The sequence below is a fragment of the Agrobacterium tumefaciens genome (genome assembly GCA_025560025.1).
Taxonomy (GTDB): Bacteria; Pseudomonadota; Alphaproteobacteria; order Rhizobiales; family Rhizobiaceae; genus Agrobacterium.
Map to the genome: position 1 here is coordinate 230687 of CP048486.1, position 230686 is coordinate 461372.

The window sequence follows — 230686 nt, forward strand, 5'->3', positions numbered from 1 at the left end:
CGCTGATCTGGAAATGTCCGATCGTCAAAACCATACCGGATGAGGATGCGATCAGAAGATTGATCGCGCCGCTGGACATGAATGCGACGCTGCCCATGGACATGCTGGCCTATAAGTTCGATATCGTTCTGCGTGGCCGCCGCTCGACCCTGTTCGAAAACCGCATGGAGGGCAACTGATCATGGTTCAGCCGCTCAACTACTTCAAAGAAACCGCCTCGCAGACGGCAGGCCCCTATGTCCATATCGGCTGCACGCCCAATTTCGTCGGCATCGAGGGCGTATTCGAAAAGGATCTCGGATCCGGCGCGCTCTATAACGACAAGGCCCGCGGTGAGCGTATCAGCGTGCGCGGCACGGTGTACGACGGCGCAGGCATGCCGCTGAAGGACGCCCTGATCGAAATCTGGCAGGCGGATACGGACGGTTATTACAACAGCCCGAGCGAGACCCGCGGCAAGGCCGATCCGAATTTCATCGGCTGGGGCCGTTCGCCGGGTGACATGGATACCGGTGAATTCATCTTCGAAACCATCAAGCCCGGCACCGTGCCGTTCCGGGATGGCCGACCGATGGCGCCGCACATCACCTTCTGGATCGTGGCGCGCGGCATCAATATCGGCCTGCAAACCCGCATGTATTTCCCCGAGGAAGAGGCCGCCAATGCGGCCGATCCGGTTCTTGCCCGCGTGGAACAGAAAAGCCGCATCGCCACGCTTGTTGCCAGGAAGGAAGAGGGAAACATCTATCGTTTCGATATCCGCCTCCAGGGCGAAGGCGAAACGGTGTTTTTCGATATCTGAGCGAAAGCGAAACCTGAAATGAGCCTTTCCCCCTTCGAACATCCGTTTCTGTCCGGCCTTTTCGGCGACAGCGAGATCGTCGAACTGTTTTCGGCGAAAGCGGATATCGACGCCATGGTCCGTTTCGAGACGGCACTGGCGCAGGCGGAAGCCGAGGCCGGTATCTTTGCGGATGATGTGGCGGAAGCCATCGTTTCGGGGCTTTCAGAATTTGCCGCCGATATGACCGCGCTTCGCCATGGCGTCGCAAAGGATGGCGTCGTGGTTCCGGAACTCATCCGGCAGATGCGGGCGGCGGTCGCCGGTCAGGCAGCGGACAAGGTGCATTTCGGCGCGACCAGCCAGGACGTCATCGACACCAGCCTGATGCTGCGGCTGAAGATGGCGGCGGAAATCATCGCCACCCGCCTCGGTCATCTCATCGATACGCTGGGTGACCTCGCTTCGCGCGACGGCCACAAGCCGCTGACAGGTTACACACGCATGCAGGCCGCCATCGGTATCACCGTTGCCGACCGGGCGGCGGGCTGGATCGCACCGCTGGAACGTCATCTGCTGCGGCTAGAGACCTTCGCCCAGAATGGCTTTGCCCTGCAATTTGGCGGCGCGGCCGGCACGCTGGAAAAGCTCGGCGACAATGCGGGCGCGGTCCGCGCCGATCTCGCAAAACGGCTCGGCCTTGCCGACAGGCCGCAATGGCACAATCAGAGAGACGGTATCGCCGAATTTGGCAATCTGCTGTCGCTCGTCACCGGAACGCTCGGCAAGTTCGGTCAGGATATTGCGCTGATGGCCGAACTCGGCAGCGAAATCCGCCTCTCCGGCGGCGGCGGTTCATCGGCCATGCCGCACAAGCAGAACCCGGTCAATGCGGAAACGCTGGTAACGCTTGCCCGCTTCAACGCCGTGCAGATTTCAGCACTTCACCAGTCCCTCGTCCACGAACAGGAACGATCCGGCGCGGGCTGGATGCTGGAATGGCTGACGCTGCCGCAAATGGTGACCGCAACCGGAACTTCACTGCTGGTCGCCGAAAGGCTCGCAGCGCAGATAGACAGGCTGGGGGCTGACGAAAGCTAGCCGAAGGGCCGGACGGTTTTCAAAAAAGAACAGCCCCCTGGCATGCTCATGGTGGAGCCGAGGCAACGCTTCCGCGCGTCGAAACCGCTTGCGATTTTTCGCATTAGCCATTGATATAAAACAACTTTCTTAAAAGAAGAAAATACAGAAAAAACCGCTTTGAGGCTGTTTTTAACCGAGTGAAGCGCTTGACACAAAAATGAACTAACTGGTACAAACATTCACGTTAAGACCTGCAGCGCGAAGAGGAAAAAGAGCTTCCGAAGCGGGACAAAACAAATGGAGGGCTTTGGGGCCACAAGGTTTCCAGAGCGATGCGAGCAAGGCGAAACGCCTGTTCGGACCCGAAGGGGTTGGGAGGAAGAATGTCTTACAGTCTCGATTTTTCGGCGGTCATAGACCGCCTGCCCGAGCTGCTTTTGGCCTGTCTGGCAACGATCGGCCTTGCTATAGCAGGCATGTCGCTCGCCACCGTCATCGGGGTTCTCGGCGTCGTCGCCCGCCGTTCGCGGTTCAAGCTGCTGCGCGGCCTGGTCATCGGCTTTGTCGAGACGATCCGCAACACGCCGTTTCTGGTGCAGATATTCTTCATCTTCTTCGCCCTGCCGCAGATCGGCATCAAGCTTAACCCCACCGTCACCGCCATCATTGCGCTCGCCCTGAACGGCGGCGCCTATGCTATTGAAATCATTCGCGGCGGTGTGGATTCCATTCCCAAGGGCCAGGTGGAAGCGGGCCTCGCGCTCGGCCTGCACCGGTCACAGATATTCCGCCATATCATTCTGAAGCCGGCGCTGCGCGCGGTCTATCCGTCGCTCACCAGCCAGTTCATCATGCTGACGCTGACCACCTCGGTCTGTACCTCGATCGCCGCTTACGAACTGACGTCAGTGGCCCAGAAGATCGAGGCGGACACCTTCCGGTCCTTCGAGGTCTATTTCTCGATCACGCTGCTTTATCTGGTCATTTCCTCGCTGATGATGGGCATTTTCTCGCTCATCTCCCGCGCGTCGTTCAGCTATCCGGTCAAGTGAGGAAAAGACAATGGAATCCATCGGTCCCAACGAATTCTTCTTCCTGCTGCAAGGCCTGAAATGGACGCTTGCGCTGACCGTGATCGGCTTCATCGGCGGCGGCGTCTTCGGGCTTTGCGTGGCGCTTGCCCGCGTTGCCGATAATGCCACGATCCAGCGCGCCAGCACCGGCTATATCGCCGTCTTCCAGGGCACGCCGCTCCTGATGCAGCTTTTCGTGGTTTATTACGGCGTGGCGCTGGCTGGCCTCAATGTCGACGCCTGGATTGCCGTCGCCATCGCCTTCACGCTGCATGCCAGCGCCTTTCTCGGTGAAATCTGGCGGGGCGGCATTCAGGCCGTACCGAAGGGCCAGACGGAAGCCGCCAATGCGCTCGGCCTGCATTATGTCTCCCGCATGAAGGATGTGATCCTGCCGCAGGCCCTCAAGATCTCGCTGCCCGCCACCATCGGCTTCCTGGTGCAGCTCATCAAGGGCACCTCGCTTGCGGCCATTGTCGGCTTTGTCGAACTGTCCCGCGCCGGCCAGATCGTCTCCAACCAGACGTTCCGCCCGCTCACCGTCTTCGCCATCGTCGGCATCATCTATTTCCTGATCTGCTGGCCGCTTTCCCTGTGGGGCGCCGGCGTCGAAAAGCGGCTGCAGGCCGCATCCCGCTAAATGTCACGATCATCTCATCAGCTTTGTAAGGAGGAGCAAAAGATGAAAACCAGAACTATGAAATTCTCACGTCGCACCCTGCTCGCGCTTGCCGCAGCAACCGTCGCCCTGCCCTTTGTCGCACCGGTCGATGCTTTCGCCGGCACGGTGGAAGAGGCCAAGGCCAAGGGCAAGGTCGTCATCGGCATTCAGGGTGACAATTCGCCATGGGGCTTCGTCAATTCCAGCGGCGTGCAGGATGGTCTCGATGCCGATATCGGCAAGGCCTTTGCCGACTATCTCGGCGTCAAGGTCGAATTCGTGCCGCTTGCCGTGGCAAACCGTATTCCCGCCCTTCTGACCGGCAAGGTCGATCTGCTGTTCGCAACCATGGGCATGACCGCCGAGCGCGCCAAGACCATTCAATATTCCAAGCCCTATGCCGGCAACGTGCTGTCCGTTTACGGTCCGAAAGACAAGAAGATCGCCGGTTATGACGATCTGACCGGCGTTGCCGTTGGCGTGCCGAAGTCGAGCGCGATGGACACCTCTATCACGGCAGGCGCTGGCTCGAAGGCCAATATCCTGCGCTTTGATGATGACGCCGCCAATATTCAGGCGCTCATCTCCGGCCAGGTCGAGGTTGTCGGCGGCAACCAGTTTTATGGCGATCGCCTGAACAAGGCCGCCGAAGGCAAATACGAACCGAAATTCGATCTGACGACGCTTTATAACGGCGCCGGCACCCGTCCGGGTGAAAAGGACTGGAACGAGACCGTCAACGCCTTCCTCGACAAGATCAAGTCAGACGGCCAGCTGGCCAAGATCTACGACAAGTGGATGAAGCGCGACGTTCCGGCCTTCCCGGACAGCCTGCCCGACATCCCTTTCACCGTGAAGTAAGCAGGAGGTTTCCATGCCGCAATCCGCCACTGCCGAGGTTCCGCTTATCGCCCTTCAAGGGGTTGGAAAGTGGTATGGAGCCTTCCACGCGCTAAAGAATATCGACATGACGGTTCGCAAGGGTGAAAAAATCGTCCTTTGCGGCCCGTCCGGTTCGGGAAAATCCACCCTGATCCGCTGCATCAACCATCTGGAGGAAATCCAGGAGGGCAAGATCACGGTCGAAGGGACCACGCTTTCGGATTCGAGCCGCGCCATCGATGCGGTTCGCCGCGAGGTGGGCATGGTGTTCCAGAGCTTTAATCTCTTCCCGCACAAGACCATCATGGAAAACTGCACGCTGGCGCCCATGCGGGTGAAGGGGCTTTCGAAAGCCGATGCGGAGGCGACGGCGCGCAAATATCTCGAGCGCGTGCGCATTCTTAATCAGGCCGACAAATATCCGGCCCAGCTTTCCGGCGGACAGCAGCAGCGCGCGGCGATTGCCCGGGCGCTCTGCATGGAGCCAAAAGCCATGCTGTTCGATGAACCGACTTCGGCGCTCGATCCGGAAATGGTGAAGGAAGTGCTCGACACCATGATCGGGCTTGCCCGTGACGGCATGACGATGATCTGCGTGACCCATGAAATGGGTTTTGCCCGGCAGGTGGCCGACCGCGTGGTCTTCATGTCGGAAGGCGAGATCATCGAGGAAGGCCCGCCGGAAGAATTCTTCAGCGATCCCAAGCACCAGCGCACCCGTACCTTCCTCGGCGAAATTCTCGCCCACCATTGAGGCTCGCCTGTCTGCCCTCGGACATGTGGCGACCTCTCGACATACACGACGTCATCCTCGGGCTCGACCCCGAGGATCCATGAGTTTCAGCGGATGATCAATCCTCGGGTTTAACCCGAGGACGAGGATGACGAAGGAGGGGTTTCAATACCCCGCCAGCAACCCGAAGGCAGGCGGAGCCCGCCCCGAACCGACGAACGACACCGGATCATGACAGAGAAAACCGCCTTCAAGGTCGGCCTCATTGGCGCCGATATCCAGCTTTCGAAATCGCCCGCGCTGCATATGCGCGAAGGGGCTGCCCATGGCCTCGATTATTCCTATGAGCTGGTGGATGTCACTGCCCGCAAGCTCCCGGCCAGCGCCCTTCCCGTCCTGCTCGACGAGCTGGAAGCGCGCGGTTTTGCCGGCACCAATATCACCCACCCATTCAAGCAGGCGGTCATTCCGCACCTGCATGAATTGTCGGAAGATGCCCGTATGCTGGGCGCGGTCAACACCGTCGTCTTCAAGGACGGTCGCCGCATCGGCCACAATACCGACTGGTACGGTTTTTACGAAAGCTTCGTGCGTGGCTTGCCGGATGCGAAGCGGGATCGCGCGCTGCTCGTCGGCGCGGGTGGGGCGGGTGTCGCGGTGGCGCATGCCGCGCTGAAGCTCGATATCGCTCGGCTAGACATTTTCGACCGCGAGTTCGAAAGGGCGGAGCGACTGGCTCTCGAGCTCAATGCCCGCTTTGGCGCAGGCCGCGCCTTTGCCGTTGAGGACCCGTCCGCCTCCCTGCCCTTCGCCAACGGTCTCATCCACGCCACCCCGATGGGCATGCCCGCCCATCCCGGCATGCCGGTTTCAGCCGATCTCATCGAACAGCGGCACTGGGTGGCCGATATCGTCTATATGCCGCTCGTCACCGAACTTCTGGCGACGGCGGCGAAAAAAGGCTGTCGCACCCTGCCCGGCGGCGGCATGACCGTTTTTCAGGCCGTCGGCGCATTCCGCCTCTTCTGCGGTCGCGAGCCGGATGCGCAGCGCATGACGGCGCATTTCACCGAACTTTGCATGGCGGAGGGTGTGGCATGAGCCTTTTCACCATCCTCAATGGCCCGAACCTCAACCTGCTCGGCCAGCGCCAGCCGGAAATCTATGGCTATGAGACCCTGGCCGATATCGAAGCCATTTGCCGTGGGATAACCGAAGCCGCCGGCCACGAACTGTTCTTTGCCCAGAGCAACCGCGAATATGAGTTGATCGACTGGATTCACGAAGCGCGGGGCAAATCATCAGGCATAGCCATCAATCCCGGCGCCTTTACCCACACATCAGTGGCCATCCTCGATGCGCTGAACGCCTTCGAAGCGCCCGTCATCGAGGTTCACATTTCCAACATCCACAAACGCGAGGTTTTCCGCCACCATTCCTATGTCTCGACCCGCGCCGAAGGCGTAATCGCCGGCCTCGGCATCGAAGGTTATGAGGTGGCTTTACGCCACCTGATCAACCGTCTTTCCCGATCGTCGTGATATGGCCGGGCGTCAGCACATAACGCAGCACCATGTCGCTGACATGCCGCGACAGTGTGTCCTGCCCCTCATCGGTGAACAGATTATCACCGAAGATGAACGAGAAGGTCGCGACATTCGAGACGTTGAAAAAAGACAGCGCGCTGATCTGCCAGTGCAGTTCCAGCGCATCGATGCCGTTACGGAAGATGCCACGCTTCTGCCCGCGCAGCAGCACGCTTTCCAGCGCGTCGATGGCCGGCCTGTTGAGCTGGCGGATCGTCTCCGACGATTGCATATGCCGGCCGTGATGGATGTTTTCGATCATCACCATGCGAATGAAGGCCGGGTTGCGACGGTGGTGGTCAAAGGTGAACCGACAGAGCTTGTCGAGCGCCGCAGCCGGCTCAAGGTCGTCGAGCTCCAGATTGCTCTCGCCGCCGCGCACCTTGGCATAGGCTTCCTCAAGCACGCGCTGGTAAAGGCTCTCCTTATCGCTGAAATAATAATAGATCATGCGCTTGGACGTGCGCGTGCGGGCGGCGATTTCATCGATGCGGGCGCCGGAAAGGCCGTTCTGCGAAAACTCTTCCATGGCCACCGAAAGAATGTCGCGGCGAACCCCCTCCGGATCGCGCTTCGCCTGCCGGCTGTCTCGGGTTCCGTTCGAAGTCGCGCTTTTGGTCATGATCCATTCCATCGGTGGGGCGGCTGGCCTGTCGCCACGCCCTGATTATTAACCAATCAGTACATAAGGCTGAAAAGGAAGGCAATATGGCGAGCTATGACACAGGCAGACACAGCATGCCAATGCGCACATCCATTGCAACCGTATCGATCAGCGGCGAATTTCCCGAAAAACTGGCCGCCATCGCCAAGGCCGGTTTTACCGGCGTGGAAATTTTCGAAAACGATTTCCTGACCTATGACGCCTCCCCGCGCGAGGTAAAGGCTTTGGTGGCCGATCACGGGCTGGACATTACCCTGTTCCAGCCATTCCGCGATTTTGAAGGCATGCCGGAACCGCACCGGGCCCGCACCTTCGAGAGAGCACAGCGCAAGTTCGATATCATGGGCGAACTCGGCACCGATCTGATGCTGATCTGCTCCAATGTCTCGCCGGTCTCGCTCGGCGGCATCGACCGCGCCGCCGCCGATTTCCATCAGCTCGGTGAACTGGCCGCAAAACATGGTGTGCGCGTCGGTTACGAGGCGCTGGCCTGGGGCCGCCATATCAGCGATCACCGCGATGCCTGGGAGGTGGTGCGCCGCGCCGACCACGCCAATGTCGGCATCATTCTCGACAGTTTCCACACGCTGTCTCGCAAGATCGACCCCAATTCGATCCGCTCCATTCCCGGCGACAAGATCTTCATCGTGCAGCTGGCCGATGCGCCGCTGATCGACATGGACCTGCTTTACTGGAGCCGCCATTTCCGCAACATGCCGGGCGAAGGCGATCTGCCTGTCGTGGATTTCATGCGCGCCGTGGCTGCAACCGGTTATAACGGCCCGCTGTCGCTCGAAATCTTCAACGACCAGTTCCGCGGCGGCTCGGCCCGCCTGCTTGCCGAAGATGGCCACCGTTCGCTGGTCAACCTCATGGATCAGGTACGCCGCCTCGAGCCGGATATCCGCATCGATGTGCCCGCCATGCCCGAACGGGTCGAGACGCAAGGCGTGGAATTCGTCGAATTCACCACTGCACCCGAAGAAAAGGCAAATCTGGAAGCGCTGCTCGCCACGCTCGGCTTTGAAAAAACCGCAAGGCATCGCAACCGTGACGTTGATCTCCATACGCAGGGCGATATCCGTATCGTCATCAATACCGGTGGCACCGGCGACAGTTTCGCCGGCGCGTCCTATTCCATCCACGGCACCAATGCCTATGCTTTCGGACTCAAGGTCGCGGACGCGCAGGCTGCCCTTGCCCGTGCGGAAGCGCTCGGTGCACCAACCTTTGCCGAGCCGCGCCGATCGGGCGAGGTCGCCGTCCCCGCCATTCAGGGTGTGGGCAATGGCGTTATCTATTTCCTCGACGGCTCCCCGGCACTCGCTTCCATCTGGGACAATGAATTTGTGCCGGCAGAAGGTCAGACCGGGAAAGGCGACGCTCATCTCACCCGTATCGATCATCTTGCGCAAACAACGCATTACGATGAAATGCTGACCTGGCTTCTGTTTTACACGTCGCTGTTTTCCTCCCGCCGCACGCCGATGGTCGATGTGGTCGATCCCGGCGGGCTGGTGCGCAGCCAGGCGATTGAAAGCGTGCCTTCACCGCATTTTCGCCTGACCATGAACGGCGCGGACAATCGCAAGACTTTCGCCGGCAAATTTTTGGCCGAAGGTTTTGGCACCAGCATCCAGCATATCGCCTTTGCTACAAGCGATATCTTCGCCACCGCAGGAGCGTTGCGGGCCCGGGGGTTTCAGGCACTGCCCATCTCACGCAATTATTACGACGACCTCGAGGCGCGCTTCGGGCTGGAGCCGGAATTTTCCGATGCGCTGCGGGCGGCAAGCATTCTCTACGACCGCGACGACAACGGCGAATATTTCCAGATATACAGCCGCACCTTTGGCGAAGGTTTCTTCTTCGAAATCATCGAGAGACGTGGGGCCTATGGCGGTTATGGCGCCATGAATGCGCCCTTCCGCATCGCCGCGCAAAGGCGCCTTGCGCCTCCGGTCGGCATGCCGCGGGAATAGGCATGGACGCCTGCCCACCGGCATCGCCGATATTCAATCGAGCCGCAGCCGCAGGCATGCCTCCTCGGCCGGCCCTCATTCACGCCAGTGTCGTTATCTCATAGTCCCGTGGAATGGCGGAGGTCGCAACGAACCACTGAGACGCGCGTGTCCGCTGCTGGTGAAAATCAAAGGCGTCCCGATCGATAAAAAGCTCTTCCACCCGCCAGATCAGCGGATCGTCGGTCTGAGATACCTCGAAGGAAAGACAGCCCGGCTCCGCTCTCGTCAGGCGGATATGCTCAGGCAGATGACGCACGACCAGTTCGACATCCTCCATTGATGCACAACGCAGGAAGCCGGATAGCCTGACCGCACCTGTCCTATTCGTCATATTCGGTATCCTTTTTGGGTATTCTTTATTCACCCTGTAACACGGGGAGCGATACAATCGCCTCCCATTTCGACATCGCGGCAAAATTTGCCCGCTTATCCTTCCTCCGCCATCCTCGGGTCAAGCCCGAGGATGGCGTCGAATATATCGGAGCCGTTATCGATCTCCGGCACCCACGCCCAAAATAAATGCAGCTGCGTATTTGTAGAGCATTACACAAAAATTGTTCAACACTATGGACATGATTGTCCGGTTTTGTTAGCTTTTTTGTAAAACAAGGGTGGGGAATACAGTTTCATGCGCATCATCGATTCCGAAACCGATGCCAGGCATTTTGCCGGCACCGACGGGGTTGTTTTAAAGGCCTGCAGAGGATCGCGATATCTGCATCTGCCGGCAGCAACCGATGCGCATTGCGCGCTCAAGGCGGCGTAAGACGTCATGCGCCTCTCTGCGACATTCCCGTTCTCTGGCGCAACGCCGCAGACCGCCCCCTTATCCCCCGCACTTCGCACTTCCCAATTTCAGATGGCAGCGCCGGAAATTCCGCGCATGCCAAGCCGGAGACGCTGATATGACTGCCGCAAACCGCAACGCCCTCCTCTCGGTTGAAAACCTGAGCGTTGAGTTCGGCGACAGCCGCGTCGTGGATGATATTTCCTTTGCCGTGGAGGCAGGCAGGACGGTGGCGATCGTCGGTGAATCCGGGTCGGGAAAATCCGTCACCTCGCTTTCCACGATGCGTCTTGCTGACATGATGGGCGCCAAGTACCCCGCCGGCCGCATCCTGTTCGAAGGCAGGGACCTGCTGAAAGCCTCGCAGAAGGAGATGCGCTCAATCCGCGGCAAGGAGATCGCCATGATCTTCCAGGAGCCGATGACGTCGCTCAACCCCGTCTTCACCATCGGCGACCAGATCTGCGAAGTGCTGATGCTGCACGAGAAGACAGGCAAGCAGGCGGCGATTGCGGAAGCGCAGAAACTCCTCGAAATGGTACGGCTGCCCGACGCGGCCGAGCTTCTGAAACGGTATCCGCACCAGCTTTCCGGCGGCATGCGCCAGCGCGTGATGATCGCCATGGCGCTCGCCTGTCGGCCAAAGCTTTTGATCGCCGACGAACCGACGACGGCGCTGGATGTGACCATTCAGGCGCAGATCCTCAACATCATGCGCGACCTGCAGAAGAAACTCGGCATGGGCATGGTCTTCATCACCCATGATATGGGCGTGGTGGCGGAAATGGCCGATGACGTGGTCGTCATGTGGAAGGGCAAGAAGGTCGAAGAAGGCCCGGTCAAGGATATCTTCGCCAATCCGCAGCACCCCTATACGCGCGCCCTGCTTTCGGCCGTTCCGCGCCTCGGCAGCATGGAAGGCGAAGAGTTTCCCAAGCGCCTGCCGCTCACCGTGCTGCAGGGTGGCCAGCCGGTTGTGGTTGGCGAAGAGCGCGTGCAGAACACAGCAAAATACGATCAGAAGCCGCTGCTGTCGGTCAAGGACCTGTTCGTCCGTTTCGATATCCGCAAGAACCTGTTCGGCAAGGCGACGCACCGTTGCAACGCCGTGCAGAAGGTGAGCTTCGATATTCACGCGGGCGAAACGCTGGCGCTGGTGGGCGAATCCGGGTCCGGCAAATCCACCATCGGCCGTACCATACAGCAGCTGCAAACCGCCGTATCAGGCGAAATCGCCTTCAACGGACGCAGCTATTCGCAGATGTCGGCGGCAGAGCGCTTCCGCATGCGCCAGGAAGTGCAATATATCTTCCAGGACCCCTTCGCCTCGCTCGATCCGCGCAAGACGGTCGGTTTTTCGATTGCCGAGCCGATCAACACCCACGATTTGATCAACGATCAGAAGGCGGTACGCCGGCGTGTGGATGAATTGCTGGAGCGTGTGGGCCTCAGCTCCGAACATGCCGCGCGGTATCCGCACGAGTTTTCGGGGGGCCAGCGCCAGCGCGTCTGCATTGCCCGTGCGCTGGCTTCCGATCCGAAGCTCATCATCGCGGACGAGGCGCTGTCGGCGCTCGACGTCTCCATTCAGGCGCAGATCATCAATCTGTTCATGGATTTGCAGGCCGAGCGCGGTCTCGCTTATCTCTTCATCAGCCATGACATGGCGGTGGTGGAAAAGATGAGCCACCGCGTCGCCGTGCTTTATCTCGGCCAGATCATGGAAATGGGCAGCCGCCGGCAGGTCTTCGAAACGCCGACGCATGATTATACCCGCCGCCTGCTTTCGGCCGTGCCGGTCGCCGATCCGACCATTGAGCGCCACACCGCCATGATCGAAGGCGAAATTCCCAATCCCGTGCGCCGTGTCGGCGACGAGCCGGCGATTCTCGCTCATGAGGAAATCAATCCGGGCCACTTCATCGCGAAGAGCGCCTGAATAACAACCAGACCCACAACCATCTGAAGAGGAACAGGTAGATGACAATGATCAAGAAGGGGATGACGACAACGTTCGTCGCACTTGCCATGGCCGCCACGGCCTTTACCGCCGCACCGGCTCTCGCCGCCGGCAAGATGACCATTTCCAGCCCGCAGGATCCGGGCAGCTGGGATCCGATCGACACCTTCCTCGTGCAATGGGCTGCCGTCGCCACCAACATCTTCGATGGCCTGACCTATCGCGGCCCGGACCTGAAGGTTGTGCCCGGCCTTGCCGAATCCTGGGAAGAGCTGGATGAGGGCAAGCGTATCCGCTTCAAGCTGCGCCAGAACGTCAAGTTCCACAATGGCGAGCCCTTCAACGCCGCCGCCGTCAAGTTCACCTTCGAGCGCCTTCTCGGCGAACAGGGTGCCAAGGGCCCGCAGCGCTCCAACTATGTCGCCATCGAAAGCGTCGATGTCATCGACGATTACACGGTCGACATGAAGCTGAAGGCGCCGGATCCCGTGCTGCTGACCAAGCTTGCCGGTTATGGCGGCATGATCGTTCCGCCTGCCTACATCAAGGAAAAGGGCGAGGACAATTTCAACCTCAACCCCGTCGGCACCGGCGCGTTCAAATTCGTTTCCTACGCACCAAAGACCAACATCAAGCTGGAAGCCAACCCCGATTACTGGGGCGGTGCGCCAAAGCTTTCCGAGCTTGAATATCGCTTCATCGCCGAGCCCGCGACCGCCGTTGCCGAATTGCAGGCCGGCCGCGTCGATCTCGTCATTCCGCCCACCATCCCGATCGGCATGATCCCGGTCATCGAAGGCGATTCCAAGCTTGAGATCGTCAGCGTGCCCGGCCCGACGGTCGATGCGCTGCGTTTCAACACCCGTGACGGCATCACCGCCGATCCGAAGGTGCGCAAGGCGATCATCATGGCCGTCGACCGCGGCACCATCGTCAAGTCGATCCTTGCCGGTCAGGCATCCGAAATCGCGAGCTTCCAGAGCGCGCTGTCCTTCGGTTACGATCCGGAACTGAAGCCCCTGCCTTACGATCCGGAAGGTGCGAAAAAGCTGCTCGCGGAAGCCGGCGTCAAGCCGGGTGCGACGCTGCAGATCGATATCCGCGGCAATGATGCGACGATGAACGAGGTGGCGCAGGTTATTTCCAGCTACCTCTCCATGGTCGGCATCACCGCCACTATCAAGCCTTACGAAACCAACGTTCTGCTGAACGATATCATCCCGCAGGGCAAGACCGGCGCGATGTTCCAGCAGAAATGGGGCGGCTGGACCTTCGATTACGACAATACGGCCTATTCCATGTATCACTCGGGTGAAAAGTGGAACCCTTACGACAAGGACGAAAAGCTGGACAAGCTGCTTGAATCCCAGCGTCCGCTGACCGACCGTGCCGAGCGCGAAAAGATCCTCAAGGAAATCGGCAGCTATACCGCCGAACGCGCGCTGGAAATTCCGCTTTACAACAGCAATGCCATTTACGGCATCAACAAGCGGGTCAAGGGTTTCGTCGCACCGCCGGATAACCGCCTGAAGCTGACCGACGTGACCGTCGAATAAGCGGGTTAATCCTGTGAACACGCCGCCTTGTCCGCCTCTCGCGGGCAAGGCGGGATTTCTCTTCCCAGTTTTTTCTTCAAGGTAAAAAACGTGGCCGGTTTCCTCATCAAGCGATTGTTGCAGGCGATTTTTGTCGTCATCGCCATCACTCTTCTCGTTTCCTTCGCCATTCGCCTCACCGGCGATCCGGCTGTCACCATGTTCCAGGGCGGCGGCAGCATGACGGAAGACGATCTGGCGCGCATCCGCGCGGCGCTGGGCACTGACCGGCCGTTCTTCGTGCAATATTTCAGCTTCCTGAAGGGCCTCGTGACGCTCGATTTCGGCCGCAGCTTCACCGGTAGCACGCCGGTCTCGCGCCTCATCGCCGATGCCCTGCCCGCCACGCTGCTGCTCGCCTTCATCTCCATGGCGGTGTCGATTGCGCTCTCCATCCCGCTCGGCATCAAGGCGGCGACCTCGCGCGGCAAGACGGCCGATCAGGTGATCCGCATCTTTTCGCTCGTCGGCCTATCCTTCCCGAATTTCTGGCTGGCCACGATGCTGGTGCTCTTATTCTCCATCACGCTCGGCTGGCTGCCGCCAAGCGGCATGGGTGGTTTCGCCAGCTACATCATGCCCGCTGTCACCATGGGCGTCATCCTCACCGCCACCAATGTCCGCCTCGTGCGCACCGCCATGCTCGATACGCTGCGCTCGCAATACATCATGGTGGCGCGCGCCAAGGGCCTCAGCGAAAACAAGGTTCTCTACAAACACGCGCTGCGCAACTGCGCCATTCCGCTCATCACCTATTTCGGCCTGCAATTCGGCGGGCTGCTCGGCGGCATCGTCGTCATCGAACGTGTCTTCAACTGGCCGGGCCTCGGCACGCTGGCTTTCGATGCGGTCGGCGCGCGCGATTATCCCGTGCTTCAGGCCGTCATCACCGTGCTGTCGCTGATGATCGTCGGCATCAACCTTCTGGTCGATATCGCCTATGGGCTTGTCGATCCGCGCATTCGCACGGAGTAAGTGACGATGGCTGCAAAAACCTCGCGTCTCGCGCGCTTCACCAATCTCGAATTCATCCTCGGCGCGTTCCTCACCACGGTCATCTGCCTCGCCGTCGTCTTTTCCGACGTGCTGTTTCCGGGCGGAGCGGACAAGATCGACCTGATGGCGCGCCTTGCCAAGCCCTTTGCCAATGCCGCCCATCCGCTCGGCACCGATCCGCTGGGGCGTGACGTGCTCGCCCGCGTCGTCGCCGGCGGCAAGATTTCGCTGCTGGTCGGTTTCACCTCGGTCATCGGCGCGGTCATCTTCGGCGTCGCGGTTGGTCTGGTGGCCGGTTATTATCGCGGCTTCTGGGATATGCTGGTCATGCGCTTTGCGGATATCCAGCTCGCCATGCCCTTCATTCTGCTCGCCATCACCTTCATCGCCATTGTCGGCGGCAGCCTCACCAACACCATCATCCTCCTGATCGTCTCGCAATGGGTGCAATATGCCCGTCTCGTGCGCGGCTCGGTGCTGACGCTGCGAGAGCGGGAGTTCATCCTTTCCGCCCGCGCCATCGGCGTGAAGGACTGGCGCATCATTCTCCAGCACCTGCTGCCGAACCTCATCGGCCCGGTCATCGTGCTGATGACGCTCAATGTCGCCAACAACATCCTCTTGGAAAGCAGCCTCACCTTCCTCGGCCTCGGCGTCGATCCGACCATTCCGAGCTGGGGCGGCATGCTGGCGGATGGACGGACCTATTTGCAGACGGCATGGTGGGTCAGCGTCTTCCCGGGCCTTGCCATCCTTCTGACGGTGCTTGGCCTCAACCTTCTCGGCGACTGGCTGCGTGACAGCCTCGACCCCACCGGCAGAACTTCGAGGTAAATGCGATGAGCCAGATTTTCGACCAGACTTTCGAACGCACGCTGGATGCGCTTCTCGCCAATGCCGAGCCCGGCCAATCTTTCGAGGCATGGAGCTTCGATGATGCCAAAAGCCGCCGCGAAGCCGAAAACCGGCTGAAGAAAAAAGGCGTCAGCGCCCGCATCCGCAGCGCCTACAAGCCGCTTCTCTTCACCTTTCTGGAAGAGATCAATCTGGATGGCGTCGACACCATCGAGGTGCGTTACCCGGTGCATGCCAACGCACCCGCCAATCGTTTCCGGCTGGAGGCCTATCCGCTGGCCGCGCTGGTGGGCGATGCGAAGATCGACTTCGTCGCCCGAAAAGACGACGCCTTCCATTATGATGTTACCCTGAGTCGCAACGGCAAGAAGGAAACCCTGAAGATTCTGGCGCCAAACCGGGTGCACACCGATATCGTCGGCGAAACCAATGTTTCACCCACGGGCTGGTTCCGGTTTGCCGGCGACGCTTTAGGCGAGCGGCTGGAGACGGACTACGAACGGCTTTTCGAAGCGGCGATTCATGCCTTCGCTAACCACGGCTGGGGCGATGAAGAGCCCTATTTCGAGGAACTGAACATCCGCGTCGCGCATCCGGCCGAAGATCTGCCGCTCTCCCTTGGCGATGAGGTCGTCAGCCTGCGCGAAGCCCTGCATGAGGATTTCTATTTCTCGCTGCTGGAGTTCTTCCAGAAAAAGTCGGGCCGGCCGCTGGGCGACCGGGGCCTGAAGCCCGGCCAGATCGTGCCGGAAATCGTGAAAAGCGAAGGTGAAGTCTCCGTGCGCATCGAGGCCCGCACGCTCACCACCGCCTTTCTCGATGGCCGTGAACAGCAGATCGATACGGCCAGCGAACCGGTTGCGGCAGGCCAGCTCGCGAAACTGCTTGAAGAAATCGGCGGCGAGGCCTTCGAGGCCCGCTCCCGTTCCGGCCGTATTCTTGCCGCCCGTTATGTCGCCGGCAGCGATGCCGCAGTGATGATCAGCGGCGGCCAGCACCCCAACGAGACCACAGGCATCGTCGGCGCCATCCGTGCCGCCCGTAAACTTGCCGAGCGCAGGGGCGCACATTTCACCATTTCGCCGCTGGAAAATCCTGACGGTTACGCCCTTCATCAACGGCTGAGAGCCGACAATCCGCGCCACATGCATCACGCGGCGCGTTACACGGCGCTCGGCGACGATCTCGAATATCGCACGCGGGAAAATTCGGGTGTCCATCTCAACGAGAAGGCAATCCGTTTCAGGGCGCAGGAGATGAGCGGCGCGAGCCTGCATGTGAACCTGCACGGTTATCCATCCCATGAATGGACCCGGCCGCTTTCCGGCTATGTACCGCGCAATTTTGCCATGTGGACGCTGCCGAAGGGTTTCTTCCTCATCATCCGCCACCATGCGGACTGGGAAAGGCAGGCCGAAGCCCTGCTCGACCGGGTGACCCGCCATCTCGGCGCGATTCCCGGCCTGCTCGATTACAACAACCGACAGATCGCTCTTTATGAAATCCACGCCGGCGAAACCGGTTTCCGCATCATCAACGGTTTCCCGTGCCTGTCCTCCGTCGACGACCGCCACACCGTGCCGATGACGCTGATCACCGAATATCCTGATGAGACGATCTACGGCAACGACTTCATCACCGGTCACACCGCGCAGATGGAAACGGTTCTCTCCGCCTATGATGCCTGGCAGAAGATTCTCGTCGGGGAAGTCGCCTGATATTGCAGGCCGCCCTCGATGGGCGGCCTATTTTCCCGCCGTGCCGGCGAGTTTTTGGTCCCGCTGCTTCTGCAAAAGCCTCTTGCCCTTGCTCAGAATATGCATATTTGCGGCATCAAGCTTGTTGTACCCGGCCTGAATAATATCGAGATCGGCAACGTGACCGATTGCTGCCAGCTCATGCATCACGTCGCCAATAGCGACATCGACACTCTGCTTTTGCAGGTTGACCACGTCCTCCACCGCAGCGTGCATGCCTTGCGCGTCTCCGCCCATGACATGATACAGCGCCAGCGTCTTGCGAAGAAATGCTTCGCGGCGCTCGATCTTGTTGTTGAGTATACTTTCGCCAACGCGATCTCGCATCAACTCAACAACTCTATTTTGATATTCGCCCATCAGACACCAAATAAAGTTCACAATATGCTTCGCGAGGCTACAAACAATCCCCTTAGAACTGGTTAAGGCACGAGGCTTGCGCGGGTATGACCGTCATTTTCGAAACATGCACAAAAGCTGGTTTTCATGACGAAGCATTTCGATACCATGTGCCGCGAAAACACCGGTCGTGATGGCTGCGGCGGCGCTATATAGTGAGAATCACGGGATGATCACTATTGTGCGATCTCGCATGAGACAAACCCTGTAAGACGGGTATTGATAACCGTCAGGTTATTTATCATCCCCCTTATTTCATTTTACTTTGGCCACCGCACTCATCAATCTGGCAGCCTGGATCGGTGGATGGGAGCCACGGATCAATTGGGAGGAATTCATGAAATTACGGATCACCGCCGCCATCGCGGCCATCTGCTTCAGTACTGCCGCTTATGCCGAGACCATCAAGGTCGGCGTGGTCGGTCCGTTCTCCGGCCCCTTCGCGCTGCAGGGCAAGAACTTCAAGGCCGGCATCGATGCCTGGTTCGCCCTGCATGGAAACAAGGTCGGCGATGACACGGTCGAAGTCGTCTATCGCGATGTGCCGCAGGCCGATCCGGCGCAGTCCAAGGCGCTGGCGCAGGAGCTGGTGGTGAAGGAAGGCGTGCAATATCTCGCCGGCTTCTATTTCACCCCGGATGCGATGGCCGTCACGCCTTTGCTGAAGCAGGGCAACGTGCCGATGGTCATCATGAATGCCGCCACTTCGGCCATCGTGACCAAGAGCCCGTATGTGGTGCGCACCTCGTTCACCACCTGGCAGACCTCCACCCCCATCGCCAAGGTGGCCTTTGATGGCGGCGTGAAGAAGGTCATCTCGCTGGTCAGCGATTATGGCCCGGGCGTCGATGCCGAGAACGCCTTTAAGGCGGCCTTTACCGCCGCCGGCGGCGAGGTTGTCGAAAGCATCCGCATGCCGCTTTCCACCAATGATTTCAGCCCGATCATGCAGCGCGTGAAGGATTCCGGCGCGCAAGGCGTCTTCGCCTTCCTGCCGTCGGGCCCGACCACGCTCGGTTTCGTCAAGGCCTTCAACGATAACGGCCTGAAATCCGCAGGCGTCAAGCTCTTCGCGCCGGGCGATCTGACGCAGGAATCCGACCTGCCGGCGCTTGGCGAAGCCGCGCTCGGCATGCAGACGACCTTCCACTACGCCGTCTCGCATGATTCCCCCGAGAACAAGACCTTCGTGGAAGCCGCCGCCAAGGCCATCGGCAATCCGAAGGAGCTCTCCTTCCCTTCCGTCGGCGCCTTTGACGGCATGTATGTCATCAGCAAGATGATCGAAGCCACCGGCGGCAAACAGGATGCGGAAAAGGCGGTGGACGCGGTGAAGGGTCTTTCCTGGACAAGCCCGCGCGGCCCTGTCAGCATCGATCCGGAAAGCCGCCACATCACGCAGAACATCTATCTGCGCGAAGTGGCCAAGGGCGATGACGGCAATTATTACAACAAGGAAGTCCAGACCTTTGAAAAACAGGGCGATCCGGGCCTCGCTGCCGCGAAATAACAGCGGCTCGTAAAGACGTTCCGGGCCGCCCGTGGCGGCTCGGTTCCGGCCCGGATGGGTATTGCAGCACCGGGAGGAGCTTTTCAGCATGCAGACGGTCTTCAGCATCCTTGTCGATGCGCTTGCCTATGGCATGGTCCTGTTCATCATCTCCATCGGCCTTTCGGTGACGATGGGGCTGATGCGGGTGGTCAATCTGGCGCATGGCGCCTTCGCCATGATCGGCGGTTACCTCGCCTCCTATGCCGCCCACGGCCTCGGTCTCGGTTATGCCGTGGCGATCCTCGTCGCCATCGTCGGCACCATCGTCATCGCCATTCCGCTTGAGCGTTTTCTCTATCGCCGCATCTATGGCGCGCCGGAACTGACGCAGGTGCTGATGACCATCGGCATCACATTCTGCATCATCGGCATCGCCAATTTCGTTTTCGGCCCGACGCTGAAGACCATACCGCTGCCGCAGCAACTGGCCGGCCCCACCGATCTCGGCTTCCGCACCATCGCCACGCATCGAATCTTCGCCATTGCCTGCGGTCTTGCCGTGGCCGGCGCGCTGTGGTTCACCTTCGAAAAGACCGCCTTCGGCATCAAGCTGCGCGCTGCTGTCGATAATGCCGCCATGGCGGCCGCACTCGGCGTTCGCACTGAGGTTATCTATGCCGTCAGCTTCGCCATCGCCGTCGGCCTTGCCGCCATGGGCGGCGTCATCGGCGCGGAATTGCTGCCGGTCGAACCCTATTATGCGCTGCGCTATATGGTTACCTTCCTCGTGGTGGTCTCGGTCGGCGGCGCTGGCTCCATTCCGGGCGCGCTGATCGCCTGTCTGCTGCTCGGTGCAATTGATACGACCGGGCGGTATCTTGCCCCCGAATATGGCGAATTCTTCTTTTACCTGGCGGTCATCGTGATCATCACGCTGTTCCCGCGCGGCCTTCTCGGAAGGGCGAAATGAGATGGCGGTGCTCATGAACGACGTGACTGAAACGGCAGAAATCCCGAAGGCGCGCTCACCGCTGCGCACGCTTGCGGGACCGCTCCTCATCATTATCGCCGCGATTGCCGGTTATTACCTGTTCCCGGATAATCTGGCGCTTCTGACCCGCATCATCGCCATTGCGCTGCTGGTGCTGTCGATCGATCTCGTTACCGGCTATTGCGGCGTCGCCACGCTTGGCCATGCCGCGCTCTTCGGTGCCGGCGCCTATGCCGCCGGCATCGCCGCTGCCCATTTCGAGATAACCGATCCGCTGCTGATGACCGTGATCGGCGCGGCTGCGGGCGGCGTTGCCGGGCTGGTCTCCGGCACGGTTCTCTTGCGCGCCCACGGCCTGCCGCAACTCGTTCTTTCCATCGCCGTCATCCACCTGTTCCACGAGGCGGCCAACAAGGCATCGGGCTGGACCGGCGGCAGCGACGGACTTGCCGGCGTTTCCCCGGACGCCCTGTTCGGCACCTTCGAATTCGATCTTTTCGGCCGCACCGCCTATATTTACGGCGTCTGTCTGCTGCTCGTCGTCTTCCTCGCCCTCAGGGTCGTGGTCAATTCGCCCTTCGGCATGTTGTGCCGCGGCGTCAAGCAGGACAGCATCCGCATTCAGGCCATGGGCGGCGCCGTCAACGGCACGATTTTGAAGATGTTCGTCATATCGGGCATCGTCGCCGGCATTGGCGGTGCGCTGAATGCCATTTCCACCCAGGTCGTCGGCCTCGACAGCCTCAGCTTCACGCTTTCGGCCGAAGCGCTGGTCATGCTGGTGCTCGGCGGCGCGGGTTCGCTTTACGGCGCGCTGATCGGCACCGTCACTTTCATGTGGTTCGAAGATGTCGTTTCCGCCGCCAATCCGTTCCACTGGCTCACTATTGTCGGCCTGCTGCTGATTGCCGTCGTGCTGTTTGCGCCGCGCGGGCTTTATGGCGCGGGTGAGCAGATCATTGCGCGCATCCGTGGAGGTCGCAAATGAGCGCCATTTTCGAAGTCTCCGGCCTCAAGAAGAATTTCGGCGGCCTCGTCGTCACCAACAATGTCTCGCTGTCGCTTTCGCCGGGAGACCGCACGGTGCTGATCGGCCCCAATGGCGCCGGCAAGACCACCTTCGTCAATCTCGTCACCGGCAATATCAAGCCCTCGGCCGGCACGGTGCGCATCGCCGGCGAAGACGTGACCGGCCTCAGCGCCAGCCAGCGGGTGAAGCGCGGCCTCGTCCGCTCCTTCCAGGTCACAAGGCTGTTTCAGGACATGACGCCGGAAGAACACGTGGCGCTCGCCATTCTCCAGCGCGAAGGCAAGACGGGCCGGATTTTCGGCCGTTACCGCGCCATGCCTGCGGTGATGAGCGAAGCCCGCGACATTCTCGGCACGCTCGGTCTTCTGGCCCTTGCGGAAACCCGCGTGCGCGAAATCGCCTATGGCCAGCAACGGCTGATCGAGATCGCGCTTGCCATGGCGCTTCGCCCGAAAATCCTGCTACTGGACGAACCGGCCGCCGGCGTGCCTTCCACGGAAACCGCGCGCATCGAACAGGCGCTCGACCGGCTACCGGCCGATCTCGCCATATTGATGATCGAGCACGACATGGATCTGGTCTTCCGTTTTGCCAAACGTGTGGTGGTACTCGCCGCAGGCGCCGTCATCTTCGACGGTTCGCCTGATGACGTCACCAGCAATGCGGAAGTCCGCCAAGCCTATCTGGGAAGTTACGCCGATGCCCGCAGCGCCGCTTGAAATCGTCAACCTCACCGCCGGTTATGGCCCCACCCGCGTCATTGAGGGCCTGTCGCTTTCCGTGCCGTCGGGCTCGCGTTTTGCCGTGCTCGGCCGCAACGGCGTCGGCAAAACCAGCCTCTTCGCCACACTGGCCGGCCAGACGAAACGCTTTGCCGGCGATATCCGCATCGGCGGGCAGGACATCGCCGCTTTGCCGAGCGCTGCCCGCGCCAAAGCCGGCCTCGGCTACGTGCCGCAGACGCGTGACGTTTTCCCGACGCTCACCGTCGAGGAGAACCTGTTCGTCGGCCTCAAGACCCGGCCGAAATCGGCCATCGAGGAAGCCTACACGCTGTTTCCGCGCCTAAAGGAGCGCCGCCGTAATCTCGGCTCGCAACTTTCCGGCGGCGAACAACAGATGCTCTCCACCGCCCGCACGATTCTCGGCCAGCCGCGCGTGCTGCTTCTCGACGAACCGCTCGAAGGCCTCGCCCCTGTCATCTGCGAAGAGCTGATGGCGGCCTTCTCCAAACTGGCGCAATCGGGTGAAATGACCATTCTCCTCGTCGAACAGCGCATCCAGATGGCCATCGACTTCGCTGACCACGCCATCATCATGGAACGCGGCCGCATCGTCTGGGAAGGGCCATCCAGCGATCTTGCGGAAAACCCGGATATTATCGATACGCATCTTGGGGTTGGCGGGCTGCACTGAGCCAACGCATCGCCGTTGCGCGATCATATATATAATCTCTGTCATACCGGCCTTGAGCCGGTATCCAGCCACCCCAAGTCCTTGGGGTGAAAAGCCTCTTCGCGCCGCGCAGACGCGCGCCGGCTGGTTTCCGGCTCAAGGCCGGAATGACGGAGGGTGACTGATCAAACAAAGCCCCCGTCGTCTCATTTACCGTCTCTAAAAAACCCAATGGAATAAAAATTCCACTGCAGTTAAAGTGCACACGATTTCAGTCTGCACAAAGGAACGACAATGACGGCAATCGAGGTGCCAGAATCCGTAAAGGCTTTTGAGGAGCGGCTGCTCCAGGTCGCGGAGGGTTTGCCGAAACGATTGCGGCAATGCGCCGATTATGTCGCTTCCAATCAGGATCGCATCGCCGTTTCCACTGTCGCTGAAATGGCGGAAGGGGCTGGCGTACAGCCCTCGGCCTTCATGCGTTTTTGCCAGATCATGGGCTTTTCCGGCTTTTCGGAAATGCAGCGGCTGTTCCGTGATTCCTATGTCGGCGGCTGGCCGGATTATGCGACGCGACTCGACCATTTGCGGGAGAAGGGCGATGAAAGCGCATCCGGCCTGCTTGCCGAATTCGTGGAGGCCGGTCGTTCCTCACTCGAAATGCTGCTGAAATCGGTCGATACCCGCCAGCTTGACGAGGCGGTTTCGGCGCTGGCGAAGGCGCGCACCGTGCATATCATCGGTCTGCGGCGCTCGTTTCCCATTGCCAGCTATCTCGCTTACGCCTTCGAGAAGATGAAGGTGCCGGCGGTTCTGCACAGTGCGGTCGGCGGGCTCGGCAATATCAGCGCCATTTCCCGTGACGACGCGCTGATCGCGATCACCTTTTCCCCCTATTCCGCCGAAACGCTGGAGCTGGCGGAAAACGCCCGCGCCAACGGTATTCCGGTCGTGGCCCTTTCCGATTCCGCCGTCAATCCGCTGCGCAAATCCGGTGCGACGCTGCTGACCGTCACCGAGATCGATTTCGGCGCGTTCCGCTCGCTTTCCGCCACGCTCTGTCTGGCCATTACGCTGGCCGTGGCTGTGGGAACTCGCAAAACAGCCTGAATATTTTTATTGAAAACGGAAAAAATAGAATTTATGATCCAAATCCATGAAACGGGCATTCCATAATCGTCCGTCTCGTGACGAACGAAAATGAGCGGAGGAGGCTCATTGGAGCGGGACGGCGAAAGATGCTGGCGATCGTCGCCTGAATGCCGCTCCAGACATGTGAGACCGTACCGAGGTGCGGTGCTAAGGAGGAACCTTTTGAAAAAACTTGATCTCATCACGATCGGGCGCTCGTCTGTCGATCTGTACGGTTCGCAGGTCGGCGGCCGTCTGGAGGACATGGCCTCCTTTGCCAAATATATCGGCGGCTCTCCCACCAACATCGCAGCCGGTGCCGCACGCCTCGGCCTCGCCAGCGCCGTCATCACCCGCGTCGGCGATGAGCATATGGGCCGCTTCATCCGCGAACAGCTGGTGCGCGAAGGCGTCGATGTGCGCGGTGTGAAGACAGACCCGGAGCGGCTGACCGCGCTGGTGCTGCTCGGCATTCGCGACCAGAACCAGTTCCCGCTGATCTTCTATCGCGAAAACTGCGCCGACATGGCGCTCAGCGAAGACGACATCGATCCCGCCTTCATTGCCGAGGCAGGCTGCGTCTGCGCCACCGGCACGCATCTGTCGCATCCGAAGACGGAGGCGGCGGTGCTGAAGGCGCTGAAACTCGCACGCGGAAATGGCGCGAAGACCGCACTCGATATCGATTACCGGCCCAACCTCTGGGGTGTGGCTGGCCATGGCGACGGCGAGAGCCGTTTCGTCGAATCGCAGAAGGTCACCGCCAAGCTGCAATCCACCCTGCATCTGTTCGACCTGATCGTCGGCACCGAGGAAGAATTCCACATTGCCGGCGGCTCCACCGATACCCTGACCGCGTTGAACGCCGTGCGCAAGGTCTCGAATGCGACGCTGGTGTGCAAGCGCGGGCCGATGGGTGCTTCGGTTTTCGCCGGTGAAATTCCTTCCAGCCTCGACGATGGCGAGACGGGCGAAGGTTTCCCGATCGAGGTCTTCAACGTTCTGGGTGCCGGCGATGGCTTCATGGCCGGGTTGTTTCGCGGCTGGCTGCGCGGCGAAGACTGGCCGACAACGCTGAAATACGCCAATGCCTGCGGCGCTTTCGCCGTCTCCCGCCATGGCTGCACGCCGGCCTATCCAAGCTGGGAAGAGCTGCAATACTTCTTCAAGGCCGGCATTCGCAACAAGGCGCTGCGCAAGGACGAGGCACTGGAGCAGGTGCACTGGTCGACCAACCGCAAGGGCGACTGGGACACGATGCGCGTCTTCGCCTTCGACCACCGCATGCAGCTGGAAGCCATCGCCGACGAGCTTGGCGTCAAGCACGAGCAGATCGGCGCTTTCAAGAAACTCTGCCTTCAGGCCGCACAGCATGTTGCCGGCGACAGGCCGGGTTACGGCATTCTCTGCGACGGTCGTCTCGGCCGTGACGCCCTGTTTGCCGCCAGCGGCTCGGGCCTGTGGATCGGCCGTCCCGTGGAATGGCCGGGTTCGCGCCCGCTGACGCTGGAACCCGATCTCGGCAAGGATTTCGGCGGTCTTTCCGAATGGCCGCTTGAAAATGTCGTCAAGGTTCTGTGTTTCTATCATCCCGACGATACGGATGAGATGCGCGCCACGCAGGAAGAGACGGTCATGCGTCTGTTCCAGGCGACACGCCGCAACCGGCTGGAAATGCTGCTGGAGGTCATTCCCTCCAAGGTCGGCCCGACCGACGATCTCACCGCCGCCCGCATCATCGAGCGGTTCTACGAGATCGGGGTCTATCCCGACTGGTGGAAGCTGGAGCCGATGAAGACCCGTGCTGCATGGAAAAACGCCTGCGACGCGGTGCATCGCAACGATCCTTATGTGCGGGGCATCGTCGTTCTCGGTCTCGACGCGCCGCAAAGCGAACTGGAGGAGAGCTTCCGCCTTGCCGCCGGTTTCGATCTGGTCAAAGGTTTCGCCGTTGGCCGCACGATTTTCGCGGATGCCGCCCGCAGCTGGCTCGGTGGCAAGATGACTGATGAGGAAGCGGTCAGGGATATGGCGCAGCGCTATACCAGCCTGTGCCGCATTTGGGATGAGGCGCGCGCCAAAAAGGGAGAGGCAGCGTGAAGACAATCAGAATGACGGCTGCGCAGGCCATGGTTCGTTACCTGGCAGCGCAGATGAATGAACACGGCGAAACCTATATCGCCGGCATGTGGGCCATTTTCGGCCATGGCAATGTCGCCGGCATCGGCGAAGCGCTTTATGGCATCCGCGACGAACTGCCGACCTATCGTGGCCAGAACGAGCAGTCCATGGCCCATGCGGCCATTGCCTATTCGAAGCAGCTGCGCCGCAGACGCGCGATGGCGGTCACCTCCTCCATCGGCCCCGGTGCGGCCAATATGGTGACGGCGGCGGCGCTGGCGCATGTCAACCGCCTGCCGGTTCTGTTGATCCCCGGCGACGTCTTCGCCAATCGTGGCCCCGATCCCGTCCTCCAGCAGCTCGAAGATTTCGGCGATGGCACGATGACGGTGAATGACTGCTTCCGCCCTGTCAGCCGTTATTTCGACCGCATCATGCGGCCGGAACAGTTGCTCACCGCGCTTCCCCGCGCCATGCGCACCATGACGGACCCGGCCGATTGCGGCCCAGTCACGCTCGCCTTCTGCCAGGACGTGCAGGCGGAAGCCTATGATTACCCCGAGAGTTTCTTCGAAAAGCGTGTCTGGCGTCAGCGCCGTCCCGAGCCCGACGTGGTGGAATTCGATGAAGCCGTCACTGCGCTCAAGGCGGCGAAGAACCCGATCATCGTTGCCGGTGGCGGCGTGCATTTTGCCGGCGCAACCGAAACCCTGAAGCGCTTTGCCGAAACCCACTCCATTCCGGTCGTCGAAACGCAGGCCGGCAAATCGGCATTGGCGTGGGATCACGATCTCAATTTCGGTCCCGTCGGCGTTACCGGTGCGGAAAGCGCCAATATCATCAGCGAAAAGGCCGACCTGGTCTTCGGTGTCGGCACCCGTTTTCAGGATTTCACCACTGGCTCCTGGGCGCTGTTCAAGAACCCGAACCGCAAAATCCTGGCGCTTAACGTTCAGCCCTATGACAGCGCCAAGCACGATGCCATCAGCCTGACGGCGGATGCGAAGATCGGGCTTGAGAAATTGTCGGCCGCCCTCGGCAGCCACCGTTTCGCGGCGCCGGATGCCGGTCTCAAGGCTGCATGGTTTAGAAAGGCCGATGCCGATACGGCAGCGCCGGGCGAAGACAATGCCAACAGCCTGCCCACCGACATGCAGGTCATCGGCGCGGTGCAGCGCCAGTCGCGTGACAATACCGTCGTCATGTGCGCCGCAGGCACCATGCCGGGCGAGCTTCACCAGCTGTGGAAATCCAAGCTGCCGCTCTCCTATCACATGGAATACGGCTTCTCCTGCATGGGTTATGAAGTGGCCGGCGGCCTCGGCATCAAGATGGCGGAACCGGACCGCGACGTGATCGTCATGGTCGGCGACGGCTCCTACATGATGATGAATTCCGAGCTCGCGACATCGGTTGCCATGGGCGTGAAGATCACGCTCGTCATCACTGACAACAGGGGTTACGGCTGCATCAACCGGCTGCAGATGGAAACCGGCGGCGCGGAGTTCAACAATCTCTACGCCCACACCAACGTCAACCCGATCGCCATCGATTTCGTGGCCCATGCGGGCTCAATGGGGGCGGATGCGCGCAAGGTTTCCACCATAAGCGAGCTGGAAGAGGCGCTTGCCGCGGCCCGTGCCTCCAGCCGCACCACCGTCATCGTCATCGATACCGACCCTTACCCGACCCCGCAGGCCGGCGGTCACTGGTGGGATGTCGCGGTGCCTGAAACCTCTGATCGCGCTGAAGTCGCCGATGCGCGCGCCCGTTATGAAAACCATCTCAAGGAAAGACAGTAAGATGATCCGTTACGGAACCAACCCGATTGCCTGGTCCAACGACGACGACCGCACGCTGGGCGCGCATATCAGCCTCGAACAATGCCTCGATGAAACCGCCAAGATCGGTTTCGACGGCATCGAGAAGGGCCACAAGTTCCCGACCGAGCCGGAAGGCCTGAAGGGCGTGCTTTCGCCGCGCGGTCTCTCTTTCGTCTCCGGCTGGCATTCGCTGAACCTTCTGACCGACGACATCGAATCCGAAAAGAAGGCGATGCAGCCGGCGCTCGATCTCCTGAAGGCCATGGGCTCGAAGGTCATCATCGTCTGCGAGACCTCCAATGCCATCCACGGCGATGACAACAAGGCGCTGGTCGACCGTCCGCGCCTTGCGGCCGGGGATTGGGCGAAATTCGGCACGGGCATCGAGGCGCTGGCCGCCTTTGCCGCAGAACAGGGCATCACCCTCGTTTATCACCACCACATGGGAACGGTGGTCGAGAGCGAAGAGGAAATCGACCTCCTGATGAAGCATACCGGCCCGAAGACGCATCTGCTGCTCGATACCGGCCATTGCCTGTTCGGCGGCGGCGATCCCGTGCGCGTCGCGCAGAAATATATGGGTCGCGTCGGCCATATCCATGCCAAGAACGTGCGCCCTGCCATTGCCGATCAGGTTCGTGGTGAGCGCCTCTCCTTCCTCGAAGGCGTGCGCCGCGGCGTGTTCACCGTTCCCGGCGACAGCGAAGGCGGCGTGAACTTCCCGCCGGTGCTGAAGGTCGCGGCCGAGCATGGTTACAGCGGCTGGCTGGTGATCGAGGCCGAACAGGACCCGGATGTCCGCAACCCGTTCGAATATCAGAGCCTCGGGCTGAAATCGCTGAAGGCTTTTGCGCGCGAAGCAGGGCTGGACAAGGCTCAGGCTGCTTGAGCTGAGAGGGGGGCATTCGTCCATATATCCAGAATCGTATGTTCCGGTGCACCCCCTCCTCCCTCATTCCTGTGCTTGTCACAGGAATCCAGCCGACGCGCGTCGGCGCGGCGGGAAGACTCCTCTCAGCCCAAGGACTTGGGCTGGCTGGATCCCTGTGACGAGCACAGGGATGAGGGAAACGCGGGAATAGCCGCCCGATAAATTGAACGACTGACCAAAAAGGAACACCACCATGACCTCACTTCTGCGCAAGCCGGTCGCGACCAGCGGCAAGGTGCACGACATCACGCCCCAAAGCGCGGATTGGGGTTATGTCGGTTTCGGCCTCTACCGCCTGAAGCCGGGCGAAACGGCGGCGGAAAACACCGGCGATACCGAAGTCATCCTTGTGGTGGTCGAAGGCAAGGCGACGATTTCCGCGGGCGGGAAGGATTTCGGTGAACTCGGCGACCGCATGAATGTGTTCGAGCGCAAGCCGCCGCACTGCGTCTACGTGCCCGCCGGCTCCGAATGGTCGCTGACCGCCACGAGTGATTGCACTATCGGCGTCTGCACCGCACCCGGCGAAAAAGGCAGCCGCGAGGCGCAGCAGATCGGCCCGAACGGTGTGCAGCTCACCGAACGAGGCAAGGGCGCCAATACGCGTTACATCTTCCCCATCGCCATGGAAGAACGCGATGTGGCCGACAGCCTGCTGGTAACGGAAGTCTTCACGCCGTCGGGCAACTGGTCCTCCTATCCGCCGCACCGGCATGATGAGGATAACTACCCCAACATGACCTATCTGGAGGAGACCTACTATCATCGCCTCAACCCGGCGCAGGGTTTCGGTTTCCAGCGCGTCTTCACCGAAGACGGTTCGCTGGACGAAACCATGGCGGTGTCGGACGGCGATGTCGTGCTGGTGCCCAAGGGTCACCACCCCTGCGGCGCGCCCTATGGCTATGAGATGTATTATCTGAACGTGATGGCCGGGCCGATGCGCAAATGGCGCTTCAAGAACCACCCGGATCATGACTGGATTTTCAAACGGGATAATCCGTAAGGCATTTCAGGCAAACACCGCCGCCTCCTCATCCCTGTGCCTGTCACAGGGATCCAGCCAGCCCAAGTCCTTGGGCTGAAGGGAGTTTTTCCGTCGCGCAGACGCGCGTCGGCTGGATTCCTGTGACAAGCACAGGAATAAGGGGTCTGCGGTGGTACGTATCGAGACTGCCTTGAAGCTAAACAAACGCATCCAAATAATTGACTTAATTCAAATAATCTCGGGAGGAGAATACCATGGCCGCTCTTGGCGTGGGCCTTATCGGCACCGGTTACATGGGCAAATGCCACGCTCTGGCGTGGAACAATGTCACCAGCGTCTTCGGCGATGTGGAGCGTCCCCGCCTCGTGACGCTCGCGGAAGTCAATCCCGAGCTTGCCGCGAAGAAAGCCGCCGAGTTCGGTTTTGCCCGCTCGACGGGCAACTGGCGCGATCTGCTGTCCGATCCCGAGATCGACGTCATTTCGGTCACCACGCCGAACGCCTTCCACCCGGAAATGGCGATTGCCGCCCTTGAGGCCGGCAAACATGTCTGGTGTGAAAAACCGATGGCGCCCGCCTTTACTGACGCGGTGAAGATGCGCGACGCCGCCCGCCAGTCCGGCAAGGCGGCGGCGATGGGCTACAACTACATCCAGAACCCCGTCATCCGCCATATCCGCCGCCTGATCGACGAAGGCGCGATTGGCAACGTCTATCACGTTCGCGCCGAAATGGACGAGGACTTTATGGCCGATGCCACCCAGCCCTTCTACTGGAAGAGCGAAGCTTCCTCCGGTTACGGCGCGCTGGATGATTTCGCCGTGCACCCGCTGTCTCTGCTCTTCGCCCTTTTCGGTCATGCCGAAAGCGCCATCACCGACATGGTGAAGCCTTATGAGACCCGCCCGCTTGCCGGCGGCGGCGACCGCGCCGTCGAGACACATGACCTCGCCAGCGTGCTGCTGAAGCTCGAAGGCGGGATTTCCGCCGTGCTCATCGCCAACCGCTCCGCCTGGGGCCGCAAGGGCCGCATCGCCATCCAGATTTACGGCTCCACCGGCTCGATCCTGTTCGATCAGGAGCGGATGAACGAATTCCAGCTTTACACCACGGATGGACGCCCGGAGGAACAGGGTTTCCGAACCATCCTCACCGCGCCGCACCACAAACCCTATGACCGCTTCATCCCCGCCCCCGGCCACGGCCTCGGCTTCAACGATCTGAAGGTGATCGAATGCCGGGAACTGATCGCGGCTATCGAGGGGAAAAAGGCCCATATCATCGATTTCGAGGAAGGGCTGAAGATCGAGCGCAGCATTCACGCCATGGCCCGGTCTTTCGCCGAAGGGCGATGGGTGACGGCGGAGGAGATTGCGGAATAAGGACGCCGACAAAGGGCGAGAACCTCTCTTCCGTCATACCGGCCTTGAGCCGGTATCCAGCCACGGCGCGTCTGCGCCGTGACAGGAGTCTTTTATGATCAAAGACTTGATCATGCTGGACCCCGGATCAAGTCCGGGGTGACGGTGCGTGGAGGTTCCGACCTCACCCCTTGACCGGCGTTTCCGGCACCGGCGTCAGCACCTTGCCGTCCTTGAACCAGCCGAGAATATTGTCAGCCACCAGATCGGCCATGGCGTTGCGCGTCGGGATCGAGGCAGAGGCGACATGCGGCAGCAGGGAGACATTCGGCAGCGACAGGAAAGCTTCAGGCACCTTCGGCTCAGCATAGAACACATCGAGACCGGCAGCACCCACAGCACCGCTCTTAAGCGCCTGCAGAAGCGCATCCTCATCGACGCTGGAACCGCGCCCGACATTGATGAACACGCCCTCAGGCCCGAGCGCCGTCAGGATTTCGGTATTGATCGCTTTGTGCGTTTCCGGCGTGCCGGGCACGATGCAGATCAGGATATCGACGGCTTCCGCCATCTCCTTCAGCGAGCCGTAATAGGTGTAAGGGAGGCCATCCCGCTTGCTGCGGGTGTGGTATCCGATTTCCACCTTGAAAGGCTCCAGCCGCTTGGCGATTTCCTGCCCGATGCGGCCCATGCCGAAAAGGCCGACCTTGCGGCCGCGCAGTGAAAACGGCGAGAGTGCGAACGGACCTTCGCCAACCCATTTGCCATCGCGCAACCAAGTCTCGGCCTGATAGAGCCGGCGCACGGTGTTGATCAAAAGCGCAATCGTCGTATCGGCCACCTCGTCGTTCAGCACGTCAGGCGTATTGGTCACCACGATGTTGCGCGTGGCGGCATGTTTGGCATCGACGCCGTCATAACCCACGCCGAAATTGGCGATGATCTCGAGCTTCGGCAGCGCATCGATCCATTTAGCGTTGACGACGCCGGAAACGGCGATGGCATTGACGCGCTCGGCTGCACCCTCAGGCAGAACCGGCTCGGCACCGGCAGGCACAGTCACGATCTCGACCTTGCCTTCGAGGCGTTCGAGAACGCGCGGGTTTATCTTGCCGGGAACGAGAACGACGGCCTTTTTGTCAGACATGAGCGGATATTCCTCCTGATAACATTCCAATAGCCGGAGCAGGTTTCAGGCGAACCTTTCGCCATCCCGCTCCTCTGGGCGGCGATCCTTTCAAACAAAGACGGCCGTGAAAAGGGCAATAAGGGGATGCTATGGGGCCAGACGGAAGTTTCATGCCGATTTTTTGCGCCCCATTTCCGTCATGCCGGACTTGATCCGGCATCCAGCCAGCCCAAGTCCTTGGGCTTAGAGAGTCTTTTCACCGCGTCGACACGCGGTGGCTGGATTCCGGCTCAAGGCCGGAATGACGGAAGAAGGGAACATCGCGAACAACCAGAAACATACAGCCTGCCGCATCCATGCTCCCGGGCGATATACTACACCCGCGGCCGCACCGGCCCGGTCGATTGCCGGATGCGCATTTCCGGCTTGATGAGGTGAATGCCGTCAGGCTCGTGGCTGCCCGCCAGCCTGTCCAGCAATGCGCGGGCCGCCAAGCGCCCCACCTCGGCCTGGCCGTTGGAAACGGTGGTCAGCGCCGGCGTGGCAATCGCCGCCTCTTCCAGATCGTCATAGCCGGTGACGGAAATATCGACGCCCGGCACCAGACCGGCGCGGGAAATGCCGTTCATGAGACCGATGGCGACGAGATCGTTCCAGCAGACTGCGGCCGTCGGCTTCTGCGGCAGGGAGAGGAAATGCACCGCAGCCTCGAAACCGCCCTGTTTGGAGCGGGGGCCGGGGATGCGCAGGTTCGGGTCGACCTCGATGCCGGCCTTGCGCAGCGCATTGACATACCCCTGATAACGGTCACGGCCGGTCGAGGTCTGGTCGGTGCCGCCAACCATGGCGATGGTGCGGTGGCCGAGGCTGATAAGGTGGTTGGTGGCGAGCGAAATGCCATAGCTGTCGTCGCCGCGATAGGTCGGCATGTCGACGCCATCCAGGGAACGGGCCACCAGAATGGCGGGCATGCCGTTTTCCTCGGCCAGCGTCATATCCTCGATCGGCGTGCCGATGGCGGGCGACATGATGATGCCGTCCGAGCCGAGCTGCAGCAGCGTTTCGATGAAGGTGCGCTGTTTCTCCACCGAATCGTAGTGGTTGGAGAGAATGAAGGTCTGGCGGCTGCGGTCCAGCTCGCTTTCGATGGCTTTGAGAATTTCGCCGTAGAAGGGGTTCATCACATCATGGAACACCACGCCGACAATGCCGGAGCGCGAGGTGCGCAGGCTGGCCGCCCGGCGGTTGTAAATGTAACCCAGCGCCCGCGCCTGTTCCTTGATCTTGTCGCGCGTGTCGGAGGCGACCAGCGGACTGTCACGCAAGGCGAGGGAAATGGTGGCGGTCGAAAGGCCGAGACTTTCGGCAATCGTGGACAGTTTGACCTTTTGGGCCACGGCATTCCTCCCAAACGCATGTCGTTGACGACGTATCTGTTTAAATTGCAATTAAACAATTTAAACAAAATCCGCAACCCGTTTAAGAGATACCCACAAAACAGAGTTTTATTTTTAAAAATTTCAACAAATTATTGAAGATTGGTGTCGATCGCCTTGAGAAGTTTAACCACGGTGCGCACATCCTTGGCCGAAAGCCCCTCAATGGCGCGGGCGCCGCAATTGGCAATCGAGACATTGATATGTTCAACGCTTTTCAGGCCGGCTTCCGTCAGCTTTACCAGCGTGACACGGCCATCCTCGTCGTCGCCGCTGCGTTCCACGAAACCCTGGGCCTCCATGCGGCCGATGGTGCGCGTCATGGTGGGCGCCTTGACGCCGAGTTTCTGGGCGATCTGCCCCGGCGTGAGGCTGCCTTCCTGCGCCAGCGCCAGGATAACGCCGTCCTGCCCGGCATAAAGCCCGCTTTCGGCAAGGCTGTGGCTCAGCGCCGTGCGCATGGAGCGGGCGGCCTGGGTGATGGATTGCGCCAGTTCCTCAGGGTTGAAATTCTCATCCCTTTTTTTGGCGTCCTTTATTTTCTTGCCACTCTTTTCCTTCTTGGCGCCCTTGTCCTTATGCCCAGTTTTATCCTTGCTCATATGCGAGTGCCTTTTACCCTGTGGCGGAACCGATATATGTTGCTGGAAATCCTTACCGAATGCACGCGCGGACTGCCAGATGCCAAACTCATACACGCATTATCACGACGAAAACGTAACAGACCCGCATCTTCGCGCAACAGCTGCAATTTCCGTGCTGCCGCTCGGCGCGCATGAACAGCATGGGCCGCACCTGCCGTTCGAGACCGATACGCTGATTGCCGAAGGCATCGCCGCCCGTCTCGCCGCCGCCCTGCCCGCTCACCTGCCCGTCTCCTTCCTACCTGTGGAACCGGTCGGCTATTCCATCGAACACATGAATGTGCCGGGCACAAAAACGCTGCGTTACGATGAGTCCATCGAGCGCTGGCTCGGCATCGCCGAGGCGGAATATAAAAAAGGCGTGCGAAAATTCGTGATGCTGAACGCCCATGGCGGCAATTCACCGCTAATGACCATCGTCGCCACCGAGGCCCGCGCCCGTTTCGGCATGCTGGCGGTCGCCACAAGCTGGACCCGCTTCGGCGTGTCGGCGGATATCGTGAAGCCCGAGGACAAGGCGGTCGATATCCATGGCGGCGATATCGAAACATCGGTCATGCTGGCGCTTCACCCCGAACGCGTGGCGATGCAGAAGGCTGCAAACTTTCCCTCCCGCCAGAGCGATTTCGCCAGCCGCTTCAAACACCTGCGCGCCTATGGTCCACACGCCTTCGGCTGGCTGATGAGCGATCTGAACCCCGACGGCGTTGCCGGAAACGCCGCCGCCGCGACAGCGGAAAAGGGCGAAAGGCTGATTTCCCACGCCGTAAAAGGCCTTGTCGAACTGCTTGAAGATATCCACGCTTTTGACATAACGTTATTTCATAACAAAATTTGAGTGCCATGGCCGAATTCGGCCAAAATCTCTTTGAACTGCCAGGACGTCGCGCCTATATGGACGACGACACATCTTCCTGAGGCCTGACGGCCTCTCTCCACGCGGGGTTTTCCATGACCGAAACAGCTATAGCCAAGCCCATTCCAGTCACCGTCCTGACGGGATATCTCGGCGCCGGCAAAACGACGCTTCTCAACCGCATTCTCTCCGAGAACCACGGCAAGAAATACGCTGTCATCGTCAATGAATTCGGCGAGATCGGTATCGATAACGATCTGATCGTCGAGTCCGATGAAGAAATCTACGAAATGAACAATGGCTGCGTATGCTGCACGGTGCGCGGCGACCTGATCCGCGTCGTGGAAGGCCTGATGCGCCGCCCCGGCCGTTTCGACGGCATCATCGTCGAGACGACAGGCCTTGCCGATCCCGTTCCCGTCGCCCAGACCTTCTTCATGGATGACGACGTGCGCGCCAAGACCGAGCTTGACGCCGTCGTCGCCCTCGTTGACGCCAAGCACCTGCCGCTGCGCCTGAAGGACAGCCGCGAGGCTGAAGACCAGATCGCCTTTGCCGATGTCGTCGTCGTCAACAAGACCGATCTCGTTTCGCCGGAGGAAGTGGCCCGCATCGAGGATATCGTGCGCGCCATCAACCCGTCCGCGCGCATCTACAAGACCACCCGGTCCGGTGTCGATCTCGCCCGGGTTCTCGATCAGGGCGCCTTCAATCTGGAGCGCGCGCTGGAAAACGATCCGCATTTCCTCGAGCACGGCCATGACGACCACGTCTGCGGCCCCGATTGCGACCATCACCACCACGATCATGATCACCATCATCACGACCATGACCACGATCACGGGCATCATGACCACGATCATGGGCATGACCATGGCCACGATCATCACCACCATGGCGCGGTTTCGCCGATCCATGACGTGACGGTGCAGTCGGTCTCGCTGCGCGGCGGCGAGATGAACCCCGAGCGGTTCTTCCCATGGATCCAGAAGGTCACCCAGACCGACGGCCCGAACATTCTGCGCCTCAAGGGCATCATCGCCTTCAAGGGCGATGCGGAGCGTTACGTGGTGCAGGGCGTGCACATGATCATCGAGGGCGACCACCAGCGCCCGTGGAAGGAAGACGAAAAACGCGAAAGCCGCCTCGTCTTCATCGGCCGCGAACTGGACCGCGAGAAGCTGGAAAAAAGCTTCAACGCCTGCCTCGCCACGGCCTGAGGTTTTCAAGGGACGCACCGAGACGCTCATGCTCGGTGCCCTCCCCACGTTCGACGTCATCCTCGGGCTTGACCCGAGGACCCATTGCCGCCAGCATGTGGATCGCCGGGTCAAGCCCGACCATGACGCGACGGGTTGAAACCGCACCAACGGGTCCTCCCGACCTTTGTCAGCGACCGAAATCCACCAAACGAAAAACACACATACGAAAGACCGATGCCCCATGCCGACTGTTGCCCCGCTTGATATCGAAGGCCACGTGGTCTCGACCCATTTTCTCGGCGACATTCCCCTGTTTGCCACCGCCGCCGGCACCATTCACCGGCTGGATGGCGGCGAGAAGGTGACTGAGGCGCATGACGGGCTTCTGACCTGCGTGCGCGATCCCTATAGCGCCACGCTGCTTTCCGGCGGTGAAGACGGCCGTGTGCTGCGCATTGGCCATGACGGCAGCATCAGCGAGATCGCCAACGTGCCACGCAAATGGGTGGGCGTCGTCGCCGGCGGGCCGCAGAAGGCTGTCGCTTATGGCGTCGGCAAATCCAGTTTCGTCCGGCTGTCGGACGGCACGGTCAAGGAATTCAAGGAAGAGCGCACGGTGGAGGCCATCGCCTTCGCGCCCAAGGGCCTGCGCATTGCGGTGGCCCGTTATAACGGTGTGACGCTGCACTGGGTGGCGACATCAGGCGATCCCGTTGATCTGGAATGGAAGGGTGCGCATACCGGCGTCACCTTCTCGCCCGATGGCAAGTTCCTCGTCACCACCATGCAGGAAAACGCCCTGCACGGCTGGAAGATGGAAGCCACCAAGGGCGGCATGGAAGCCCGCCACATGCGCATGACGGGTTATCCCGCCAAGGTCAAATCGATTTCCTGGTCGGCAAAGGGCAAATGGCTGGCCTCTTCCGGCGCGCCGGCCGCCATCGTCTGGCCGTTTGCCGGCAAGGACGGCCCGATGGGCAAGGCCCCGGAAGAACTCGGCAGCCGCGCCAATATCATGGTCACCAATGTCGCCTTCCACCCTGTGGAAGATGTGCTCGCCATCGGCTTCATCGACGGCATGATCCTCGGCGTGAGGCTCGCGGACGGCAAGGAAGCCCTGCTGCGCCGCCCCGGCAAGGGCGCCATCACCAGCATGGACTGGAGCGCCACCGGCAAGCTGCTTGCCTTCGCCTCCGAAGCGGGCGATTGCGGGATCATCGATATTTCGGCTTGAGGGATGACGGGTAAAGCACCCGTCACCCCGGACTTGGGCCGGGGCCCAGTGCGATCAGGTTCCTGACCGCGACAGAGTCCCTTCATGGCGCAGATGCGCCGTGGCTGGATGCCGGCTCAAGGCCGGCATGACGGAAGAGAGATGTTGGGCTTCGTTAGCCCTCTACTCCCCCACCTGACGGCGCGTGAGGAACAGCAGCAGCAACCCCGCACCGGCACCCACCGAGGCAAGCCGGATCGATACGCCGAAGCTGGCATATTGCGCCACAAACCCCATCAGCGGCACAGCAAACAATGCGGCAAGGAAGATGGAATTCATGTAAAGCGCCGTCGCCCGCGCCGTGCGGCCGCGCGCAAAACCCTGAATGAAAGTCAGGCTTGTACCGGCGAAAAGGCCGTAATAGGCCCCCTCCATTGCCGCGCCGATGATCATGGCAGGCAAGGTTTCGACCGAGGCAATGATGTTGAAGGCAATGATCGCCATCACCGCCGCGATGCAGAGAAGGATACGGGCGCTGACCCGGCGCATGACCCTCGGCGCAAGCAGGATCAGCAGAACCTCCATCGCGCATTTCACGCTGAGCGACAGACCAGGCGCGTAGTCCGGAAGGCCCACTTCCCGCACCAGAAACACCGGCAGGGCGGAAGCGCACAGGGAATGCGCAAAGGACATGCAGAAGCTCGCCGTGGCCGCCAGAAGCAGCGGCAGGTTGCGTCCGGTGTCGGTTTGCCCCTCCTCGCGCCGCTCCATCGGGCATGTCTGGCCACGCGGCACGATGGCAAGCGCAAGCCCGCCCCAGATGGTGGCCATCAGCATGGCGTTGATGAACACCGCTTTCGCGCCGGCCAGATCGACGATCAGATAGGCGGCAGCGGGAAGCAGCATCCAGGCCAGCGACACCATCATTCGCAGAAAGGCGTTATAGGACGCCGTATCGAGTGACTTTACCCGTCCGTGATAACGGCCGTAGCTGAAGACGAGGGTGCTGGCGGCATTGGAAAGCCCCATGCCAGTTGCCGTTATCGCCACCAGCAGCGCCAGGTTCCCGAAGGTCGCCGCCGCCGCCGCGACAAAGGCACCCAGGACGGAGAGAAGCAGCAAAGGCCGCACCCGCACGCCGGCATCGACACGCTCGCCATAAATGCGGCTGGCAACAATAGAGGCAACCATTGCCGTGACGCTGTAAAGACCGAGCGTCGCCGGTGCATGGCCAAGCACCTGGATGATATAAAAACCGATAAACGGCACGACAGCCGCATTCGTGCTGCCGGCAAGAAAGACCAGTAGCGCGATCAAGTAGGCCTGACGATCAAATGCGTCCGGCGAAGCGCGTTTCTGTAGCATGGAGAATCGACTGGAAGCCTGGAGGTCGTGAAACTCACCTTCACACCAAAACGCCCCGCCATTCAAGCCCGTTCGCAGTTTCATTTCCAGGGAGCAGAGACAAAAAAAGGGGGCCGCAAGGCCCCCTTCCAGTCGTGCGATGCGCCGTTTGTTCTTGCCGGAAGCAGCATGCGTCATACACACGCAACTCAAGGCTTGTTCCCGGCTTATGTCCTGTGCGCATCGTTTTCGTCGAAAATCCCTGTCGATTTTCGATCTGGATTGTCTAGTGCCGGCGCTTCTTGCCGCCGTCATTCTTATTGTCGATGACATCGACGGACGTCTTGTTGCCGTTCAGCACACCGTTCAGGATGCCGGTCTTGTTGCCATTCAGAATCCCGTTATTGGACAGGATGCCGCTGACACCGAGATCGATGCTGGGCGAGACGACGACAAGGGCGCCGCCCTTGTTGCTGTTGCCGGACAGGATGCCTCCCAGAAGACCGCCCGCATTGGCCTGACCAACGGAAGCGACAGTAAGAATAGCGGCTACACAAGCGAACTTTGCAATCATTTCTCTCTCCTCTTTTGTTTGATCACGCCCTCTGGCGTAACCGAACTGTATATTTAGAGGATTCTAATTCAAGCAAAGGCTAATATTACAATAAACGATTAACACTAATACTTATGATTTTAATCAAATTTTACATATCGCGACTTCGCGCGCCCGCCCCTTATTCAAACAACGCCGGCCGCCACCTGTGCTGCGACAGTAAAAGCGGCGCCAAAAACTTTGTTAACCATCCAAATATAAGATATTGCTTAATTATCGACTGGAGATGCGCATGGGACTGGGGGGATATATCGCGCTTGTTCTCGGGCTTGCCTGCGCCTGTGGCGCACGGGCGGGGGAAAAGGCCGATGAGCACAATGTCACCTATAAATCCGGCATTGCTTATGACAGCAATTATTTCGCCGATACCAACCGGCTGAGCGCGATTTCGCTGCGCGCCGGCTTTGGGCTCAATGGCAAGATCGCGCTGGAAGGGGCGGAGCTGCGTTATTCGCTTGAGCAGGAAGAGGTTCGCCTGCCCCGTTATCGTTTCGCCAATGAACATAATACCATCGCGGCGCTGGGGCTGACGAAACGATTTTCCGAAAAGCTGGAATGGGCCCTTGAGCTGCGCGGCACCCGCAGTGATGCCGGCGATATATTCCTGCACCTGCCGGAAGAAGACATTGGTTACCGGCAGCTGGATCACAAGCTGGAGGCGTCCTCCCAGCTCGGCATCCTCGCCCTTGGCGGCAAGAACACGCTGACGGCAAGCCTCACCAGCCTGATGAAAGGCAAGGCGCGCTTCCGCCCGGCCTATTTCATGCCCACCCGACTGGAAGCGAACGAGGCGCTTTTATCGCTGAAGGCCGAATATGCAAGATCACTCGGCGGCGGCGAGGCGGGGCTGACGCTTGCCTACGACCGTATCGCCGTGCCTAAGGGGCAGCAGGAAAAATATGAACGTTTCCCGGCCAATACGCTGCGAGGTTCTCTGGCCTATGGTTACAGGTTCTCCGACCGTTTCGCGGTTCTGGCCGAAGCGGGCTTCACCTCCATTTCCGGCGATGAGATCAGCGACAAGGTAAAACGCACCCGCCCCTATCTGCGGGCCGAGGCCGAGGTGAAGGCCACCGATCGCATCGCCTTCGGCGCGGGCTTTTCGCAGGACTATGCGCTTTTCGACCCGGATGACCCGATTGCCGAATTCCATCGCCGCTTTCAATTCGTCGTGAAAAGCAGGCTCACCGAAAAGGTCCGGCTCGATCTTGCGCTGCACCGGGTCCACAAGGACTGGATCTATTATAATTACGATACCAGCGAGCGCCGGCTGGTCGCGACGCTCTCCTTCGATACCGGCAAGAACAGCAAGCTGGAGGTGGAGTTCAACCGCCTGCTGCATGGCGAGCGCGATACCGATCTTGCCTATAGCGGCTCCAGCATCACCTCGCGTTTCAGCGGCACCTTCTGAAATTTAGTGTCGGCCCGCGCGAAGGATCGGACGCATCAGGTCGAAATTCGGTCCCAATTTCTGCTAGAGTCGGGCCTCAAAGATTCGAAGGCAGGACAGACCGGATAATGAACAGACGCTTTTTGCTCCTCGCGGCCGGCCTTGCCTGCGTTCCCGTCGCCGCGGCGGCGCATCCGCATATCTTTGCCGAAGCCCGCATGGAAATCGTCGAGGGGCCGAACGGCACCGTTCAGGAAGTGCGCAACATCTGGCGTTTCGACGAAATGTTCTCGGCAAGCGTGGTGATGGATTACGACAAGAACAGCGATCTGAAGCTCGACAAGGACGAGCTGGCCGAAATCGGCAATACCGTTCTGGAATCGCTCGCCGAATATTCCTACTACACCTTCATCACCGCCAATGGAAAACCGGTGGAATTTTCCAAGCCCGAGGCCATTCACGTGGACTACAAGGACCAGCAGATCCTGATGTTCTTCTCCGTGAAGCCGGCCAAGCCTCTCGCCGTCAAGGGCAAGCTCAGCTTCGGCGCCTGGGATCCGACCATGTATACGGCGATCGATTTCGCCAAGGACGGCGATATCGCCACGCAGGGTAAGGATCTGAATGCCTGCAAGCACCACGTGGTGCGCCCCGATCCCGACGAGGTGATCTCGCAGAACCAGAGTTCGCTGACCGACGCCTTCTTCAACGATCCGACCGGCACCGACATGACCAAGCTCTTCGCCACCCGGCTGGAGGTGACATGCTGAGCCGCAGGGCCGGCCTCTTCGCCGTCGCCATCGGCCTTATTGCCGTGGCCGGTGCCGCCCATGCGCAGTCGCCGCTCGGCATCGGCTCGGCCGAACCTTCCTTTTCCGTCGGCGGCCCCTTCGCGCCGCTGATGCAATGGATCAATGTGCACCAGCAGATGTTCTACCGTGCGCTGACCGGCGCGTTGAAGGCCATGCGCGAGGATGGCTGGGCGCTCAGCTCGCTGATCGGCCTCTCTTTTGCTTATGGCGTTTTCCACGCCGCCGGCCCCGGCCACGGCAAGGCGGTCATTTCGTCCTATATGATCGCCAATGAGACGCAGCTGAAACGCGGCATTCTCATTTCCTTCGTCTCGGCGCTCCTTCAGGGTGCGGTCGCCATCGGCCTTGTCGGTGCGGCCTGGCTGGTACTGCGCGGCACCTCCATCACCATGACGAAGGCGACGCAGGCGATGGAGATCGCCAGCTTCGCCATGGTGGCGCTGTTCGGCGCCTGGCTGCTGGTGCGAAAGCTCTGGTCACTGCGCATCCGGCGGGAACCCGTTCCCGTCTTCGCCACGGCGGGCGAGGCATCGGTGGCCCGAACCAGCGGCATGGGCACAGGGCTGCGGTTCCAGGGCAAGCCGGTCTTTGCAGATCACGACCATGACGGCACCGGCGATCTCTGCACCGCCTGCGGTAAATCCCATGCACCGGATCCCATGTTGCTGAAGGGCAAGAACTTCAGCCTGCACGAGGCATGGTCCGCCATCATCGCGGTCGGGCTCAGGCCCTGCTCTGGCGCGATCATCGTCATGAGCTTCGCGCTTCTGAACGGGCTTTATCTCGGCGGTGTGCTCTCCGTCCTCGCCATGTCGCTCGGCACGGCGATAACGGTATCGCTGCTCGCCATAATGGCGGTCTCGGCAAAAGGCCTCGCCGTGCGTTTCGCCGGCCCCGGCAGCCGCAGGGCAGCCGGCATCAGCCATGCGATCGAGATCGCCGGTGCGCTGTTCGTGCTCATCATGGGGCTGTTGCTGCTCGGCGCGTCGCTTAAGCTCTAACCGTCACGGCGACGCTGGTAACGCGCGCGCAGCCAGAACAGCAGGAAGAAACACAGCACCGCCACGGTGCCGAAGGCAGCGGCGAGCCAGGGTGAATAATCGCCCAGCCACAGCATGATCTTCGGCATGACGAAAAAGACCAGCCCGAAACCGACAATGATGAGGGCGGCGGCGATGGCCGGCGACCAATCCTTCTTGCCGGAGCTCGGCTTTTCAGGCGCCGGGTTTTCAGGCGCCGAGTTTTCAGGCAATGGCATCGGCAAACTCCGCACGGATATCCTCAAGCTTGCGCTTCTGCGCGCCGTCGGCCGCAAAATTCTCCGGCGCAAGCCAGGTTTCGAAGGCCTTGCCGATCAGCGGCCACTCGCCGTCGATCATGGAAAACCACGCCGTATCGCGGTTCTGGCCCTTCGAGATCATATGCTGGCGGAAGACGCCTTCGAAGGTGAAGCCATAACGCTTCGCCGTGATCTTGGAGGGCTCGTTTTCATTGTGGCATTTCCACTCGTAACGGCGATACCCCAGATCCTCGAAAACATGTTTCGCCATCAGATAATGCGCCTCGGTGGAAAGAGGCGAGCGCTTCATCTTCGCGCCATGGGCGACGGAGCCGACCTCGACCACGCCATTGGCGGGATCCGGCCGCATATAGCTCGCCATGCCGACGATATCGCCGGTGGCGTTTTCAACGAAGACCAGCGTGACCCAGTTGAGCTTCTGCCCTGCGCCGATGAGCCAGTCGCCGAAAGCGTCGGCATCGGGAAAGGCGCTTTGCGGGAAATATTTGAGCAGCGCATTCACGCCCTCGCCGCCAAGTGCGGCCCAGAGCCTTGCGAGATGTCTTTCGCGATCGAACGGCTCCGCCGTCACGTAACGGCCCTTCAACACCACCGGCTGCGGCGGCGGACATCCCCTAAAATCACTCAGATCGCGCATTCTCTTCCCCATTTGCTGGGAGAAGGATTAGGGCAAGCGGGGCGGGATGACAACAGTGCATGTGTCAGGTTAGCGGCTGTGGCTCACCCCCCTCTGCCCTGCCGGGCATCTCCCCCTCAAGGGGGGAGATCAGCAGGAGGCGCTACCACCACTTCATTCGCAAATGTTGAGAGAGGCGGGTCATAGCCGCTTGTCGATCTCCCCCCTTGAGGGGGAGATGCCCGGCAGGGCAGAGGGGGGTGAACCGCGCCCGCCGAGGCTAACCTCAAACCTTCGCCGCCACCACCGTCGCCTCGATATGATCGACCAGCGCATCCGGCAGCCCAAGCCGCCCGGCAAGAAGATCGAGATACCCCCGCTCCGCCCGCGTATCGGCCTCGATGGCAAGCCGCGAGGCGGTGTAAAGCTCAACCTTCTGCTCTTCCGTGCGGGCAGCAGCCACCAGCGCATCGATGTCGAGCGGATCGGCCAGCTCCTTTTCGAGGAACCGCTCGGCTTCGCTATCGAGGCCGGAGACCTGCACCTTGTCCATGATGTTGGCGCGCTCCTTCTCATCGATATGACCGTCCGCCTTGGCTGCGGCGATCATCGCCTGGATGAGCTTCAGCGCAAAATCATTGGAAAGGGCGGGCGATTGCGGGTGGAAGGCGGAATCGGCGGGCGGGGCGAGAAGCTCCGGCTCGGGTTTCGGCGCAACTTCAGGCGCCTGGCCGGACTTGTAATTCTTGTAGGCGAGGTAACCGAGGCCAGCGATGGCGGCGACACCGCCGATGGTGGCGACATTGCCGGCGAGCTTGCGGCCGGTCTTGGTGCCCAGAATGGCGGCGGCGAGCGCGCCGGCCTTCAGCGGATTGTTCTTTGCGATATCGGCGGCCTGCCCGGCTCTGTCACGGACGCTTCCCGAAAGGCCCGGCACCTGCGAGCCGAGGAATTGTTCAAGAAGCTTCTTGGCGTCGAACATCAAAATCTCCTGTAGAGGTCAAATCTACAGGGGAGATAGGAAGCCGTGGGCCGAAAACAAATGTCAAACCCGCTCACGCCTTCGTGAACGGGTTTGACAGGATGCAAATCAGCCGCGCAGTGCGGCGGCTTCGGCAGCAAGCTTGGTGATGCCCGCCCAGTCACCCGTCGCCACCAGTTCGCGCGGGGCGACCCAGGAGCCGCCGACGCAGACGACGTTCGGCAGGGAGAGATAGTCATTAGCGTTCTTGAGCGACACGCTGCCGGTCGGGCAGAAGACGGTGCCGGCGAGCGGCGAGGACAGCGCCTTGAGATAAGGTGCGCCGCCGGCCTGTTCGGCGGGGAAGAACTTCAGCACCTTGTAACCCTCGTCGCGCAGCGCCATGACTTCGCTGGCGGTGGCCGCACCCGGAAGCAGCGGTACTTTGGAACCGCGCGCGGCTTCCAGCACGCTTTTATTGATGCCGGGGCTGACGATGAAGGTGGAGCCGGCTTCCGCCGCCGCTTCGAAATCCCGGGCATTGAGAATGGTGCCGGCGCCGACATTGGCGCCCTCCACTTCCGCTGCAACCGCGCGGATGGCATCCAATGCTGCCGGCGTGCGCATGGTGATCTCGATTGCCTTCAGGCCGCCTGCGACCAAAGCGCGTGCGAGCGGCACGGCGGAAGCGGCGTCATCCACGATCAGCACCGGCACGACCGGCTGCAGTTTGAGGATGGAGAGAAGTTTTTCGGAGTCCTGGGCCAAGATGAGCCTCCCTTGCGCGATTGAAACGATTTAAATCCCGTTTACCGATTAGCCTGCCCCGGCTTTCATGTCGAGGCATGGCATGGCCATTTTTTATCCAGATACTTCAATCAATTCGCTTCTTCATGGAGCCCTCTTGCGATAATCTGGCTCCCCAGTTCGCGGAGACAGCATGGCCAAGGAAATTGAACGGAAGTTTCTTGTTGCAGGCGGTGAATGGCGCAATGAGGTCACGCATAGCATGGCTTTCCGGCAGGCATATGTCGCCTCGATGGAAAACCGCTCGGTCCGGGTCAGGATCGTCGACCAGCGCGATGCGACCTTGACCATCAAGATCGGCGCAAGCGCGCTTGTCCGCGACGAATATGAATATTCCATACCCCTCAAGGACGCCGAAGAGCTGATGGCGAGCGCGCCGGGCGTGGTGATCGAAAAAACGCGTCATACGGTCGATCACAACGGGTTCACCTGGGAAGTGGATGTTTTCGAGGGCCGATATCAGGGACTGGTCGTGGCGGAAGTGGAGATGGACGACGAAAATGCCGATCCCGATCTGCCGTCGTGGCTGGGCAGGGAGGTCACGGGCGACCGCCGCTTTTCCAACCAGTCGCTCGCCATGGACAATCCGCATGGAGAATTGTCGGATGCCTTTCAGAATTGATCCGAAAAAGCCCTTTGACGACGAAATTCGTCGCGCCGGGCTGGAACTGATTGACGATGCGATAACAATCCTTCGCGACCAGCCGTCCGGCCCGCACGAAGCGGTGCACGATGCCCGCAAGCGGTTCAAGCGGCTGCGCGCTCTCTACCGCCTGATCAGGAAGGCCGCGCCCGATTTCAGCAATCGTGAAAATGCCCGCTTCCGCGACATTGCCCGCTCGCTTGCCTTCGCTCGCGATGCGACGGCGCTGGTGGAGACGGCGGATTATCTCGAGCCTTTCGCGCTCTCCGACGCCCAGGGCGAGGCGCTGCGCTCCATCGCGGCGATGCTGCGTGAACGCCGCGACTACGCCATAGAACACGAAGCAGGTCTAAACGACGCCATTTCGGCGGCCATTGCCGGCTGCGAGGAGGCACGCAAGAGGCTGGAGGCGCTGTCACTGCCTGACGACCTGAAGCAAACAGCGCGGCTGGTGAGAACCGGCTGGTCAAAGCAGCGGAAGCGTGCGCGCCAGGCGCTCACCGACTGCCACGACCATGCCGACGTCGAACATTTTCACGAATTGCGCAAGGCCGGGCAAGCCTACTGGATGCATCTCGGTCTCCTGCGCCGCATCTGGCCCTCCGCCATGCGCGCGAAAAGGGCCGATACCAAGCGGCTGGTCGACATACTCGGTCACGAGCACGATCTTTCGGTCCTTGCCGCCGTCGCCGACCGGGAGCCGGACCGTTTCGGCAATGGTGAACGGCTGGCCCTGCTTCTCGACGCCATTATCCAGCGGCAGCAGGCGCTGCGCGCAGAAGGCCTGCAACTGGCAAACGAGGTCTTTTCCGAATCCGCCAGCACGGAAAGCCGCATCGTCGGCCTTTTGTGGCGGCATGCGGGGAAGTAGCATGGCAGGTAAAGAAGTTTCCTGGGCCTTTACGCGTCCGTTTCCGTCATTCCGACCTTAAGCCGGACTGACGGATGAGAGAAGCTGCAGCCAACCGCGTCCTGAACTGAAGATAAGAAAAAGCGACAAGCCCGCCGGTGATAGCGCCGGCCGCTTTCACCACTGCATCCGTCAAATGCGGATGGCGCGTGGGGGACAGGAATTGCAGCGCCTCTATACCGAAAGCTGCCACAACACCGGCAACGATGACCACGAGCCAATAACGCGGATAGGCCAGCACGAAGGCGGCCGAACAGAAGGCGAAGGCGGCGGCGCGGTCTATGCCCACCGTCGTCAGCGTGTGTGGACGAAAGCCGATGGGGCAAACTGTAACGATCACGATCAGCAGAAAAACCGACCAGGCGACGTATTTCGGAAGTCTATTTGTCATCATGGCGTCACAATAGAGCGTGCGGCATGTAAACGGAAGCGCGTCTTTTTCACGCCTCGCCTGATTAATCACACTTTTTGGTCAGATAGTTGAAAAACCGGCTTTCGCTCAGCCCGCACACGGGCTAAGGCAGAGGGCAACCGGGCGCGGATCGCGGCTGATGGCGTTTGCGCTGTCGCCTTTCGGTGCAATGTCACGGTGTCGGGTGGATTGTCCACACAGGATCAGATTTTCAGGGAAGAGCACAATGAGTTTCAAGCCGCATGGCAAACATCTGGTTGCAGGAGAATGGGTCGCAACGGAAGCAAAATTCCGCAGCGAGCCTGCACATGGCGAAGCTTTCGATTTTTCGGTCGGCACCGTCGATCTGGTGAATGCGGCCTGTGAAGCAGCCGAAGACGCCTTCTGGAGCTATGGCTATACCACCCGCGAAGAGCGCGCCGCGTTCCTCGACACCATTGCCGACGAGATCGAAGCTCGCGCCGACGCCATCACCGAAATCGGCTCCTCCGAAACCGGCCTGCCCGCAGGACGCCTGCAGGGTGAACGCGGCCGCACCGTTGGCCAGCTGCGCCTTTTCGCCTCGCATATCCGCAAGGGCGACTATCTCGACCGCCGCCACGACGAGGCGCTGCCGGACCGCCAGCCGCTGCCGCGCCCGGATATCCGCCTGATGCAGCGTCCGATCGGCCCCGTTGCGGTCTTCGGCGCCTCCAACTTCCCGCTCGCCTTCTCGACAGCCGGTGGTGACACCGCCGCCGCTCTGGCAGCCGGCTGCCCCGTCGTCGTCAAGGGCCATTCCGCCCATCCCGGCACCGGCGAAATCGTCGCCGAAGCGGTTCTCGCCGCCGTCAAGAAGCACAATCTGCATCCCGGCGTCTTCTCGCTGATCCAGGGCGGCCGCCGCGATGTCGGCTCCGCGCTCGTGCAGCATCCGCGCATCAAGGCGGTCGGTTTTACCGGCTCGCTCGCCGGCGGCCGCGCGCTGTTCGATCTCTGCGCCCAGCGCCCCGAGCCCATCCCCTTCTTCGGCGAACTCGGTTCCGTCAACCCCATGTTCCTGCTGCCGGAAGCCGTTGCCGCCCGTGGCGAGGCCATCGCCAAGGGCTGGGCGGGTTCGCTCACCATGGGTGCGGGCCAGTTCTGCACCAATCCCGGCATTGCCGTCATTCTCGCCTCGCAGGCGGATGCTGTCGCGGAAACCGCGCGTGCTGCTCTTTCCGAAGTCGGCCCGCAGGTCATGCTGACGGACGGTATCGCTTCTGCCTATCGTGACGGCCGCGACCGTATCGCCGCCGGCAATGGCGTGCGCGACGTGCTGACCACCACCTGCGATCTGCGTAACGCAACGCCTTACCTGTTCCGCGTTGCGGGCAAGGACTGGGTGGCGAACCACGCACTCGCCGAAGAGGTCTTCGGACCGCTCGGCCTGATCGTGACGGTCGACAGTGCAGACGAAATGCTGGAAGTGGCCAAGAGCTTCGAAGGCCAGCTGACCGCCACCCTGCATCTGGATGCCGGCGACGCCGAGCTCGGCCGCAAGCTGCTGCCGATCCTGGAGCGCAAGGCCGGCCGCGTTCTCGCCAACGGTTTCCCGACCGGCGTGGAAGTCTCCGAGGCCATGGTTCATGGCGGCCCCTACCCGGCGTCGACCAACTTCGGCGCAACCTCGGTCGGCACCATGTCGATCCGCCGCTTCATGCGCCCGGTTTCCTACCAGAACATCCCTTCGGACGTTCTGCCTGAGGACATCCGCTAATCACCGACAGGGCAGGCGCGGCAACGCGCCTGCCTTCGCGGCCGGCAATTTTCCGGCACATTCCTCGGTCTTCCGCGAGCGATACCCGTATTGGGGATTGATAACCGTCGGAGGCGCTCAGGCCCCGGCCCGAAGCGCGAAGAGCGGTGCAGTCTGCTCGTCCAGCATGGCCGTAATCACCTCGGCAGCGACAGGTTTTGAGAACAGGTAACCCTGCAATTCGTCACAGCCGCACAGATGCAGGATGGCCGCCTGCTCTTCCGTCTCGACACCCTCCGCCGTGACCGGAATATCGAGCGATTTCGCCAGCGCCACCGTCGCCTGCAGCATTTCCAGCGAACGCCCGCCCTTATCGAGGGCCATGATCAGCGACCGGTCGATCTTCATCCGGTCGAAACCGAAGCGGCGCAGATATCCCACACTTGCGAAACCGGCCCCGAAATCATCGAGCGCTATATGCAGGCCAAGCTGTTTCAGCTTGTCGATCGCGGCACTTGCCCGTTCCGGATGCTGGATGAAATACCCTTCCGTCATCTCCAGCCGCAACCTCTCGGTCGGCGTCTGGGTGGCCGCGAGAATATCCGCCACGTGACGGGAGAAGGCAGGATTGCGGAACTGTACGGGTGAGATATTCACCGAAAGCTTGATCGAGGGCCATTGTGCAGCCGTCTCGCAGGCCTTGTGCAGGACAACAAGGCCGAGCCGGTCGATAAGGCCGCTCGTCTCGGCGGCGGCGATGAAGATATCCGGCGGTACGAAGCCGTATCCCGGCCTCTGCCAGCGGGCAAGGGCCTCAACCCCGGTGATGCAGCGCGTGGCGGCGCTGACGACCGGCTGGTAGACCACCGTTATTTCGTCATTCAGAATGGCGTGGCGCAGATCCGCCTCAAGCTGCAGCTTTTCCTCGCGCAGCGCATCCATTTTCAGCTCGTAGGAAACGTAACGGCCGCGGCCGTTTTCCTTGGCCTGATACATGGCCATGTCGGCGCGACGCAGCAGTTCTTCGCCATTGATATCGCCAGACCTGGAAACCGAGGTGCCGATGCTGCAACCGATGCTCGCCACCCGCTCCCCGATGCTGAAGGGCTCGGTGAAAAGTTCCAGCAGCGCCTGACAGAGCTTGCGGCCTTCCGACCAGACGTCATTGCCCTGAATGGCGATGGCGAATTCGTCGCCGCCAAGCCGCGCCAACACGGCGCCTTCCGGCATCAGCACCCTGAGCGCGGCCGCCACGCCCTTGATCAGCCTGTCGCCCGCGGCGTGGCCGTAGGAATCGTTGATCTCCTTGAAACCATCGAGATCAAGATAGAGCAGCTTGATATCCGTCTTGTCATGGCGGGCCTTGCCGACCATGCGGTTCAGCTTGGCAAACAGGCCAGCGCGGTTATTGAGCCCGCTCAGGCGATCACGCAGGGCCTCCTCCCTTGCCGCCGCCTCATCGGCCTTCAGCCGGTCAAGTGTGGCCGAACCGATGATGAGAAGGACAAGAAAGAAGGTGCCGGCAATGCCGAGCGCGGTGAAGACGACCGGCCGCGCATCGTGAAAACTGACGTCTCCCGGCAGATGCGAGCGCCAGGTGAGCCGCGCAAGCACATCGCCCAGAGGGTTGACGATGTCCACGTGGTTTTCGGCAGGCCCATCGCCATATTGCAGCTCCAGCCCGTCAATGACGTAGTTGCGGGCAAGCTTGTCCACGGTCGCCTGCCTGAGATGACGGGCGAAGATCAGATAGCGCCGCTCGGCCCCGACCGGCGGCAATGCGCCGGATTTGAGCCGCACCAGCGCCACGCCCGCGGCGGCGATGCCATCGCTGGTTTTCACGAAACCGGTAACCTGAGAGGTGATATCCGCGCGCATGGACTGCACGCGCTCGATCATTTCCTTCAGGCCCCTTGCGAAATAGACATCCGGCGTCCACGAAACCGGCTTGCCGTTCTGATAGGCCATGCGGACCTTGCGGTCTTCATCAAGAACGACGGCGGTATCGAAAAGATCGTTGTTGACCGTCATGTCGCCATAATTACTGGCCACCCAGTCGAAGCGGTCAGGGGCATACACATATTCCGCCGCGTCGTCCCAGGCGGCATAGTCGTTCAGGGTCGCACCGAGCTGCTCGCGGAAGGTGACAAGCGCGCCCGCCGTCGTCTCGCGCGAACGGGCGTTGTCGAGCAAATTCGCCTTTTCCCTGACCTGGCTCAAGGCGGACAGGACGAGCGCGGTGACGATGAGAAGCACGAGCGCGAATGTGGACAATACGACGCCCACGGCCGTTCTACGCCCGACCGGCAGGTATTCCCCAATGTTTCGCGGCGCAATCCGCATAAAATCCCCTTCGAAAGCATCATCTTGCGAAGGAAACATTCAGAAGCCGTTAAACCGGATTGTGACGCAGCCCCAAAAAACAACGGGTATAAAACGACAGTCAGGGTAAAAACCTGAAAAATCCTTCCCCGAAATCATGGGGGGTTTTCAGAAAACGTGGTTGCACGCGGGCCCAAAAACAAAAAACCTCCCCCGTAACCGGGAGAGGTCGTCATTTTTGCCGTAACCGACAGGATTACCAGGACGGAATGACCGTGCCGTTATACTTCTCCAGAATGAAGGCTTTCACTTCCGGGCTGTGGTAGGATTCCACCAGCGTCTTCACCCAGGGCTTGTCCTTGTCCTGCGCACGAACGGCGATGATGTTGGCGTAAGGGGACTTTTCGCTTTCGATGGCGATGGCGTCCTTCTTCGGGTTCAGGCCGGCAGCCGTCGCATAGTTGGTGTTGATGACCGAAGCATCGGTGTCGTCAAGCGAGCGCGGCAGCTGGGCAGCATCAAGCTCGACGATCTGGATGTTCTTCGGGTTTTCGGTGATATCGGCAGGCGTTACCTTCAGGCCGGCTTCTTCCTTGACCTTGATCACGCCCTTGGAAGCGAGAACCAGCAGCGCGCGGCCGCCATTGGTCGGGTCGTTCGGAATGCCGACGGTCGCGCCGTCCTTCAGCTCGTCGAGATTCTTCACCTTCTTCGAATAAACGCCCATCGGGGTGGTGATGGTGGTACCGACGCTGACGAGATCGAACTTGCGGTCGGCGATCTGGTTGTCGAGATAAGGCTGGTGCTGGAAGGAGTTGGCCTGAAGTTCGCCATCGTTCAGCGCCTGGTTCGGCACGACATAATCGGAGAATTCGACGATGTCGATGTCCAGACCCTTGGTCGCCGCGATCTTCTTGACCTGCTCCATGATCTGCGCGTGCTCGGCGGGGGTTACGCCGATCTTGATGGTCTCGGCCAGCGCCTGACCGGCGGTGAAGAGAGCGGCGAGCGAAGCCGCGAGGATGATTTTCTTCATGGGTGTCTCCTTGGGTTTGTTATTCTTGGGATTGTTGTTCTTGAACGGCTTTATCAGTTTTTGCGGGTCCGCTTGTCGAAGCTGCGGGCAAGACGGTCACCGGCGCTCTGCACCAGCTGTACCAGCACGATGAGCACCAGAACCACGGCCAGCATCACGTCAGGCATGAAACGCTGGTAACCGTAGCGAATGCCGAGGTCTCCCAGCCCGCCGCCACCGACAGCGCCGACCATCGCCGAATAACCGATGAGGCTGACGAGGGTGAGTGTCAGCGCCAGCGTGATGCCGGGCTTGGCTTCGGCCAGCAGCACTTTCGTGACGATCTGCAACGGTGTCGCGCCCATGGCGCGGGCGGCCTCAATCAGGCCCTTGTCCACCTCGCGGATCGCCGCCTCCACCAGCCTTGCAATGAAAGGCACGGTGGCGACCGTGAGCGGCACGATGGCGGCGCTGGTGCCGATGGAGGTGCCGGCCACGAGACGGGTGAAAGGAATGATCGCCACCACCAGAATGATGAAGGGCGTGGAGCGCGCCGCGTTGACGACGAGGCCGAGAATGCGGTTCGTCATCGGCGCGGGGAACAGTTCACCCTTGCCGCTGGTGGCGAGGAAAACGCCCATCGGCACACCGATGATCGAGCCGACGATGCCGGCGACCGCGACCATGTGCAGCGTTTGCAGAAGGCCCTTCAAGAGAAGGTTGAAAATCATATCAGGCGACATAACCGAGCACCTCCGTGTGAAGACCGGTCTCAGTATAAAAGCGGCTGGCGCGGGCGGTGATTTCCGCTGTGGCCGGATAGGAGACAACCAGCGAGCCGAAGGGTTCGCCGGAAATTTCCTCGATGGTGCCGGCAAGGATGTTCACATCAGGGCCGATCTCGGCCACAAGCCGGGCGGTCAGCGGCTGGAAAGCCGTTTCGCCGAAGAACACCAGCCGCACGAGAACGCGGTCGCCTTCCGCAGCTTCCGGCTTTAAGCCCGAAGTCACCCAATGCGGCAGCTTCACGCCGACCGACGACGACAGCAGGCTGCGGGTCGTCTCGTGTTTCGGTGCGGTGAAGATGTCGAAGGTACGGCCTTGCTCGACGATCAGGCCCCTGTCGATGACAGCCACCTGCGAGGCAATGGTCTTCACCACCTCCATCTCATGGGTGATGAGCAGCACGGTGAGCCCCAGTTCGGCATTGATGCGCTTCAGAAGCTCGAGGATGGACTGGGTCGTCTCCGGGTCGAGCGCCGACGTCGCCTCGTCGGACAGGAGCAGCTTGGGTTGCGTGGCAAGCGCGCGGGCGATGCCGACACGCTGCTTCTGGCCACCGGAAAGTTCCGCCGGATAACGCTTCGCCTTGTCGGAAAGGCCGACCAGATCGAGCAGCGGCGCAACCCTGGTTTCGATCTCCTTCTTGCCGAGACCGGCGATTTCGAGCGGCAGCGCCACATTGTCGAAAGCGGTGCGCGACGACAGGAGATTGAAATGCTGGAAAATCATGCCGACGGAACGGCGCAGCGTCCGCAGGCTCTTCTCATCAAGGGCTGCAACATCGACGCCGTCGACGATGACGCGGCCGGAGGAGGGTTTTTCAAGACCGTTGGCAAGGCGGATGAGGGTTGATTTGCCCGCACCGGAACGGCCGATGATGCCGGTGATGGAGCCCTTCGGCACAAGATAGTCGATGCCGGCAAGGGCTGCGAAGCCCGGCTTGCCATCGGCGCCGCCAAATGTCTTGGTCACGCCTTCGAACGCGACCATCGGGTCCTTGACCGCCAGTTCTGAAACCGCCTTCGGCGGGGTCGCGGGCGATGCCGCGCTGGATTGAAAACTCATTGAAAACTCTGGGAAAACGCGTGACGGATCGGGTCTCAAAAAATCCTGTTGCGGCAGACAGCCGCTCTCTTCATGCGGCCGGATGGCACATTCGATGACAGCTGATTTTCCGGGTGACTGTCCGGGTCATTTCGTCAGGCTTTCACTCAAGAGATGCCGGGGATCGGCATTTCGATGGCGCATACTTGCCCGCAGGCGCCATCTTTTAACAGGGATGATTTTTCAATTATCTGAAATCAGAGGAAAAATCTACCGCAAAGCCGTCATTGCGGCCTTGCGGCGGTCAAGACTTTGCGAGTGCCCTGGAAATCAGACGCGGCTCGCAAATTCCTCGATCGGGCGGCGCACCTTCTTCAGGTTCACCAGCCAGTCGCCTTCCGACTGGCGATATCCGAGCGGCAGGATGGTGACGGAGCGCAGGCCCTTTGCACGAAGACCGAGGATTTCATCCAGCTTTGCCGGATCGAAACCTTCCATCGGGGTGGAATCGACACCCTCGAAAGCGGCCTGCGCCACCGCCATGCCGAAACCAATATAGGCCTGGCGGGCGGCATGTTCGAAATTCACCTGTTCGTCACGCTGCGGATAGGAAGAGAGCAGCATCTGGCGATAGGATTCCCATCCCTCATTCCGGATACCGCGTTCCTCATTGACCAGATCGAACATGTGGTTGATGCGCTCTTCGGTGTAATTATCCCACGCCGCAAACACCAGAAGATGCGAACCCTCGGTAACCTGCGCCTGGTTCCAGGCGATCTCGCGGATCTTTGCGCGCACTTCCGGATCGGTGACGACGATCACTTCGAACGGCTGCAGACCGCTGGACGTGGGCGCAAGCCGCGCCGCCTCGACGATGCGCTCGACCTTGTCTTCCGCAACAGTCTTGGAAGGGTCCATTTTCTTGGTGGCGTAACGCCAGTTGAGTTTTTCGATAAGCATGTTCGTTTTCCCTGGGAGGACCAACCCGCCCTGCCCCTTGGATGCCAGAACGGGTGCTACGCCTTCGTAGCCCGTCTGACATAGGAGGCCGGATGACGGACGCAAGCAGGCACTGCGGGGTAACCAAGGAAAAAATCAGCAAAACTGATAATAAGGCCTCAGAACTTTATCCGGGACAGCGATAGTGTACTCTCCTGGTAGGAATGCGGCAGGTAAAGTTCACACACGAGCCAGCCTCTCTCCACCCTCATTCCTGTGCTTGTCACAGGAATCCAGTCGACACGCGTCTGAGTGGCGGAAAGGCTCCCCTCAGCCCAAAGACTTGGGCTGGCTGGATCCCTGTGACAAGCACAGGGAATGAGGGAGAAAGCCTCACCCCTTCGCCAAACCGTGATTGCCCTTGGGGAAATTAGACGCCAAGGCGCTGTACCATTTGCCGCTGTTCTTCAGCGTCCGCACCTGCGTATCATAATCCACATGCACGAGGCCGAAGCGCATGCGATATCCCTCGGCCCATTCGAAATTATCCATCAGGCTCCAGGCGAAATAACCGCGCATCGGGTAGCCGTCCTTCACCAGATCGGCGACGATACCAAGGTGTTCGGCATAATAATCCAGCCGCGGCTGGTCATCCACCACGCCATTTTCGATACCCATATTATAGCAGGCGCCGTTTTCGGTGATGTAGCAATCCGGCAGCTCATAGCGCTTGTAGAGGTCTTCCACCAGCGACTTGAGCGCCGGGGCATAGACCTCCCATCCGATATCGGTCTTCACGTCGCTGATAGCCGGGGCCGGTGTGGTGGCAGGGAATTCCGCACCTTCGGTAGCGTCGTCGGCGACGCGCATCGGCGTATAATAATTCAGGCCCCACCAGTCGAGCTTCTGGCTGATGATGGAAAGGTCTTCCGCCTCCACCACCGGCATGCGGCCACCCAGCGCTTCCATCATCTCGGCCGGATATTCACCCTTGAAGACCGGATCGAAGAAGGCGCCATTGTGGAACTGGAATGCCCGCTCAGCGGCCTTGAGATCGGCGTCGCTGTTGGAGGCGGGAATGACGGAATGGGCGTTGAGCACCAGCCCTACAGGCACTTTCGGCGCCACATGGCGGGAGGCTTCCACGCCGAAACCATGGGCGAGATTGATGTGATGCATGGCGGCAAGGGCGGCCTCCATGTTGCGCTCGCCCGGCGCGTGAATGCCGTAGAGATGGCTAAGCCAGACCGCGCACCAGGGCTCGTTGAAGGTCGCCACCGCATCCAGCCGGTCGCCGAGCCTTGCCATGACCGTCTTGGCGTAACGCTGAAAGGCATGGGCGGTGGAACGCGCGGCCCAGCCGCCATCACCCATCAGCGTCAGCGGCAGGTCCCAATGGTAAAGTGTCGCATAGGTCTTGATACCGCGCGCCTTGCAGCCATCGACGAGGCGGTCGTAAAAATCCAGCCCCTTTTCGTTGATCGGGCCGAAGCCGTCAGGGATGATGCGCGGCCAGGCGATGGAAAAACGATAGGCCTCGACGCCCATGTCCTTGATGAGATCGAGATCCTGCTCCCAGCGATTATAGTGATCGCAGGCTATATCGCCATTGTGACGCTCGAAGACGTGACCCGGCATGTTGCAGAAGGCATCCCATATGGAAGGTTTGCGGCCATCTGCCCTGGTCGAGCCTTCGACCTGAAAGGAGGCGGTTGCGACTCCGAACAGGAAATCACCGGGGAAACGGGCTGCTAGCGCTTTGGGATCGGTCATCGGAGAGGCCCTTTCATCATCCATCGAGCGGGAAAAGATCAGCAGCGGTTTAGACCATGTGGGGAAATAGGTACAGAAGCGAATGAGTAAAATCTGCAACGTTTCAGCAGCGCGTCGCCGTCAATCCAAAGCGCTTTAGATGCACGGGCGCCACAACGGCGCTGCCGTGGCGGCAGAAGGGAATGGCCCGGCAAATGCGGGTGTAAGTCAGTGTGGTGAAAGTCGTGCAATTGCCGGGCCGTATCTTTGGACCGTCGCAGGTCCGTTGGTTTCAGCCTTTTCACGGCACCTACCGGTTCAGCCCCTCCCGCCTCTGGCCCGGCGGGATGCCTTTCCGGAACATGGTCTGCCAGAACCATGCTTGTCGATGCCGGCCGCCGGTCCGCAAAAGGCGCCGCGCGTATCGCCCTTCCATTCCGGTTGCAGGGGAATGATGCGACGGAATGGGTGGGTGGGAATGGAAGGGGAGATATTTTGCGGTAAGTGACTGGAGAGGAAAGATGTGCGGAGCGAGACTGTCCGCGCCTGACAGAGATGACGCTCAACTTGACCCGCAACCTCGACGTCATCCTCGGGCTTGTGTGGACGATTTGTGGTTTACTGGATGCATCAGCCGGGCAGCGCAAGCCCGGCTGATGCAGGCAGGCGGCCGTTTTTTCGGGCTGGTTTAAACAGCCGAGGTCAAGCAAGGCCCTGCCTGCTCCCTTTGACCCCGAACGGTTGATCGGGCTTTTGCCCGCACCACAAGCCTGGGAGCAAGGCCATGATACATGATATCGCCGTCGTCGGCATCGACGTTTCCAAGCAGTACTTCGACATCCATATCCCATCCCGCCGGTAAAAGCTTTCGTTGCGGCTCGTCACCGGACGAGATCACGCAGCTGGCCCGGCGCCTTAGGGGACTGGGGCCGGTCGCCGTCGGTCTCGAAGCCTCGGGCGGTTATGAAAGCAGGCTGGCCGATGGTCTTCATGCCGAAGGCCTTGAGGTTTATGTCGTGGCGCCTGCCCGCGTGCGCAGCTTTGCCCGCGCCATCGGCCAGCTGGCCAAGACCGACCGCATCGATGCGGCCATGATCGCCCGTTATCTGATGGCGGTATGGCGTGACCTCACACCCTACGCGCCTGATCCGGCTTGCCGCAGGCTGCATGCGATCAGCACCCACCGCCGGCGCCTGCTGGCCGAAAGGAGCGGGCTGGTCAGCCAACTCGACACCATCGACGAACCGCTGGTGCGCGACCTGATCGGGGAGCGCCTGCGGACCATCGCTCAGGATATCGCCACATTGGATGCGGCAATCGGTGATGTGCTGGCGCAGACGCCGCGGCTGCGCAAAAGCCATGCCCGCCTTCGCCAGGTCACCGGCGTCGGGCCGGTCCTGGCAACGGCACTGCTCGCCGACATGCCGGAACTGGGCAAAGTCTCCGCAAAGGTCGCCGCCGCCCTTGTCGGTGTCGCGCCCTATGCGCGCCAGTCGGGCGCATCGGACCGAAACGGGCGATGTGTTGGCGGCAGAAAGCATCTGCGCGACATCGCCTATATGGCCGTCCTCAGCGCCATCAAGGTCAGGGACCCTGTCCTCGGCGCCTTCTATCAAAGGCTCAGAACCCGCGGTAAGCCCTTCAAACTCGCCATGATCGCAACCGTGCGGAAACTCATCACCATCCTCAACGCTATCGCTCGATCAGACACCGCTTTCGCACAATAGGTCCACGGTTGCTTGACCCGAGGATCCACGACCAAGCCGCTTGTGGATCCTCGCCTCAAGGGCGAGGATGACGTCGCGTGTGAGGAAATGTTTGCTGCATTCCCTCTTCGCGTGTTGAAAAAAAGGGTTCCGCCCGCCACTACGCCCGCCTTCCAGCGGGCGTCGCGTGGCCGGACCCCTTATCAGAACGGCGAATCCGGGAAGTAGAACTGCTTGGCATTGTCCTTGGTGATCAGCGTCGCGTCGAGAATATACTCACCCGCAACCGGCACCTGATCGTAGAAATGCCCGGCCGTCAGCTGCATGGCGGTCGCCACCATCGCCGGCGGGTAGAGCACGTCGACCGGCACCAGCTTGTCGCCGTCCATGACCTTCTTGATCATGTCCTTGGAACCGGCGCCCGCAACGATATACTGGATATCGGTGCGTTTCGCCTGCTGGATCGCCTCCAGAACGCCAATCGCCATGTCGTCATCCTGACACCAGACCACATCGATCTTCTTGTATTTGGTCAGATAGTCCTGCATCACGCGGAAGGCGTCGTCGCGGTTCCAGTTGCCGTATTGACGGTCGAGAACCTTGACGCCCGAGCCGGCGATACCCTTGTCGAACCCGTCCTGACGCTGCTGGTCGATCGGGATAGGCAGACCGCGAATGACCACAACTTCAGCATTCGGCGTGGTTTTCTTGATGTATTCACCCGCCACCTGGCCAAGCGCCGGGTTGTTGCCGGCAACATAGAGATCGCGGATCGAATTGTCGTTGACGCTCGGCGCGCGGTCGACCAGCGCGACGAAGGTGCCCTTGTCCTTGATCTCCTTGATGGCATTGACCAGCGGATCGGGATCGGATGGCAGCACGACCAGCGCATCCAGCCCCTGCACGGCAAGGTCCTGAAGCGCGTTTGCCTGGTTGGCGGCATCCGGCGAGGTCTTGACGATGACGTTCAGACCCGGATGTTCCTGCATCAGAAGTTTCGCCACCCGCTCGGCATGGTAGACGACACCGGCCGTCCAGCCGTGGTCGGCCGCCGGAATGGACACGCCAATGGTGACCTTCTTGTCCTGCGCATGCGCTGAACCCGCAAGCACCGTGGCCAGCGCGGCAAAGGCCACGCCGATGAATTTACTACGCATAGTCTCTTTCCTCCCAAGACCGGGGCGTTCCTCCTCTTACAACCGCGCCTGCCCCACATAACGCGGCCAAATTCCCCATCGCTCGCCCTGCTATCTGCGGCTGAGCGAACGCTGCACCAGCATGGCGATGATGATGATCGCACCCTGAATGGCGCCGATCAGATATTCGCTGACGAAGTTCGACAGGATCATGATGTTGCCGACGATCTCCAGAATGAAGGCGCCGCAGATCGTGCCCCAGATGCGCCCCACCCCGCCGCGCAGCGCGGTGCCGCCGACAACGACGGCGGTGATGGCCTGCAATTCCCACAACATGCCTGTCGTGGCTGAGGTGGAAGCGAGGCGCGGCACGTAAAGCAGCACGGCTACGGCGACACAAAGCCCCTGCACGACATAAGCGATGGTGCGGACCCGCGCGACCGAAATGCCGGAATATCGTGCGACATCCTCGCTGGAACCCACGGCTGTCAGATGCCGCCCGTAACGGGTACGGTAAAGCACGAAGGCGGCGATGGCGGCCGTGACGAAGATGACGATAACAGGCACCGGCACGCCGAAGACGTTGCCGAAATAGACCGGACGATAAAGCGTCTGGATTTCCGGGTTGCGCAGCGTGATGGCACCGCCCTGCGACAGCCAGGTGGTCAGCCCGCGATAGATGCCCATGGTGCCGAGCGTGGCGATGAAAGGTTCGATACGGCCGATGGTCGTAATGAGACCATTGGCCAGCCCACAGGCCGCACCGATGGCGACAGCCAGCGCCATGGCGGCGAGCAGCATCAACAGCGGACTGGCGATGACACCGCTGTTCATGAACAGGATCATCAGGCTGGCGACGAAAGCGACCATCGCACCGACGGAAAGATCAAGCCCGCCGGATGTAATGACATAGGTGGCGCCGAGCGCGATGATAGCGATGAAGGCGCTGCGGGTAACGACATTCAGCAGATTGTCGATGCCGATGAAATTGGGATTGGCGATGGTGCCGAGAACCAGAAGCAGGGCCAGCGCCACAAAAGGCGCCACGGCGCGCAGATCCCAGTCCTTCGAGGTCTTCGGCGTCTTGCCGTTATCAAGTGCGGCCTCAGTCATGTTTCCCCTCAGTATTTTTCCCCTTGCGCATGATCACCTCAGGCAACCTCCTGCGTGTGAACGCCCGTCGCCAGCGCCACGATGTCGTTTTCGGTCATGCGCTCCCCGGTCACCTCGCCGACGATCCGACCCGAACGCATCACCAGAATGCGGTCGCAAATGCCGATCAGCTCCGGCATTTCCGAGGAGACGACGATGACCGAGCGCCCTTCATCCGCAAGCCCGGCGATGAAACGGTAAATCTGCTCCTTGGTGCCGATGTCGATACCCCGCGTCGGCTCGTCGATGATGACGATGGACGGATCAAGCAGCATCATCTTGGCAAGCAGCAGCTTCTGCTGGTTGCCGCCGGAAAGCTGGCCCGCCAGCAGATCCTTGCGGCCGGTGCGGATATCGAAATCTTGGATCGCTCCGTCGAGCGCCGCCGTCTCGCGGCGCGTATCGATCTGGAACAGCCGGCTGAATTTCTTGAGCGAGGCCAGCGTGAGATTGACCCGCAGATCCTTGGTCAGCAGCAATCCCTTGCCCTTGCGGTCCTCGCTCAGGTAAACAATACCGGCCTTCAGGCTGTCTTCCGCCTTGGCGAAATGCACGGGTTTGCCGAGATGGCGGATCGTCCCGCGCCCCGGCCGCAGGCCAAGAACGCCCTCCATAAGCTCCGTTCTGCCTGCCCCAACAAGACCCGCAAAACCGAGAATCTCGCCTTTACGAAGGCTGAAACCGGCATCCTGTGCGTAGCCTGGAACGGTAAAATGCTCCACCTGCAAAACCGGCTCGTGTTCGCCACCGGCGTGGCGGTCCGGATAGAGCTTCGCCACATCGCGCCCCACCATCAGCCGCGCCATGTCCGCCGGCTCGAGGGCCGATATCGGATGGGAGGCAACCAGCCTGCCATCGCGCAGCACCGTCACCCGGTCGGCGATTTCCTTCACCTCCGGCAAGCGGTGCGAAATATAAAGTACCGCCACGCCCTTCGCCCTGATGTCGCGGATGACGTTCAGCAGGGCATCGGTTTCAATGGGGGTAAGGCTCGCGGTCGGCTCGTCGAAAATTACTACGCGATGCGGCACCAGCAGCACACGGGCGATCTGCACCAACTGCCGCTGGGCAATCGACAGGCTGCCGACGATGGCGTCCGGATCGATCGTGCCGCCAAGATCGCCGATTGCCTTGCGGGCGCCCTCGCGCATGGCGCGGTCGTCCACCATCGGACCTTTGCGCAATTCGCGCCCGAGATAGATGTTCTGCGCCACCGTCAGATCCGGTGCCAGCAATATTTCCTGATGCACGAGAACGATGCCGCGATGTTCGGCATCCACCGGGCCGCTCAGCGTAACGGCCTCGCCGTCAATCTGGATTTCGCCGCCCGACGGCTTCTCATTGCCGGCAAGCAGCTTCATCAGCGTGGACTTGCCAGCGCCGTTCTCGCCAATGATGGCGTGAACCTCGCCGGCACGCACCGCGATCTCAATATCCTTGAGAACCTGCACCGGACCAAAAGACTTCGACAGCCCGACCGTCCGGATAAGGGCCGGGTCTGGAGACGCTTCAGCAAAAGCCATGTGCCGTCACCGATATCCGGCGCGAACGGACGGCGCTTGCCCCTTAATTTTATTTGAAATGACCATCTGCGAACTCCTCCCAAAGCTCGAGGAAGAAGCTAGCGTCCGTTTTGAGGTACGTAAAGCAAATTTCGCTGGTCTTTTAGAATACACTTAAATTTGACTGCGCCAGCGGGTCCGAAAATCCGGTCATAACGCCGGAAAACGCTGAAAACCCTTCATCAGACGATGCACGGCCTCGGCGCCCTCCTTGGCAAGATCGAAACGCTTGCCGAAAAGCAGCCAGTCGGAACACATGCCCTTTATCAGCCAGTAGATCGCATCGAGTGCCGATTCCGCCGTCCAGTTGTCATTGAAGGCGCCTTCGGCCTCCGCACGCTCGAAAACCGCCTCGAGGCGCTCTTTCTGGGAACGGTCCAATTCCTCCTGCGCGTGCAGAACCGGTGCGAACTCATCGGAATAGTTGGTGCGCAGGCTGATGGTCATGATGCGCTGGCGCTGTTCGTCTCCCGCCAGCAGGGCCAGCCACTTGCAAGCGGCTTCCTCGATTTTGGCGAGAAGCGCCAGGCCTTTCAGATCGGGATCGTCGAAATCGAGCAGATCCGATTCGGGCAAGGCGACCGATTCATAAAGCCCGATGAAAAGGTCGCTCTTGCTGGAAAAATGCCAGTATATCGCACCACGCGTCACACCGGCGGCGGCCGCCACCTCATCCAGGGAGCTGTTGGCCACGCCCTTCTTGAAAAACACCCGCTCGGCAGCGGCAAGAATCGCCTGCCGGGTCTCTTCTGCCTCGGCCTTGGTACGGCGCATGCTGATGTCTCCTTCCAATCATGGCACGGTGCCTTCGCACCGTGCCTTTCTGCATTGCCGGGCTGTCAGTCACATGAACTCAATCAAATGAAAGTGCCGGCCTCTCCATCCGTTTTATTCCGCAGGCGATACGGCGTCAGCAGCAATCTCATTCTCCTTCTTCCGATCCCCGAAAATCTTCATGACAAAAACGAAGAAGACGGGAACGAAGAAGATCGCGAGGATCGTTGCCGAGATCATGCCGCCGAGCACACCGGTGCCGATGGCGTTCTGGCTGGCCGCGCTCGCACCGGAGGCAATCGCCATGGGCAGCACGCCCAGCGAAAAGGCAAGCGAGGTCATCAGGATCGGCCGGAAGCGCAAATGCGCCGCCTCGACTGTGGCATCATAGGTGGATTTTCCCTCTGCCCGCAAATCCTTGGCGAATTCGATGATCAGGATCGCGTTTTTCGCAGACAGTCCGATGATGGCGATGAGGCCCACCATGAAGTAGACGTCGTTCGGCATGCCGCGCAACATCACCGCCGCCACCGAACCGATGACGCCGAGCGGCACCACCAGCATGACGGAGAGCGGAATGGACCAACTTTCGTAAAGCGCTGCCAGAAGCAGGAAGACGAACAGGACGCTGAGCCCGATGAGCGCCGGCGCCTGCGAGCCGGACTGGATTTCCTGCAACGACTGGCCGGTCCATTCGAAACCGAAACCAGCAGGCAATTCACCCGCCAGACGCTCCATCTCGGCAATGGCATCGCCGGAAGAGTAGCCCGGTGCCGATTGTCCGCCGATACGGATGGCCGGATAGCCGTTGTAGCCGACCACCTGCGAGGGACCGCGGACCCATTCAACCGAGGCGAAGGAGCTGATCGGCACCATGCCGCCATTGGCGTTGCGAACGTTGAGGTGCAGAAGATCCTGCGTTTTCATGCGCTGACCCTGCTCCGCCTGCACCGTCACGCGCTGCATGCGGCCGGCATTGGGGAAGTCGTTGACATAGGACGAACCCATATTGGCCGAGATGGTTGCGTTGATGTCGCTGAAGGTCACACCGAATGTATTGGCCTTCTCGCGATCGATGAGAAGATTGACCTGCGCGGAATCCGGCATGCCTTCGATACGAAGACCGGCGAGAACCGGGCTTTGCTGCGCGGCCGCCATCAGTTGCGCACCGGCGGCGCTCAGCGCTGCCTGTCCCGCACCCGCACGGTCCTGCAGGCGGAAAGTGAAGCCGCTGGAATTGCCGAGACCCTGAATGGGCGGTGGCGAAAGCGCAAAGGACATCGCGTCCGGCAAGCCCCACAGCTTGGCGTTTATCCGCGCCGAGATCGCATTGGCGGAATCCTCCGGACCACGCTCGCTCCAGTCCTTCAACGTTGCGAAGGCGAGACCTGCATTCTGGCCGGAGCCCGAGAAGGAGAAACCGGAAACCGCGATCACACGGTCAACCGCAGGCTCTTCCAGAAAGATCTTTTCGATCTGCTGGATGGATTGCAGGGTACGGTCACTGCTTGCTTCCGCCGGCGCCTGGATGTCGACGATCAGGTAACCCTGGTCCTCATTGGGAAGGAAGGAGCTCGGCAACTGCATATAGGCCCAGCCGAGGCCGGCAAGCAGCGCCGCATAGATGACCATGAAGCGGCCAGAGCGCTTGATGATCGACCCAACCGATGAGGAATATTTATGCGACGCCTTGTCGAAGCCGCGGTTGAACCAGCCGAAGAAGCCTTTCTTTTCATGGTGTCCGGCCTTGATCGGCTTCAGGAACGAAGCGCAGAGCGCCGGTGTCAGCGACAGCGCGAGGAAGCCGGAGAACAGGATGGACACCACCATGGTCAGACTGAACTGCTGGTAGATGATACCGACAGCACCCGGGAAGAAGGCCATGGGCACGAACACCGCCGTCAGAACCAGCGTGATGCCGATGATGGCGCCGGAAATCTGGCCCATCGCCTTGCGGGTCGCCTCCTTCGGCGACAGATGTTCTTCAGCCATGATGCGCTCGACATTCTCGACGACGACAATCGCGTCATCGACCAGAATACCTATGGCGAGAACCATGGCGAACATGGTCAGAACGTTGATCGAGAAACCCGAGACATACATGATGGCGCAGGTGCCGAGCAGCGCCACGGGCACCACGAGCGTGGGAATGATGGTGTAACGGATATTCTGAAGAAAGACGAACATCACCACGAAGACGAGGATGATCGCCTCGACCAGCGTATTGATTACCTTCTGGATCGAGATCTTAACAAAGGGGCTGGTGTCGTAGGGGATTTCATATTCCAGACCCGCCGGGAAATAGCGTGACAGTTCCTCCATGGTGGCGCGCACGCCATCGGAAGTCTGCAGGGCATTGCCGGTGGGTGACAGCTGCACGCCGATGGCCGCACTGGGCTTGCCGTTCAGACGGCTGGAAAAGGCGTAGCTTTCACCGCCCACTTCCACCCGCGCCACATCGCGCAGCCGCACGGAGGAGCCGTCCGGGTTGGCACGCAGCACGATGGCGCCGAACTCATCCGGCGAGGTTAGCTGGCCCTGCACGTTGACGGTGGCCGAAATCTGCTGGCCGATCGGGTTTGGTGACGCGCCGATGCGGCCCGCGGCAACCTGCGAGTTCTGCGCCTGAATGGCGGAGATGACATCGGACGAGGTAAGGCTGAGGCCGAGCATCTTGTCCGGATCCATCCAGATACGCATGGAGCGCTGGGTGGCGAACAATTGCGCGCTGCCGACACCCGGCACGCGACGCAATTCGCCGAGCACGTTACGGCTGAGATAGTCACCGAGACCGATAGCGTCGGTATTCCCATCCATGGAGGTGAGCGCCACCATCATCAGGAACGAGGTGCCCGCCTGTTCGACGCGCAGACCCTGCTGCGTGACGGCCTGCGGCAGGCGCGGCTCGACACGGGCGATGCGGTTCTGAACCTCGACCTGCGCCTCGCCGATATTCGTGCCCGGCGCGAAGGTGACGTTGATGGAGATGCTACCGGAGGCTTCGGAGGTCGATTCAAAATAGAGAAGACCCGGAACCCCGTTCAGCTCCTCCTCGATGGGACGCGTGACGCTCTGGTAAATGTCTTCCGGCGCGGCACCCGGATAGGTGGTCGCGATCGAAATCTGCGGCGGCGCCACATTCGGATATTGCGCAATCGGCAGCATGGGAACGGCGAGAAGGCCGGCCAGCATGATGAAGATGGCGACGACCCAGGCAAAAATGGGCCGATCGATAAAAAAACGTGCCATGAAATCGGTCCTTATTGCTTCGCAGCCGGGGCAGCCGCCCCGTCAGCGGCGGCGACATCGGCCTCGCGCGACCACAGCTCGGGCTTCACCTTCGCGCCGGGTGCGGTTTTCTGGAAACCTTCGGCAACCACGCGATCGCCATCCTTCAGCCCTTCGGAAATCACCCAGCGGTCGCCGATGGCTCGGCCGACACTGACACGCCGCTGCTCAACCGTGTCTTCCGCGTTAACGACAAGCACGCTCGCCTGCCCGCCCGCATCGCGCTGCACGGCCTGTTGCGGCACGGCGAAGGCTGCCCTCTCAATACCCTGCTGGATCTGGACGCGGACATACATGCCCGGCAGCAGATCGCCATTCGGGTTGGGGAATTCGCCACGCAACGTCACCTGACCCGTGGTCTCATCGACCGCGGCTTCGGAAAACAGCAGACGGCCGGGAATAGGATAACGGCTGCCGTCATCGAACAGCAGGTTGACCTCAGCCTCATTCGGGCCGGTCATCAGCTGACCGTCCTGCAGGGCCTTGCGCAGACGAATGAGATCGGCGGCGGGCTGGGTGAAATCGGCATAAATCGGATCAAGCTGCTGGATCGTCGCCAGATTTTCCGAACCGGTGGCGCTGACAAGCGCGCCTTCGGTGATCCGCGCCCTGCCGATCATGCCGCTGATCGGTGCGGTAACGTTGGCATATTGCAGGTTGAGCTTCGCTTCGGCGACACCGGCTTCGGCAACGGCCACCTCGGCATCCGCCTGCGCCAGCTGGGCGATGGCATTGTCGAATTCCTGCTGGGAACCAACGTTGGAGCGGCGCAATTGCTGCTGCCTGTCCGCGGTCTGCCGTGCCTGCAGCTGCGCGGCCTGCGCCCGGCGCAGCGTTCCTTCCGCGCTGTCGACACGAACCTGAAACGGTGCGGGATCGATCCGGTAAAGAACGTCGCCTTCCTTGACGAGCGACCCCTGCTCGAACACCCGTTCGACGATGATGCCGGAAACGCGCGGGCGCACTTCGGCAAGCCTTGTCGGCGCGATGCGACCCGGCAGTTCATTGTTGATGGGCAATTCTTCCTGCTTCACCGTCACGACTTTCACCGCGCCGGGTGGAGGCGCGCCGGGAGCAGACGCCTGCTCATCGCTACATCCGACCAGAACGATGCCCGTCAAGAACACCGCCACGATCTGTCCCAATCTCTTCGCCATCCTGCGCTCCGAATCCATAAAATAGGTCACATTTACATACATACTAAGACGTATGTAAAATTCTGGCAATGGATTTGTTGCAGCGCAACAGCGCTCTCACGCGGTTGTGAAAGCGGGCGAGACGGATTGGACAGGACGCAGTTACAAGGGACGAAGGATAAATGGCGTTAGAGGCTGTACATATCGCGACTAGCCGGAGGCAACAGTCGGACAAGTGAAGTCCCGCCCCCCCTTCCGTCATGCCCGGGCCTGTCCCGAGCATCCAAGCCCTTGCGATTCTTAGTGACGTCGGCAGATCCTCGGGACAAGCCCGAGGATGACGTCGAGGCTGAGGGCAAGTCCCTCGACAAGCTGAGACCGCTCGCGTCTGCATTCCGGCCAGTCCATCGAAGATCGAGGAATACGGCTTAGCGGGCATATCGGTGAAGACGATGGGTCCGTTGCCATAAGCAGGAACGGCCCTGCACGTCAAAGAGCCCTGGCCGCCTGAACGTCAGAACAGGCGCTTCAGCGAGGTGGTTTCAGGCTGCGGGCTGGTCTTCGTCGCATCGCTATTATCGGCGGATCTGTTACGCAGCGCCGCATAATAGGCATTTTTCTGCTCGTACATATTCATATCGGCGCGGCGCACCAGCGATTCCATCGTCTCGCCAGCCTCGCTGGTTGCAACACCGAGCGACAGGCTGAGCGGCGCGCTGGAATAGAACTGGTTATTGATCTTCAGCAGCTCATAAACGGTATCGACCATGGCCGCGGCGATCTGCTTGTCGGCCCCGGGAAGCAGGATGGCGAATTCGTCGCCGCCGATGCGCGCCGCATGGTTGGGCGTTGTCACGACGCCGTTCAGAACCTCGCCCATGCGCCGCAGCAGCGCGTCACCGGCATCGTGTCCCAGCTTGTCATTGGCGTCCTTCAGACCGTTGAGATCGATGACGATGGCCGAAACCGGGCGTAGCGCGCTGCGATCCAGCCTGTTCAGCTCATCGGAATAGAAAGCGCGGTTGTGCAGCTTGGTCAGCACATCGTGCTTGCCCAGATATTCGAGATAGGCTTCCGCCTTCTTGCGCGCGGTGATGTCCGTCAGCGCCACTTGCACCAGCGACCAGTCGCGCTCATGGCCCGGAAAAACGGAAAAGTGCAGCAGCACATGCCGCTCCGAACCATCCAGCGCGTAGTTCACCACCTCGCGGTGATGGGTGAGATTGCCGTTCCAAAGCTCCATCAACTGCTCACGGAACGGCTTTTCCATCTCGCCGCGGAAAATATCGCCGAGCCGCTGCAACAGAACCTGCCGGTCCGGTGCACAAAACAGATCCAGCGTCGCCCGATTGACGTCGATCACCCGGATTTCGCTCATGCATTGGCGAACGAATTCGGGATGCACATCCATGAACACCCGAAAATCGATGATGCCGCGTTCCCTGACTTCCTCGATCAGCCGACGGACCCGGCTAAAATCCTCCACCCAGAGGGAAACCGGCGAATGCTTGAACATACCTTCGGCATAACGGCGGTTGACAAGCTCCTTGCGGCGCGCCTCCTCGCGTTCCGTCACATCTTCGGTCGTGAGCAGCAGCCGCCCGAGCGTTTCTTCATGGCCAGGAATGACCGCGCCGCGCAGCTGGATATCCAGCCGCTTTCCGCCGATCGAGTAATTGACGGCATTGCTGGTGAATTCCGTCTTGCCCGCAAAGAGTTCCGAAAGCTCGTTCACGTGGCTTTCGAGCATGTCATCGCGAAAAATCCGGTGCAGATTGTCGACGAGATGCGCCTGATCGCGCGCTTCGAACAGCTCCAGCGTTTTGGCGTTGACCTGAAGCACGCGGATTTTCTGCGAACATGCCGCGACGCGGGACAAATCCTCCAGGAGAAAAGTCCTGATATCCTCGACACCCTCCGCCCGCCAGATATCAAACTGGTTCTTCACCGCGCTGAAATCTTCGATCCACATCGCCACGGGCGCAAGATTGAAGATATTGGTATCGATCGTCTCAATCATACGGGCAGTCTTCTTCAGGATGAATGCGGGCGGATGCCGAAATCATGCGGAGCAGCGATCGCCAACCGCATATTGGGATTTATTAGGGATATTTGATCTAAAGCAAGCATTTATCGCGCAAGCCCGCGGATTGCGCGATAATTCACGGTTTCAGGCAATATGCCGCCCGTTACCAGAGCTTCACATGCCGGTTCACATCCTTGTAGAGCAGATAGCGGAACCGGCCCGGCCCGCCCGCGTAACAGGCCTGCGGGCAATAGGCGCGCAGCCACATGAAATCGCCCGCCTCTACTTCCACCCAGTCCTCGTTCAGCCGGTAGACGGCCTTGCCTTCCAGCACGTAGAGACCGTGCTCCATGACATGGGTTTCCATGAAGGGAATGGTCGCACCCGGCTGGAAGGTGACGATGTTGAGATGCATGTCGTAACGCACATCCTCCGGATCAATGAACCGGGTCGTCGCCCACTTGCCGTCCGTGTCGGGCATGGCCGACAGGGCAATCTCATCCTCATGCGAAAAGATCGCCGGCGGCGGCTCAAGGCCATCGACCGCCTGAAACGCCTTGCGGACCCAATGGAACTTGACGGGCGCCTTGCCGGAATTGCGCAGCTGCCAGCGCGAACCGGCCGGCAGGAAAGCGAAAGACCCCTCCCGCAGGGCATGCTGCGCGCCCTCGAACTCCACCGTCATTTCACCGTCGACGACAAAGATAGCCGCCTGCGCCCTTTCATCGGGCTCCGGCCGGTCGCTGCCGCCGCCGGGCTGCACCTCGACGATATATTGCGCGAAGGTTTCGGAAAAACCCGTCATCGGCCGGGCAATAATCCAGGCCCGCGTGCCGGTCCAGTGCGGCAGCACGCTCGTCACGATATCGGACATGACGGTTTTGGGGATGACCGCATAGGCCGTCTTGAAAACAGCCTTGCTCGACAGCAGTTCCGTCTGCCCCGCCAGACCGCCCATATCCGAATAATATCTCTTCATTTCAGCCATTCCATTCTGCAACGCATTCGGCGCGGATTCTTAGGCCCGCAGCAGCGTTTAATCAAATGGTTATTGGTGGCGGATGAGCGGGTAACAGGATGTCATAGGCAATGACATGAGGCACGTCGTCGCCGCTTGTTTCTTCTCCCCGCCGGGGAGAAGGTGGCCCGAAGGGTCGGATGAGGGGGCGAGGTAGCGATAGGCTGCGAGCTTGCCCCCTCATCCCGCTGCCGCGACCTTCTCCCCGGCGGGGAGAAGAAACAAGCGGCAGGCGCTCGCTTCAACTGAACCGGTCAGGGATAAAGCTTTCGTCAACCGGTATGATTCAGCCCTTCTTACGCATCGTCGCATAGACGATATTGTGATTTTCGCCGAAGAACACATCCGCCTCGATGCTCGAGGGATCGGCGCTGGCATTGACGATGCGCCACATATCAGCCTTCGAGCGAAGGAGCAGCGCCCAGTTCATGAAGGTTTCCATATAGCCGTCGACAACGATATCCTCGGAGAAATTGGCGAAGAGGAACATTCCGCCGGGTTTGAGCATCTCCATGCAGCGCCGGGTGAGCTTGATCGCCACCCTGTCGTTCAGATAATCATAGAGACCGGCGGCATAGACCAGATCGAACGTGCCCAGTTCCTGCGTGCGCAGGACGATGTCGCGCACGGAGCCGTCGATCGCCTCGATGCGGCTGCCATTGAAATCACGCGCGACGGAGCCGACGCTCAAGGGGTCCTGATCGAGCGCCACCCAGCGCTTTATCCTGCCCTCTTTCAATGCAACGGATGCATCCGCCTCGCGCAGATGTCCCGACGCAATGGTGAGGATTTCCGTTTCCTCGCCATGCCGGGCCGCAGTCTCGTCCACGAAGCGCGTCAGCAGATCCCGCCGCTCGCGCACGGCAACCGAGGAACTGGCGTCCCTGGTATAGTCATAAAGGGCAGCGCCCAGCGGCGTGGCTTTCTTCACCAGATCGGCAACGCTGTCGTGACCGTAGATGAAGTCGAGAAGCTGGGCATCACCCGAATAACCTCTCGGCTTTTCGAACGACCAGCGTGTGAAGGGATCCTCGAGAAAATAGTCCGACACCGCGTGATTCTGTACCAGCGGAATCAGTTCTGCCCACACGCTGGAGTGGAGCTTTTCGCGCAGGCCATGCAGCGCGCCGGCCGTTCGATGTATTATCTCACGTGCTGAAACACCATTGTCGAACTGCTGCTGTGCCAATTCGAGAATGAGCGCGATTTCTGCTTTCGCAACTGCGAACTGCTCATCGAAATTTTCCGTCCTGCGTGCAAAAATCTCTTTTGCGACAGTATCCGGGGTGATCAGACTTGCCCCGTCAAGATTTTTCTTCTTTACCCGCACCACTTCAGCCTCCAGTATTAACACATTGTTAACTATACGTTTCTGGGAGACGGAAGGCCACTCGCTTTCGATTTTTGAGCGGTGTAGGGATAGATTAGTAGATTAGCGTATTTTTTTGGTCACACTTAGGGGCGGAGGAGAAAGTGGATACGCAGTTTAGCGAAACTTAATGTTGCGAACGTATGATGCGTTCTTCCTTTCTATGTTTTCCGCACGCATTGGGAGAGATCGGCAGGAACCCGCACCGGGTGCTACAGCACACGGAAAAGTGGAATAAGCAGTTACTTGATAAAGTATACGCAACACTATGGGAAAGTGCATGAAGCACACATCGGGAGAGGTGAATGGACAGCAAGACTATCGGCAGCCGGACTCCCGGTTTTCTGATGAACTTCTTGCCCTTTACCAGCAGGAAGGTGAGCGCAGTCGCCGCGGTTCGATCAGACAGGGCCTGTGGACGGCTGTTTTTATCTATCTTCTGTTTGCCGTTACCGACATCATTCTGATACCTGACGTTGCTTTTTACACCATCGTCGCACGCTTGCTCGTGGTCCTGTCCTCCCTGCTGACGCTGGAAATACAGCTGCGCATCGGCGCGAGCACCGCAGCGCTCGACCTTACCTGCGCCACCGCCCTCGTCATGGGATATATTGGCTGGCTGGTCCCTTCACTCCTGACCGACAATCTCGAAAACATGTCCTATTACATGGTTTTCGGGGCGATCTTCATGATGGGCGCCAATCTGTTTTTCACCTTCCGCTTCCATCTTTCGCTCGTGTCTTCGGCTATCATTCTCGTCACCTATTTCCTGGCCGTGACGCAATTTCCGGAAGACATCTTCTACAAGCTCGCTTTCGGCACCTTCTACATATCCTGCTTCGTCTTCACCTCCTACGTGAACTGGAACCTGAACCGGGAACGGTACCACGTGTTTCTCAACGCGCTGGAGGCCAAGGCCCAGCAGAAGGCGGCGGAAGAGCGGGGACAGGCGCTGCTGCGGCTTTCAAACACCGATTCCCTGACCGGACTGCAGAACCGCCGGGCCATCGATCATCATCTGCGCCTGTTGTGGGACAATTGGAGCAAGAAGGAGGAAGGTTTTGCCGTTCTCCTCATCGATGTCGACTTCTTCAAGAAATACAATGACCGTTATGGCCACCAGGAAGGCGACCGGTGTCTGGTGACCGTGGGCAACGCCCTGCAGGACGCCATCATCGGCCATGGCGCCTCCATCGGCCGTTATGGTGGCGAGGAGTTCATCGTGCTGGCGCCGTTCAGGTCCAAGCAGCAGGTGGGCGAGCTTGCCGAAACTATCCGCCACACCGTGGAAGACCTGTCGCTTGCGCATGACCAGCGCCGGGACGGCACCTTCATCGTCACCGTCAGCATTGGAGCGTCCTTCACCCGCCCCAATCCGGACGGCAAGCTCGAGAAGATCATCAACGAGGCAGACCGGGCGCTATATATCGCCAAGGGCAACGGCCGCAATTGCATGAAACTGTTCGACCCGGACGATCCGCAGACCAGCGACGAGACGGAGAACATCGCGGCACTGCTGAAAATCGCCGTGGCGGAAGACCTTGTTTCCCTCGTCTACCAGCCGATCCTCAACGTATCGACCAACGAAACGGTGGGAGCCGAGGCGCTGATGCGGCTGCGGTTGCTCGATGGCAGCTTTGTCTCGCCAAGTATTTTCATTCCCATTGCCGAGCGCACCGGCACGATCATGGAGCTGGGCCTCTGGACCATCAAGACCGTCTGCAAGCAGATTCTCGCCGATGACAGGGTGGCGGTGGTCAGCGTCAACGTGTCGCCGATGCAGTTGAAGAACCCCGGCTTTGCCACCTCGGTCGCGGCAATCCTCGTCGAGGCGGGAATTGCCGGCAACAGGCTTGCCTTCGAAATTACCGAAGGCGTGGACATGGAAATGCATTCGGATGTGCTGCGCTGCCTCAACGACCTGAAGACGCTCGGCATCAATATATGGCTCGACGATTTCGGAACCGGTTTCGCCGGACTTTCCTGGCTGCGCATGACGGATTTCGACACCGTCAAGATCGACCGCTCCTTCCTGCATGACAGCAAGACGCCGCGCGGCCGGGCGATGTTGCAGGACATGATCCGCCTCATCCGCAATCGCGGTCACAAGATCCTGATCGAAGGCGTGGAGACGGAAGAACAGTTGAGGCTGATACGCCAGATGGAAATCGATTATGCGCAGGGCTATTATCTCGGACGCCCTGTCGTTGCCGAAAGGTTGAGCCTGGCAACCGCCCCCTATTCACGTCCCAACATGATGCTTCGCCCCGCCTGACGGTGCGATGACGCCTGCAAGCAGCCGCCCCGCGGCCGACCGCTTTATTGATAGGCGGGCGGGCTGATCGAGAATTTTGCCGCAAGCTCGGAAAACGCCTGACGGGTGACGGGATCGACAGGCGCCCCTTCGCTCTCCCGCCTTGCCGCCACGGCCCATTCCCTGTCGCCCGGCGCCATGACCTTGCAATCCTCGCGAACGGGCGAACCCCGCAGCACTTCGAGATAACGTGTCATGCCTTCATCGAACACCGAGCGTTCGAGAAAGGCTTCCGGTTTTAGCGCCAGAACGAAGGCCCCAAGCCCGCGCGGCGTGGAAAAATCAGGCCCGGGCATGGGGGCGATATCGAAGCTGAGCTTCATGCCGGTAAGAACCGCGCTGAAAATCTCCACCATTCCCGCCAGCGCGGCCCCCTTGAAGCCGAACTCGCCACCGACCGGAGCAAGCATTTCAGCGGCATTGGGGTCACGCGTATCGACCCCGTTGCCATCCGAGGCGACACCGTCAGGCAATTGCTGTCCGAGGCTGCGATAAAGCAGGACGCGGTTATAGGGCACGGCACTTGTCGCCATGTCCAGAAGCCAGGGCATGTCATCGACAGCCGGCACGCCGACGGCAATAGGGTTGGTGCCGTGGAAACGCATCGCGCCATCATGCAGGCGCACAAAACTGTCGGAATTGCAGAAGGCAAGACCGATATAACCGTGCCGCGCCGCCTCCAGCGCATAAGCCCCGGCCGGGCCGAAATGCGAGGAATTCCTGATCGCCACCGCGCCGATGCCGAATTTCTCCGCAAGCGCCATGGCGTTATCCATGGCCGCATAGGTAGCGCGCGCGCCATGGGCATGATCGGCATCGATCGTTTCCACCGCTCCGAAGCCGGACACACGGCTGATCTGCGGCCGAGGATTGAGACGCCCGCCTTCAAGAGCCGTGATGTAGTGGGCAAGCAGACGAACGCCGTGGCTGTCCACGCCAAGCCGCGTGCCGTGCATCATGGCGCGGGTCGCCGCATCGGCCGTTTCGTCATCCGTGCCGACGGCCAGAAAAACGGCGCGGCAAAAGCGCTCCAGCTCATCCAGCCTGGCCAGAACGGTGACGTTTTGATTGTCATGCGACATGCGGGGAACCCTCCCGATTCCAGAATCCATGCCGCACACGCTATTCATGGGGCACGTTTTTGCAATCGAATATCGTGCCTGAAGCGCTCATAAATCACAGGACGCGACATGTCCTCGCTTCTGTCATTCCGAGCCGGAATCCGGCGCGATCAAATTCTTGATCGGAAGAGAATCAATTCACGGCGCGGACGCGCCGTGGCTGGATGCCGGGTCAAACCCGGCATCACGAGGTGAAGGACCTGCATCGGAGGTCTTCACTGTAGAAATCCACGCGACGATCAGTCGTCCGCGCCCATGGTATCGTAGGAATCGCGCTCGCCAGCGATGATGGCGCGTTTGCCGACATGGTTGGCAGGACCGACAATGCCTTCCTGCTCCATGCGCTCCACCAGCGAGGCGGCGCGGTTATAGCCCACGGACAGGCGGCGCTGGATATAGGAGGTCGAGCACTTCTTGTCGCGCATGACGACTTTCACGGCCTTTTCGTAGAGATCGTCGCTGTCGTCGTCACCCATCGAGGTCTTGTCGAAGACCGCCGTTTCCTCTTCCGCCTCTTCGTCGGCCTCGTCTGCATCTTCCGTGACGGTGCCGAGATATTCCGGACGCCCTTGCGTTTTCAGATGCGCCACGACCTTTTCCACTTCCTCGTCCGAAACGAAGGGGCCGTGGACACGGGCAATGCGGCCGCCGCCCATCATGTGCAGCATGTCGCCCTGGCCGAGCAGGTGCTCCGCACCCTGTTCGCCGAGAATGGTGCGGCTGTCGATCTTCGACGTCACCTGGAAGGAGATGCGGGTGGGGAAATTGGCCTTGATCGTGCCGGTAATGACATCGACGGACGGACGCTGGGTCGCCATGATGAGGTGGATGCCGGCGGCGCGCGCCATCTGCGCGAGACGCTGGATCGCACCTTCGATCTCCTTGCCGGCGACCATCATCAGGTCGGCCATCTCATCGACGATGACGACGATGTAGGGCATGGCCGTGAGGTCCATTTCCTCCTGCTCATAGACCGCCTCGCCGGTGGCGCGGTCAAAACCGGTCTGCACATTGCAGAACACCGTCTCGCCCTTGGCGCGGGCGGCGGCAGCCCTTGCATTGTAACCGTCGATATTACGAACGCCGAGACGCGACATCTTGCGATAGCGGTCTTCCATTTCGCGCACGGCCCATTTCAGCGCCATGACCGCCTTTTTCGGATCGGTGACGACAGGCGTCAGAAGATGCGGAATACCGTCATAGACCGAAAGCTCGAGCATCTTCGGATCAACCATGATCAGGCGGCATTCCTCCGGCTTCAACCGGTAAAGCAGCGACAGGATCATGGTGTTGATGGCGACCGACTTGCCCGAGCCGGTGGTGCCGGCAACGAGCAGATGCGGCATCTTCGCGAGTTCTGCGATGACAGGCTCGCCGCCGATGGTCTTGCCGAGGCAAAGCGCGAGCTTCTGGCGGGTTTCACTATAATCCGTCGCTTCGACCAACTCGCGCAGATAGACCGTCTCGCGCACCGGGTTGGGCAGCTCGATGCCGATGACATTGCGGCCGGGCACGACGGCGACACGCGCCGAAAGCGCCGACATGGAACGGGCGATATCGTCGGACAGGCCGATGACACGCGAGGACTTCACACCGGGTGCGGGCTCGAATTCGTAAAGCGTCACGACGGGGCCGGGGCGGACATCGATGATCTCGCCCTTGATGCCAAAATCCTCCAGCACGCTTTCGAGAAGCCCGGCGCTCTGCTCCAGCGCTTCCGGGGTCATGGTGGTGGTCTGCTGCACACGGGCCTGCTGCAGGAGGTCGATGGAGGGATATTCATATTCGCCATCCGCAAAGACCGGCGCTTCCCGGAACATGGGCTGCGAGGCCTGGATGGGCGCGCGGGGCGTGAAACGTGGCTCGGCCGCGATTCTCTCCACCGGCTGGGCCTGCTCCACAGTCTTTTGCGGCTCGATGACCATTGCCGCTTCCACGACCGGCTGCGGCTGCGGTGCGTTCTCCAGTTCGGCAATCTGAACCGGGGCCGGGACCACGGACTGACGCACGCCGATTTCGCGATAAAGCCTGATTGCCGATCCGCCCGGCACTCTGACGATGGGAGGCTCGGCCGAAAGCCGAATGGGAGCCGTTGCGGCGGTGACGACCGGTGCCGTAACCACCGGCGCTGTCAGCACGGGATTTACCCGTACCTGCCCTGCAAGAACAGCGCGCGTGGATGCGGAAACACCCTCGCCGGCGTCATCAGGCAGGTCGAGCGTCATGACTTCCCAGAAAAGCTCATCCGGCAGGTGAGCGGCAAAAGCGGGGATGGAAGCCTGCGGCGCAGCCGCCTGCCCGGCATCGACAAGCGGTGCGGCGGGCAGCGCCTGAGCGAGCGAAGCCATCACCGGCATTTCAACGACCGCGACAGCCTCGGCCTGCGGCGGCATCTGGGCCGCGGCGGCGGCCTCTTCCGCCTGTTTGCGGGCAAGTTCCAGTCGCAATTTGTAGGTCAGCGCCCTGGCGCCACGCGCATCGGGCGGCTGCGGCAGAAAGGGCATGCGCGGCGGCGGAAGACGCCGCTCCGGCGATTTCACGACCGGCTGCGGCGCATTCTCCTGCTGCACGACGGCTTCCGGCTGCGCCGCCACCTCAGATTCGGGCAGAACGGCAGCGGACGCCTCGTCTTCCGGAATATTCGGCGTCTCGACCGGCATGCGCCGGCTAAAGGCGCTCTCTGGCGTGCGGGTAAAACGGACATTCGGGCCGAGCACGAAAGCATTCTGCCAGCCCGGCATCTCAGCACGGCCCTCGATGGCGTCGGCAGCACTGACATCGGCATTCGGACGCGGTGTAACGCCCGCCTTCATCGCCGCCGCCTGCTGACCGGCAGCCTGGCCACCGGCATGACGAGCCTTGTCGCTCCCCTCCCCTACGCTATTGGACGAATTCTGGAATCTGGATCGGGAGAAACTCATGGCAGCGTGCACACTCATCATAAACGTACATATTTCGGTCTCCCTGAAATAGAAAATAAAGGTTAATTACCCCTTTCCAAACGGGGTCACCGAGGCAGATTTTCACCTCCGCCGCAGACGCAACACGGCGCGGAGCACTCGGCAGGCAGCATCCCAAACCCATAATTTTATTGCGTTAAATCAAGTTTTTGAGCCGCATCAGCCTATCGTCTCCACAGGGGGAGAAAAGCGGACTGCCGCTCTGAGGCATATTGTTTCCGCAAACGCTCACGCAACGTAAAATCATTGCTGTAAAGCCCGCGAATTAACGTGGACACTGCCGAGGTTACAGTCTTAAGATCGGGCAGGCCGCGGCCCCGCGGAAAGGCCCGCCCCGCCCTCATTCCGGAGTGAATTCATGTCGCCTGTCCATTTGTCCCGTCGTTCGCTTCTCAAGTCGTCGCTCCTTCTTGCCGCAACCACGGGACTTGCCGGCATTGCCGCAGCACAGCAGGCGGCACCGGCCGGGCGGCTGATCGTCGCGGCCGATTCCGAGCCTAAGAACCTCAACCCGGCCATCGTCGCTTCCAACGGCGTTTTTTATATCGCCAGCAAGATCGTCGAGCCGCTGGCGGAAGCCTCCTTCACCGGCAAGGACGGGCTGGAGCCGCGGCTTGCGACGGAATGGCAGGGGTCGGATGACGGTCTCAGCGCCACTTTCAAGCTGCGTGAAGGCGTGACCTGGCATGACGGCAAACCCTTCACCTCGGCGGATGTGGCCTTTTCGGCGCTCTCCGTCTGGAAACCGCTGCAAAACCTCGGCCGGCTGGTCTTTGCCAATCTGGAAAAGGTGGAAACGCCTGATGACCACACGGCCATCTTCCGTTTCTCCAAGCCCACGCCCTTCCAGCTCATCCGCAATGCGCTGCCGGTTGTCACCAGCGTCGTCCCGAAACATCTTTATGAAGGCACCGATATCGCCACCAACCCTGCCAATACCAAACCTGTCGGCACCGGGCCCTTCATTTTTACGGAATATAAGCCCGGCGAATATTACCGCCTGACCCGCAACCCGAATTATTGGGGCAAGGCTGCGCCGCAGCTCGACGAAATCATCTATCGCGTGCTGCCCGACCGCGCGGGTGCCGCCTCCGCACTTGAGGCGGAAGAAATCCAGCTCGCCGCCTTTTCCGCCGTGCCGCTTGCCGACCTTGCCCGCATCGCCAAGGTGCCGGGCATCAAGGTGATCGCCGATGGTTACGAGGCGCTGACCTATCAGCTCGTTGTCGAAATCAACCATCGTCGCAAGGAGCTGGCCGATCTCAAGGTGAGAAAGGCCATCGCCCATGCCATCGACCGGAAATTCGTCATCGACAAGGTCTTCCTCGGTTACGCCACGGCGTCCACCGGCCCGGTGCCGAAAAACGCACCGGAATTTTACACCGACGATGTCGAGACCTATGATTTCGACACCGCCAAGGCAAACGCCCTGCTTGACGAGGCGGGTTATGCACGCGGACCGGACGGAAAGCGTTTTTCGCTGAAGCTTTTGCCCGCACCCTACTTCAATGAAACCAAGCAGTTCGGCTCCTACCTTCGTCAGGCGCTTCAGGAAATCGGCATCGATGCCGAGCTGGTCAACAATGATTCTGCCGCACACCAGAAAGCCGTCTACACCGATCACGCCTTCGATCTTGCCGTCGCGCCGCCGGTCTTCCGTGGCGATCCTGCAATCTCGACCACCATTCTGGTGCGCTCCGGCATTCCCGCCGGCGTCGGCTTCTCCAATCAGGGCGGTTACGAGAATAAGGAACTGGACACGCTGATCGATAAGGCGGCGGTGACCGTGGACACCGCGGCCCGCACCGAGCTCTACAAGGATTTCCAGAAACAGGTCGTCGCCGACCTGCCGCTGATCAACGTCGCGGAATGGGGTTTCATCACGGTGGCGCGCGATACGGTCAAGAATGTCGCCAGCAATCCCCGCTGGGCCGTTTCCAACTGGGCCGATACCGCGGTCGATGCCTGAGGAAGCGACGTGAGACGCGCGGCAACATTGCTGCGGCGAAGGGCGGTCAGCGCCATTCCGGTGCTGCTGATCGTTCTCATCTTCACCTTCGTCCTGCTTGAAAACGCATCCGGCGACGCGGTCGATGCCTATCTCGTCTCCATAGGCGGCGGCGATGCCGGGCTGCGGGATGCTCTGCGCGAACAATATGGGCTGAACGGTTCGGTGCTGGCCCGTTTCTGGCTCTATGCCAGTTCTGTGCTGCGGCTGGATCTCGGCTGGTCGCTCGCCTTCGACCGGCCGGTGCTGGGGCTGATCCTCGAGCGCCTGCCGAACACGCTGCTGCTGATGGGCAGCGCCACCGCGCTCGCTTTCATCACCGGCACAGCGCTCGGCATCGTGGCGGGCGCGCGTCCGGGCGGGTTGACCGACCGTGTGCTTTCCGCGCTGTCACTGGCGCTTTACGCCACGCCGGGCTTCTGGCTCGGCCTCGTGCTCGCCATCGTCTTTGCCGTGCAACTGAGGTGGCTGCCGACATCCGGCATCGAAACCATCGCGTCCGGAAAACAGGGCATGGCAAGGGCGCTCGATATTGCGCGCCATCTCGTCCTGCCGGTCGCCAGTCTCGGGCTGATCTATCTGGCGCTTTTCCTGCGTGTCATGCGCACGGCCATGGCGGCGGTCTGGCCACTGGATTTCGTGCTGTTCGCCAGAGCCAAGGGGCTTTCGAGACGCCGGATCGTGCTGCGCCATGTCGCCCGCAACGCTGCCCTTCCGCTCATCACCGCGCTCGGCCTGCAAGCCGCCACCATGCTGGGCGGCAGCGTGGTGATCGAGAGCGTGTTTGCCATTCCCGGTTTCGGCCGCCTTGCACAGGAAGCCGTCAGCGGCCGCGACACGCCGCTGTTGATGGGCATCATTCTGACGAGCGCCGTCTTCGTTATCCTTGTCAATCTCGCCGTCGATATTCTTTATGCCGTTCTCGATCCGCGCATCGGCAGCGGGGAGCAACAGGCATGAGTTTCGCTCTCCGGCTCCTGCGCAGTTTCGAGGGTTTGGCGGGCGTCGTCATTCTGGCGCTGCTTGCGGTGACGGCGCTTGCCGCTCCCCTCCTGTTTCCCGGCGACCCGCTGTCGATCGTCGGCGAGCCGCTCGTTGCGCCCTTCACGGACGCTGCCCTGCCGCTCGGCACCGACCGGCTGGGCCGCAATGTGCTGGCCGGGCTTGCCCACGGCGCACAGGCTTCCCTGCTCGTTGGCATCGGCGCTGCAGCCGCCGCCCTCCTGATTGGCACTGTCATCGGTACCATCGCGGGATTTGCGGGCGGGCTTGTCGATGAAGCCCTGATGCGCCTTACCGACGCCTTCCAGATAGTGCCGAACTTCCTCCTCGCGCTCGCCTTTGTCAGCACCATCGGCCCCTCCATGCCTATCGTCATCCTTGCGATTGCGCTTGGCGCCTGGGCGGATCCGGCACGGCTGATGCGGGCGCAGGTCCTGAGCATCCGCGAGCGCGATTATGTGCAGTCCGCCCGCGCCATCGGCATGCATCCGCTGGAGATCGCGTTTCGACAAATCCTGCCCAATGCCCTCCCGCCGGTTCTGGCGCTCGCCGCCATCATCGTCGCTGCCGCCATCCTCACGGAAGCGGCGCTGTCCTTCCTCGGTCTCGGCGATCCGAATATCGTCACCTGGGGTTCGATGATCGCCGAAGGACGCAACGTCCTGCGCTCGGCGGCGTTTCTCTCCATCATCCCCGGCATCGGCCTTCTGGTTATCGTCATCGGCGTCTATCTTCTCGCGGAAGGCATCAACAGGGCGATGGCGACAAGGAAAGAAGCGCCATGAGCGGCAATGCACTCTGCCGGATCGACGATCTCAACGTCCGTTATGCGGCGGGCGATGCACCGGCGCTGCAGGATATTTCGCTGACGATCCGGCAGGGTCAGAGGCTGGCGATCATCGGCGAAAGCGGTTCGGGCAAATCGACGCTCGCCAGGGCCATTGCCGGGCTTCTGCCTGTGAACGCACGGGTTTCCGGCGATATTTCCTGGAGCCGCGACAGCGGTATTTTCACCGACAGGCCCATGCCGGGACGTGATATCGGCACTATTTTTCAGGATACCGGCGCAACGCTGAACCCGGTTCTCACCATCGGCGAACAGGTGGCCGAAGGCGCGGTGCGACATCTCGGCCTTTCATGGCGTCAAGCACGGGATCTTGCCCGCGACCTTCTGGAGCGGGTGCGGCTACCGCATCCCTCCCATCTTCTGACCGCCTATCCGCATCAGCTTTCCGGCGGGCAGAGACAGCGCGTGGCAATTGCCGCCGCCATTGCCGCGCATCCCGCAATCCTGATCGCCGATGAAGCGACGAGCGCACTCGACACGGTAAGCCAGGCGGCCATTGCCGCGCTGCTGGACGGTCTGGTCCGCGAGGAAGAAAGAACGCTGATCTTCATCACCCATGATATCGGCCTCGCCTCCAGCCTTGCCGACGAGATCGCGGTTCTGCGCGCGGGACGGCTGGTGGAACATGGCGCGACCCGGCGGGTGCTGTCTTCGCCTGCGCATGACTATACGCGCGCACTGCTCTCCGATTATCTCGATCTCTCAACACCGCCTCTCATCAATGAGGCCGTGTCATGAATGACGCCCTGCTCAGCGTCGAAGACCTCTCGAAAACCTACCGGACCGGCGGACGCACGGTTGCGGCGCTCTCCGATATCTCCTTTTCGCTTCAGCCCGGCGAGACGCTGGGGCTTGCCGGCCCCTCCGGCTGCGGAAAATCGACGCTGGCACGCATCCTGATGCGGTTGATCCCCGCCGACGAAGGCACCGTCAGCTTTGAAAACCGCGACTGGCTGGCGCTCGATGGCAGCGAATTGCGCGCCGCCCGGCGACAGATGCAGATGGTGTTTCAGGATACGCATGGCGCGTTCAACCCGCGCGCCAGCGTCGAGGACGCCATAGGCGAGCCGCTGCGTATCCACCGCATCGTCGACAGACGGCAGCGACCGGCGGAAATCCGCCGCCTTCTTGACCGTGTCGGCCTGCCCGCCAGCCATGCCGGCCGATCCGTTTTCGAGCTTTCCGGCGGCCAGAGGCAGCGCGTGGCGATTGCACGGGCGATTGCGCTCAAGCCGTCGCTTCTCATTCTGGACGAAGCGGTTTCGGCACTGGATGTTTCGGTCCGCCGGCAAATCCTTGAACTGCTGGTGGAAATACAGCGCGAGACGGCCGTTGCCTGCATCTTCGTTTCACACGATCTTTCGGTCATCCGCGCCGTCTGCCATCGCGTCGCCATCATGGAGGCAGGACGGATCGTCGAGATAGGCAGGACCGCAAACATCGTTTCCGCACCGCAATCCTCGACTGCCCGAACCCTGATCGAGGCTGCGCCGCGGCTCACCACCACCACCCAAGGATAAGACGATATGCCCGCCCCGGATTATGCATTGCTTCTCGACCCTCCCGCCTTTCCCGCAGACCGTTACGCCGTCCTTGCCGACCGGCTGGCAGCCCTGATGGGCACGCGGAACGACGTGCTTCTGATACAGGCGGAAGCGGTGCTGGCACTCGAGGCCACCGCCGCCAGCCTCGCGCGGCCGGGTCTGAGGGCGCTCAATATCGTCACCAGCCCCTATGGCGCATGGTTCGGCGGCTGGCTGGAACGAGGTGGAGCGACCGTCCGCAATCTCACCGCCAGCCCCGCCAAACCGATCTCTCTTCAGGAGGTCGAGCGGGCGCTGGACGATGGAACCGGCTTTAATCTTCTCGCCATCGTCCATGCGGAATCGGCGAGTGGCATTCTCAATCCCCTGCCCGCCATTGCAGCACTCGCCAAAGACAGGGGTATCGTCACGGTGGTCGATGCCGTCGCTTCCATTGGCGGCCATGCCTTCGAGGCGGACCGGCTGGGCATTGATATCGCAGTCATCGGCCCGCAAAAGGCGCTGGCGGGGCCAGCCGGGGTCTCAGCCATCTCGGTCAGCCCAAAGGCGTGGGAGCTTCTGTCCCATGGCGCAGCGCCGGAAAACTCCATGCTCTCGCTTCTCGACCAGAAGAAACTCTGGCTAGACACCGGCCGCGGCGCGCTTCCCGGAACGCCGGCCCCACTGGAATTCTTCGCCCTTGAGGCGGCGCTGGACAGGATCGAAGTGGAAGGTCTCGCATCCGCCAATCAACGCCATAAGCGGGCGGCAGCCGCCGCGCGCGCCGGCATCAAGGCACTTGGCATAACGACATGGGTGGAAGAGACACATGCTTCCGCGCTGGTTTCCACCGCAATATTGCCGGATACCGTCGAGGCCGGGGCGTTTCTCTCGGCCGCCTCCAGACAACAGGGCGCCGATATTTCCGGCGGAGTCGGCCCCGGGGCGGAAAGGCTGATAAGGCTCAACCATACCGGCAGGCGCGCCAATCCGGATGCGGTAAAAGCCAATATCGCCGCCGTTTCCAGCGCGCTGAAAAGCCTCGGCCATGCAACAGACACCGATTCCGCACTGGAAGCGGCCGAAAAAAGCTATTCTGAAGCCTCCAAGGGTGCTCTGTAATCGCTCCGATAAACGATCATTGCGCGAAATCCGGCACCGGCGGAACGCCGATCACGTCATTGTTGTTAAAAATGGTAGACAAATTCCCCGGCCAATCTTGACGAAATCGTGGCAACGCGCGAAACTTAACGCTACGTTAACTCGCGTGAAGAAGGGAAACGGCCATGGTAGCAGGGTTCAACATGCTCTCCTTTGACCTCTTTGGCATCGGCCGAAGGATGCCCGTCGTCAATGAGCGGGTGGAGACCGAGTTTCAGGACAAAACACCACGCAGACCCGACGACGAGTCGCATGACGACGACCGCGATCAGGAATATGAACTGTTCTTCTGGTCGCTTTACCCGGTGATCTGAATTTCTGAAAGCATGCCCCCGCGCCTTGTCCGCTCTTGTGCAGCTTGACAGCAAGCTCTGGAGCGAAACGTGGCTGCTTGTTTCTTCTCCCCGTCGGGGAGAAGGTCGCGGCAGCGGGATGAGGCGGCGACGCCAGAGATATTCGGAGAGGGTTCCCCCTCATCCGGCCCTTCGGGCCACCTTCTCCCCGGCAGGGAGAAGAAATGTCTGGCAACCCTCGCGCCCTATCCAAAGCCCAGCAACCAATCAGCCAACGACGACATCTCGTAAGCAGGTGAATTTACCCAGGACGTTTCAGCCCCGGGCATAACCCGAGGCTGATGCGAAAGGCGTAAGGCGGCTAACTCCGCGTCAGTGGTTGTCGCGCGGCAGGCCCTTGGTCTGGGCAATGCGCTGATACTTCACGGCCGGTTCCAGAACCGCGCCGGTTTCCATCTGGCTGACGATGCCGCGCTGGATTTCCTGCCATGGTGTCTGGTGATCGGGGAACTTGTAACCGCCCTCGGCGGAAAGCGCCTCATAACGCTTGGCCAATTCCTCACCGGAAATCAGAATATCCGCCTTGCCGCGACCCACATCGATGCGGACGCGGTCGCCCGTCTGCAGGATGGCAAGACCGCCGCCGGCTGCTGCTTCCGGAGATGCATTGAGGATGGACGGGCTGCCCGACGTGCCGGACTGGCGGCCGTCACCGATGCAGGGCAGCGAATTGACGCCTTCCTTCAAGAGATAATCCGGTGCGCGCATGTTCACCACTTCCGCCGCACCCGGATAACCGATCGGACCGGCGCCACGCATGAAGAGGATGGTGTTGGCGTCGATCTTCAGCGACGGATCGTCGATACGGTGATGGTAGTCCTCCGGACCGTCAAACACCACGGCGCGGCCTTCGAAGGCTTCCGGGTCGTTCGGATTGGAGAGGTAACGGTTGCGGAACTCTTCCGAGATCACGCTGGTCTTCATGATGGCGGAGGAGAACAGGTTGCCGCGCAGAACACGGAAGCCGGCGCGCTCCTTGAGCGGCTGCTCATAGGGGCGGATGACCTTCTCGTCCTCGATGATGGCGCCACGGCAGTTTTCGCCGATGGTCTTGCCGTTAACGGTCATGGCGTCTTCCATGATCAGTCCCTGGGTCATCAGCTGATTGACGACAGCGGGAACGCCACCGGCATGGTAATAATCCTCGCCGAGATATTCACCGGCCGGCTGCAGGTTGACGAGCAGCGGCACGTCTTCGCCATAGGTCTGCCAGTCATCCACGGTCAGCTCGACGCCGACATGGCGGGCAAGGCCGTTCAGATGGATCGGCGCATTCGTGGAGCCGCCGATGGCCGAATTGACGCGGATGGCGTTGATGAAGGCGTCCTTGGTCATGATATCGGAAGGCTTCAGATCTTCCTTGACCATTTCGACGATGCGCAGGCCGGTGAGGTAGGAGACTTCCTGACGGTCGCGGTAAGGCGCCGGAATGGCGGCGGAGCCCGGAAGCTGCATGCCGAGCGCTTCGGCAAGCGAGTTCATGGTCGTTGCCGTGCCCATGGTGTTGCAATAACCGGTGGAGGGAGCCGACGAGGCGACGAGCTTGACGAAGCCCTGGTAATCGATCTCGCCCTTCGCCAGCAGTTCGCGCGCCTTCCAGACGATGGTGCCGGAACCGGTGCGTTCGCCACGGAACCAGCCGTTCAGCATGGGGCCAACGGAAAGGGCAATGGCCGGAATGTTGACGGTGGCCGCCGCCATAAGACAGGCAGGCGTGGTCTTGTCACAGCCGATGGTCAGAACAACGCCGTCGAGCGGATAGCCATAAAGCACTTCCACGAGGCCGAGGTAAGCAAGGTTACGGTCGAGACCGGCGGTCGGGCGCTTGCCAGTTTCCTGGATCGGATGGACCGGAAATTCAATCGCGATGCCGCCGGCTTCACGAATGCCTTCACGCAGGCGGTTCGCCAGCTCCAGATGGTGGCGGTTGCAGGGCGAAAGATCCGAGCCGGTCTGCGCAATGCCGATGATCGGGCGATCGGACTGAAGCTCGGCCTGGCTGAGACCGAAGTTCATGTAACGCTCGAGATAAAGCGCGGTCATATCCGCATTGGCGGGGTTGTCGAACCACGCGCGCGAACGAAGCTTGCCTTGGGTTGCAGGCAGATTGTCGGATTTGGTCATTATGCAGGTCTCCAGCCGGAAGTGGCCAACGGTAAAATATTACGAAATGCGACAAGCTTATGTTGTGCGCAAGGAAAATGGAATCAGCTTTCGGAGATCACGCATAACCGACAGAGCCGGCGCAGACGAGTGGATCGGGGCCGTTCTTCGGCTTTAGCCGAATATTTTTCGGTGCTTACCACCATACCGGCACTTCTCAACGGTCTCTTCCTCCCTGCTTTTCCGGGTTGCGACCGGCCGCTGGCCTGACATCCCCTCACAAGCTGACTTTCTTATTTATATTACTATTTGACGTCACCATGGGCTGTCAAGCTGGGAGGCCGTACATTTCGGGTGCATTTCGGCATCGGAAGTCAGTAGAAAATTGGCACATAAGCCGTTGATTCATCATATTTTATGATAAATATCGGCAAAATCGGCATTTCTCTAATTATGAAATGGCTAAAAAATCACTTTTCAAGAGTATTACTATATGCTCATAGTGTCGCCGTCACGCTGACATCATCTCTGGGAGGATAAGATGAGAAAAGCTCTTGCGGCATTCACTGTCGCCGTATCCGCATGCCTTGCATCCAGTGTTTCCGCGCAATCGCTCACCGTCGGCTTCTCGCAGATCGGTTCGGAATCCGGCTGGCGTGCAGCCGAAACCACTGTCACCAAACAGCAGGCCGAAAAGCGCGGCGTCACGCTGAAATTCGCCGACGCTCAGCAGAAGCAGGAAAACCAGATCAAGGCCGTTCGCGGCTTCATCGCGCAGGGCGTCGATGCGATCCTGATCGCGCCTGTGGTCGCCACCGGCTGGGATGCGGTGCTGAAGGAAGCCAAGGAAGAGAAAATCCCCGTCATCCTGCTCGACCGCCAGATCGAAGCGCCGGATGATCTTTACCTGACCGCCGTAACCTCCGATCAGGTGCACGAAGGCAAGGTTGCCGGTGACTGGCTGGTCAAGGATGTCGGCTCCAAGGACTGCAAAGTCGTGGAATTGCAGGGCACGACCGGCTCTTCGCCCGCCATCAACCGTAAAAAGGGCTTCGAAGAGGCGATTGCCTCGCACAAGAACATCAAGATCGCGCGCTCGCAGACGGGTGACTTCACCCGCACCAAGGGCAAGGAAGTGATGGAAAGCTTCATCAAGGCTGAAGGCGGCGGCAAGGATATCTGTGCGGTCTACGCTCACAATGACGACATGGCCGTCGGCGCGATCCAGGCGATCAAGGAAGCCGGTCTGAAACCCGGAACCGACATCAAGATCGTGTCCATCGACGCCGTGCCAGACATCTTCAAGGCCATGGCGGATGGCGAGGCCAATGCGACGGTGGAACTGACACCCGACATGGCCGGCCCGGCCTTTGACGCGCTCGAAGCCTATCTGAAGGACAAGAAGGAACCGCCGAAGTGGATCCAGACGGAATCCAAGCTTTATACGGCATCCGATGATCCGATGAAGGTCTACGAGGCGAAGAAGGGCCTGGGTTACTGAGCCATTTCTTCGGGGAAACGGCGCAGGTGCTGCGCCGTTTCCGCCCAGGCTGCAGAACGATCGCATATGAAGTGAGCGGATGAGGCTTGCTTCTTCTCCCCGCCGGGGAGAAGTCCGCGGCAGCGGGATGAGGGGGCAAGCTCTCCGAAATCCGGCAACGTTACCCCCTCATCCGACCCTTCGGCCCACCTTCTCCCCGACGGGGAGAAGAAACAGGCGGCATCCGCTCACTCCATCTGGGATCACTCTACGCTTTTAGGCGCCAGACCCATATCCATACGGAATTAACTCATGCCCGAAACCGCCTCTCTTCTGGAAGCACGCGTCATCGGCAAATCCTTTCTCGGGATCACGGCGCTGGACAATGTCGATTTCTCGCTCCGGCGCGGTGAAATCCACGCATTGCTCGGCGAAAACGGCGCGGGCAAATCGACGCTGATCAAGATCCTGACCGGCGTTTATCACCGCGACAGCGGTTCCATCTTTCTGCAAGGCGCAGAGATTTCGCCCGCCAATGTGGGTGAAGCGCAGGCGCTTGGCATCGGCACGGTCTATCAGGAAGTGAACCTTCTCGAAAACCTGACGGTGGCCGAAAACCTGTTTCTTGGCCGCCAGCCGCGCCGCTTCGGACTGATCGACCGCAGCACGATGCAGAAGAATTCGCAGGCCCTGCTTGCCCAATACGGGCTTTCCATTGACGTCAACGCGCTGCTTTCCAGCTATTCCGTCGCCATCCGGCAGATCATCGCCATTGCCCGCGCCGTCGATCTTTCCGGCAAGGTGCTGGTGCTGGACGAGCCGACAGCCAGCCTTGATGCCCATGAAGTCGAGATGCTGTTCGGCGTCTTGAGAAACCTGCGCGCGCGCGGCATCGGCATCGTCATCATCACCCACTTCCTCAATCAGGTCTATGACATAGCCGACCGAGTGACGGTCCTGCGCAACGGTCGCCTTGTCGGCACCCGCGATATCGGCAGCCTGCCCCGTTCCGAACTGATCTCGATGATGCTCGGTCGCGAGCTTCAGCACATTACCCATGACCATCAGGCCACCGAAGATACGGTTGCCGAGGGCGAGCCGCCGATCCGTTTCGAAGGTTATGGCAAACGCGGCAGCATCGCGCCCTTCGATCTCGGCATCCGGCCGGGAGAAATCGTCGGCGTCGCCGGGCTGCTCGGTTCTGGCCGGACGGAAACAGCCTTCCTGCTGTTCGGCATCGACCGGCCGGATACCGGAAAGGCTGTCATCGACGGCCAGACGGTGGCGATTTCTTCGCCGGAAGCCGCCATTACCGCCGGTTTCGGTTTCTGTCCGGAAGAGCGCAAGACGGATGGCATCATCGGCGACTTTTCCGTTACCGATAATATCGCCCTGGCGCTTCAGGCCCGGCAGGGCTGGGCACGGCCGCTCTCGCGCCGGCAGAAGGCTGAGCTTGCCGAAAGCTTCATCAAGTCGCTCGATATCCGCCCGGCCGACCCTGAGCGGCCGATCAAATTCCTGTCCGGCGGCAATCAGCAGAAGGCCATTCTGGCGCGCTGGCTCGCCACCCACCCCCGGCTGCTGATCCTCGACGAGCCGACACGCGGCATCGATATAGGCGCGCATGCGGAAATCCTGAAAATGATCGAAAAACTCTGCAGCGAAGGCATGTCGCTCGTCGTCATCTCCTCCGAACTGGAAGAGCTTACCGCCGTCGCCCATCGTGTCGTCGTACTTTCGGATCGTCGCCATGTCAGCGAGTTGAAGGCCGGCGACGTGACCGCCGACAACATCATGCGGGCGATTGCCGATGCGGCAAAAACGGAGGCGGCATGATGGCAGCAGTGACACGACGCCTGAAAAGGCTTGCTCCGCAGCTTATCGCGCTGTTCGTCATTCTGGCAGCGATTACAATCGTTTCGCCGGGTTTCCTGCATGTCTCGTTCCAGAACGGCAGGCTCTATGGCAGTCTGGTGGATATTCTCGTGCGCGCCGCACCGGTTGCGCTTTTGACCATCGGCATGACGCTGGTCATCGCCACCAAGGGCATCGATCTGTCCATCGGCGCCGTCATCGCCATCTGCGGCGCGGTCGCAGCCACGCTCATCAGCAATGGCCATTCCATTCCCTCGGTCATCGTCATCTCGCTTGCGGTGGGCATTGCCTGCGGCCTCTGGAACGGCGTGCTGGTCGCTCTGCTCGATATACAGCCGATCATCGCCACGCTGATCCTGATGGTGGCGGGACGCGGCATCGCCCAGCTCATCACCGAGGGTGTCATTCTCACCTTCAACAATGACAGCTTTTCCGCCATCGGCTCCGGCTCGTTCGCAGGCATTCCGCTGCCCGTCATCATCTGGGTGGCGGCCGCACTGCTGATCGGCCTTCTGGTACGCAAGAGCGCGCTCGGTTTCCTCATCGAGGCCACCGGCATCAATCGCCGCGCCGCAGCCTTGGCCGGCGTGCGGGCCCGCTTCCTGCTGTTTTTCGTTTATGCGGTTTCTGGCCTCTGCGCGGCCATCGCCGGCATGATCGTGACCGCCGATATTCGCGGCGCGGATGCCAACAATGCCGGGCTGTGGCTGGAGCTGGACGCCATATTGGCGGTGGTCATCGGCGGCACGTCGCTGAATGGCGGGCGCTTCTCCATCACCGCCTCGCTGATTGGCGCGCTCATCATCCAGACCATCAATACCGGCATTCTCGTCTCGGGCTTTCCGCCGGAATTCAACCTCATCATCAAGGCCGGCATCATCATGGTGGTGCTGACGCTGCAATCGCCGGCAATAATGACGGTGCTTGGCTTCGTGAAAACGCCGAAGCCACACGCCAAACCGGCGGCCACCAATGGCATGACCAAGGAAGGAACCGCGCGATGATCCACAGCCGCAACCTGCCCTTCCTCACCACGCTGACGATCTTCGTCATCGCCTATCTTCTCTGCGTGCTGCAATATCCGGCGATCCTGTCGACACGGGTGATCGGCAATCTTCTGACCGACAATGCCTTTCTCGGCATTGCGGCTGTCGGCATGACCTTCGTCATCCTGTCGGGCGGCATCGATCTTTCCATCGGTTCGGTCATCGCCTTTACCAGCGTCTTCGTGGCGGTGATGGTCGGCACCTATAATATCCACCCGCTGCTCGCCTTCGCCATCGTGCTGGTTGTCTCGACATTGTTCGGCTGCCTGATGGGGGCGATGATCCGCTTCCTCGCCATCCCGCCCTTCGTGGTAACGCTGGCGGGCATGTTTCTGGCACGCGGCGCGGCTTACCTCATCTCCACCCAGTCCGTGCCGATCTCGCATCCCTTCATCGATGCGATACAGGGCTTTTATTACCGCTTCCCCGGTGGCGGCAGGCTGACGGCGCTCGCCATGCTGATGCTTCTCGTCTTTGCCGCCGGCATGCTGATCGCCAGCCGCACCCGCTTCGGGGCCAATGTCTATGCGCTTGGCGGCAACCCGCAATCGGCCGAGTTGATGGGCGTGCCGATCGGGGCGGCGACCATCGGCATCTATGCGCTTTCCGGCTTTCTCTCCGGCCTCGCCGGCATCGTCTATACGCTCTATACCTCGTCAGGCTATTCGCTGGCGACGGTCGGCGTTGAACTCGACGCCATCGCAGCGGTCGTGATCGGCGGGACGTTGCTAACTGGCGGCACGGGGCTGGTGGCGGGCACCTTCATCGGCCTGCTGATCCAGGGGCTGATCCAGACCTATATCGTTTTTGACGGAACGCTTTCTTCCTGGTGGACGAAAATCGTCATCGGCGTGCTGCTTTTCGTCTTCATCGTGTTGCAGCGCGCAATCATCTGGTATTCAAACAGGAGACTGGCCGGACCGCATCCGGCATAATTGCAAACGGAGGCTTGCTTGGGGCTGCTCGAAACAACGATAAGCGGACGAAAACGCCGGAACAGCCACGCCCATGTGGTCTCCGAACTCGGCAGCGCCATCGTTTCAGGCAGAATAGCGGAAGGTTCGCTCTTGCCCAATGATGCCGAACTGTCACTGCGTTTCGGCGTTTCGCGCACCGTGCTGCGCGAAACCATGAAGACGCTGGCGGCGAAGCGCCTCGTCGAACCCAAGGCCAAGGTCGGCACCCGCGTTCTCGACCGTTCCAGCTGGAACTTCTTTGATCCCGACGTGCTGGGCTGGCGCTGCGAGGCCGGGATAGATGAGGAATTCGTCACGCATCTGGCGGAAATCCGCCTCGCTCTCGAACCGGCCGCGGCCGCCGCTGCGGCACTGCAGGCCTCGAATGACGATATTGTTTCCCTTTACGTGATCGCCGCCAAATTCGACAATCCGAAACATACGCCGGAGACCATCGCCAAGGTCGATCTCGAATTTCACCTTGCCGTTGCGCATATGTCCGGCAACCCCTTCATGCGTTCGGCAAGCGGGCTCATCGAAGCAGCACTGGCCATTTCTTTCCAGCTTTCATCCCCCGCAGCCTCGCCCGGCACCATCGCGGAGATTGCCTCCAATCACCTGCGCATCGTGCACGCCATTGCGGCACGGGATGCCGATGCCGCCGTGAAAGCCATGCGCCATGTGATCGAGGTCGGCAAGGATCGGACGCAGAAGGCGATCAAGGCGCCTTGAGGTCGCCGTACCGCCCTCTCCCCGCGAAGAAGGTCCCACCTTTCACCCGATCAGGATCGCCCTGATATCGTTTACATTCGTCAGCGTCGGCCCCGTCACGACAAGGTCTCCGGCTGCATTGAAAGCCGTGTAGCTATCATGGTTCACGAGTGACTGGCGCGGATCGACGCCGGCATTGCGTATGCGGACAAGCGTATCCGGCGTCACCATCGCACCCGCCGCATCCTCCACGCCGTCTATGCCGTCGCTATCGCCGGCAATGGCCCATATGCCGTCTGCGCCCTTCAGCGTCAGCGCAAGGCTCAGCAGGAACTCCGTATTGCGACCACCCTTGCCGGCCGGCCCCTTGCCGATCGTCACTGTGGTTTCGCCGCCGGAAAGCAGTACGGCCGGGCCCTTGACCGGCAGGCCCTTGCGGCTGGCGGAAAGAGCGATACCGGCCATGACAGCGCCGACATCTTTTGACTCGCCTTCCAGCGAATCCCCGAGGATAAGCGGCGTAAGCCCGAGCTTTAAGGCCTCATCCGCCGCCGCCTGCAGGGCGAGCGAGGGGGCTGCGATCAGCCGGATATCCTCTTCAATATCACCCGCTTTCGGTGTTTCCTCACCCTTTTCCAGCACCCTGCGCACCGTTTCGGGAAGATCGAGCGCATAACGGGAGACGATTTCCCGCACGGTTTCAATATCGCTCGGATCTGCAACCGTCGGGCCGGAGGCGATTTCGGACGGGTCGTCACCCGGCACATCCGAAATCAGCAGCGAAACAACCTTGGCCGGCCTGGCGGCCAGCGCCAGCCGCCCGCCCTTGATGCGGGAGAGATGTTTGCGCACCGCGTTCATTTCGGAAATCGTCGCACCGCTGGCCAAAAGGGCACGATTGACGGCCATCTTGTCGGCAAGCGTCATGCCTTCGGCAGGCGCCACCATCAGCGCCGAACCGCCGCCGGAAATCAGCGCGATCACCATGTCGTCCGCCGTCAGCCCCTCAACGGCGGCAAGAATGCGTTTTGCCGCTTCCGCGCTTTTATCGTCGGGCACCGGATGCGAGGCCTCGATGATCTCAATGCGTGTGGTCGGGACGGCATGGCCGTAACGCGTCACCACCACACCGGAGAGATCGACATGCGGCCATGCCGCTTCAAGCGCTGCGGCCATGGCGGCCGAAGCCTTGCCGGCGCCCACCACTACACATCTGCCCTTGGGCGGGAAAGGAAGATGGTGTTGCAGCACCTTTGCGGGATCGGCGCTCGCGACGGCGGCCATGAATATGCGGTTGAGAGCGTCTCTTGCGGACGTGTCGTTCCATGTGCTCATCGGTTCATACTCCGATCCAGAGGAGGCCGAGCGCGAACAATGCCGGCAATGCCTGAATGAACAGGATCTTCATATTGGCTGTCATGGCGCCGAAAATACCGGCCACCAGAACGCAGGCGAGGAAGAACACCTTGAAACTCAGCCCTTCATCGCCCTGCATCAGCCCATAGATCAGCCCCGCCGCCAGAAACCCGTTATAAAGGCCCTGATTGGCGGCCAGCACTTTCGTCTGCCGGGCAAAATCCGCAGAAAGGCCGAAGGCTTTGCGGCCAGCGGGCTTTTCCCACAGCAGCATTTCCAGAATGACGATGTAGATGTGGATGGCCGCAACGACGGCAATCAGAATGCTGGCGATCATGGGCGGCTTTCCTCCAAAAACCTTGAGGTCCTGCCTCGGTCGTCTTCATGCGAAAACAGACGGCCGGCCGGACAATTCCGTTTTAGCGGCGGCACGCATGGCCGCAAGGCCATAATCCCGCTCCTCCCGCGCAAACTGTTGAAGAGTGGCACTGCATTGCTTGACTCTTTGCTGAAATAAGAACAAAACAGGAACAATAGAATTGAAAATCCGGAATTGAAACCTGTCATGCCATGCAAAAGCGCGCGGAACAGTTGCTCGTTGTCGAAGAGCTGCGTGAAAGGCTGGAAAGGATCGGTAACGGGCCTCATCGCCTGCACGAGACCTTGCCTTTCGGCGTGGATGCCATCGACCATCACCTGCCGGGAGGCGGGCTGAAGCTCGGTTGCCTGCATGAGGTGAGCGGCGGCGGCAATGGCGCTGCCGATGGCGCGGCGGCCGCCCTTTTTGCGGCCGGTGTGGCAGCAAGGCTTTCCGGCAAGGTTTTATGGTGTGTCACCCGCCGGGATCTGTTCATGCCGGGGCTGACGCAGGCGGGCCTGTCGCAGAACCGGGTCATCATCGTTGAATGCCGCGATGAAAAAGGCGTGCTCGACTGTTTCGAGGAAGGCCTTCGCTGCAACGGCTTCGGCGCGGTGATGGGTGAGGTGGCGAAACTGCCGATGAACGCCTCACGGCGGCTGCAACTGGCAGCGGAAACCTCCGGTGTGACCGGCATCGCCATCCGCCGTTTCCGTCGCGCCGCCGATGCGGCGCTGTTCGGCGAGCCGACGGCGGCGGTGACCCGCTGGCGCATCTCCGTCCGGCCCTCATCCCCCTTGCCGGTGCCGGGGGTGGGCAGGCCGCGCTGGTCTCTGGAACTTTTGCGATGTCGCGGCGGCGAAAGTGCCGAATTTGAAGTGGAAGCCTGTGATGCAAAGGGTCGTCTCGCTCTACCTCCCGACATGGTCGACGGATCGTTTCCGGCGTCTTTCGGGCAAGGACGCGCCGCCGGTTGAAAAGCCTCTGGTCATGATCGGCCGCCAGGGCAGCCGCCGGCTGGTGCTGGCGCTCGACAAGGCGGCAAAGGCGGCGGGCATCCGGCCCGGCACGCCGGTCAGCAAGGCGCAGGCGCTGGTGCCGGGCCTTATCGTGGAAGATATGGATACGGCTGGTGATGCCCGTGCCCTGCAGCAACTGGCCTTTCATTTCCTGCGCATCTATGCCCCCATCGTTGCCGCCGACCCACCGGACGGGCTGGTGCTGGATACGGCGGGGGCGGACCATCTGCACGGCAATGAGGCGCTGATGCTGAGCGGCATGGTCAACCGCCTGCACGCCGCCGGTTTTGCCGCCCGCGCCGCCATTGCCGATAGCTGGGGAGCGGCCCATGCGCTGGCCCGTTTCGGCCGTCAGGAAATCAGCATCGTGCCACCGGGCGGGCAGCGGGTGGCAATCAGCGTTTTGCCATTGGCCGCGCTCAGGCTGGAAGAGCGTATTGTTTCCGGGCTGAAGGTGCTCGGTTTCCGCAGCATCGGCGAGCTGGCCGATGCCCCGCGTGCGCCGCTGACCCTGCGCTTCGGCCCCGAACTCGTGCGCCGTCTTTCCCAGGCTTCCGGAGAGATCGGCGAACCCATAGAACCGGTGCGGGTGGCTGAACTGGTGGAGGTGCGGCGCGCCTTTCCCGAACCCATTGCAGCGGCGGAGACGATTGCCCGCTATACGCAAAAACTGGTTATGGAGCTTTGTGTCGCGCTGGAAAAGCGCGGCCTTGGCGCCCGCCGTGTCGATATGGTGCTGCACCGGGTGGATAGCGGCCTGCAGGCGGTGCGGGCCGGCACCTCCAGACCGGTGCGCGATGTCAAACAGCTTGTCCGGCTTCTGACCGACCGTATCGACACCATCGATCCCGGTTTCGGCATCGAGATGATGGTGCTGACTGCCACCTATGCCGAGCCACTTGTTGCCGCGCAGGCCCGATCCTCGCTTCTGGAGGAAGGCCGTGCGGACATCGCCGATACGGTCGATGTCATCCTCAATCGCGGTCACCGGGTCTATCGTTATGCAGCAGTGGCAAGCGATGTGCCGGAACGCTCCCTTACCCCCGTTGCGGCGCTTGCGCCTGAGGATACGCTCGGCTGGTCCGGCCACTGGCCGCGTCCGGTCAGGCTTTTTGCAAGGCCGGAACCCATCGAGACGCTGGCGCTGCTGCCGGATCATCCGCCGCGTTATTTCCTCTGGAAAGGCGTGCGCCATAATGTGCGGCGCGCCGACGGGCCGGAGAGGGTGTTCGGCGAATGGTGGAAACGCGACCGGGAAAAGGCCGCCGTGCGCGATTATTTCACGGTGGAAAATGAAAACGGCGAGCGCTTCTGGATTTTCCGTTCCGGTGACGGCGAACATGCCGAGACCGGCTCGCAGGGCTGGTTCATCCACGGGGTTTTCGCATGAATACGCCGCTTTATGCCGAACTTCAGGTGACCACCCATTTCTCCTTCCTGCGCGGTGCAAGCTCCTGTGAGGAGCTGTTCGAACAGGCCAAAAATCTGGGCATCGAGACGCTCGGCATCGTGGATCGCAACAGCCTTGCGGGCATTCCCCGCGCTTATGAAGCGGCCAATAATCATGGCATCCGCCTCGTCATCGGCTGCCGGCTCGATCTGGATGATGATATCTCCGTGCTTGCCTATCCCATGGATCGCCCGGCCTACGGCCGGCTTTGCCGGCTGCTTTCCGTCGGTAAGAAAAGGGGTGGCAAGGGCAAATGCCGGCTGACATGGGATGACCTCGTCGCCTATGGCGAAGGCCTGATCGTCGTGTTGCTCGCTGACCTCGCGGATGATCTTTGCGCACTGCGGCTGCGACGTCTCAAAGCTGCTTTTGCCGACAGGGCCTATATGGCACTCAGCCTCAGAAGACGCCCCAACGACCAGATGCGGCTTTTCGAACTGTCAGAGATGGCGCAGGTCGCAAGTGTACCGACTGTTGTTACCAATGATGTGCTCTTTCATGTGCCCGAGCGGCGCATGCTGCAGGATGTCGTCACCTGCATCCGGCATAATTGCACCATCGACGAGGCGGGTTTTCGGCGCGAACGCCATGCCGACCGTTACATGAAACCGCCGGAAGAGATGCACCGGCTGTTTGCCCGTTACCCTGAAGCGCTTTCCCGCAGCCTTGAAATTGCGAAACGCTGCAAATTTTCGCTGAAGGAACTGGTCTATCAATATCCCGAGGAGCGTAGTCTGCCGGGGCTGACGGCGCAGCAGGCGCTGGAGAAGATGGTATGGGAAGCGGTGCCGGGGCGTTATCCGAAGGGTTTGCCTGAGAAGGTGGAAAAGGCGTTGCATCATGAGTTAGATGTTGTCGGCAGGTTAAATTACGCCCCCTATTTTCTGACCGTGAGTGCTATCGTCCGACAGGCACGTAAGATGGATATCTTGTGCCAAGGACGCGGTTCGGCGGCAAACTCGGTTATCTGTTTCGTCCTTGGTATCACTGCCATTGATCCTGCTCGCTTCAGCAATCTCGTCTTTGAACGTTTCGTTTCCGAAAACCGAGGTGAACCGCCTGATATTGACGTGGATTTCGAGCATCAGCGTCGTGAGGAAATTATTCAATGGGTCTACAAAACCTACGGCCACGATAAAGCCGCGCTTTGTTCAGTCGTCACCCGCTATCGTGGTCGAGGGGCATTGCGAGATGTTGGTAAAGTACTAGGTTTGCCGGAGGATTTGACCAAACTTCTGTCTTCGCAGGTCTGGCGCTGGAGCGAGGGGGTGGGTGAAAAGCAGGTAAAGGAACTGAACCTCAATATGGAGGATCGTCGCCTGCAACTCGCTTTTGAGTTAGCCAACCAGCTTGTCGGCACGCCACGTCACCACAGCCAGCATCCGGGCGGCTTCGTACTTTCCCATGATAGGCTGGATGAACTTGTACCGATCGAACCAGCCGCCATGAATGATCGACAGATCATCGAATGGGATAAAGACGATATTGATATCGTGAAGTTCATGAAAATGGATTGCCTGGCGCTTGGAATGCTTTCCTGCATGAAGCGTGGCTTCGATCTGCTGGAGGCGCGTACGGGAGAAAAATACGATCTTGCTGCGATGCCACCGGATGATCCCGCAACGTTTGCAATGATCCAAAAAGCAGACACGCTCGGCACTTTCCAGATCGAAAGCCGGGCGCAGATGTCGATGTTGCCGCGTTTGAAGCCCGCCAAATTTTACGATCTTGTTATTCAAGTCGCCATCGTCCGTCCCGGCCCCATTCAGGGAGATATGGTACATCCCTATTTGCGGCGGCGTCAGGGAAAAGAGCCCGTTCGGTATGAAAAACCGGAGCTTGAAAATATCCTCAAAAAGACGCTGGGTGTCCCGCTGTTTCAGGAACAGGCCATGCGGATTGCCATGGATTGCGCCGGTTTCACCGCAGATGAGGCTGACCAGTTGCGTCGAGCCATGGCTACTTTCAAGAACGTTGGCACCATTTCCAAATTCAGGGAAAAACTAGTCACCGGCATGGTGACGAACAGCTATGACAAGGACTTCGCCGAACGTATCTTCAAACAGCTCGAAGGTTTTGGCAGCTATGGTTTTCCCGAAAGCCACGCGGCATCCTTCGCGCTGATCGCCTATGCCTCCTCATGGCTGAAGTGCCATCATCCCGATATTTTCTGCACGGCGCTTCTCAATTCGCAACCCATGGGCTTTTATGCCCCGGCCCAGATCGTGCGCGATGCGCGCGATCATGGTGTGGAGGTGCGCCCGGTCTGCGTCAATAACAGCCGCTTCGACTGCACGCTGGAACCGACCGGCAAGACGGACACCAATGGCAAAGAACGTTATGCCGTGCGGCTCGGCATGCGTCTGGTGAAGGGACTTTCCAACAAACACGCTGCCGATATCGTCGCCGGCCGGCAGGACCGGGCGTTTGCCTCGGTAGATGATCTCTGGCGAAGGGCCGGCGTTCCTGCCGCTGCCCTCGTCTGCCTTGCGGAAGCGGATGCCTTTCTGCCGTCGCTTTCGCTTGCCAGACGCGAGGCGCTCTGGGCCATCAAGGCTTTGCGGGATGAGCCGCTGCCGCTTTTCGCCGCCGCCGCCAGCCGGGAAAATACTGTCGTGGACGAGCTTCAGGAACCGGCCGTCGCGCTCAGGCCCATGACGGATGGCGGCGAGGTGGTGCAGGATTACGGTCATGTGGGGCTCACCCTGCGCGAACATCCCATGACCTTCCTGCGGCGCGATCTTTCCCGCCGCCGCATTGTCACCTGCGCGGAGGCGGTGCGTGTGCGTGACGGCACATGGCTGGAAACGGCGGGTCTGGTGCTGGTGCGCCAGCGTCCCGGCTCGGCCAAGGGCGTGATTTTCATGACGCTGGAGGACGAGACCGGCATTGCCAATGCGGTGCTGTGGGTCAAGACCTTCGAAAAATACCGGCGCGTGGTGCTGTCCGCCGGCATGGTCGGCATTTACGGCAAAATCCAGCGGGAGGGCGAAGTGGTGCATCTGGTCGCCCACCGGCTGACCGATCTGTCGGAAGCGCTGGCAAGCGTGGGCGAACGCAACCACGCATTCCCCCTGCCGCATGGGCGTGGCGATGAGTTCCACCACGGCATGCCGCCGGAAGATCATCGCACCATCAGCAAGCGCCCGCCACGTACCGCCCGCGATGAGGATGAGGTGGAGCGGATAAAGGTCATTTCCCGCAACTTCCACTGAGACGGGGCTCAGCTCACCTTTTGCGCGCCACGATGTAGGGGCGCTTGTCGTTGCCCTTTGTGGCATGGATTTCCGTTGCCAGAATATCGAAACCTCCGGCGGTTATATGCCGGCCAAGCCCGGAGGCGCTGAAGACGCCGGCATAGGGGGCCTTGCCGATTGCGCGCATCGCCGGCAGGAGAAGGCGGATAAACGGGTTCGTATCCCCGACGCAGGGTGTCTTGGTGATGAACAGCCCCTGCGGGGCAAGCAGGGAATGGATGTGCTGTAATGCACCGGGCAGGTCACGGACTAGATGAAGATAATTGAAACCCAGAACCGCGTTAAACTGCGCAGGGTGAGGCACAAGCGTTTCCACGGTCGCAATGCTGAAAACGAGGTTGGTGAGAGAGCCGGCGGCGTGTTTTCTTTCCTGCGCAATCGCAATCATGTCCGTGGAAATATCCGTCGCAAGATAGTCTTTGACACCGCCTGCCAGCCGGATTGCCGTTGTCCCGGTGCCGCAGCCCAGTTCCAATATACTGTCTTCCGGCCTCAGCAGGCCGCGGGTTCGCTCCAGCGTGCGCTCATATCCCGCTTCATCCGCAATCCTGCCTTCGGCATATTTCCGCGCTGTCCGGTTCCAGAATCGGGCGTCGTCGGCAATGCTCATGGTGGTTGCTCCCCGGACGGCGTCTCACGCAATATCTTATCCGGCTTGTTTGAAGCTTTTAAGCCGCATCCTCCAGCCCTGCCGTGTCCTTCCTGCGGAACTGGCTGGGCGGTGCGCCGATCACGCGTTTGAAAGCGCGGCTGAAGGAGGCTTCGGAATCATAGCCGAGTTTTTCCGCCGCCAGCGTCACACGCATGCCTTCGCGCAGCCATAGCCGCGCCTGATGCATGCGAATGCGCACCACATAGCGCGCCGGGCTCTCCCCCACCACGCGGGTGAAGCGTTCCGCAAAACTGGACCGGGATGCGCCCATCAGGGAGGCAAGCTCTTCCACGCTCCAGTCCTTTTCGGGGGTGAGGTGGATGGCGGCCAGCACCCGCCCAAGTTCGGGATTGCGCACGGCGGCAAGCCAGCCGCTGGAATCGCCGCAGCCATGTTCCACCCATGTGCGGATCAAAGTCGCCGTCAGGACATCAGCGAGCCGTGCCAGAATGCCCCCGGCCCCAACACGGTTCAGTTCCACCTCGCGCGCCATGGCTTCCAGGAGATGCGGAATGGCCGGATCGCTTTTGGCGAGATCGCTGGTCAGCATCACATCCGGCATCAGCTGCAACAGCGGATGCAGATTATCCATGTTGAAACGCATCGAGGCCGTGAACGCCACCGTGTCGCCGCCGGCGCTGGCGCATTGCATGTCGAAAATGCCCTGACACACTTCCTTCTTGCCAAAGCGATCGAACAGGGCGGGCGTCACACCCTCGCCGCTGCCCAGCACATGGGCGTGGCCGCGGGGCAGAAGCACCGCATCGCCACATGTCAGCGTCAGCCACTCCCCGGAAGGTTTCTGCAATTTGGCCTGTCCCACGCCAATGAAATGAAACCGCGCCGCCTCCTGTTCGGGAAAGGCCGTCGCCCAGGGCGTAGCCATGCGGCAGCGGCCATATTCGACGCCGTCAAGCCTGAGACCTCGCAGCATTTCCGTCAGGGCATCGTTCATGACATCTCACAAATTCGGACGTTTGGTTAAGTAATAAGGATTTTCTAGCATGGAAACGCCGGCCTGTCACGCATAGCTTACGACCATCGATTTGCAGGCGATGGACCGGCCTCCCCCGGCCTCGTCGTTTCGCCATTCCGTTTCAGAGCGTATTCCCGCAATGCGCATCAGGAGATTTTCATGAATAGCCGGACAATCAACGAACTTGAATATACGCCGCGCAAGACAGAGCCGGATGCGAAATGGGCCGCCGTGGTTTCCCTTTCACTCGGCGTCTTCGGGCTGGTAACGGCGGAATTTCTGCCGGTCAGCCTTCTGACGCCGCTATCGGCCGATCTTTCCATCAGTTCCGGCATTGCCGGCCAGTCCATCACCGTCACCGCGCTGGTAGCAGCGGTGGCTGGTCCCGGCGTCGTCATCGGCACACGCAGCATCGACCGCCGCTGGACCCTGCTTGGGCTTACCACGTTGCTGATCATTTCCAGCACGCTTGCCGCCTTTGCCAACGGTCTTTTCATGCTGTTTGCATCACGCGTTCTGCTCGGCATCGGCCTTGGCGGTTTCTGGGCCATGTCGGCGGCGCTGGCGCTGAGGCTTGTTCCGCTGGATAAGATGCCACGCGCCATGGCCATCATTCTGACAGGTGTTTCGGTCGCCACCGTCTGCGCCGCACCGGTGGGCGCGTGGATAGGCGCGACACTTGGCTGGCGTGCGGCCTTCGTCGTTGCGGGCGTGCTTGGCGTCATTGCACTTCTCGTGCAATTGCTCACCGTTCCGTCCCTGCCGCCAGCCGGTGCGCCCGGTCTTGCCACCATGTTCCGGCTGCTGCAGCGCCCGCAGGTCAGGATCGGCCTTCTGACGACGCTGTTCATCGTCGCAGGTCACTTTGCCGGCTTCACCTATGTCCGCCCGTTCCTCGAAGATGTGCCGCACCTTGGCGTCGAGGCGATCTCGCTGGTCCTGCTGGTTTACGGTATCGGTGGCTTCTTCGGTAATCTCTTCGGCGGTTTCCTCGCCGAGAAAAACACGGCATGGGCGGTGACGTTCGCCGCCACCCTGATCGCCGCATCCGCCTCTGTTCTGGTGATTGCCGGCGCATCGCCCCTTGTCGCCGGTCTGGCCATCGCCTCCTGGGGCTTCGCTTTCGGCGCACTTCCGGTCAGTGTGCAGAGCTTCATCACGAGGGTTGCTTCAGACGAGGCCGAAAGCGCCGGCGCCCTGCTGCTCACCACCTTCCAGATCGCCATCTCCAGCGGTGCGGTTCTGGGCGGCCTGCTGATCGACCTTCAGGGTGCAACCATGGTCTTCGTCTTCGTGGCCATAGCGGCACTCCTCGGCGCATCGCTCATGGCATCCCGCCGTGGCGTGGTGCCGCAGGTCGAAGCCTCGCAAATATAAGATACCGGTTGCAGAAAAGGACCCGCACGCGTGCGGGTCCTTTGATTGATAAGCCGCTGCTCAGCGCCGTAGCCCCAAAAGGCTCGCAGCGCATTTTCAATCCGGACCGGGCATGGAGATCATACCCGAACCCATTTCACAATTTCACCCAGCCACCGTTCTTCTTGCCGGATTCGATACAGGCCGTAACAAAGGCAACACCTTTGACGCCATCATCGATGGTTGGATAGGTAACCGCCTTGTCCAGCGCAGAGCCTGTGCGGCGGGCCTCGATGGCATGGGCCGCTTCCGTATATATGGTCGCGAAGGCTTCGAGATAACCTTCCGGATGGCCGGACGGGATGCGGGTGACGCGTGCCGCCGCGGCCCCAGCGCCTGCGCCGCCACGGGTGATGAGCTGCTTCGGCTCGCCGAGCTTCGTGAACCACAGATAGTTCGGATCGGCCTGCGTCCATTCGATGCCAGCCTTGTCGCCGTAAATGCGGATTTTCAGCCCGTTCTCGTGGCCAACGGCCACCTGACTGCACCACAAAAGCCCCTTGGCCGCCTGCTTGCCATCCTTCGGCTTGAAGCGCAGCATCACATGGGCATTGTCATCCAGCCGTCGGCCTTCGACAAAAGTGTGCACATCCGCCGCCAGCTCATCGGCTTCCAGACCGGAAATGAAGCAGCCGAGATTATAGGCATGGGTGCCGATATCGCCGGTGGAACCGCCGACGCCCGACTGGGCCGGATCGGTGCGCCAGACGGCCTGTTTCGCACCGGTCTGTTCCACCGCTTCCGTCAGCCAGTCCTGCGGATATTCCATCTGCACCAGACGGATATTGCCGAGTTGACCGGCCTCCACCAGTTCCCGCGCATGCCGCACCATCGGATAGCCGGTATAATTATGCGTGAGGATGAACAGGGCATCGGCCTTGTCGGCCACCTGCTTCAGCTTTTGGGCATCTTCCAGATTGGAGGTCAGCGGCTTGTCGCAGATGACATGGATGCCGCGTTCCAGAAACGCCTTTGCGGCGGGATAGTGCACATGATTGGGCGTGACGATCGCCACCGCCTCGATACCGTCTTCGCGAAGGGCCTCTTTTTCGGCCATTTCCTCGAAGGACCCGTAGCAACGCTCAGGATCGAGCCCGAGTTCGCGGCCCGAGGCAATGGATTTTTCCGGCGTCGAGGACAGGGCGCCCGCCACGAGATCGAAGCGATTGTCGAGCCGCGCGGCCATGCGGTGAACGCCGCCAATAAATGCGCCCGAACCACCGCCCACCATGCCAAGGCGAATCCGCTTGTTCGCCTTGTCGGTTGTCTTTCCTTCAATAGCCATAATATCTCCCCTGAAATGCTTTTAAAGCCCGAGCATACGGCGGTTGGCCGCATCGTCGGTGCCACCGGATGCGAAATCGTCAAAGGCTTTTTCCGTAACGCGGATGATATGCGCCTTGACGAATTCCGCGCCTTCACGGGCACCGTCTTCAGGATGTTTCAGCGCGCATTCCCACTCGACCACGGCCCAGCCATCGAAATCATTGGCGGCCATTTTCGAGAAGACGGCACCGAAATCAACCTGCCCGTCACCCAGCGAGCGGAAGCGGCCAGCCCGCTCCACCCAGCCCTGATAACCGCCATAAACGCCCTGCCGCCCGGTCGGATTGAACTCCGCATCCTTGACGTGGAACATCTTGATGCGGTCCTTGTAGATGTCGATATTGTCGAGATAATCGAGGCATTGCAGAATGTAATGCGAGGGATCGTAGAGCATGTTGGCGCGCTTGTGGTTCTTCACCCGCTCCAGGAACATCTCAAACGTCACGCCATCATGCAGGTCTTCGCCCGGATGGATTTCGTAGCAGACATCCACACCCTGCTCATCGGCATAATCGAGGATCGGCGTCCAGCGCTTCGCCAGCTCATCGAAGGCGGTTTCCACCAGACCGGCCGGGCGTTGCGGCCAGGGGTAAATGAACGGCCAGGCGAGCGCGCCCGAAAATGTCGCATGCGCCTTGATGCCGAGATTTTTCGACGCTTTCAGCGCCAGCTTCACCTGCTCCACCGCCCATTGCTGGCGGGCCTTCGGATTGCCGCGCACTTCAGGTGCTGCAAAACCGTCGAAAGCCTCGTCATAGGCCGGGTGAACGGCAACCAGCTGGCCCTGCAAATGGGTGGAAAGCTCGGTCACCTCGACACCGTTCTGGCGCGCCACCCCGGCAAATTCGTCGCAATAATCCTTCGATTCCGCCGCTTTTCTGAGATCGATCAGCTGCCCTGCCCATGTCGGCACCTGCACACCGGCATAGCCCTTTTCCGCCGCCCATTTGGTAATGCTGTCCCAGCTGTTGAAAGGGGCGACATCACCGGCAAACTGGCCGAGAAAAATACCCGGTCCCTTGATCGTTCTCATAAAAACTCCTCCCTGTATCGATACAGTTAAGCGGTAAAACCGCTTTGGCTCCCAGCGCCAAGCTAACCGGTCGTAATTTTCAAACAAGCCCCAAAAGCGGAGGGGCGAGAGAATTTCGCTATTTCACTAAAAAAGCGAAAACCGGCTAAAGCGCCAGCCCGCTCGCCCTGTCGAACACATGCACGCGCTCATGATGCACGGTAGCGGCAAAGGAGGTGTTGACCTTGACCGGCTGCTCGCCATCCACCACCGCCGTCACCTGATCGCCCGCCAGTTCGAAGACAACATGGGTCTGCGCTCCCGTCGGCTCCACCAGCACGGTGCGGCCAGACAGCGATATATCGCCGCCGATGGTCGAACCGATATGTTCGGGGCGAAGCCCGATCGTCACCGGCTGGCCGCGCTTGACCTTACGTGTCGCGGCAATACGGATCGCTGTTCCGTCCTTCAGCCGGGCGGCAGGCTGGTCACCCTCGCCATCGACAACGCCTTCGATGAGGTTCATGGCCGGCGAGCCGATGAAGGCGGCGACGAAGAGATTGGCCGGTGTCTTGTAAAGTTCGAGCGGCGTACCCTGCTGCTCGATGCGGCCGTGATTGAGCACCACGACCCTGTCCGCCAGCGTCATCGCCTCGATCTGGTCATGGGTGACGTAGATGGAAGTCGTGCCAACTTTCTGGTGCAAAGTCTTGATTTCGCTGCGCATCTGCACGCGAAGCTTGGCATCGAGATTGGACAGCGGCTCATCGAACAGGAAAACGGCGGGATTGCGCACCACGGCGCGGCCCATGGCGACGCGCTGCCGCTGGCCACCAGAAAGCTGTGAGGGCTTGCGATCCAGAAGCTTGCCAAGATCGAGCATGCGAGCGGCCTCCGCCACCCGCTCCTCGATGACGTTTTTCGGCTGGCCGGCAAGCTTCAGGTTGAAGCCCATATTTTCAGCCACCGTCATATGCGGATAAAGCGCATAGGACTGGAACACCATGGCGATGTTGCGCTCGCGCGGGGTCATACCGTTAACGACGGTGCCGCCGATGAGGATATCCCCATCGGTGATTTCCTCCAGCCCGGCGATCATGCGCAAAAGCGTGGACTTGCCGCAGCCGGAAGGGCCGACCAACGCGATGAATTCGCCATCCGTTATATCAAGCGAGATGCCGTGAATGACATCGAGCGCGGCATAGGACTTGCGGATATCCCTAAGTTCGACGGAAGCCATGTTTTGCTCCTTTCAAGTCACGATTTGACGGCACCGGCCGTCAGGCCCGCGATGATGTGTTTCTGTGCGAGGAAGAAGACGATGACGGTCGGCAGGATCGTCAGCGTGATGAAGGCGAGCACCAGCTGCCACTCGGTGCCGAATTCGCCACGATAAACCATGATGCCGAGCGGCCAGGGATATTTCGATTCAGAATTCAGCATGATCAGCGGCAGGATATAGCTGTTCCAGCTGCCAACGAAGGAAACGATGCCAACGGTGGCGACGATGGGCCGCGAGAGCGGCAGGGAAATGTGCCAGAAGAAGCGCAGGTACCCGCAGCCATCCACAAAGGCGGCCTGAAACAGTTCCTCCGGCAGATTGCGGAAATAATTGCGAAACAGGAGAATGCTCATGCCAAGCCCGAAGGCCACCTGCGGCAGCACCACACCCCAATAGGTATCGAGCAGGCCGAGATCGCGGATGCGGATGAACAGCGGCAGGATGGCGGTGGCCGCCGGGAACATCAGCCCCAGCAGGAAATAATTGAGCAGGAATGACGAGCCGAAGAACTTCACATGCGCGAAGGTGAAGGCCGCCATGGCCGAAACGGTGAGCGTCAGGAACACCGTCAACAGCGCGATGACCAGCGAATTGAAAATCTGCAGCCAGTAACGTTTGCCGAAGAGAATATCGCCGTAATTGGCCCATTGCCATTCCGCCGGAATGCCGAACGGGTTGACGCGCAGGTCTCCCAGCGTCTTGAAGCCACCAAGTGCGGTGGTGAGCAACGGGATGAGCACGATGGCCGCGATCAGGCTCAGCGATATATAGAGATAAAGCTTGGTTTGCAGCGGCATGCGGACGGAGGTGGATGTGTCAGTCATGGCGCATGAAAATCCTTTTGTAACCGAAGGCGAGCGTCACGCAGATGACGAAAAGAACGACGCCGACCGCACTGCCAAGCCCCACCTGCATGCGCATGACGCCGTAAGTGTAGAGGAACGTAACCATGGTCTGCGTGGAGTTGGACGGGCCACCGCCGGTGAGCGGCATGATCATGTCGAACAGCTGCAATGAGCCGATAACCGCAAAGAAGACGGACAGGCGAACGGTGGAGCCGAGCATCGGCAGGGTGACATAACGGAACTTCTGCCAGCCGGAAGCGCCATCGATTTCGGCGGCTTCCAGCACGTTCTTGTCGACGGACTGAAGGCCGGCGATGAACAGCATCATGTGGAAACCGAAATATTTCCAGACGATGACGCCGAGCACGGCATAGATCGCCACATCCTTGTCGGCCAGCACGTAAGGGTTGGCAAAGCCGAAGAAATTGGAAATGGCGGCGAAGAGGCCATAATCGCCGTCATAAACGAAACGCCAGATCAGACCCGCGGCCACATCCGCCAGCACATAGGGCAGAAAGAACACCAGCCGGAAGGCGACGACGCCCGGAATGCGGTGCGCCAGCATCGTGGCGAGCCAGATGGCCAGTGGGATCTGGATCAGAATGGAAATCAGGATGATGAGGCCGTTATTGAGCAGGGCCTGCGAGAATGCGGCATTGCCGAACAGGACCTGAAAATTCCTTAAGCCCACGAAATCCGTCGGCGTGCCATAGCCGTTCCAACGATATAGGCTGTACCACGCCGCCTCGCCCATGGGCAGGATGACGAACAGGGTAAAGAGCAACAGTGCCGGCGGCAGAAACACCAGAAGCGTCAGCGCCCGATCATGCGCAACCGAACTTTGCTTGCGTTTTGCCTTTGCCGCGCCGCGCGTCGGTATGGACGCAGAAGTCATGGAAATATCCGTCATCTCTATCCGCTTTCTTTTATGCAGATATCGCGGCGCCGCGTTTTAGCGCGGCGGCCGCAATGCAGGTGACAATCAGCGAAGCTCGAAAGCATCCTGAATTTGCTTGGCACCCTCTTCCGCGCTCATCTGGCCGGAGACGATCTCGACGGAGACATCATTGACGACGCGGCCGACGGCAGCGCCCAGCGTCTGATCAAAGAAGTTCTGGTGCCAGGTGGAACCGGCAAGCTGCTTGGCCGAATCCGCCAACAGCGGGTTCTTGACCGCACCATCCGCACCCGTCGCAACGGGCAGGATCATGCCAGCGGCCGCCATCTTCTCTTCACTTTCCTTGCTGGTCAGGAATGTCGCGAAATCGATCGCTTCCTTGGATGCGTTTTTCGTGACTGCCCAGCCGTTCAGGCCGCCCAGCGTATCGGTGGCCTTACCGGCACCGCCTTCGACGGCGGGGAATGCGAAGCGGCCGATATTGTCGGCGGCAAGTCCTTTGCCATCACCGGCATTCTTGCGCTGGTTGGCTTCGGTATTGTCAAAACCGAGGATCATCGCCGCCTTGCCGTCACCGAAGACGCCGAGCGCCTGCGGCCAGGTGGAGCCGAGATAGCCGGGCTGGAAGGGTTCCAGCTTGCCGAACTCGGCCAGCTGCTCGCCGGCCTTGATGATGGCCGGATCCATGAAACCCTCGCCCTCACCCTTGCGGGCGGCATCGAACACGGCCTGCCCGCCATTGCGCATGACGAGGTAGCTCCAGTAGAAATGGATCGGCCATTTTTCACCGCCGCCACCGGCAATCGGCACGATGCCGGCTTCCTTGATCTTTTTGACCGTGGCGCCAAGATCGTCCCAGCTCTTGATGTCTTCCGCCTTCACGCCGGCCTTGGCAAACAACTCCTTGTTATAAAAGAAGCTGACGAGGCTGACCTTGTAAGGTACGGCCCAGACCTTGCCATCGAAAGACAGTCCGTCGATCGCCGAAGCATTATAGGCCTGCCGCAGCTTGCCGCCATCGGCGTCGAAAACCTCGGTCAGATCCTTCAGCGCACCGGTTTTGGACTGTTCCTCAAGAACGCCGCCGCCCCAGCTATAGAAAAAATCCGGAACGTCATTGGATTGCAGCAAAGTCGGCAACTTCGCCTTGAAGGCTTCGTTTTCCAGGAATTGCAACTGCACATCCACATCGGGGTGCTTTGTCTCGAAATCCTTGGCAATCTCCTCCCAGACGGCCACGGCTTTCGGGTCGAGTTCCACATGCATCCATTTAACCACCGTCGCGGCCGAGGCGCTGGCGGTGCCGAGCATGAGAGCAATGCTTGTCGTTGTGGCAAAGCCTGTCAGCCTGCCGCTCAGGCTTGCGCCTGCGTGCCAAATCGTCATGATGGTGATCCTCCCTCGGGGATTTCCTCATTTATTCCCCAATGCGGATTAATTCACATTAGCCCTCGCATAATGTCAAGGCGCCATGCCGATTTTTTGCGTGAACCGCTTGACACACCCCTCCCCTAGACCGTTATTTAATCCGCAACCCGACATAAATCGGTTCTCGAACCGGCATTGATCGCAGCAGGACACCATGAAGACCGCAGACCCAGAATTGATGCGCGCGATCAACAGGCTAAGCGTGCTGGACAGCATCCGCCGCCACGGGCCAATCTCGCGCGTGGAAATCAGCGAAAGAACGCAGCTTTCCACCACCACCGTTTCGGCGATTACCGCGTCGCTGCTCGATGACGGGCTAATTCTGACCCGTCATCTCGGTGATATCCGCACTGAAGGTGCGCGCGGCAGGCCGCGGGTGATGCTGGAGCTGAACCCGGATGCCGCCCGCGTGGTGGGCGCCAAGATCGCCGCAAGCCGCATGGTTTTCGTTGTCACCGATTTCTGCGGCAATGTGCTTTCCACCCTCGCCCTGCCGATCCGTGTCGACCGCCAGCCGATTGGCGTCATCGCCGATCTGGTGGAAGACGGGGTTCGCCGCTGCGTGGTTGATGCCGGCCTGTCGCTGGAAGATGTCGACATGGTCTGTCTCGGCCTTCCCGGCGTCATCGAACATCGCACCGGGAAAATCCGCAGCAGCCCGATTTTGCGCGAAGTGAACGTCAATTTCGCCGAGGAAATGACGGCGCGTCTTAGCTCGCCGACCATCATCGAAAGCGACGCTCACGCCATTACCCTTGCTCACCACTGGTTCGGCCATGCGCGCGATCTGGAAGACATGGTGCTGATTTCGCTTGAACAGACGCTCGGGCTTGGCGTTTTGCACCAGAACCAGTTGTTTCGCGGTGCCGGCGGCCTCAGCCACAATCTCGGCGACCTCGTCATCGGTCTTGCCAATGAAGGCACAGTGCGGCTGGCGAGTCAGGCGGGTGAAAACGCTATTTTAGGCTCGCGCCCGGTGGACGGGCGCTTTGCCGAAGCGATCCGGCTTGGTCGCGGCATGCAGCACGCCCATGCGCTAATTGCGGCTGAAGATCACGATCTCATTGCCGCAGCCCTGCGCGCCGGCGCGGCACTGGGCCTGACGCTTGCCAATATCGTCACGTTGTTTGCACCGCCACGGGTCATCATCACCGGCTCCAGCCTCGAACTTGGCGAGCCCTTCATCGCCAGCATCCGCGACAGCTACAACGCCGCTGTGCCGCCTTCGCTGGCCGGCGTCGCGGAGCTGGTTTTCGACGTTGCGAGCGATGAGTTGTGGGCGCAGGGGGCTGCAGCCGTAGCACTCTACGAACTTTACGAATCACCATGGAACACGACGGGGCCGGCGCTTTAGCCATCAGGGCGGAGCGGCAGGCTTTAAGCATTTCTGATTTACGGGAGGAAATCACATGAACAGGGTCGGTATCGGCATCATCGGCTGCGGCAACATCTCCAGCGCCTATCTCAAGGCCATGGCGTCGTTTCCCATTCTCGACATTCGCGGTCTTGCGGATATGAACGAGGCGGCAGCGAAAGCCCGCGCCGATGAATTCGGCCTTCAGGCAACCAGCATCGACGCGCTTCTCGCCGATCCTTCCGTGGAGATCATCGTCAACCTGACGATTCCCAAGGCGCATGTGGAGGTGGGGCTGCGCGCGCTGGACGCCGGCAAGCACGCCTATTCCGAAAAGCCGCTCGGCATCAATTTCGCCGAGGGCAAACGCCTTGCGGATGCGGCCAAGGCCAAGGGCCTGCGCATCGGCTCGGCCCCGGATACATTCCTTGGCGGCGGGCACCAGACCGCACGCCGGCTGATCGATGAAGGCGTGCTCGGCCAGCCAGTCGGCGGAACGGCCACCTTCATGTGCCCCGGCCATGAGCGTTGGCACCCCAACCCGGCCTTTTATTACGAGGTTGGCGGCGGCCCGATGCTGGATATGGGACCCTATTACATCACCGATCTCGTCAACCTGTTTGGGCCGGTCGCCAAAGTGGCCGGCTTTGCCATCGCGCCGCGCAATGAACGCCTCATCACCAGCGAGCCGAAAAACGGTGAAAAAATCCCGGTCCATGTCGCCACCCATGTTTCCGGCGTGCTGGCCTTCCAGAATGGCGCCGTGGTGCAGGTGGGCATGAGCTTCGATGTGGCGGGCCACAAACACGTGCCGCTGGAACTCTACGGCACGGAAGGCACGTTGATCGTGCCCGATCCCAACCATTTCGGCGGCGAAGTGCAATTACTGAAAAAGGGCGGCCAGTTCGAGCCGCAGGCGCTGTCGTCACCCTATGCCGACGGCAATTACCGTTCCATCGGCGTCGCCGACATGGCCCATGCGATCCGCGAGAACCGCCCGCACCGCGCCAATGGCGATCTTGCCTTGCACGTACTGGAGGTCATGGAAGCCTTCCAGACGGCATCCGACAGCGGCACGACCGTTTCCATCACCACCAAGGCAGAGCGCCCTGCTCCGCTTGAAACATCGCTGGTCGACGGCCAGCTCGGCAAATAATCCGGAGGAGAAAATAATGCGCGAAGCACTCATCGTCTGGGGCGGCTGGAGCGGCCATGAGCCGCAGGAATGCGCCACCATCGTCAAGGACATGCTGGAGGAGGACGGTTTCAAGGTCTATGTGGAGCACTCAACCGAGGCATTCGCCGATCCTTCGGTACATGATCTCAGCCTCGTGGTGCCGATCGTCACCATGTCGAAGATCGAGAAGGAAGAGATCAAGAACCTCACGGCCGCCGTCGAAAACGGCGTCGGCATTGCCGGTTTCCACGGCGGTGCGGGCGACAGTTTCCGCGAGTGCGTCGAATACCAGTTCATGATCGGCGGCCAGTGGGTCGCCCATCCCGGCAATATCATCGACTACCATGTCAACATCACCCGCCCCGACGACCCGCTGATGGAGGGGATTTCCGATTTCCCCTATACGTCGGAGCAATATTACATGCATGTCGACCCTTCGAATGAGGTTCTGGCAACGACGAAATTTACAGGCGATCATGCCTGGTGGATCGACGGTGTGGTGATGCCGGTGGTGTGGAAACGCAAATACGGCAAGGGCCGGGTTTTCTATTCGGCGCTCGGCCATCAGGCCAAGGAATTTTCCGTACCGCAGATGAAAACCATGTTCCGCCGCGGCGCCAACTGGGCGGCTCGGTGAGGCTATAGGTCGAGACGGCCAAATACTCTCTCCGTCATGCCGGACTTGATCCGGCATCCAGCAGCCGCGCGTCTGCGCGGCGTCAGGAGTCTTTCGCGATCAAGGACTTGATCGCGCTGGACCCCGGATCAAGTCCGGGGTGACGGAGAATGGCTGTGTGAACCGCCCTCTCAGCCCCGAACGATCTCTTCCGCAGCCATCGCAACACCCAGCACATGCTCATCCGCACCATGCAGGCCAGAAAGCAGCAAACCAACCGGCATTCCCGCCTCACCTGTTCCGCACGGAATGGAAACGCCGCAGAGATCGAAAAAATTGCCGATCTGGGTGTTGCGCAGGGTCTTTGCATTCATGGCAAAAAAGGCATCGTCATCATCGAGAAGCGGCGCGACCCTGGCGGCGACATGCGGCAATGTCGGCGAGACCAGCAGTTCGTCCTTTCCGATCATTTCGGAAAACGCCGCCGTCATGCGTTCACGCGCTTCCATAATGCCAATATAGTCGGGCATGGAGATATTGGCGCCAAGCCTGGTTCTCGCCACCACACGCGGGTCCATCCGCGCAGCATCCGCGCCTTCCAGCCGCGTCTTGTGCAGGGCAAAAGCCTCCGCCGTCACCAGCGCGCCCTTTTCCCTGATAAGATCGAACAATTGCGAAAAGATCGGGAATGCCTGCCGCCGCACTGAGGCGCCCGCACGGGAGAGCCGCTCCACCGCCTGTTCGAAAGCATCTGCGACGCCCTCCTCGATACCGTCGAAAAATACCGTTTCCGGGACGACGAGCGACAGGCCGGCAAGAGGCTTACGTGCCAGATCGGCAGCAGCCCTGCCACGCATGGCGGCATCCACCCAGACGGCATCCTGTACGGTGCGGGTCAGCGGCCCGAGCGAATCGAGGCTTTTCGCGAGCGGATAAACACCGCGCATCGAATAACGGCCACGGCTTGCCTTATACCCCACCACACCATTGAAGGCGGCGGGAATGCGCACCGATCCGCCGGTATCCGTGCCAATCGCCACCGGCACAAGACCTGCGGCCACGACAACGCCTGCACCGGAGGACGAACCGCCCGGCAGACGGTGACCATCCGTGGAGGCCGGATTGCGCGGCGTGCCGTAATGCGGGTTGATACCGAGACCGGAAAACGCAAACTCGCTCATATTGGTGCGGCCGACACAGACCATTCCGGCCCTTTTCAGCGCCGTCACCACATCGGCGTCACGCAAGGCAGGCGCATCGCCCGCCAGCACGGTCGATCCGGCCGTGGTCGCCATGCCTTCAATATCGAAAAGATCCTTCCAGGCCACCGGAATACCGTCGAGCACACCCAAGGAGCGTCCCTCGCGGATGCGTCTGGAGGCTGCCTCCGCTTCCGACATGGCCCGCGCCGCCGTCAGGCCAACAAAAATTGCCCGATCGTCCTCTTTGCCGATCGCATCCAGCGTCTCTTCCGCCAGGGCGCATGGATCGAGATGACCGCTCTGGATGAGAACGGAAAGCTGAGCGATGTTTCTACCTCTGTGAGCCATGATGATCTTCCTGAAATCCGACAGTGCGCACAACATGCCGTTTATCCGCTGCTTGGCAAGGCCGGTCGGCGTCCCCAGCCGCAGAGAAGTCGACTTGAGAAACGCGCAAAGGTTGTCATACTGACTTGGCCGTTTTGTTTCAGGGCATGACCGCAAGCTTGCGTTTCTTTCAATCTGCGATGCAGGAACGCTGGGGCTTACACGAGCGGCGACTATAAAAAGACGGATTAATTCTTAATCGCATCTAAACTTTGTTGAATTATTTAGCAGACACCGTTGAAATGCATGTCCTATAAAATTCCATAAAACAATTATAACGCGACATCGCGGGGGACTATCGCGCATGGAAGAGACTGCCTATCGGGGGATAGATAGACAGACTGAACCCGGCCACACGCTTCGCACAACGACGCAGCCGGCATCGGGCCGCCTTTCGCGGCGGCGTTCGCTCGCCAGCAAGATAACCCTGATATTTCTGGGCGGCGTGATTTTTTCCTACAGCATCGGCGCGCTTGTCGGCTGGTACATGTTCGTTGCCGCCGCCAGCGAGCAATGGCTCAACCAGGCCCGCGTCAATTCACAGATCGCCAGCGCGACGCTGCGCAGCATCTACACCTATGTCAGCGTCACCGCCGATACGGACGGGCAGGTCAACGGCATATTGACGGACAAACCGATCGGCGACGACGAATCCATCCTCGTTACCGGCTTCAATCCCAGTGACGTTCTCGCCCTCATCGGCGCGCAAACCAAAAACGCCGTCTGGCTTTTCAGGTACGACGAGGACGATTCCGGCTTCCGGCAGATCGCGGCCGCCTTCGACAACGCCACCGACGATGACGAAAAACCGCTCGCCACCGATCCCATCTTCTCAAGAGATGCCGTGGCAGCCCGTTTCGCCACCGGCTTTGCGACCATTGGCGAGTCGAACCACTACATCGGCCTGTTGCCAATCATCAGCATTGAAACGAAGAAACCGATCGGGGCGGTCGCCGTCAGCATCGGCGGTTCGGATGAGCTGTATGGTGCGCAACGCAAGCTGATCTACAATTCGCTCATTGCACTGATCGTGGTGCTGACCGTGACCGGTGTCCTTGTAACGGTGATTGCGCGGCACTTCCTGAAACCCGTTCCGGCTCTGGTGCAGGCGACGCTGCGCATCGCCCGCGAGGAAACGGATGTCGTCACACCGTTTCAGACGCGCAGGGATGAAATCGGCGATATGGCCACGGCCATCGAAACGCTGCGTGAGGCGGTTCTGGAGCGCGGACGCCTGCGGCAGATACGCGACATGGCGCAGCAGCTGGAGCACATGGCCCACCATGACGCCCTGACCGGACTGCCCAACCGCGTACTGCTGATGAAGACGCTCGAAAACCGTCTCGAGCACCTTTCCGCCTCGGGCCAGCCGTTTAATGTCATGCTGCTCGATCTCGACCGTTTCAAGGCCGTCAATGACACGCTGGGCCATGCCGCCGGCGATGCCTTGCTGGTGGCGGTGGCATCGCGGATTTCTGCCGTGCTCGGTGAAAACGACATGGTTAGCCGCCTCGGCGGCGACGAATTCGCGATCATACAATCGGCGAGCGCTGACTGCGAGAGCAGCGCGGCGATGCTGGCCGCGCGGGTGGTGCATGCGGTCTCACGCAGCTTCAACCTCGAAGGCAGCAAAATCAGTATCGATACCAGTATCGGCATTGCCTGCGCACCGGGCCACGGCACATCCGCCACCCAGCTTCTGCAACATGCCGATCTCGGCCTTTATCGCGCGAAATCCATGGGCTGCGGTTATTTCGTGTTTTACGAACCCGGCATGGACATGGCGGTGCAGCACAAACATGCGCTGGAAATAGACATGAAGTCCGCCCTCGAAAACCGCGAATTCGAGCTGCATTACCAGCCCGTCGTCAATCTGCAGAGCGGCCGCATCGTTGCTTATGAGGCACTGGCCCGCTGGCGTCACAGCAAGCTTGGCCTCATCGCCCCGGACCGTTTCATCACGCTTGCCGAAGAAAACAACTTCATCAAACCTCTGGGTGAATGGGTGCTGGCACAGGCTTGTCAGGACGCCATGAGCTGGCCCCGGGACATCCGGCTCGCCGTCAATCTTTCCGCCGTGCAGCTCTACAATGACGACATCGTCCCGATTGTCGACAGGGCGCTTGAAACATCCGGTTTTCCGGCGGAGCGGCTGGAGCTGGAAGTGACCGAAACGGCAATGCTGGAGCGCGATAGCAGCGCCCGCGCCCTGAAGCTTTTAAAAGAAAGGGGTGTGCGCCTCGTGCTCGACGATTTCGGCACAGGTTATGCCGGGCTCAGCACATTGACCCATGTTTCCTTCGACAAGATCAAGATCGACCGCGAATTCGTCTCCGGCCTGCCGGGCAATCCCATGTGTTCGGCCATCGTCAACACCATCATCGACATGGCTGAACAGATTGGCCTCAGGGTCACTGCCGAGGGCGTGGAGGACGAGCAGCAGGTCGAGGCGCTCAAGCTTTCGGGATGTGACGAGGCCCAGGGCTATTATTTCGCCGAACCCGCGCCGCTTGCCCATATCCTCAAGAACCGTGCCGTCATCACGCCGGTCGGGAAAGACGGGTTTGACGACGCCGGCCGGCCGATACAGGAAACCTATTGCCCACCACAAAAAGCGATTTGAGAAACCGGCTACCAGACAAAGGAAATAAAATGCGCCTTGCAGTATTTTGCCTTTTCCTCACATGCTTTGCTCCCATCACCCCGCTGCAGGCCGCCGGCGAAGGCGACACGCTTCAACAGATTGCCAAGACTGCGAAGATCCGCATCGGTTACCGCGAAGCCGAGCCACCCTTCTCCTATCAATTGCCGAATGGAGAAATCACCGGCTTCTCGACCGATCTTTGCCGGGCGATCAGTGAAGACATCCGCAAACAGCTTAAGCTCGACCGGATCGACCTCGAATATGTGAAGGCCACGCCCGCCACCCGCTTCATCCTTGTCCGCAGCGGCCAGATCGATATCGAATGCGCGGCGACGACCAATAATAGCGAACGCCGGAAGATGGTGGATTTCTCCTATCCGAACTTCATGACGGCGACGCAGTTTCTCTCTCGCAAGCAGGACAACCTCAAAAGCCTTGCCGATCTTGCCGGAAGGTCCGTCACATCCGCCTCCGGCACGGTCAATATCGAGCAGCTGAATGCCGTGAACCGGCAAAAGAACCTCAATATCTCGGTCATGCCGACGAAAACCAACGAGGAGGCGTTCGAACTTGTCGTTGCCGGCAAGGCCTCCGCCTTCGTCATGGACGGCATATTGCTGGCGGCGCTGGCGGCAACCTCCGAAAACCCAGACCTCTATGCACTTTCGGAGGACACGCTGAGCGCGCCCGAGCCTTATGGCCTTGTTTTCCGGCGCGACGATCCAGCTTTCAAGGCCGCGGTCAACGAAAGTCTGCGCCATATCTTCACCGGCCCCGCCATTCACGGCCTTTATGAGAAGTGGTTCACCAAGCCCATTCCGCCAAACGGCATGAACCTGAACCTGCCAATGGCGGCCTCCTTGAAACAGGCCTATGAAAATCCGGCCGAATACCGGGACTGACGTGCAAGCGGCACCCGGCCTCTATTTTTTACGAAGACATGTTTTGGATTTATATTAGCTGGAGATGCGCGATGCAGAGATCGACATTGTGGCTTGCTCTTGGGGTTTTAAGTCTTCTGCCCGCCACTGCGGCCGGCGAGGATACCCAGCCACCGACACTTGAAACCATTGCCAAAACCGGCACCATCCGGCTGGGTTATGCCGACCGCAACGTCCCCTTTTCCTATCTGGGCACCGGCCCGGAGCCGATCGGCTACAGCATCGAGCTTTGCCTAAGGGTGGCCGACTCCATCAAGAAGAAACTGGGCCTGCCGGAATTGAAGATCGATTTCGTCAAACGCACCCCCAGCAACCGCATCATGCTGCTCAACGACGGCACGATCGACATGGAATGCGTGGCGAGCACGAATACGGAAGAAAGACGCAAGGCCGTGTGGTTTTCCTACAGCCATTTCATCACCGGCACCCGTTATGTCGCGCTGAAATCCAGCGGCCTTAACACCGTCGGCGATCTTGCCGGGCGCACCGTGGTGGTGACGACGGGAACCATCAATATCGCCCAGCTCAATGTGCTCAATCGCAAACTGGGGCTGAATATCGCGGTTCTGCAAAATGACAGCACGGAAGGCGGGTTTGAAATGGTGACGGAAAACCGCGCCTCGGCCTTCGTCATGGACGATATTCTTTTGCGATCCTTCGTCGCCGAAACCGGCAGGCCGGAAGACTATTCCATCTCGAACGAATATCTCGCCCCGCCGCAGCCCTATGGCCTGATGCTCCGTCACGGCGATACGGGTTTCCGGGACGCCGTCAACGAAGCGCTGGGGCAAATCTACGCAAGTCGCGAAATCGAGAAAATCTACGACAAATGGTTCAACGCGCCGATCCCGCCGAACGGCCTGAACCTCAAACGCCCGCTGCCCGGCGATCTGGAAGAAGTGTTTCGAAAGCCGGTCGATACGACGGCTGAATGAATGAAAACGCCGCCCGGTGGGGCGGCGTTTTCGCAGGAAACATCACGCGGCGCGCAAGTCGGCGCTCAAGGGGATTTCGACGTCGATCTCGAGTATCGAGACATGCTCGTCGCGATCCATCTTCACATGCACCCGGTCATTATCGATCTGCACATGCTTGGCTATGACGGCGAGAATTTCTTCCCTGAGGATGGCGACGAGATCGGAGCCCGACGACGCCCTCTCGTGAGCCAGCAGCACCTGCAGGCGCTCACGCGCAAGCGGGGCCGACTTCTGTTTGCGGAAGAGACTGAAGATGCTCATGCAGCCCTCCTTGCGAAGATTTTGGAGAAGATACCCCGCTTCTCGCCCGGAATGACCACCGGAATGTCCTCACCGGACAGGCGGCGAGCGGCATCGAAATAGGCCATGGCCGGTGCGCAACGGGCGTCCGCCAGCGTGACCGGCGCGCCGACGTTGGAAGCGCGCAGCACATCCGTGCTTTCGGGAATGATGCCGAGCAGCGGAATGGAGAGAATTTCCAGAACGTCGTCGACCTTCAGCATGTCGCCGCGTTCGGCTCGGGCGGAATCGTAACGCGTCAGAAGCAGGTGCTTTTCCATGCGCTCGCCGCGTTCGGCCTTCAGCGTCTTGGAATCCAGCAGACCGATGATGCGGTCGCTGTCACGCACCGAGGAGACTTCCGGATTGGTGACGACGACGGCCACATCCGCATGGCGCATGGCCAGCGTTGCGCCGCGCTCGATGCCGGCCGGGCTGTCGCAGATCACCCAGTCGAAATGTTTCTTCAACTCGGCAATAACCCATTCGACACCTTCCGGCGTCAGATTGTCCTTGTCGCGCGTCTGCGAGGCAGGCAGCAGGAACAGCGTTTCGAGGCGCTTGTCGCGGATCAGCGCCTGGGTCAGCTTGGCATCGCCCTGGATGACGTTGACGAGATCGTAGACCACCCGGCGTTCAGCACCCATGACGAGATCGAGGTTGCGCAGGCCGACATCGAAATCGACAACCACGACCTTCTGCTTGTTCTGCGCCAGTGCGGCGCCAAGCGCTGCGGTCGAGGTGGTCTTGCCGACCCCGCCCTTGCCGGAAGTAACAACGACTACCTTCCCCATACGGCTCTCCTGTTCCTGTGTTGTCTTCAGTGTTTCTTCAGCCAAGTTTTTCGGCCTTTATCGTATCGTTTTCCAGCCAGAGCTGAACGGGCTGGCCGCGCAGCTTGTCGTCAATATCCTCAGCCACCTTGTAGACGCCGTCGATGGCAAGCAGCTCCGCCTCCAGCTTGCGGCAGAAGATGCGCGCCGAGACATTGCCGAGCGAACCGGCCATCGCACGTCCGCGCAGCGCACCGTAAATATGCACCGAACCGCCCGCGATGATTTCCGCCCCCGAAGCGACCGAACCGATGACGGTCACGTCACCTTCGGGAAACATGATCGACTGGCCGGAGCGAACCGGCTCGTTGATGACCAGCGACTGCACGACGGCACGAACTTCGCCGGAAGCACGCGGCTTCTCCTCCGGCAACTCGACCGCGGTGACGGCAACCGGCTCCACCTCGACATCGGAGGCGGGCTTTCCACCCTTCAGCGACGGCGGCATGCCGGGTTCTATCATCGAGGGGCGAACACCCTCGATCCCCATGATGCCGACATTGCGCTCGGTCAGCGCCGCCAGCAACTCCTTCAAGCCCGCCTTGTCGAGCGAGAGCTCCGACACATCCAGGACCACCGGACGCGACAGGAAGAAACCCGCCGAACGCGCGGCAAGATCATCGAGCCTTTCCAGCCATTGATCGACCGGAGCTTCGGGTGACAGGACGACTGCGAGGAAGGAGCGGCCTTTGATACGGATGGAACGCTGGTCTGTTAGCACTTTGGTCATCTTGATAAACAAATCGTTGACAATTAGGTACCTCGAATATGGTTAACAAATGGTTAACGGAGCCCTTAAAGCGACGGTTTCGTTAAGAAAATTCGATCCTGAAAATTCTCATGCAAAACATTCGGAAATGCTCATTACCCGCTGATTTTGCGTATTTTCACAGCTCGCGAAAACTCATGATAGCGGCCTATCCTTGCTGCAACCTGACCTCCCGCATCGCCGGATAGCGCACCGCCTCCCCTGCCCGCCATCACCCGAGTCGCCGGCAGTCTAAAGCGTCCGATTCTGGAACAGCCATGACCGCTACAGACCGAAAGATCGGCATTTGACCCTCCGACGGAAAAGCGATTCCGTTATCTCCGCCAATGCTGTAGACACGAGGGCAACTCCACACGTCCAACGGAAGAATGACATGCACAGCAAAGTCCCGCCGGCCAGCCAGATGTTTTCGCGCGAATATGACGCCTTCCTGTTCGACATGGACGGAACGCTGCTCAATTCGATCGCGGTGGTGGAACGTGTCTGGCGCGAATGGGCCGTGGACAATGGCATAGAACCGAATGCCTTCCTGCAGCGCATCCACGGCATGCGCGCATCGGAAGTGGTGCGCCGCGAGGCGATTCCCGGCCTCGATATCCAGGAACAGGCGGACATGCTGCTGCAAAAGGAAATGGAGGATGTCGAGGGCATTCTCCAGATTCCGCAGGCGGCGGCCTTTCTTGAGAAATTGCCGGCTGGAAAATGGGCGATCGTCACTTCCGCCGCCCGCGCACTTGCCGAACTGCGTCTGGCGGCAGCAGGCCTCACACCGCCCCCTGTCATGATCTGCGCCGAGGATGTGGTGAACGGCAAACCGGACCCGGAAGGCTACAGGAAGGCGGCGGAAAAGCTCGGCGTCGCACCTGAAAACTGCGTCGTCTTCGAGGACGCCCCTGCCGGCATTCAGGCGGGTGAAAACATGGGCGCAACGGTGGTGGTGATCAACGCCACCCATTCGCATCCCATCGAAACGCCGCATCATTCGATTGGTGGGTATGGTGAGCTGGATGTCGTCATTGGTGAGAATGGCGCTCTGAGGCTCGCGGGCAATAGAGGCTGAAGAAGGCTGCCTGCGTTTAAGGCCTCGGCACTATTTTCAACCTTAAAGCGGCAAGTCAGTCGCCTCAGACTGTCCGGCGCAACCTTTTCCCGTCATTCCGGCCTTGAGCCGGAATCCAGCCGACGCGGCTCTCGCGCGACGGGAAGAGTCCTTTCAGCCCAACGACTTGGGCTGGCTGGATCCCGGCTCAAGGCCGGAATGACGGCAGTGGTAAAAGCCCCGGAATAAGACAACGCCCGACCTGCTGAACGGCCTCAAACTCCTCCCCCCATTTTTCCACCACCGGCCGATTGACAGTACCGTACAAATGCGTCCTAATAAAATTGGTAAGACCATCTTACCGCTTGCGCGATCGGGGGAGACTTTCGCGCTGGGAGGACATCATGTTTGTGGCTCTGGAGCCGCGCCGCCTTTACCGGCTGGTCGCGGAGCAAATTCGCTTGCTCATTGAGACGGGGGAGTTGACCGATGGTCAACGCCTGCCGGCGGAACGCGACCTTGCGGAGCGTTTCGGCGTATCCCGCCCGACGGTGCGGGAAGCGCTGATCGTGCTGGAAGTGGAAGGCCATATCCACATCCGCATGGGCTCGGGCGTCTATGTGAACGCTTCGCGCAAGCCGGACAAGGAAAAGCCGGCAATGCCGGACGCCCACGGCCCGTTCGAAATCCTGCAGGCGCGCTGCATCATCGAAAGCGCGATTGCGGAGGAAGCGGCAAGGCTTGCGACACCGGAATGCATCGCGAAGCTCGATGATATCATCGAACGCATGGCCGGCGCGCTCGACAGCTCGCCACAGGCGCTCAATTTCGACCGGGCCTTCCACACCGCCATCGCCGATATCATCGGCAATTCGGCGCTCAATCGCTTTACCGGCCTGATCTATGACGAGCGCAGCCTGTCACCCTTTTTCGAAAAGCTCGCCAGCTATTTCGAAGGACCGCACACCTGGAACCTTGCCGTTCAGGAACACCGCGCAATCCGCGACGCCATTGCCGCCAACGACCCGGAAGGCGCACGCGAGGCGATGCGGCAGCATCTGACGCTGTCGCAAAAGAGATTTTCCGAGAGTTTCGGGGAGGAAACGATCGGGGAAGAGTGACCGTCGCCGCAACCGGCAACGGAAAAAACAGCACATCTGGCTTTAATTCGGGAGGAGTTAAGAATGAAAATCAGATTGTCGACTTTGATGGGCGCCACAGCCGCCATCCTGCTTTCCGCCCTGGCGGCGCAGGCGCAGACCACGCTGAAATGGGCGCATGTCTACGAGACCTCCGAACCGTTCCACACCGATTCGGTCTGGGCGGCGGAAGAGATCGCCAAGCGCACCGATGGCCGTTACAAGGTGGATGTTTTCCCCGCCTCGCAGCTTGGCAAGGAAGCCGATATCAACCAGGGCCTGAAGATCGGCACCGTTGACATCATCATCTCCGGTTCGAGCTTTGCCGCACGTGATTTCAAGCCGATCGGCGTCACCTATTTCCCTTACATCTTCCGCGATCCGAGCCATTTGATCGCCTATACCAAGAGCGATATCTTCAAGCGCCTCGCCAAGGGTTATGAAGACAAGACCGGCAACCACATCGCCGCCGTCAGCTATTACGGCACGCGCCACACCACATCCAACAAGCCGATTGCCGCCTGCGCCGACATGGCGGGCCTGAAGATGCGCGTTCCCGACGTTCCGGCCTATCTGGCCATGCCGCGCGCCTGCGGCGCCAACACCACGCCGATTGCCTTTGCGGAAGTCTATCTGGCGCTGCAGAACGGCACCGTTGATGCGCAGGAAAATCCGCTGACCACCATTGAGGCCAAGAAGTTCTTCGAAGTGCAGAAGAACATCGTCCTGACCGGCCACATCGTCGACCACCTCAACACGGTGATCTCGAAGAACCTCTGGTCGCAGCTCTCCGATGACGACAAGAAAATCTTCACCGAAGTCATGCAGGAAGCCGCCGAGCGGACCACCAAGACCATCGATGAACGCGAGAAAAGCCTCGTCGAAGACTTCAAGAAGCGCGGTCTGACCGTTGCCGAAGTCGACAAGGCCGACTTCGAAAAGAACGTCATCGAAAAAGTGAAGTTCGAGGACTTCGGTTACGACAAGGCCGACTGGGAAGCCATTCGCGCCGTCAAGTGAGCCAAGATCCGGTGCGGCTCCTTTGCCGCACCGCCCTTTCTCTCCAGACGGGATATCTCAATGTCGCAGGAAATCCATACTCAGGTCACGCCTGAGGAACTCGCCCATACGTTCGATGAGGCGCCGCCCGAAGTCGATCTCAAGGTCTATTCATTCGAAGACTGGGTCACGCTCGGCCTCTTCTGGCTGATGACGGGCTGCGTGTTCCTTCAGTTCTTCACCCGTTATGTGCTCAATAACAGCTACGCCTGGACGGAAGAAATCGCCGTCAACTGCCTGATCGGCGTGGTGTTTTTAGGTTCGGTCATGTGCGTGCGCATGTCGCGCCACATTCAGGTGGATGTGCTTTATCATTACGTCCCGCCGCAGGTGGCCCGCGCCATGTCGATCCTCGTCGATGTGCTGCGCATCCTGTTCTTCGCCTACACCTCATGGCTGATGTGGCGTTATCTGGAAATCGTCGCCGATGAGGAGATGGTCACCGTGGCGCTGCCGCGCAACATCGTTTTCTATACGGTTCTGGCCGCTTTTGTTCTGATGTTCTTCCGCTCGGTGCAGGTCTTCATCGCCAATATGCAGCGTGGCTATTCCGTTCTGGAACGGCCCGAAGAATTCCAGAGCGCGGGGGATTGATCAGATGCTACTTCTTATCGGCTCTTTTCTTCTCCTGATGCTGATCGGCCTGCCGGTCGCCATTTCCATGGCCTCGGCCTCGCTGCTCTACATCGTCTTCTACAATGTCGCGCCTGATATCATCGCGGCACAACGCCTGATCGCAGGTGTGGAAAGCTTTCCGCTCCTCGCCGTCCCCTTCTTCATCCTTGCCGGCAACCTGATGAATACGGCAGGTGTGACGGGACGTATCTATTCCTTCGCCGTCGCGCTCGTCGGCTGGATGAAGGGCGGCCTCGCGCAGGTCAACATCATTGGCTCGGTGATCTTTTCCGGCATGTCCGGCACCGCGCTTGCCGATGCGGCCGGTATCGGCACCATCGAGATCAAGGCCATGAAGGATCACGGTTATCCGGTCGAGGCGGCCGTCGGCGTCACCGCCGCCTCCGCGACGCTCGGGCCGATCTTTCCGCCATCGCTGCCTTTCGTCATCTACGGCATGATGGCGAATGTCTCGATTGGCGCGCTGTTCATGGCCGGCATCGTTCCGGGCGTCGTCATGACGCTTCTGATGATGATCACGGTTGCGGTCTTCGCCTATATCAAGGGCTGGGGCTCCGACACGCCGTTCAGCCTCAGAACCATCTTCGGCGCATCGATAGAAGTCTTCGTGGTGATGATGGTGCCGCTCGGCATCTATATCCTCACGGCGTTCGGTCTGTCGCTCAACCTGTCGATACTGATCGTGCTGGTCATACTGCTCGCCTGCGACTGGTATTTCGACTTCTCCGCCGTGATGGCGCTGATGACGCCTGTCATCCTGATCGGCGGCATGACCATGGGCTGGTTCACACCAACGGAAGCCGCCGTTGCAGCCGTCCTCTGGTCGCTGTTCCTCGGGCTTGTCCGTTACCGGACGATGACCTTCAAGACGCTGGCAAAATCGACCTTCGATACGATAGAGACGACCGCTTCGGTGCTCTTCATCGTCGCGGCGGCATCGGTCTTCGCATGGCTGCTCACGGTCAGCCAGGCGGCACAGCTTCTGTCGGCGGCGATCCTGACGATCACCGACAGCAAGTGGATTTTCCTCGTGCTGGTCAACCTCCTGATGCTGTTCGTCGGCTGCTTCCTCGATACGATTGCGGCCATCACCATCCTCGTGCCGATCCTGCTGCCGCTGGTGCTGCAGTTCAATATCGATCCGGTGCATTTCGGTCTCATCATCACGCTCAACCTGATGATAGGGCTGCTGCATCCGCCGCTCGGCATGGTGCTGTTCGTGCTCTCGCGCGTGGCGAAACTCTCCGTCGAGCGCACCACAATCGCCATTCTGCCGTGGCTGGTGCCGCTGTTCGTGGCGCTGCTGCTGATCACCTTCATTCCGGCCATCACTTTGTGGCTGCCGACCGAAATGGGCCTGATCCGCTGATGAAACGTCATCGCCCGCGCGGTTTCCCGCGCGGGCCTCTTCATTCCATACACATATGAGGGCATCGTCATGCAGACACGCGTGGCACGTCTATACGGCCAGAAGGACATTCGCGTCGAAACGCAGGACCTTCCCGCACCGGGACCCGGCGAAGTGCTGCTCGCCATGGCAGCGGGCGGCATCTGCGGCTCCGATCTGCATTATTATCAGGATGGCGGCTTCGGCCCGGTCCGGGTGCGAGAGCCGATCATCTGCGGGCATGAGGCATCCGGCCATGTGCGGGCGCTGGGAGACGGCGTCAGCGGCCTTGCCATCGGCCAGCTCGTCGCCGTCAATCCGTCCCAGCCCTGCGGCCATTGCCATTTCTGCCTGAAGGGCCAGCCGATCCATTGCCTTGAAATGCGCTTCATGGGCAGCGCCATGCGCCTGCCGCATGAACAGGGCATGTTCCGCGACCGGCTGGTGGTTCCCGCCAAACAATGCGCGACATTTTCAGAGGATACCTCACCGGCTGAAGCCGCCTGCACCGAGCCGCTCGCGGTGTGCCTGCATGCCGTGGCCCAGGCCGGCGATCTGGCAGGTGCAAAGGTGCTGGTGACCGGCGCGGGGCCCATCGGCCTCCTGACCATCGCCGCCGCCCGCCACGCCGGGGCAAGCATCATCATTGCCACCGACCTGACGGATGCCGCACTTGAACGCGCTCCCGCCATGGGTGCCGACCGCACGATCAACGTCGCGAAAGACGCCGAGGCGCTTTTGCCCTATCAGGACAATAAGGGTTATTTCGACGTCATTTTTGATTGCTCCGCAGCCGGTCCGGCACTTCGCACCGCCTTTGCCTGTGTCCGCCCGCGCGGCACCATCGTACAGGTCGGCGTCACCGGTGACATCACCATTCCGCTCAACGCGCTGGTGGGCAAGGAAATCCTCTGGCGCGGCTCACAACGCTTTCATGAGGAATTCGCCGTCGCCGCCGGGCTCATCTCCACCCGCAGGATCGATGTCCGGCCGATCATTTCCCACAGCTTCCCGCTCGGCGAGGCGAAAGCGGCCTTCGAACAGGCCGGAGACCGCTCCGCCGCCTGCAAGGTGCAGCTGACATTTTCCGCAGACTGATATTTGAGGATTTAAGATGAGACATACATGGCGCTGGTTCGGCCCGGTCGACAAGGTCACGGTTCAGGATGCGGCTCAGGCGGGCGCGGAAGGCATCGTCAGCGCGTTGCACCACATCGCCACCGGCGATGTCTGGCCAGTGGATGAAATCACCAAACGGCATGAGGCGATCAAGGCCGGCGGTCTTTATTGGGACGTGGTGGAAAGCGTGCCGGTCTCCGAGGATATCAAGACCCAGACCGGCGACTGGAAAAGCCATATAACCAACTGGCAGGAAACGCTGCGCCGCCTCTCCGCCTCCGGCATCCGCACCGTCTGCTATAATTTCATGCCCGTGCTGGACTGGACCCGCACCGACCTGCGCTGGGAAACAAGGCACGGCGCAAAGGCGATGCGTTTTGATCTTCCCGATTTCGCCGCCTTCGACATCCACATTCTGAAACGCCCCGACGCAAAGGCCGATTATCCAGACTGGCTGCTGGAGGAAGCGGCAAAACGTTTCGCCGAGATGCCGGACACGAAGATCGCAGCACTCGGGCGCAATATCGGCGCGGGCCTGCCCGGCTCGGCGGATGGTTATACACTCGCCCAGCTTCTCGAAAAACTGCGCTCCTATCACGGCATCAACCGCGAAAGGCTACAGCAGAACCTGATCGATTTTCTATCGGAGGTGACGCCGGTTGCCGAAGAGGTGGGTATCAACATCTGCGCCCATGGCGACGACCCGCCATGGCCGCTGCTCGGCCTGCCGCGTATTCTCTCCACCGAAGCGGACTACGCCCATATGCTCTCAAAGGTCGACAGCCGCGCCAATGGCGTGACACTCTGCACCGGCTCCCTCGGCGCGCGGGCGGATAACGACCTGCCCTTCATCGCCAGCCGTTTTGCCGATCGCATCCATTTCGTGCATCTGCGCAACGTGACGCGCGACACGGACACCGTCCCCTGCTCCTTCTTCGAAGACGAGCACCTCGAAGGCGGAACCGATATGGTCGCCGTCATCGCCGCACTCCTCACCGAAGAAGCGCGCCGCCGGGCGGAGGGTCGTGAAGATCACACCATTCCGATGCGGCCCGATCACGGCCAGGAAATCCTCGATGACCTGACACGCGGGGCCCAGCCCGGCTATCCCGCCATCGGCCGGCTGAAAGGGCTGGCAGAGCTGCGCGGCATCGAGCGCACCCTGTCGCACGGACGTTTCGGGCTGGCTAAGGGTGAGCGCTGAGCGAACCTTTATTCCTGCATGACAAGGATTTATTGTGCCGGTGCACATAGTGATCTGTCATCCGACCTTGAGTCTACATCCAGGCTGCCCAAGTCGTTGAACTGAAAAGAGTCATCTCGACGCGCGGACGCGCGTCGGCTGATAGGATCGCTGAAGACGTATGCCTCACGATACTCAAATGGTGGCAAGCCACGCGTTAATGGCAACGGTGGTATGAGAATCCTGACAGTTTTTGTGTTGCAACGAAATATATAGGAAACCTCAAAAGCCAAGAATTTGACGATTTTCAAAATACCCGGACCCGCTGATAAATATTGCTTTGCGGCCGCCGTCGCTGTATTTCAGCGCCCATGACCGACACCACCATTCTCCCCCGCCCGGAAGTCACTGGCGATTTCCTTGTGGCCGCGCTTTATCATTTCGCCCGCCTGCCGCGGTTCGAAAGCATGCGCGAGCCGTTGTTCGAGCTCTGCCAGAACAATGGCGTCAAGGGCACGCTGCTGCTTGCCGCCGAAGGTATCAACGGCACCATTGCCGGGACGGATGCGGGCATTCACGCCGTGCTCTCCTTCCTGCGCGCCCAGCCGGAATTTGCCGCGCTGGAGCACAAGGAAAGCCGGGCGTCGCACATGCCTTTCGTGCGCATGAAGGTGAAGCTCAAGAAAGAGATCGTCACCATGGGCGTGCCGGATATCGATCCGAACCGCATCGTCGGCACCTATGTCGACCCGCGCGACTGGAACGAGCTGATCTCCGATCCGGATACGATCGTCATCGACACCCGCAACGATTACGAGACCGCCATCGGCCTCTTCAAGGGTGCGGTCGATCCGCAGACGAAAACATTCCGCGAATTTCCCGACTGGGTGAAGAACAATCCGGGCCTGCATAACAAGCCGAAGATCGCCATGTATTGCACCGGCGGCATTCGCTGCGAAAAGGCCACTGCCTTCATGAAGGAACAGGGTTTCGACGAGGTCTATCACCTCAAGGGAGGCATCCTCAAATATCTGGAGGAAGTCCCGGAAGAAGAAAGCCTCTGGGAAGGCGCCTGCTTTGTGTTCGACGAGCGCGTCTCGGTCGTTCACGGGCTTGCAGAAGGCGACCATAAGCTCTGCCACGCCTGCCGCAACCCCATCACCCCGGAAGTACGGCAATCGCCGCTGTTCGAGGAAGGCGTTTCCTGCCCAAGCTGTTATGACGACCGCACCGAGGAGGACCGCCAGCGGTTCCGTGACCGGCAGCAACAGATCGAACTGGCAAAGAAGCGCGGCGAGCGACATCTGGGACGGTAAAACGGGCCGGCAGCCGATTTGGCTGGATAGGCTTTACCGGAGACCCCTCCCTCATCCTTGAGGGGTACGAGACTATATTTGATTTCAGCGGGTTGCGTATCCTTGGGGTCAATCCCGGGGATAGTGTCGCGTTTGCGGCCCGGGGCCGATGTTTCAACTCTCATTTGCGTCGCTAACCGCACCTCTGCGGATTTTCAGAACTAAAGGCGACCACATCGGTTGACATGGACCCAGCCGGTAATGCTAATACGTTTACGTAACGTAATAACATTACAATCGTTCTCATAGGGCAGACATCGGCCCTGATCTGTATGGGGATGACAACGTCTGGAAGGAACACCATGAGATTCTCCCTTCACCAGCAACTTGGCATAAGCGCGCTCGCCACATGCCTGGCACTCGCCACCTCCCTATCCTCCGGCACGGTGCAGGCGGAAGACAGCAAGGACGGCGTCAAGGAATGGCGGCTTTTCGTCGCCGATCATAGCGAACCGGTCGTGCGGGCCATCGATTTCGAAACCGGCAAGGAACTTGGACGCTACGATCTGAAAGGATATGCGGCGCTGACGGCCAGCGCCTCGGGCAAGACGGTTTTCGCCACCCAGTCGGATGCCGACATGGTGCATGTGATCAAGACCGGCATCGTCTTTTCCGATCACGGTGAGCATCGCGATCTGGATGTGGAAGATGCAGCGCTGCTACCCGTCACTTTCGAGGGCAAGCGCCCCTTCCACGTCGTACCGCACGATGACCATGCCATTCTTTTTTATGACCGTGGCGGCAAGGCGGAGATCATCGATGAAGCAGCCCTGCTGGATGGCAAGGCAAAGGTCCGTACCGTCGATACGACAGCCCCCCATCATGGGGTTGCGGTGACGATGGGCCGTTACGTTCTGGTGTCGGTGCCCAATACCGAAACAGAAACGAAACCCGATACCCTGCCGCCCCGCATTGGGCTGCGTGTTCTCGACAGGGAAGGCAAACAGGTTGGCGAGCAGGCGACATGCACCGATCTGCATGGCGAGGCAACATCCGCACGGCTTGCGGCCTTCGGCTGCAAGGAAGGCATTCTCGTTGCCCGCCCCGGCGGCACGGATGGCCCCAAGCTCGAAATGCTGGCCTATCCCGAAGATTTCCCGAAAGCCTATACCGGCACGTTGCTTGGCGGCAAATCCATGCAGTTCTTTCTCGGCAACTACGGTGAAGACAAGGTCGTCCTCATCGATCCTGATAGCAAGGACGCCTTCCGTCTGGTGGAACTGCCGACCCGGCGCGTCGATTTCATTCTCGATCCCGCCAATCCGCGCAACGCCTACATCCTGACGGAAGACGGCGATCTGCATGTGCTTGACGTGCTGGAAGGCGCCATCACCCGCAAGGCGAAGGTCACCGAACCCTACAGCAAGGATGGCCATTGGCGCGATCCGCGTCCGCGCCTCGCGGTTGCCGATGGGCAGGTCGCAATTTCCGATCCGCGCCATTCGCTGGTCCGCGTGGTGGACGCGGAAAGCCTGAAGGAAACCCGCACGGTTGCGGTGGAGGGCCAGCCCTATTCCATCGTCGCCGTCGGCGGCTCCGGCGCTTCGCACTGATACCGAACAAAAGAAACCCCGCGCGCCCGAGGACGCACGGGGTTTCATGATTTTAAAGGTCCGTATTGTCAGGCCGACTGCACAGCCTGTATCTTCTCGATGCCGCCAACAATGCCGGAGAAATCCTGCCAGACGCCCTGCGCGCCCTTGCGCCATTCGTCCAGTGCTTCCGGCTGCAGCACCTTGCCGCCCTTCGCAAGCGCAAGCTCGACGGACTTTACTTCGTCCTCGACGATCAGCTGGTTGAAATATTGCGCGCCTTCGCTGGATGCTTCCAAGAGAACCTTCTTCTCTTCGTCGTCCAGCTGGTTCCAGAAGGTCGCACCGTAATAGACGACGCCTGAAGCCCAGATATGGCCGGTTTCCGTCAGATAAGGCACGACCTCGTACAGCTTGAAACCGGCATAGGCGGATTTGGTCAGATCCATGGCATCGGCCACGCCGGTCGCCAGCGCATTATAGGTCTCGGTGATCGGAATGCCGACCGGGGTGGTGCCGAAGGCGCTCCAGAGCTTGGTGTGCAGCGGGCTCTGGATGACGCGGATCTTCTTGCCTTCCAGCTGCTCCGGCCGGGTAACAGGCTCCTTGGTCAGAAGATGGCGTGCACCGTAATTGATGAAATCGGCGGCGATGAATTGCTGGGCGGCGAGCTTCGTCTTCAGATCAGTGCCAGTCTCGCCCGTCACCACCTTGCGCACATGGTCGGCATCGCGAAACAGGAAAGGCAGATCGAGGATCTGCAGTTCCGGCACCCAGCCCGAAAGCGAGGAGACGGTGGAAAGGCTCGCCTGAACCGATCCGAGCCGGATATTTTCCGCAACTTCTTTTTCACCGCCCAGCGCACCGCTCTTAACGATGTTGAAACGGAAACGGCCGGGCAGCTTCGCCTCCACCAGCTCGCTGATCTTCACCCAGATTTTCGTCTCCGGCTTGTCATCGGCAAACAGCGAGGCAACCGTGAGGCTGCGGGTTCGAGCATTTGCCGTGCGCACAAAGGCCGGAGCGGCAAGCGTTGCGGCGCCGATGGCGGAGAGTTTGAGGAGATTGCGGCGATCGATAATAGTCATGATTGAAACCCCAAATTTAGAAGAAAATGGCCCAGGCGCACAGAATGGCGAGGGAAACGAGAAGAGAGACGAGATAGGGAACGACGGCCCGGAAAAGTGCTGTCGCCGGAATACGGGTGACGCCACTGACCACGAAGATCAGCATGCCGAGCGGCGGTGTCAGGCCATGGATCATCAGATTGACCACGAGGATGACGCCGAAATGGATCGGATCGATACCGGCGGCCACGGCCGCAGGCAGCAGGATCGGCCCGAACAGCAGGATGGCAGCACCGATATCCAGCACCAGTCCCACCACGAGCAGGATGAGGTTGGAGAGCAGCAGTACCGCGATCTTGCTGCCGCCGAGCAAAGTCACGAAGTCAGTGACGAGGCCCGAGACATTGTCGACCGCCAGGAGAAAGGCGAAAGGCCCCGCCGTGCCGATCAGAAGACCAATGGCCGCCGCCTCACCAGCCGATTGCCGGAAGGTCGCGAAAATGCGGCCTGCCCCCAGCCGGTAACCGAAACCGAGAAACAGCGTGTAGAGAGCGGCAAGAGCCGCAGCTTCCGTGGTGGTGACAACGCCGATGCGGATGCCGACCACCACGATGACGCCAAGCCCGAAGGCAGGTATGGCGGCCACGGCCGAACGCCAGCGTTCGCTGCCTGTCGCGCGCGGCAGGGTATCGACGCTGCGCACGCTGAGATGGATCGCCACCGCAAGGCAGACCGCCATCAGCCCGCCGGCAAAGAAACCGCCGACCAGCAGCGAGCCAACCGACAGGTTGGTGGCCGTCGCAAGGATCAGGAATGCGATGGAAGGCGGAATGACATTGTCCAGCACGGAGGTGGCGGCAATGATCGCGCCCGCCTGCGCCGGAGGATAGCCATGTTTCACCAGTTCCGGCTGGAAGGTGGAAGCACCAAAGGCGGCATTGGCGACCGATGAGCCGGACGCGCCGGAAAACAGAACGCTGGTTAAAAGCGTCGTCTGCGCCAGGCCTGCCCGCCGGTGCCCGACCATGGAGGCGGCAAAACGGACGAGCTGGTTGGCGACGCCCGATTCCGTCAGCAGGCTTCCGGCCAGCAGGAAGAAGGGAATGGCGAGCAGCAGGAATTTCGACATGCCGGTCACGGTTGACGAAACGATGGCCGGTTCCGGCAAGGTGCTGCCGAAGGCGATCGCCACATAGGCGGCGGCAAGGAAGGCATGGGCAAGCGGCGCGGCGAGCACCAGCCCCACGGCCGCCGTCAGCGCCAGAAACAGGCTCGGCGGCAGGCTCGTATCAACGAAAACTTCCGGCAGGCCGACGTAAGCCACAATAGCGATGGCGAGAGATGCGAGAACGGCAAACAGCTTGCCTTCACCGACACGCTGAAGTGCCAGATAGAGAAGGATAAGCGCACCGCCTGCACCCAGAAAGCCGAAACGCACCCATTCCGGCAGGCCAAGCGTCGGAGACGTGCCGCCGAGCATCGCCGCAATTTCTACCCCGCCGAAGGCGAGGATGAGTGCGGCGACGAAGGAGAAGGCATCGGCCAGAACTTCGGTTACCGCGTGAAATCGCTGAGGCAAAAACCGCACAAAAACGTCGAGCCGCATGGCGAGAGCGCTTTTGAGGCTGAGCGGCGCACCGACCGCGATCATGGCCACATGCAGCCAGATGCCGAGGTCTTCCGCGCCGATAAAGCCGGTATGGAACAGGTAACGCAGGGTGACGTTGACCAGCACCACCACGAGAAGCGTTGCAAGGATCGCGGCGGCGACTGCGCCGAGCACCTTGTCGAGGATGGCAAGCGCCCGCTCCGCTGCGAGCTGCGGGCCGATGCGCCGTTGCGCGATTGTTGTTGCCGGACTTGCCGTCATGTCTTGTCTCTCCACTCCCGCACCATGCTCAGGAGGCCTTGGCCGAGAGGTCGCGATCGAACAGGGTCGACCATGTGAATTGTTTTGCCGTCGAGACCTCACGCGATACGTCAAGACGCGGCAGAACCTTTTCGCCGAAGCGGAAAGCCTCTTCCAGCAATGGCATGCCGGAAAGGATGAAGGTATTCACGCCCGCCTTCTTATAGGCCTCCAGCGTGCGGATGACAGTATCCGGCGAACCGACAATCGCGGTTCCCGGGCCCGGCCGCACAAGGCCGATGCCGGCCCAGAGGTTGGGTGCGATTTCCAGATCGCGCAGGTTCTCCGGTTTCTGCCCGCCATGCATCGCCGTCATGCGCTGCTGGCCGACGGAATCCGTCTTGCCGACGAAACGCTGGTTGGCGGCAATGGCCCGCTCATCCATGCGCCCGTAGAGATCGGCGGCGGCGGCCCATGCCTCTTCATCCGTATCACGCACAATAACATAGAGACGAATGCCGTATTCCAGCTCACGGCCAAGCTTCTCCGCCCGCGCCTTGACGAGATCGACCTTCGCGCCGATCTGGTCCGGCGTTTCACCCCAGGAAAGATAGGTCTCGACATGCTTGGCCGCGACATCGATGGCCTTGTCCGAGGAGCCGCCAAACCACAATGGCGGAGGCTCAATGCCCTGCCCCACCGGCAGCGCCAGCTTTGCGCCCTCCGTCTGGAAATGCCGCCCCTTGAAATCGACCGTTTCGCCGGCAAAAAGACGGTGCCAGATCTGCAGATATTCATCCGCCATATCGTAACGCTCATCATGCGGCATGGTCATGCCGTATGCGCCGAGCATCTTCGCATCGCCCGAGACGACATTGATCAGCAGGCGTCCACGCGAAAACTCCTGAAGCGTTGCCGCCATCTTGGCGAGCAGCGTCGGCGCGACAAGGCCCGGATGAATGGCGACCAGAAACTTCAGCCGCTCGGTATAGGAAAGCAGCGCGCCCGCCAGAACCCAGACGTCATGCGCGCCTGTGGCAAACAGCGCACCGGTGTAACCCAGCTGGTCGTAAGCGAGCGCGAGCTGTTTGTAATAACCGAGATCGACCTTGCGGGACCCTTCCGGCTGCCAGGGATAAGCGCCATCGGGCGCGCACATGTACCAGAAAACATTCATCTGCCGCCTCCCGTGCTGGCTGATTGCCCGGTCAGAACCGGTAAAGAGAAATGACCGTGCCTGTAAAGCGTATCGGCCTCCTCCTGCTGTTCGGCAAGGATATTTTCGGCAGCGGCCACGACCGAAAGGTCTCGCGACCTCAGCACCTTGGCCCAGGACTGTGCATCACCTTCGCTGCCCGGTTCCGCGGCGAGAAGGGCGGCGGCTTTGTCGATATCCGCCATCACGGCCCGGCCGACGCGATCCAGTTCGGCCGCAATTGCCTGCCCTGTCTCGCCCGCTATGTTGTGGCGCGCAAGTGTCCAGAATAGCGAACGGTTGGGAATGGTGGAGCCACAGCGAACCAGAAGGCTGATCTCCTCATGGGTCAGGGCCTTTTCCAGCCGCGGCGACATCGTCACCCAGGCATCGACACGGCCTTCCCCGAGATCGCGCAGGCTATCGCTATCGCCGCTTTCGATACGGGTCACATCCGCAAGGCCAAGCCCCGCGCCTTCCAGGCTGCGCGCCAGCAGATAGGTGTGAAACGATCCATCGATCAGTGATATGCGTTTTCCCGCGAGATCCGCTGCGGAACGGATCGGGCTGTCGCGCCGCACGAGGATCGCGCCATTGGCAGGCCGTGGTGCGGACGCAGCGATATAGACCGCTGAAAGCCCGCGTGCATCCGCCTCGATGGGCGGCGTCGAACCCGTGCCGCCGAAATGGATTTCGCCTTTTTCCAGAAGCGCCGCCGTGTCGCGGCCTTCACGATAGGCCACGAATTGCGGATCGAATTCTTCAAAGGCGCCGGGCCAGAGCCGGGCAAGACGTAAATGCAGATTGTTGGGATGAACCCCGATTTTCATGTCGACACCTCATTTCGCAATCAATCTACTTTTTTATAGAATGTTTTCGAGGAACGTTTTGGCGATCCTTAGCCGGAAAGCGAAAGAGAAATCTACCAATCCTGTAGATTTTGAAAAATGCTTGACCGGGTCGAACTAGCTTTCATCAAGCCATTGAAATTTATCGTCATACATTCTACTTTTTTGTAGTTTGAAAAATGGGCCTGTAGTCGTGACGAAACCGGTTTCCAATCTCATCTGCCGCAGCGTGGTGGAAGCGAGCGAGCTTTTGAAGCTTGTCGCCAACGCCAATCGTCTGGCCATCGTCTGTTATCTCATGGAAACGGAGGCTTCCGTTTCCGCGCTGGAATATGAACTCGGCATCCAGCAGCCAACGCTTTCGCAGCAACTTGCCGAATTGCGCGACGCTGGTGTGATCGAAGGCTCGCGGGAAGGCAAGGCGGTGATCTATCGTGTCACCGATCCGCGAATTATTGAGCTCGTTCTGACACTACGCGGTCTTTACACGGACCTTTCCGATGTGACCGGGAAGAAAGGCAGACGGGCACTGCCGCTTGATGAGGCAATGTTCGACTAACATGATCGACCTTTATACCTGGATCACGCCCAACGGCCTTAAAATCTCGATTGCACTGGAAGAACTTGGCCTGCCCTATCGAAGCCACGCCATCGACATCGAAAAAGGCGAGCAATTTGCCGCCGATTATATCAGCATCAATCCCGGCTCGAAAATCCCTGCGATCGTCGACGATGAAAACGGCACCGTCCTGACAGAATCGAACGCGATCCTGATATATCTTGCCGAAAAGGCAGGCCGGCTTCTGCCCGCCGCCGCGACCGAGCGACTGGTCGTCACCGAATGGCTGATGTGGCAGGCCGCCAATTTCGGCCCGACACTCGGTTATGCCCATTACTTCCTGACCTACCATGCCGGAGAGGCCCCCTTTGCCGAGACGCGTTTTGCCGCGGATGTGGAGCGCCTCTACCGGACATTGAACGACCGTTTAACGGGGCGGGAATATGTAGCTGGAGATTTTTCCATCGCCGATATCGCCATCTGGCCATGGGTCTCGCGTTTCGCGCGCCACAGGATCAATCTCGATAATTTTCCGGCGGTACAGCGATGGTATCGCCAGCTTGGACAGCGGGAAAGTTTTAAGCGCGGTTATCGCGTGCCCTTCGCAACATCGGACGTACCGGGACTTTAACAGGCAACAAGGTGGCCGGGCGAAACCTCACGATATTCACGCGGCTTGACGACATAATCGACGGCGCGGATCGGGCTTTTCAGCTCGTCATTCGCAGCACCTCGCCGCGTGTTGCGGCGATCCGGATCGGGCACCGGCACGGCCGCCATCAACTTGCGAGTATAGTCATGCTGCGGATTGTCGAAGACAGCGGCGCGTGGGCCGATTTCGACGATCTCGCCGAGATACATCACCGCCACCCGATGGCTGACACGCTCCACCACCGCCATATCATGGCTGATGAACAGGAAGGCAAGGTCGAGACTCTGTTGCAGGTCCAGCATCAGGTTGATGACCTGCGCCTTGATGGAAACATCCAGCGCCGACACGCTTTCGTCGGCAACGATCACCTTGGGCTGAAGGGCGAGCGCGCGGGCGATGCAGATGCGCTGGCGCTGGCCACCGGAAAATTCATGCGGATAACGCGAAGCCATGTCCGGCGAGAGACCGACCTTTTTGAGCATGTCGGCCACCACATCCTTCGCCTCGCGGGCGCTTCCCATGCGGTGCTCCAGAAAAGGTTCGGCAATCGCCGCACCCACCGTCATACGCGGATTGAGCGAGGCGAAAGGATCCTGAAAGATCATCTGAACCGTCTTGCGCATGTCCCGCATGCCCGTCTTGTCGAGCGCGAGAATGTTTTCGCCGTTGACCACGACCGAACCGGCATCCGGCTCGATCAGCCGCATGATGGCACGTCCGGTGGTGGACTTGCCGCAGCCGCTTTCGCCCACCAATGACAATGTTTCACCGGCCCTGAGATCGAAGGATACGTTTTCCACCGCATGCACGCGGCCGCTGAGGCGCCCCAGAAGACCGGAGTGAATATCGAAGCGCTTGGTCAGCCCGTCCACTTTGAGCACGGGCTGTGCAGCGGCGTCGACTGTATCGGCCGGACGCGCCGGCTCCTGCGTTTCACCCGTGGTGGTATTGACGATGGGAAAACGGAGCGGTCTTTCCTCGCCCTTCATCGACCCCAGAACCGGAACGGCGGATAAAAGTGCGCGCGTATACGGATGTTTGCCGCGATGGAAAATATCCGCCGTCGCACCGACCTCCACTTGCTCGCCGCGATACATGACGACGGTGCGGTCGGCGATTTCGGCGACCACACCCATGTCATGGGTAATGAAGAGGACCGACGTGCCCTCCTCTTCCTGCAGCGTCTTGATGAGGTCGAGAATCTGGCCCTGAATCGTTACATCGAGCGCCGTCGTCGGCTCGTCGGCGATCAGGAGCTTCGGTTTGGAGGCGAGCGCCATGGCGATCATCACGCGCTGGCGCATGCCGCCGGAAAAGCGGTGCGGATATTCATCGAAGCGCGAGGCGGCAGACGGGATGCGGACCTTCTCCAACAGGCGGATCGTCTCTGCCCGTGCATCGGCTTTCGACATCGGCTGATGGCACAGCAGAGCCTCGGAAATCTGGTCGCCGATGGTGAAGAGCGGATTGAGGCTGGTCATCGGCTCCTGAAAGATCATGGCGACCTCATTGCCCCGTACCCGCCGCATGGCGTCTTCGGAAAGGGACAGCAGATTGCGCCCGCCGAGCAGGATCTCGCCCTGAACCCTGCTGCTTTCCCGATCCAGCAACCGCATGATGGAAAGCGAGGTAACGCTCTTGCCGGAGCCGCTTTCGCCGACGATCGCGACCGTCTCTCCCGGCCCGACATCGAAGGAAATATCACGCACCACGGGTTTCCAGCCGCCATCCACGTGAAAGGATGTGGTGAGATTGCGGACGGAAAGCACGGCATCTTCGGCACCAAGCGGTGCTGCCTGCGGCATGGTCATGATCGTTCCCTTCTTTTCTTCTCATTTGAACTCAGGCAGGGCGTCGCCGCCTGTTTCTTCTCCCCAAGGGGAGAAGGTGGCCCGAAGGGTCGGATGAGGGGGCGACGTTTGAGATAGATCGCACCCTCGCACCCTCGCCCCCTCATCCCGCTGCCGCGGACTTCTCCCCCTCGGGGAGAAGAAGCTCGCGGCACCCGCTCGTTCCACATGCAGTCGTTACTTAGTCCGGCCAGCGCAGCATGCCGTCGAAACGGTGACGGCTGCGGTCCTCGAACGGCGTCGCAATCACCTCGTTGGAGGCGCGCGCCTTGTCCAGTTCCTCGGCCAGCCGGGAAGCCACGATGGTTTCCTGGCCGGCATGCAGGTTGCAGGGGTCGAGATAGAAATAACGGTGTTCCACCTCGTGATCGCGGGCAATGATCGGCGGATTGCCTCTGGCCAGCGCCGTCGTCAGGTCCCAGGCGGTGATATGGGCTTCTTCGGCATCGATGATGACGCGCAGCCGGTCGAGCGGGTTATTGGTCGGGTCGGGCTCGATCAGCGCCGTCACGCCCGGGCGTCCATCAAGCGTCTTTTTCCAGAGGTTGAGATAGCAGGTTTCGCGCTCGCGAATACCGGCATGATCGCGCTTTTCCCAGGCTTCCAGCGCCGCCATGACGCCATAGATGCTTTCCTTGCCGACCTTCATGCCGCGGCCGATGCCCATATTCTGGAGGAAAGCATTGCGCACCAGTTCCTTTTTGCCGGCGACGATGCCGGAAGTGGGGCCGCCGAGGAACTTGTGACCGGAATAGAGGACAACGTCCGCGCCCGTCGCCAGAAACAGCTTCAGATCATATTCGGACGCCGCATCGACGATAACAGGCACGCCGTTGGCGTGGGCAATCTCGACGAATTCGGAAAGGTGCAGCAGACCGTAATTCACCACATGGTGCGACACGACATAGACCGCCGCCGCCGTCTTTTCGGTGATGGCGTTTTCCATGTGGAAACGATGGGTCGATGTCGCCTGCCCGATCAGCACCACCTTGCCGCCGCCGAGGCGGATCGCCTGATCCACCGGCGCGCCATAGCTCACCACATGCCCCATCTGCACCAGCACCTCGTTCTTTTCAGGCGCGACATCGGGCAGCTTTTCGATGGCCAGCAGATTATTGCCGGTAATGGCGCCCGCCACCGCAAGGCTGATGCCGGAGGAGCAGGACGCCGTGACGAAACCGGCCTCGCCGCCCGTCAGCCTTGCAATGATCGCGCTTGCCTTGCGCTGCAGATCATTGATCTCGACGAATTGCGGCAGGATGGACGCCATGGCCTGAACGGCCTCGGGAACGACAATCGATGCGCCGAGCGAGGTCATGGTGCCCGAGACGTTGATGACCGGGCGAAGGCCGATCCTGCTTCTGATATCCTCGGTCATGTCTTTCTCCTGTCTTTGCGATGCGATGGGCATCGACATATATGCCATAATAATGTAATAGCTTCTCAAAACCCGTGAGGAGCCAAAATTGGACGCCCATAAACTGGACGAAACGTCTTCAACCGCCCTGTCCGAGGCCGCCGAAAACGCAGACGCGAAGGCGGCCAAGCGCTCGCGCGTCAGCGGTATCGACCGCGCCCTTCAGGTTATTGATTACCTTTACGAAACCGGATCGCCGGCCGGCGCTTATGCCATCGCCAAGGCCATCAAGGCACCGCTTTCCACCGTTTATGTGATCGTCGACGATCTCGTCGAAAAGAACATGCTGGCACGCAATGCCGATGGCAACATCTGGCTCGGCGCGCGGCTTTACCATTATGGCCTCGCTTATGCCCGCTCGCTGGATTTCATGGGTGTCGCCACCCACGAAATGCACGATCTGTGCCGCCATGCGGGCGAGACCGTGCAGCTTTGTGGCCGCGATGGCGACCATATGCTGGTGTTGGCCATGGCCGATGGTCCGAGCCATTTTCAGGTCGCCTCGCGCGTCGGCACCCGTGTTCCCCTGAACTGGACGGCATCCGGCCGCCTGCTCGTCGGTCATTTGCCGGAGGCGGAGCGTGTCGAACTGTTCAAGCGCTGCGCCCGCACCTCGCCCACCGGCCGCGCGGAAATCAACCCTGAGACCCTGTCGCAATCGGCAGGTGCGGCCTTCCATGACAGGCTGTCGATACAGGTCGCCGAATCCGATTACGCCGTCGCCTGCATCGCCTCGCCGATCTGCGACAACAGGGGCGAATGCGTGGCGACGATTTCCATCGTGCTGCCGGAACAGAAGGTGCTGGCGGACGAGAACCATTATACCGAACAGGTCAGGGTTTCGGCGGAACGGATCGAAAAGCTGATGGGCTGGCGCAACCATTGAACGGCCTCAATCCTTGAGCGCGACGATGGCTTCTATCTCAACGGTGATGTTACCCGGCAGCGAGCCGAAACCGACGGCGGAGCGGGCATGTTGTCCCGCATCGCCGAACACATCGATGAAGAGATCGGAGCAGCCATTGATGACGCTCGGGTGATCGCGGAAATCGCTGACGGCATTGACCATGCCGAGCAGCTTGACCACTTTTTTCACCCGCGACAGATCACCCAGCGCCTCATGCATGACGGCGAGGAGATTGATGCCGGTGAGCCGCGCATGGTTATAGGCCTCTTCCAGCCCGATTTCCGCGCCCACCTTGCCGGCATAAAGATGGCCGTTTTCCTCCCGCGGTCCCTGGCCCGAAAGATAAAGCATGTTGCCTTCCACCACATGGGTGACGAAATTGGCAATTGGCGGCGGCGGCGGCGGCAGGGAGATGCCAAGCGCGGCGAGCCGGTCATAGGGCGAATGGCGCCCCTCTGCCTCAAGCGAAGACTGTTTCACGCGAATTCCTCATAATACAGGGACGGGTATCCCTTAATCTCTGCGGAAGACGGAGGGGATGCCCTCCTCCGCCTTGTCCATTTGGGTTCAGCGCCAAGAATAACCATGGCTGTGGCGCACCAGCTTGCGCGCTCTTGGAATATAACGGCTGGCAGCAATCGCTTCCGCGCCGATGACCGCGTAACGCGGCTCGAACAGACGCGTCAGGCGCGCCACATCGCCGTTGGAATCGGTCGCTTCCAGATCGGAATCCACTAGATCGAAAATGGTGAAATCGGCGCGCTGGCCAACATCGAGACGGTTTTCCATATCGAGGCGGATGACGGAGGCCGGATTGCGGGTGACAGCCTCGACGACATTTTCGAAGGGCATATCAACCGACAGCAGCTTCGACATGGTGGTCGCCAGATCCCAGACCGGGAAATTCATCGAGTGGCCGTGCAAATCCGTGGAGATCGAGAAGGGCAACAGGCCGCGCGCAATTGCCGCTTCCGCCACCTTGAAGGAGAAGGAGGCGCCGCCATGGCCGATATCCAGCCGGATGCCTTCACCGGCGCAGCGTTCGGCAAGGTTGAACAGGTCCTCGTCTTCCATGATGCTGGAGCCCGACTTGCCGTTGAAGCAATGGGTCACGACATCACCAGGGCCGAGGATTTCCAGCACCTCGTCATAGAGTGCCGGCGGTTCGCCCACATGCACCATCATCGGCACTTTCAGGATCTTGGCGATCTTCTTGCCGAGCTTGACCGGTGTGACGCCCCAGGAGCCGGTGATGACATGGCTCGCCCGCACCTTGAGGCCAACAATATGCGCGCTGTTTTCGGCGTAACATTCGAGGATACGATCAAGGTCGATATCCTTGATGTCGCGCAGTTCCGGCACCCGGTTGCAGGCGACGAGACCGATAGAACCGAGATTGAGGAAAGCCTTGATGCGCTCCCTCGAGGGCTCGATGATATATTCCCGGAAACCATGGAAATTCGCCTCGCCCGCCGAACCGGCATCCACCAGCGTCGTCACGCCGCGCTCGGCCCCGCATTCGGAGGGGCGGATGGAAATATCGGTGCCGCCGTGCCAGATATGCACATGCAGATCCACCCAGCCGGGCGAAATGAAGGCGCCTTTGGCATCAATGCGCTGCGCATCCGCAGGCGCCTGCAGGGCAGAGCCCACCGCAGCGATCTTGCCATCGCCGCCGATCAGAATATCGGTCGAGGCTTGGGACGCCCCCTTTCCGAAACCGACAGGTTTGACATTGGTGAGAAGAATGGGAGCTTGAAGAGGCGTTTTCGCCTGTTCACCGGACGTCATATTACAAATCCCTTCGCAGTCTTGGATCGAGCATGTCCCGCAGCCCGTCACCGACCATTTGCAGCGACAGCACGGAAAGAATGATGGCAAAGCCGGGGAAATAGGTCATCCAGTCCGCTTGGCCGATATACTGGCGGCCAGCGGAGATCATGGTTCCCCAGGTTGGAATTTCGGGGCTGACACCGAGCCCCAGAAACGACAGGCCGGCCTCGGCCAGCATGGCGCTGGCAAAAAGGAAGGTGCATTGCACGAGGATCGGCGAGACCAGATTGCGCAGCACATGCCGCGTCATGATGTGGAAGGTGGAGATGCCGAGCGCCTTCGCCGCCTCCACATAGGGCAGTTCACGGATCACCAGCGTCGAGGCGCGCACGATGCGGGCAAGGCGCGGCGAATAAACCACAGCAAGTGCAATGATGACAGTCGTCAGCGACGGGCCGAGTGCCGCCACCAGCGCAATCGCCAGCAGAATATCCGGAAAGGCCATCATCGCATCGATCAGGCGGGCAATCGGCGTATCCAGCTTCTGGAAGAAACCGGCAAGCAGGCCGAGCGTGATGCCTATCAGCGCCGAAAGCGCCACCACGGCTGCACCGACCAGAAGCGACAGCCTTCCGGCATAGATGGTGCGCGAGAAGACGTCACGACCGAATTCATCAGTGCCGAACCAATAGAGTTCGCTCGGCGGCTTCAGGCGGTTAACGATCGACAGTTTCGACGGCGAATAAGGTGCGATCATCGGTGCGAAAACCGCGAGCAGCACGAAGATGAGCAGTACGATGAGACCGGCGGCGACCGTCTTGCGCTTCAGGAGACGCCGGATGAACAGGATAGTAGGGTTGCGTGCCGGCGGGGCGGTGGAAACAATATCGGCCATCAGTAACGAACCCTCGGATCGACCAGTAGATAGAGCATGTCGATTGCAAAATTGATGAGCACGTAAAGCCCGGCGATGATGAGAAGCGCGCCCTGGATGACCGGATAATCGCGCCGGAGAACGGCCGAGACGACGAGATTGCCGACGCCCGGCAGACCGAAGACGGTTTCCGTGACGACCGCGCCGGAAATCAGCACGGCGGCGGTAAGTCCGAGCACGGTCAGGATAGGAATAAGCGCGTTTTTCAGCGCATGTTTCATCACCACGCGGCGCTCCTTGACGCCCTTGGCACGGGCGGTGCGGACATAGTCGTCACCTAAAACATCCAGCATCGAGGCGCGGGTGAAGCGCAGGATGAGGGCGGAGGAAACGAGGCCGAGCGCAACTGCCGGCAGGGTCAGGTGATACATGCGCTCAAGGAAGCTCGCGCCGGGCCCGCCATAACCCGATACCGGGAACATATCGAGCCGGACGGCGAAGACCTGCATGAGGATGAGGCCAAGCCAGAAGCTCGGAATGCTCGCCGCCAGCATTGCAATGGTGGTGGCTGCCTGATCCACGAAGGAACCGCGCCGGTAAGCGGCGTAAATGCCGATGGGAAGGGCTATGATGCTGGCGATCAACAGCGAAAAAATCGTCAGGAAGAATGTCGGTTCGGCCCGGTCCAGCAGCGCTGAACCGACCGGCATGTTAAGAAAGATCGACTGGCCGAGATCGCCCTTCAGCAATTGCCCGATATAATAGACATATTGCACGCCAAGCGACTGGTCGAGGCCGAGCCGGCTGCGCAACTCCGCAATGTCCTGCGCCGAGGCATCCGGCCCGAGCATCACGGCCGCCGGGTCTCCGGGTGTTACGCGCAGGATGACGAAGACGATGGTGACGACGAGGAACATCACCACGATCATCCCGGCAAGTCTCTGGAAAATATACCGTATCACGTATGTATGCTCCGAAGCGCGTGATTGCCGCTATCAGGCGACGGTTGAAACGAGTAGTCGATGGGTGCCGACAATTCCGGTACTCACGGTCGGAAAACACTTGCCTCCGTCATGCCGGACTTGATCCGGCATCCAGCCGCCACGCGTCTGCGTGGTGAAAGGTTCTCTTGCGACCAGGGACCTGATTGCGCTGGACCCCGGCTCAAGGCCGGGGTGACGGCGAGCGGTGCCGGCCCGGCCTTACTTCGTGACCGAAGCGTTCCAGAAATACGGCCAGGGAGCCGGATCGACGCCTTCCAGCTTGTTGGACTTGGCTGCCACGGCGTTGAAGTCACCGATCTTGATGAGCGGAAGCTCGGCATAGATCGTCTTCTGCACGTTGGCCCAGAGCGCGACGCGCTTCTCCGGATCGGCTTCGGAGGTGAAGGCATCAACCGCCGCCTTGCGCGCCGGCGTATCCCACCAGCCCGGTGAACCGGTGGAAAGCGCACCGATCAGCGCCGGCTCCGGCAGGAAGGGGCTGTGGGTGATATAGACATCCCAGAGCTTCGGGTCGGCGCGACGCTGTGTCAGCGTCGCCCAGTCCACCACCTGCATATCCACCTTGAAACCGGCAAGTTTCAGATATTCCGCCGCGACCTGCGCCATCTTGTAGTGGAACTCATACTGCCGGCTGGTGAGGATGCGCAGCGGCTCGCCATTATAACCGGCAGCCTTCAGCTTTTCGGCGGCGGCTTCCGGGTTGCCGACGTTGTAAGTGCCCTTGACGCCCTCTTCCGAATGCCAGGAGAAATTGGACGGATAATAAGCGCCGTCAAGCGCATAGAAATCCGTGCTGCCAAAGGCAGCCGCCAGCATATCCTCCATGTTCAGCGCTTCGGTCACCGCCTTGCGGACCTCCAGCTTGGAAGAAAGCCCCTCCTTGGTGTTGAACACGAAGACCGGATAACCAAAAGGCTTCAGCATCAGCGGCTGCGAGGCCGACGACGACTTCACCTTGTCGAAGGATTCGACCGGAATGGAATCGACATAATCATACTGGCCGGAAACGGCGGCCTCGACACGGGTATTCGGATCAGGCACCGGAACGAAACGGATTTCATCGAGATATTGATGGCGTGCGCCACCATATCCGTCGCTTTCGCCATCACGGGACTTGTAGCCATCGAAACGGACGAGCTGGATATATTGATCCGCCTTGCGTTCCTTCAGCATATAGGGGCCGGTGCCGATAAATTCGGCCATTGGTTCGGCCTGCTTCTCGGCCGGCAGAATGATGGCTGCCGAATTGTTGAAGGCAAGCAGCGAGGTCAGCGGCGCATAGGGCTGCTTGAGGGTAATCGTGACCGTTCCGGCATCCGGTGCGGAGATCTTGTCGATGAAACCGGCGGCCTGCTTGCCGCGCGAGGCGATCTTCATCCAGCGGCCCAGCGAAGCGACGACATCTTCCGAGGTCATGTCGCTGCCGTCATGGAACTTGATGCCCTGCCGCAGCTTGATCGTATAGGTTTTGCCGTTAGCACTGATCTCGGGCAGGCTTTCCGCCAGAAGCGGCGTAACCTTCCAGCCCTTGTCGAAGGTGTAGAGCGTTTCAAAAATATGCTGCGTGACGATACCGACGAGATCGGCAGTCGACGCCATCGCATCAAGCGTCGGCGGCTCGCCGATCGTGGCGACATTGATGACGCCGCCCTTTTCCTGAGCCATCATCACACCCGGCGCAAGCAGCAAAGCAGCGCTGGCGAGAAATGCAAGTTTACGTCTCATTGTTAAGCTCCCAGCTCTTAGTTCCAACCTTATGTGTTCCATTATTATGTTATATGCATCTTTATAACAGAATATCTCGATAAGACGCCTTGTCAATGACCTTGCCGCGAGATGGCTGGATTCATTGATTTGGCAAAATAGGAGAGAGATTTGGGGGGAGATGAGAACGGAAGACTTGAAGCGCAGGCTTCAGCCAGAACCGAGTGAAAACGAGCCAACCAGGGCAGACATGGATTCGGCCGGCATCTGAGACTCGCAGATGGAGACCGGGTTTTAAGAAGGTTGGATATTTCGCATTTGCGAACAAAGTGCTATTGAGGTTCTGACCAAGACCAGATTACGACACGCACAACTTCGCATTTCTATTAATCGTTACCTTATTTGCCCCCACCAGCCGTGTTTTTAAAGGCTGCCGACAGACTGATATTCCAGGCCGCCGGGCTTTATTCCAGGGCGGATTATAAATTTTTATTACGTTGAAATTATTGAGGAAATTATGAAGACGGCAATCGTGCATGACTGGCTCACCGACAGAGGTGGGGCCGAAAAAGTGCTTCACAACCTTCTTGAAATTTATCCTCACGCGGATCTCTATTGCCTCGTCGATTTCATGAGCGAGCGCGACCGAGGTTTCCTCGGCGGGCGACCGGTCAACACGTCCTTCATTCAGAAGATGCCCTTCGCGCGAAAAAAATACCGTTCCTATCTGCCGCTCATGCCGCTCGCCATCGAGCAATTCGATCTCAGCAGCTACGATCTGGTGATTTCCTCAAGCTATGCTGTCGCCAAGGGCGTCATCACCGGCCCCGGCCAGTTTCATGTGTCCTATATTCACAGTCCGATCCGTTACGCCTGGGATCTCCAGCACCAGTATCTCAAAGAAACCAAGCTCACTCGCGGGTTTGCCTCCTGGATCGCGCGCGCCATTCTCCATTATATCCGCATGTGGGACATCCGCACCTCTCACGGCGTCGACCTGATGACGGTCAATTCCAAATTCATCCGCAGCCGCGTGCGCAAATGTTACGGGCGTGATTCCACCGTGATCTACCCGCCGGTGGACACATCACATCTGTCGCCCTCCGAATGGAAAGGCGACTATTTCGTAACCGCATCACGGCTCGTGCCCTACAAGAAAGTGCACCTGATCGTCGAAGCCTTTGCGAAAATGCCCGACAAACGACTGGTCGTCATTGGCGATGGACCGGACATGAAACGCATCCGTGAAATCGCCACGCCCAACGTCGAAATCCTCGGCTTTGTCGGAAATGAAGAGCTTCATAAATATATGGCGGAGGCCAAGGCTTTCGTCTTCGCCGCAGAAGACGATTTCGGCATCGTGCCGGTCGAATCTCAGGCGCTCGGCACACCGGTCATCGCCTATGGCAAAGGCGGCGTACTGGAAACCGTCATCCCCCTCGGCGCTTCAAACCAGCCGACCGGCCTCTATTTCGGCGAACAGACCCCGGAAGCGATCTGCGCCGCCGTCCAGGAATTCGTCGATAATTCCGACCGTTTCGACAAGAACGCCTGCATTGACAATGCCGCCCGTTTTTCCCGCGAACGCTTCCTGCGGGAATTCGCCGATACCGTGAATTTCGCGCTGGCGGAGCGGGCCTAAGGAGAATCGCGCACGAGAAAATATCATTTTAAAACAATATATTAGATAATCCATCATATCAGTCACAAAAGAAACCCTGCAAGCGTGACAAAACTGCACTAGCGCAATGCAACAATCGAAGAGAATATGGCCGCGACTGAATATTGAAGAGCAGCAATACTGACAGCATTCGGGCACGCGAATATTGCGAATGGCGCGGGTTTCTCCGGCGCAGTTACGCGTTGAATGAACTTGAAGCATCGCCTGAAATTGGGCATATGCCTGATACGAGCGTTAATATTGCGGAATGCGATTCTGCTGAACGACTATATTGCCGATTAGGGTTTCCTTTGTCGGTGTTTTTATGAAGTGCCCATATTAAAAAATTATACGATGTCCGGCCCATCTGCTTTTTCGGACGAAATTCATTTTGAGGACCAAATGCGTTTATTGAATGTTTCGATTCTGCTTGCCTCTGCTGCACTGGCGGGCTGCACGGTCACTGCGGCATCAGGGCCGGATGCGGCGACAATCGAATCCAACGCTTCCGTAAAGTTCAGTACCAAGGACAAGAAGAAGACTGCAGGCGTTGACTACGCGCTCATCGATATAAACAGTTCCGTTCTCAACTATGTTGGCGACACCACCAGCAGCACGCTGCTCGGCAGCTTCGGCGGCGGCAAGGGTGGTGTTCCGGCTTTGCCGATGGGTGTTGGCGACGTGGTGCAGGTCGCGATCTTCGAAAGCCAGGCGGGTGGCCTCTTCATCCCCGCCGACGCAGGCAGCCGTCCCGGCAACTATATCAGCCTGCCGAACCAGACGGTGGACCGGGAAGGCAATATCAGCGTTCCCTATGCCGGCAAGATCCGCGCGACCGGTCGCAATGTCGAGGACGTTCAGAGCGAAATCGAAGAACGGCTGGCCAACCGCGCCATCGAGCCGCAGGTCCTCATCACCAAGATTTCCAGCCGCTCCGCGCAGGCTTCCGTGCTTGGCGACGTCAAGGAGCCAACGAAGGTCCAGCTTTCGGAAGCGGGTGATCGCGTTCTCGACGTCATCTCCTATGCCAAGGGTCTGAGCGCCCCGAATATCGAATCCTACGTCACCCTGATCCGCCGCGGAAAGACCGCGCGTGTCAATTACAACCACCTCGTCAGCACGCCCACCGAAAACATCTATGTGGTTCCGGGCGACACCATCATGGTGGAGCGTGAGCGCCGCACCTATCTGGCCTTCGGCGCTTCCGGTCTCAATGGACGTTTCGAGTTCGAGGATGCGGATCTGAAGCTGTCGGATGCACTCGGCAAGGCCGGCGGATTGCTGGATTCCCGTGCGGATCCCGCTCAGGTGTATATCTATCGTATCGTCAAGCGCGATCTTCTCGTAAAGCTCGGTATCGACACCTCGAAGTTCCCGGGCCAGGAAATTCCGGTCATCTTCCGTGCCAACCTGCGCGATCCCTCAACTTTCTTCGCCAGCACGAAGTTCCCGATGCAGGATCGCGATATCATCTATGTCACGAATTCGCAGGCTACCGAGCTTTACAAGTTCCTGGATCTCGTCGGTTCCGTTCCCGCGACGACTGGCAATGTCGCCGAGGACGTGCTCGCGACGCGCAACGCCATACGGGCCTTCTAACCCTCGGTATCTCACCCATCACATCAAAGCCGCCCCGGAAACGTGGCGGCTTTTTCTTTGGACGGAACCACAAGCTGCCAGCGAACCCGGCCCGCTTTAGACGCGGCCGCATGTCGGGCATGGGCTTGAGACTTGGTCTGCGGTTCAGATGGATACCACGCAGCCGGTTTTCTTCCAGCGCTCCGTCGCGACCAAAATCGATGCAGCTTTCGATATCGAGACCGGGGACGCAGACCGTTAGCGGCCATACGCTGAACCCGGCGGCCAGCCTGTGCGGAAAGTCGCCATCTGCTTTGCATCGCAAGGCGATAGGCCAGCGAACGTTGTCGCCGCCATTACAAAAGTTTAAGGTGATTTCGCAGCGCATTGGGTGTCTTGTGGGGGAAAGCTGCTCCCAAGGCTTGCCGCACATGTTCGGTAAACATGTATCGCTCTCATAAGCGGAATCGTCAGATGAAACGTTTCTGGATCGCCCTCAGCGTCCTTGCCATCGCAGCCGTCGGCGCGTGGTATTTCAAGGACCGCCTGCCGCTCGACCAAATTCCCTATCTTAAACAATTTGCCAGCGTTTCACCGCAGACGCAGACCGAAACGGCCAAAGTGCACGGCGGAACAGCGGCACAGACCTCACAAAACGGCCAGCCTGCGCCGCAGCAAGGGCAAAGGCAGGGCGGCGGACGGCGCAATGGCGGACCGCCCACCGTCAGCACCATCGCCGTCAGCAAGGCAACGCTGCCGATGGACGCAACGGCGACGGGCTGGGCGGTTGCGGCCGACATCACCAATATTGCACCGCTTCAGGCGGGCCTCGTCACGGAAATCTCGGCCAAGGACGGCCAGCATATCAAGGCAGGCGATCTTATCCTCAAGATGGATGACCGCATCGCCCGTGCAGCCGTTGACAAGGACAAGGCCAATATCGCCGCCGATCAGGCAACGCTGGAGCAGACGGAAGCCGCTTTCCAACGCGCCGCCAATCTCGTCAAGCAGAGCGCTGAGTCCCAGCAGGTCCTAGATCAGGCAAGGGCGGCACGGGATAGTGCCAGCGCCAAGATCGACGCGGACCGCGCAACGCTCGCTTCCGATCAGGTGACGCTCGAACATATGGAAATTCGCGCCCCCTTCGATGGGCGGCTGGGCGATATCAGCGTCAGCCCCGGCGCCTATCTCAGCGCCGGAGTCAATATCGTCACGATCACGAAATATGATCCGATCTCGGTCAGTTTCCGGCTGTCCCAGCGCTACCTGCCGCAATTGCGGGAAGGTATCCAGAAGGACACGCTGGTGGATGTCGATCCAGCAGCGACGGGCGGCGAGGCCATGCAAGGCATGCTGCGCTTTTATGACAATATCGTGGACCAGACATCCGGCACCGTCCTTGCCAAAGCGGAATTCAAAAACGATCGCGGTCTTCTATGGCCCGGCCAGTCCGTCAATGTGACTGCCCACTTCGTCTCGGACGATGAGATGATCGTTGTGCCGACGGTTGCCGTCCGGCCAGGGCCGAAGGGCAGCTTCGTCTATACCGTCGATGACAACCACCGGGTTCATATGACACCCGTGGAAATTGCCCGCTCGAACGGCGATCTCACCGCCATTGCAAGCGGTCTCACCGGCGGCGAACACGTGATCGTCGAAGGCCAGTCCGAACTGACTGACGGTCAGCAGATCGTGGAGCAATTTTCCGAGAAGGGCGGCGCGGCCGGTAATCTGGCCGCCAATGTCACGCCGGAAAAGGTTGGCACCCCATGATCGCGAATTTCTGCATCAACCGGCCCGTCGCAACCACCCTCCTCGCAATCGGCCTTGTGCTGGCCGGGCTTGCGGGTTTCAGCCTGCTGCCCGTCGCCGCGCTGCCGAAGGTCGATTTTCCCACGATCAGCGTGTCCTCGTCCCTGTCGGGCGCCTCACCGCAAACCATGGCAACCTCGGTCACAACGCCGCTGGTGAAGCAGTTTGAGACCATTCCGGGCGTCAGCGAAATCAGCGCCACCAACACGCTCGGCAACAGCTCGATCGTGCTGCAATTCGATCTCAACCGCGATATCGACGCCGCGGCCGCCGACGTTCAGGCCGCAATTTCACGCGCGCAGCGGCAATTGCCGAGCAATATGACAACGACGCCGAGCTATCGCAAGACCAACCCCGCCGATGCGCCGGTGTTGCTGCTTGCCGTCAACAGCAAGGAAATGCCGACCAGCAAGGTGGACGAAATCGCCGAGAATATCATCTCGCCGCTTCTTTCCACCATTTCTGGCGTCGCGCAGGTCAGCATCTATGGCGCACAGACCTATGCGGTGCGCATCGGCCTCGATCCCGCCCAGCTTCAGGCAAGGGGGCTCGGGGTCGATACCGTCACCACCGCCATCGCGCAGGCGAACAACCAGGTCCCGGTCGGCGCATTGCAAAATGACAATCAGCGCCTGACGATCGAGGCGGATACCCAGCGCACCGATGCGGCCGCCTTCCGCTCGCTGGTCGTGTCCACAAATAACGGCGCACCCATCCACCTCGGCGATATCGCCAATGTCACCGACAGTATTGACAACACCAATGCCGGCAGCTGGTTCGATGGCCAGCAGGCCATCGTTCTTGCCGTACAACGTCAGCCGGACGCCAACACCGTGGATGTGGTGGATGCCATCAGGGCCAAGCTGCCGGCGCTTCACCAGCAATTGCCGCCCTCGGTCAATATCAACGTCATGAACGACGCATCGACCGCCATCAAGGACGCGATCTCCGACGTGCAGTTCACGCTGTTTCTCACGATCGGGCTGGTGGTTGCGGTCATCTATCTTTTCACCGGCCACCTGACGGCAACCATTATTCCGGGTCTTGCCGTGCCGCTGTCGCTCATCACGGCTTTCGGCGCGATGTATGTTCTGGGCTATAGCATCGACAATATCTCACTGCTCGGATTGACCCTGTCGGTGGGGCTTGTGGTGGACGATGCGATCGTCATGCTGGAAAACATCCTTCGCCTGCACGAAAAAGGCCTGACAATGCGGGAGGCGGCGCTTCAGGGCGCGGCGGAAGTCAGCAATACCATTCTGTCCATGTCCGTTTCGCTGGTGGCTGTTTTCATTCCCATTCTGTTGATGGGCGGGGTTATCGGCAGGCTCTTCAACGAATTCGGCATGGTCGTCACGCTCGCGATCATGGCGTCTGCACTCGTGTCGCTGACAGTCACACCGATGCTTGCCTCGCGCCTTTCCGGCCAGTCCTCCAGACCTCCGGCCATCATCCGCTGGTTCGACGCCGGTTTCGAGCGCACGCTTCGTGGTTATGGCAAGGCCGTTGGCTGGTGCCTCTCACACCGCCGCGTGGTTCTCGCCTCGTTTCTGGCTTCCATCGCCGCCTCGCTCTATTTGTTCGAAACGCTGCCCTCCAGCTTCTTCCCGCAGGAGGATATTGGCCGCCTTTCCGTATCGACGCAGGCGCGCGAGGATATTTCATACACGGCCATGCGCGATCTTCAGGCGCAGGTCGCCGACCAGATCCGCAAGAACCCGGCTGTGGTGCATGTTACCTCCATCGTCGGCGGCAATTCCCGTAATCCGCTGAACAACGGCTCGATGTTTGTTGAACTAAAGCCCAAAGAAGAACGCGCGCCGCTGAGCCAGGTGCTGAGTGAACTGGGGCAGGCCACATCGAAAGTGGCGGGCATCCGCACCTATATCAATCCGCAGCAGAGCCTGCGTTTCGGCGGGCGCAGCTCCGCCAGCCAGTACCAGCTTGTCGTTCAGGGCCTGAATGCCGATACCACCAATGAATGGTCAAACAAGCTGATGGAGGCGATGCGCCGGGACCGGACATTCACCTCCGTCACCTCCGATGCCCAGAACGGTGCGATCGCCGCGACAATCTCGGTCGATCCGGAAAAAGCAGCAGCCTTCGGTATCACCAACGATCAATTGCGCAAGACGCTGGAAATGTCCTTCGGTGGTTATACGGCAGCGCAGATCCAGTCGACCGGCGACAGTTATGACGTGATCGTTGAATTCGACAGTTCGAAACAGTGGAATGACGATTTCCTGAGCGATATCAACATTCTTTCCGCCAAAACCGGCGTACTGGTTCCACTTTCAAACTTCGCCGCCCTCACCCGTACACAGGCGCCAGTCACCATCAACCAGACGGGCCAGCTCGTCTCCACAACGATCTCCTTCAACCTGCCGGATGGCGTGGCGCTTTCCGATGCGACGGGCCGGATCAACGAAATCAAAAGCACGATAGGCCTGCCACAGGACGTGTTCACCAGCTATGGCGGCACGGCGGCGATCTTCCAGCAGAGCCAGGGCAACACCGGCATCCTCATTCTGGCGGCAGTGCTGACCATCTATGTGGTTCTGGGCGTGCTTTATGAAAGCTTCATCCATCCGCTGACCATCCTGTCCGGTCTGCCGGCGGCGGCCTTCGGCGCACTGGTGGCGCTGAAGGTCATGGGCATGGATTTCTCGATCATTGCGCTTATCGGCCTGTTGATGCTGATCGGCATCGTCAAGAAAAACGCCATCATGATGATCGACGTGGCGGTGGAGTTGATCCGCGAACAGGCAGAGCCGCCCGCCCGCGCCATTCACGAAGCCTGCGTACGCCGGTTCAGGCCGATCATGATGACGACATTCTGCGCTCTGCTCGGCGCCCTGCCCATCGCGCTTGGCTCGGGCGCAAGCTCCGAACTGCGCCAGCCGCTCGGCGTCGCAGTCGTCGGCGGGCTCATCGTCTCACAATTGCTGACGCTATTCATCACGCCTGTCATCTTCGTGGAAATGGACCGGTTCGGCAGCTTCCTCACCGGGCTGTTCTCCCGCAAAAAAAAGGCTGGAAAACATGCCGAACCACAAAAGCCGGAAAGCACGGACGAACCTGACTCCGTCGCGGCCTAACGCAGGCTTTCGAGGCGCTTCAGCGCCTCGGAAAAACCGCCCGACTGCAGCTGGAACGAGACAGTTCGGCCTTGCAGGTCGGGCGCCTCTATTGTCAGGCTCTTGCCTTCCTTCAGCGCCGAGACAAGCTCGATGAAGGGCGTAAAAGAAACGATGCAGCCCACCGGCAGGCAGGTGCTGACCTGCACTTCCTGCAGGCGCACATTGCCGGATTTCACTGAAAACAGCTTTGTGACGGCGAGGCCGAAGGGCAGAACCATGGTTCCGGAAAGCTTGTCCGGCGTCCCGGCATCGTCAAACCGAAATTCGACGGAGACGACGAGCTTGCGCGTGTTCTCCTCAAGCTGAACCTGCGCGATGGCACAGGGCGGCTTTACCTCCGTCGCCGCGGGCGTCTCTGCGGCGGTATCGCTCTTTGGAGCAGGTGCAGCGCAAGCAAGCTGCCAGCTTCCGTGAACCTCCCGCAAAGGCGCCGCCGTCTTCTCCGTCTCCTGCGCGCGCGCTGCGCCCGCCACCGCGGCAGCGACAAGGAGAATGGCGAAAGCCGATTTCCAGAGCCGGTTGTGACTGTGCTTCATCAGAAACGGACCCCTAGTTCAGCAAAAGCGGATTGATCCAGCACACCGCCCCCGAAAACCGCGCCATAGCGGAATGTCAAAGTGGCAGAAGGAGCAAGATCGTAGCTCAATCCCGGACCGAGCAACGCCACATCGCGTGCCGTTGCGGCACTTGCGACGGAAAATGCGCCGCCGCCTTCATAAAACAAAGCACTCTCCACTGTTGGATCACCATAGGCGTGACGCCAGCCCATATCGAAGGTCGCACGGCCTGGCATAGACTCAAGAGAAATATCACGGCTGATGCGCACACCCAGCGTCGAATAGAGCTGATCGTGACTGGCCGAACCGGAAGAAACGGCTGCAATGCCGCCCTTTTCATTGAAGGCGTCCGTGTGTGTCTTCACGTAGCTAACATTGGCATAGGGTTCTATGCGGGTGAGGTCGAAATCGAAACGCCAGGCGGCTTCGGCAAAGACCTGCGTGGTGGAGGCGTCGTAGCCGGCAGTGAGTTCGTCCTTCAACGTCGAAAGGGAAATTTTCCGGCGGGTTTCTATATCCTGAAAGGCGTGGATTGCACCAAGGCGCAGGGATGCCGGACCGATCGAGCCGCCCGCATAGGCCGCCGCATAATAGCTATCCACATCCGCCTTCGCGGCCAGCGCGACCTGGCTGACAGCGTCGCGACCGTAACCGGCGGCAAGACCCATGCGCCATCCATTGCCCCAGTCGCCTTCAAGACCGAAAAGAATGCCCCCGCCCCTGGTATCGACCGATGAACCATTGCCACCGGTCTCGCCGCGCGCGCCAAAACCACTGGACCAGAAAGTGATGGTATCCTCGTCGATGTTAAGCGGCTCCCTTCCGCCCGAAGCTCCGGCAACGGGCAGGACGGAGCCCGCATCGACACTCTCGAACGCGCTGCGCAGCCTGTTGAGAATAACGTCACGGGTCAGCTGGCTGCGGTTTATCAGCGCCATGGCGAGCGACGGGTGATTTTCACCGGAAAGCTGCGAGAAGGCAGTTTGGGTTTCGCCGGACTGGAGAAACAGCGCCGCCCGATAAAGCGGCGATGCTTCCCCCGGCGCTTCGACGGCATTGGCAGCCACACGCGCATTCTCCGTCGAAGTTTCGGCGGCAAAAAACCCGGCCGCCGGGGATGCCCGGGTGAAGGAGAGATAGGCGGTGTTGCTATCGGTGCTTTTCGTAACGAGGGCGGTCAAATAAGCGAAATTCTCGCTTATGCCGGAAAATGTGCCGGTGACCCCGCCCGTCGCCGCCAGGATCGTATATCGGGTGTCGAGACTATAGGCGCCGCCGCTTCCAAGCGGGGTGACGACGAGGGCCACATTGCTATCGATGGTAAGCGTGCCGTTCACCATAAGCCTGTCGGAATTGCCTGAAGCATCGATTTCGACCGCGTAGGTCGAGCCGCTGGCAAAGACCGCATCGCCGATGGAGGTGAGCGTGCCGATGGAATTGCCGGGCGAAAGCGTGCCGCCGGAACCGACGGTCAGGCCGCCAATGGTGCCGGAACCGCCGAGCGCCGCGCCGCTGCCCACGGAAACAGTGCTGGTGAGCGAGCCGTTAACGCTGAGCTTGCCGGACGAAACCGTGGTAATGCCGGTATAGGTGCTGTTGCCGCTGAGGATCAGATTGCCATCGCCTGCCTTTTCAAAGGTGCCGGTGCCGCTGATGACATTCGAAAGCGTACCCGCTCCCTCGACAGCGAGTATCGCATTATTGACGATCTCGCCCGAACCGAAGCTTTTGGCGGTTCCTGTCAGCGCACCGCCCGAAATCGTCGTGCCACCCGAATAGCTGCTATTGCCGGCAAGGACGAGATTGCCGCTGCCAGTCTTCTCGAAGGTGCCGGTGCCGCTGATGACATTCGAAAGCGTGCCGGCCCCATCCACAACGAGTTCCGCATTATTGACAATCTCACCCGAACCAAAACCCGCGGCGGTTCCTTTCAGCGTTCCGCCTGAAATCGTCGTGCCGCCGGAGTAATTGTTGTGGCCGCTGAGGATCGTAACACCGTTTTCCGCATCGACATGACCTGCCCCTGAAATATCGGCGGACAAGATATAGGCCGTCTCGGAATGGTTGAAAACGATGCGGCCATTGCCCGCGCCGAAGAGGATTGCTTCCGCCTCCACTGTTCCGGCGGAATAGGCCGTTTGCCCGGCGGCAGCGCCGATATTCAACACACCGGTCGAGCCTGCCCTGGAAGCGATAAAGACCGTCGTTGCGGCCAGAGAGGCGCCACCCGACACTTCGACGGCACCGCTGCCGCCGTTGCCGATCGTGAGAGCATTGCCGATCTCAACGCGCGACCCCGTGCCGGTCACATACAATGTGCCGTCTGATCTCGCCTCGGTGCCCAGATAAAGCTTATAGGCGTCAAGCGAAGCGCCGTTGGATACCACCACACTGCCGGAACCGTCATAACCGATATCCATATAGCCGGAATAGGCAATATTGTTGTCGACTTGCACGCTCACATTCGAGCCAGTCCCGTCGATCGTCATCGCTCCGGAGGAGCCGGCGAGATCACCCAGAGTGACCTGCCCCGCCTGGATGCCACCGCCGGTGATCACCGAAACGTCTCCATAGGTGCCGTTCTGATAGCCGACGACCAGGGCTCTCGCCAGCGTCCAGTTCGACCCGCCGCCTGAGACGATAACGGAAGATGTCGAACCGGTGAGCCTCGCCACATATCCAGAATCGCTGGTAACAGAGCCGTCCGCCTCGATATTCAGCGATGCCTCGCCGGCACCACCCACATAGAGGTTGCCGGCATTGCGCAGGGTGCTTCCGGAACCGGAAACAGTGGCGGTGCCGCTGCTGCCAGTGTTTGCCCCAAGAACCGTATTGCTGGAATCGACGACCGCCCCGCCGGTCACGGTCAATGAGCCGGTTCCATCAATGCCCACGCCAAGGCCGCCGCTTCCGACCGTCCAGCCAGAACCGCCGCCATCTACGGTGGCTTCGCCCACAGCACCCGCCACGATGCCGAGACGGGCGGAGACGCTTTCCACTTTGCCGCCCGTAGTGACATTCAGCGTACCGTTGCCGGCGGGGCTGGCAGGGTCGGAAGCATCGCCGCCGATCAGCAATGCGCCCGTGGTCCATTTGGTGCCGCCACCCGCTATAGAGACAATACTCGCCGAATGGCGGCCGATAACGACGGTCCCGCTGGCAACAGCCGCCCCCGCGCCGATCGACATGGTTGCGGCCCCCATATTGCCGACGACCAGCGCACCTTCCGTTTCCAGCAGGGAACCGGCACCATTTATGTTTAGCGCACTTGCATCTGCTGATTCGAGATTACCGATCACCGTGTTGCCCCGGATCGTGACCGTGCCGCCGGCGGCGATTGTGAAAATCCCCTGACCACCGTTGCCGACAACCATGTCACCGGAAGCGGTCAAACTACTGTCCTGACCCTCCACAGACACAGTTCCTGTCGTGCCGACCCCGTCGGCTACGACCAAGCTGCCGGTTTCCAGACGGCTTGCACCCAGCACCTCCAAATCGCCTATGCCGCCTGTCAGAAAAGTGGCTTTGGCACCATACCCCACGAAAACCGTACCGCTATTCGCAAAGCTGGACGAATTATCCAGGAAGAAGATGCCCTGTCCCGTATCTTTCTCACCAATAAAGACATTTCCGCCGGAAACCGCAGCACTTCCGCTGAGACGGAGTTCGCCGATACCACTTTCACCCACCGACACATCGCGGGCGTTCGACCATGTCCCTCCGGAAAAATTTAACCTGCCCGAAACGCCATTCGAGAGCCCAATACTGGTGTAAACAGTCGACAGGTCGCCTTCGACCGTCATCGTGCTGCCGGCGTTGACCCCGACGACAAGCCTATAGGCTTCGGCCTCCCTGCCGTTAGGAATCCTCGGGCCGTCGCCGTCTATCATGGCTGCATCATCAGGCCCCGGTACCCGCTGATATGAGATCCAGCTTAAAGGGAAAAACCATTCATCCGTGGCAGAGCCTCCCCAGACTATGGTCTCGGCCAGGGCGGGAGGAGCGATAACGGCGGAAAACATCAGGGCGAAAAGGCGCGTCGATCCTCTCCGAAAACGACCGAACAAGACGTCTGCGCCCGAGCCGATCTTCTGCGGTTTGCACCGGTCGCGGCGGAAACAATCGGGCATCCAATCTCCCATACCGGCGCCTCGTTCCGCCTTCTCTCAATCCGGCGAATCGTTTTGACAATCAACTTAATTAGCCCACTTTTAAAGATGATCGTCAGTATAAATAGATAAAACCGTATTTTTTCCGGCGCAAAAAAGATAAAACGGAGTGCGAAAGGCGCACTCCGTAATAAAAATTAGATATTTCTGTAAAATAAAATTCTTAATCAGCAGGCGGCAGCCCGCTGACATTGACCTATTGCCTCGAAAACCGTCCGAAGGCTCCGCCCGAAAAGCACAGGGGATCTCCGTCGCGATGGGCTGCGCGCAGCACTTCGCCAACGATGATGGTGTGGTCACCCGCATCATGGGCGGCAGCCTGCCGGCATTCGAAACGGGCGAGCGTGCCGGGAATGACCGGAACACCCTCGTCATTCATCTCCCAGTCCAGGTCATCAAACGCGCGGCCGTTCCGCGTAAACCGGGCACTCAGCACATCCTGATCCGCGCTCAGCACGTGGATGGCGAAATGGGTTGCACCGCTGAAGGCCGGATATCGCGATGAATTCTTGGCGGGCGACCACAATACCAGCGGCGGATCGAGCGACACCGAGGCGAAGCTGTTGACCGTCATGCCGATCGGCCCTTCCGGCGTCGTTGCCGTCACCACCGTAACACCGGTGGTGAAAGCGCCAAGCGCATTGCGAAAGCTGCGGCTGTTTTCGCCGCCGGGAACAAAAACATGCTCATTGGGCATTTTGATCGCCTCTGCGATTGTCATCACGGCACCTCGCTTCCGATTGCAAGTGTGTAAAGTTCAAACCATGTCTGGCGGTCGATCGTGACGCTGAGGGCGTCAGCCGCCGTCTTAATGCGCTGAATATTGTTGGTGCCAAGCACCGGCACGATCTTTGCCGGATGCCGCAGCAGCCAGGCGATTGCCACGGCCGTCGCATCGACGCCCTGTTCCTTGCCGATGCGCTGCAGGGCAGCCATGGTGGCTCCATGAGCGCCGGAGAACAGCGAGCCGCCGCCAAGCGGCGACCATGCCATCGGCGAAACGCGCTTTTCCTGCAGAAAGGCGAGATCACCATTGGTGAAGCTATCCGTGGCGAGAAGGCTCATTTCGATCTGGTTCGTGACGAGCCTGCTGCTCATGGCCGATTGCAACAGGGAGAAATCCCACGGGCGGAAGTTGGACACGCCAACGGCCTTGACCTTGCCTGCCGCCACCAGCGCGTCGAGCGCCCTGCCTGTTTCCTCCGCATCGATCAGCGGATCGGGGCGGTGAATAAGAAGGAGATCAACGTGGTCCGTTCCCATATCGTGAAGCGATGCCTCGACGGAGGCGTTGATGTGACCAGCCGTCGTGTCATAGTGCTTGACGCGGGCGGCAGAGTGACGGCCTGCTGGCGCGACGATGCCACATTTCGTGACAATCTCGATCTTGTCGCGCAGACCCGGCGCTGCCTTCAGGCCCGCACCCAGAATGGCCTCTGCCGTGTATCCGCCGTAAATGTCGGCCTGATCCATGGTGGTAATGCCCTGTGCGAGGCAGGCTTCGATCTTTGCCTGCACATGGGCGGGCGAGGTGTCCGTGTCATCGCCGATGCGCCACATGCCATAGACGATGCGGCTGAGTTCCAGGTTTTCAGAAAGAGCGATACGTTCCATCAGTGACGTTCCCCATTGCCGAGCGGCGTGGCAGGTGTTTCAGAAGGCACCCGGCCGTAAGCATGCGGCAGGGAGCAGGTTTTCATCTGCGGCAGAACCTTGGTGCCGAAGTGCTCCGCCTCATCCAGATGCGGATAACCGGAAAGAATGAAGGCACGAATGCCCATCTTCTGGTACTCCTCCAGCGCCGAAAGAACCCTGTCGGTCGAACCGACCAGCGCAGCACCACAGCCCGAACGCGCCCGGCCGATGCCGGTCCACAGATTGGGCTCGACATAACCGAACTTGTCGGCGAGTTCGCGGGCACGCGCCTGATGCGACACGCCGAGCGAGCCGCTGTCATGCGCGCGGTTGCGGATCAGTTGCCCATATTCGTCATCGAGCTTCGAAACAAGATGCTCGGCATATTCTCGCGCTTCCTTTTCGGTATCGCGCACCACCATATGCACACGCAGACCGTAATCCAGCGTTCGGCCATGGGCGGCGGCGCGTTCATTGGCGGCGCGCATGCGCTCGGCCAATTGATCCCTGGTCTCCGGCCACATCAGATAGACGTCGCATTGCGCGCCACAAAGCTCCAGCGCATCCGGCGAATAGCCGCCGAAATAAAGCAGCGGCCCGCCATTCTGCTGGTAAGGCCGCGCCGGCTCGGTCGATACACCCTTGAACTGGTAGATCTCGCCGTCATGGTCGATGGTGTCGCGCGTCCAGGCCTGACGCAGGATCTCAACGACCTCGTGGCTGCGCTTGTAACGAAACGCACTATCGGCCACTTCTCCGGGAAAATCGGAGCTGATGACGTTGAGCGTCAGGCGGCCCTTCAGCATGTGATCGAGCGTCGCCACCGTGCGCGCCAGCATGATCGGCTGCATCTCGCCGCAGCGGATCGCCGCGAGGAAATTGATGCGGTCACTGATCGGCGCACAGCCTGCAACGAAGCTCAGCGTATCCTGCCCGACCTGATAGGAAGAGGGGCAGAGGATGTTGCGAAAACCGAGTTCTTCGGCCTTTTTGACGATATCGGAGCAATGGTCGAAACTGGAACGCAGGCTACCATCAGGCACGCCGAGATAGGCGTAATCATCGGAGCACAAAGCGGAAAACCAGGAGACCTCGGCAGCATCGAGATCAGCGGATGTAACGGGTACGACGGTCATGCAATTCCTCCTCAGGGCCGCTCTCGTTTTTCTTGCATAACATCAAGAAATATGTAAATCAATGATGTATCAATTTTTGTTTCGGGGAGGAAATAGCATCATGAAACACACTGGCGGCAGCCTGCCCATGTATCTGCAGATCGCCGAAATGCTGGTGCGCGAGGTGGCGGCGGGCCGGCTGATCGACGGCGAAAAGCTGGCGCCGGAGCGGGATATGGCAGCTGAGCTCGGAATTGCCGTTGGCACGCTTCGCAAATCACTTGCGGAATTGCAGGAGCGCGGCCTGCTGGAGCGCGTGCAGGGTTCGGGCAATTACATCCGTGCCGTCAGCGACCCGCAAAGCGTCTACGCCTTCTTCCGCCTTGAGATGATCGAGGGCGGCGGCCTGCCGACGGCGGAGGTTCTGGATGTGGCGCGGCTTGCCAAACCTGCCAACCTGCCCGCTTTCGGCACATCGGCTGAAGGACATCGCATTCGCCGCCTGCGGCGTATTGCCGGAAAACCGGCGGCCATCGAGGAAATCTGGCTGGACGGCTCCTATGTCGACACGATCGCCATCGAGAACATGTCGGAATCCCTTTATCTTTATTACCGTACCCGCCTCAACCTCTGGATATCGAAGGCGGAAGACCGCATCGATCTGGGTGAAGTGCCCGAATGGACCCCCGAGGTCTTCGGCCAGAAACCCGGCGCGCCGGTGCCGCGGGTGCTCCGCCTCAGCCAGGCGCAGGATGGCGCTGTGGCCGAAGTCTCATGGACCTGGTTCGACCATACGGTCGCCCGATATGTTTCGCGTATACGTTGAGATCGACCAGATTTCGCGTGATCCACATGGATGGACGAATTTGACCGGAGGCAAGGAAGCGACGACCTGCGCAACCGGGGATTTCGCGGTTATATTTCTTTGAATCAAAGACTTAATAGTTTTTGATTTCTGTCAGAAATAAAATTGATACACTATTGATTTCCTTTTTGTGAAAGGTAATATCACGAAACTAGGGAGACAGGCGTGAGCCATCCCACGGTATCGCCGGACAATCGGGATAGATTTTCGAAGATGCGATGCGTGGAACTTGAAGGTTGGTGCCGGCTTTTGCGTCCATCCAAATTCTGGACGTGCCGGTCGTGAGGAGGAAAATATGGCTTCGGTCAGCCTGCGCAAGCTGGATAAGAGTTACGGTGCCCTGCGCATCGTCAAGGGCATAGACCTTGAAATCAACGACGGCGAATTCGTGGTGTTCGTCGGCCCTTCCGGCTGCGGCAAATCCACGACGCTGCGCATGGTCGCCGGGCTTGAGAGTATTACCGGCGGCGAAGTGCGGATCGGTGACCGCGTCGTCAACCGGCTGCCGCCGCGTGAGCGTGACATCGCCATGGTGTTTCAGGACTATGCGCTTTATCCGCACAAGACCGTGCGTGAAAACATGGGCTTCAGCCTGAAGGTGCGCGGCGTGAGCGCCTCGCAGGCCAATGCCAGCATCGATGAGGCGGCACGGATGCTCGGCATCGAACACCTTCTCGACCGCCGGCCCGGTCAGCTTTCCGGCGGCCAGCGCCAGCGTGTGGCCATGGGCCGCGCCATCGTCCGACGCCCGCAGGTGTTTTTGTTCGACGAGCCGCTTTCCAACCTCGACGCTAAACTCCGCGGACAGGTGCGCACGGAAATCAAGCGGCTGCACCAGCAGCTCGGCACGACAATCATCTATGTCACCCATGATCAGGTGGAGGCCATGACGCTGGCCGACCGCATCGTCATCCTGCGTGGTGGCGATATCGAGCAAGTCGGCACGCCGGACGAGGTCTATAACCGTCCGGAAAGCGTCTTTGTCGGCGGTTTCGTCGGTGCACCCGCCATGAATTTCGCCCGCGCAAAGGTAAGTGGCGACCGGCTGACATTTTCCGACGGCAATTCCCTGCCGATGGCGGCCATCCGGCCAGCCCGCGAAACGGGCCTCGAAGGGCGCGAAGTCATTGTCGGCATTCGCCCGGAACATTTCGGCCCCGCCGAGGGCTTCGATACGCAGCTTGCGGTCAAGGTACAGGTGGTGGAACCGCTGGGTTCCGATACGCTCGTCCATTTCAGCCTCGGCGATGCGGCGCTGACCGCAAGAATGCCGCCGCAATTGCGACCCGCACCGAATGAGGAGCTGAAGATCGGTCTCGATCCGTCCAAGGTCCATCTTTTCGACGCTGCGACGGAACGCTCTATCCACTGATTGCCGAGCGAAGAAACGCTGCGGCCAACAGGTTTAATAACGGGAGGAACACATGACATTTAAAACCATCAGGGGCAAAGCCCTCATGGGTGCCGCGCTCTGCGCAACCATGCTCGCCTTTTCGGGACAGGCCTTTGCCGATGCCGAACTGAAGATATTCGTTTCCAGCCAGCACCAGCCGGATGTGTGGCGCAAGGCGCTCGATCAATATGAGGCGAAGACGCCGGGCGTTAAGGTCGTGATCGAGACCGGCGGCAACACCTCGGAAATGCAGGCGCAATATCTCAATACGGTGATGTCGGCCAAGGATTCCAGCCTCGATGTGCTGATGCTCGACGTCATCCGCCCCGCGCAATTCGCCACCGCCGGCTGGACCAGCGATTTCTCCGGCAAGGACATGTCCGCCTATCTGCCTACCTATGCCGAAGCCAACACCGTGGATGGCAAGATCGTGGCGTTGCCCGCCTTCGCCGACTCCATGTTCCTTTATTACCGCAAGGACCTGCTGGACAAATACGGCATTCAGCCGCCAACCACCTGGGACGAGCTGAAGGAAGCGTCCAAGAAGGTGATGGAGGGTGAAAAGAACCCCGAGCTTCAGGGCCTGTCCTTCCAGGGCAAGGCGATCGAAGGCGCGGTCTGCACCTTCCTCTTACCCTATTGGAGCGAAGGCAAGTCGCTGGTCGAAAACGGCAAGCTGAATTTCGACAATCAGGCGGCCGTGGATTCGCTGAAGCTCTGGAAGAGCTTTGTCGATGAAGGCATTTCCAAGAAGAACATTTCCGAAGTCGCGACCGACGATACCCGCAAGGAATTCCAGGCCGGCAAGGTTCTCTTCGCCGTCAACTGGTCCTACGCCTGGACGCATTTCCAGGGCAAGGAATCGCAGGTGAACGACAAGGTCGGCGTCGCCCGCCTGCCGGCCGTCAAGGGCGGCGAGCAGACAACCTGCCTCGGCGGCTGGGAATTCGGCGTTTCCGCCTATTCCAAACAGCAGGATGAAGCCAAGAAGCTGGTGGAATATCTCTCCGGTCAGGATGTGTCGAAGTTCATGGCCATCAACGCCACGCTGCTGCCGACCTATGCCGCGCTTTACAAGGATGCCGACGTGACCAAGGCAATCCCCTGGTTCGCCGATGCCCTGCCCGTGGTTGAAACCGCCAAGGCCCGTCCCGTGACGCCGCGTTACAACGAGGTCAGCGAGACGATCCGCACCACCGTCAACGGTGTTCTTGCCGGCGTCATGACGCCGGAGGACGGCGCAAAGCAGATGGAAAGCCGTCTGCGGCGCGTGTTGCGCTAAGCTTCAAGGCCGGAAAGCGGCGTGGTTTCATGCCCTTTCCGGCTGCTTCGACGGACAGGAATAAACGCGCCCGGGCGGTGCGATAACGGGCCGGAACCGGTCCGATCGGGAGACGATGACGTGAATCCAGTTGCGGGAGTGGCAGGTGTGACAATGCCGGAAAGAACCATGGTCCGGGTGGACGAAAAGCAGCTGCCACGCTGGACGCGGTGGCTCGATCTCGGTGACCGGTCGCTTGCCGTGCTTCTGCTGGCGCCTGCAGCCATTCTTCTGTCGCTGATCATCGTCTATCCGGTGGCGCGGCTCGTTTACACCTCGTTTTTCAGCCTGTCGCTGACATCGGGCCTGCCGGCGGAATTCATCGGCTTTGAAAACTACACGGCGATGCTCGATGACCCGATTTTCTGGGAAACAACCTGGAATACGGTGCTGATAACGCTGATTACCGTGCCGGGCGCTCTGTTCATGGGTCTCGGGCTGGCGCTCCTCGCCAACCTGCCCTTTTCCATGCAGTGGCCGATGCGCCTGTCGCTGCTCATCCCCTGGGCGCTGCCGCTCTCTTTTGCCGGCCTGATCTTTGCGTGGTTCTTCCATTACGAGTATGGCGTGGTCAATGATGTGCTGAACCGGCTGGGCTTTGAAGGCGTCATCTGGTTCAACTCCCCCAACTGGGCGTTTGCGGCCATCTGCCTGACGATCATCTGGAAGACATCCTCTTTCATGGCGCTGATGATCCTCGCCGGCCTGCAGACCATTCCGCGTTCGCTCTACGAGGCGGCGGATGTGGATGGCGCCGGCAAAATCCGGCAGTTCTTCGAAATCACCCTGCCGCTTTTGAAGCCCTCAATTGTCGTCGCGCTCATCTTCCGCACGATCACGGCGCTGCAGACCTTTGATATTCCTTACATGATGACCGGCGGCGGCCCCGGCACATCCACCACGACGCTTGCCATGTATATCCACCAGAACACCGTTTCCTTCCTCGATCTTGGTTACGGTTCAGCGCTCGCGGTCATGATGTTTGCGCTCTCCATGTGCGTTACCGCCGTTTATCTCCGCATCATCAGGACGAAGGACTGATCCCATGAGCACCGCTGCAAATTCCGGTCTGTCCTCCTTTTTTTCCGGTAAACCGCTGCGCTTCATCGCGGCCTCCATCCTTCTGATCAACGGCCTGTTTCCGGCAATCTGGATCCTCTTCACCTCGCTGAAGACCGAAGCGGAACTGACGGCGAAGCCGATCACCTGGTTTCCGCATGCGCCGACGCTGGCCAATTACATGCAGGCCTTTTCCGACCAGCCGCTGCACCTCTTCCTGTTCAACAGCTTCATGGTTGCGCTGCTTTCGACCGCGCTCACCATCCTGATTTCAGTACTGGCCGCTTACGCGCTGGCGCGGCTGAACCTCAAATACCGGGCACTGATCCTCTCGCTCATCATCGCCGTCTCCACCTTCCCGCTGGTGACGCTTCTGGTGCCGCTGTTCGAAATCATGCGGGCGCTGAACCTGCTCAACAGCTGGACGGCGCTTATCCTGCCTTACACTGTGCTTTCGCTACCGGTCTGCACCTTGATGCTGGTCTCCTTCTTCGAAAGCATCCCGCGCGATCTCGAAAACGCCGCCATGATCGATGGCTGCACCCGCATCGGCGCGCTGTTCAAGGTGGTCGTGCCGCTCTGCGCGCCGGGCGTTTTCACCGCCGGTATTCTCGCCTTCGTGAATGCCTGGGATGAATTCTTGCTGGCGCTTTCCTTCAATTCCAATCCGGCCCTCCGTACGCTCCCCGTCGGCATCCAGCTTTATCAGGGTGAATTCGCCTTTCCCTGGCCGGTCATTTCGGCGGCGCTGGTGGTTGGCATCGTGCCGGTCGCGATCCTGATCGTCATCTTTCAGGAACGGGTCGTCTCCGGCCTCACCGCCGGTGGTCTCAAGGGCTAAACAGGTACAGTCATGCATTTCGAAAAGACCAAAGACGGCTTCACGCTCGCCATCGGCGGCCGCACCATCCTGTCCCATTCGCCTGAGAACCCTGCCTTCTTCGCGGGTTCTGGCCGCGAGCGGATGGATATGTATCGCGGCAATTTCGATATCGAAGACTATGTCATCGAGCGAACCGCCCTGCGCCACGCCGAGTTGAATGGCGACAGCGTTACGCTGTCCTCCGCACCCGGACAGGCTCCACGCCTGCGCCTGACGCTGGACGGCAACGCCATCAGGCTGACGGCACTGGATGAAACCATCAACCGCCTGTGGCTGCGCATCGTCGCGGAAACGGATGAGCATGTCTGGGGCGGCGGCGAGCAGATGTCCTATTTCGACATGCGCGGCCGGCATTTCCCGCTCTGGACCTCCGAGCCGGGGGTCGGTCGCGACAAGACCACCGAAATCACCTTCAAATCCGATGTCAACGGCAAGGCAGGCGGTGATTATTACAACACCAACTATCCGCAGCCGACCTATCTATCGTCGCGCAGATATGCGCTGCATGTGGAAACGACCGCCTATTCCGTCTTCGATTTCCGTAACGGCGATTTCCACGAAATCGAGATATGGGCGATCCCCGAAAAAATCGAGCTTTTCACCGGCGCTAGTTTCACCGATATCGTCTCCGCCCTGTCGCTGCGCTTCGGGCGTCAGCCGGAGCTGCCGGACTGGGTCTATAATGGCGCGATCATCGGACTAAAGGACGGCGTCAACTCATTTGCCCGGCTGGAGAAAATTCGCGCAGCCGGAACGAAGGTTTCCGGCCTGTGGTGCGAAGACTGGGTCGGCCTTCGCCAGACATCCTTCGGCGCACGCCTGTTCTGGGACTGGCAGGCCAATGAAACGCGCTATCCGCATCTACGCCAGAAGATCGCCGAGCTTGCAGATCAAGGCATCCGCTTTCTGGGTTACGTGAACCCCTATCTCTGCGTCGACGGCCCAATCTTTCCGGTTGCCGAAGAAGCTGGCTATTTCGCCACCGGTGCGGACGGCAAGACGGCGCTGGTGGATTTCGGCGAATTCGATTGCGGCGTGGTCGACTTCACCAATCCGGCCGCCGCCGACTGGTTTGCTGAAGAGATCATAGGCAAAAATATGCTGGATTTCGGCCTTTCCGGCTGGATGGCGGATTTCGGCGAATATCTGCCGATCGACATCAACCTCTCCAACGGCATCGATGCCAAGTTGATGCACAATGCCTGGCCCACCCTCTGGGCCGAAGTCAATGCGAAGGGTGTCGAAAGTCGGGGCAAGACGGGCGAAGCACTGTTCTTCATGCGGGCGGGCTTTACCGGTGTACAGGCCCATTGCCCACTGATCTGGGGCGGTGACCAGTCGGTCGATTTTTCCCGCCATGACGGCCTCGTCACCGTCATCTGCGGTGCACTCTCCTCCGGCCTCATGGGCAATGCTTATCACCATTCCGATATTGGCGGTTACACCAGCCTGTTCGGCAATGTGAGAACCGCGGAACTCATCATGCGCTGGGCAGAAATGGCGGCCTTCACCCCCGTCATGCGCACGCATGAGGGCAACCGCCCGCGCGATAACCTCCAGATCGATCAGGATGAGGCGGTTCTTGCCCATTTCGCCCGCATGACGAGGATTTATACAGCACTTGCTCCCTATCTGAAATCGCTCTCCACCGAGGCGGCCAGGACCGGTCTGCCGGTGCAGCGGCCTCTCTTCCTGCATTTCGAGGATGACCGGCAGACCTACGCCATTCAGGACAGCTATCTCTATGGAGCGGACCTGCTCGTCGCACCGGTCTGGAAAGCAGACGAAACGCAACGCAGGCTCCATCTTCCGGGCGATGTGGAATGGATTCACCTGTGGAGCGGCGCCGTTCATTCTGGCGGGCGCGAGATCACCGTGGAAGCACCGTTTGGCCAGCCGGCGGTCTTCTATCGCGCCGATAGCAGCCATCGTCAGCTATTTGAACAGCTTCGCGCCATCTGAGCCGTTGACAGCCAGCTAAAAAAGCGACAGTTTCCGACCCATTCCGAGGGGAGCACCGAACGGTGCTGAGATGGCGATGAGCCGGACCCTTGAACCTGATCCGGGTCATGCCGGCGTAGGAACGGAACTGTCGCGCCGAGAGGCGCTGCCCTTTCTCTTCTCCGCTTTGCCTGATCTCCGAGATTGTCACATCTGGAGACGAATGATGATGCTGAAACCTTCCGCCCTTCGCACACGGTGCGTCTGCGTCTGAGGTCCGGCTCATGCGTGCCACCCATGCGCTGAACGGTGTCGGCCTTCTGCTGGTTTTCTGGCAGGCGGGAACGTGGCTGTTTTCGCCGCCCCGCTATATCCTGCCATCGCCCGCCGATGTTGCCGGCGCTTTCTGGCGCCAGCCGGGCTTCCTGTTCGGGCAGGCACTGGTAACGCTTGGTGAAATGGCGCTCGGGCTTGCGGCGGGCATCGCCGCCGGCATTCTCGTCGCTTTCACGATTGCCGCCATCCCGCGCCTCGGCCGCCTTGTCTGGCCGATGGTGCTGGTGTTGCAGGCCTTTCCGGTCTTCGTGCTGGCCCCCATCCTCGTCCTCTGGTTCGGTTTCGGCATGGCCTCGAAAGTGGTCATGACGGCGATCATCATCTTCTTCCCCGTTGCCTCCGCTTTCACTGACGGCCTCAACCGCACCGATCGCGCCATCCTCGACGCCGCCTCGCTGACTGAAGCGAGCCACTGGCAGATCCTCACGAGGTTGCGCGTGCCGCTGGCGCTGCCATCGCTCATTTCCGGCCTGAGGGTGGCGGCGCCGCTCGCCCCGCTTGGCGCCGTCATCGGCGAATGGGTGGGCGCATCGGCCGGGCTCGGGTTTGTGATGATCCAGTCCAATGCCCGCATGCAGACCGACACCATGTTCGCCGCGATGGTCATTCTCGCCATCATGGCGGTGCTGCTGCGGCTCATCGTCGACCGGGCGACCGCCAATCTGGCCCCCTGGGCCAAGGAAACAGAACACACCATTCCTTTCAGATCTTTACGGAGACTTTCGGCACCATGAAACGAACTCTTCTTTCCCTCGTCGTCGCGGCAGCAAGCGTGCTTTCACCGATGCAATCGCATGCGGCAGACAAGCTGACCGTGTTGCTCGAATGGTTCGTGAACCCCGATCATGCGCCGATGGTGATCGCCAAGGAACGCGGCCTGTTTGCCGATGCGGGGCTCGAGGTGGAACTGGTTCCGCCCGCAGACCCCTCCGCCGTGCCGCGTCTCGTCTCGGCGAAACAGGCCGATATCGGCGTGCACTACCAGCCGAACCTCTATCTCGATCACGATGCCGGTCTGCCGCTTGTGCGTTTCGGCACGCTGGTCGAAACCCCGCTCAACACTGTCACCGTTCTGGCCGATGGCCCGATCAAGAGCCTAAAGGACCTGAAGGGCAAGAAGGTCGGCTTTTCCGTTTCCGGCTTCGAGGATGCCATGCTGAAACGCATGCTGGAAAAGGACGGCCTGACGAAGGATGATGTCGAACTCATCAACGTCAATTTCTCGCTCTCGCCGTCGCTGATCGCCGGTAAGGTCGATGCAACGCTCGGCGGCTTCCGCAATTTCGAGCTGACGCAGATGAAGCTCGAGGGACATGACGGCCGCTCCTTCTTCCCGGAGGAACACGGCGTGCCGGCCTATGACGAGCTGATCTTCGTCACGCACCGCGATCTCGCAAAGGACAGCCGCCTGCCGCGTTTCCTCTCCGCCGTGGAACAGGCCGCAATCTTCATTACCAATCATCCTCAGGAATCCTGGCAGCTTTTCATCAAGGCCTATCCGAATCTTGACGATGCGCTGAACAAGCAGGCTTTCTTCGACACGCTGCCGCGTTTCGCCAAACGCCCGGCCGCACTCGACCGCGCGCGCTACGCCCGTTTCGGCGCTTTCATGCAGGAGATGCAGCTCATCAAGCAGGCGCCAGCGGCGGACGACATCGCCGTGGAGCTGCAGCAGCCATGACCACGACTTTTCCGACAGCGGCAAAGGCCGCCGAGATTCTGGAGCGGGTGCGGCAAACGCGCCCGCGCGTGCATTGCCTGATGAACACCGTGGTGCAGAAATTCACCGCGGATGGCATCACTGTCGTTGGCGGTATTCCTTCCATGACCACCTCGCTCGAGGAAATCGAGAGCTTCGTCACCAAGGCGGATGCGCTGACCGTCAATCTCGGCACACTGGATGCCGAGCGGCGCAAGGTCATCCGGCTGGCGATCGAAATCGCCAATGCATCCGGCAAGCCATGGATCGTCGACCCCGTGCATTGCGATTATTCGCCGTCGCGGCTGGAATTCGCGCGCGAACTGATTGCACTTTCCCCGACGATCGTGCGTGGCAATCACGCCGAGATGAGCCTGATCGGCGATGTGCCTGGCGTGGTGAGGATCGAGACCGGGCCTGTGGATCATCTCGGTGACACGACCCGCAGCGTCAGGATCGTCAACGGTCATCCGTGGATGGCGAAGGTGACCGGAACGGGGTGCCTTTCGGGCGGCGTCATCGCCGCCTTCATGGCGGTGGAAAAGGACGCACTGACGGCGGCCGCCTCCGCCCTTGCCGTCACCGGCGTTTCCGCCGAACTCGCAGCCAAGCACGCCAGAGGCCCCGGCACCTTCGAACCGGCGTTTCTGGATGCGCTTTCCGAAATTTCCGGTGAGGAGATCACAAATCACGCGAGGATAGAGCATGAACAAGGTTGATTACCGCCTCAACGCGCTGGTCGATGCGAGCCTTGGCGATGTCGCGCCGCTGCCGGAGCTTGCTCTCGCCGCCGCGCTGAACGGCGCGACCATTCTGCAATATCGCGACAAGCACGGCTCGACGCGCGAGATGATCGAAAACGCCCGCGCCATTCATGAGGCCATCGCCGGCACCGGCGTACCGCTGGTCATCAACGACCGGGTGGATGTGGCGCTCGCCTCGGGCGCGGACGGGGTGCATCTTGGCGCCGACGACATGGACGCCAAAACCGCAAGGCGCATTCTCGGCGAAAAGGCGATCATCGGCCTCACCGTCAAGAACCGCCCCGATGCAGAACGGGCGGCCTCCATGCCCGTCGACTACGCCTGCATCGGCGGCGTGTTCGAAACCGTTTCCAAGGTCAATCCGGACAAGCCGGTGAGTATCGACGGTTTTACCACGCTGCGCGCCCTGCTGAAGGAGTGGAAGCCGCATATGCCGGTCGGCGCTATCGCCGGCATAGATCTTGCCCGCGTGCCTTCAGTCATTGCCGCCGGCGCGGACGGCGTGGCGGTCATTTCCGCCATTTTCCGTGCGGGGGATATTGCCAGCGCAACCAAGGACTTCCGCTCCAAGATTGACGCGGCGCTGAAAGCGAGACAGCCATGACATCAATTGCATTGACCATTGCCGGTTCCGACAGCGGCGGCGGCGCGGGCATCCAGGCAGACATCAAGACCTTCTCCGCACTCGGCGCCTATGCCGCCAGCGTCATCACCGCCATCACCGCCCAGAACACCAAGGGCGTGACGGCGGTGGAGGATATTTCGGTCGACACCATTATCGCGCAGATGGATGCGGTATTCTCCGATCTCGCCGTCGATGCGGTGAAGATCGGCATGGTCTCGCGGATCGAAACCATTGCCGCCATCGCGGAACGGCTTCGGCGGCAATCGCAGCCGGTGGTGCTGGACCCGGTCATGGTCGCGACCTCCGGTGACAGACTGCTGCATGAAGACGCCATCGAGACATTGCGGCGCGACTTGCTGCCGCTCGCCACCATCGTCACGCCGAACCTGCCGGAAGCGGCGCTGCTGACCGGGACTTCGATTGCGAAGACGGAGACAGAGATCGTCCGCCAGGCCGAGCTGATCCTGAAGGCGGGCGCGAAAGCCGTGCTCATCAAGGGCGGCCATGGCGACGGACCTGAGAGCACGGATTACCTGTTTGCGGATGGCGCCATGCAGGCGCTTTCCGCGGCACGGGTGGAGACGAAGAACGACCACGGCACCGGCTGCACATTGGCGGCGGCGATTACGGCTCATCTTGCAAAGGGTTGTGAGTTGCGAGAGGCGGTGGGGCTTTCGAAGGACTATCTGAATGGGGCGCTCGATGCCGGGCGGGGCCTTGCCGTTGGGCATGGGCGGGGGCCGGTGCATCATTTTTATCGGTGGTGGGGGTGACGACGAGAGGGCAGAGTTTGCCGCTTTACCCCCCTCTGTCCTGCCGGACATCTCCCCCTCAAGGGGGGAGATCGACAAGTGGCTTACTCACCCCATTCCAGTAAGCCGCGGTATCGATATTGAGACGGTTACGAGGGAACGAGCGGGCGCTCCATCCGATCTCCCCCCTTGAGGGGGAGATGTCCGGCAGGACAGAGGGGGGGTAGCCGCGAACTCCGACGCTACCTCGCCTTCGGCGTCGCCAACACATTCCGGATCGCAAAACTCGAATGAATGCGCGAAACCCCCGGCAGCTTCGACAGAATCTCCTTATGAATCCGCTCGAAATCCCCGGCACTTTCCGCCTCGCAGCGCAGGAAATAATCCGAACCGCCCGTCATCAGATAACATTCGCGGATTTCCGGATATCGTCGCACCGCATTTTCAAAACGGTTGAGAAAATCCTCCGTCTGGCGATCGAGCGTGATCTGCACGATAACCGAAATCACCTCGCCGCCAGCAAGGCCGCTCGTCAGCGCCGTGTAACCGCGAATGATCCCTTCCCGCTCGAGAATATCGACCCGGCGAAGGCAGGCGGATGCGGAAAGCCCGACTTCTGCTGCCAGCTTCGCATTGCTGATACGGGCATTGAGCCGAAGCAGGCGGATGATGTAGCGGTCGGTCGCATCGAGTGACGACATAGAAGATTCCAATTGGCAAAAGAAAATTGCGTGGCTGCCAATTCTATCGCATTTTCTTCGAACAATCGCCAAGAAATTCGACAATCGTTGCAATACCCTCATGGGATAAAAATGAGGGTGAACGACCATGGACATGCAGATCAGCCGCCAGCAGGCCGCCGGTGGTGCAAGCGGCCATTTGACCATCGATCTCGGCGCATTGCGCGACAATTATCTGACCCTTGCGACCATGGCGCCCGCATCGCAGACGGCAGCGGTCGTGAAGGCCGATGCATATGGTCTCGGCGCCGATATCGTCTCACAGGTGCTGTTCGAGGCGGGTTGCCGCAATTTCTTCGTTGCCCATATCGATGAAGCGTTGGCGTTGCGACTGCGGCTTTCGGCAGAAGCGCGGATTTTCGTCCTTAACGGTCTTCAGCCCGGCAATGAGACCTCCTGCGCCGCCATGGCCATCAACCCGGTTCTGAATTCGCTGGAGCAGATCGCCCAATGGTCGGCCCACGCCAAAAAGCTTGGCAAGACGCTGACCGCCGCCGTGCAGATCGATACCGGCATGTGCCGTCTCGGCCTTTCCCCTGAAGAGCTTGAAATCCTCGCCTCCCGGCCGCAATTGCTGGATGGTATCGACATTGCCTTCGTCATGAGCCACCTCGCCTGCGCCGATGAACCGGACCATGCCGCCAATGTCGTGCAGCTTGCGGTGATGCGCAAAGCCGCCATTGCCTTTCCTGAAGCGCCCGTCTGCTTTTCGAATTCCGGCGGCATCTTTCTGGGCAATGATTACCACAACCACCTGCTGCGCCCCGGCATCGCACTTTATGGCGGCGCGCCCTCCGTTACACGCCCCAACCCGATGAAGCCGGTCGTTCGCCTCGATCTCGCCGTCATCCAGACCCGCACCGTTCCAGCCGGTTCGCTGGTCGGTTACGGCGGCTCCTTCGAAGCGGCCGGGCCCACGCGTCTGGCAACCATCGCCGCCGGTTACGCTGACGGCCTGCCGCGCTCGCTCAGCAATCGCGGCGCGGCATGGTATAACGGCGTCCGCCTGCCGATTGCGGGCCGCGTTTCGATGGACAGCATCATTCTCGATATATCCGCCCTGCCCGAGGGAACATTGACCCAGGGCAGCCTTGTGCAGATGATCGGGCCTGAGCAGACGCTGGAAGACATTGCCGAGGATGCCGGCACGATCGCCTATGAAATCTTGACCGGCCTCGGACGCCGTTATCGCCGTAGTTATATTCAGCCGGGAGAAACCCCGGCAGCCGCTTCAACATCAGTCAATCACAAGTGAGACGATCATGAACGTCACTATCCTCGGAGCCGGCGTTGTCGGCGTGACATCCGCCTGGTATCTGGCCAAAGCCGGACACAAGGTGACGGTGATCGACCGCCAGCCGGCCGCAGCGCTCGAAACCAGCTTCGCCAATGCCGGCGAGGTTTCCCCCGGTTATTCCTCGCCCTGGGCCGCCCCCGGCATTCCGGTCAAGGCGATGAAATGGCTGTTCATGAAACACGCGCCTCTCATCATCCGCCCGACAGCCGATCCGGCCGCATGGCGCTGGATGAGCCAGATGCTGCGCAACTGCACCTCGGCGCGTTACGCCATCAACAAGAGCCGCATGGTGCGCGTTGCCGAATATAGCCGCGATTGCCTGATGGCGCTGCGTGAAGAAACCGGCATCGAATATGACCAGCGCATGCAGGGCACACTGGAGGTGTTCCGCACCCAGAAGCAGTTCGATGCCATCGGCAAGGATGTCGACGTGCTGACGGCGGGCGGCGTGCCTTTCGAGATTCTCGACCGCGACGGCTGCGCCGCCATCGAACCCGGTCTTTCCCCTTCGAAGGAAAAGATCGTCGGCGGCCTGCGCCTGCCCGGCGACGAGACCGGCGACTGCTTCATGTTCACGACAGAACTTGCCCGCATGGCCGAAGGGGCGGGCGTCACGTTCCTTTACGATACCGGCATCATGCGCCCCGTCGTCGAGGCAGGACGCGTCAAGGCTGTGGAGACCACCCGCGGGCTGGTGGAGGCCGATATTTTCGTGGCGGCACTGGGCAGCTATTCGCCGCAGTTCCTGCGCCAGCTTGGCCTTACCCTGCCGGTTTACCCGGTCAAGGGTTACTCCATCACGGTTCCGATCGTGAAAGAGGAGCGCGCACCCGTTTCCACGGTCATGGACGAGACGTTCAAGGTGGCGATTACCCGGCTCGGCTCACGCATTCGCGCCGGCGGCATGGCTGAGATCGCCGGTTTCAGCAAGGATTTGCCCGCGGCCCGGCAGGAAACGCTGGCCCATTCGGTGGAAGACCTGTTCGGCGGCGCGGGGGATCAGACCCAGGCGAAATTCTGGTGCGGCCTGCGCCCGATGACGCCGGATGGCACGCCTGTCATCGGCGCCACCCGCTACAGCAATCTTTATCTCAACACCGGCCACGGCACGCTCGGCTGGACCATGTCCTGCGGCTCCGCCCGGGTGCTTGCCGATCTCATCAGCGGCAACAAGCCGGAGATCGACACGCACGATCTGGCGATCAGCCGTTACGCCGCCTGAGATCCGGCAGGTCGCCTATCCCCGTCTGGACGGCGGGGATGGCAGCCGCTCAAAGCGCGAGCGCATCCTTCAGCGCCAGACCTTCCTTCATGCGAAGGTCGAGATCGGCCTCGATGTGATCGAGGTGCTGCAGCATCAGCGCACGGGCCTTTGCCGCATCCTTCGCCTCAAGGGCATCCAGCAGATCGGCATGGTCATTGTGGCCGCAGCTTGAAACACCCGAGCGGCCATAGAGCGCTATCACCAGCGACGAGCGGGCAACCAGCTCGTCCATGAATTTCTCGAGGATAGCATTGCCGGCAAGCGCAGCCAGCATCAGGTGGAAATCGCCGGATGCCTTGATTTCCGCGCGTCTGGCGGTCGGGCCGCGCTCATGCTGGTGGCGGCTTTCCTGAACCAGATGCTCTCTCAGCTGCTTTGCCGCCGCAGGCGTGATCTTTTCGATTGCGGCATCGAGAACGCCGGGCTCGATCAGCCGGCGCGAAGCAAAAACCTGCCGCGCTTCGTCGGGTGTGGGATTGGAGACGAAAGCGCCGCGGTTGCGCTCAGCCTTGACCAGCCCTTCGTAAGCCAGCATCTGCAATGCCGCCCGCACCACGGTGCGGCTGACGTCGAACAGCGTTCCCACTTCCGATTCCGACAGCTTCGTTCCCGGTGCAAGCCGTCTGTCGACAATGGCGTCGCGCAGCGTATCTCGAATGGCCTGGGCACGGTCTTCGTGGGATGAATCGGAATTGACGGTTATATGGGCAAGGCTCATGGACGTGTCCTGTTTGAACTTGAGTTCTAGCGCGAAGCGCGGCCTGCGCAAACAGGAATTGCGAGCTGCCCCCAGCCCGCCACAATTCATTCAGCGCCCGTTCAGCAGACGGGCTATATTTCTTTAACCATCGAATTTGCAACTGGCAGCGCCCTGCCACCTGGATGGAAGAACACACCATGTCGTCCTTTGCAGCTAAAACCGTTCTGGCTGTCGCCGTCGCCGCCGCCACCATTGTGCCCTTCAACAGCGCCTCCGCCGGCGACTGGGACCGCCGCGACCGTCGCGATGCTGCCATTCTGGGTGGTGTGCTCGGTCTTGCCGCCGGTGTCGCCGTCGGTTCCGCCATGTCCCGCCCGGCGCCAGCCTACGATGAGCGCGTCTATGTCGATGAGCCGAGCTATGTCTATGAAGAGCCGGATTACCGTTATTACCGCGCAGCACCGCAGCCGGTTTACCGCCCCGCACCGGTCTATCGCGCCCAGCCGGTTTACGACAGCCGCCCGGTCTACAACCAGCGCCGCACCTATCGTACCATCGAGCCCTGGACCAACGCCTGGTACGACTATTGCTCGCAGCGTTACCGGAGCTTCAACACCCGCACCGGCACTTATACGGATTACGACGGCCAGCGCCATTTCTGCGTAGCAGGCTGATTGGGAACACGGTTATTACCGCTATTGTCAGGCCGCGGATGGAAACGTCCGCGGCTTTTCCATCCGCGCTTCGCGCCGTCTTACGCCGTGCCGCTTCTCACATAATCCGCCCGGTTGATGCCATGGCGTTGCAGCTTGTCGTAAAAGGTCTTGCGGGCAATGCCGAGCGTCGCGATCGTTTCCGCCACGTCGCCATTCGATTGTTCCAGCGTTTCGCGGATGATGCGCGCCTCGATCTCGTCCATGCGCTCCGGCAGGGTTCCGGAAACGGGGATTGTGGATTGCAACGCGGGCGCGGGCGCCGTTTCCGTCTCCAACCCCAGCACCACCCTCTCGGCGAAATGCCCGAGTTCGCGCACATTGCCCGGCCAGTCGTGGTCGTTAAGGCGGCGGGAAATGCCGGCGCTGATCTGCGGCACCGGCATGTTGAAACGGTTGGCCGCCTTGGTGACGAAATGGGAAAACAAGAGCGGAATATCCGCCTTGCGTTCGCGCAGCGGCGGAATGGACAGCGTCACCACATTCAGCCTGTAATAGAGGTCCTCGCGAAACGTGCCGCGTTCGGCAGGATCGCCAAGATCGACCTTGGCCGCCGCCACCACGCGAATATCGACCGGGCGCTCCTCGTTTGAACCAAGCGGCGAGACCTCGCGCATTTCCAGAACGCGCAGCATCTTCACCTGTACGGCAAGCGGCATGCTTTCGATTTCGTCCAGAAACAACGTACCGCCGCTGGAATGTTCGATGCGGCCCACGCGCTTCTTCTGCGCGCCAGTGAAAGCCCCCGGCTCATGGCCGAAAAGCTCGCTTTCGATCACCGTTTCCGGCAGCGCACCGCAATTCAGCGCCACGAAATTGCCCTTTGAGCGTTTCTTGCTCCAGCGATGAAGCGCCGTTGCCACCACTTCCTTGCCGCTGCCCGTCTCGCCCGCCACCAGCACATCCACATCCGTATCGGCAATGTGCCTGAGCGTGGTGCGCAGGCGCTCCATGGCGGGCGTCTGGCCGATCAGTGGCAAATCATCCTCCGCCTGCCCCGCCGCCCGGCGAAGCGCCCGGTTTTCCAGCACGAGGCGGCGTTTTTCCAGCGCCCGGCGGGCGCTTTCCACCATGCGTTCGGCGGGAAATGGCTTGGCGATGAAATCATAGGCGCCATTGTGAAGCGCATCGACCGCCATCGGCACATCGCCATGGCCGGTGATGAGAATGACCGGAAGATCGGCATCGATCTTGCGGACATGGTCGAAAAATTCGAGCCCGGTCATGCCGGGCATGCGTACATCGGTGATGACGACGCCGTCAAAATCCTCGTTCAGGGCCGCCAGCGCCTGCTCGGCACGGGAAAAGGAGGTGACCGGCAGTCCATCGAGTTCCAGCGTCTGCACCATCGCCTTGCGCAGCTGAGAGTCGTCGTCCACCAGGAATATGGTTCCATCCACCGTCATGTCATGCTCGCTTCAGATATACGGAAAAAGAGGTGCCCACCGGGCCGCTCACCACCTCGATACGCCCGCCATAGTCCGAAGCAATATCGTTTGATATGACGAGGCCAAGGCCAAGGCCGCTTTCCTTGGAGGTATTGAAGGGTGAAAAAAGCTGGGCGCGGATGGCCTCGGGAATGCCCGTGCCATTGTCGCTGACGGAAAGCACGACCATGTCGCCTTCATCGCGCACGCGCACCTCGACGCGGGCGGCGTCAATTGCTTCAGTGGCTTCCAGCGCGTTTTGCAGAAGATTGATGAGGATCTGCTCCAGCCGGATACGGCTGCCGAGCACTTTCAGATCCTGATCCGGCAACACGATATCCAGCGCATCCATCTGCCCGGAGAAGCGGCTGCGCAACAGCATGACCGCACCTTCGATAACCAGTCGAACACTGACAGGCTCGGCGGCGGTGCGGCCCTTACGGGCCAATATCTTCAGGTCGCCGGTAATCGTGCCGATACGCTCGGTCAGCGCCGCGATGTTTTCGAGATTTTCAGTGGCCTCGGACATGCGGTCGCGCTTCAGTAGCGTGCGGGCATTGTCGGCAAAGGCGCGGATGGTCGCGACCGGCTGGTTGATTTCGTGCGCCACGCCCGCCGCCACCTGCCCCAGAATGGAAAGGCGGTTGGCCTGCACCAATTCGTGCTGCACATTGCGCAACTCGCCCGAGGTCTTTTCATGCAGGGCGATTTCGGCCTGCAGATGATCGCGGGTCTTCGTCAGGTCGCGGGTCCGCTCCTGCACCTTCATTTCCAGCTCGGCGCGGGCGCGCTGCTCCTCTTCCTTTTCCTTGAGTGCCTTGTGCCTGCGCCAGAGCCACAGGGCCGAAAGCGCCATCAGCGGCATCAGCGTCGCCAGCGCCACCACCCTGCCCTCGCGGATGGCGGCGTTCAGCGCCGGCGCGACGGGTTGGAGATAATGCAGCGTCCATGAAGTGGTCGGCACCGGCACTTCCAGCCGCAGATAGTCGCCGCGTTCCCTCCCCGGCTCATCGACATGAATGAGCGGAATACCCTCGCTCGCGCGCCGCGCCGCCCGAAACGGCAGCGTTGAAAGCGCCTCATTGCCAAATTGCAGGCTTTCGGAAATGATTTTCCGCCGCGCCTCATCGATCGGCGCAACGGTCTTGAAGCGCCATTCCGGCACGCTGGTCATCAGCACGACGCCGTTTCTGTCGACCACATAGACCGGCTTGCCGCCGATGTTCCAGTCTGTCTCCAGCCGGTTGAACTCGACCTTGGCAATGACGACGCCAAGCGGCCGCCCATCGGCGGCATCGATGCGGCGGGAGATATAAAGACCCGGCCGACGGCTGACATTGCCGAGAGCATAGTGCTCGGACATGCCGGTCTTCATCGCCGCCTGAAAATATTCGCGGAAAGCATAATTGGAGCCGACAAAGCTGTCGTCCTGCCGCCAGTTGCTCGACGCGATGGTCAATCCGGTCGGCCCGGTCACATAGATCACCGAGGATTGCGTACCTTCAATCAGCCCCTCCAGCTTGCGGTTCAACCGGTCGAGGGCAGGAGCACCGCCGCCGTCCAGCGCGGCGGCAAGATCGGGATCTCCAGAGAGGACAAGCGGAATGGCGCGCGGCCGCTCCAGCGCGACATTCAGGAGCGCGATCTTCAGTTCGGCATCCGTGGCGGCCTCGGAACCGGCCATGCGCAGCGCCTGATTGCGGGCGAACTCATCGGCCACCAGCAGAACGCCAAGGCTGACGAGCAGCCACAGGCCCGCCAGCGCCAGCCATTGCGCCCGCCGCTTCGCATGGGAATGAGATGTCTGATCCTGATAGGTCATGCGACAATTGTGCGGATTTACGCACAGACCGCAAGAGATTTTGTCCGGAATTCCGCACAAATGCCTATGGGCGGATCAAGCGCCAATAAAAACTACTTTTGAAATCAGCCAGTTACACCAAATAAGCAAGTCTGGCATGCGTATTGCACATGACTCCGCAATCGGCGCGAAGCCGTCAACGTCACGGCGATCCCGGGAGGCCAATAAAGGCAGGGTGAGGCCGAGGAGGAAAAAACATGATCGATACGACAGCCGTGGCCGCAGGCCACGCCAAGCAGCCATTCTACAAGCACCTGTATTTCCAGGTTCTGGTGGCCATCATCGCCGGTATCGCGCTCGGCCATTTCTATCCGGCTTTCGGCGAACAGCTGAAGCCGCTCGGCGACGGCTTCATCCGCCTCGTCAAGATGATCATCGCACCCGTCATCTTCCTCACCGTCGCAACCGGCATCGCCGGCATGAACGACATGAAGAAGGTGGGCCGCGTGGCCGGCAAGGCCATGATCTACTTCCTCGTATTCTCCACGCTCGCGCTCATCGTTGGCCTCATCGTCGCCAACACCGTGCAGCCGGGCGCCGGCATGAACATCGATCCGGCCACGCTGGATGCCAAGGCCGTCGCGACCTACGCCGACAAGGCCCATGAGCAGACCATCACCGGCTTCCTGATGAACATCATTCCGACAACCATCGTCGGTGCATTCGCCAGCGGCGATATCCTGCAGGTGCTGTTCTTCTCGGTGCTGTTCGGCATCGCGCTCGGCATCGTCGGTGAAAAGGGCAAGCCCGTCACCGATTTCATGCATGCCCTGATGTATCCGATCTTCAAGCTGGTCGCGATCCTGATGAAGGCCGCCCCCATCGGCGCTTTTGGCGCCATGGCCTTCACCATCGGCAAATACGGCATCTCGTCCGTCACCAACCTTGCGATGCTGATCGGCACCTTCTACGTCACGTCCTTCCTGTTCGTGTTCGTGGTTCTCGGCGCGGTCTGCCGTTATAACGGCTTCTCCATCGTCGCGCTCATCCGCTATATCAAGGAAGAACTGCTGCTGGTTCTCGGCACGTCGTCTTCCGAAGCCGCCCTGCCGGGCCTGATGAGCAAGATGGAAAAGGCCGGCTGCAAGCGCTCCGTCGTCGGCCTCGTCATTCCCACCGGTTATTCCTTCAACCTTGACGGAACCAACATCTACATGACGCTGGCGGCTCTGTTCATCGCGCAGGCGACCGGCATCCACCTGTCCTTCGGTGAACAGATCCTGCTGCTGCTGGTGGCGATGCTCTCCTCCAAGGGTGCCGCCGGCATCACCGGCGCGGGCTTCATCACGCTCGCGGCAACCCTCTCCGTCGTGCCTTCGGTTCCGGTCGCCGGCATGGCGCTGATCCTCGGCATCGACCGTTTCATGTCGGAATGCCGCGCCCTCACCAACTTCGTCGGCAATGCGGTCGCCACCATCGTCGTTGCCCGTTGGGAAGGCGAACTGGATCAGGACCAGCTTGCCCGCGTCCTGAGCGGCAAGGAAGAATTCACCGGTATCGCCGATGTGGATCAGCTTCCGGCTTCGGTTCAGCCCGCCGAATAATACGACCTCCCAAGGTCCGGCCTGTCCCGGTTTTCCGGGCAGGCTCTCGCATGAAGGCCGGCGCATCGGGATCGATGCTCCGGCCTTTCATCGTTCAAGCCTTCCCGCGCACTGAAAACGGTTTTTATAAGCTTTCCGATGCTGTAGAGCCGAATAGGAAGAACGAATGCGAAGAACGGAGTAGGCCCATATGAAGAACCTGTTTCTGGCCTGGCAATTCTGGGCGCTGTTATCGGCGGCTTTCGCGGCATTGACCGCGATTTTTGCGAAAGTCGGCATCGAAAATGTCAATTCCGATTTCGCCACCTTCATCCGCACCATCGTCATCCTCGCCGCCGCCGGCCTGATGGTTTATGTGACCGGCAACTGGCAGCAGCCCTCCACCCTTTCGGCACGGACGTGGATTTTTCTCGTGCTTTCGGGTCTGGCGACCGGCGCCTCGTGGATATGTTATTTCCGGGCGCTGAAAATCGGCGACGCCGCCCGCGTCGCCCCCATCGACAAGCTCAGCGTCGTCTTCGTCGCCGTCTTCGCGGTTCTGTTTCTGGGGGAACGGCTGTCGCTGCCCAACTGGCTGGGCGTAGTGCTGATCGCCTGCGGCGCGGTGCTTGTGGCATATCGCGGATAAGGCGGGCGAACAGCGCTGCCCGGCCGGATGAACGGCCGGGACATTCGCAAAGTCATCAGGTGCGTGCCGACGCAGCCTTGTCCAGACCACGCTTCACACCGGCAAACAGGTCATCGAGCTGCTCGGCGGTGATGATCAGCGGCGGGCAGAAGCAGATAGATTCGCCGATCGGGCGGGTGATCACACCCTCTTCCTCGATGGCAGCGGCGATGGCGAGCGTCGCATCGCCCGGCTTTGTGCCTTCCCATGGCTTTATCTCCAGCGCGCCGAGAAGACCGACACCGCGCGAGGAGTGCACCAGCGGGTGATCGGCAAGCGCCTTCAGATGATCGAGGAACCTGCCCTCCAGCCGGGCGACATTGCCGACCAGATCGCGCTCCTGAATGATCTTCAGGTTCTCCAGCCCTACGGCCGTCGCAACCGGGTGGCCGGAGGCGGTGTAACCATGGCCGAAGGAGCCGATGCGGTCGGACTCATCGGCGATCGGCTGGTAAAAATTATCATTCATGATGATCGCCGAAAGCGGCATGTAGGATGAGGATATCTGCTTGGAAACGACAAGCACATCCGGCTTGATGCCATAGGTCTCGCAGGCGAACATCTTGCCCGTGCGGCCAAAACCACAGATCACCTCGTCCACGACAAGCAGAATGTCGTATTTCTTCAGGATTGCCTGCACGCCTTCCCAATAACCTTCGGGTGGCAGAAGAACACCGCCGGCACCCATCACCGGCTCACCCCAGAAGGCTGCGATGGTTTCGGGACCTTCGCTGAGGATCAGGTCCTCCAGTTCTTTCAGGATGCGTGCGGTGAACTCCGCCTCGCTTTCGCCGTCCCTTCCGAAATGCACATAGGAGGGGCAGGCGGTATGCAGCATGCGGTCCAGCGGCAGGTCGAAGCTCTCGTGGTTGCGCGGCAGGCCGGTGATCGATGCGGAAGCAATCGTCACGCCATGATAGCCCTTGATGCGGCCAATGATCTTCTTCTTCTCCCTTTTGCCAAGCGCATTGGAGCGATACCACACCATCTTGGCGACAAGATCGTTGGCCTCGGACCCCGAAGAGGTGAAATGCACCTTCGACATCGGCACCGGCGAAAGCTCGATCAGCAACTCGGCAAGATCGACGGACGGGCCGTGCGTCTTGTAGGAGAAGGTGTGGTAATAGGGCAGCTTCTGCATCTGCTTTGTCGCCGCGTCCACCAGCCGCTGTTCGCCGAAACCGAGCGCCACCGACCACAGCCCCGCCATTGCCTCGATATAGCGCTTACCGCTGCTATCAGTCACATAGATACCGTCGCCGCTTTCGATCACCAGACCGCCGGTCTTCTCGAATTTGCGCAGGTTGACGTTCGGATGCATCTGGTAGGCGATATCGCGTGCCTCGACGGAATTCGGCAGAATGGTCATGGGTGAGGGCTCCGTTTCGGTTGGATGGGCTGAAGCGTCAGACGTGCTGGCCGCCATTGATGTGAATTTCCGCGCCGTTGATATAGCTCGACTGCTCCGAGCAGAGAAAATGGATGGTCTGCGCCACCTCGGCCGTGGTGCCGAGCCGTCCGAGCGGCACCTGCGCCTCCACCAGTTCGGCGGTTCCCGGAGAAAGGATCGCGGTGTTGATTTCGCCGGGTGCGATGGCGTTGGCGCGCACGCCACGCGGGCCGAATTCATGCGCCAGCTCCCGCGTCAAGGCCGCGAGCGCCGCCTTCGATGTCGCATAGGCCACGCCGGCAAAAGGGTGCACCCGCGAGCCGACGATGGATGTGACGTTGACGATACAACCCTTCGCCGCCTCCAGTTCCGGCAGAAGCGCGCGGGCAAGCAGCGCCGTCGAGACAAGATTGACGTTGAGCACCCGTGTCCAGATGTCGGCCGTGGTATCGGCAACGCCAAGACGGCTTCCGCCTTCGCCCTTTGGCGAGATGCCCGCATTGTTGACGAGAGCGGCAAGCTTTCCCTCCGGCAGGCGCGAGCGCACTTCATCTGCCAGTTGGTCGATGCGGGAGAGGTCCTCGAGATCGGCCTGGATATGGCTCTCCCGCGCCGAAGGCCAGCGGCACTCCTCCGAAAAGGGTTGCCGCGATACGGTAAGGATTCTCCAGCCTTTTTCCTGAAACAATTTGACGGTGGCATGCCCTATTCCGCGGCTGGCGCCGGTCAGAAGCATATAAGGAACAGCCATATGAGAACTCCTGTGCCATGCGGACCGTTGAGCCGGGCGTGCATTCAGCCCGCATGTTAGAGAGTTACAATCGACGAACAAGGGCTTTTTTGTCGCGGCAGAACGTTGGAAGACGAGCGACGGGCTAATCCCATTTGATGCAGGCCTTTCACCCGAAGGGAATATTTGAAGCCAGCCATTTGCCCATAAAATGAAACCTCCCGAATGTGTGATCAGTATTGGGAGGGGGCAAGAATGCGTATCGACATCATCGACACGGACGCCGGCTTCGAGGCGATCCGGCCAAACTGGGAAGCGGTGTTCATGGCCGATCCCCATTCCCGGCATTTCCTGTCCTGGGGCTGGCTGCGGGATTACATGCCGCGCCGTAAACGATGGTTCATCCTGGCGCTCAGGGAACGCCCGGAAGGATCGCCCTATGTCGCATTTTTTCCGCTGCGCATCGTCACCGAACCGGACAAGAAAACCGGACGCTTCCACGACAGCATCGTCATGGCCGGCAATGCGGCGGCGGATTACACCGGCTTCATCACCCTGCCGGAATATGAAAATCAAGCGGTTGCCGGTTTCTGTTCCTATATTCGGCAACAGAACTGGACCGAACTCAAACTGGACTATCTCTCCGGTCCACCGGAGCGGCGCGACGCGATGATCCGCGCGCTTCAGGGGCCGCTTGTCATGTTCCGAGACAACATGCCGACCAACCCCTACAACATCAACAATTGCATCTGCCCGGTCGTGGCCCTTCCAGACACGTTTGACGGCTATCTCGACAGCCACATGAGCAGCCAGACCCGTCAAAAGCTGCGTCGTTTCATGAGGAAGGTGGAGGGCGGCGACGAATATCGCATCACCTTCGCAACGCGGGATACGATCAAGCGGGACATGGACATCCTGTTTGATTTCTGGCGTATCCGCTGGGCGCCGCACAAGGGCAAGGAACGCACGGAACTGCTGATCGGCGCAACGCGGCAGATGCTGATGGATGTCTATATTCGCGGCGATCTGGAAGTGCCGGTCCTCTGGTTCGGCGACCAGCCGCTCGGGGCGCTGGCCAACATCATCGACCGACAGAAAATGTCGGTTCTGTTCTACATCACCGGTCGCGACGAGAACTGGAAGACCCCCTCACCCGGGCTGGTGCTGCACGGGCACTGCATCCGCAGGGCGATCGAGCAGGGTTTCAAGACCTATGATTTCCTGCGCGGCAACGAGCCATATAAATATTTCTTCGGACCGGAGGAGCACAGGCTAAGCTGCACGCTTTTCCGCACCCGCTCCGGCGATAACCTCGGTGGCACGCTCCACCCGCGCAGCATACGCTTCGTCTATCAGGAGGGCCTCAAGCTTTACAAGATGGGCAAGAAGGCGGCCGCCAATATCGCCTTTTCCCAGGTGCTGGCGGCAGCGCCCGATCATATCGGCGCGCAATTCGGACTGGCCAACCTGACATTTGACCGCGGCGACTTCCGGGAAGCGGAAATCGCATTCCTCGGGCTTCTCGGCAGCGGTCAGGACCCTGTTCTTTTGTGGATGCGCATCGGCGAAACGCGGCTCGCGCAACAGCAATATAATGAGGCTTCCGAGGCCTTCCGTCAGGTGACCAATCGCGCCCCCTTCCATCGCGAGGCGCTCTATAAATGCGCCGTCGCCCTCATCGCCGCCGAAAGGACGGTGGAAGGCGCGGAAATCCTCGACAGGCTGCAACACTACCATTCGGATGACGCGACACATCTGGAATATGCGCAAAAGGCGCGCGCAGCCCTTGCCCGGCTGGATCTGCCGAAAGCGAAGGCTACAATCCCTGCCGATGTCATCACGCTTGCCGCCAAACCGAAAACGACGGGCAAGCGCTGGCACCCGCCAAAGGTTTTGCATTGAACGGAATGATCTGTAAGTTGCGGCAGGCAAAACCGGCCGGACGACTTGCAAGGATTTTATATGTTTCTGACCAACAGGGATATGCTCGACCTCATCGAGCTGCGTCATGATCTGCACCGTCATCCGGAAATTTCCGGCGAGGAGAAGGAAACGGCGCGGCGCATCCGCGATTTCCTTGCGAAGGCAAAACCGGACCGGATTCTTGCCGATCTCGGCGGCCACGGCATGGCAGCGGTCTATGACAGCGGAAAAAGCGGTCCGGCGATCCTCATCCGCTCGGAACTCGACGCGCTGCCCATTCACGAAAAAAGCGAGGCCGAATACCGCTCAGGCACCGATGGCAAGGGCCATCTTTGCGGCCATGACGGCCATTCAACCATTCTGACAGCGCTGGCGCTCGGCCTTTCCAGAAAACGCCCTGAGACCGGCAGCGTCATCCTGCTTTACCAGCCGGCGGAAGAAACCGGTGCGGGGGCGGCGGCTGTTATCGCCGATCCGCGATTTGGCGCGATAAAGCCGGATTATTCTTTCTCGTTGCACAATCTTCCCGGCCTGCCATTCGGGCATGTCAGCGTGGTGGAAGGGCCGGTCAACTGCGCCTCGCGCGGCATCAAGATCCGTCTTTCCGGCAAGACCGCGCACGCCTCCTCCCCGGAGCACGGCGTCTCGCCGATGCGGGCAATATCAGAACTGATGCCGGCTTTGACCGATCTCGGTTTCGGTTTCCCGCCGCAGCCCGATTTTTCGATGGTGACGATCACCCACGCCGCCATGGGCGAGGCCGCCTTCGGCATTTCCCCGGCTGATGCGGAAATCTGGGCGACGCTCAGGACGCTGACCGACGACCGAATGGAAAAGCTTTGCGCGGACGCGGAATTGCTGGCGAAGAAGATCGCGGATGAACAGCAACTGACCCTCGACATCAGCTATGACGATATTTTCCTGCATTGCGAGAATGCACCGGAAGCCGTCGCCCATATCCTGCAGGCGCTGGTGGAGGAGAAAGTTTCAAGCAGCTCGGAAGGTCTGCCCATGCGGGCTTCGGAGGATTTCGGCCGCTTCCGCGCCGTCTCGTCATCGGCAATGTTTTTTTTGGGCGCTGGCAGGGACTATCCTAACCTGCACAATCCCGACTATGACTTTCCGGACGGGCTGATCGATATCGGCGCACGCATCTTCATGCGCATCATTCGCAATCTCACCGACGCGGGATAAGCAGCGGCCACTCTTTAGCCGCCGCCGTCAGCCGCCGCCCTGCGGCCCATTGCTGGGTCTGGCGGCGCGGACCGCAGCCAGTCCCCTGATGCCTTCCTTATCGCCGATGGACGTCAGGCTTTCGAAAATCTGCGCAGCGTCGGCATAGCGGCGCATGGCAAGGTAGGAATATCCGCGCAGCACCATCAAATCGGTTCGTTCATCGGCAAGCCGCGCCCGTTGATCGAGCAGGAGAAGCGTTTCCGCATAACGTTTCGACTGGAAGGCTGAAACCGCCCTGTCGGCCAGGATCGAGACCTGCAATTCCGTCGCCCGTGGACGCTCCATCTGGGATTTCGTCGCCGAAACGGCAGCATGGTCCGTCAGCCCCATGCGCAGATAGGCAAGGCTCTGACCATAGGCCGCATCGCTTTTCACTGTGGACTGACCGCTTGCAATGGCGGATTCGAAGGCCTTCAGGGCCTCTGCCGGACGGTTCGTTTCCATCAGGCACCAGCCGAGATCAAGCGCCTGCTGCGCCGGCAGGCGCTGCGGATCGGGATAGACGGCGCAGGAACGTGGGCGCGAGGCGGCACTGCTCGTCCTTTGCGTCTGCGACGGCAGGCGCGCCTGCTTGCGCGAGGGTTCCGGGGCTGGCTGCTGGACTACAGGCGGCTGGCTGTAAGCCACCACCGTCTCTGCTGCCTGAGGCGTATAGGGCGCGGACGTTGTTGCCTGAGACGCGGCGGTGGCAGGCGGCGCGGTAGCGGGTGCAATCGGCTGCATGGATTGGTCCACCATGCGTGCCGTTCCGACATCGGCAATGCGTTGTGACCGGCTTGCCCATTGCTGCTGGATGCCGCGCAGCCCGGCGAGATTGCGCAGATCGTGATAGCTGACCGCCATGCCATAGGCCGAAGGCTCATCATCCGCTTTCCAGCCAAGCGCCGTGCCGAACCATTGCAACGCAAGCTGCGTTTGCCGGAAGGCAAGCGAATACCAGCCGAATTGCTGCGCGGTCGCGGCATCCTTGCGGGTCATCGTTTCCGCTGCGATGCGCTGCAACACGTCCGGCGGCAACACGACAGGCGGCTCAAGCGCCAGAAGATTGGCGGTCGCGGCAAGATAGGTCGCAAGCGCATCATCGGATGCATTACGCCATTTATACATGACGTCTTCGGCCTCACGCGGCTCGTTGCGGTCAATCAGCGCAAGCGCCAGCCCCTGCGAGGCCGATGCGCCGTCTTCCTCTTCACGTGCCTTGCGGAACCACTTTTCCGCCTCCGTCATGTTCTTCTGACGGATATTGTACCAGCCGAGCAACAGGGCATCGCTTGCAAGCTTGTCTGTCTCCGCAAGCCTTTCGAGCCGCATCAGGTAAGCGGAGGGAACGGAAATGCCCTCTTTCTCCCCCGCCTTTGCCACGAACTGGCGGGCGAGATCATTCTTGACCGGCTCGAATTCCAGCTGACCGTCCACACCGGGTTTTTCCTTGGCCAGCAACTCGTCCATCATCTGCGATGGCAGAAGCGCTGATGCCTTCTGCACCGTGGCGAGCCGGTCGCTTGGCACCGTGCAATTGCTGAGAATGTAAAGATAGGCGTCCCGCGCCCGTCCCATCCGGTCGGTATTGGCAAAAGCATCGGCAACACGCCACAGCACATCCACCTCGCTGCAGGTGAGCAGGCCGGGATTGTTGGCGGCCGCGTCCACAACCGTCGCATATTGCTTGAGATCGGAAGCGTTGACGAGGCGCTGGCGGGCTTCGGCAAGCGAAAGCATGCCCGTCAGATTGTCGGGCGGTTGCCAGCCGGGCTCCGTCTGCTGCCGGTCGGCAATCGCTTTCCGTACTTCGGCATAACGGCCGTCGGTATAAAGCTGCCACATGGCATCAAGCTGCGGATCGCCGTTCTCAGGAATGGCGAGCGGATCGGCAGGCGGCGTCCAGTTGGGATAAAGCGTGCGAAGGCGGGCAATTTCAGCCTGAAGGCGCTGGGTATCGCCCTTAGCCGCGAAATAGCGCAGCGCACTGAGATCGACATCAGGCATATCGGGTGCTGCCGGCTGGGTCGCTCGCGGTGCCGGCACCTGCGCCGTTTGTGGCTGCGATGTCTGTCCGCGGGTCTCAGTCTGCACCATCGGCTGCGGGTCAGTCGCGGGCACCGTGACCGGTGGCGTCGCAGGCTGCGTTACCTGCGCCATTTCGCGGTTCTGGAGGAAAGCATTGATCTGCGCAGGATTGGCCGTCGCCGGCGATATGCGCGGCACCGCACGATTGTCACCGACCGCCGAAGTATGCACATCCGACACCCGCCCGAGAATGCTGTCACGCCAGTGGAAGGCGGCCAGCGCAATCAGAAGCAGGATGAGAGCCGAGGTCGACAGAGGCTTGTTCATCGGCATTCCCCGTTATTCCTTGCCAGAAACGACAATGCCAGAAGATGCAATGTAGAAGGATAATAAAGCGTTGGCTGGAAGCTCTTCAGTTCAGCGGGAACGCTCGCGCCGCCCGCCGCACAGGCTGCCAGCGCCGGAATGATGCGATAACCGGGATCTGACAGCACGTCCTTGACCGTGCCGTTCTTGAGATCGAAGGTCCCGGCTGCACCGCTTTCCAGCGTCATGCCGTCTTTCAACCGGGCAAGCAGTTCCGGCGAGCCCATTTTCGCCCTCGAAAGATAAAGTGGTATCCGCACCGCATTATAGCCGAACTCCGCCGGAAAACCCGAGGCCGGCTGCGGTTTGGTCTTCACCGACACCCAGTCAGCCGGCAGTTTTTTATCGCTGAAAGCGAATGCGCCGATCTGCGCCGCCCCATCATCGGCGAGAGCCTTCCAGAGCGGCGATGGCGCGACGAGATTAAGGACCGGAAAGGCCTCGAAGATCAGATAGGAAGGATTGACCACCGGCCCGTCATCCCGATCATCTTCACCAAAACCGCTGGCGGCCGGCAAAAGCAACGTCCTACCGCTGCGCTGCACGACGGTCTTCTTCAGAATGGCGGATGCAATGGCTGCCGAGGCCTCGGCATAGTCCTGCCGGTTCCATTGTCCGGCGGCCAGCGCCAGCGCGTAAGCGATCAGAATGTCGCCATCCGTGGCGTTGTTGATATCAGTCACATGCGGTCTGGTACGGGGATCCCATTTCCACGCCGAAAGCCCGTCATCGCGCACGAGCAGTTCGGTGCGGGTGAAACTCCAGATCAGCTCGAAATCGGCAAGATTATCGGAAAGGACGGCAAGCCACATGCCATAGCCCTGCCCTTCGCTGTGGCTGATATTACCATTGCCTGTGTCGATGATACGCCCGCCGGGATCAAGGAACACGCCTTTATAGGCCGCCCATGCCTCCGGCGAGACCGATGCGGCGCGGCTGGCGGAGATGTTTGCGGTGAGCGCCATCAGCGAAAGACAAAAAATGCCGACAAATCTTAAAACCCCTGACCTCATCGATGTCGCCCCATCAAACGCAGCATCACGAAGGTAGCGAGGCCCAGAAGCGACACGAAACCGATAAACGCCAGCGAATAGGAAAGCACGTTGGAGGACAGCCAGTTTGCGGCAATCAGCCTCCAGTTCGAGAGAGAGAAATCCCGTGTCGTATAAAAATACGGCCTCTCAACCTCCACCGTCTCGATCTTTTCGGCCGTGGCGTCGTAAGCGGCGACCCGTCCGGTGACGTCTCGCCAATGGTTTTCGCGCACCATCGCCGTCATGCCGTCCCGAAGCTCCGCCGACGTTGGCGCAGTGGCAAGTGTCCAGACCCCTTCACCGGAAGGGCTGAGGCCCTGTGCCATCATGAAGGAGACATTTCCGGGCGGTGCATAAGGCTGCTCTGGTGCAGGCAGGAAACGCAGCGTATCCGAACTGAGGTCGAAATTCCGCTTCATCCACTCCTCCAGGGAGGAGACCTGCCCCTCCCAGACGCCGCCATCCACCCGCTCGCGCCAGTCGTTGAAGAGGGTATCGCTGTTTTGGGCGGGCGGCTGGACGCCGGTCCCGATCTTCCAGGATATCTGGCTGGAAGGAACGAGATTGAACTGGCTGATCAGCGCCTGCGGAATTTGAGAAATCGTTCCGACGAACAGGGCGTCGCGATCACCGATCACCAGCGGCGAGGCGACAGTTTCGACATTGATCGGATGCCCGGACACACTTGCAAGCCGGCTGATGAGCGTCGCGGCCGCCGACATCGTATCGGTATCGAAACGATCGAGCGACAGGGCGACAGGGCCTCCGGCCGCCCTGTAGGGCTGCCCGGCACCCGCCATCGCCGCCAGATCCGGCTTGCGGCCGATCCGCGCGAAATCCGGCACCTGGATTTCCGAGGTATCGAACAGCGCAAAACGCGGGGTCGCGCTGGCCGGTGCACCGGGCGCACAGGCCTGATCCTGCGCCGTCATCAAAACGGCCTCGATGGTCACCTTGTTCGGACCCGGCTTGAAATGCCGCATCGTCACCTTGATGGGCAAATGCCGGAAAATACCGCCGCCATTGTTGGAAATCGGCACCGTCGAGGCGATTTCGTCATTGACGTAGATGTCGATATGGCTGCCGGGCAATACCTGCGACGAATAAGCGGCATCGAGCAGCAGGGACGCCTCGCCATAGGCAGAGGCATAAAAATCGGCAGGCATGCCGATGTAGAACTCGTTGCGGAAACGCCGTCCGCCAAATTCAGCACTCTCTATACCCAGCTCGGAAAGAGCGATGCGGCGGTCCGACATGATGAGCGGTACATCCGGCGCGTGCCAGCTGCGGGTCGAAAAGGTCGTTCTCTGCGCACCGGGCGTGCGCGAAATGGACGAAAACAGCGTTTCTATCGCCGCCTGCACCGCCTGCGTGGTCGGGCCGCTGACGAAGAGCGGAGAGAGGCCGCCAGACGCGGCACTGCCGAAACCGGCAAAGGCGCCCGCCGATGCCTCGGGCGGCAGCGCACCGGAAAGGCCCTCAATCTCACGCGCGGTGCCAACGAGGACGACCAGCGTTCCGGCTCTGGGTTCGGTGGAAGGCGCAGAAACGAAACGGATCGTCTGGTTCGGCATCTGGGTTCTGAGCGCCAGAGCCTGCGAGAGCCGCAGGAGCGAATCCGCAAATGCCGGATTGCCGAGCCCCGGCGCGACGATCTCGATCGACGTTGCCGCCTTGCCATCCGGCCCGGTTGCCTGAATATCGTCTATATTGGCGAAGTTGCCGGCAACATTGGCATTGAAGGCAATATAGGTGCTCGCCGGATCGACATCGGTCCACAGATCGTAGGTGGACTGGATTGTGCAATCGGTCCGGTGACGCTGCTGCACGCCAAGCGTCACGACATTCGCCCCAACCTGCAAGACGCCGGGCGGAATTTTGAGCGAAACATTGCCTTCGCTGTCGGGCGCTTCAATGCGCGCGGCATCGAGCGGAACATTGTTCAGGCTGACCTGAAAATTCGAGCTTTCAGGTGCGACCACGATGGCGTTCTGATAACCGATATTCAGGGCAACGGCGGCATTCACCTGCTCTGGAGTGAGGTAGATACTCCATTGCCGCCTGTCTATCTCACCGGAAAGGCTGAGCTTTTCGTAGGGCAATATATAACGGCGGCGGCTGTCGGCGGCCAATGACGGCGCCTGGGCCGGTGCAGGCCTTGCACTTTCCTGACGCGCCGGGACGGTGACGGGAGGCAAAGGCGCCGGCGGAGCGGCAGCCGGGCGCTGTGGCGGTTGCGCTTGCGACGGCTGAGCCTGCGGCGGCGGCGGGATCTGGGCCGGAGCTTGCTGGCGAGGTGCTGACGGAGGTATGGCGGGTGGCGGCACGGGTGCCGGCGTGGTCTGGGACGGCCTTTCGGGCGACATGTCAAAAGGTGAGGACTGCGCCACAGCACCGGTTGCAGCGGCTCCCCACATCAGCACTGCCAGTGAACTCCTGATCGTTTTGCTGCCGGTCATTTCACGGCTCCGGCAGGTTTGACGGTTTTGGAGGCCGGCCGGAGCGCCTTCGCCAGATAAAAAAGGCCGCGCTGCGTCTGGAAGAGTGAAATCGCCAGGAAGATTGCCGTGCCGCGAATGAGGCCGGGGTTCTTGCGGCGCACGCGCTGGAACTCGCTCCACTGTTCGGAATTGGCAAAGATGAGGTCGGCGATCAGGCGATGATCGACGGCGCGCTGCGGCGAGAAAGTGCAGCCGATTGAAACGAACCCTTCGCCGCGAACTGTCCGGACGACATTGATGGGCATGGTTTCCGGTACGCCCTCGCTATGGGGTTTGACCTTCACGATCGCTGTCGTGTTCTTTTCGATTGCGGTCGAATTGTCGAACAGATTGATCAGCAGACCATGCACCGAGACGTTCTCGATGGAAGCCGGTACCCATGCCTCGCTACCCTCAAGCTTGACCTCGCAGCGCCGCTTGACGGTGATGCGGCGCGACGCCGATTTGTCGCCGCGCTCCGAGACGACGCCGAGCGCGCAGCCCGCAAAGATGAGGTTGAGCAGGTTCCAGCCGCCGACGACAAGCGTGACATCCGCCTTGTAGGGCTCGCTGTAGATGCGCCAGGCGGCAAAGGCCATGGCCACGACCAGAAGCGCAAAAATGACGAAGAACGGGCGGCTGATTTCCGAAAGCCGCGCCTCTGCGATGGATTCGTCCTTTGCCGTCACTTTGAAGGTCGGCTTGCCCGGATTGAAGATCACCGAAACGACGGCGGGCAGAAGGTGAACCGTCTGCACATATTCATAGAGTTCCGAAATCCACGGCCAGCGGAAGCTGCCATAGAGATAGTTCTGCATCATCAGGTTCACGAGCATATAGGCCGCGGTATAGGCAAGGAACTCGCCACCCGAGGCAACGAAAATCTGAAGATCGAAGAACAGGTAGAACAAGGGCGCGAACAGAAAGATCGTGCGCGGAAACGGGAACAGCCAGAACAGCGTCGATGACATGTAGCAAAGACGTTGTGTGAAGGAGAGGCCACGCCGGAAGAGCGGCTGGCGGAAAATCAGGATCTGCATCATGCCCTGCGCCCAACGGCTGCGCTGGCCGATGAAGCTTGCAAAAGTGGCCGGTTGCAGCCCGGCGATCAGCGGCTTGTCGACATAGATGCTGTTCCAGCCGCGCGAATGCAGCGCCAGCGCCGTTTCGCAATCCTCGGTGATGCTGACACCGCTGAAGCCTTCGGTATCCTGCAGCGCCTCACGCCGCAAGACAGCCGCCGAGCCGCAGAAGAAGGCACCGTTCCATTTGTCGAGACCGCGCTGGATGATGCCGTAGAACATCTCGTTCTCACTCGGCATCGTCTCGAAGGTGCGCAGATTGCGCTCGATCGGATCGGGATTGACGAAGAAATGCGGTGTCTGGACGAGAAAGAGCCGAGGGTCCTCTTCGAAATAACCGACCGTTTCCAGCAGGAAATCACGGGCAGGCGCATGGTCGGCATCGAACACCGTCACCAGTTCCCCGGTCGAGTGGGCGAGACCGTTATTGAGGTTTCCGGCCTTGGCGTGAACGTTGCGCTCGCGTGTCAGATAACGAACGTCGAGATCCTCGCAGAGCTTCTTCAACTCCTCGTGGCGGCGCTGCGCGGCCTGTGCCTCGACAATATTGCTGGCATTGCGCTTCTGCACCGAACCGCCATCGTCCAGCAGCCATACGGTGAACCTGTCCGCCGGATAATCCATGTTCTTGGCCGCCGCCAGCGTATTGGCCAGAAGCTCCGCATCCTCGTTGTAACTTGGAACGAAGACATCGACCGTTGGCCGATAATCGGGCGAGCCGGGCCGGGTCTTGCGAGAAGGCAGCGGCATCGAGACGATGACGAGGCTGAGCCCCAGCATCACCACGCTGTACATTTCCGCGAGATAAAGCAGAAAGCCCGGAATGAAGTTCTCGAGCTGGTTGACGGGCGGCAGGGTACTGGTGGTGCGCCAGTAGACGTAACGCAGCACGATGGCCGTGCCGAAACCGAGCGCCACAAGACGCCAGGCCCCCTGCCCGTTGAAACTCTTGATCGTGGCAAGAAGGACAAGTGAGATCGCCGTGGCGACCAGATGCGTCTGCAGGCTGATCGGCATCGTGATGATGGCCAGAACGCAAAGCGACACAAGCAACCAGACAATGATCGTGATGGCCTTGTTCATCCCGAAATTTTCCGTTCTTTTCCCCACCCGGAATTCTTACCCGGATTTTTTGCAACGACCTCTTCTACCCTTGTTCCAGCGCCTATCTGCATCCCTGAGCCGCTCCCGAACCGGACAGACATGCTGGCGAGGGAATGGACACCTGCGGAACCTGCAAAGGCTGCCGGCTCTCCGCCTTCACACCTTCCGCGCGGCTGCCAGCCACGGCAGGCCTTGCGGGCTGGGCGGGGAAGCCGGCCGATGTTGGCGACGGAATGCTGACTGCCGCTACCGGCGGCAACGGCTGCGGCTCGGGCCGAACAGGCGCGACAGCTGCGGCGGCACGGCGCACAGGCGGTCTCGGCACACTCGCAGTCACTTCGCCCCCAGGCCGCATCGGCACGTCATCCGCCTTGACAGGATAGACCGGATGGCCCGGCCGGCCGAGGTTCTGGTCCACCGCCTGCGGCGTGCCGTAGGGGTTCCAGCTTTGCGAGGCATAGGTGCCGGTAATCGTGTAATTATACATGACGGCCAGAAGCCGTTCGACACTCGCATCCGACTGGCAGAGCCGCAATCGCACCTTGATGCGGCCGAGGTTGCGGAAATCCTGCCGCATGCTTTCCGGCGAGCGTATGTCCTGCCAGCCATAAAGGCAGGTGTCGCCGCCCCTGCCGCTACCGGCAGCATAGGAAAAGGCGCCGTAGCCGTTCTGCAGGTAATTGGCCGACATGGCGATGTTTTCGCCCGGAAACTCCGCGCGGATTTCACGCGCGACAGAGGCGGCCCTGAAACCGGTGAACGTCAGAGCGTCGCGATCGGTATCGCCCGCCTGCTGCGGACCGAAAAATTCCGCCTTGATATAGTTTTGTCCGGGCGTTGCCGCCTCGGAACGCAATATGACCTGCTGCGCCACGGCGTTCGAATAGGTACGGTTGATGACAGTGACGATTTCCGGACCGCCTGGCGGCGGGAAAACAAGCGCCTCGGACGGAGACAACATCTGCGCGCCTCCGAACGACCGAACGCCCGCAGGAGTATTGCAGCCCGCAAGAACCGCAACGGAGAACAGCAATGAAGTATAGGCAGAAAATCTCACTGCCCTGCGCCCCTTTGTTTCCCCAACGCCGCCCAGGTTAAAAGGAGACCGAATCACTAATGACCAGACCATTGTTACGAAATACGTGAGGACTACGAATAAGCAATCTCAAATTTCCGTTGTAATTTCTGAGACTTTATGGCTTTCGAATCACTGCGGATCCGATGTTGGCCATGCCCGACGGCGGAACCAATTGCCGCGGTATGGGTTGGCTCAACGTCAGGTCGATAATTTTTACGGTTGCAGTGCAATATGTCCCATGGTCTACTTGCCCTCATAATTACGTATTTTTATTGGTCTAATTTTTCATTCAACTGTAAAAACAGAGAGTTGACGCATGACTGTGCAATTTCCGAGCATCGCGCAGGCGCTTGCCGAAGAGATCGGAACATTACGGAAATGGCTGGATAAGGACGCACTGCCCCTATGGTGGGAGGCAGGTTCCGCCCGACCCAACGGCGGTTTTTACGAGCGCCTCGGCCAGGATGCAAAACCGGTTTTTTCCGATGACCGCCGCGCCCGCGTACAGCCGCGGCAGGCCTATTGTTTCGCCGCCGCCGGCCAGCACGGCTGGCAGGGCCCCTGGAAGGATGCGCTCTCGCATGGTCTCTCCTGGTTCGAAAAGGTCTATCGCCTCGATAACGGCCTTTATGGCAACCTCGCCGACCAGACCGGGAAGCTGATCGATCCATCCTTCGATCTCTACAATCAGGCTTTTGCGCTTTTCGCCTCCGCCCAGACGGCCGCAGCCATTCCCGACCGCAAGGACGAGATGCGCGGACGGGCGCTCGACATTCTCGCCATCCTCAAGCGCGACTACAAACATCCCGTCGCCGGCTTCGAGGAGGCAAATCCGCCGCGTACGCCGCTCTGCTCCAATCCGCATATGCATCTGTTCGAGGCGATGCTCGCCTGGGAAGCGCAGGACCCGCAGGGTCCGTGGTCAGCGCTGGCCGATGAGATCGCCGATCTTGCGCTGACCCGCTTCATCGATGGCGGCAATGGCGGATTGCGGGAATTCTTCGGCCATGACTGGACGCCCTATGAGGGCGACAAGGGCCGCATCATGGAACCGGGTCACCAGTTTGAATGGGCGTGGCTTCTGGTGCGCTGGGGCAGCCTGCGCAACAATGAAGAGGCGATCGACAAGGCCAAGCGCCTTTTCGAGATCGGTGAAGACCATGGCATCTGCCCGCGCCGCAAGGTGGCGATCATGAGCCTCTATGATGATTTTTCGGTGCATGACGGGCTGGCGCGGCTGTGGCCGCAGACAGAATGGCTGAAGGCGGCGATGCGCCTTGCCAGCGTCACATCAGGCGAGGAACGGCAGCGTTACCTCGCTTCGGGCCTCAGGGCCATCGGCGCGGTGCAACCCTTCCTCGACACGCCGGTCAGGGGATTATGGTTCGACAAATGGCCGGCCGACAGGCCAATGCTCGACGAGCCGGCGCCGGCCAGTACATTCTATCATATCGTCTGCGCCATCTATGAGGCGGAGGCGGTGCTGGCAATCAGCGGATAATGTCCGGGCGGGCCGAGCGGGCCGGGCGTCCGCTCGGCCCGCTCGGCCTCGGTTAAGCCTTTGCAGGGCGCACCACGCGCCAGTCGGGCTTGCCGAGATTGTGTGGCCAGTTGTGCACGTCCTTGTCGTTGAAATAGACGACTTCTTCCAGCCTGGGAAAATCCGCTTGCTTCAGCGTCACGTCGTTCATCCACGGGCGAACATAGGAATCGCCGCCTTCATAACCGAGTTCAGCGACCCAGATCGGCTTGTTGAAGGTTTCGACAAGCCTATAGCCTTTACGCAGCAGATCCGAGAACTTCTGCGGACCGCCATATTCGATCTTGTCGTACTCCTCGAGACCGAAGACCGAAAGGCCGACCAGGTCGGCATAGCTGTCGCCGGGATAATAGGCCTTGAGACCATCGAGACCCTTCGGAGACCACATGACCTTGACGCCGGGGACCGCCTTGCGGGTCATATCCACCATGCGCTTATAGGCTGTGATGTAGTCCTGCGGATTCCACCCCGACCATGAGAAGCGGCCGGACGTATCTTCCATTTCCTGCCCCCAGCGCAGGATGAGCGGGCTTTTCATGGCCGACATGCGTGCTGCAATCGCCTGCATGTTCTTGTCGTAGTCGCCTCCCAGCACCTTGCGGCGCAACTCGTCGGAGGTGAGACGCCAGTTGACGTCCCAGGACCAGGGCTCGACCGTGATCATGACATTGCGCTTGCGTTCCAGAGCATAGGCGTCCGCGAGCGCAAGGCTGTCGAGATCCACGTCTTCCCAGGGCAGAAACAGATGTTCCGTCGCCACCCCGGTCTGGCCGGTGAAATCACCATGCGGATCGTAAGCGCCGAAGCGGATGCCGTCCGCATGCAATGTCGGGCGTTTATCGGCAAGTGTCTTCATGCCCGTGGAACCCATGGGCACTACCCCCTGGGCGTCCAGCTTGAATATGGGATACATGCTGGCTGAAGCAGCAACAGCGGCCCCACTTGCGAAAAGCAGTCTTCTTCTTGTTATTTGCATGACACTTTCCTCCTACCTCGTCGCGGTCATCGCCTTGTCGTAAGCGGCGATCTGCGGGGTGACATCGTCCTTGCGGACAAGTTTCAGGAATTCATCTCCGGGTCGTGGCGGGTTATGCCGGAACACGTACCAGGGGCCGCCCTGCTTGCGCTGGTAAAGCACCTTGCCGATGCGGCCATGGTCGAAGCAGGTATCGGCCTTGCCGCTTCCCGCGGTACTCTTCCATGTGGCGCGCATGCACAGCGTGCCATTGGCATCCACCGTCCAGCGGCCATCGCCGACCGACTTCACGCCCTTTTCTTCCGTGGCGGCAACGAACTTGCGGCCATCGGCAATGAAGCGTCCGCCGCCCGTTTCCCATTTCCAGGTCTTGTCGAAGTACATGTCCACGACTTCGCTGGTTCTGAGCGGTTTCGGCGTCTTCGTGCCGCCTGCGGCGTGGACGGCACTGGGCGCGATCACCGCAAGGCAGAGTACGAAAGCGGAGAATCCGCATTTGCTTATTGTTGTTCTCATCACAGCCTCCTCCTTCTATTGTCCGACCCTATTGTCGGCCAGCATGATTTCTCCGGTTGCCATCACCGGTGGCGGCACCATGGGCTCCGCCTGGATGTTTCGATCTCCGGGCATTCCCGGCAGCGCGATGCGCAGTTTCAGGCGCACCGATCTCGCTCCTTCCACGCCCGCACCGGCCACGGTGAACCGCGTTTCGGTGAAGCTGACATAGGGTTGTCCGTGCGACAGCGCCTCCAGCCCGCCAATTGCATGGGAGCTCAATTCCGCGGCACTACCGGCCACGAGCAGCGCCGAACAGGCGGCGGCAGTCGCCGCGCCACGCAATGCCGGCAGCTTCGGCAAACCGTTTTCCATCGCGTGGCGGATAAGCAGAAACACCGAGAGGCCCGCGTAAATTGCCACATTGATCGCGGCGAAAACGAAGAAGCCTTCCGCTCCGCTTTCCCGCGGCGCCAGCACCATCGCCAGAAGGCTTATCGCGGCCAAAACCATGTAAGGCGCGATTACCCGGAGTGGCAGCGGCGGTGTTGCCTGCGTGCCCTTCGGCGTAATGCGGAAGTCGACGAAGTCGCCGCGGATCGTATCGCGTATCGCCGCAAGCACCCCCATCAGCGACCAGGGCCAGCGCAGGAACAGAAACACCATGGCTTCCCAGCTGAACAGCTTGGCATTGTGCGGGCGAAATGCCCCCGTAGCCCGCCAGAAGAAGGCGAAAACGATCATGATCAGCGAAATCGGCAGAAAATGCGCCAGAAACGCCGGATAGGAAGCGTTGACCAGCACATGCCCGCGCATCAGGGCGACGGCGGGAAGCACGAACATCAGCGCCATGAATCCCGAAAACAGCGGATACCAGAGCTGCGAAAACAGGAACTGGAACTTCAGCCGCAGGGGCAGCTTCGGCACATAGTGCCGTGAGTATTGCAGCAGGATGGTCATCAGGCTGCGCGACCACTGGAACTCCTGCACGATGAGATCGGCAAAGGTCGACGGCCCGTCGCCATGCGCAATGGCGTTGACAGCATGAACACCGCGCCAGCCACCGGCATTCATCAGAAGCGTAGTGGAATGGTCCTCGGCAAGCTCGGGTCCAAGCCCGCCCACCTCACGCAATGCTTTCGTGCGCACGGCGTAGTGCGAACCGATGCAAAGCGGCGCCCAGCTATTGTTGTATCCCAGCTGCAGCGCACCATGCAGGCTCGCCTCGGCATAAAGCCTGCCACGCGCTGCCCAGCTCTCACCGGCATTGGCATCGCAAATACTCGGCGCCGAGACATAGCCCACCGCAGGATCGGCAAAGGGACGGATGATCTCGCTGAGATATTCCGGCTCCGGCACGTGGTCGGCATCGAACTGGGCGACGAAATCATACCGCTCATAACCGTAATGATCGTAGAAATAAGCGAGATTGCCTTCTTTGCAACGGGTGCGGCGCGGCCAGGTCTTGCGATGATAATCGGCCACACCTTTGCGCGTGGAAACGAAAACACCATGCGCACCGCACCATGTCAGCGTCTGCGCATCCGGGTCTTCATCCGCAAGCCAGACGTCGAATTCCAGCCCCTTCTGCTCCAGCATCGCGAGCAGCGTTTTGCGCACAACGGCGAAGGGTTCCGACGGCGCCTTGGTGACAACCATCGCCACCCGCCCCTTTGGCAAAGCAGAGCGTCGATCGACAACCCTGGCGTTCAGGAAAATGAAAATGAAATAGGACGGCAAAAGGGTGATCCACGCGAGCGTCATTGTGACGACGGTGTAATAGGGCCAGTCGATGACCCGGTCCCGGTCCAGCCACCAGATCCAGAAATAGGCAAGTGTCACCAGCCAGCCGCCAATACCCAGAAGGTAGGCCATGCGGTTCCAGCCGGTAAAGACCGGCAGCATCCGCAATTCGCCTGTAGCGACGCGCGATGATGCGACAGATGGAATGGACCGCGTCTTCATGACAGCACCTCCAGCCCGAAGCCGGGGCCGGCCGTGCGGATGATGGTGTCGATATCCGAGCGTTTCGGGGTAAAGCCAAGTGTTTCTTCCGCCCGTTTTATATCCGCAAACAGGGCTGGCGGATCGCCGGCACGCCTTGCGCCGAAATGCACCGGTACCTCCTGCCCCGTCACACGGTGGATCGCCCGGATGATATCGCCAACCGATGTACCGTGGCCGGAACCAAGATTGACACGCAGCGTTTCGCCGCCATCGGCCAGATAGTTGACGGCAGCGACATGGGCATCGGCCAGATCGCTGACATGGATGTAATCGCGAATGCAGGTGCCGTCGCTGGTGTCGTAATCCGCGCCGAAGACATCGAGTTGCGGCAGTCGCGAAGCGGCCGCCATCAGGGCCCGCGGGATCAGATGGGTTTCCGGTTCATGGCGTTCACAGAGTTCGCCATCCGGGTCAGCGCCCGCAGCGTTGAAATAGCGCAATGCGACGAAACGCAGTCCATAGGCTGCGGCATAGTCATCAAGCGCCATTTCGAAAATCAGCTTCGTGCGTCCGTAAGGATTGACGGGCACCTGTGCCGTTTCTTCGCGGATCGGCAATTGCAGCGGCACGCCATAGGTAGCGCAGCTGGAGGAAAACACCAGCCCGTCAATATTCTGCTCGAGGCAGGCGTCCAGAAGCGCCAAGCTACCGCCGACATTGTTGCGGTAATATTTGCGCGGGTCTTCGACGGATTCGCCGACATAGGCATTGGCGGCGCAATGAATGACGAAGGACGGCGCGAACTCCTTGAGCGTGGCCTTCAGCAGACCACGGTCGAGAATGTCGCCCTCGATAAACGGACCCCAGCGAACCGAATCCGCGTGACCCGTCGAGAGATTGTCGTATGCGATGGGCTTGAAGCCGGATTGAGCCAGCGCCTTACAGATGTGGCTGCCTATGAACCCGGCCCCGCCCGTGACGAGGATTGTGCGGGGCATCTCATACGGCCTCCGCCACATATCTGCCGGACAGCAGCGCGTCGAAATAGACGATGGTTTTTTCCAGTCCTATTTCGAGCGGTACACGTGGTTGCCATCTGAGTTGTTCCTTGGCCCGCGAAATATCGGGACGCCGCTGCTGCGGATCGTCGATCGCTGCGGGCAGATGGACGATCCGCGAGCTGGAATTCGTCATGCGGATGACGATATCAGCCAGTTGCCGCACCGGAATTTCCGTCGGGTTGCCGAGATTGATCGGCCCGATGCAGTCCTTCGGCTTTGCCGAGAAACGCAGGAAACCGTCGATGAGATCGTCGACATAGCAGAAGGAACGCGTCTGGCTGCCATCGCCATAAATGGTGATGTCGGTGCCTTTCAGTGCCTGTACGATGAAGTTGGAAACCACACGTCCATCATCCGGGCGCATGCGCGGCCCATAGGTGTTGAAGATGCGCCCGACCTTGATATCGACGCCATAAAAGCGGTGATAATCGAAAAACAGCGTTTCAGCGCTGCGTTTTCCCTCATCGTAACAAGCTCGCGGCCCGATTGTATTTACATTGCCGAAATAGCTTTCAGGCTGCGGATTGACGAGCGGATCGCCATAGACTTCCGATGTCGAGGACTGCACTACGGTTGCACCGCATCTGCGGGCGACTTCCAGCACGTTGACTGCGCCAAGCACATTGGTGAGCAGGGTGCCGACGGGATCTCGCTGATAATCCGGCGGTGAGGCCGGCGAGGCGAAGTTGAAGATCAGCGAAACATCGATATCGTAGGGTTTGCGCACGTCGTGCTCGACCAGCAAAAACCGCTTATTGTCCCGTAAATGCTCGACATTCGCCGTCCGTCCGGTGGAAAGATCGTCGAGACAGATCACCTCGTGGCCGCAGGCCAGCAGGCGTTCGCAAAGGTGGGAACCAAGGAAACCAGCGCCGCCATTGACAAGAACGCGCTGGCCTGGCCGCCACTCGGAATAGATTGTGACGCCGTTATCATGCTCGTTGGGAACGAAATTACGCATTACACACTCCTCCCCATGAGGAATCAGCCCGGCTGATTCGACTTGAACTGGATCAAACTCCCGATTGTGCGGTATCTTGAATATCATCCTCCGGTTTTTATTTCTTCTGGAGGTTTTAATATTTCGATTCGATAGATTTCAACTTTTATGATAGGCGCGACGAAAAACAGGTCAACTTCATTTTATGGAAATATTACAATTGATTACCCGTTATTACTCAAATTAGCCCCTTGATTTAATACTTTTTAACTATGCCTCCATTATGCCTTTCTTATTGAGCATTAGCGCAAGCTTCGCTCAACCAGTCGGGACTATCCTGGTTTTGTAAGGCTCGGTCCACCGGGACAAAACCGCCCGGCGAGATGCGACAGACAGTCGATTTCAGGGGACATACACTATGAATGAAATGCCTTATTCCCATAGCGGCAAAGCAGCTCGCCGCTGTCATTTCGCACTTGTTGCCACAGCACTTGCGGCCTTCACCTTCGCCGCTTCTTCCTGCTCCGTGGTCGAAGACGCCGTTCTTATCAAGACCGCATCTGCGAATACGGCCACGATGAAGACGCGCGTTGCTCCGGCCAAGGCTTCCTACGGTTACGACAAGGCAGGCAATGCGGCTGTTACGCTTGTTGCCGACGCATCGTCGTCCGAGACGCCCTCGATATCGCGGCCGTCCTACTCCGGTTCTTCCCCCTATATCTGCTCACCGAGCGGATTTGGTCAGAAGTCCCGCTGCTTCCTGAGGCCCTGAGCCTCGGCAGAAAACCTGATGATACTGGCGCCTTGCGACCTTCGCCGCCCGGCGTTCAGTTTCTCCAGCCGGAAAAGGCCGCGTCTTCGTCTTTATTAAAGAAGCGTGAGGCGGCTTCCGTGCGGTTACGCACATGCATCTTCTTGTAGATGTTACGAACGTGTACCTTCACCGTGTTTTCCGACAGGTGAAGCCGGTCCGCGATGATCTTGTTCTGCGTTCCCTTGCAGAGAAGGTCGAGAATTTGCACTTCCCGCGTGGTCAGCGCCGACATTTCGCTCCTGCTGACAGCGAGGGCGTCAGCACGATTGGCGATTACGGCATTGTTTTGAACGTTTTTGCCGTTGACGGCCTGGGAATAGGGCGTGAGCTTGCCAAGAAGAGCGGCAGGAAAATGCTCTCCGCCTTTCATGAGCAGGTCGACGGCCGCCATAAAGACGTCAAGCCGGAGGTTAAGCGGCAATACGCCATCTATAATGCGCGTCCCCACCAGTTGCTTCAGCGACTCCTCGCACTTTTCGATGGTTTCGACGACCAGCGCGATGGCAGCATCGGGGTGTTTTTCGCGAATGATTGAAAGAACGCCGTGAAGCCGCTCCGACGATAGGCGGTATGGCAATACCAGCCGGACATTGGCGCCGTAGTCATCGTCGATCGTCGCCGACGAAGCGACGCTGACCACTGCGAATGTGGGGAACTTTTTGCCCAACGCCTCCACGAGGCACTCGGAAAACAGGTCCGGATCCGCTATGATCAATAAAGTTCCATTTATAGGAGCAACGGCACCACTCTGTTTAGCCGCATAATCTGAAGTTCCCATGAACATTGACGCCTCCCTAAAGCGCTTACGCATTACATTCTTTTGGTTGTGTCGTCTGTGTCTGCCGAGCCCCCCCCTGAAAACATAAGGGGCAATTCCCGCCTCAAGCCATGTCAACTATCATTAATTACCCGTTAATTAAGGAGGCTAATACGAAAAGCTGTGTAAATAAATGGCCCAAACGGGTTATTTTTTACAATTGACGTACAAAATAGGTTACGCAATGACAGAATCACTGATCCCGGAAATGTTGGAAAAACAAACACATCGGAAAAGCTTTCGCTGCGGTTTTGTAATCCGGGAAAATATAACTTTTAGTTGAAATCCCTTTACATACCTCCCCGCCAGGCGCGCCCGGAGGATGTGCCGTTTCGGGATGCAAGACTTTTCTCACCGAAATAAACCATGTTTTTCGAAAAAGCCGCTGGCGATCGCCAAAGCCGCTTTATTCCCGGCGAAAGCGGCGAAACGACCGCTGCGCAACACCCTCCGACATATATATTCGGGGTGAAAGCGCCAATATGTTTAACCCGAATTGATATCTAGGAACGGCAATTTTTCTGCTGCACAGTCTGACCGTCGCTGAAACGGCGACCGATGGAAAGACAATCCCGGCCTTTGACGTGTGTTTGCAGATGCCGGTTCCTTTTCAAGAAACATAAGACCGAAAAGACGAAAGCCACCGCGCTCCCCATTGGGGCGAGGATAGGATTTGTGCGCCTTTTTACCGAGTAGCGCACAAGGGCTGAACGAAAAGAGCCCGGTCACGGGCCGATGCCAAACCGCAGGTGATGCGTAACGAGTACATCTGCAAACATCAATCTTTGTACAACGCGGAGCAAGCGCGAAAAAATCCCATTTAAGATGAGAGGGATTTCGAAAGCTGCTCCGAGCTTTTTCGGAGGAAATAGAAATGGGTTATGATCCAAAGTCATCCGGCAGCGACGACGACATCACCAAGATCGGCGCGCTTTCCGATGGTTTCGCCAACACGTCAACCAATGACGCCAAGGTGGAAGACAGCAACGTCGGCACCGCAAACGGTGAAAACCGCAATAACGACAACAGCGACAACAGCACCAATGTGGATGTTGACGCCAAGATCGATGTTGACGCCAATAACGGTGACAATCGCGACAACGACTATGACTGGAGCTATGACAGCAAGTCCTATAGCGACAACGACACGACCACCAAGACAAGCACCGAAACCAACACTGATATCAAGGTCGACTACGACTGGAGCTATGAAAGCAAGTCGTACAGCGACAACGATACCAATGTGAAGACGATCACGGATACGGACACCAAAACGTCCAACTATTCCGACAACGACACCTCCACCAAGACCACAACGACCTCCGACAGCTTCAACTCCGCGGACAGTTTCTACAAGTCGGATGACGACTTCGGCAACATCACGGGCGTCAAGGATGTCGGCAATCTCGGCATCGCAGGCGGAGACCTCACCTTCAACCTGGGTGACGACTTCTCCTTCACACTCGATGTCGACAATATCCTCAACAACTCGCTCGGCGGAGACGGCAACGACACCGGCTTCAGCATGGTGCAGGCCAACCACCTGGCGGACCAGGATCAGGCCTACGACATCAAGATGCAGAATGGCGGTGCGGAAAACCACCTGAGCGCCAATGCCGGTGACGCCTATGGCGCCGAAGGCATCGACGGCAAGGGATGGGACCTCAAGGCCGGCGACGACGCCGCAGGTACCAGCACGGCAGATGCATCGGCAATCCTTGCAAATTCCGGCTTCCATCTGGAGCTGGTGCAGGGCGCCAACATGCTCTCCAATGCCGTTGACGTCACGATCACAGGCGGTAACTCGCATGTGTCCGATGTCGGTGAGGATCACTCCTGATACCCACCTCTTGACGAAAAGAGCTGCACCGGCATCCGCCGGTGCAGTTCGCGGTTGAAGGACCGGTTTGCGTGAAAACGAAGCACCGCCTTTGAGACGTGTGCCGTCCGCACCCCAGGCCCTGCCGCGATGATCGGGGAGGACCTCCAATGCATATCGACAAGATTTCCGACATGATCGCGCATTTCATCGGCCTTTTCGATACGGTGATCGAGGATGCGCGTCTGAGAACCAACTATAGCGAAGGCCCGGCGCATTCCGATGCGGATCGCCTGCCGGACGATGAGGCAGCAAAGCTGCTCGACAAGAACTACGACGTAGCCCTCGACGACTACGACCCCGGTGTCAAATATCGTGCCGGCTATTATGATTTCGATTACATACGGCCGCATTTCGCCCGCGCTGTCGAATACGACATGCAGCAGCTTGCAAATGTTGTACCGGCCGATATTTCCGGCGCTAATTTCCGCTTTCCCGGCCGCCTCTCCTTCGAGGAAGAACGCGAACTGGTGGTCCATACCGGACCCGGCTCGGTGATAGGCCATGTTACACAGGTCAATATTCTTCAGGACGACGACTATCTGAACATGACGGACGGCCCGAATGTGGCGCGCGACACGACTTTCGTGACGGAGCGCACCGTCGAGTTCTACAATGAAGCGTCGGTCTTCACACCTTTCTCCACCTTCCAGCGTACCGACAACTACGATGCGTTGCAGGCGCTTGCCAAATCCGCGCATGACTACATCGAACACGCCCGTGACAATGATGTCACTTCGCTCGGTACCGGCGCGGACCAGGATTTCGTTCTGGCCGGCAACGATATCAACGGACTTTACATCAATGGCTCCATAGCCAGCGAAAAGCCAATGCTCGATGACTTCATGCCGGATCGCGGCATTGCCAAACCGCAGGAAGAGCCGGAAAAGAGCGATGTTTCGTTGCATGAGGACAGCCCTGCAGGCAATAGCCTCGATATTGCCGCTGGCGCCAATGTCGTGGCCAACATCGCCACGCTGGTCAATACCGGCGTCATGACGTCCGTTACCGCCGTCATGGGTGACTATCACCAGATCGACGCCATTACCCAGGCCTATATCTATAGCGATCGGGACGAGATTTCTTCCGTCTTCACCCACTCCGAAGATCAGGCCGCAACGGCCGCATACAACATCGCCAGCTTCGAGCGCAGCGTCTATCCCGGCGCGGAAAATGCCGCAGCGGACAGCCACGAGACGGGTGAAACGCCGATATTCCCCACCGCCTGGCGCGTCAGCGTGCTGGAGGGGGATGTTTCCTTCGTACACTGGATCGAGCAATACCAGTTCATCAGCGACAATGACACGATGACGATCACCACGTCGGGTGCGACCGTCAGCCTGCTGACGGGTGGCAACGCCGCGCTCAACATCGCCAATTTCCTCGGCATCGGCATGCAGTACGATCTGATCATCGTCGGCGGCAATGTTCTGGACATGAACCTCATCAGCCAGATTGCCGTGCTTTACGACAATGACTGGGCCCGCGCCAATCCTGACGCGCCTGATGGCGCCACCATTCAATCCGGCAACAACCTTCTCTGGAACGACGCCAGCATTCACAATGTCGGCAGCAATGACCGTTTCGAGACCATGCCTGATTACATGAACCAGACGGTGAACGCGATCAATGAGCGCGACCCGAACATGCCGGATGCACTTGCCCACGACGTCAATTTTGCCGGCTATCAGGGATTGAACGTCCTTTATATTACCGGCAACCTTTATGACGTCAGCATCATCAAACAGGTGAGCGTGCTGGGCGATTCCGACGATGTGACGCAGGCCGCCGCCAAGGTTCTCGAAAACAATGAGAACGCCACCGTCAATATCGATACCGGCAGCAACGCCGTCGTCAACATTGCACAGATCGTCGATTACGACAGCTTCGGTTCGACCACCTATGTCGCCGGCGGCGTTTATTCAGACGCCATTCTGATACAGGGCGGCATCATCGAAAATGATACGTCGCAGCCGGCGCAGCACGGCCAGCTGGCAAATGAGGTCATCGCCTTTCTTCACGACGACCCCGCCACCATCGAAAACGAATCCGACGGCGTCATCAATGCCGGCCACGACCTGTCATGGTCAAACGCCCATTCGGCCGACGTCATGCAAGCGGTCACTGCATAGGTTTGGCAAGCGGGGCGGGAAAAACGCACAACAATACGCCCCGCCCGCCGCAAACACCGCAAGATCACCGAGGGGACCGATAAAAAATGGATCATATTTCAAGAAAAACCATTGCCGACGGGCGCTCGCTGGATTTGCCGCTTGATCAGGATGCGGAAGACAGCAAGCTAACCGACGCCTGCATTTCGGCCATCAACGAAGCCGTTGAGAACCTTCGCCAATTATCCGGCGCAGAACAGGTGAAAAACCCATCGACCTCCCAGAACGCAGCGCCCACGCAACCTCCTTCACAACCGCTGGCCCAAATGGAGCACCCGGCGCAATTGCGCGACGTTCCACCGGAGAGACCAGCGCCGCAACAGCCCCCACAGCCAACCTCCCCTATTGAACCCCAGGCCAAGGTCGACAATAGCGACCTGCCTTTCGTCAAGACCATCGACAATAATGACGGTCCGATCCGCGAAAACGAGCGCCGGCCCGTGACGGGCGGTGGCGGCAACGGCAAGGAGCCGACGGACAATGGCGGGGGCGGTGGTGGCGGAGGCGGAAGCCAGAGCGGCTTCCACAAGCGCAGCGAGCCGATCAACTTTGCCGCAAGTCTTGCCAAGGGTATCGCCGCTGTTCGCCGCAACATGGTGGTGGTGATGCTGTTTACCGTCGCCATCAACATCCTGCTGCTTGCGATCCCGCTTTATCTTTTCCAGATCTCGGACCGGGTGCTGACCAGCCGCTCGATGGATACTTTGGTGATGCTGACGGTAGCCGTCCTGGGCGCGGTTCTGCTGCAGGCCTTCATGGACGCGATCCGCCGCTTCATCCTGATGCGCACCGCCGTCGAACTTGAGGTACAGCTTGGAGCGCCGATCCTGTCCGCCGCCGCCCGCGCCTCCCTGCATGGCAGCGGCAAGGACTACCAGATCCTGCAGGATCTGCAGCAACTGCGCTCCTTCCTGACGTCGGGAACCTTGATCGCCTTCCTCGATGCGCCGCTCATGCCGCTCTTCATCGTGGTGGTCTATCTTGTGCATCCACATCTCGGCATCATCATCATGGTCTGCTGCGCGGTCCTGTTCATCATCGCCTGGCTGAACCAGCGTTTTACCGCCAGACAATTTGCCGAAGCATCCGGTTATCTGAGCCGCGCCAATTTCCATCTCGATTCCATGTCGCGCAATTCACAGATCATCAATGCGCTCGCCATGATCCCCGAAGCGGTGAAAATGTGGGGCCGTGAAACGGCGGGATCGCTGAAGTCGCATGTGGCGGCACAGGATCGCAACATCATGTTCTCCGGCGTCTCCAAGGCCGCCCGCATGATCACCCAGGTAGCGCTTCTGGGCTGGGGTGCCCATCTGTCGCTCTCCGGCGAGTTGACCGGCGGCATGGTGATTGCAGCCTCCATCATTTCCGGCCGTGCGCTGGCGCCCATCGAAGGCGCGATCGAAGGCTGGCACCAGTTCAACAAATCCGCCGCTTCCTACGGCCGCATCAAGCAGCTTCTGATCAGTTCGCCGTTGAACTTTCCACGTCTGCGCCTGCCCAACCCGGAAGGACGCCTGGATGTGGAGCGTATCCTCTTCGTGCCGCCGCCGCAAAAGAAGGTGATCTTGAACGGCATTTCCTTTTCGCTGAAAAAGGGGGAATCGCTCGCCATCATCGGTAATTCCGGCTCCGGCAAGACGACGCTTGGCAAGATGCTGGTCGGCTCCATCCTGCCCACGTCAGGCAATGTCCGCCTTGATCTCATGGACCTGCGCAACTGGGACCAGCGGCAATTCGGTGAAAGCATCGGTTATCTGCCACAGGACGTGCAGCTTTTCCCGGGCACCATCAAGGCCAATATCTGCCGCATGCGCGACGATATCGAGGACCGGCAGATCTATGAGGCAGCGGTGCTGGCCGATGTGCACGAGCTGATCGCCGGCTTCCCACAGGGTTATGAAACCGTGGTCGCCGCCGATGGCGCACCGCTTTCCGGTGGGCAGAAACAGCGCATCGCACTTGCCCGCGCCTTTTTCGGCGATCCCAAATTCGTGGTGCTGGACGAACCCAACTCAAATCTCGACACGCAGGGCGAACAGGCGCTGGCCAAGGCGCTGCTGCACGCCAAGAAACAGGGCATTACCACCGTCACCATCACCCAGCGGCCGGCGCTTTTGCAATGCGTCGACAAGATCATGGTGCTGAAAGACGGATCGGTCGCCATGTTCGGCGAAAGAATGGATGTGCTGAAAGCGCTGTCCGGCAATGGCCGCCCGAGCAGCCAGTCCCCGCAGATCGAGGGTTGAGGATCGTCATGTTCAAGAAGAAAAACGCCATTGTCGAAGTCAAACCCCAGGGCCAGCTCGAATGGTACAGTGAAGTACCGCGCTCCATTCGTCTGCACAGCTCCATCGGTCTTGCCGTGCTGCTTGCCTCTTTCGGCGGCTTCGGATTCTGGGCCGGCACCGCGCCGCTCTCCTCGGCCATTATCGCCCAGGGCAGCTTCGTCGCCACCGGCAACAATAAGGTCGTCCAGCATCTGGAAGGCGGCATCATCAAGGAAATGATGGTCAGCGAGGGCGATACCGTCAAGGAAGGCGACGTTCTCCTGACGCTCGACAAGACAACGGCACTTGCCAATGAACGCATGTTGCAGCTGCGGCGGCTTCGCCTGGAAACCATCGTGGTGCGCCTGCGCGCCGAGGCACAGGGCGAAAAGAACTTCAAGGTGCCTGACATCGTCATGAAGGAAGCCGGTGATCCCGATATCAACGCCATCATCCAGAGCCAGAACATCGTATTCCACAGCAAGCTCATCAAGCTTGAGGAACAGCTGAACCTGATCGACAAGAACATCCGCTCGCTGGAGTTCCGCTATGCGGGCTATGATGGTCAAAAACAGTCTTTCGACCGGCAGTTGGCGCTTCTGACACAGGAACGCGATTCCAAGGAAAAGCTCGCCAAGGACGGCGTTATCCGCAAAACGGACATGCTGGCGCTGGAGCGTGCCATTGCCGACGCCATGGGTGACATCGCCCGTCTGAGCGGCGAGATGAACCAGAGCGAAGCGGAAATCGCCAAGTTCAAGCAGGAAGCGGTCATCGCCGTCAATGCCAACAAGCAGGCCGCGCTCGATGCGCTTGAAACCGCGGAATCCGATCTCGACAGTGTGCGCGAACAGGTTCGCGGTGCCGCCGAAGTGCTGGAACGCACCGTCATCCGCTCGCCCGTCAATGGCACCGTCGTGCGGTCCTATTACCATACGCCGGGTGGCGTCATCACCACGGGCAAGCCGATCATGGAAATCCTGCCCGCCCATGTGCCGCTGATCCTCGAAGCGCAGGTTCTCAGAACCTCGATCGACCAGCTACACGAAGGCCAGACCGCCGCGATCCGTCTGTCGGCATTGAACCGCCGCACCACGCCGGTCCTGAATGGCAAGGTCTTTTATGTTTCCGCCGACAGTATTGAGGAAAATGCCGGCCTGCAGGTCAAGGACGTCTATATCGTGCGCGTGCAGGTTCCCGACGAGGAGATCGCCAAGGTCCATAATTTCCACCCCGTTCCCGGCATGCCGGCCGATGTTCTGATCCAGACCTCGGAACGCACCTTCTTCGAATATCTGACCAAGCCCATATCGGACAGCATGTCACGCGCGTTCAAGGAAAGATGAAGAAGTATCAGTAACCTACACTGTCTTTTCCGCAGCGATCAGCATATAATATCCGAATATATTTCGTCGGGGCGGGAGAAGCGGCATGGCGGCGATGTCGGATGTATTGCTGCTGGTCGGCAGGCTGAATTACGTGTGGACCAACACCGAAAGCCTGATGATCTATCTGATCGTCCATCTCCTGAAAGTGGAGAAGGAAGCGGCCATCGTGGTGTTTCTGACGCTCAACACCACGCGGGCGCGTATGGACCTTATCGAGCGCCTCGCAAAACTGCCGTCCACGGAGGCAAAGGACCGCAAGACCATTCTCTCCATCATGGCGCGGCTGAAAAAAGAAGCGAAAACGCGCAACAAATACAATCATTGCATCTATTCCTTCGACGACAAGGGCGAAATCGCCAGCACCCAGCTGATGCGGCTGGTGGAAGACGACAGCAAGGTTCGCTACGGCAAGGTCGAACGCATGGACGAGAAGGAAATCGAGCACCTCGAAAAGTCGATCGCGGATATTGTCGAGGTCAGCAAGGATATTTGGAGCTTCATCCACGCCAGCCCGCACGTTTCGGCGGATTATCTTTAGAAGTATCTCTCCTGCGTCATCCCGGCCTTAGTCGACGCGCATCCGCGCGGCGAAGACGAGTTGTTTCAGCGAAAGGACTTGGGCTGGCTGGTTTCCGTCTCAAGGCCGGAATGGCGGTGAGAGAAACCGCCATGAACGCTGGTCAGGTGCACGCTGCCCCGCGCCGCTTTTGCCGGCAGGCACAATTTTCCGGCCGCGAAATAGAGCAGGAACGAACCGATCTGATATGGGAAGATGATATCGATCTCCACGAAGGAGCGAACGACGAAGAGCGCGCAGATGGCAAACAGGATAACGCCTTGCGGGTCGCTCTTTCGCATCAGCACCGAGCGCAGATGGCCGAGCAGCGTTCCGTAAAGCACCATGCCGAGCAGGATCATGCCGACGAAGCCGTTCTCCACCACCGTCTCGATATAGGTGTTGTGGAAGTGGAAACCGCTGCGGCCAGTAATGAAGAAGTCGTTCCACAGGCGTTCGGCATCGGCAAAACCCGCCACCCAGAACCCCTGATATCCGACACCGAGGATCGGCGTCTGTTTTGCGGCCTCGATGCCCTGCTGCCAGAGATAGGTACGGCCGGTCAGCGTCGAATCCTTGCCGAAAATACCGAGAATGGCATCGAGCAGGCCGAATTGCAGGGAGGCAACAACCAGCAATGCACCAAGACCGCCAAGCGCGAAAAAGGTCATCTTGCGGTTGGCGGGCGAAAGCATGCCGATCGGAATGAAACCGATGATGAGGGCGACCACGGCCGCCGTGGTAATGGTTGATGTGGCCGATTGCGACGCGAGGAGGCTATAGGCCGATAGAAGCCCGGTGACACCGGCAATTGGCAGCCAGATACCCCTTTGCTTGAGGACCAGCACGGAGGAGGCGGCAAAAATGACTCCAAGCGAGGCGTAAAAGCCAAGCTGGTTCTTCGACGAAAAAGCACCGACAAAACTATAGGTTCCATCAAGCGCATCGAAGAGATAGATGCCGAACAGCAATGAATAAAGCAGCACGACCGTGATGCCGATCAGCGCGCCACGCGTCAGCGTGCGGATGGAAATCACGCGCATGGCAATCAGCGCGCAGACGATATGCGTCATGTACTGGATCGAGGCGCGCATGGTCACTGACGCAGCCTCCGACCAGAAGCTGGACAGCACAGTCAGGATACCGAAAGCGAAAATCCATACATAACGCGGATAATTGCCCAGCACCTGCCGGTAGTTGACCACCACCAGCGGCAGCCACATGCCATAATAGGCCAGCACCGAAATCTGCCCGAAGCGCGACGAATAGGCGAACACGAAGAATGACAGCGCGATCGCCGCCATTCCATAGGCTTCATTGCGTTCGGGATCGATCAGCGCCGATTTGGCAATCCGCATGCAAACCTCACTGCATCAGGATTTCGGATGAAACCTTGATGACGTCACCGGGCTGAAGCATCGCATTTTCATCGACCTTCACTTCCTTCGGCTTACCGTTTTCCTCACGCACCACGACGTAGCTGATGGTCGCGGATTTTCCTGATGGGTCGAAACGGATCGCCTCGGCAGATTGCGCCAGCGCCTCAGACATCAATTCGCGGCTGGTGGTCAGCTGCAGATTGAGCTTGTCGAGTTCCGCTTCGGTATCCTGCAACTCCTTGGAACGCTGCGCCACCCAGTCGTTACGCAGGTTAATCTCGTCCTGGGTCGCCTTGTTGATGTCCTGCTTGGCACGCAGCGACTGCGTGTCGATATCGAGCAGGGTGGACTCCACTTCCGCCGCCCGCTCTTCCGCGGAAATACGCCGCTGCGAGAGCGCTAGCCCCTGCTCGTTCAGCCGGTTGACGCGGTCGCGGTCCTCATTGGCAAGCTGGAGCTGGCGGTTCTGTGTTTCCGATTTCTTGTTCAGGGATTCGACTTCGCTCTGCAAAAGGGCATGCAGATCCGTCAACGCCTTGAGCTGCAGCGTGTAACGCTCCGTCCGGGACTTCATCAGCGCGCTTTCGCTGGCAAGAAGCGTATCGATCTCGGCAATCTTTTCCATTTCCGGCGTCTTGGCGATGGCCGCATCACCCTTTACTTCAGCGACGAGGCGCGCCTGACGGGCAAGCAGTCTTGCCCGCTGATTGTCATAAACAGCGGCATCGCCGCGCGCATTGATGAAGTCGCGGGCAAAACGCTGCCCGGCATCGGAGCGCCTTAGGCCGCCGGCAAGGCTGACCGCCTTCAGCACCGTCAGATTGGCGGCGTATGGATATTCGCCTGGCGTCTGCACATCGCCGCTCAGAAAGATCGGCCGGAACTGGGCGATTTCGACGGAAGCCGAAGGCAGGTTACGAAGGGCAAATTTGCTCTGAAGCTGTGCGCCAATCGCCTCGCTGACTTCCGACGGCGTTTTTCCCGCCACCTCCAGCTGGCCGATGAAGGGCAAGGAGAGCGCGCCGGACGGGCCGACCGAATAATCGCCGTTGATGACATCCCAGTTGCGGATGCTGCCATCGGCCGGCTGCCATTCGGCAACACGGATGCGCAGCTTATCGGCGGTGCCGAGCTTGTATTGGGCGCCATCGGCGGCCAAGGCGGAGAGCGGTGCGGCGAAGGCAACGGATGCAGCAAGCACGAAGGCGGCGAGCGGGTGACGGGTGGCGGCGAAAAGGCCGTTCATCGGGAGACTCCCTGTTTGCGGACCGCCGCGCGGGCGATCAGGCGATAGAGCAACCGGACAGTGCCGGTTGCGCAGCGCCGCAAAAAGCGGCCAGTATGATTAGCACCAATGACGCACCCGAAGACCGGACTTGGGATCCCGGTCAGGGTGCGTGTCGAAACGAAGATCGATAAAGCCGAACTCAATATTGGTTTCAGTAGCTGCCGCGCGACAGGCACACAGCGGGGATGGTCTTGACGATGATGAAGACATCCTGCCGCATCGACCAGTTCTGCACATATTGCGTGTCGAAGGCCACACGGGTCTTGTAGGAGACGTCATTGCGGCCGCTGATCTGCCACAGGCCGGTCAGGCCCGGACGGGTGCTGAGATAATAAGCGGCAGCGCTTTCATAGTAGCTCAGCTCCTCGTCGACGACTGGACGCGGTCCAACTACGCTCATTTCGCCGCGAATGATGTTGAGCAGCTGCGGCAGTTCATCGAGGGAGAGCTTGCGCAGCACGGCGCCGACGGCCGTAACACGCGGATCGTTCTTGAGCTTGCGGGTCGCGCGCCATTCCTCGGCGGCTTCCGGATTGGCGGCAAGATATTGCCGCAGCATCTCGTCGCCATTCATCGCCATCGTCCTGAATTTCAGGCAATGGAAATAACGGCCATTATGGCCCACACGCCGGTGGCCGTAAAAGATCGGGCCAGGATCGGAGAATTTCACCAGCGCGGCGATCAACAGGAAAAGCGGGCTGAAGATGAGCAGCGCAAGTGCAGCCGATGTCATATCGAAGCTACGTTTTGCGATGCCCCCGATAGGAAAACTGACATCGAAGTCTTCGGAACTGCTGAGTGTCTGTTCAGCCGATTGGGTCGCGGACTTCATAGAGAGAACTCCATTTATGTTTTGCGATTGGTCGGTGCCCGGAGGCGTGTCTTTCCGTCTAAAAGAGATAACAAGTCTGTGTTCTGAATTTGATGCTAATGGATTTTTTGTAAGGCACATTGCCTATGACCGTCTATGCGATTTCTTGCGGGAGCGGCCGATCAACGTCCGGGCAATATTATCGGTTGCATAAAAAAGAAACAAATGTGCAGGGGGCCATGTTCCTAGAGCATGGGTGTCCGTCCGGCATGTATAGCGTTTTCGGCTCCGGATAGTCTTTTCTTATATGTTTCTTATGACTTGATGAGATGAGACAGGAACGCCAAGAACAGCTATGCGTGTAACAGACTATTAAATTTTTTTGCGGCGCAACAGGATTGCGGCAATGCATATAAAATTTGACATATTAGCCGGGATTTTTTTAACCACCACTCACAGTTTGCCAAGAAAAAGCGATGGAAAAATTGCAAGAGCGGCGTAAAAGCGGCAAAACAATGGCAAGAATTCGTATCAAAGCCCCGACACATTGTCGAAAATCTTTCTCCCCGGCAGAGATTCTGTAGCCCTCACGATGGCCTCGGCATCTGCCGCATGTCGCACCGGGCAAAAGACGGCAGAATCAGAAGGTGGGCGGCGTGCAGGCGCTGATCACCTCACAGGGTACCGGACCGATACAACGGAAGCGATGCGGCCTACGGCTTTCGAAATAATAAGCGTCGCCCGGTCCAAGCACCCGCCTCTCCTCGTCGACCGTCACCTCCAGACGCCCCGAAAGTATGATCCCACCTTCCTCACCGTCATGCACCAGCGGAACCTTGCCGGTATCGGCGCCCGGCTGGTAACATTCCTTCAGTATCTGCAGGCTGCGGCCAAAGACATTGTCGCCAACCTGCCGGAAGGATATCGGGCCCTTGCCGATTTCGACCAGCTCGTCCGCCCGGTAAAAAGCCTTGCGGCTCGTCTCGGGCTCGAAGGCGAAGAATTCGGCAAGGCCGATCGGTATGCCGTCGAGAATACGCTTCAGCGCGCCGACAGATGGATTGGAGGTATTGGATTCGATCAGCGAAATCGTCGAATTGGTGACGCCGGCACGTCTCGCCAGTTCGCGCTGGGAAATATTGTGACGCAGCCGCAAATGCCGCAAACGCCCGCCTATATCCACCGACATGCGTGAGCCCCCGTTGCCCTTGTTCGAAATATCGAAAACTCTCGCTCTCACCTATAGCATTTTCAATAGCTTCGCCACTGAGAGAAAAGGGCTTGTTCAGTCAGGAAAATAGCTTTCAATCATCGGCAACGAACAGGAGAACCACCATGGACAACCCCAGCCGATCCAATTCCACCTCGCTCGACAGCTACTGGATGCCATTTACCGCCAACCGGCAGTTCAAGGCCAATCCCCGCCTGCTGACGAGCGCCGAGGGCATGTATTACACCAGCAATGATGGTCGTCAGGTTCTCGACGGCACGGCTGGCCTTTGGTGCGTCAACGCCGGCCACGGTCGCCATCAGATCGCATCAGCCGTCAAACACCAGCTTTCGACCATGGATTATGCGCCTTCCTTCCAGATGGGCCACCCCGTCGCCTTCGAATTTGCCGAACGGCTGGCGGAAATCGCTCCTGGCCCGGAAGGCGCGAAGCTTGACCGCGTCTTCTATACCGGCTCCGGCTCGGAATCGGTCGATACGGCGCTGAAAATCGCCATCGCCTATCAGCGGGCCATCGGCCAGGGCACCCGCAGCCGCCTCATCGGCCGTGAACGTGGTTATCACGGCGTCGGTTTCGGCGGCATCTCCGTCGGCGGCCTCGTGAATAACCGCCGCGTTTTCCCGCAAATCCCTGCGGATCATCTGCGTCATACCCACGACCTTTCGAAGAACAGCTTCGTCAAGGGCCAACCCGAGCACGGCGCGGAGCTTGCGGACGATCTGGAACGGCTGGTCGCCCTGCATGGCGCTGAAACCATCGCCGCCTGCATCGTCGAGCCTGTCGCCGGCTCCACCGGCGTGCTGGTGCCGCCGAAGGGCTATCTGGAGCGTCTTCGTGCCATCTGCGACAAGCACGGCATTCTGCTGATCTTCGATGAGGTCATCACCGGTTTCGGGCGCATGGGCTCGTCCTTCGCCAGCAACTATTTCGGTGTTACGCCTGATATCGTCACCACTGCCAAGGGCCTTACCAACGGTGCGATCCCCATGGGCGCGGTCTTTACCAGCCGCAAGGTGCATGATGCACTGATGCACGGGCCGGAAAGCCAGATCGAGTTGTTCCACGGTTATACCTATTCCGGCCATCCCGTCGCCTGCGCCGCCGGCATCGCCACACTCGACATCTATCGCGATGAGGGCCTTTTCACCCGCGCGGCCGAATTGCAGGATGTCTGGCACGACGCCATCCATTCCCTGAAGGGCCTGCCGAATGTCATCGACATCCGCACCATAGGCTTCATTGCCGGCATCGAGTTGCAGTCGCGTGACGGTGCCATCGGCGCCCGCGCCTACGAGGTTTTCACGGATTGCTTCGAGCGTGGCCTGCTGATCCGCGTCACGGGTGACATCATCGCCCTTTCGCCACCGCTGATCGCCGAGAAATCGCATTTCGACGACATCATCTCGATCCTCGGCGACGCCCTGAAAAGAGCGAAGTAAAAATATAAATTACTAATAAAGAAAAGGCTGCAATACAAATTGCAGCCTTTTTGAATTTTATCAAAATTGTAGCAAAATAGATCATTTCTTAAGCATGTTCTATTAACTTCCCGCAGTATAACCAACGGAGCGGGACGACCCCATGGCGTCGATTCAGAAAAAGATAATATTAGCAAGCATAGCAATATTCTCCCTCACCGGAAGCGCCGTTGGCATCGGCATATGGGCGACAGAGACCCTCAACCGTAACAGCGCGGAAGTATCGCGCTCGGCAGAAATACTTCACAATCATATGCTTGCCGACATGATGCACGATGCGTTGCGCTCGGATGTGCTGGCAGCCGTTCTTTCTACCAATGACATGATGGGCTTGTCCTTCGATGCGGTGAAGGCCGACCTTGCCGAACACGAGGCTACATTCCTTGAAGCCATAAAGAAAAACGGGGCCCTGTCTGAAGGGACGGACGCCAAGGCCGTTATCGACAGCGTGGAAAAGCCACTTCATTCCTATCTGGAAATCGCCAAGAAGGTGGTCGGCCTTGTAAACACCGATCCGGGCGCAGCGATAAAAATGATCCCGGATTTCATGCAGCAGTTCAGCGCCCTTGAGGCAGCGATGGAAAAGGCAGGCGAGGAGATCGACGCGCTTTCCGCGGCCACTGTCGCGGAGAGCCAGGAGACCAAGGCGGTAATCGACCTGCTGTTGAAAGGGTTGCTGGTTCTGGCGACGCTCTTCTGTGTCAGCCTCTTCATCTTCACCCGCAAAACGGTAACGGGTCCCATCCTGCAACTGTCGAAGACAATGGAAACCCTTGCGAGTGGCGATACGTCACAGGCGCCCTCCGGCATTGACCGGAAGGACGAGATCGGCTCCATGTCAGGCGCGGTCGAAATATTCCGGCAGGCGGCGATTGCCAATCGGGCATTGGAGCAGGAAGCGGCGGATGCGCGCGAAAAGGCTGAACTCAACCAGCAGGCAGCACGACGCCAGGCGGAAGAGCATGCCTCGGAGCGGCTGCGCATCGCCACATCCGGTCTTGCCGCCGGATTAAAGCGGCTTGCATCTGGCGATCTTGCCTTCCAGCTCGATGTCGCCTTCGCGCCGGAATTCGAGGGCCTGCGCCACGATTTCAACAGGTCAGTCAAACAGCTCGGCGAAACGCTTCTCGCTATATCCGACGGTGTCACCACAATTGACGGCAGCACCCGCGAGATCGCGGCGGGGGCGGACGATCTTTCTCGCCGCACCGAACATCAGGCAGCTTCCCTCGAAGAGACGGCCGCCGCTCTTGAAGAAATCACCGTCAATGTCGCGAATGCCAACAAGCGCGCCGCCGAAGCGCGCCTTGCGGCGACCGATGCCAACGAAAGCGCCCTGAAATCGGCTGAAGTCGTCGGCCATGCCGAAGAGGCGATGCGCCGCATCGAAACCTCGTCGCGGCAGATCACCGGCATTATCGGCGTCATCGACGAAATCGCCTTCCAGACCAATCTCCTGGCGCTGAATGCAGGCGTGGAAGCCGCCCGCGCCGGCGAGGCCGGCAAAGGCTTCGCCGTTGTGGCGCAGGAAGTGCGTGATCTTGCCCAGCGCTCGGCAAAGGCCGCAAGCGAGATAAGGGGCCATATCCGGCAATCATCGGCGGAAGTGGAAAGCGGCGTGAAGCTGGTTCTCGACACCGGCATGACGCTGAAAGATATCGGCGAGCGGATCGCAGGCATTGACCGCCATATGAACGCCATCGCCACATCGGCAGCCGAACAATCGACCGGCCTTGCCGAAATCAACGCGGCGGTGAACTCGATGGACCAGGCAACCCAGCAAAATGCGGCCATGGTGGAACAATCCACCGCCGCCTCGGCAATGCTCGCCGCGGAAACGGCAAAGCTGCGCGCGCTGGTATCGCGTTTCCGTCTTGCGATGGAAATTGACGAAAGCCGGGGAGAGACACGCCGCGTCGCGTGAGTGTCATGATAAAGGGTTTGAGGCCGTCTCTTCCCATGCCGGCCTTGAGCAGACGTCCAGCCATTGCGTGTCTGCGCCGTGAGAAGAGTGTTTCGCGATCAAGATTTGGTCGCACCGAACCCCGGATTTAATCCGGGGTAAGAAAATGCAAATAGCGCAGACTTCCAGCCGCCGTCTCAGGCGGCTGGAAGTCTTTCCATATCAATAGGTCTGCATCGGCTGCGACAGGCCATCACCGACAACGCCGCCGCCATATTGCGCCACGGGCACGCCCGCCTGCCCGATCGGCACGCCCTGCTGTGCCGGCCCGAGCGCGGTGACCACGATAGGCGTGCCATCCGGCACACGGTTGTAGAGATCGATAATATCCTGGTTCAGCAGGCGCACACAGCCGGAGGAAACGGATTTGCCGATCGTCCACCATTCGGGCGAGCCGTGCAGACGATAGATCGTATCCTTGCCGTCCTTGAAGATATAAAGCGCACGGGCGCCGAGCGGGTTCTTCAGGCCCGGCTCCATGCCGCCGTTGCGGCTGCTATAGGGCTCCAGTTCCGGCTGGCGGGCAACCATCTCATCAGGCGGCGTCCAGCGCGGCCATTGCCGCTTGTACTGGATCACGCCACGGCCGGACCATTCGAAGCCCGCGCGGCCGAGACCGACGCCGTAGCGCATGGCCTGATTGTTCTCATAGGTGAGATACAGGAAATGGTTGGCGGTATCGACCACGATGATGCCGGGGCGCTCACCGGTCGGATTTTCCACCATCTGCCGCAGGAACTGGCGCGGAATCCGCTTGTAGGGAATTTCCGGCAGCGGAAACTGCTCGTCCGGCTTGGGGCCGTACATCAGGGCATACATCGGGTCGTCAGCCGGAGCGGCTGGCCGTGTCGCCTCGCGCGCCGTGGTGTTACAGCCCGCAAGGCCGGCAAGCGCCAGTCCACCTGCTCCAAGCAGGAAACCCCGCCGGGTCGTTGTCGTATCGTTCAATTGAAAAACCTCATTTACGTCATCTCACACTGGCAAAGGGATCTGCCAGCGCCGCCTCGGGGCGGCTGATAGGGTACTTCGTGCCGGAAACCTGCGATGCCATGGCCTTGGCGCCACTGGATTTCAGGATGGCACGGAAGCTCGGATGCATGCCGCCGTCTACATACGCGCTGAGGGGAGCAGTGGTTCCCTCACTCATGGCGGCGGCAAATTTTTGTTGCTCTTCAGCCAGTTTCGAAGCCACCAGCGGATCCTGCTGATTGATGGCGGGTGGGCACGCGGCCAGCGGATCGGCGGGCTCGCCCTCGGCAAATTCACTGTTGAAGACATATCGCCGGCCGCAGACGGACACCTTGGGTTGCCGGCGCGTCACCTCGAAATAGTCGTAGCCTTCCTTCAGCGTCTTCCAGAACGGCATGTTGGGATCGTCCCGATGCGCCACCATGTTGCGGGCGCTCATGCGGAAGGGATAGGCCTGCACCTGAAAACGGTCCTGCCCGCCCTGGAGAGCGCGCGCCACGACGGCGTAAATCTCGCCAACCTGCTGATCGGTCATCGCATAGCAGCCTGAAGAGGAACAGGCGCCGTGCACCATCAGCGCTTCACCGGTGTAACCGAGCGCCGATTCCAGCCGGTTGGGGTAACCGAGGTTGAAGGAGACGAAATATTGCGAATTCGGGTTCAGCATGCCCGCCGAGACATGATAGAAACCTTCGGGCGCCTGCCTGTCGCCGGTTTTCATCTTGGGCCCGAGCTTCCCGGACCAGCGGCACATGGGATAGGTCTTCAGCAGCGCATAATTTCCGGTCTTATCGATCTTCCAGACCTCGAGTTCGCTTTCCTGCTTGAAGATGCGAACGAGGACCGGGCTTTCCGGGCGCATGCTCTTGGCGGACATCTGCGCCATCATCTTGGACGACAGCTTCGGCGGGTCCTTCTTGACACTATCGAGACCCATGGAAGTGCATGCGGCAAGGCTGCCGCCGATCGCAACGATCGCAGCCACCCTCATCCCCGCCTTTACCCTGTACCGCAACTCCGCAACCGCGAAATCCAGCAGTGCCTTCATACCCATGGATCGTTCTGCCCGCCTGATTTGCCCGCCTTTCCGGCAGACGCTTAACTAGCGAAGGTGGCCACAACGCGGCAACCTCGCACATGGACAAAGTCTCGTGAACAGACGTTACCCATTCGTTAATCATATGCACACAAGCCTGTGATGGAACTGTTGTTACCGAAGCAGCCCTTGCCCGCCATCGATCCATACCGGCGTGCCGGTGATGTGGCGCGACTGGTCGGACGCCAGAAAACCGATCAGCGCGGCCACATCCTCGCTCGACCCAGCCACCCCGCCCGTCACCGGAATGTCGCCCGCCGGAAAACGAACCGGTATCTCGGTTTTGTCGCGCCCGCGTATGTCGGTATTTTCGTCAATTGCCGTTTCGATCTCGCCCGGACACACCGCATTGACACGGATGCGATGACGCCCGAGCTCCAGCGCCAGTTGCTGGGCCATAGCAAGCTGCCCCGCTTTCGTGACGGAATAGGCGGTGGCGCCCGGCGAGGTGAACGTGCGGGTGCCGTTGATGGAAGAGACGATGACGATGGAGCCGCCACCTGCCGCCTTCAGATGCGGGACACTGGCATGGACGGTAAGATAGGTGCCGCGCAGGTTGATGCGGATCGTGTCGTCCCATTCGGAAGGTTGTAGCTCGTCGATAGGAGCCCATACGCCGTTGACGCCGGCGTTGGCCACCACGACATCCAGACGGCCGAAATCTTCCACAAGCGCTGCGACTGCGTGTCGCATGGCCGCCTCATCCGCCACATCGGCGATGAGGACCTTCGAGGCGCCGGAAACGGCGGCAATCTCGTTTTCCACCGCCTGTAATTCGGATTCCGTGCGGCCAAGAAGGCCGACGGAAAAGCCCTCCGCAGCCAGATGAAGGGCAGCGGCCCGGCCGATGCCGGAGCCAGCGCCGGTGACGAGTGCGACTTTACCATCCGCCAATGTCACAGCCCTCCTTTTCTCGACGCGATTGAAGTGACCGTCGCCGAGACCGGATCGCTCGCCGGAAAGCTGTCTTCCAACCCCTCTTCCAGCTCCTCCTCCAGAATGTCGCGATCCTTCGATGTGCGGGCACTCGCCTGACCATGTGGTGCTTCATCCTGCGCCGTGCCGAGAGCGGAGAATTGCGAGGATGCATCCGCACCCTGTCGCGTTCCGAATGCCGTCAGCTGAACCATCACTGCGCTCGCACGCTTGATGGCCTCGTCATCGCCGATCCCCTCCAGACCATCGGCAAGGCGAACAGAGACCTGATCGCCGTCGCTGCCGACGAATTCCACGGAGATCACCCCGTTATTGCGTTTTACATAGGTCGTGGAAAGTTGCATGACATGCCCTCCGGTTTGAAAAGCATCGGCGTAACATCCGACGCGACAACACACTGAAACCTGAATTCACAACGATGGCAGAGCAGAAGGGGTTCCAGATGGATCAGGCCTTTGGCCCGGAAATGCAGGAGAAATTCTTCCTGCGCGATGCGCTGGACGTAGCCCGCGACCTCATCGGCGCCGAGTTTCGCATCGGCAATGCCGGCGGCGTCATCGTGGAAACCGAGGCCTACCATCCGGACGATCCGGCATCCCACAGCTTCAACGGGCAGACCCCGCGCAACAGGGCGATGTTCGGTCCGGCCGGTCGTCTTTATGTCTACCGGTCTTACGGCATCCACTGGTGCGCCAACTTCGTCTGCGCGCCGGGTTCCGCCGTGCTTCTGCGCGCCATCGAACCCAGGACCGGCATAGAGATGATGAAACTGCGGCGGGGAACTGACAAGCTGAAACTTCTATGTTCCGGCCCCGGCAGGCTGTGTCAGGCGCTCGCCATTACCGGAGACATGGACGGCAGGCCGCTGGATGCTCCGCCGTTTTTTCTCCACCTGCCAAAAGAAGCGGCCTCAGTCACAAGCGGCAGACGCATCGGCATCAGCCGCGCGCAGGATTACCCCTGGCGTTTCGGACTTGAAGGCTCCGCCTTTTTCAGCAAGAAATTTGAGAGTTAAGAGGGACACAGGACGTCGAAGCTAGCGCTTGACCGATCATTCACAAGCGCCGCTGTCTTCCCGGTGAAACCCGACCAAGATTTCCAGCCACTCATTACAAGACCTTCGGCGGACCATCGTTTTCGTCGGGATTGGGTGTCGGCGCCTCATCCGGCAACCGGTCGGGTTCCGGTTCGTCGATAGGTGGGACATCGGGCTGCGGCGGCACCGGCATCGGCGGCTCATAACGGGGATCGGCTGGAACGGCGGACATTGCGGCCTCCTGATATCAACGCTCTTTGTCCCAAATAAATCGGGACTGCGTTTTCATCTCGTGGGACAGCGCGTGCGCTGTCGCCATTCAGACGGCGCAACACCCAATTCGCTCATCGGTCAAATGCCGGTCAAGTCCCTTGAGTTCAGTTGCGCCGCCCTGTGGGTCGTGCAAGGAAAACGCGGGGAACGCCGGTCCGTTCCGTTATTTGGAAAGCTTTTTGCGACAGCTCAGGCAAAACCGAGCGCGCTGCGGGAAATATCGCGGTTTTCGCAATAGTCGCGGGAATGGGCCTCATGGCCATGTTCGCGGGCCGTTGAACGGGTGAGCTCCGGGCTCGGAACGTTGAGCAGCGCATCGGCATAGGTGCCGGTCGCTTCCACATCATCGATCACAGTTTGCTGTTGCGGTTTCAGAAATTCAAACATCCGTCATCCTCCTTCGGCACGTCCCTCAACGCACCGGCCCGGGTCATGTTCCATATGCCCGTAACAGTTTCGATTATACATGAGACGGCGCCGCCGTATAGATGACGAAAGGCGAACGGCATTCAATTGACGTTCACAAAATGGAATGGAATCAGTGATCTATGACCGAAAGCTCAGGCTGGGCCGACCGATTCCCGCAGGATCAGTTCGACAGGCCACAATTCCTGCACCTCACGGACGGGACGGCCGCCGACGATTTGCAAAAGCAGGTCCGTCACCCGCATGCCCGCCATGCGCATCGGTGAACGTGTGGTGGAAAGCGGCGGCATCATGCTTTGCGGCGTCAGATAGGGAAAAACGTCATCGTGGGCGATGACGGAAACATCCTTGCCGATCGTCAGACCCAGTTGAGTTGCAGCCCGATAAACGCCCTGCGCCGTCATCATCGCGCCAGCGACAAAGGCGGTCGGGCGTGGCGTCTGCTCCAGCAGCGAGCGGGCAAAACGGAAAGCGGCCTCCTCGCTGAAATGCTCGCTCATCATGAAGCGTGGATCCGGCGTGAGACCGTGGGTCGCCAGCGCCTCGCGAAAACCCTGTTCGCGATCCTGAACGAAGGTGCGGCCTGTCGGGCCATTGATCAGCGCGATGCGACGATGGCCCCGCTCCAGAAAATGGATCGTCGGACGATAGGTCACGTCATGGTTGTCGATATCGAGCCAGGCATGTTCGAACGGCGTTTTGGAGCGGCCATGCACGATGAATGGCACGCCAAGCCTGTTGAGCAAGGCAATACGCTCGTCTTCCGGCCGCGGCGAATGCACGATGATGCCATCCACCCGCCCGCTTGACG

Annotated in this window: 192 protein-coding genes and 1 riboswitch (2 of these 193 cut by a window edge); of the genes, 104 read left to right on the forward strand and 88 right to left on the reverse strand. The window is 60.1% G+C overall.

Going from position 1 to position 230686, the window contains the following annotated elements; translation table 11 throughout:
• The 9 genes from pcaH to aroQ all read left to right on the forward strand — a co-directional run.
• On the forward strand, window positions 1-179 hold the 3' end of the coding sequence (gene pcaH, locus FY152_15055; protein UXS33493.1) for a protocatechuate 3,4-dioxygenase subunit beta. Its footprint begins 562 nt before the window's first position; the window shows 179 of its 741 coding nt (coding positions 563-741); the start codon falls outside the window, past its left edge; the stop codon is at window positions 177-179.
• 2 nt (window positions 180-181) lie between these two features.
• The gene (gene pcaG, locus FY152_15060; protein ID UXS33494.1) at window positions 182-802 is read left to right on the forward strand and encodes a protocatechuate 3,4-dioxygenase subunit alpha; all 621 of its coding nucleotides are present in this window, start codon (window positions 182-184) and stop codon (window positions 800-802) included.
• 18 nt (window positions 803-820) lie between these two features.
• Window positions 821-1882: a 3-carboxy-cis,cis-muconate cycloisomerase gene (locus FY152_15065; GenBank protein UXS33495.1), complete on the forward strand. Its 1062-nt coding sequence runs from the start codon at window positions 821-823 to the stop codon at window positions 1880-1882.
• A 365-nt stretch (window positions 1883-2247) separates the two neighbouring features.
• Window positions 2248-2916 (forward strand): amino acid ABC transporter permease, encoded by a 669-nt coding sequence (locus FY152_15070; GenBank protein UXS33496.1) that lies wholly within the window; start codon window positions 2248-2250, stop codon window positions 2914-2916.
• 10 nt (window positions 2917-2926) lie between these two features.
• Window positions 2927-3577, forward strand: coding sequence for an amino acid ABC transporter permease (locus FY152_15075; protein ID UXS33497.1), 651 nt, complete (start codon window positions 2927-2929; stop codon window positions 3575-3577).
• Window positions 3578-3619: 42 nt separating this feature from the next.
• Window positions 3620-4459: a transporter substrate-binding domain-containing protein gene (locus FY152_15080; protein UXS33498.1), complete on the forward strand. Its 840-nt coding sequence runs from the start codon at window positions 3620-3622 to the stop codon at window positions 4457-4459.
• Between the two features lie 13 nt (window positions 4460-4472).
• Complete coding sequence (locus FY152_15085) at window positions 4473-5234, forward strand: amino acid ABC transporter ATP-binding protein (protein ID UXS33499.1); 762 nt, start codon at window positions 4473-4475, stop codon at window positions 5232-5234.
• A gap of 210 nt (window positions 5235-5444) precedes the next feature.
• Window positions 5445-6314 carry a shikimate dehydrogenase gene (locus FY152_15090; protein UXS33500.1) on the forward strand — a complete coding sequence of 290 codons (870 nt, stop codon included), beginning with the start codon at window positions 5445-5447 and terminating at the stop codon, window positions 6312-6314.
• Window positions 6311-6754: a type II 3-dehydroquinate dehydratase gene (gene aroQ / locus FY152_15095; protein ID UXS33501.1), complete on the forward strand. Its 444-nt coding sequence runs from the start codon at window positions 6311-6313 to the stop codon at window positions 6752-6754. Before FY152_15090 ends, aroQ begins: the two co-directional genes overlap by 4 nt.
• Here aroQ and FY152_15100 read toward each other — a convergent pair.
• Window positions 6729-7421 carry a TetR/AcrR family transcriptional regulator gene (locus FY152_15100; GenBank protein ID UXS33502.1) on the reverse strand — a complete coding sequence of 231 codons (693 nt, stop codon included), beginning with the start codon at window positions 7419-7421 and terminating at the stop codon, window positions 6729-6731. The genes aroQ and FY152_15100 overlap by 26 nt on opposite strands.
• Before the next feature lie 122 nt (window positions 7422-7543).
• Between FY152_15100 and FY152_15105 the strand changes: the two genes are divergently transcribed.
• On the forward strand, window positions 7544-9445 hold the full coding sequence (locus FY152_15105) for a TIM barrel protein (protein UXS35075.1): 1902 nt from the start codon (window positions 7544-7546) through the stop codon (window positions 9443-9445).
• 79 nt (window positions 9446-9524) lie between these two features.
• Here FY152_15105 and FY152_15110 read toward each other — a convergent pair whose 3' ends face one another.
• A complete protein-coding gene (locus tag FY152_15110; GenBank protein ID UXS33503.1) occupies window positions 9525-9818 on the reverse strand; it encodes an antibiotic biosynthesis monooxygenase in 294 nt (97 codons plus the stop codon).
• Window positions 9819-10115: 297 nt separating this feature from the next.
• On the opposite strand from FY152_15110, the gene FY152_15115 reads away from it, so the two are divergent.
• The 6 genes from FY152_15115 to FY152_15140 all read left to right on the forward strand — a co-directional run bounded on the left by FY152_15115 (window position 10116) and on the right by FY152_15140 (window position 17398).
• Window positions 10116-10253, forward strand: coding sequence for a hypothetical protein (locus tag FY152_15115; GenBank protein ID UXS33504.1), 138 nt, complete (start codon window positions 10116-10118; stop codon window positions 10251-10253).
• Window positions 10254-10392: 139 nt separating this feature from the next.
• Entirely contained in the window at window positions 10393-12213 is a 1821-nt protein-coding gene (locus FY152_15120; protein ID UXS33505.1) for an ABC transporter ATP-binding protein, read from the forward strand.
• 41 nt (window positions 12214-12254) lie between these two features.
• Window positions 12255-13790 carry an ABC transporter substrate-binding protein gene (locus tag FY152_15125; protein UXS33506.1) on the forward strand — a complete coding sequence of 512 codons (1536 nt, stop codon included), beginning with the start codon at window positions 12255-12257 and terminating at the stop codon, window positions 13788-13790.
• 90 nt (window positions 13791-13880) lie between these two features.
• Window positions 13881-14804, forward strand: coding sequence for an ABC transporter permease (locus tag FY152_15130; GenBank protein UXS33507.1), 924 nt, complete (start codon window positions 13881-13883; stop codon window positions 14802-14804).
• A 6-nt stretch (window positions 14805-14810) separates the two neighbouring features.
• Window positions 14811-15659 carry an ABC transporter permease gene (locus FY152_15135; protein UXS33508.1) on the forward strand — a complete coding sequence of 283 codons (849 nt, stop codon included), beginning with the start codon at window positions 14811-14813 and terminating at the stop codon, window positions 15657-15659.
• Between the two features lie 5 nt (window positions 15660-15664).
• Window positions 15665-17398: a peptidase M14 gene (locus FY152_15140; GenBank protein ID UXS33509.1), complete on the forward strand. Its 1734-nt coding sequence runs from the start codon at window positions 15665-15667 to the stop codon at window positions 17396-17398.
• Window positions 17399-17425: 27 nt separating this feature from the next.
• On the opposite strand, the gene FY152_15145 is transcribed toward FY152_15140, so the two are convergent.
• Entirely contained in the window at window positions 17426-17797 is a 372-nt protein-coding gene (locus tag FY152_15145; protein UXS35076.1) for a hypothetical protein, read from the reverse strand.
• A 376-nt stretch (window positions 17798-18173) separates the two neighbouring features.
• Here FY152_15145 and FY152_15150 point away from each other — a divergent pair, with 376 nt between their 5' ends.
• The 11 genes from FY152_15150 (at window position 18174) to FY152_15200 (ending at window position 31120) form a co-directional block, all read left to right on the forward strand.
• Window positions 18174-19346 carry an ABC transporter substrate-binding protein gene (locus FY152_15150; GenBank protein UXS33510.1) on the forward strand — a complete coding sequence of 391 codons (1173 nt, stop codon included), beginning with the start codon at window positions 18174-18176 and terminating at the stop codon, window positions 19344-19346.
• Window positions 19347-19434: 88 nt separating this feature from the next.
• Window positions 19435-20298, forward strand: coding sequence for a branched-chain amino acid ABC transporter permease (locus tag FY152_15155; GenBank protein ID UXS33511.1), 864 nt, complete (start codon window positions 19435-19437; stop codon window positions 20296-20298).
• A gap of 1 nt (window position 20299) precedes the next feature.
• Window positions 20300-21307, forward strand: a complete 1008-nt coding sequence (locus tag FY152_15160) for a branched-chain amino acid ABC transporter permease (GenBank protein ID UXS33512.1) — start codon at window positions 20300-20302, stop codon at window positions 21305-21307.
• Window positions 21304-22068: an ABC transporter ATP-binding protein gene (locus tag FY152_15165; protein ID UXS33513.1), complete on the forward strand. Its 765-nt coding sequence runs from the start codon at window positions 21304-21306 to the stop codon at window positions 22066-22068. Before FY152_15160 ends, FY152_15165 begins: the two co-directional genes overlap by 4 nt.
• Window positions 22049-22765: an ABC transporter ATP-binding protein gene (locus FY152_15170; protein UXS33514.1), complete on the forward strand. Its 717-nt coding sequence runs from the start codon at window positions 22049-22051 to the stop codon at window positions 22763-22765. The genes FY152_15165 and FY152_15170 overlap by 20 nt, the downstream gene beginning before the upstream one ends.
• Window positions 22766-23038: 273 nt before the next feature.
• The gene (locus FY152_15175) at window positions 23039-23854 is read left to right on the forward strand and encodes a MurR/RpiR family transcriptional regulator (GenBank protein ID UXS33515.1); all 816 of its coding nucleotides are present in this window, start codon (window positions 23039-23041) and stop codon (window positions 23852-23854) included.
• Between the two features lie 204 nt (window positions 23855-24058).
• Window positions 24059-25975 carry a 5-dehydro-2-deoxygluconokinase gene (iolC, locus tag FY152_15180; GenBank protein ID UXS33516.1) on the forward strand — a complete coding sequence of 639 codons (1917 nt, stop codon included), beginning with the start codon at window positions 24059-24061 and terminating at the stop codon, window positions 25973-25975.
• Entirely contained in the window at window positions 25972-27798 is a 1827-nt protein-coding gene (gene iolD, locus FY152_15185) for a 3D-(3,5/4)-trihydroxycyclohexane-1,2-dione acylhydrolase (decyclizing) (GenBank protein UXS33517.1), read from the forward strand. The genes iolC and iolD overlap by 4 nt, the downstream gene beginning before the upstream one ends.
• Window position 27799: 1 nt before the next feature.
• Window positions 27800-28708, forward strand: coding sequence for a myo-inosose-2 dehydratase (iolE, locus tag FY152_15190; GenBank protein UXS33518.1), 909 nt, complete (start codon window positions 27800-27802; stop codon window positions 28706-28708).
• 235 nt (window positions 28709-28943) lie between these two features.
• Window positions 28944-29756, forward strand: coding sequence for a 5-deoxy-glucuronate isomerase (gene iolB / locus FY152_15195; protein UXS33519.1), 813 nt, complete (start codon window positions 28944-28946; stop codon window positions 29754-29756).
• 236 nt (window positions 29757-29992) lie between these two features.
• Window positions 29993-31120 (forward strand): Gfo/Idh/MocA family oxidoreductase, encoded by a 1128-nt coding sequence (locus FY152_15200; protein ID UXS33520.1) that lies wholly within the window; start codon window positions 29993-29995, stop codon window positions 31118-31120.
• A 163-nt stretch (window positions 31121-31283) separates the two neighbouring features.
• Here the strand turns inward: FY152_15200 and FY152_15205 are convergent, their stop codons facing one another.
• The 3 genes from FY152_15205 to FY152_15215 all read right to left on the reverse strand — a co-directional run bounded on the left by FY152_15205 (window position 31284) and on the right by FY152_15215 (window position 34266).
• Window positions 31284-32246, reverse strand: coding sequence for a 2-hydroxyacid dehydrogenase (locus FY152_15205; protein ID UXS33521.1), 963 nt, complete (start codon window positions 32244-32246; stop codon window positions 31284-31286).
• 356 nt (window positions 32247-32602) lie between these two features.
• Window positions 32603-33625 (reverse strand): LacI family transcriptional regulator, encoded by a 1023-nt coding sequence (locus FY152_15210; protein UXS33522.1) that lies wholly within the window; start codon window positions 33623-33625, stop codon window positions 32603-32605.
• 131 nt (window positions 33626-33756) lie between these two features.
• The gene (locus FY152_15215; protein ID UXS33523.1) at window positions 33757-34266 is read right to left on the reverse strand and encodes a MarR family transcriptional regulator; all 510 of its coding nucleotides are present in this window, start codon (window positions 34264-34266) and stop codon (window positions 33757-33759) included.
• A gap of 79 nt (window positions 34267-34345) precedes the next feature.
• Between FY152_15215 and FY152_15220 the strand changes: the two genes are divergently transcribed.
• From FY152_15220 to FY152_15230, 3 genes are all read left to right on the forward strand, one after another.
• Window positions 34346-35146 carry a creatininase family protein gene (locus tag FY152_15220; protein UXS33524.1) on the forward strand — a complete coding sequence of 267 codons (801 nt, stop codon included), beginning with the start codon at window positions 34346-34348 and terminating at the stop codon, window positions 35144-35146.
• Between the two features lie 113 nt (window positions 35147-35259).
• A complete protein-coding gene (locus tag FY152_15225; GenBank protein ID UXS33525.1) occupies window positions 35260-36384 on the forward strand; it encodes a GTP-binding protein in 1125 nt (374 codons plus the stop codon).
• A 223-nt stretch (window positions 36385-36607) separates the two neighbouring features.
• A complete protein-coding gene (locus tag FY152_15230; GenBank protein UXS33526.1) occupies window positions 36608-37600 on the forward strand; it encodes a WD40 repeat domain-containing protein in 993 nt (330 codons plus the stop codon).
• Window positions 37601-37762: 162 nt separating this feature from the next.
• On the opposite strand, the gene FY152_15235 is transcribed toward FY152_15230, so the two are convergent.
• Entirely contained in the window at window positions 37763-38944 is a 1182-nt protein-coding gene (locus FY152_15235; GenBank protein ID UXS33527.1) for an MFS transporter, read from the reverse strand.
• Window positions 38945-39209: 265 nt separating this feature from the next.
• Window positions 39210-39497, reverse strand: coding sequence for a hypothetical protein (locus FY152_15240; protein UXS33528.1), 288 nt, complete (start codon window positions 39495-39497; stop codon window positions 39210-39212).
• Between the two features lie 271 nt (window positions 39498-39768).
• Here FY152_15240 and FY152_15245 point away from each other — a divergent pair, with 271 nt between their 5' ends.
• The 3 genes from FY152_15245 to FY152_15255 all read left to right on the forward strand — a co-directional run bounded on the left by FY152_15245 (window position 39769) and on the right by FY152_15255 (window position 42739).
• Window positions 39769-40947, forward strand: coding sequence for a hypothetical protein (locus FY152_15245; protein ID UXS33529.1), 1179 nt, complete (start codon window positions 39769-39771; stop codon window positions 40945-40947).
• Window positions 40948-41054: 107 nt separating this feature from the next.
• Complete coding sequence (locus FY152_15250) at window positions 41055-41696, forward strand: DUF1007 family protein (protein UXS33530.1); 642 nt, start codon at window positions 41055-41057, stop codon at window positions 41694-41696.
• Entirely contained in the window at window positions 41690-42739 is a 1050-nt protein-coding gene (locus FY152_15255; GenBank protein UXS33531.1) for a nickel/cobalt transporter, read from the forward strand. Before FY152_15250 ends, FY152_15255 begins: the two co-directional genes overlap by 7 nt.
• On the opposite strand, the gene FY152_15260 is transcribed toward FY152_15255, so the two are convergent.
• The 4 genes from FY152_15260 to FY152_15275 form a co-directional block, all read right to left on the reverse strand.
• Window positions 42736-42996 carry an intracellular growth attenuator family protein gene (locus FY152_15260; protein ID UXS33532.1) on the reverse strand — a complete coding sequence of 87 codons (261 nt, stop codon included), beginning with the start codon at window positions 42994-42996 and terminating at the stop codon, window positions 42736-42738. The two genes, FY152_15255 and FY152_15260, sit on opposite strands and share 4 nt — an antisense overlap.
• Entirely contained in the window at window positions 42983-43675 is a 693-nt protein-coding gene (locus FY152_15265; protein UXS33533.1) for a GNAT family N-acetyltransferase, read from the reverse strand. The genes FY152_15260 and FY152_15265 overlap by 14 nt, the downstream gene beginning before the upstream one ends.
• Window positions 43676-43940: 265 nt before the next feature.
• Window positions 43941-44636, reverse strand: a complete 696-nt coding sequence (locus FY152_15270; GenBank protein ID UXS33534.1) for a tellurite resistance TerB family protein — start codon at window positions 44634-44636, stop codon at window positions 43941-43943.
• Window positions 44637-44744: 108 nt separating this feature from the next.
• A complete protein-coding gene (locus tag FY152_15275; GenBank protein ID UXS33535.1) occupies window positions 44745-45383 on the reverse strand; it encodes a 2-dehydro-3-deoxy-phosphogluconate aldolase in 639 nt (212 codons plus the stop codon).
• Window positions 45384-45555: 172 nt separating this feature from the next.
• Between FY152_15275 and FY152_15280 the strand changes: the two genes are divergently transcribed.
• Window positions 45556-46044, forward strand: coding sequence for a CYTH domain-containing protein (locus tag FY152_15280; protein ID UXS33536.1), 489 nt, complete (start codon window positions 45556-45558; stop codon window positions 46042-46044).
• Entirely contained in the window at window positions 46028-46936 is a 909-nt protein-coding gene (locus tag FY152_15285; protein UXS33537.1) for a CHAD domain-containing protein, read from the forward strand. Before FY152_15280 ends, FY152_15285 begins: the two co-directional genes overlap by 17 nt.
• Window positions 46937-46982: 46 nt before the next feature.
• On the opposite strand, the gene FY152_15290 is transcribed toward FY152_15285, so the two are convergent.
• Complete coding sequence (locus FY152_15290; GenBank protein ID UXS33538.1) at window positions 46983-47369, reverse strand: antibiotic resistance protein VanZ; 387 nt, start codon at window positions 47367-47369, stop codon at window positions 46983-46985.
• A 244-nt stretch (window positions 47370-47613) separates the two neighbouring features.
• On the opposite strand from FY152_15290, the gene FY152_15295 reads away from it, so the two are divergent.
• A complete protein-coding gene (locus tag FY152_15295) occupies window positions 47614-49125 on the forward strand; it encodes an aldehyde dehydrogenase (NADP(+)) (protein UXS33539.1) in 1512 nt (503 codons plus the stop codon).
• A gap of 117 nt (window positions 49126-49242) precedes the next feature.
• Here FY152_15295 and FY152_15300 read toward each other — a convergent pair whose 3' ends face one another.
• From FY152_15300 to FY152_15325, 6 genes are all read right to left on the reverse strand, one after another.
• Window positions 49243-51486, reverse strand: coding sequence for an EAL domain-containing protein (locus FY152_15300; protein ID UXS33540.1), 2244 nt, complete (start codon window positions 51484-51486; stop codon window positions 49243-49245).
• Window positions 51487-51682: 196 nt separating this feature from the next.
• Complete coding sequence (locus FY152_15305; protein UXS33541.1) at window positions 51683-52462, reverse strand: MetQ/NlpA family ABC transporter substrate-binding protein; 780 nt, start codon at window positions 52460-52462, stop codon at window positions 51683-51685.
• A 53-nt stretch (window positions 52463-52515) separates the two neighbouring features.
• Window positions 52516-53184 carry an ABC transporter permease gene (locus tag FY152_15310; GenBank protein UXS33542.1) on the reverse strand — a complete coding sequence of 223 codons (669 nt, stop codon included), beginning with the start codon at window positions 53182-53184 and terminating at the stop codon, window positions 52516-52518.
• Window positions 53174-54214, reverse strand: a complete 1041-nt coding sequence (locus FY152_15315) for a methionine ABC transporter ATP-binding protein (protein ID UXS35077.1) — start codon at window positions 54212-54214, stop codon at window positions 53174-53176. The genes FY152_15310 and FY152_15315 overlap by 11 nt, the downstream gene beginning before the upstream one ends.
• Window positions 54215-54598: 384 nt before the next feature.
• Window positions 54599-55228, reverse strand: coding sequence for an NAD(P)H-dependent oxidoreductase (locus tag FY152_15320; protein UXS33543.1), 630 nt, complete (start codon window positions 55226-55228; stop codon window positions 54599-54601).
• A gap of 372 nt (window positions 55229-55600) precedes the next feature.
• Window positions 55601-56980 (reverse strand): beta-glucosidase, encoded by a 1380-nt coding sequence (locus FY152_15325; protein UXS33544.1) that lies wholly within the window; start codon window positions 56978-56980, stop codon window positions 55601-55603.
• 770 nt (window positions 56981-57750) lie between these two features.
• On the opposite strand from FY152_15325, the gene FY152_15330 reads away from it, so the two are divergent.
• Window positions 57751-58686: an IS110 family transposase gene (locus FY152_15330; GenBank protein ID UXS33545.1), complete on the forward strand. Its 936-nt coding sequence runs from the start codon at window positions 57751-57753 to the stop codon at window positions 58684-58686.
• A gap of 182 nt (window positions 58687-58868) precedes the next feature.
• On the opposite strand, the gene FY152_15335 is transcribed toward FY152_15330, so the two are convergent.
• The 9 genes from FY152_15335 to FY152_15375 form a co-directional block, all read right to left on the reverse strand.
• Window positions 58869-59822 carry an ABC transporter substrate-binding protein gene (locus tag FY152_15335; GenBank protein ID UXS33546.1) on the reverse strand — a complete coding sequence of 318 codons (954 nt, stop codon included), beginning with the start codon at window positions 59820-59822 and terminating at the stop codon, window positions 58869-58871.
• A 90-nt stretch (window positions 59823-59912) separates the two neighbouring features.
• Window positions 59913-60914, reverse strand: coding sequence for an ABC transporter permease (locus tag FY152_15340; GenBank protein UXS33547.1), 1002 nt, complete (start codon window positions 60912-60914; stop codon window positions 59913-59915).
• 38 nt (window positions 60915-60952) lie between these two features.
• The gene (locus tag FY152_15345) at window positions 60953-62476 is read right to left on the reverse strand and encodes a sugar ABC transporter ATP-binding protein (protein UXS33548.1); all 1524 of its coding nucleotides are present in this window, start codon (window positions 62474-62476) and stop codon (window positions 60953-60955) included.
• Between the two features lie 189 nt (window positions 62477-62665).
• Entirely contained in the window at window positions 62666-63295 is a 630-nt protein-coding gene (locus tag FY152_15350; GenBank protein ID UXS35078.1) for a TetR family transcriptional regulator, read from the reverse strand.
• 108 nt (window positions 63296-63403) lie between these two features.
• Window positions 63404-66538 carry a multidrug efflux RND transporter permease subunit gene (locus FY152_15355; GenBank protein UXS33549.1) on the reverse strand — a complete coding sequence of 1045 codons (3135 nt, stop codon included), beginning with the start codon at window positions 66536-66538 and terminating at the stop codon, window positions 63404-63406.
• Window positions 66539-66549: 11 nt separating this feature from the next.
• Window positions 66550-67776: an efflux RND transporter periplasmic adaptor subunit gene (locus tag FY152_15360; protein ID UXS33550.1), complete on the reverse strand. Its 1227-nt coding sequence runs from the start codon at window positions 67774-67776 to the stop codon at window positions 66550-66552.
• A 451-nt stretch (window positions 67777-68227) separates the two neighbouring features.
• The gene (locus FY152_15365) at window positions 68228-69733 is read right to left on the reverse strand and encodes a sensor domain-containing diguanylate cyclase (GenBank protein UXS33551.1); all 1506 of its coding nucleotides are present in this window, start codon (window positions 69731-69733) and stop codon (window positions 68228-68230) included.
• 169 nt (window positions 69734-69902) lie between these two features.
• Window positions 69903-70727 (reverse strand): (S)-ureidoglycine aminohydrolase, encoded by an 825-nt coding sequence (locus FY152_15370; GenBank protein ID UXS33552.1) that lies wholly within the window; start codon window positions 70725-70727, stop codon window positions 69903-69905.
• Window positions 70728-71043: 316 nt separating this feature from the next.
• On the reverse strand, window positions 71044-72090 hold the full coding sequence (locus FY152_15375) for a class I SAM-dependent methyltransferase (protein UXS33553.1): 1047 nt from the start codon (window positions 72088-72090) through the stop codon (window positions 71044-71046).
• A gap of 316 nt (window positions 72091-72406) precedes the next feature.
• Here FY152_15375 and FY152_15380 point away from each other — a divergent pair, with 316 nt between their 5' ends.
• The gene (locus FY152_15380; protein ID UXS33554.1) at window positions 72407-74401 is read left to right on the forward strand and encodes an EAL domain-containing protein; all 1995 of its coding nucleotides are present in this window, start codon (window positions 72407-72409) and stop codon (window positions 74399-74401) included.
• 44 nt (window positions 74402-74445) lie between these two features.
• Here FY152_15380 and FY152_15385 read toward each other — a convergent pair whose 3' ends face one another.
• Together FY152_15385 and FY152_15390 are read right to left on the reverse strand one after the other, a co-directional pair.
• On the reverse strand, window positions 74446-75522 hold the full coding sequence (locus FY152_15385) for an Ldh family oxidoreductase (GenBank protein ID UXS33555.1): 1077 nt from the start codon (window positions 75520-75522) through the stop codon (window positions 74446-74448).
• Window positions 75523-75800: 278 nt separating this feature from the next.
• A complete protein-coding gene (locus FY152_15390) occupies window positions 75801-78503 on the reverse strand; it encodes a DNA translocase FtsK (GenBank protein UXS33556.1) in 2703 nt (900 codons plus the stop codon).
• 376 nt (window positions 78504-78879) lie between these two features.
• Here FY152_15390 and FY152_15395 point away from each other — a divergent pair, with 376 nt between their 5' ends.
• From FY152_15395 to FY152_15425, 7 genes are all read left to right on the forward strand, one after another.
• Complete coding sequence (locus FY152_15395; GenBank protein UXS33557.1) at window positions 78880-80490, forward strand: ABC transporter substrate-binding protein; 1611 nt, start codon at window positions 78880-78882, stop codon at window positions 80488-80490.
• 9 nt (window positions 80491-80499) lie between these two features.
• On the forward strand, window positions 80500-81489 hold the full coding sequence (locus FY152_15400; protein UXS33558.1) for an ABC transporter permease: 990 nt from the start codon (window positions 80500-80502) through the stop codon (window positions 81487-81489).
• Window positions 81486-82316, forward strand: a complete 831-nt coding sequence (locus FY152_15405; protein ID UXS33559.1) for an ABC transporter permease — start codon at window positions 81486-81488, stop codon at window positions 82314-82316. Before FY152_15400 ends, FY152_15405 begins: the two co-directional genes overlap by 4 nt.
• Window positions 82313-83116, forward strand: a complete 804-nt coding sequence (locus tag FY152_15410; GenBank protein ID UXS33560.1) for an ABC transporter ATP-binding protein — start codon at window positions 82313-82315, stop codon at window positions 83114-83116. The genes FY152_15405 and FY152_15410 overlap by 4 nt, the downstream gene beginning before the upstream one ends.
• Entirely contained in the window at window positions 83113-83898 is a 786-nt protein-coding gene (locus FY152_15415) for an ABC transporter ATP-binding protein (GenBank protein ID UXS33561.1), read from the forward strand. The genes FY152_15410 and FY152_15415 overlap by 4 nt, the downstream gene beginning before the upstream one ends.
• Before the next feature lie 6 nt (window positions 83899-83904).
• The gene (locus FY152_15420; GenBank protein ID UXS33562.1) at window positions 83905-85023 is read left to right on the forward strand and encodes an alanine--glyoxylate aminotransferase family protein; all 1119 of its coding nucleotides are present in this window, start codon (window positions 83905-83907) and stop codon (window positions 85021-85023) included.
• Between the two features lie 164 nt (window positions 85024-85187).
• A complete protein-coding gene (locus tag FY152_15425) occupies window positions 85188-85376 on the forward strand; it encodes a hypothetical protein (GenBank protein UXS33563.1) in 189 nt (62 codons plus the stop codon).
• A 351-nt stretch (window positions 85377-85727) separates the two neighbouring features.
• On the opposite strand, the gene FY152_15430 is transcribed toward FY152_15425, so the two are convergent.
• Window positions 85728-87539, reverse strand: coding sequence for a dihydroxy-acid dehydratase family protein (locus FY152_15430; GenBank protein ID UXS33564.1), 1812 nt, complete (start codon window positions 87537-87539; stop codon window positions 85728-85730).
• A 520-nt stretch (window positions 87540-88059) separates the two neighbouring features.
• Here FY152_15430 and FY152_15435 point away from each other — a divergent pair.
• The 5 genes from FY152_15435 to FY152_15455 all read left to right on the forward strand — a co-directional run bounded on the left by FY152_15435 (window position 88060) and on the right by FY152_15455 (window position 93607).
• Window positions 88060-89019: an ABC transporter substrate-binding protein gene (locus tag FY152_15435; protein ID UXS33565.1), complete on the forward strand. Its 960-nt coding sequence runs from the start codon at window positions 88060-88062 to the stop codon at window positions 89017-89019.
• A 291-nt stretch (window positions 89020-89310) separates the two neighbouring features.
• Window positions 89311-90834 carry a sugar ABC transporter ATP-binding protein gene (locus FY152_15440; GenBank protein ID UXS33566.1) on the forward strand — a complete coding sequence of 508 codons (1524 nt, stop codon included), beginning with the start codon at window positions 89311-89313 and terminating at the stop codon, window positions 90832-90834.
• Complete coding sequence (locus tag FY152_15445; GenBank protein UXS33567.1) at window positions 90834-91877, forward strand: ABC transporter permease; 1044 nt, start codon at window positions 90834-90836, stop codon at window positions 91875-91877. Before FY152_15440 ends, FY152_15445 begins: the two co-directional genes overlap by 1 nt.
• Entirely contained in the window at window positions 91874-92854 is a 981-nt protein-coding gene (gene yjfF, locus FY152_15450) for a sugar ABC transporter permease YjfF (GenBank protein UXS33568.1), read from the forward strand. Before FY152_15445 ends, yjfF begins: the two co-directional genes overlap by 4 nt.
• A gap of 18 nt (window positions 92855-92872) precedes the next feature.
• Window positions 92873-93607 carry a FadR family transcriptional regulator gene (locus tag FY152_15455; protein ID UXS33569.1) on the forward strand — a complete coding sequence of 245 codons (735 nt, stop codon included), beginning with the start codon at window positions 92873-92875 and terminating at the stop codon, window positions 93605-93607.
• Window positions 93608-93649: 42 nt separating this feature from the next.
• Here FY152_15455 and FY152_15460 read toward each other — a convergent pair whose 3' ends face one another.
• Both FY152_15460 and FY152_15465 read right to left on the reverse strand, forming a co-directional pair.
• Window positions 93650-94921, reverse strand: coding sequence for a glycerate kinase (locus FY152_15460; protein UXS33570.1), 1272 nt, complete (start codon window positions 94919-94921; stop codon window positions 93650-93652).
• A 4-nt stretch (window positions 94922-94925) separates the two neighbouring features.
• A complete protein-coding gene (locus FY152_15465) occupies window positions 94926-95279 on the reverse strand; it encodes a DUF1304 family protein (GenBank protein ID UXS33571.1) in 354 nt (117 codons plus the stop codon).
• Between the two features lie 233 nt (window positions 95280-95512).
• Here FY152_15465 and FY152_15470 point away from each other — a divergent pair, with 233 nt between their 5' ends.
• Genes FY152_15470 through dnaE form a run of 3 tightly spaced genes read left to right on the forward strand, consistent with a single transcriptional unit; the run spans window position 95513 to window position 100984 of the window.
• A complete protein-coding gene (locus FY152_15470; protein ID UXS33572.1) occupies window positions 95513-96277 on the forward strand; it encodes a damage-inducible protein in 765 nt (254 codons plus the stop codon).
• A 13-nt stretch (window positions 96278-96290) separates the two neighbouring features.
• Window positions 96291-97709 (forward strand): DNA polymerase Y family protein, encoded by a 1419-nt coding sequence (locus FY152_15475; GenBank protein UXS35079.1) that lies wholly within the window; start codon window positions 96291-96293, stop codon window positions 97707-97709.
• Window positions 97706-100984 (forward strand): DNA polymerase III subunit alpha, encoded by a 3279-nt coding sequence (dnaE, locus tag FY152_15480; GenBank protein UXS33573.1) that lies wholly within the window; start codon window positions 97706-97708, stop codon window positions 100982-100984. Before FY152_15475 ends, dnaE begins: the two co-directional genes overlap by 4 nt.
• A gap of 13 nt (window positions 100985-100997) precedes the next feature.
• Here dnaE and FY152_15485 read toward each other — a convergent pair whose 3' ends face one another.
• Entirely contained in the window at window positions 100998-101636 is a 639-nt protein-coding gene (locus tag FY152_15485) for a class I SAM-dependent methyltransferase (GenBank protein ID UXS33574.1), read from the reverse strand.
• Window positions 101637-101694: 58 nt separating this feature from the next.
• Window positions 101695-102633 (reverse strand): AraC family transcriptional regulator, encoded by a 939-nt coding sequence (locus FY152_15490; GenBank protein ID UXS33575.1) that lies wholly within the window; start codon window positions 102631-102633, stop codon window positions 101695-101697.
• A gap of 180 nt (window positions 102634-102813) precedes the next feature.
• On the opposite strand from FY152_15490, the gene FY152_15495 reads away from it, so the two are divergent.
• Window positions 102814-104031 carry an MFS transporter gene (locus FY152_15495; GenBank protein ID UXS33576.1) on the forward strand — a complete coding sequence of 406 codons (1218 nt, stop codon included), beginning with the start codon at window positions 102814-102816 and terminating at the stop codon, window positions 104029-104031.
• 136 nt (window positions 104032-104167) lie between these two features.
• Here the strand turns inward: FY152_15495 and FY152_15500 are convergent, their stop codons facing one another.
• The 6 genes from FY152_15500 to FY152_15525 form a co-directional block, all read right to left on the reverse strand.
• Window positions 104168-105355: a Gfo/Idh/MocA family oxidoreductase gene (locus FY152_15500; protein UXS33577.1), complete on the reverse strand. Its 1188-nt coding sequence runs from the start codon at window positions 105353-105355 to the stop codon at window positions 104168-104170.
• Between the two features lie 21 nt (window positions 105356-105376).
• On the reverse strand, window positions 105377-106429 hold the full coding sequence (locus tag FY152_15505; GenBank protein ID UXS33578.1) for a sugar phosphate isomerase/epimerase: 1053 nt from the start codon (window positions 106427-106429) through the stop codon (window positions 105377-105379).
• Between the two features lie 145 nt (window positions 106430-106574).
• Window positions 106575-107648 carry a sn-glycerol-3-phosphate ABC transporter ATP-binding protein UgpC gene (gene ugpC, locus FY152_15510; GenBank protein ID UXS33579.1) on the reverse strand — a complete coding sequence of 358 codons (1074 nt, stop codon included), beginning with the start codon at window positions 107646-107648 and terminating at the stop codon, window positions 106575-106577.
• 17 nt (window positions 107649-107665) lie between these two features.
• Window positions 107666-108514 carry a carbohydrate ABC transporter permease gene (locus FY152_15515; GenBank protein UXS33580.1) on the reverse strand — a complete coding sequence of 283 codons (849 nt, stop codon included), beginning with the start codon at window positions 108512-108514 and terminating at the stop codon, window positions 107666-107668.
• Entirely contained in the window at window positions 108507-109445 is a 939-nt protein-coding gene (locus tag FY152_15520; GenBank protein ID UXS33581.1) for a sugar ABC transporter permease, read from the reverse strand. Before FY152_15520 ends, FY152_15515 begins: the two co-directional genes overlap by 8 nt.
• A 72-nt stretch (window positions 109446-109517) precedes the next feature.
• Complete coding sequence (locus tag FY152_15525; GenBank protein UXS33582.1) at window positions 109518-110819, reverse strand: extracellular solute-binding protein; 1302 nt, start codon at window positions 110817-110819, stop codon at window positions 109518-109520.
• Between the two features lie 196 nt (window positions 110820-111015).
• Between FY152_15525 and FY152_15530 the strand changes: the two genes are divergently transcribed.
• Genes FY152_15530 through FY152_15540 form a run of 3 tightly spaced genes read left to right on the forward strand, consistent with a single transcriptional unit; the run spans window position 111016 to window position 114029 of the window.
• Complete coding sequence (locus FY152_15530; GenBank protein ID UXS33583.1) at window positions 111016-112215, forward strand: ROK family transcriptional regulator; 1200 nt, start codon at window positions 111016-111018, stop codon at window positions 112213-112215.
• A 55-nt stretch (window positions 112216-112270) separates the two neighbouring features.
• Complete coding sequence (locus tag FY152_15535) at window positions 112271-113371, forward strand: Gfo/Idh/MocA family oxidoreductase (GenBank protein ID UXS33584.1); 1101 nt, start codon at window positions 112271-112273, stop codon at window positions 113369-113371.
• 16 nt (window positions 113372-113387) lie between these two features.
• Window positions 113388-114029 (forward strand): hypothetical protein, encoded by a 642-nt coding sequence (locus FY152_15540; GenBank protein UXS33585.1) that lies wholly within the window; start codon window positions 113388-113390, stop codon window positions 114027-114029.
• Between the two features lie 170 nt (window positions 114030-114199).
• Here the strand turns inward: FY152_15540 and FY152_15545 are convergent, their stop codons facing one another.
• Window positions 114200-115558 (reverse strand): amidase, encoded by a 1359-nt coding sequence (locus FY152_15545; GenBank protein UXS33586.1) that lies wholly within the window; start codon window positions 115556-115558, stop codon window positions 114200-114202.
• Window positions 115559-115901: 343 nt separating this feature from the next.
• Here FY152_15545 and FY152_15550 point away from each other — a divergent pair, with 343 nt between their 5' ends.
• The 3 genes from FY152_15550 to FY152_15560 all read left to right on the forward strand — a co-directional run bounded on the left by FY152_15550 (window position 115902) and on the right by FY152_15560 (window position 120117).
• Complete coding sequence (locus FY152_15550; protein ID UXS33587.1) at window positions 115902-118220, forward strand: EAL domain-containing protein; 2319 nt, start codon at window positions 115902-115904, stop codon at window positions 118218-118220.
• Window positions 118221-118249: 29 nt separating this feature from the next.
• Window positions 118250-119143, forward strand: a complete 894-nt coding sequence (locus FY152_15555) for an amino acid ABC transporter substrate-binding protein (GenBank protein UXS33588.1) — start codon at window positions 118250-118252, stop codon at window positions 119141-119143.
• A 71-nt stretch (window positions 119144-119214) separates the two neighbouring features.
• Window positions 119215-120117 (forward strand): amino acid ABC transporter substrate-binding protein, encoded by a 903-nt coding sequence (locus FY152_15560; protein UXS33589.1) that lies wholly within the window; start codon window positions 119215-119217, stop codon window positions 120115-120117.
• A gap of 42 nt (window positions 120118-120159) precedes the next feature.
• On the opposite strand, the gene minE is transcribed toward FY152_15560, so the two are convergent.
• From minE to minC, 3 genes are read right to left on the reverse strand one after another with little or no spacing between them, the layout of a single operon-like run.
• Window positions 120160-120420 carry a cell division topological specificity factor MinE gene (gene minE / locus FY152_15565; GenBank protein UXS33590.1) on the reverse strand — a complete coding sequence of 87 codons (261 nt, stop codon included), beginning with the start codon at window positions 120418-120420 and terminating at the stop codon, window positions 120160-120162.
• A complete protein-coding gene (gene minD, locus FY152_15570) occupies window positions 120417-121232 on the reverse strand; it encodes a septum site-determining protein MinD (protein UXS33591.1) in 816 nt (271 codons plus the stop codon). Before minD ends, minE begins: the two co-directional genes overlap by 4 nt.
• Before the next feature lie 37 nt (window positions 121233-121269).
• Window positions 121270-122001 carry a septum formation inhibitor MinC gene (gene minC / locus FY152_15575; GenBank protein ID UXS33592.1) on the reverse strand — a complete coding sequence of 244 codons (732 nt, stop codon included), beginning with the start codon at window positions 121999-122001 and terminating at the stop codon, window positions 121270-121272.
• 412 nt (window positions 122002-122413) lie between these two features.
• On the opposite strand from minC, the gene FY152_15580 reads away from it, so the two are divergent.
• From FY152_15580 to FY152_15620, 9 genes are all read left to right on the forward strand, one after another.
• Window positions 122414-123100, forward strand: a complete 687-nt coding sequence (locus tag FY152_15580) for an HAD family hydrolase (GenBank protein ID UXS33593.1) — start codon at window positions 122414-122416, stop codon at window positions 123098-123100.
• 383 nt (window positions 123101-123483) lie between these two features.
• Window positions 123484-124200 (forward strand): FadR family transcriptional regulator, encoded by a 717-nt coding sequence (locus FY152_15585; protein ID UXS33594.1) that lies wholly within the window; start codon window positions 123484-123486, stop codon window positions 124198-124200.
• A gap of 63 nt (window positions 124201-124263) precedes the next feature.
• Window positions 124264-125238: a DctP family TRAP transporter solute-binding subunit gene (locus FY152_15590; protein UXS33595.1), complete on the forward strand. Its 975-nt coding sequence runs from the start codon at window positions 124264-124266 to the stop codon at window positions 125236-125238.
• Between the two features lie 60 nt (window positions 125239-125298).
• A complete protein-coding gene (locus FY152_15595) occupies window positions 125299-125871 on the forward strand; it encodes a TRAP transporter small permease (GenBank protein UXS33596.1) in 573 nt (190 codons plus the stop codon).
• Window positions 125872-125875: 4 nt separating this feature from the next.
• Window positions 125876-127282 carry a TRAP transporter large permease gene (locus FY152_15600; protein ID UXS33597.1) on the forward strand — a complete coding sequence of 469 codons (1407 nt, stop codon included), beginning with the start codon at window positions 125876-125878 and terminating at the stop codon, window positions 127280-127282.
• Between the two features lie 69 nt (window positions 127283-127351).
• Window positions 127352-128398 carry an L-idonate 5-dehydrogenase gene (locus FY152_15605; protein ID UXS33598.1) on the forward strand — a complete coding sequence of 349 codons (1047 nt, stop codon included), beginning with the start codon at window positions 127352-127354 and terminating at the stop codon, window positions 128396-128398.
• A gap of 16 nt (window positions 128399-128414) precedes the next feature.
• Complete coding sequence (gene uxuA / locus FY152_15610) at window positions 128415-129623, forward strand: mannonate dehydratase (GenBank protein ID UXS33599.1); 1209 nt, start codon at window positions 128415-128417, stop codon at window positions 129621-129623.
• Between the two features lie 350 nt (window positions 129624-129973).
• Window positions 129974-130918 carry a rhodanese-related sulfurtransferase gene (locus FY152_15615; GenBank protein ID UXS33600.1) on the forward strand — a complete coding sequence of 315 codons (945 nt, stop codon included), beginning with the start codon at window positions 129974-129976 and terminating at the stop codon, window positions 130916-130918.
• 341 nt (window positions 130919-131259) lie between these two features.
• Window positions 131260-132510, forward strand: coding sequence for a hypothetical protein (locus tag FY152_15620; GenBank protein ID UXS33601.1), 1251 nt, complete (start codon window positions 131260-131262; stop codon window positions 132508-132510).
• Between the two features lie 68 nt (window positions 132511-132578).
• On the opposite strand, the gene FY152_15625 is transcribed toward FY152_15620, so the two are convergent.
• The 4 genes from FY152_15625 to FY152_15640 are packed head-to-tail and all read right to left on the reverse strand — an operon-like array spanning window position 132579 to window position 137430.
• Complete coding sequence (locus FY152_15625; GenBank protein ID UXS33602.1) at window positions 132579-133577, reverse strand: TRAP transporter substrate-binding protein; 999 nt, start codon at window positions 133575-133577, stop codon at window positions 132579-132581.
• Window positions 133578-133593: 16 nt separating this feature from the next.
• Window positions 133594-135426: a TRAP transporter large permease subunit gene (locus tag FY152_15630; GenBank protein ID UXS33603.1), complete on the reverse strand. Its 1833-nt coding sequence runs from the start codon at window positions 135424-135426 to the stop codon at window positions 133594-133596.
• Between the two features lie 28 nt (window positions 135427-135454).
• Entirely contained in the window at window positions 135455-136582 is a 1128-nt protein-coding gene (locus FY152_15635) for an LLM class flavin-dependent oxidoreductase (protein UXS33604.1), read from the reverse strand.
• Entirely contained in the window at window positions 136579-137430 is an 852-nt protein-coding gene (locus FY152_15640) for an ABC transporter substrate-binding protein (GenBank protein UXS33605.1), read from the reverse strand. The genes FY152_15635 and FY152_15640 overlap by 4 nt, the downstream gene beginning before the upstream one ends.
• A 211-nt stretch (window positions 137431-137641) precedes the next feature.
• Here FY152_15640 and FY152_15645 point away from each other — a divergent pair, with 211 nt between their 5' ends.
• Both FY152_15645 and FY152_15650 read left to right on the forward strand, forming a co-directional pair.
• A complete protein-coding gene (locus FY152_15645) occupies window positions 137642-138007 on the forward strand; it encodes a winged helix-turn-helix transcriptional regulator (GenBank protein ID UXS33606.1) in 366 nt (121 codons plus the stop codon).
• A gap of 1 nt (window position 138008) precedes the next feature.
• Window positions 138009-138638, forward strand: a complete 630-nt coding sequence (locus FY152_15650) for a glutathione S-transferase (GenBank protein UXS33607.1) — start codon at window positions 138009-138011, stop codon at window positions 138636-138638.
• Here FY152_15650 and FY152_15655 read toward each other — a convergent pair.
• On the reverse strand, window positions 138635-140470 hold the full coding sequence (locus FY152_15655) for an ABC transporter ATP-binding protein (GenBank protein UXS33608.1): 1836 nt from the start codon (window positions 140468-140470) through the stop codon (window positions 138635-138637). The two genes, FY152_15650 and FY152_15655, sit on opposite strands and share 4 nt — an antisense overlap.
• 220 nt (window positions 140471-140690) lie before the next feature.
• Window positions 140691-141887, reverse strand: coding sequence for an aminotransferase class V-fold PLP-dependent enzyme (locus tag FY152_15660; protein UXS33609.1), 1197 nt, complete (start codon window positions 141885-141887; stop codon window positions 140691-140693).
• A gap of 88 nt (window positions 141888-141975) precedes the next feature.
• On the opposite strand from FY152_15660, the gene FY152_15665 reads away from it, so the two are divergent.
• On the forward strand, window positions 141976-142812 hold the full coding sequence (locus tag FY152_15665) for an IclR family transcriptional regulator (GenBank protein ID UXS33610.1): 837 nt from the start codon (window positions 141976-141978) through the stop codon (window positions 142810-142812).
• 6 nt (window positions 142813-142818) lie between these two features.
• Here the strand turns inward: FY152_15665 and FY152_15670 are convergent, their stop codons facing one another.
• The 5 genes from FY152_15670 to FY152_15690 form a co-directional block, all read right to left on the reverse strand.
• The gene (locus tag FY152_15670; protein ID UXS33611.1) at window positions 142819-143313 is read right to left on the reverse strand and encodes a RidA family protein; all 495 of its coding nucleotides are present in this window, start codon (window positions 143311-143313) and stop codon (window positions 142819-142821) included.
• 87 nt (window positions 143314-143400) lie between these two features.
• On the reverse strand, window positions 143401-144624 hold the full coding sequence (locus tag FY152_15675) for an amidohydrolase/deacetylase family metallohydrolase (protein ID UXS33612.1): 1224 nt from the start codon (window positions 144622-144624) through the stop codon (window positions 143401-143403).
• Between the two features lies 1 nt (window position 144625).
• The gene (locus tag FY152_15680; protein UXS33613.1) at window positions 144626-145501 is read right to left on the reverse strand and encodes an ABC transporter permease; all 876 of its coding nucleotides are present in this window, start codon (window positions 145499-145501) and stop codon (window positions 144626-144628) included.
• Window positions 145501-146442 (reverse strand): ABC transporter permease, encoded by a 942-nt coding sequence (locus FY152_15685; protein ID UXS33614.1) that lies wholly within the window; start codon window positions 146440-146442, stop codon window positions 145501-145503. The genes FY152_15680 and FY152_15685 overlap by 1 nt, the downstream gene beginning before the upstream one ends.
• Window positions 146443-146682: 240 nt before the next feature.
• Window positions 146683-148209, reverse strand: a complete 1527-nt coding sequence (locus FY152_15690; protein UXS33615.1) for an ABC transporter substrate-binding protein — start codon at window positions 148207-148209, stop codon at window positions 146683-146685.
• A gap of 496 nt (window positions 148210-148705) precedes the next feature.
• Here FY152_15690 and FY152_15695 point away from each other — a divergent pair, with 496 nt between their 5' ends.
• The 4 genes from FY152_15695 (at window position 148706) to FY152_15710 (ending at window position 156336) form a co-directional block, all read left to right on the forward strand.
• A complete protein-coding gene (locus tag FY152_15695; GenBank protein ID UXS33616.1) occupies window positions 148706-149830 on the forward strand; it encodes a glycosyltransferase family 4 protein in 1125 nt (374 codons plus the stop codon).
• A 420-nt stretch (window positions 149831-150250) separates the two neighbouring features.
• On the forward strand, window positions 150251-151447 hold the full coding sequence (locus tag FY152_15700) for a polysaccharide export protein (protein UXS33617.1): 1197 nt from the start codon (window positions 150251-150253) through the stop codon (window positions 151445-151447).
• Between the two features lie 453 nt (window positions 151448-151900).
• Complete coding sequence (locus FY152_15705; protein ID UXS33618.1) at window positions 151901-153199, forward strand: efflux RND transporter periplasmic adaptor subunit; 1299 nt, start codon at window positions 151901-151903, stop codon at window positions 153197-153199.
• On the forward strand, window positions 153196-156336 hold the full coding sequence (locus FY152_15710; GenBank protein UXS33619.1) for an efflux RND transporter permease subunit: 3141 nt from the start codon (window positions 153196-153198) through the stop codon (window positions 156334-156336). The genes FY152_15705 and FY152_15710 overlap by 4 nt, the downstream gene beginning before the upstream one ends.
• Here FY152_15710 and FY152_15715 read toward each other — a convergent pair.
• From FY152_15715 to FY152_15735, 5 genes are all read right to left on the reverse strand, one after another.
• Window positions 156333-156914: an invasion associated locus B family protein gene (locus tag FY152_15715; protein UXS33620.1), complete on the reverse strand. Its 582-nt coding sequence runs from the start codon at window positions 156912-156914 to the stop codon at window positions 156333-156335. The genes FY152_15710 and FY152_15715 overlap by 4 nt on opposite strands.
• Window positions 156914-160957 (reverse strand): autotransporter domain-containing protein, encoded by a 4044-nt coding sequence (locus FY152_15720; protein ID UXS35080.1) that lies wholly within the window; start codon window positions 160955-160957, stop codon window positions 156914-156916. Before FY152_15720 ends, FY152_15715 begins: the two co-directional genes overlap by 1 nt.
• Before the next feature lie 343 nt (window positions 160958-161300).
• Entirely contained in the window at window positions 161301-161825 is a 525-nt protein-coding gene (locus FY152_15725; protein UXS35081.1) for a flavin reductase family protein, read from the reverse strand.
• Entirely contained in the window at window positions 161825-162718 is an 894-nt protein-coding gene (locus FY152_15730; GenBank protein UXS33621.1) for an aldo/keto reductase family oxidoreductase, read from the reverse strand. The genes FY152_15725 and FY152_15730 overlap by 1 nt, the downstream gene beginning before the upstream one ends.
• Entirely contained in the window at window positions 162718-163875 is a 1158-nt protein-coding gene (locus FY152_15735) for an LLM class flavin-dependent oxidoreductase (protein UXS33622.1), read from the reverse strand. The genes FY152_15730 and FY152_15735 overlap by 1 nt, the downstream gene beginning before the upstream one ends.
• A gap of 100 nt (window positions 163876-163975) precedes the next feature.
• Here FY152_15735 and FY152_15740 point away from each other — a divergent pair, with 100 nt between their 5' ends.
• The 11 genes from FY152_15740 (at window position 163976) to thiD (ending at window position 175513) form a co-directional block, all read left to right on the forward strand.
• A complete protein-coding gene (locus FY152_15740; protein ID UXS33623.1) occupies window positions 163976-164680 on the forward strand; it encodes a GntR family transcriptional regulator in 705 nt (234 codons plus the stop codon).
• 334 nt (window positions 164681-165014) lie between these two features.
• The gene (ugpC, locus tag FY152_15745; GenBank protein UXS33624.1) at window positions 165015-166091 is read left to right on the forward strand and encodes a sn-glycerol-3-phosphate ABC transporter ATP-binding protein UgpC; all 1077 of its coding nucleotides are present in this window, start codon (window positions 165015-165017) and stop codon (window positions 166089-166091) included.
• Window positions 166092-166143: 52 nt separating this feature from the next.
• Window positions 166144-167394, forward strand: coding sequence for an ABC transporter substrate-binding protein (locus tag FY152_15750; GenBank protein UXS33625.1), 1251 nt, complete (start codon window positions 166144-166146; stop codon window positions 167392-167394).
• Window positions 167395-167562: 168 nt separating this feature from the next.
• On the forward strand, window positions 167563-168474 hold the full coding sequence (locus FY152_15755) for a sugar ABC transporter permease (protein ID UXS35082.1): 912 nt from the start codon (window positions 167563-167565) through the stop codon (window positions 168472-168474).
• Between the two features lie 4 nt (window positions 168475-168478).
• Window positions 168479-169333: a carbohydrate ABC transporter permease gene (locus FY152_15760; protein UXS33626.1), complete on the forward strand. Its 855-nt coding sequence runs from the start codon at window positions 168479-168481 to the stop codon at window positions 169331-169333.
• Between the two features lie 12 nt (window positions 169334-169345).
• Window positions 169346-171337 (forward strand): alpha-glucosidase, encoded by a 1992-nt coding sequence (locus FY152_15765; GenBank protein ID UXS33627.1) that lies wholly within the window; start codon window positions 169346-169348, stop codon window positions 171335-171337.
• Window positions 171338-171373: 36 nt separating this feature from the next.
• A riboswitch (TPP riboswitch) is annotated at window positions 171374-171476 on the forward strand.
• A gap of 124 nt (window positions 171477-171600) precedes the next feature.
• Window positions 171601-172386 carry an ABC transporter permease gene (locus FY152_15770; protein ID UXS33628.1) on the forward strand — a complete coding sequence of 262 codons (786 nt, stop codon included), beginning with the start codon at window positions 171601-171603 and terminating at the stop codon, window positions 172384-172386.
• Window positions 172383-173333 carry an ABC transporter substrate-binding protein gene (locus FY152_15775; protein UXS33629.1) on the forward strand — a complete coding sequence of 317 codons (951 nt, stop codon included), beginning with the start codon at window positions 172383-172385 and terminating at the stop codon, window positions 173331-173333. The genes FY152_15770 and FY152_15775 overlap by 4 nt, the downstream gene beginning before the upstream one ends.
• Complete coding sequence (locus tag FY152_15780; protein ID UXS33630.1) at window positions 173330-174070, forward strand: hydroxyethylthiazole kinase; 741 nt, start codon at window positions 173330-173332, stop codon at window positions 174068-174070. Before FY152_15775 ends, FY152_15780 begins: the two co-directional genes overlap by 4 nt.
• Window positions 174057-174719: a thiamine phosphate synthase gene (gene thiE, locus FY152_15785; GenBank protein ID UXS33631.1), complete on the forward strand. Its 663-nt coding sequence runs from the start codon at window positions 174057-174059 to the stop codon at window positions 174717-174719. Before FY152_15780 ends, thiE begins: the two co-directional genes overlap by 14 nt.
• Window positions 174716-175513, forward strand: coding sequence for a bifunctional hydroxymethylpyrimidine kinase/phosphomethylpyrimidine kinase (gene thiD / locus FY152_15790; GenBank protein UXS33632.1), 798 nt, complete (start codon window positions 174716-174718; stop codon window positions 175511-175513). Before thiE ends, thiD begins: the two co-directional genes overlap by 4 nt.
• Before the next feature lie 221 nt (window positions 175514-175734).
• Here the strand turns inward: thiD and FY152_15795 are convergent, their stop codons facing one another.
• On the reverse strand, window positions 175735-176193 hold the full coding sequence (locus tag FY152_15795) for an Lrp/AsnC family transcriptional regulator (GenBank protein UXS33633.1): 459 nt from the start codon (window positions 176191-176193) through the stop codon (window positions 175735-175737).
• 127 nt (window positions 176194-176320) lie between these two features.
• Here FY152_15795 and alr point away from each other — a divergent pair, with 127 nt between their 5' ends.
• Entirely contained in the window at window positions 176321-177487 is a 1167-nt protein-coding gene (gene alr, locus FY152_15800; protein ID UXS33634.1) for an alanine racemase, read from the forward strand.
• Window positions 177488-177494: 7 nt separating this feature from the next.
• Window positions 177495-178751, forward strand: a complete 1257-nt coding sequence (locus FY152_15805; GenBank protein UXS33635.1) for a D-amino acid dehydrogenase — start codon at window positions 177495-177497, stop codon at window positions 178749-178751.
• A gap of 49 nt (window positions 178752-178800) precedes the next feature.
• Here the strand turns inward: FY152_15805 and FY152_15810 are convergent, their stop codons facing one another.
• Window positions 178801-179511: a GntR family transcriptional regulator gene (locus FY152_15810; protein ID UXS33636.1), complete on the reverse strand. Its 711-nt coding sequence runs from the start codon at window positions 179509-179511 to the stop codon at window positions 178801-178803.
• 179 nt (window positions 179512-179690) lie between these two features.
• Here FY152_15810 and FY152_15815 point away from each other — a divergent pair, with 179 nt between their 5' ends.
• Complete coding sequence (locus FY152_15815) at window positions 179691-180167, forward strand: BA14K family protein (GenBank protein ID UXS33637.1); 477 nt, start codon at window positions 179691-179693, stop codon at window positions 180165-180167.
• 80 nt (window positions 180168-180247) lie between these two features.
• Here the strand turns inward: FY152_15815 and FY152_15820 are convergent, their stop codons facing one another.
• Window positions 180248-181612 carry a sigma-54-dependent Fis family transcriptional regulator gene (locus FY152_15820; protein UXS33638.1) on the reverse strand — a complete coding sequence of 455 codons (1365 nt, stop codon included), beginning with the start codon at window positions 181610-181612 and terminating at the stop codon, window positions 180248-180250.
• 1 nt (window position 181613) lies between these two features.
• On the reverse strand, window positions 181614-183455 hold the full coding sequence (locus tag FY152_15825; GenBank protein ID UXS33639.1) for a sensor histidine kinase: 1842 nt from the start codon (window positions 183453-183455) through the stop codon (window positions 181614-181616).
• Between the two features lie 236 nt (window positions 183456-183691).
• Here FY152_15825 and FY152_15830 point away from each other — a divergent pair, with 236 nt between their 5' ends.
• Window positions 183692-185038, forward strand: coding sequence for a dicarboxylate/amino acid:cation symporter (locus tag FY152_15830; GenBank protein ID UXS33640.1), 1347 nt, complete (start codon window positions 183692-183694; stop codon window positions 185036-185038).
• Window positions 185039-185228: 190 nt separating this feature from the next.
• On the forward strand, window positions 185229-185666 hold the full coding sequence (locus FY152_15835) for an EamA family transporter (GenBank protein ID UXS33641.1): 438 nt from the start codon (window positions 185229-185231) through the stop codon (window positions 185664-185666).
• Between the two features lie 55 nt (window positions 185667-185721).
• Here FY152_15835 and FY152_15840 read toward each other — a convergent pair whose 3' ends face one another.
• Both FY152_15840 and FY152_15845 read right to left on the reverse strand, forming a co-directional pair.
• On the reverse strand, window positions 185722-187074 hold the full coding sequence (locus FY152_15840) for an aspartate aminotransferase family protein (protein UXS33642.1): 1353 nt from the start codon (window positions 187072-187074) through the stop codon (window positions 185722-185724).
• Window positions 187075-187111: 37 nt separating this feature from the next.
• Window positions 187112-187846 (reverse strand): SDR family oxidoreductase, encoded by a 735-nt coding sequence (locus FY152_15845; GenBank protein ID UXS33643.1) that lies wholly within the window; start codon window positions 187844-187846, stop codon window positions 187112-187114.
• A 234-nt stretch (window positions 187847-188080) separates the two neighbouring features.
• Here FY152_15845 and FY152_15850 point away from each other — a divergent pair, with 234 nt between their 5' ends.
• Together FY152_15850 and FY152_15855 are read left to right on the forward strand one after the other, a co-directional pair.
• Window positions 188081-189727, forward strand: a complete 1647-nt coding sequence (locus FY152_15850; protein UXS33644.1) for a GNAT family N-acetyltransferase — start codon at window positions 188081-188083, stop codon at window positions 189725-189727.
• A 60-nt stretch (window positions 189728-189787) separates the two neighbouring features.
• Entirely contained in the window at window positions 189788-190942 is a 1155-nt protein-coding gene (locus FY152_15855; protein ID UXS33645.1) for an amidohydrolase, read from the forward strand.
• 27 nt (window positions 190943-190969) lie between these two features.
• Here FY152_15855 and FY152_15860 read toward each other — a convergent pair whose 3' ends face one another.
• The 5 genes from FY152_15860 to bcsN form a co-directional block, all read right to left on the reverse strand.
• A complete protein-coding gene (locus FY152_15860; GenBank protein ID UXS33646.1) occupies window positions 190970-193324 on the reverse strand; it encodes a cellulose synthase in 2355 nt (784 codons plus the stop codon).
• Window positions 193315-194370: an endoglucanase gene (locus tag FY152_15865; protein ID UXS33647.1), complete on the reverse strand. Its 1056-nt coding sequence runs from the start codon at window positions 194368-194370 to the stop codon at window positions 193315-193317. The genes FY152_15860 and FY152_15865 overlap by 10 nt, the downstream gene beginning before the upstream one ends.
• The gene (locus FY152_15870) at window positions 194367-196850 is read right to left on the reverse strand and encodes a cellulose biosynthesis cyclic di-GMP-binding regulatory protein BcsB (GenBank protein ID UXS33648.1); all 2484 of its coding nucleotides are present in this window, start codon (window positions 196848-196850) and stop codon (window positions 194367-194369) included. Before FY152_15870 ends, FY152_15865 begins: the two co-directional genes overlap by 4 nt.
• Window positions 196847-199036, reverse strand: coding sequence for a UDP-forming cellulose synthase catalytic subunit (gene bcsA / locus FY152_15875; GenBank protein UXS33649.1), 2190 nt, complete (start codon window positions 199034-199036; stop codon window positions 196847-196849). The genes FY152_15870 and bcsA overlap by 4 nt, the downstream gene beginning before the upstream one ends.
• 82 nt (window positions 199037-199118) lie before the next feature.
• Window positions 199119-200018: a cellulose biosynthesis protein BcsN gene (gene bcsN / locus FY152_15880; protein ID UXS33650.1), complete on the reverse strand. Its 900-nt coding sequence runs from the start codon at window positions 200016-200018 to the stop codon at window positions 199119-199121.
• Between the two features lie 433 nt (window positions 200019-200451).
• On the opposite strand from bcsN, the gene FY152_15885 reads away from it, so the two are divergent.
• Window positions 200452-201636 (forward strand): AGE family epimerase/isomerase, encoded by a 1185-nt coding sequence (locus FY152_15885; GenBank protein ID UXS33651.1) that lies wholly within the window; start codon window positions 200452-200454, stop codon window positions 201634-201636.
• A gap of 52 nt (window positions 201637-201688) precedes the next feature.
• Here the strand turns inward: FY152_15885 and FY152_15890 are convergent, their stop codons facing one another.
• Genes FY152_15890 through FY152_15910 form a run of 5 tightly spaced genes read right to left on the reverse strand, consistent with a single transcriptional unit; the run spans window position 201689 to window position 207115 of the window.
• The gene (locus tag FY152_15890) at window positions 201689-202651 is read right to left on the reverse strand and encodes a glycosyl hydrolase family 5 (protein UXS33652.1); all 963 of its coding nucleotides are present in this window, start codon (window positions 202649-202651) and stop codon (window positions 201689-201691) included.
• Between the two features lie 12 nt (window positions 202652-202663).
• Entirely contained in the window at window positions 202664-203167 is a 504-nt protein-coding gene (locus FY152_15895; GenBank protein UXS33653.1) for a DUF995 domain-containing protein, read from the reverse strand.
• A gap of 15 nt (window positions 203168-203182) precedes the next feature.
• The gene (locus tag FY152_15900; protein UXS33654.1) at window positions 203183-205111 is read right to left on the reverse strand and encodes a glycosyltransferase; all 1929 of its coding nucleotides are present in this window, start codon (window positions 205109-205111) and stop codon (window positions 203183-203185) included.
• Window positions 205108-206091 (reverse strand): UDP-glucose 4-epimerase GalE, encoded by a 984-nt coding sequence (galE, locus tag FY152_15905; GenBank protein UXS33655.1) that lies wholly within the window; start codon window positions 206089-206091, stop codon window positions 205108-205110. Before galE ends, FY152_15900 begins: the two co-directional genes overlap by 4 nt.
• Before the next feature lies 1 nt (window position 206092).
• Window positions 206093-207115: an SDR family oxidoreductase gene (locus tag FY152_15910; GenBank protein UXS33656.1), complete on the reverse strand. Its 1023-nt coding sequence runs from the start codon at window positions 207113-207115 to the stop codon at window positions 206093-206095.
• A gap of 397 nt (window positions 207116-207512) precedes the next feature.
• On the opposite strand from FY152_15910, the gene FY152_15915 reads away from it, so the two are divergent.
• Window positions 207513-207866 carry a hypothetical protein gene (locus FY152_15915; GenBank protein UXS33657.1) on the forward strand — a complete coding sequence of 118 codons (354 nt, stop codon included), beginning with the start codon at window positions 207513-207515 and terminating at the stop codon, window positions 207864-207866.
• Window positions 207867-207921: 55 nt separating this feature from the next.
• On the opposite strand, the gene FY152_15920 is transcribed toward FY152_15915, so the two are convergent.
• Window positions 207922-208692 (reverse strand): response regulator transcription factor, encoded by a 771-nt coding sequence (locus tag FY152_15920; GenBank protein ID UXS33658.1) that lies wholly within the window; start codon window positions 208690-208692, stop codon window positions 207922-207924.
• 907 nt (window positions 208693-209599) lie between these two features.
• Here FY152_15920 and FY152_15925 point away from each other — a divergent pair.
• From FY152_15925 to FY152_15945, 5 genes are all read left to right on the forward strand, one after another.
• Window positions 209600-210565: a fibrinogen-binding protein gene (locus FY152_15925; protein UXS33659.1), complete on the forward strand. Its 966-nt coding sequence runs from the start codon at window positions 209600-209602 to the stop codon at window positions 210563-210565.
• A 149-nt stretch (window positions 210566-210714) separates the two neighbouring features.
• Window positions 210715-212736 carry a hypothetical protein gene (locus FY152_15930; protein UXS33660.1) on the forward strand — a complete coding sequence of 674 codons (2022 nt, stop codon included), beginning with the start codon at window positions 210715-210717 and terminating at the stop codon, window positions 212734-212736.
• A gap of 86 nt (window positions 212737-212822) precedes the next feature.
• Complete coding sequence (locus FY152_15935) at window positions 212823-215024, forward strand: type I secretion system permease/ATPase (GenBank protein UXS33661.1); 2202 nt, start codon at window positions 212823-212825, stop codon at window positions 215022-215024.
• Window positions 215025-215032: 8 nt separating this feature from the next.
• Complete coding sequence (locus FY152_15940; GenBank protein ID UXS33662.1) at window positions 215033-216391, forward strand: HlyD family type I secretion periplasmic adaptor subunit; 1359 nt, start codon at window positions 215033-215035, stop codon at window positions 216389-216391.
• A gap of 85 nt (window positions 216392-216476) precedes the next feature.
• Window positions 216477-216971, forward strand: coding sequence for a hypothetical protein (locus FY152_15945; protein UXS33663.1), 495 nt, complete (start codon window positions 216477-216479; stop codon window positions 216969-216971).
• Between the two features lie 65 nt (window positions 216972-217036).
• On the opposite strand, the gene FY152_15950 is transcribed toward FY152_15945, so the two are convergent.
• From FY152_15950 to FY152_15965, 4 genes are all read right to left on the reverse strand, one after another.
• Window positions 217037-218347, reverse strand: coding sequence for an O-antigen ligase family protein (locus tag FY152_15950; protein UXS33664.1), 1311 nt, complete (start codon window positions 218345-218347; stop codon window positions 217037-217039).
• Window positions 218348-218354: 7 nt separating this feature from the next.
• Entirely contained in the window at window positions 218355-219614 is a 1260-nt protein-coding gene (locus FY152_15955; protein UXS33665.1) for a sugar ABC transporter substrate-binding protein, read from the reverse strand.
• A gap of 193 nt (window positions 219615-219807) precedes the next feature.
• On the reverse strand, window positions 219808-220488 hold the full coding sequence (locus FY152_15960; GenBank protein ID UXS33666.1) for a sugar transferase: 681 nt from the start codon (window positions 220486-220488) through the stop codon (window positions 219808-219810).
• A 619-nt stretch (window positions 220489-221107) separates the two neighbouring features.
• Window positions 221108-221656 carry a cupin domain-containing protein gene (locus FY152_15965; protein UXS33667.1) on the reverse strand — a complete coding sequence of 183 codons (549 nt, stop codon included), beginning with the start codon at window positions 221654-221656 and terminating at the stop codon, window positions 221108-221110.
• 146 nt (window positions 221657-221802) lie between these two features.
• Here FY152_15965 and FY152_15970 point away from each other — a divergent pair, with 146 nt between their 5' ends.
• Window positions 221803-223137, forward strand: coding sequence for an aspartate aminotransferase family protein (locus tag FY152_15970; GenBank protein UXS33668.1), 1335 nt, complete (start codon window positions 221803-221805; stop codon window positions 223135-223137).
• Window positions 223138-223279: 142 nt separating this feature from the next.
• Window positions 223280-225100, forward strand: a complete 1821-nt coding sequence (locus FY152_15975) for a HAMP domain-containing protein (GenBank protein UXS33669.1) — start codon at window positions 223280-223282, stop codon at window positions 225098-225100.
• 201 nt (window positions 225101-225301) lie between these two features.
• Here the strand turns inward: FY152_15975 and FY152_15980 are convergent, their stop codons facing one another.
• The 4 genes from FY152_15980 to FY152_15995 form a co-directional block, all read right to left on the reverse strand.
• Window positions 225302-226087, reverse strand: coding sequence for a L,D-transpeptidase (locus FY152_15980; GenBank protein ID UXS33670.1), 786 nt, complete (start codon window positions 226085-226087; stop codon window positions 225302-225304).
• Between the two features lie 19 nt (window positions 226088-226106).
• The gene (locus tag FY152_15985) at window positions 226107-227162 is read right to left on the reverse strand and encodes a murein L,D-transpeptidase (GenBank protein UXS33671.1); all 1056 of its coding nucleotides are present in this window, start codon (window positions 227160-227162) and stop codon (window positions 226107-226109) included.
• Between the two features lie 156 nt (window positions 227163-227318).
• Complete coding sequence (locus FY152_15990; GenBank protein UXS33672.1) at window positions 227319-228104, reverse strand: SDR family oxidoreductase; 786 nt, start codon at window positions 228102-228104, stop codon at window positions 227319-227321.
• A complete protein-coding gene (locus FY152_15995; GenBank protein ID UXS33673.1) occupies window positions 228101-228484 on the reverse strand; it encodes a hypothetical protein in 384 nt (127 codons plus the stop codon). The genes FY152_15990 and FY152_15995 overlap by 4 nt, the downstream gene beginning before the upstream one ends.
• A 98-nt stretch (window positions 228485-228582) precedes the next feature.
• Here FY152_15995 and FY152_16000 point away from each other — a divergent pair, with 98 nt between their 5' ends.
• Window positions 228583-229155: a DNA-3-methyladenine glycosylase gene (locus FY152_16000; protein UXS35083.1), complete on the forward strand. Its 573-nt coding sequence runs from the start codon at window positions 228583-228585 to the stop codon at window positions 229153-229155.
• Between the two features lie 483 nt (window positions 229156-229638).
• Here the strand turns inward: FY152_16000 and FY152_16005 are convergent, their stop codons facing one another.
• Window positions 229639-229836 carry a hypothetical protein gene (locus FY152_16005; protein UXS33674.1) on the reverse strand — a complete coding sequence of 66 codons (198 nt, stop codon included), beginning with the start codon at window positions 229834-229836 and terminating at the stop codon, window positions 229639-229641.
• Window positions 229837-230009: 173 nt separating this feature from the next.
• Window positions 230010-230686, reverse strand: the 3' portion of a protein-coding gene (locus tag FY152_16010; protein ID UXS33675.1) for a LacI family transcriptional regulator. It continues 337 nt past the right edge of the window; the window shows 677 of its 1014 coding nt (coding positions 338-1014); its start codon lies beyond the right edge, outside the window; the stop codon is at window positions 230010-230012.

Excerpts from the sequence above, each read along its gene's own strand:
- FY152_15710 (UXS33619.1), top strand. The coding sequence starts at position 153,196 with ATGATCGCGAATTTCTGCATCAACCGGCCCGTCGCAACCACCCTCCTC.
- FY152_15770 (UXS33628.1), top strand. The coding sequence starts at position 171,601 with ATGCGTGCCACCCATGCGCTGAACGGTGTCGGCCTTCTGCTGGTTTTC.
- FY152_15065 (UXS33495.1), top strand. The coding sequence starts at position 821 with ATGAGCCTTTCCCCCTTCGAACATCCGTTTCTGTCCGGCCTTTTCGGC.
- FY152_15750 (UXS33625.1), top strand. The coding sequence starts at position 166,144 with ATGACATTTAAAACCATCAGGGGCAAAGCCCTCATGGGTGCCGCGCTC.
- FY152_15155 (UXS33511.1), top strand. The coding sequence starts at position 19,435 with ATGCAGACGGTCTTCAGCATCCTTGTCGATGCGCTTGCCTATGGCATG.
- FY152_15200 (UXS33520.1), top strand. The coding sequence starts at position 29,993 with ATGGCCGCTCTTGGCGTGGGCCTTATCGGCACCGGTTACATGGGCAAA.
- FY152_15715 (UXS33620.1), bottom strand. The coding sequence starts at position 156,914 with ATGAAGCACAGTCACAACCGGCTCTGGAAATCGGCTTTCGCCATTCTC.
- FY152_15695 (UXS33616.1), top strand. The coding sequence starts at position 148,706 with ATGAAGACGGCAATCGTGCATGACTGGCTCACCGACAGAGGTGGGGCC.
- FY152_15825 (UXS33639.1), bottom strand. The coding sequence starts at position 183,455 with ATGACCTATCAGGATCAGACATCTCATTCCCATGCGAAGCGGCGGGCG.
- FY152_15600 (UXS33597.1), top strand. The coding sequence starts at position 125,876 with ATGCTACTTCTTATCGGCTCTTTTCTTCTCCTGATGCTGATCGGCCTG.
- thiD (UXS33632.1), top strand. The coding sequence starts at position 174,716 with ATGACATCAATTGCATTGACCATTGCCGGTTCCGACAGCGGCGGCGGC.
- FY152_15700 (UXS33617.1), top strand. The coding sequence starts at position 150,251 with ATGCGTTTATTGAATGTTTCGATTCTGCTTGCCTCTGCTGCACTGGCG.
- bcsA (UXS33649.1), bottom strand. The coding sequence starts at position 199,036 with ATGAACAAGGCCATCACGATCATTGTCTGGTTGCTTGTGTCGCTTTGC.
- uxuA (UXS33599.1), top strand. The coding sequence starts at position 128,415 with ATGAGACATACATGGCGCTGGTTCGGCCCGGTCGACAAGGTCACGGTT.
- FY152_15625 (UXS33602.1), bottom strand. The coding sequence starts at position 133,577 with ATGACTATTATCGATCGCCGCAATCTCCTCAAACTCTCCGCCATCGGC.
- FY152_15590 (UXS33595.1), top strand. The coding sequence starts at position 124,264 with ATGAAAATCAGATTGTCGACTTTGATGGGCGCCACAGCCGCCATCCTG.
- FY152_15965 (UXS33667.1), bottom strand. The coding sequence starts at position 221,656 with ATGTCGGTGGATATAGGCGGGCGTTTGCGGCATTTGCGGCTGCGTCAC.
- FY152_15545 (UXS33586.1), bottom strand. The coding sequence starts at position 115,558 with ATGGCTCACAGAGGTAGAAACATCGCTCAGCTTTCCGTTCTCATCCAG.
- FY152_15740 (UXS33623.1), top strand. The coding sequence starts at position 163,976 with ATGAAACACACTGGCGGCAGCCTGCCCATGTATCTGCAGATCGCCGAA.
- FY152_15285 (UXS33537.1), top strand. The coding sequence starts at position 46,028 with ATGCCTTTCAGAATTGATCCGAAAAAGCCCTTTGACGACGAAATTCGT.
- galE (UXS33655.1), bottom strand. The coding sequence starts at position 206,091 with ATGCCCCGCACAATCCTCGTCACGGGCGGGGCCGGGTTCATAGGCAGC.
- dnaE (UXS33573.1), top strand. The coding sequence starts at position 97,706 with ATGAATACGCCGCTTTATGCCGAACTTCAGGTGACCACCCATTTCTCC.
- FY152_15820 (UXS33638.1), bottom strand. The coding sequence starts at position 181,612 with ATGACGGTGGATGGAACCATATTCCTGGTGGACGACGACTCTCAGCTG.
- FY152_15300 (UXS33540.1), bottom strand. The coding sequence starts at position 51,486 with ATGTTTCCTTCGCAAGATGATGCTTTCGAAGGGGATTTTATGCGGATT.
- FY152_15220 (UXS33524.1), top strand. The coding sequence starts at position 34,346 with ATGCCAAACTCATACACGCATTATCACGACGAAAACGTAACAGACCCG.
- FY152_15265 (UXS33533.1), bottom strand. The coding sequence starts at position 43,675 with ATGCGCGATCTGAGTGATTTTAGGGGATGTCCGCCGCCGCAGCCGGTG.
- FY152_15985 (UXS33671.1), bottom strand. The coding sequence starts at position 227,162 with ATGGGTATGAAGGCACTGCTGGATTTCGCGGTTGCGGAGTTGCGGTAC.
- FY152_15525 (UXS33582.1), bottom strand. The coding sequence starts at position 110,819 with ATGACGATTTGGCACGCAGGCGCAAGCCTGAGCGGCAGGCTGACAGGC.
- FY152_15595 (UXS33596.1), top strand. The coding sequence starts at position 125,299 with ATGTCGCAGGAAATCCATACTCAGGTCACGCCTGAGGAACTCGCCCAT.
- FY152_15225 (UXS33525.1), top strand. The coding sequence starts at position 35,260 with ATGACCGAAACAGCTATAGCCAAGCCCATTCCAGTCACCGTCCTGACG.
- yjfF (UXS33568.1), top strand. The coding sequence starts at position 91,874 with ATGATCCACAGCCGCAACCTGCCCTTCCTCACCACGCTGACGATCTTC.
- FY152_15335 (UXS33546.1), bottom strand. The coding sequence starts at position 59,822 with ATGCGTAGTAAATTCATCGGCGTGGCCTTTGCCGCGCTGGCCACGGTG.
- FY152_15140 (UXS33509.1), top strand. The coding sequence starts at position 15,665 with ATGAGCCAGATTTTCGACCAGACTTTCGAACGCACGCTGGATGCGCTT.
- FY152_15430 (UXS33564.1), bottom strand. The coding sequence starts at position 87,539 with ATGACCAAATCCGACAATCTGCCTGCAACCCAAGGCAAGCTTCGTTCG.
- FY152_15520 (UXS33581.1), bottom strand. The coding sequence starts at position 109,445 with ATGACGGATATTTCCATGACTTCTGCGTCCATACCGACGCGCGGCGCG.
- FY152_15920 (UXS33658.1), bottom strand. The coding sequence starts at position 208,692 with ATGTTCATGGGAACTTCAGATTATGCGGCTAAACAGAGTGGTGCCGTT.
- FY152_15930 (UXS33660.1), top strand. The coding sequence starts at position 210,715 with ATGCATATCGACAAGATTTCCGACATGATCGCGCATTTCATCGGCCTT.
- FY152_15840 (UXS33642.1), bottom strand. The coding sequence starts at position 187,074 with ATGACCATTCTGCCGAATTCCGTCGAGGCACGCGATATCGCCTACCAG.
- FY152_15500 (UXS33577.1), bottom strand. The coding sequence starts at position 105,355 with ATGGCTATTGAAGGAAAGACAACCGACAAGGCGAACAAGCGGATTCGC.
- FY152_15240 (UXS33528.1), bottom strand. The coding sequence starts at position 39,497 with ATGATTGCAAAGTTCGCTTGTGTAGCCGCTATTCTTACTGTCGCTTCC.
- FY152_15420 (UXS33562.1), top strand. The coding sequence starts at position 83,905 with ATGCCCGCCCCGGATTATGCATTGCTTCTCGACCCTCCCGCCTTTCCC.
- FY152_15410 (UXS33560.1), top strand. The coding sequence starts at position 82,313 with ATGAGCGGCAATGCACTCTGCCGGATCGACGATCTCAACGTCCGTTAT.
- FY152_15485 (UXS33574.1), bottom strand. The coding sequence starts at position 101,636 with ATGAGCATTGCCGACGACGCCCGATTCTGGAACCGGACAGCGCGGAAA.
- FY152_15915 (UXS33657.1), top strand. The coding sequence starts at position 207,513 with ATGAATGAAATGCCTTATTCCCATAGCGGCAAAGCAGCTCGCCGCTGT.
- FY152_15805 (UXS33635.1), top strand. The coding sequence starts at position 177,495 with ATGAACGTCACTATCCTCGGAGCCGGCGTTGTCGGCGTGACATCCGCC.
- FY152_15085 (UXS33499.1), top strand. The coding sequence starts at position 4,473 with ATGCCGCAATCCGCCACTGCCGAGGTTCCGCTTATCGCCCTTCAAGGG.
- FY152_15910 (UXS33656.1), bottom strand. The coding sequence starts at position 207,115 with ATGCGTAATTTCGTTCCCAACGAGCATGATAACGGCGTCACAATCTAT.
- FY152_15780 (UXS33630.1), top strand. The coding sequence starts at position 173,330 with ATGACCACGACTTTTCCGACAGCGGCAAAGGCCGCCGAGATTCTGGAG.
- minE (UXS33590.1), bottom strand. The coding sequence starts at position 120,420 with ATGAGCATCTTCAGTCTCTTCCGCAAACAGAAGTCGGCCCCGCTTGCG.
- FY152_15460 (UXS33570.1), bottom strand. The coding sequence starts at position 94,921 with ATGAGCACATGGAACGACACGTCCGCAAGAGACGCTCTCAACCGCATA.
- FY152_15630 (UXS33603.1), bottom strand. The coding sequence starts at position 135,426 with ATGACGGCAAGTCCGGCAACAACAATCGCGCAACGGCGCATCGGCCCG.
- FY152_15865 (UXS33647.1), bottom strand. The coding sequence starts at position 194,370 with ATGAGGTCAGGGGTTTTAAGATTTGTCGGCATTTTTTGTCTTTCGCTG.
- FY152_15885 (UXS33651.1), top strand. The coding sequence starts at position 200,452 with ATGACTGTGCAATTTCCGAGCATCGCGCAGGCGCTTGCCGAAGAGATC.
- FY152_15655 (UXS33608.1), bottom strand. The coding sequence starts at position 140,470 with ATGACCATGCCGCAGGCAGCACCGCTTGGTGCCGAAGATGCCGTGCTT.
- FY152_15895 (UXS33653.1), bottom strand. The coding sequence starts at position 203,167 with ATGAGAACAACAATAAGCAAATGCGGATTCTCCGCTTTCGTACTCTGC.
- FY152_15680 (UXS33613.1), bottom strand. The coding sequence starts at position 145,501 with ATGGCCGATATTGTTTCCACCGCCCCGCCGGCACGCAACCCTACTATC.
- FY152_15470 (UXS33572.1), top strand. The coding sequence starts at position 95,513 with ATGCAAAAGCGCGCGGAACAGTTGCTCGTTGTCGAAGAGCTGCGTGAA.
- FY152_15835 (UXS33641.1), top strand. The coding sequence starts at position 185,229 with ATGAAGAACCTGTTTCTGGCCTGGCAATTCTGGGCGCTGTTATCGGCG.
- FY152_15370 (UXS33552.1), bottom strand. The coding sequence starts at position 70,727 with ATGGCTGAAATGAAGAGATATTATTCGGATATGGGCGGTCTGGCGGGG.
- minD (UXS33591.1), bottom strand. The coding sequence starts at position 121,232 with ATGGGGAAGGTAGTCGTTGTTACTTCCGGCAAGGGCGGGGTCGGCAAG.
- FY152_15515 (UXS33580.1), bottom strand. The coding sequence starts at position 108,514 with ATGACTGACACATCCACCTCCGTCCGCATGCCGCTGCAAACCAAGCTT.
- FY152_15640 (UXS33605.1), bottom strand. The coding sequence starts at position 137,430 with ATGAAAATCGGGGTTCATCCCAACAATCTGCATTTACGTCTTGCCCGG.
- FY152_15870 (UXS33648.1), bottom strand. The coding sequence starts at position 196,850 with ATGACCGGCAGCAAAACGATCAGGAGTTCACTGGCAGTGCTGATGTGG.
- FY152_15755 (UXS35082.1), top strand. The coding sequence starts at position 167,563 with ATGGTCCGGGTGGACGAAAAGCAGCTGCCACGCTGGACGCGGTGGCTC.
- FY152_15235 (UXS33527.1), bottom strand. The coding sequence starts at position 38,944 with ATGCTACAGAAACGCGCTTCGCCGGACGCATTTGATCGTCAGGCCTAC.
- FY152_15850 (UXS33644.1), top strand. The coding sequence starts at position 188,081 with ATGCGTATCGACATCATCGACACGGACGCCGGCTTCGAGGCGATCCGG.
- FY152_15355 (UXS33549.1), bottom strand. The coding sequence starts at position 66,538 with ATGGCACGTTTTTTTATCGATCGGCCCATTTTTGCCTGGGTCGTCGCC.
- FY152_15845 (UXS33643.1), bottom strand. The coding sequence starts at position 187,846 with ATGGCTGTTCCTTATATGCTTCTGACCGGCGCCAGCCGCGGAATAGGG.
- FY152_15690 (UXS33615.1), bottom strand. The coding sequence starts at position 148,209 with ATGAGACGTAAACTTGCATTTCTCGCCAGCGCTGCTTTGCTGCTTGCG.
- FY152_15205 (UXS33521.1), bottom strand. The coding sequence starts at position 32,246 with ATGTCTGACAAAAAGGCCGTCGTTCTCGTTCCCGGCAAGATAAACCCG.
- FY152_15340 (UXS33547.1), bottom strand. The coding sequence starts at position 60,914 with ATGACTGAGGCCGCACTTGATAACGGCAAGACGCCGAAGACCTCGAAG.
- FY152_15635 (UXS33604.1), bottom strand. The coding sequence starts at position 136,582 with ATGAATGTTTTCTGGTACATGTGCGCGCCCGATGGCGCTTATCCCTGG.
- FY152_15395 (UXS33557.1), top strand. The coding sequence starts at position 78,880 with ATGTCGCCTGTCCATTTGTCCCGTCGTTCGCTTCTCAAGTCGTCGCTC.
- FY152_15540 (UXS33585.1), top strand. The coding sequence starts at position 113,388 with ATGCGCGAAGCACTCATCGTCTGGGGCGGCTGGAGCGGCCATGAGCCG.
- FY152_15255 (UXS33531.1), top strand. The coding sequence starts at position 41,690 with ATGCTGAGCCGCAGGGCCGGCCTCTTCGCCGTCGCCATCGGCCTTATT.
- thiE (UXS33631.1), top strand. The coding sequence starts at position 174,057 with ATGAACAAGGTTGATTACCGCCTCAACGCGCTGGTCGATGCGAGCCTT.
- FY152_15945 (UXS33663.1), top strand. The coding sequence starts at position 216,477 with ATGGCGGCGATGTCGGATGTATTGCTGCTGGTCGGCAGGCTGAATTAC.
- FY152_15465 (UXS33571.1), bottom strand. The coding sequence starts at position 95,279 with ATGATCGCCAGCATTCTGATTGCCGTCGTTGCGGCCATCCACATCTAC.
- FY152_15310 (UXS33542.1), bottom strand. The coding sequence starts at position 53,184 with ATGTCGCCTGATATGATTTTCAACCTTCTCTTGAAGGGCCTTCTGCAA.
- FY152_16000 (UXS35083.1), top strand. The coding sequence starts at position 228,583 with ATGGATCAGGCCTTTGGCCCGGAAATGCAGGAGAAATTCTTCCTGCGC.
- FY152_15900 (UXS33654.1), bottom strand. The coding sequence starts at position 205,111 with ATGAAGACGCGGTCCATTCCATCTGTCGCATCATCGCGCGTCGCTACA.
- FY152_15550 (UXS33587.1), top strand. The coding sequence starts at position 115,902 with ATGGAAGAGACTGCCTATCGGGGGATAGATAGACAGACTGAACCCGGC.
- FY152_15975 (UXS33669.1), top strand. The coding sequence starts at position 223,280 with ATGGCGTCGATTCAGAAAAAGATAATATTAGCAAGCATAGCAATATTC.
- FY152_15315 (UXS35077.1), bottom strand. The coding sequence starts at position 54,214 with ATGGTCGCGTTCGAAGGCGTGACCAAGACATTTGGCGGCGCCGATGGC.
- FY152_15560 (UXS33589.1), top strand. The coding sequence starts at position 119,215 with ATGCAGAGATCGACATTGTGGCTTGCTCTTGGGGTTTTAAGTCTTCTG.
- FY152_15720 (UXS35080.1), bottom strand. The coding sequence starts at position 160,957 with ATGTTTTCCGCCGTTATCGCTCCTCCCGCCCTGGCCGAGACCATAGTC.
- FY152_15320 (UXS33543.1), bottom strand. The coding sequence starts at position 55,228 with ATGCTTATCGAAAAACTCAACTGGCGTTACGCCACCAAGAAAATGGAC.
- FY152_15815 (UXS33637.1), top strand. The coding sequence starts at position 179,691 with ATGTCGTCCTTTGCAGCTAAAACCGTTCTGGCTGTCGCCGTCGCCGCC.
- FY152_15365 (UXS33551.1), bottom strand. The coding sequence starts at position 69,733 with ATGATTGAGACGATCGATACCAATATCTTCAATCTTGCGCCCGTGGCG.
- FY152_15110 (UXS33503.1), bottom strand. The coding sequence starts at position 9,818 with ATGACGAATAGGACAGGTGCGGTCAGGCTATCCGGCTTCCTGCGTTGT.
- iolB (UXS33519.1), top strand. The coding sequence starts at position 28,944 with ATGACCTCACTTCTGCGCAAGCCGGTCGCGACCAGCGGCAAGGTGCAC.
- FY152_15080 (UXS33498.1), top strand. The coding sequence starts at position 3,620 with ATGAAAACCAGAACTATGAAATTCTCACGTCGCACCCTGCTCGCGCTT.
- FY152_15245 (UXS33529.1), top strand. The coding sequence starts at position 39,769 with ATGGGACTGGGGGGATATATCGCGCTTGTTCTCGGGCTTGCCTGCGCC.
- FY152_15445 (UXS33567.1), top strand. The coding sequence starts at position 90,834 with ATGGCAGCAGTGACACGACGCCTGAAAAGGCTTGCTCCGCAGCTTATC.
- FY152_15415 (UXS33561.1), top strand. The coding sequence starts at position 83,113 with ATGAATGACGCCCTGCTCAGCGTCGAAGACCTCTCGAAAACCTACCGG.
- bcsN (UXS33650.1), bottom strand. The coding sequence starts at position 200,018 with ATGTTGTCTCCGTCCGAGGCGCTTGTTTTCCCGCCGCCAGGCGGTCCG.
- minC (UXS33592.1), bottom strand. The coding sequence starts at position 122,001 with ATGACCAAAGTGCTAACAGACCAGCGTTCCATCCGTATCAAAGGCCGC.
- FY152_15360 (UXS33550.1), bottom strand. The coding sequence starts at position 67,776 with ATGTATGTAAATGTGACCTATTTTATGGATTCGGAGCGCAGGATGGCG.
- FY152_15425 (UXS33563.1), top strand. The coding sequence starts at position 85,188 with ATGGTAGCAGGGTTCAACATGCTCTCCTTTGACCTCTTTGGCATCGGC.
- FY152_15345 (UXS33548.1), bottom strand. The coding sequence starts at position 62,476 with ATGGCTTTTGCTGAAGCGTCTCCAGACCCGGCCCTTATCCGGACGGTC.
- FY152_15250 (UXS33530.1), top strand. The coding sequence starts at position 41,055 with ATGAACAGACGCTTTTTGCTCCTCGCGGCCGGCCTTGCCTGCGTTCCC.
- FY152_15280 (UXS33536.1), top strand. The coding sequence starts at position 45,556 with ATGGCCAAGGAAATTGAACGGAAGTTTCTTGTTGCAGGCGGTGAATGG.
- FY152_15440 (UXS33566.1), top strand. The coding sequence starts at position 89,311 with ATGCCCGAAACCGCCTCTCTTCTGGAAGCACGCGTCATCGGCAAATCC.
- FY152_15810 (UXS33636.1), bottom strand. The coding sequence starts at position 179,511 with ATGAGCCTTGCCCATATAACCGTCAATTCCGATTCATCCCACGAAGAC.
- FY152_15890 (UXS33652.1), bottom strand. The coding sequence starts at position 202,651 with ATGCAAATAACAAGAAGAAGACTGCTTTTCGCAAGTGGGGCCGCTGTT.
- FY152_15535 (UXS33584.1), top strand. The coding sequence starts at position 112,271 with ATGAACAGGGTCGGTATCGGCATCATCGGCTGCGGCAACATCTCCAGC.
- FY152_15490 (UXS33575.1), bottom strand. The coding sequence starts at position 102,633 with ATGAACGATGCCCTGACGGAAATGCTGCGAGGTCTCAGGCTTGACGGC.
- FY152_15495 (UXS33576.1), top strand. The coding sequence starts at position 102,814 with ATGAATAGCCGGACAATCAACGAACTTGAATATACGCCGCGCAAGACA.
- FY152_15170 (UXS33514.1), top strand. The coding sequence starts at position 22,049 with ATGCCCGCAGCGCCGCTTGAAATCGTCAACCTCACCGCCGGTTATGGC.
- FY152_15765 (UXS33627.1), top strand. The coding sequence starts at position 169,346 with ATGCATTTCGAAAAGACCAAAGACGGCTTCACGCTCGCCATCGGCGGC.
- FY152_15995 (UXS33673.1), bottom strand. The coding sequence starts at position 228,484 with ATGCAACTTTCCACGACCTATGTAAAACGCAATAACGGGGTGATCTCC.
- FY152_15960 (UXS33666.1), bottom strand. The coding sequence starts at position 220,488 with ATGAAGTCCGCGACCCAATCGGCTGAACAGACACTCAGCAGTTCCGAA.
- FY152_15305 (UXS33541.1), bottom strand. The coding sequence starts at position 52,462 with ATGAAGAAAATCATCCTCGCGGCTTCGCTCGCCGCTCTCTTCACCGCC.
- FY152_15385 (UXS33555.1), bottom strand. The coding sequence starts at position 75,522 with ATGTCGCATGACAATCAAAACGTCACCGTTCTGGCCAGGCTGGATGAG.
- aroQ (UXS33501.1), top strand. The coding sequence starts at position 6,311 with ATGAGCCTTTTCACCATCCTCAATGGCCCGAACCTCAACCTGCTCGGC.
- FY152_15855 (UXS33645.1), top strand. The coding sequence starts at position 189,788 with ATGTTTCTGACCAACAGGGATATGCTCGACCTCATCGAGCTGCGTCAT.
- ugpC (UXS33579.1), bottom strand. The coding sequence starts at position 107,648 with ATGGCTTCCGTCGAACTTAGGGATATCCGCAAGTCCTATGCCGCGCTC.
- FY152_15725 (UXS35081.1), bottom strand. The coding sequence starts at position 161,825 with ATGACAATCGCAGAGGCGATCAAAATGCCCAATGAGCATGTTTTTGTT.
- pcaG (UXS33494.1), top strand. The coding sequence starts at position 182 with ATGGTTCAGCCGCTCAACTACTTCAAAGAAACCGCCTCGCAGACGGCA.
- FY152_15330 (UXS33545.1), top strand. The coding sequence starts at position 57,751 with ATGATATCGCCGTCGTCGGCATCGACGTTTCCAAGCAGTACTTCGACA.
- FY152_15950 (UXS33664.1), bottom strand. The coding sequence starts at position 218,347 with ATGCGGATTGCCAAATCGGCGCTGATCGATCCCGAACGCAATGAAGCC.
- FY152_15105 (UXS35075.1), top strand. The coding sequence starts at position 7,544 with ATGCGCACATCCATTGCAACCGTATCGATCAGCGGCGAATTTCCCGAA.
- FY152_15650 (UXS33607.1), top strand. The coding sequence starts at position 138,009 with ATGATCGACCTTTATACCTGGATCACGCCCAACGGCCTTAAAATCTCG.
- FY152_15505 (UXS33578.1), bottom strand. The coding sequence starts at position 106,429 with ATGAGAACGATCAAGGGACCGGGTATTTTTCTCGGCCAGTTTGCCGGT.
- FY152_15730 (UXS33621.1), bottom strand. The coding sequence starts at position 162,718 with ATGGAACGTATCGCTCTTTCTGAAAACCTGGAACTCAGCCGCATCGTC.
- FY152_15145 (UXS35076.1), bottom strand. The coding sequence starts at position 17,797 with ATGGGCGAATATCAAAATAGAGTTGTTGAGTTGATGCGAGATCGCGTT.
- FY152_15150 (UXS33510.1), top strand. The coding sequence starts at position 18,174 with ATGAAATTACGGATCACCGCCGCCATCGCGGCCATCTGCTTCAGTACT.
- FY152_15970 (UXS33668.1), top strand. The coding sequence starts at position 221,803 with ATGGACAACCCCAGCCGATCCAATTCCACCTCGCTCGACAGCTACTGG.
- FY152_15860 (UXS33646.1), bottom strand. The coding sequence starts at position 193,324 with ATGCCGATGAACAAGCCTCTGTCGACCTCGGCTCTCATCCTGCTTCTG.
- FY152_15475 (UXS35079.1), top strand. The coding sequence starts at position 96,291 with ATGATCGGCCGCCAGGGCAGCCGCCGGCTGGTGCTGGCGCTCGACAAG.
- FY152_15760 (UXS33626.1), top strand. The coding sequence starts at position 168,479 with ATGAGCACCGCTGCAAATTCCGGTCTGTCCTCCTTTTTTTCCGGTAAA.
- FY152_15705 (UXS33618.1), top strand. The coding sequence starts at position 151,901 with ATGAAACGTTTCTGGATCGCCCTCAGCGTCCTTGCCATCGCAGCCGTC.
- FY152_15115 (UXS33504.1), top strand. The coding sequence starts at position 10,116 with ATGCGCATCATCGATTCCGAAACCGATGCCAGGCATTTTGCCGGCACC.
- FY152_15125 (UXS33506.1), top strand. The coding sequence starts at position 12,255 with ATGACAATGATCAAGAAGGGGATGACGACAACGTTCGTCGCACTTGCC.
- FY152_15325 (UXS33544.1), bottom strand. The coding sequence starts at position 56,980 with ATGACCGATCCCAAAGCGCTAGCAGCCCGTTTCCCCGGTGATTTCCTG.
- FY152_15925 (UXS33659.1), top strand. The coding sequence starts at position 209,600 with ATGGGTTATGATCCAAAGTCATCCGGCAGCGACGACGACATCACCAAG.
- ugpC (UXS33624.1), top strand. The coding sequence starts at position 165,015 with ATGGCTTCGGTCAGCCTGCGCAAGCTGGATAAGAGTTACGGTGCCCTG.
- FY152_15585 (UXS33594.1), top strand. The coding sequence starts at position 123,484 with ATGTTTGTGGCTCTGGAGCCGCGCCGCCTTTACCGGCTGGTCGCGGAG.
- iolE (UXS33518.1), top strand. The coding sequence starts at position 27,800 with ATGATCCGTTACGGAACCAACCCGATTGCCTGGTCCAACGACGACGAC.
- FY152_15160 (UXS33512.1), top strand. The coding sequence starts at position 20,300 with ATGGCGGTGCTCATGAACGACGTGACTGAAACGGCAGAAATCCCGAAG.
- FY152_15735 (UXS33622.1), bottom strand. The coding sequence starts at position 163,875 with ATGACCGTCGTACCCGTTACATCCGCTGATCTCGATGCTGCCGAGGTC.
- FY152_15555 (UXS33588.1), top strand. The coding sequence starts at position 118,250 with ATGCGCCTTGCAGTATTTTGCCTTTTCCTCACATGCTTTGCTCCCATC.
- FY152_15660 (UXS33609.1), bottom strand. The coding sequence starts at position 141,887 with ATGACCGAGGATATCAGAAGCAGGATCGGCCTTCGCCCGGTCATCAAC.
- FY152_15935 (UXS33661.1), top strand. The coding sequence starts at position 212,823 with ATGGATCATATTTCAAGAAAAACCATTGCCGACGGGCGCTCGCTGGAT.
- FY152_15230 (UXS33526.1), top strand. The coding sequence starts at position 36,608 with ATGCCGACTGTTGCCCCGCTTGATATCGAAGGCCACGTGGTCTCGACC.
- FY152_15295 (UXS33539.1), top strand. The coding sequence starts at position 47,614 with ATGAGTTTCAAGCCGCATGGCAAACATCTGGTTGCAGGAGAATGGGTC.
- FY152_15390 (UXS33556.1), bottom strand. The coding sequence starts at position 78,503 with ATGATGAGTGTGCACGCTGCCATGAGTTTCTCCCGATCCAGATTCCAG.
- FY152_15260 (UXS33532.1), bottom strand. The coding sequence starts at position 42,996 with ATGCCATTGCCTGAAAACTCGGCGCCTGAAAACCCGGCGCCTGAAAAG.
- FY152_15070 (UXS33496.1), top strand. The coding sequence starts at position 2,248 with ATGTCTTACAGTCTCGATTTTTCGGCGGTCATAGACCGCCTGCCCGAG.
- alr (UXS33634.1), top strand. The coding sequence starts at position 176,321 with ATGGACATGCAGATCAGCCGCCAGCAGGCCGCCGGTGGTGCAAGCGGC.
- FY152_15615 (UXS33600.1), top strand. The coding sequence starts at position 129,974 with ATGACCGACACCACCATTCTCCCCCGCCCGGAAGTCACTGGCGATTTC.
- FY152_15290 (UXS33538.1), bottom strand. The coding sequence starts at position 47,369 with ATGATGACAAATAGACTTCCGAAATACGTCGCCTGGTCGGTTTTTCTG.
- FY152_15270 (UXS33534.1), bottom strand. The coding sequence starts at position 44,636 with ATGTTCGACGCCAAGAAGCTTCTTGAACAATTCCTCGGCTCGCAGGTG.
- FY152_15120 (UXS33505.1), top strand. The coding sequence starts at position 10,393 with ATGACTGCCGCAAACCGCAACGCCCTCCTCTCGGTTGAAAACCTGAGC.
- FY152_16005 (UXS33674.1), bottom strand. The coding sequence starts at position 229,836 with ATGTTTGAATTTCTGAAACCGCAACAGCAAACTGTGATCGATGATGTG.
- FY152_15830 (UXS33640.1), top strand. The coding sequence starts at position 183,692 with ATGATCGATACGACAGCCGTGGCCGCAGGCCACGCCAAGCAGCCATTC.
- FY152_15580 (UXS33593.1), top strand. The coding sequence starts at position 122,414 with ATGCACAGCAAAGTCCCGCCGGCCAGCCAGATGTTTTCGCGCGAATAT.
- FY152_15175 (UXS33515.1), top strand. The coding sequence starts at position 23,039 with ATGACGGCAATCGAGGTGCCAGAATCCGTAAAGGCTTTTGAGGAGCGG.
- FY152_15090 (UXS33500.1), top strand. The coding sequence starts at position 5,445 with ATGACAGAGAAAACCGCCTTCAAGGTCGGCCTCATTGGCGCCGATATC.
- FY152_15605 (UXS33598.1), top strand. The coding sequence starts at position 127,352 with ATGCAGACACGCGTGGCACGTCTATACGGCCAGAAGGACATTCGCGTC.
- FY152_15955 (UXS33665.1), bottom strand. The coding sequence starts at position 219,614 with ATGAACGGCCTTTTCGCCGCCACCCGTCACCCGCTCGCCGCCTTCGTG.
- FY152_15675 (UXS33612.1), bottom strand. The coding sequence starts at position 144,624 with ATGACGTCCGGTGAACAGGCGAAAACGCCTCTTCAAGCTCCCATTCTT.
- FY152_15775 (UXS33629.1), top strand. The coding sequence starts at position 172,383 with ATGAAACGAACTCTTCTTTCCCTCGTCGTCGCGGCAGCAAGCGTGCTT.
- FY152_15940 (UXS33662.1), top strand. The coding sequence starts at position 215,033 with ATGTTCAAGAAGAAAAACGCCATTGTCGAAGTCAAACCCCAGGGCCAG.
- FY152_15435 (UXS33565.1), top strand. The coding sequence starts at position 88,060 with ATGAGAAAAGCTCTTGCGGCATTCACTGTCGCCGTATCCGCATGCCTT.
- FY152_15405 (UXS33559.1), top strand. The coding sequence starts at position 81,486 with ATGAGTTTCGCTCTCCGGCTCCTGCGCAGTTTCGAGGGTTTGGCGGGC.
- FY152_15165 (UXS33513.1), top strand. The coding sequence starts at position 21,304 with ATGAGCGCCATTTTCGAAGTCTCCGGCCTCAAGAAGAATTTCGGCGGC.
- FY152_15075 (UXS33497.1), top strand. The coding sequence starts at position 2,927 with ATGGAATCCATCGGTCCCAACGAATTCTTCTTCCTGCTGCAAGGCCTG.
- FY152_15620 (UXS33601.1), top strand. The coding sequence starts at position 131,260 with ATGAGATTCTCCCTTCACCAGCAACTTGGCATAAGCGCGCTCGCCACA.
- FY152_15100 (UXS33502.1), bottom strand. The coding sequence starts at position 7,421 with ATGACCAAAAGCGCGACTTCGAACGGAACCCGAGACAGCCGGCAGGCG.
- FY152_15380 (UXS33554.1), top strand. The coding sequence starts at position 72,407 with ATGAAGCACACATCGGGAGAGGTGAATGGACAGCAAGACTATCGGCAG.
- FY152_15215 (UXS33523.1), bottom strand. The coding sequence starts at position 34,266 with ATGAGCAAGGATAAAACTGGGCATAAGGACAAGGGCGCCAAGAAGGAA.
- FY152_15530 (UXS33583.1), top strand. The coding sequence starts at position 111,016 with ATGAAGACCGCAGACCCAGAATTGATGCGCGCGATCAACAGGCTAAGC.
- FY152_15795 (UXS33633.1), bottom strand. The coding sequence starts at position 176,193 with ATGTCGTCACTCGATGCGACCGACCGCTACATCATCCGCCTGCTTCGG.
- FY152_15135 (UXS33508.1), top strand. The coding sequence starts at position 14,811 with ATGGCTGCAAAAACCTCGCGTCTCGCGCGCTTCACCAATCTCGAATTC.